Below are 230,686 nucleotides of genomic sequence, written 5' to 3'. Positions count from 1 at the left end.
CACCAGCACTTCGCGGCTGTCCATTCCCGGCGGCGTGATATTAACAATAGCGATAATGATTCCAACGCTGGAGATAATCTGCGGCAGCGGGAACCACGGCGAGCGGTAGGCGCGCGGCAGGTCCGGGCGCCGGATGCGCAGCATCACCACCGATATAGTGACCAGCAGATAGGCCACGCCCCAGGCGCAGACCGCGGCGAGGATCAGCGGCACGATGCGATCCAGATCGCCGTTCAGGTACCAGGCATGCAGGCAGGGGATAGCCACGCCGATAGCAATAGCGATAACCGGCGTTTTGAAGCGCGGATGCAGCCAGGTGAGAAAGCGCGGCAGCACGCCGTCCAGCGCCATGCCGTAAATAATCCGCGGCACGGCGGCCATCAGCGTATTGATGGTGGCGCAGCCCGCCAGCAGCAGCCCGACCCCCAGCCAGTACTGGCCGGCCTGGCCCATTACCCGCTCGGCGAAGGCCGGGATAGCCATCGGCGTATCCAGCAGATGGACGTTATTCGCCGCATCGAGTACGACGTTCTCCACCTGGCGATTAATCGCCGCGCCGTAGATAAACATGCAGCTGGCGACGCCCAGCAGACCAAGCGCCATCGCTCGTGGAATAGTGCGGTGCGCCTTTTTGATTTCCGGCGCCATCGGCGTCACCAGTTCGCAGCCGACGAACATAAACATCGCCATGCCGATATAGCCGAACAGGCCGGAGATATCGCTGACGTTAAGCGGCGTGCCGAACCAGCCGGAAAGGTGGGTTACCGGCGCCATAAAAATACCGCACAGGCCAAATATAGTGAGCGTCGTCCACATGCAGAAGGTGAGAACGACTTCGACTTTACCGAAGATTTCCACGCCAATGGCGTTCAACAGGCCAAAAATCACCACCATGCCGACGCCGACCATCCAGGTATTCTGATGGGCGGCCATCTGCGCGTTGACCGATTCGAAGTTCACCAGCGCCATAATCCCGGCGAGAATCGTCTCCGCAGTTCCGGCGAAGATATGGACGATAAGATAGGCGCACAGCGCGCCGGTAATGGCGAAGAAACGGCCCATTCCGCAGGAGATATAGTCGTATACCGAACCAGTCGTGGGAATAAGCGTCGCCGCTTCGGCGAAAGTGGTGACCTGCGCCTGCATCATAATAAAGGCCAGCAGCACCGCCAGGGCGAAGGTATCTCCGCCCATGCCGAATCCGCTGGTGACCGTCAGGATCACCGGGCTTGCCATAATCAGCCCGACGGAGCTGGCGAGAGTAGTCGGGAAGCCGATGACGCCGCGCTCAAGATGGCTGGCGAGTCTGTTTCTGAACATAGTCAACCTCTGCACAATGTAGGGGAGGGCAAGGGAACAGCCTGCGCTACTCCCGGATAGTCATAATTCAGGCGGGCATCCTGCTCAACGAATATCGTCCAGAAGGTAGAGAGCGACGAGTGCATCTGTGACGCAATCCATTAAGGCGGCGGCCGATAAATAAGATGGCCCCGAAAATCGGGGCCATCGGCGCGTAATCAACCAACGCGTTAGCGTGTCTCGACGTTCGCCAGGTAGTGTTTGACGAAGCGCGGCGTCAGGATTTTCCACTCTACTTCGGTACCCTGTTTGACAAACCAGCTGTCTCCCGGCGCAAAGCGCTGCGGCGTACCGCCGGCGACGGTCAGCTCCACTTCGCCTTCAAGCACGGTGGCGTGCTCGGTAAACGGATAGGTCATCGTAAAACTCCCTTCGGTGGACGAGAATAGCCCGCAGGTAAAGGCGTCCTGCGGCTCGCCGTAGATCATTGCGCCCGCCACCTGCGGGTCGCCAGCGGTCGGCGTGGCGCCGAGCAGGCTTACGCTGCCAATCGGCTGCAGTTCAGGTACCGGGTGTTCGAGTTTAAAAGCGTGCATAGCGTTCTCCTGATTAACTCCGGCCTTTCCAGAAACCGGCGGTTTGATGCATAAGTTTTCCGGCAGTGACTAATAACAGGCGCAGGCTGTCACGGCCGAGGATGGTCGCGTGGGGAATACTGCTCATCAGGCGATAGCGGTCGGAACCGCCGTTGATTCCTTCGGCGAGGATTTTGCACACAATGTGCGACGGAGTAACGCCGAAGCCGGAGTACCCCTGGACGTAAAAGACGTTATCGTGATCGCGCAAGGTGCCGATCTGCGGGAACAGGTTGGCGCTACAGGCCATCGGCCCGCCCCAGGCGAAATCGATTTTCACATCCTTCAGATACGGGAAGACCTCAGCCAGCAGCGTACGGTTCCAGGCGGCGAAATCGTTCGGTGTATACTCAAGGAAGCGAGTGGCGCTACCAAACAGCAGGCGATTTTCGCGGGTGACGCGGTAGTAGTTAATCACCGGGCGAATGTCGCTGAAGGCGCCGCGCAGCGGGCTGATGCGTTCAATCAGTTCGTCGGAAAGCGGTTCGGTCGACACCTGGTAAGAGTAGGTCACCAGCGTCTTGTTGTAGATTTCCGGCTCCATATTATTGAGGAAGCTGTCGCAGGCCCACAGTAGTTTGGCGGCTTTGACGCTGCCCATCGCGGTGCGTACCCGTACCTGTTTGCCGTAATTCACCTCCACAACCGGCGAGGATACAAAAATCTTCACCCCCAGCGAATGTGCGGCCTGGGCCGAGCCGAGCAGCATATTGAGCGAATGGATCTGCCCGCCGCCCATATGTTTCAGCGCGCCGCAGTACACGTCGGAACCCACTACCTGCTGTACCTCTTTACCGGTGTACAGTTCGATATCTTCATCCGGGGTGGCGGCCTTAAACTCTTTTTCCCACTGGCGTAGCGTTTTTAGCTGCCGCTGGTTATAGGCAAGGTAGCCGTAGCCCGGCACGAAATCGGCGTCGATGTTGTATTTGCGGATGCGTTCGCGAATGATGCCGGCGCCCAGGTTGGAGATTTTAAACAGCGTCTCCAGCCCCTCTTTGCCGACGTGCTTTTTCACCGCTTCGATATCGTGACCGATTCCGGCCATCACCTGGCCGCCGTTGCGCCCGGTACCGCCGTATCCGAGATGGCGGGCTTCCAGCACCACCACGTTGGTGATGCCTTGTTCAGCCAGCTCCAGCGCGGTGTTAATGCCGGAAAAGCCGCCGCCGATAATCACCACATCGGCTTCAATATCTTCCCGCAGCGCCGGAAAATGGAGCTGGTATTTCTTCGTCGCGCCGTAGTAGTTCAGCGCATCGATTTTGATATTCATCGCGTTACCCTGTCGTCTTGCCATGGCTCATGGTTCCCATCACAGCACGCCGCACGGAGGTTGAATATCGTCCGGAAGAATGACGTTCTTTAGAACGATGGGCGGTGCTGAGCCGTTGTGCTGTGATGGGCTAACTTTGCTGAAAAAACGGGTGCAGACGATGAGTGATGTAACCTTACTGGCGGAAGTGACCGCCTTTTTACGCCACCCGCACGGGCAGTTTATTGCCGGTAAGCGGGAGACAGGCCACGGCGCGCCCTTCGCGGTGATTAACCCGGCGACCGGGCAGGCGATTGCCGAGATTATGGCGGCGGATGTCGGTCAGGCGGATCGCGCCATGGAGAGCGCGCGGCTGGCTTTTAACCAGTGGCGCGAGATGCCGAGCCTGGCACGCGGCACGCTGCTGTTGAAGCTGGCGGATAGTCTGGCCGAGCATCGCGAAGAGCTGGCGCAGCTGGAGAGCCTCTGTTCCGGCAAAACCATCATGCTGGCGCGGATGCTTGAATTGGATCAATCGGTCGCCTTCCTGCGCTATTTCGCCGGCTGGGCGGGGAAAGTTACCGGCGAGACGCTGGATGTATCGCTGCCGTCGATGGCCGGGGAGAAGTATACCGCCTTTACCCGCCGCCAGCCGCTGGGCGTGGTGGTCGGCATCGTGCCGTGGAACTTCTCAATTATGATCGCTATCTGGAAGCTGGCGGCAGCGCTGGTCTGCGGTTGCACCATCGTGCTGAAACCGAGTGAATATACGCCGCTGACGTTGCTACGCGTCGCGGAGCTGGCAAAAGCAGTTGGTATCCCGGACGGGGTGATTAACGTGGTGAACGGCGCCGGCGGCGAAATCGCCCAACGGCTGATAACGCATCCGGCCTGCGCCAAGGTGAGCTTCACCGGGTCGGTAGCCACCGGTGAGAAAGTCCAGCAGTCGGCCTGCGCTTCAGGTAAGAGAGTGACGCTGGAGCTGGGCGGTAAAAACGCCGCGCTATTTCTTGACGACCTGACGCCGGAGGCGATGGTGAACGGCATCATTGAAGCCGGATACCTGAATCAGGGGCAGATTTGCGCCGCCGCGGAGCGCTTTTATCTACCGCAGGGAAAACTGGATGCGGTATTAGAGTTACTGAAAGAGAAACTCGCTGCCTTCGCGCCGGGATCGCCGCTGGATGAACGAACGCTAATGGGGCCGCTGGCTAACCGTCAGCAGTATGACAAAGTCTTGCGGCTCATTCAGACCGCGCGCGAAGAGGGCGATACCATCGTTTGCGGCGGCCAGGCTCTGCCCGGTGAGGGCTATTTCCTGCAGCCGACGGCGGTAAAGGTTAGTCGTGAAGACAGTACTCTGATGCGCGAGGAGACCTTCGGCCCGGTGTGCAGTTTTATCGGCTATCGCAGCGAACAAGAAGCGCTGGCCTCTATTAATGCGTCGCCGTATGGGCTGGCGGCCAGCGTCTGGTCGGATAATATTCGCCAGGCGCTGCGCTACTCGGAAGCGATTGACGCCGGGATCGTGTGGGTCAATATGCATACCTTCCTCGACCCGGCGGTACCGTTCGGTGGCATGAAGGGCTCGGGCACTGGCCGCGAGTTCGGTAGCGCTTTTATCGATGATTATACTGAGCTTAAATCGGTGATGGTGCGTTATTAAAATGCGCAAATATCCGGCTGGAGATAACTATCATTAATCAATGAAATATAAGCGTTGAGTATTATTGTTATAACCTGTCTCCAGGCCGCTAAATAGTTATTTGGCGGCCTTTTTGCCTGTGGAGAATCCCGGCTATGAAGAAGGATGTTATTTCTCATGGTCGAAAGGTTTTCATGCCGGACAGATCTCTCAAAGAGCGCTGCCTTCGTGTATGTTACGCAACTTTTTGTCATGTAGGCTGAAAGTAACGCGACTCATCTCTGACAGCTTAGTAGCATCATACTGCTCAGTATTAAATGTAATTATTTTGTTAATTAAATGGTGAATGGTCTGAGTGATTAAGGGGATATTCTGGAAATGACCCTCTTTATCCTGGCTTTATCTACGCCGGAAGGTATATATCGTTGACACTGCCAGCGGTTAAATTGGCTGATTTCAGCATGCTTGCTTTTTTTTTAAATTTGCTGACTATTTTTTTCTCGTGTCTTTGTCACCCTGTTGTTCACAATTTCTTAAGCCTGGCATGATGATAATGCCATGTATTTTATATCTATTTTTTAATTTGCTTTCTTTTTTACTTATCATCAGTGGTCGAGATAACGATCTTCAATTGTGTTTTTTCTTATTTAATTCAAGAATATTCTTACCTTAAATAAATAGCGCCCACCGATCAATTTGTTTGTTTTGTTAGTCATAATCTATTGATTTATTTTGTTCGATCGTTTTAAACGATTACCAGGTAGGTCTGAACTGATGGTTTAATTAATTCATGTAAAGGACTAACGCTTATTATATCCCGTGATTTTTTATCTTTCGGGAGAAAAGGAGATTCGTGAAAATGAATTATCATTTTATTTCTGATGACAGTTTTATCCTGCCCGGGATACGTCATATAATCTCTGAATTAGGGGTCAGGGCCTCTTTTTATAAAATGGGTGAAAGGCAAAAATTATTCGCCCCGCAGCCGGGTGATGTGGTTTGTATTATTGTTAATAATGCCCATCTGCGTAGTCGCTTACTGCGCAATCCACTCCTGGCCCGTTGCCGTTTGATGGTAATGTTGGACATCCCGCTCACGGTTTCACGGCTGACGTATTTTCCCTGGATACTGCCCAAAAATCTCAGCGTAAAGGCTTTTACGGATATTCTTCAGAAAGCGCCTCGGTCATGCGTGCGCCGGAAAGAAGTTTCCCGCAGTACGCTGACCCTGTTTGAAGAATTATGTAATGGAAAATCCGCCGCCAGCATATCTGGCGAATCCCAGAATGCCATGAAAGCGATTTACCGGATAAAACGCAATGTTTTTCATGAGTACGGTCTGCTGAATTGTAATTCCGTCGGTATATTAATTTGCCGGGATATTCTTTCATTAAAAGTACCCATATAGATTTGAGCTGTTAGTAAATGGAAACATCAACAATCAGACTTAAGAGGAAAATAAGACATCAGAAAAAATTTACGCTGAGTTTGATTCGCGGTCAGAATATGGCGTCAATACAAGACACGCTGTATTTATTGTAAAAACTCGATAATTAAACTCGGTTGCGGGAACCGTATTTTATTGTACTGCCACACACTGAATCAATCACTCGACAAAGCAGTGGAGATGACCTCCATTGTTATATTTCAAAGGGAGAAGTAAATGAAAATGAAAACTCTGGCCATTGCCGCGATGTCTGTTCTGTCCTTAAGCTCAGTTGCGGCTAATGCCGCAACGGTCTCCGTATTTGGCGGAGACGTTCATTTCCAGGGGTCCGTGACGAACGGTGCCTGCGCCGTGAGTGCAGCCACCAGTAACCAGATTGTAAACTTAGGTCAGGTGAAAGCGGCCAACATGGCAACTAAGGGCGACACAAGCAATAGCGTTGGTTTTACTATCGATCTGCTGGATTGCGATATTACCGTGGCATCGACTGCAGCCTTTGCATTCTCGGGGGTTGCCGACAGTTCTGACCCTAACCTTCTTGCTCTGCAGAGCTCTACGGCTGGCGGCGCTACAAATGTGGCCGTGCAGATCCTGGATGGTGTGGGCAAAGTTATGGGGTTAAACGCCGCAAAATATGGCACGCCTGTAGCGCTGGTCAATGGCACGAACAAAATTCCATTCCAGGCGCGATATTATGCCACCGGCGCAGCGACCGCAGGTACTGCTGATGCTGACGCGACGTTCAACATCCAGTACCAGTAATTCATTCCTTGCGCAGGGACGTGATTGATCGGGCCAGGATGGCCCTTTTCAACAACAGAGCGGAGGATACATCATGCAGGGGATGAAGACAGGTCTGCTGGCCGTGCTGTTAATACCCTCGCTTGCAATGGCTGAAACTATCCGGATGTCATCTATGGCCGGGGGAGGCGTGCGTTTTAATGGTGTTATCATCGCTGAATCCTGCCGGGTTGAAACCGGGGACCGCCATATGATTGTGGATATGGGACAGGTCAGCAGCAACCGATTTCATTACGCCGGAGAAGATATCAGCCCTGTGCCTTTCGATATTCATCTTCAGGATTGCACCACGGCTGTCAGTGAACGAGTCGCATTAACGCTGCATGGTATTGCGGATGAGACCAATCCCGATGTGCTGTCCGTCGCCGCAAGTCCGGACAGTGCGAAAGGGGTGAGTATCGCCCTGTTCGATAAGGAAGACCGTCTGATACCGCTTAATTCGGCGCCCGTCCACTGGACCCGATTATACAAAGGGCCAGTGACCCTTAATCTGGTAGCAAAATACCGGGCCACCAGTAACAGGGTGATTGGTGGCACCGCGAATGCTCACGCCTGGTTTGCTCTGACCTATCAGTAGATGGCTCGCTGGCTACACGGAAAAGGCGTATTAATTTTATAAAGGAGTGTCAGATGAAAACATTACAGGGTATGGCCCGCAGCCTGCTGGCCGGAGTTTTGCTGGTCACGACGGCAGGAGTAGCTCCACAGGCCGAGGCCGCCGTTGCGCTGGGCGCCACCCGGGTGATTTATCCGGCCGGTTCAAAGCAGGTACAGTTGCCGGTGACGAATAACGATGAAAAAAGTACCTTTCTTATTCAGTCGTGGGTTGAAAATGCTGATGGAAAAAAAGACGGTCGCTTCGTGATTACACCGCCGCTTTTCAGTATGAAAGGAAAAAAAGAAAATATTCTGCGTATTATTGATGCCACTAATGGCCAGCTCCCGAAAGACCGGGAATCATTATTCTGGTTAAGCGTCAAAGCCATTCCGTCTATGGATAAAGCGCAGAAAGATAAACAACAAAATACACTGCAGATAGCTATCGTCAGCCGTATTAAGCTTTATTACCGACCGGCTAATCTGGAACTGCCGCCGGAGCAGGCAGCTGAAAAACTGACGTTCAGCCGCCAGGGAAATTCGCTGACGCTGAATAACCCTACACCGTATTTTTTAACAGTGACTGAACTTTCTGCGGGAAAGCGCGCGCTGGATAATGCGCTGGTACCGCCGTTGGGCAGTACCTCGGTCACCTTGCCTTCTGATGCGGGTAATAACATTACGTACCGCACGATAAACGATTTTGGTGCCCTGACCCCACCACTGAAAGGTTTGATGAAATAATCTCAGGGAATAGTTATCACACTATTCCCCCCGAATATAAAAAATACTGACTGCCGGGCGATGTCGGACCGGAGGGACTATGTCACATTTAAAATATGGAATCGACCCGTTAGATTCTCCGCGCTTTCGAAAACATTCAATATTTACATTCAGTCTGGCTCCCCTTTCGGTGGCGCTCTGGTTTGCTGTTTATTCAGCTTCTGCACAGGCTGAGCTTTATTTTAACCCGCGTTTCCTCGCGGATGACCCGGCGGCTGTTGCCGACCTGTCCGGCTTTGAAAAAGGGCAGGAAGTGCCGCCGGGCACCTATCGCGTTGATATTTATCTCAACGACAGTTATATGACCACCCGGGACGTTTCCTTTACGGCCGGGGACAATGGTTATGGATTACTTCCCTGCCTGACGCGGGGGCAATTGTCCGATATGGGGGTGAATATTGGTGCCGTTGAAGGGATTGAGACGCTTCAAGCTGACGCCTGTGTTCCGCTGAGCCAGATGATTAATGACGCTACCGTTGATTTTGATGTGGGCCAGCAACGCTTAAAACTCACCATCCCTCAGCTATTTATGGGAACCAGCGCCCGAGGATATATTCCGCCTGAGCTTTGGGACCATGGTATTAATGCTGGAATACTGAATTACAGTTTTACCGGGAATACTTCTGACAACGATATGTCAGGCCACAGCAGCTATGCCTATATGAATTTGCAGAGTGGCCTGAATATAGGCGCATGGCGCCTACGGGATAACACCACCTGGAGCTACAACAGCGCTGGGAGCTCATCCGGCCATTCAAACGACTGGCAACATATTAATACGTGGCTTGAGCGAGATATTGTTTCATTACAGTCCCGGCTGACACTTGGGGATAGCTATACCAGTGGTGACATTTTCACCGGACTGAACTTCCGTGGTGTGCAAATCGCTACCGACGACAACATGCTGCCGGACAGCCAGAGGGGATTTGCGCCCACCATTTATGGCATTGCCCGTGGCACGGCGCAGGTCATTATCAAACAAAATGGTTTTGAGATTTATCAGAGCACGGTCCCGCCCGGTCCGTTCACGATTAACGATCTGTATGCCGCCAGCAACGGCGGCGACCTGCAGGTAACGGTGAAAGAAGACGATGGCAGTAGCCAGATATTTACCGTGCCTTACTCTTCCGTGCCCGTCCTGCAGCGCGAAGGCTATACCCGTTATGCCCTTACGGCCGGCGAATACCGGAGCGGGAACAGCCAGCAAACCAACCCTGAATTCTTTCAGGGGACGGTGATGCGGGGTTTACCTTCCGGCTGGACGGTCTACGGCGGGACACAGCTGGCTGACCGTTATCAGGCGGTCAATCTTGGGGCGGGAAAGAATATGGGAGTCCTTGGTGCGTTCTCGATTGATGTGACGCAGGCAGAGTCAACGCTGCCGGATGACAGTGAGCATGATGGCCAGTCGGTGCGCATGCTTTACAACAAGTCAGTTCAGGAGACAGGCACCAATATTCAACTGGTAGGCTACCGCTATCCAACCCGCGGATACTTTGATTTTGCCGATACCACTTATAACCGCATGAAAGGTTATACCCTGGACACTCATGACGGATTAATGGAAGTGCAGCCGAAATATACCGATTACTACAACCTGGCGTACAGCAAACGGGGAAAGATTCAGCTTGGCGTGAATCAGCAACTGGGGCAGAAGGCCACGCTTTATCTGAATGCGAGCCGTCAGTCCTACTGGGGAAATGACCATGTCGATGAACAGCTCCAGGCTGGCTTAAACACCGCATTTGCCGGTATTAACTGGACGCTGAATTACAGCCTGACGAAGAATGCCTGGCAGGATGAACGTGACCAGATGCTGTCACTGAACATCAATATTCCGTTCAGCAACCTGTTCCGCTCGGACAGCCGCTCCAACTGGCGTAACGCTTATGCGAGCTACAGTACGTCGCACGATTTAGAGGGGCGAATGACCACGATGGCCGGTATCAACGGCACGTTGCTTGAAGGTAATAATCTGGGCTACAGCGTTCAGACAGGCTATGCCGGAGGCGGAGCGGGAACAAGTACCGGGAGCGGGAACGCATCGCTCAACTACCGTGGCGGCTACGGGAACGTTAACGTGGGTTACAGCCGCAACCGCAGCAGCAGCCAGCTCTATTACGGCATGAGAGGTGGCGTCCTTGCCCACGCGGATGGCGTCACCCTGAGCCAGCCCCTGAATGACACGATGGTGTTAGTGAAAGCCCCGGGCGCTGACAACGTTCGCGTCGAGAACCAGACCGGGGTGACCACCGACTGGCGGGGCTATGCAGTGCTGCCGTACGCCACCGAATACCGTGAAAACCGCATTGCCCTGGATACCAGTACGCTGGGCGACAAAGTGGAGCTTGATGACGCGGTCGTCAGAGTGGTTCCCACGCATGGCGCGGTTGCCCGGGCGGAATTTACCCCCCGTATCGGGCTGAAGGTGCTGATGACGCTGACGCGCAACGGCAGGCCCGTCCCGTTTGGTGCGGTTGTCAGTGCGGAAGAAAGCAACAGCAGCAGTATTGTCGCTGACAGTGGACAAGTGTATCTGAGCGGTTTGCCGCAGGCGGGCAGGCTGCAGGTGAAATGGGGGGAAGGGGCGGATTCGGGCTGTGTCGTCAGTTACAGCCTGCCGGAGGAGAGCCTGAATCAGGCTATGGCTCAGCTGTCAGCAGAATGTCGTTAAGGAAGGGAAACCAGTGAAACTATTACCGTATTTATTCGCCGCCGCGCTGACGTTAAATGCCAGCCCGGCGCTGGCGGTGGACAGTACCCTCTCCATCACCGGCTACGTCCATGATAATGCGTGCGCAGTGTCGACAACGTCGAAAAACTTTACCGTCGATCTGCTTACCCATGCGGCGAAACAGTTCCCTGCGGTCGGGGCCACATCGGTCCTGATCCCCTTTGATATCGTTCTGTCGCCGTGCGGTAGTTCAGTCACGGCGGTTAAGGTCGGTTTTACTGGCACAGCAGACAGCCGGAATACGAGCCTGTTAGCGTTGAATGCGTCTGGCTCCTCAGCCGCAGGGATAGGGGTGGAAATCCTTGACCGCAATCAGGTGGCCCTCCCCGTGAACGCGTCGTTTTCGGGGATCGCCTGGATCCCCCTGACAGGAAAGCAGACCCACGTGCTTAACTTTTTCGCGCGGATGAAAGCCACTCAGTTTCCGGTTACCACCGGACAGGTGAGTGCTGACGCCACGTTTACCCTTGAATTTCAGTGACCGGAGGTGAATATGAAACGGACTCACTCAGGCGGACTGCTGGCGGCACTGTTGCTGATGGCGTCAACGGTAATACACGCAGCGGATGTCACCATCACGGTGAACGGCAGAGTCGTGGCGAAACCCTGCACCATTTCAACGACCCGTGCCACTGTCGACCTGGGTAATCTTTACACCTATGACCTGGTGAATGCGGGGGCGGCATCGGCATGGAAGACTGTCGCCCTGGATCTCACCAGCTGTCCGGTGGGGACGTCACGGGTCACGGCCACGTTTAGCGGAACCGCAGACAGCACCGGGTATTACGTCAACCAGGGATCAGCAGGGAATATCCATCTGGAGCTGCAGGATACCAGCGGCACCGCGCTTAACAACGGCGCCACGAAAACGGTTCAGGTGACGGATTCGACGCAGCAGGCGACTTTTCCGCTGCGGGTCCGGGCATTAACGGTCAATGGCGGCGTAACTCAGGGTTCTATTCAGGCAGTGATTAACGTCACTTATACCTGGGCCTGAAAAGGGAGAATAATATGGAAAAAAACTTTTTTAGACGATATCAGGCAGGCTTACTTTTTCTGCTCACAGTCATGTTTTACTCAGAAAGGACTTTTGCGTTTATTTGTGATGATGCGGCTGGGAACGCATTGGATAGTAGAACTGGAGGCGGAAATGCCAGTGTCTACGTTAATTTAACGCCTCAGCTTCAACCGGGCGAAAACCTGGTGGTTGATATTACCAATTCCATTGGATGCCGCAATACCGCAGTAGCCAGACGTGACGACTATGTTTCTTTATTGTCAGGTTCTGCCTATTCTGGCGTCCTGTCTACCTTCACTGGGTCGTTAAATTATTATGGAGTCCCGCATCCATTCCCTTTGACTAAACCGACATCTGAGCAACTGTTCGTAAACTCTGCAAATGAAGGATGGAAAGTAAAGCTTTTTTTGACGCCAATATCTGTTGCATCTGGGATGTTAATAAATCCAGGCGATCTGATCGCCACGTTAGTCATGTTCCAGCGTGGTGCTGATAAAGGGACGGTGAATGATAACGAAGCCACCGCGACATTTACCTGGAACATATATGCCTTGAATAGCGTCGTGATGCCCACAGGCGGATGTACCATTACAGCCAAAAACGTCACGGTGACGCTTCCTGATTATCCGGGAACGGCAAATGTTCCAGTCAGTATTTATTGTGAAAAAGATGAGAAGCTGAAGTTTTTCTTAAGCGGTACAACCGTAGATACGGGGAAAACAATATTTGTCAACCAGGCTAGCGTTTCTCCTGCTCAGGGCGTGGGGGTGCAGTTAAAGCGTAACAACAGCGTGATCCCAACCAATACTGATGTTTTAATCGGCACGGTCGGGACTTCGACTGTTGATTTAGGTTTAACCGCTACCTATGCGAGAACCACAGGCCAGGTCACGGCCGGCAACGTGCAGTCTATTATTGACCTCACTTTTGAATATCAGTGATATTTGCTTAAAATGTTCCGGAAATATCGACAGCGATAAGCTCTGGCTCTCCCGACTGTCGATAATCATCTGTATCGCACTCTCGGGGATAATATCCATTGCACTGGCCGTCAGGTGCAATGGATAGTGAGCTGCCTTTACCATGGTAGATGTCCTGCCGTATAGTCAGAGGAGACTGACATCTTCGTTCAGATGTAAACAGAGCCGCTGGGCTGCCTGCCGGATAACAGGCTCCTGCATGTGATGAATCTCCTTCACCGCTCATCCTTTCCTGATGTTGACTGTCATTTGCCCCATTCTCAGACCCCGATTCCTGGCTTGTCAGTGTATGTCTCGCTTGCTTTCCACTAGCTGAATGTTTACATACCGGTAGCCCCTGACAAGGCTCTGAATTTGTGTATTGCCCGGGATTATTGTCAAAAAAAACTCCTGTTACAGACGTCATTTCAGACAGTGGATAAGCACTGTTCTGTTCGGCACCTCATGTAAATATTTTGTAAATTAAATGAGGAATATTCTGTATGACATGGAGGATATTCTGGAAATAATGCTGTTTAAAAGGTGTTCATGGAACCGGCAGAGACCGGTTGCTCACGCCGCTCCCCGATAAATGTGTTGTTTTTCAGCCGGCTTGCTTTTTTATTAAAATTTTATTAATGCTTTTTTTCTTTCAGGTCTTTATTACCCCGTTTGTTCACATTTTTTTCATCCTGACAGCATAGTAATGTTATGTATTATATATCTATTTTTGAAAATTACTTTCATCATTTTCTTTTTATCGGTAACGGAAGTCACACTATCCATAGTGTGGTTTTTCTTATTAAAGACATGAATATTCTTAATTAATTAAATAGCAACCAACGATCGATAATGTAAACTCGATAGCTCAAAACTATCAGATTTTTTTATTCGATCGTTTTAAACGATTACCGGATAAGTTTGAACTGATGGTTTAATTTATTTACGCAAAGGACTCAGGCTTATTATATCCCGTGATTTTTTATCTTTCGGGAGAAAAGGAGATTCGTGAAAATGAATTATCATTTTATTTCTGATGACAGTTTTATCCTGCCCGGAATACGTCACATAATCTCTGAACTGGAACTCAGGGCTTCCTTTTATAAAGCGGGGGAAGGGCAAAAACTATTTGTCCCGCAGCCGGGTGATGTGGTCTGTATTATCGTGAATAATGCCCATCTGCGTAGCCGTTTACTGCGTAATCCGGTACTGGCCCGCTGCCGCCTGATGGTGATGCTGGACGTTCCGCTCACGGTGTCGCCGCTGACCTATTTTCCCTGGATACTGCCCAAAAATCTCAGCGTAAAGGCTTTTACGGATATTCTTCAGAAAGCGCCGCGGTCATGCGTGCGCCGGAAAGAGGTTTCCCGCAGTACGCTGGCTATGTTTGACGACCTGTGTAACGGAAAGTCTGCTGCCACGATTTCTGACGGTTCGCGGAATGCCATGAAAGCCATTTACCGGATAAAACGCAATGTCTTTCATGAATATGGTCTGCTGAACTGTAATTCTGTCGGCATATTACTGTGCCGGGATATCCTCAGTATGAAGGTGCCGGTCTGAGCGTTTTCACCGTACCTGGTGTTTATATCTTTTTTATGGAACAGGATATCTCCGGTAAGACACCGGTCAGTATTTTAACGCGTTTTTATGCATTTGGTTTACCGGATGAAATTAATCTTGTCTGACAGCGGTAAACTTTTATTCCTCACGGATGAACGTTTAGCCGGAAGACATTAATTTCACGGTGATGGAACTTATCTTTCATTAAAGGATGAAGGATAAGCGTTTTATTAATAAATGGAGTTTTAAAATGAAATTCAACACACTTGCTCTTTCTGCTGTTATCGCCTCCGCGTGCTTCGCTTCTTCTGCTATGGCGGCAGACGGCACCATCAATTTTGAAGGCGAGCTGGTTGCAACCACCTGTGACATCACCGTTGACGGCCAGCCTTCTCCGGCGCTGGTGACCCTGCCGACCGTCAGCGTTGCCACCCTGGCGGCAGCGGGTCAGACGACCGGTACCACCGGCTTTACCATCGGTCTGGAGAACTGCCAGGGCGTGACGGCGACCAACACCGCGGCAGCCTTCTTTGAGAACGGCTCTACCGTTGATTTTAACAGCTATAACCTGATCAACACTGCTGCGGCGGCGACTGCGGCAACCAACGTCCAGCTGCAGCTGCTCGATCAGCAAACTGGCAGCAAAATCAAGGTGGGTAACTCTGATCAGACCGTCAACACCACCCGTTTCGATATCTCCAGCGGGTCAACCGTGCTGCCGTACTCCGTGGAGTACTACGCGACCGGTGCCACCACGCCGGGTCTGGTCGAAAGCGCCGTCAACTTCAGCATCGACTACCAGTAAGCCTGTCGTTATTACCCGTTAATTCACCGGCAGCGGGAACGCTGCCGGTTTTCAGGAAGGAATGCCATGACACTCCCACTTTTTTCCCGACTGCTTCTTCTCCTGCTGGCCGGCCTCGCACTGCCGGCACACAGCGCAATCGTCATTACCGGTACGCGGGTTATCTACCCGGCAGCCGAGAAAGAGGTGTCGGTCAAAATGAACAACAACGGTTCGGGTCCGGTACTCATCCAGGCCTGGGTGGACTCCGGCGACCCGAAGTCCACCCCGGAAACCGCGAAGGCACCGTTTGTCCTGACCCCGCCGATTAACCGCGTCAACGCTGGTCGCGGCCAGACCCTGCGCCTGCGCTATACCGGCGAGGCCCTGCCGCAGGACAAAGAGTCCGTTTTCTATCTGAACGTGCTGGAAGTCCCGCCTAAAGTGGCGAATCCCGATAAACAGAACCGGCTGCAGATGGCGTTTCGTTCGCGGCTGAAGATCTTTTTCCGCCCTGCCGGGCTGTCCAGGAACGCGGCCACTGAGGCGCCATCAAAAGTGGTCTGGACCCGTTCCGGTAACCAGGTCACCGCCCGTAATCCGACGCCGTTCCACATTACCGTCGCTTATCTCACGGAAGATGATAAGGGCGATAAACCGATCTCCGAGGGCGGCATGATGGCCCCGGGCGGCACCCGGACCTTTACCCTGAATAAATCCGTCACCACATTTTACCCGGTCATCATTAACGACTACGGCGCCCTGCGACCGGTTGATATTGCAGGGAAATAAGACCCGCCGTTCAGGAATGGTTTACAAAATGGAGCTGTCGATGAAACCCTTTGCCCCCTTTATCCGCCGGCCGGTTGCCTGTGCGATTGCCCTGTTCTGCGCCCCGCTGTACGCCCAGGAGACGGTGGAGTTCGAAACCGTGTTTATGAGCCGGGGCAGCCAGCAGAAACTCGATCTCAGCCGCTATGAGCAGAACCAGGCCGCCCCCGGGGTGTACCGGGCAGAAGTGTATGTCAACGGCGCGTCCCGGGGCGTGAAAGATATTACCGTCGCGCTCCGCCCGCCTGAACGGCGCAGTGAAATCTGCCTCTCTCCCCGGGCCCTGCTCGATATTGACCTCGATATCGACAGGCTGCGCCCTGAGGCGCAGGCGCTGCTGGCGAACAGCAATGAGAATGACTGCCTGGGGATTCAGGCGGTGATACCGCAGGCAAAAGTTCAGTTAGACACCGGCGAGCAGCGGCTCGAGCTGGAGATCCCGGCGCTGTATCTGGTGCGCCACCCCCGGGGCTATGTCAACCCGGCGATGTGGGACAAAGGGATCACCGCCGGGCTGCTGAGCTACAGCGCCAGCTACTACCGCAACGAAAGCCGCTCCGGCAGTGCGGACAGCGCCTATACCGGCCTGGCCGGCGGGGTCAATATTGGCGGCTGGTTCTTCCGTCACAACGGCAGCTGGAGCTGGCGGGACGAGACCGGCAGCCACTACCAGACGCTCAACACCTATGTCCAGCGGGATATTCCGCAGATTCAGGGGCGCCTGACGCTCGGCGACACCAGTACCACCGGGGAGCTGTTTGACACCGTGGCCTTTCGCGGCGTGCAGCTGGCGAACGAAGAGCAGATGCTGCCGGACTCGCAGCGCGGCTACGCGCCGCTGATCCGCGGGACGGCAGCCAGTAATGCCCGGGTGCAAATTCGCCAGCAGGGGCGGCTGTTGTATGAAACCACCGTGCCGCCGGGCCCGTTTGAGATTAACGATTTGTACCCCACCGGCTACGGCGGCGACCTGGAGGTGGAGGTGCAGGAGTCCGATGGCAGCGTGCATAAACAGACGGTGCCGTTTGCCTCCACCAGTAACCTGCTGCGTCCGGGGACGCACCACTACAGCGCCACGCTGGGGAAACTGCGCCAGGGGTGGGTCAGCAGCGAGCCCTGGCTGGGGGAGTTCACCTTCCGCCGCGGGCTGAGCAACCTGTTTACCGGCTACGCCGGGCTGCAGGGCAATGAGGATTACCAGGCCGGGCAGCTGGGTGCCGCGGTGGGCACGCCGGTGGGGGCCTTTTCCCTCGACGTGACCCACGCCAGAACCGCGCTGGAAAAGCCGGTGGACGGGCACGGCCGCAGCATGAGCGGCCAGAGCTATCAGCTGAAATACAGCAAGTTTATCGCGCAGTCGGGGAGCAATATCAGCGTCGCGGCCTACCGCTTTTCGACCGACGGCTACCTGGATTACATGACGGCGATGCAGCTGCGGGACAGCCCGCATCAGAACGGGCAGGTTAACACGATTATGCGGCCCAAAAGTCGGCTGGGGATCACCGCGAGCCAGAGCCTGCCGCAGGGCCGGGGGAGTTTCTGGCTGAGCGCGTACCAGCAGAACTACTGGAACCGGGACGACAGCGACCGTCAGTACCAGCTGGGGTATTCGAACCAGATGGGGCGGGTCAGCTACAGCCTGAGCGCCAGCCGCAGCCGCAACGGCAGCGGCGATTTTGAAAACCGCTATATGCTGAACCTGACGATCCCGCTGGGCGGCGGCAGTCCGTTCCGCCAGATGAGCGTGAACCTGAACCACGACCCCGGCGGCGTCGTGCGGGAGCAGGCGACGCTCAGCGGCTCGGCGCTGGAGGATAAATCGCTCAGCTACAGCCTGAGCGGGGCGAATGCGAATAGAGGCGGTAATACCAGCGTCAACGGCAGCACCTCGCTGCGTACCCGCTACACCACCCTGCAGGCCTTTGGCGGCAGCGGGAAGCATTATCACAACTATTCGCTGGGGTTGAGCGGCGCGGCGGTGCTGCACAGCGGCGGTCTGACGCTGAGCCCGTATACCGGCGAAACCCAGGCGCTGGTCGAAGCGAAAGGCGCGGAGGGCGCGGCGGTGAGCGGCTATTCCGGCATCAGAGTGGACGGCCGGGGCTACGCGCTGGTGCCGTACCTGAATGCTTATCAGCTCAATGAAATCAGCATCGATCCGAAGGGGATCCCGGAGGAAACGGAGCTGGACGAGACCAGCCAGAAGGTGTCGCCGTACCGCGGCGCGGTGGTGAAGCTGTCGTTTGGCACGACGCAGGGGCGGCCGGTGCTGATCTCCCTCGCCGGGGGGCCGGAGGTGCCGTTCGGGGCGAACGTCCTGGATGCGGGCAATAACGTGGTGGGCGTGGTGGGGCAGAATAAGCGCATTTTTGCCCGCGTGGAGGCCGATGAGGGGCAGCTGTTTATCCGCTGGGGCGAAGCGGCAGACGAGCGCTGCCGTCTTGCTTACCGGCTACCTCCGGCCGCCAGAAACGGTGAAACCACGGCGGTCACCGCGCAGTGCCGGGCGATAACGGACGGAGTCCGGTAAAACAGTAAAGGAATGCCGGTAAGCGCGTGACGCTCAGCATGAAAGGGCACCGCGCTTATTTATAGATCGTGTGTCGATGCCGCCATCAGCATTCTTGTTAAATAAGCACAGAACAGGGACATAGCGTTTAATGAAAAAACTCACGAAATATTGTTCTTATATCGCCGGCGTGTCGCGGGCGTTATCAGGAAAGCAGCGGGCAGGGATGACGGGCGAGCGGCGGGATGATTTCAGCGTAAAACACGGGATCATGTTTTCTCTCGCGTCGTTGCTGTTGTTGTCGCTGCTGCCGGGCAGGGCGCTTGCCGCAATAGATTGTGCCTCGAACATGTCAGGGCGCACCACTTATGTGGATTATCATATACCACTCCTTCTTGACGGTATTCAGGTTTCAGCATTAAGAAACAGTCCGGTTGGTACGGTGCTCTGGAGCCAAAGTATTAAGAATCCGGATAATGGGGATTTTCTCGGCGTTACAGACTGTATTCGTACCGATGGTGATCAAAACCCGATAACGCTTACCTTGTACCATAATATAGAAGGTAGTCTGCCGGCTATTGTAGGTACGTGGAGGAACAGAAATATTTATGATACAGGCATTCCTGGATTAGGTCTTGTGATTGCCTCTGCAAACTTAAAGGCTTATCCCTTTATCCAGAACTGGGGGGGGGGGATGGAACGAGCTCCGGCTGGGGTGGTATAGCGTCTTATATGGGACAGTATCTTACCGTGGATATTTATCTGCTTAAAACGGGGGATATTCCCTCGGGGACGTGGTCTGTTCCCATCTCTGTTCCGCCAGTAACTCTGCATATGGATTTTCTTGAGAATGCGTCAGGGCCTGAAGTGACCCGAGACTATGGTCCTCGTTTAATTATAGAGTCCGGCTCCATTAATGTAGTCTCAGGTACCTGCCAGACACCCGATGTCAATGTGGCCATGGGGAAGCATAATGTGTCAGATAATATGGAAAATACACCGTGGGTGGATTTTGCCATTGAGTTGAATAATTGCCCGCCGATGTTTGGTTTCTACAAAGCGATAGCCAATCAATGGCCGTCTTTTAGCTGGAATGGCGATGATGATATTGTTTTGGGAGCCCTGACTCCAAATACCGTTAGTGTACTATTTAATCCAGTTTATGGGTTTAGTGAAATGCCGAGCGGAGAGCATTGCGCTAATATCGCACCCACGACTGATGCGGCGAGCGGCGTGTGCCTGGAAATTCAGGATAAATCGAGTATCAATGTAATGGAAAAAGCTGTCTCTGGTCTGGCGGTAGACAGCGGCCTGAATTTATTGAACAGCGTCGCTAACTACTCTATACCTCTGAGAGCCCGCTACGTCAGAACTGCCGGAAGTACCACAATGACGGCGGGCAGGGCGGATTCTGCTGTGGAGTTTACGATAAACTACTACTAATAAAAATGCTTCCCGCGTTAGCTATTGAGCGTTAACGCGGGAAAGCACGTTTTTTGCTGACTAAAAAGAAATTTCCATTCTACAGCGGTACGCTGATCGGGATGTATTAAGTAGCCGTTAAATCTTGCGAAATATTTATGTGCTTCTCTACCTGCTGTAAGGAAAGAACAAAACTAATAAAGGAGGGGGAATCCCACTCCTTCCTTGATTTTTTTCTACGTTAGCTTTGGACGTCAGCACTGTACAAACGATTCATGGTTATTTTCGCCTTCTGATTCCCAGGAAAATAAAGATGCACCCTATTGTCACCGGGGCATAGAACAGATAAATCGCTTCTTCAGTTAAAAAATCATTGCGGTGGCACGGACCTCCCGTTGTTGACATGCATCCCATCGCACTCAGCCACATAAAAAACAGGCTCGATGCGATGATTAATATTACTCCCAGGGCTATTAACGTAAACTTCATAAATGAATTCCTATGGTGATTATTGCTTTTTATGGTTATTTTATTCTTGAATTCGAGCGGGCATGGGATAGCAGTAGTCGCCCAGTTCTTTGAAATTTAACTATAAATTCAGTTATACCAATCATGATTTGGCATCGTTAATGAAATACTCTTTTTAATGGTTTATGTACGATCCATTTGCCGGATATGACGTACGCCACATTATACAATGCTTTTCTGAATAAGCTTAATGGCTTATCACCCGGCCGGGCTGCGGCCAAATTCGCGATCCACTTCAAAAAAATCAGTTAATCCTCTCCGCTTCCGGAGATGTGTCAACCGTTTGACAGCCTTGCAGGAAGGCCGTTGCTACATTGGCGCCATCCGTCAGGACATACAGACACAGGAAGCCGCAATGAAAATAACCAAACTCACCACCTTTATTATGCACGTGCCGGTTACGAAAAATATTATCGGCGACTCAACCCATAGCATTACCCATTGGGGAATGCCGGGGGTGATGATCGAAACGGACACCGGTCTTGTTGGCTATGGCTATACCGGAACCCATGCCGATATCACCACCGACCGCCTTATCACCACCATCATTCAGGACGTTTTTGGTCCAATGCTGATCGGCGAGGACGCCAGTGAAGTTCGTTATCTGCATCGTAAGATGTCTCGCAGTTCGACAAATATCTGGGTCGGTCGTGGCGGCTTGATGCAAATGGCGCTCTCAGCCATTGATATCGCGCTGTGGGATCTCAAAGCAAAAAGAGTGGAGCAGCCGCTGTGGAAAGTCTTTGGCGGTTCGAAAAATACCCGTGTCCTCGCTTATAACACCGACTGTGGCTGGCTGGTCCGCGATACGGCGGAACTGGTTGATGACTGCAAAAAAATGATTTTTGAAGAAGGGTTTAATGCCATCAAAATGAAAATCGGTAAGCCGGATCCGCGGGAAGATCTCAAACGCATTGAGGCGGTCAGAAAGGCGATTGGCGATGATGTGAATCTGATGGTCGACGCGAACGCAAAATGGGATATCAGTATCGCCAAGCAGTACGGTTCCCGGCTGGCTGACTTCGATATCACCTGGTTTGAAGAACCGATGTGGCACGACGACGTCGCGAGCCATCGTACCCTGGCTGAACATATCAACACGCCAATTGCGCTGGGCGAGCTGCTCTATCAGTTTGATTCTTTCAAAGAGTTTGTGCTGGCAGGCGCTGTGGATTACCTGCAGCCTGATGCAACACGTTGCGGGGGGCTGACGGCAGTATGGGAAATTGCCGATCTTGGTCAGGCTTTCAATCTGCCGGTAACGCCACATCACGGTGACATGATGCAGGCGCAGCTGCATCTGGTTATGGCGCATCCTTCATGCTCGCTGCTGGAGTTTATCCCCTGGACGCTGGACTGCTTCGTCGATCCGGTTGAGGTCAAAGAGGGTTACTACTCTCTGCCCACCGAGCCTGGCGCAGGCACCACCCTTCGCCAGGAGGCTCTTGAACGCTTTAGCGTACGATAAACCAACCTGTATCGCCCGTGCGCACGCTCGGGCCACCACAATAACGACAAATACAAAGAGGTGATTTATGCTCGCCCCTACCGATCAGGATTTATCACTGGCAATCCGTAAATCCATCCGTCGGATCATCCCGATGGTTACGTTGATGTTTATTCTGGCCTATCTGGATCGTTCCAACATTGGCTTTGCCAAACAAGAGTTTCAGCTGGACACCGGCCTGAGCGATGCGGCTTACGCTTTCGGCGCCGGTATCTTCTTTATCGGCTATGCGCTGTTCGAAGTCCCCAGCAATATACTGCTGTATCGTATCGGCGCTCGCGTCTGGCTTGCGCGTATTATGGTGACCTGGGGCCTCGTGTCCGCGGCGATGATGTTCGCCCACACGGAGTCGGTTTTTATCTTTTTACGCTTCCTGCTTGGCGTCAGCGAAGCAGGTTTCTTCCCCGGGGTCATTCTTTATCTGACCTTCTGGTTCCCGCAGCATATCCGCGCACGCGTTACCGGCTATTTTCTGTTTGGCGCACCGCTTGCGTTTATCATCGGTGGCCCGCTTTCAGGTTCTCTCCTGTCGCTTGAGGGGACGGTGCTGGCGTTTGGCCTGCACGGTTGGCAGCTGATGTTCCTCGTTGAGGGATTGCTCGCTTCTGCCGTCGGAATCTGGGTTTTCTTCTATCTTGACGATCGCCCTGATAACGCCACCTGGCTGACAAAACAGGAAAAAGCGGCGCTTAACCAAACGCTGAATCAGGAAGAGCAGGCCAAACTTGCTCACGGGCCAAAAAGTGTGTGGCAAGCACTGCTGGATGTACGCGTGCTTTATTTATGTCTGATCTGGTTTACGGTGCAGGTATGCGGGTATGGGATCTACTTCTTCCTGCCGACGCAAATCGCCACGCTGATGGGCACTAAAGTTGGCCTACTGGTCGGTTTCGTTACCGCTATTCCGCCGCTGTGCGCTGCTATCGCGGTGTACTACGTGCCGCGTATTTCGGAAAGGCTACAGGAACGTCGTTATGTTGCCTCTATCACCTTTATGTCGGGGGCAATCGGAATTGCCGTTTCCGGTCTGGCGGACAGTATTCCGCTGATTGCCATTGTTGCCCTGTGTGTCGCCGCTGCCGGGCATCTGGCGATGCAGCCGCTGTACTGGACCTTCCCTTCCTCATATCTTGGCGGCGCGGCAGCCGCTTCCGGCATCGCGTTAATTAACTCGATGGGAAATCTGGGGGGATTTGTTGCGCCAAATCTGCGCGTCTGGGCGGAGCATACTTTTCATTCCGCACAGGCAGGGCTCTACTTTCTCGCCCTGGTAACGGCTATGGGCAGTCTGATGATTCTGGCGCTGCGTCGATTCGGCATTGAAAAACCGATGAATACTCAGCCAGCAACGCATAAATTACCGGTCAGTGAATAAAAATATCTGCGCCGCTTTGATTCACAGGAAATGATACAGTGCTACGACAACAATCGACCTCAGGTTGCCACAACGATGGTTAAGATATTGGCCGTAGCACCGTCGCATGATCTCGTCATTTCGTCGGAGGAGATCAACCATATTCTGCTTGGTAGCAGTTGGTTTCGAGCGCTACCGGACTATCTCGTTGAACAGATTATGTCCCGCGCCGGTTTGTATCAGTACGATAATGGGGAGATCATTCACTACCGCGGTGATGAATCGCTTGGCTTCTATGCGGTCATCACCGGTTCCGTAAAGGTAAGTACCGTTTCTGCTGACGGCAGAGAATGTATTTTCCGCTATCTCTCTCCGGGCAACTGGTTCGGCGAAATTGGCATGATCGATAAATCCCTCCGAACCCACGACGCCAGGGCGATCGGTAAAACCACACTTCTGACACTCAAACCCAGCGATGTTGAATTCCTTCTGCAAAATTACCCAATTTTTCATCGATTTATGGCGTTACTGCTGTGTAAAGTGGTACGTAATGCCTTCACTATGCTGCATGACAGCACGCTTTTATCGGTTTCTGCCCGCCTGGCAAAGCGGCTAGTGAGTTTGTCTGAGGGATATGGTGAGCCGCACGAACGGGGGGTATTAATCAATCTCTACCTGACGCAGGACGATCTGGCGACAATCATTAACACGACCCGCCAGACTATCAACAAACGGCTGGTCGCGTGGGAAAAGTTAGGCTGGATAGACGCTAAGTACGGCAAAATTCTAATCGTCAATATCAATGCGCTCAGGCAGCTATATGCTGATGAAGACGAATAGCGCTGGCATTTGCGCTGATGAAAAAAACATCTGTTAAAACGCCGCGGGGGGGCCAGTCAGGCTAAGGTCCCGTGGCTCAGTAGCTGTAAATAAACTCAAAAGATGTCATTTAACCGTTATTTTAATATGGTTATAGGCTCGTGCTGCAGCGAGCCCGTATCGCGCTGGACGTGATGTTATCAGCACTCTACTGTGGTCATCCTCTGCATTTGTTATTTATTAAGGGATACGTATGTTATTGATCTTTGGCGGACTGCCCGGTACCGGTAAATCAACCATTGCCCGTCTTCTGGCCATCAGGTTGAAAGCTGTCTGGTTACGTATTGATTCAATTGAACAATCTTTGATTCGCGCGAAAACTCTCGCCATGGGAGAGATGGGCCCGGCCGGATATCTGGTGGCGTACTCTATTGCTGCGGATAACCTCAGGCTGGGAAATACCGTGATTGCCGACTCGGTTAATTCCATCGCCATTACCCGGCAGGCCTGGAGAGAAGTGGCGACTGATACTGACGCGCCTTTTCTGGAGATAGAATTTACCTGCTCCGATCAAACGCAGCACCGACATCGCGTTGAAAATCGTGAAGCGGATATTAGCGGGCATATCTTGCCGGACTGGCAAAAGGTCATTACCCGTGAGTACGAACCCTGGCGCTCCGCCAGCCTCACTCTGGACACATCTTTAATGACAGCCGAAGAGGTGGTAGAGAAGATCCTTCAGCATATTGAGTCGCGCTCGGTGAGTTCATGAACGGTCGTGCGGTGATGGAGAAAAGCGGTCGCTGAGGCGACCGCGTGATATCAGAAAACGTCGCCGGTAAAAATATTCTTTTTAAGCTGGGTAAAGTCGTAACTCTCTAACTCTTCAGCGCTTTGGGTATAGTAGGTCAGGCTTTCTGAAATCATCAGGTTTAGCTTATTCCCTTTTTCCTGAACGATAATCAGCGGCTTTTTAAATGCGTGGGCATAGCCGATTTCATATGCCGTACCGCTGTCGACGTGATCGTCAAAGAAATCAACTACGGCAACGACTACCGTCGCTTCATCGAGGTGTTTGATATCGTTCTTAAAGATGAAGTCGCGCCAGGGTAGGCTGCCGTATTCCAGGTTGTCCGGGTCAGCGAGGCGGGGTGAGAAAAATTTATCCACCGTTTTGTTTGCGGTCAGCGCCTGTTCCACTCGCTGCACCCGTGCAATTTGATCGTCGCTGAAAAAAGGGCTCGCAATATAAATATTTACCATCAATTGATTCTCCTGAAGATTCAGTAAAGGCTGCAATATCAGTGAAAGGTTCGATATACAGCCATTCTTCCCTAATATGCATTCAGCGTTGTTAAGCGCCGAATACAAATAAACCCCTTGCGACCACTTCCCGCGATGGCCTCAGCCCTGAGACAGGCTACGCCAGCGGTCTGCTGCCCTGAGATGTCCGTGCTGCGCTCCCCGTGGGCGTAATGGTGATAACGCAATAAATATTCACCTGGCTGCTAGAATAACCAGATCTATGGATACAGACCATGTTGTGTGCCACAAAAAGTGCGCATCTGGCCTCTGTTGGTGCCTTTATCTTCGGGATAGCGGCTTAGCTTTAACGGCATCGTACTATCCGCGTCGCGGATGGGCAGGAAAGGCCCCCCGTTTTCCTCCGCTGTCTATGCGGACAGCAGAAGAGGCGCCTCAGGATATCGAGCCGCAGGCTGGCGGATTTATTGATCGCCGCCAGCATACGGTCTGTTATTACGTAAGGGCGAGATTAGTCACTTGCCGCAGCCGATATCTGACGGCATCGGCTGCGAGCACCTACATAAAAAACTTCACGGCCTGCTGTAGCGTAGTACCTATTCCCCATAAAAGCGGAACGCTGACCGCTACCCAGCTTGCGGTCAACAGCAGCGTTGACGGACGGGGCTCCCACGTAAGCTGAGCATCCTTGTTAATGGTATACAGACCTTTCGCCTGTTGCTGCTGTTCGGCGGTCATTGCATGGTCTTGCGTAAGCGGACGCACCAGCTGATTACAGATAAAGCCAATGACCAGCAGGGCGGTCAGGACCATCAGCGTGATATCATAGACGCGCTCAGGCGAGACGCCGTGGGTCAGCTGATATTCGCGCAGATAGTTCACCAGAACCGGGCCGCTGATCCCCGCAGCCGACCAGGCGGTCAACAGGCGTCCATGAATCGCGCCAACCATCTGTGAACCAAATATGTCGGCCAGATAAGCGGGAATGCTGGCAAACCCTCCGCCGTACATCGAAATGATAATGCACATCGCGCAGACGTATAGCGCGATATAGCCGCCGTGATTCACCAGCGGCAACGTACCGTACAGCACGGCGCCCAGGCAGAAAATCATCGCAAAGGTCATTTTGCGCCCGCACAGGTCGGATACCGATGCCCAGAAAAAACGCCCCAGAATGTTAAACAGGCTGAGCAGACCGGTAAATCCGGCGGCCATGGTCGCAATGCGTTTTAGCTGTTCGCCGTTAAGTTCATGCCAGCTCAGATCGAGCGATAGCAGCTTACCGGCAAAGATCTCCTGCAGCATCGGCGAGGCCATACCGAGGATACCGATACCCGCGGTCACGTTTAGCCACAGTACCATCCACAGCAGCCAGAACTGCGGGGTACGACAGGCGACGTGAACGTGGACCTGAATCGTTGAATTATTGCGGATGGTTTTTTGCGCCTTTTCACCCGAAGGATGCCAGCCCATTGGCGGCAGGCGATAGCCAAAGGTGCCGCCGAGCATAAACAGCGCATAAATCGCGGCCAGCGCCAGGATGCTCTGCCACACGCCGTTACCCTCCGGGCCGGCGAAGTAGTTCATCAGCGCGTTTGCCAGCGGAGCCCCGACCAGCGCTCCGCCGCCAAAACCCATAATGGCCATTCCGGCCGCCATGCCGCGCTTATCGGGAAACCAGCGTAACAACGTCGAAACCGGTGAAATATAGCCCAGCCCGAGGCCCACACCGCCGATAACCCCGGCCCCCAGCCATAACAGCCATAGCTGATGGAAATAGATAGCGACGCTTGATAGCAGCAGGCCGCCGCACCAGCATAGCGTGGCAATAAAACTGACCAGCCGTGGCCCAACCTTCTCAAGCCAGCTGCCCCACAGCGCGGCTGAACAGCCGAGAAAAACAAAAAACAGCGTGTAGGTCCAACCCAGCATGGAGATTTTCCAGTCGCAATCGCGGGTAAACAGCTGCTGCCAGAACGACATATTGACCGGGCATTGTAGGGACTCGCTTCCTCCTATTAACTGCGACATGGGCAGCCAGTAAACCGAAAATCCATAGGCCATACCGATACAGAGATGAACGGCCAGCGCCGCCGGCGGCACCAGCCAGCGGTTAAAGCCGGGCCTGGCGATAATACGTGGTTTCGCGAAGAACTCGCGTAGCGGAGAGACCGGTGCGGTCGCGATATTTTCATTCATTTGCGCCATTTTCCTGTCCTTTTTATGTACGTTAGCCGACAAAAGCTGCCGTCGGAGAAAGTAGATAAAAGGCAAGAAAGGTGCCATCAGGTTAAATAGTGTACAAAAATGGCGACTGAAGCGAGCAAGCTTCAGAGAACGGTTAATACATAAAACCGGTTATCGGTGACGTAAGGACAACAGGATATAAAATCGATATGCGGAATATTATTTTGATAAGCGCCGCTCTCAGAGTGATACGGTGCAATAGCAGCATCTTTACGGCGGGTGGCGGTAGCTGGTCGGCTGGATGAAGTACCTGGCGCTGCGCTGCCGATCGTTTTATCCGGCGGCAGGCAGCAGCGTCAGGTTAGACTCGCTTTACCCGGGTCTAAAAGTGGCAAAATTGTCTTCAGCGCAATGGCTTAATGTTTAAACGCATCGAACTCGAGCCGTTCACCATCGGGGCCGCGAATCAGCAGGAAGCGCACGTTGTCTTCTTCTATCGGCCCTTCATCCAGCGGATAGCCGAGCGCTTCAAGTCGCTTCTGAACGGCATTAAGATCGCTGACCTTAAGCGCCAGATGATCGATACCGCAGCGAGGAGCGTCGAACGGCGTTCCTGCGGGAAGCTGGTACAGCTCGAGAACAGCGCCCCCCATTTCAATAAAAGCGACTTCAATGGTGCCCTGCGGCGAGGGTTTGCTAAACCGCTGCTGGCGCTTAAAACCCAGCGGTTCGTAGAATGCCAGCGAACGCATTAAGTCGCTGACCTGATAGCCGATATGGGCAATATTGTTGATAAGTTCGCGCATCTTATACCCCCTTACGCACGCACCAGAAACCATAGAAAGCGACATACACAAAGCATAAGAGCGGGGCGATAAAGGCGATTTGCATATTGCCGCCGTTCATATCAGAGATAATGCCCATCACCAGCGGAATAACCGCGCCGCCGATAATTGACATCACCACTATCGAGCCTGCGGTCTGGGTATCTTTCCCCATGCCTTTAATGACCAGACCAAAGTTAGTCGGCCAGCATGGCGCCATGCAGAAGCTCACCAGAATCAGCGCATAGACCGCCAGCATTGAGCTGCTGAATACGGCAATCAATAAAAGGACGGTAGCGGCCAGGGCAAAGGTGCCGAGCAGTAGCGCCGGATTCAGACGGTTCATCAGCCAGGTGGCAATGGTTTTTCCCACGGCGTAAATCACCAGAGAAGCCAGCAGCCAGTAGGTGGCGGAGTGCTCGCTGGTTCCCTCCTGTACGAGCTGCACAAAGCGAATCGTAAAGCTCCATACGCCTACCTGGGCGCCGACGTACAAAAACTGCGACAGGATCCCAAGGCGAAAACGCGGAATGGCAAACAGGCGTTTCAGCGTGGGTCCCATGCTCTCCGCCGGAGCCTGCTGCTGAGACTGGGTGCCCTTGCATGATGGAAATTTAACAAACACAAATACCAGCGCCAGCACCACCAGCACGGAGCCGATAATCAGATAAGGGCCAACCACCTGACCTACCATCTGATGGCGCGCGGCGTCCGCGGCGGCAGCGGGCATCGCCAGCAGCTGTTCATGGCTCGGGTCGTTTTCGCCGAAAACCATCACCTGACCAATCAGCACGCCGGAAATAACGCCGAGGGAGTTGAAGATCTGCGAAAAGTTAATGCGCTGGGTGGAGGATTGAATCGGGCCCAGCAGGCTCGAGTAGGTATTCGCAGACGTTTCCAGGAAAGAGAGTCCGCAGGCAATCACTCCCAGGCAGGCGAGGAAAGCGCCGTAGGTCATGATCTGTGCGGCGGGTACGAAAAGGAAACAGCCCAGAGCGTACAGGCATAGTCCTATAATAATTGCCGCTTTATAGGAATATCGCTTAATCAGCGCCGCCGCGGGCAGAGCGACAAAAAAGTAGCCGAGGAAAAAAATCGACTGTACCAGCGCGGTCTGCGTATCCGTTAAATCGAAACCCTTTTTAAACTGGGCAATCAAAATATCATTCAGGTTGCCCGCCATCCCCCATAGCGCAAACAGGCAACAGACCAGTAAAAACTGCAGCCAGGGGGTATGCGGTAAATAGGCGCTGGTATCCAGTTTTTCATTGTGGACCGCCGCTTTATCGACCTTATCCGTTATTAGCGTACTCATTGAGCTATCCTCGTAATGGTTTTTGTACCCTTCATACTTCAAGTCGTTTGTGCGTTGGCTTTCCTCGCTCACCCCAGTCACTTACCAGAGTAAGCTCCTGGGGATTCACTGCGTCGCCGCGTGACTCGGCCTTACGGGGCCAGCGCAAGCGCTGTTCAGAACGGCTAGCCGTTTTGTCCTGCAACTCGAATTATTTTGGGTATATGTCGTAGGGTTTATGCCATTTCATAATCAGAGGCGGCACGTAAAAGCCGTTCTTGTGCCTCCTGGTACTCAGGTAAAGATGACGCGCCCTGCTTTTCGACGCTGACCGCGGCGTAGGCCGCCGCAAACTGGGCCGCTTTGTGCAGCGGCTCGCCGCAGGCAAGCCGCGCCGCCAGCGCGCCGTTGAACGCATCTCCTGCGCCGGTGGTATCGCGGGGATGAGAAGGAAAGCAGGGGATATGGGTTTTCACGCCTTGCTCGCTCAGCAGCGCGCCCTTGGCGCCAAGCGTGATAATGACGTTGCGTGCGCCCTGAACATGCAGAACATCGGCCGCTTCTGCAGCGCCAGCCAGATCGTCAGCCCGACAGCCGGTCATTAATCTGGCTTCCGTCGCGTTCGGGGTGAGCAAATCGACTTTACTCAGAAAGGCTTTATCCACGGCCTGCCAGGGGGCGGGGTTGAGCACCACGAAGACGCCGGCCCGCTGAGCGGCATCAACGACCTGTTCAATGGCGGAAAGATTGTTCTCCAGCTGAACCAGAACCACATCCGCGCAGCCGATGGCGGGAATGCAGCCGGCGATTTCATCGTCCGTGACCGTCATATTCGCGCCGGGATCGACGGCAATCATATTTTCGGCGTCATTGCCGGCAACATAAATCAGCGCATTGCCGGTAGGGACGGACTCCGCGACCAGCAGCGTTACGGCATTAAAACCCACGCTTTTCAGATGGCGGCGGGCAAATTGACCGAACGTATCATGACCAATCTTGCCGATGTAGTGGACATTCGCCCCCGCTTTTAGCGCGGCGGTGGCCTGATTCGCCCCTTTTCCTCCGGCGCTGGTCATGCTTGCGCATGCCACTAACGACTCGCCCGGCACGGGGAAACGCTCAACTCTGGCGACCATGTCGAAATTGAACGAACCAAAAACACAGACTTTTCCTGACATCATCCGCTCCTTTAAACCAGCTCGGGGGAACCCAGCGCCGCGGCCAGGTCCAGAGACATATTTTCCCAGGCCTGTTCGAGCGGAATATCCGGGCGGAATAAACCGCTGCTGCCCATAATTAATATCTGCGCCCCGGCCCCCAGCAGTTCACGGTAGGTATGTCGGTTGCATGAACCGTCGACTTCAAGCAAGAACCTAAGGCCACGGGTCCGTTTTAACTGATGAAGCTGCGCGATTTTGTCGAGCATTTCGGGAATGAACGGCTGACCGGCATAGCCCGGATCGACGGTCATCACGGTGACCTTATCGAGCAGATGCAGATAGTGCTGAACGCTCTCAATCGGCGTGGCGGGGTTGAGGACCATCCCCACTTCTTTCCCCGCCTGACGGATGGTGTTGATGACGCGAAAGGCTTCCCGGCAGATGGTTTCTGGATGAAGTGAAATAGAGTCCGCTCCGGCCTTGAGCAGCGCCGGAATAAACAAAGCGGGTTCTTCAACCATCAAATGGACATCGATAGGCAGCGCGGTATAAGGACGAATCTGCGCGACAAAACTGGCCGAGAGCGCCAGATTTTTCACATAGTGTCCGTCCATGATGTCGACGTGCAGCCTGTCGGCTTTGTTATTTAAAAAACGCAGCTGTTCAGTTATTTGCATCATGTCCATACACATGAGCGAGGGAGAAATGTAATAACGCATAAGGCCTCTTGATTCCGGTAATGGGCTGATTTCAGGCAAAGTCTGGCCCTGCCGCGCAAAGCAGCGTTTCGACAATGCTGGTATTAACCGTCATCGCATGACGGCGTACTCAGGCGATTTGTATGCTGGCGTTGTGCCAGGTCATCTCTTTTTCCAGCAGCGGATCGTCAAACTTTTCGGTGATTAAACAGTCGAGTTCGCCTAATCCTCCGAGCCGCGTTACGCCCAGGCGTCCGAGTTTGCTGGCATCGACTAATGCAACCACCTGGCGGGCGGTCACCATCATCTGTTTCAGCAATGCGGCGTGGGCTTCCGTCCCTACATACAGGCCGCTATCGCGCTCCAGCCCCTGGCATGAGAAAAAGAGCGTATCAACGTCATACTCCCGCAGCATTCGCGAGGCGTTTTCCCCAAAGAACGACTCCTCGCCAGGCGAAAAATCGCCTCCCAACCCCACCAGATGCAATGAACGCCTGCTCATCAGCGTTTGTAAGATGCGGATGGATGGCGTGATAACCGTTAACGCCATCTCCGGCATCTGCCGGGCTAAAAACCAGCTGGTGGTGCTGCCGTCGAGCAAAATAGTCTTTCCCGGCTGGAGAAACTGCAGCGCTTTACGGGCAATGCGCATTTTGCCCTCGCTGTGCAGCAGCGTTCTTTGCTGAAAGCTTCCCTGCGCATCCTCGACCGGAAGGGCAGGCGCCAGCGTTCTGCTTGCCGGGAGGGCGTTTTCCGTCACCAGCGCTCCTCCGTGACTACGATTTAATATTCCGCGTCGCTCCAGTTCGCTCAGATCGCGGCGAATCGTTTCCCTGGAAACCTGGGTGGCTTGTGCGATCTCATTGACCCGCATTACCCCGCGTTGGCCCAGCAGTTCGACAATCAAACGGTGACGTTCCAGCGGCAACATAACTCTCTCCTGAAGTACTAAATCAGCTTACCTTCCCCTTGTTCGGGACGTTGGGACGCCGGAAATATCCGGCGCAGGCCGTGGTTTTATCAGCAGACTGTGTGACCAGAACCGCATTTCGACCCGCCTTCCGCCGCTTTTTGCGCGGTTTTATTCGCTATCCGGTCACAAACAAAAGCAAACAAAAATAAAAGCAAAATTGCTTTTGTGCCCGTTAATGACCGCTTATGCCCGTTAATGACCGCTTATGCCCGTTCGAGGATCGCTTCATTCATTTTTCGTCTGTTAATTAAAAACAAATGAAAATAAAAAAATGCTAAATTGATCACGTTATTTTCATTTGATGCGTTTTTAAATGGATTTATGCCAATTTAGAGCATTAAATGAAAGCAATTAAAAACAAAGAGCAGGATAAAACCATGAATGAAACAACCCGTCGTTTTGCACGTTTAATTGACCTGAGCGCCGTCCAGGCGACCAGCACTGAAGCCGACGTTCGCGCCTGTGCTGAACTGGCAGCTCGCTACAATATTATTTCCGTACACGTACTGCCGTGCTGGACGCGTTTTCTCAGCACATTGCTGCCGCAGCAGGGCACGGGAGAAGTGATGATTGGCGGGCCGGTCGGCTTTCCAGGCGGTGGACATGCTACCGATATTAAGGTTCAGGAAGTGCGGCAGCTGATTGCCGATGGCGCTCGTGAAGTGGACATGGTGGTGAATATTGGCAAAGTTTTATCCGGCGATTATGACTATGTTCGCGAAGATTTGCGCCGGGTGGTGGAGGCCGCAGCCCCGGTTCCGGCGAAAGTGATCCTCGAAACGCACTATCTGAATGAAGAACAAATTCGCCGGGTTTGCGATATTGCCGTAGAGGTCGGCATGAAGTGGGTCAAAACCTCTACCGGCTGGGCGCCAACCGGGGCGACGGTGGAAAAAGTCAGCATCATCGCCGATCAGCTTAAAGGGCGAATTGATATCAAAGGCGCGGGAGGTATTCGCGATCTGGAAACGGTGCGCGCGCTCTATCAGCTTGGCGTTCGTCGCTTTGGCATGAGCCATGGCGCGGTAAGCAAAGTGCTGGCGGAACTGGAACAGCACCCTGAACGTTTTCCCGAGCTGAACGCCGATTAAACTGAGAAGCTGCGGGCCTGGTAGCCCGCCTTAAGACGTCACCGGAGCCAGTGATGAAAGATAAAATACTCACGATTGATGTTGGCACAGGCAGTACTCGCGCCGCTATTTTGCGCGTTGATGGCACGATGGTCGGATTTGCGCAAAGAGAGTATGAACAGACCACGCCGCGCGCAGGTTGGTCAGAGCAGGCCCCTTCTTTATGGTGGCAGGCCGCCTGTGAATGCATACGCGAGGTGCTCTACCGCTATCCTGAAACGGTTGCGCAGATTGCGGTTATTGGCGCCTGCGGACAGATGCACGGTACGGTGCTGCTGGATAGTGATGGCCAGCTGGTGGAGGACCGGGCGCTATTGTGGAATGACAAGCGCAGCCAGCCGCAGGTCGATGCTTTTGCCGCGCGCGAAGGGCAGGAAAAGTGGCTGGTGCATTTGAATAACCCGCCCGCCGCGGCGTGGCCCGCTTTCAAATTAGCCTGGTGGCGGGAGCATCATCCGCAAAGTTGGCCGAAGCTCGCCAAAGTGCTGATGCCAAAAGACTATATTAATTTTATGCTGACCGGCGCGCTGGCGACCGACTATAGCGAGGCGTCCTGCTATTTCCTGATGGATAGCGAAACCCGAGACTGGTCTTCGCAAGCCTGTGAGATGTTTGGCCTGCGGCTCGATCAGCTGCCGGACCTCAAACTATCCAGCGAGATTATCGGCCAGGTGACTCCGCGGGCATCCGGACTGACGGGCCTGCCGGTGGGGATTCCGGTGGTTGCCGGTACTTCTGATATGGCGGCCTCCCTGCTCGGATCGGGCGTGTATGAGCCGGGAATGGCATCTGACTCCACCGGAACCTCGACGCTGATAACGGTGGTATCGCCGCGACCGTTACGCCATCCGCTGGTCAATAACCTTCATCTGGCCAACGCTGCCTGGGGCGGATTTACGATCCTGGATGCCGGGGGGGATGCCGTTCGCTGGGCGCGGCTGGCGCTTGCCGATAACCAGATAACCCACCCGCAGTTTTTACAGGAGGCGGCGGAGGTACCGGCTGGCGCGGAAGGGCTAATATTTCTTCCCTATCTGACGGGAGAACGCCTGGCCGAGCACAACAATTCGCGGGCGCAGTTCTTCGGCCTGCAGCGTAAGCATCGTCGCGGTCATTTATTCCGGGCGGTGCTGGAGGGGGTGGCGTTCGCTTCCTGGCGCAACCTTCGCCAGCTGCAGGAGTGCGGGCAATATCCGCAGCAAATGATAGCTTCCGGCGGCGGCGCGCGCAGCCAGCTATGGCTTGAAATCAAAGCTGCGGCGTACAATCTTCCGATATTATCTACCCGCAATCAGGAGAATGGCGTCACCGGATGCGGTATTATCGCCGGGGTTGGCGCGGGGCTCTATGCCGATTTTGCCAGCGGCGTGCGGCAGACCGTCCAGTTTGACAAACTGATTTCGCCGGATCCCCGTCTGCAGGAGTACTACCACTCCTGCGCTGAGCTTTTTGATACGCTCTATCAGCAATCCGCTGCCCTATACGACAGGCTGGATGCGCTGAGCGCAGGACCGGACTGAAGGTAAGCCAACGCCGACACCGCGTGGCAAGCGTCGTAAATAAGAGAGAGGCAGAATGTTTGCAGAAGAAAGACAGGAGAAGTTGCTCAGTATTCTCAGGGAAAAACGCAAAGTCGCTGTGTCTGAGATGTGTGATGTCTTTAACGTATCTGGTGCCACCATTCGTGCCGATCTCCGCCAGCTGGAAGAGGAGGGGCTGCTCACCCGAACCCATGGCGGGGCCGTTCTGCGCACCCGGGCGAGCTTTGAGCAGGCCTCCGACGCGCGTGAAATTGTTAACCTCAGCGCCAAAGAGCGGATTGGCCAACGTGCGGCGGCGCTGGTTGAAGATGGCGATATCATCGTGCTGGATACCGGCACCACGACCTTACATATCGCGCGTAATATTCGTGACAGACAGAACGTAACGGTGGTTACCAACGATTATCAAATTGCCCGCGAGCTGGAGGCCAGTCCCTCTATACAAACTATTCTGCTGGGCGGGATCGTTAAGAAGGGCTACCACTGCGTGGTGGCGATTAACGGGCGTTCTATTCTTGATACGCTTAACGTCGATAAAGCGTTTATGGGCACCAATTCGCTATCGCTGAAACACGGCGCCTGCGTTGCCGACATTATGCTGGCAGAAACAAAACGAGGCATGGTTGAACACGCCAGCCAGGTGATTATCGTTTGCGACTACAGCAAGCTTAACAATACCTCTCTTGCCCAGTTTACCGCCGCAAGCCGGATTGATACCGTCGTTATCGATCGTCTGCCCGATGAGGCTGAAGAGTATCGCAACGCCGGAATTCAGATTATCTCTCTGGATGAAGAGGAGCGCGATTAGCGCTCGGTATTGCCGCTGAATGTTGCCTCCGCCTGCTGCGCAGGGGAGGCAAGGCATGACATATTGGCCACTCCTGCCGGCAGGATCTATCCGTTGAGGGCGGCGCCTGGGTTATTTGCGTTGACGGGCGCTGACGCATCCTCACACCACAGTTTATCGTAAGAGTAACCGGTAAGATCTTCCACAACATGGCGGGCTTCAGGCGTGACATCCTGCTTGCGGCCATGCGCTTTCAGGCGATCAATCTCATCGACAAAAATTTTGTGCGTACGCTTGTTCAGATGGAAGGTCAGCGCTTGCCACAGAGCAATGATCAACAGCCCGGCGGTGCCGACAAACAGCAGCATAGCAATCGTGGTGATGGCTTCCTGAGGCTGCGCCTGGCTACCTTTCACGAAGCCTCCGCTCTGTAACAGCAGGCCCACCGCAAAGGTCGCGATGGCAACCGTTGTCTTGCGGGAGAAGGTCATCACCGCAGCAAACAGGCCTTCGCGGCGCTGGCGCGTAATCATTTCGTCGATATCCGGAATAAACGGGAATACGTTCCACGGGGTAAATTCCAGCACGCAGCGGCCGACCTGATAAACGCCCGCGAGGATCACCAGCAGCATCACTTTGTTATCCGTCGGGAACTGATAGACCAGGAAGAATCCGCCGAGACACAGCATCATCAGGGTATAAGCGAAGATATAAAGACGGGATGGACCGTATTTAATGATGGCAACGCCCGCCGCCAGCGTGACCGGCAATCCCACAATGCTCATCGACAGCAGCGTTCCCGCCAGAGAGGAGGAGACATTCAGGCAATAGACGCAGAAAAAGACAAACACCGTGTTGTAAACATCCTTCGCGGTGAAGGAAAAGAGATAGATGGCCAGGTGTTTACGAAATGCGCGCACCTTCAGGGTGGAAGCGTACTCTTTAAACAAGTTACCGAAGGCCGTGATTTTCTCTGCGAAGGTAGTGGGCTGCGACGCTTTCTCGATCTCCGCCTGCATTTCCGGCGTGAGCTCGCGCTCCCAGGTGACTTTCCAGGAAATAAATACGCAGACGGTAAACATAACGGCAAAGACTACGCCGTTAATCAGATAAGCATCTGCGTTATTCTCACCCAGCCAGCCGATCAGCAGACCCGGAATAAAAGTGGCGAGAAAGGTACCGGATGCCGACAAAAACATGCGGCAAGTCGAGAGCTTGGTTCGATCGTTAAAATCTTTGGTCATCTCAGACGGCAGCGTTTCCCAGGGGATAAGCACCATTGCCGCGATAATCTCAAAGGCCAGGTAGACCGCGAGATAGAACCAGAAATTCATGCCGTTCATCCACAGCAGGATATAAACCAGCATAAGCGGCGCGCCAATTAACAGGAAGAAACGACGGCGGCCAAATTTTTTACCCAGATAATTTTTATAGAAATGGTCGGTGAAGCTGCCCATAAACAGGCTAACGATAGCATCAACAATACGGGCTATCGCCACAATAGATGCCGCTTCAATCGGCGACAGGCCGACAAAGGTGGTATAGAAAAAGAGAAGCCATGCACCGATGACGGTAAAGGCTCCGCCGCCCATAATATCCGTCAGACCGTAGCCGATACTGACAGGAATAGTCACTTTTCTGTTTTTGAGGGTCATGGTTGATACCTGTATCAGGCTTGAGAAAAACGGAAATAGCGGCGTGCGTTTTCTACGCAAATACCACGAATCATTGAGGTAAGAATATTTTTATCGTCAGGAACTTCGCCTCTTTCCACCCATTCCCCAATCAGATCGCAGAGGATCCGGCGGAAGTAATCGTGTCGGGTATAGGAAACGAAGCTGCGGGAATCGGTGAGCATGCCGACAAAGTTGGCCAGTAACCCCTGATCGGCTAACGTATTAAGCTGATTGACCATGCCGCGGCGCGTATCGTTAAACCACCAGCCCGAGCCAAACTGCAGCGGGGATTTCACGCCATCTTCGCCGCTCTGGAAGTTGGCGATGGCAGAGGCAACCACGTCGTTATAGCCGGCGTTAAGGTTATAAATAATGGTTTTGGGCAGGCCATTGTTCTCAGTCATGGCGTTGAGCAGCGCATTCAGGTTGCCGGCAAGGAGCGTTTGATCGCCAACGGAGTCAAAACCGCAGTTGATGCCCACCTTATTGAACATCGGTTTGTTATTGTTGCGAATGGCGCCGAAGTGAATCTGCATTGCCCAATCACGCTGCTTGTACATTTTAGCGAGTGCGATAAAAATCGCGGTATCCCACGCCTGCTGCTCCTCGTTGGTCAGGGTTTCGCTCTTAAGACGCCGCCGGAACAGCGCGGCCACGGAACCTTCATCCAGATGGTTGTAAACGATCTCCAGCGGACCGTGATCGGATATGCGACACCCTACGCTGTGGAAAAACGCGATACGTGATTCCAGGGCGGCCAGAAATTGCTCCAGAGAAGCGATGCTGATTTGGGTTTTCTCTGCAAGGCGGGAAAGAAACGTCAGGAATCTTTCCGGATCGGTATCAAAGAGTTCATCAGGACGAAAAGTGGGGAGAACCAGCGGAGAGAAATCACTCTTTGCCGCCAGTAGCTGATGATATTCCAGATTATCCAGCGGCCCATCCGTTGTGCACAGAGCCTCGACATTTGAACGGCAAATTAACGCCTGAGGTAAAAATTCTTTGCGGCGTAACTGCTCATTACACTGCGTCATTATTTCACGCCAGTTGTGGCTGTTTAGCGTGTCATCAATGTCAAAATAGTATTTAAGTTCCAGATGGGTCCAGTGATAGAGAGGATTACCGAAGCTGGCCTCAACGGTTTGCGCCCAGGCTTCAAATTTTTCTTCTGCGGCGGCATGACCGGTAATTTTTCTCTCGGGAATACCATTTGCCCGCATCGCGCGCCATTTATAATGATCGCCTTCCAGCCATAACTGCGTAATGTCAGCGAAAGGCTTATTTTCCCAAATAGCCTTCGCATCAAGATGGCAATGGTAGTCGATAATAGGCTGCTCTCTTGCTATCTCAAGATACAGCCTCTTACCTGCCAGATTGCCGATCATAAAATTATCATTTATCAATGACATAAAATCTCCAGTGCATGCTGCAAGCGGTTTTGTTGGCCTAAAGCACTAACTATTTTAAGTGGGGATTGGTCTGCGATAGCGCTTTTAAGGGCCGACATTAAACCGCTTGCATAATTTTAGTCTACTACCATACAAGTGCAAATAAAGAATTTGTGACTTAAATCATATTATTGGGTCTAAATTGTTTTTCGGAGTCTTGATGGGGAAGCAAGTTAATTTATCAGGTATTGAAAAAATAGTGGCAATAATGGATTGAAACATCGTTATCTGTTTGTTTTATTTCACATATAAATAACAATTTATAATGAAGGTTTACTTCTTTAAATGATGCTGAAATGGACGGAAGCTAAGCGATAGCTATTTTTAAAATAAGTATTGATCTAATAAAAATTACTCAATATGCTTTAAAATACTAGTATGGTATAAATTCAGGAAGATTAAGGCGGAAGTTAACATGCAGATGACAATGCGCTGGTTCGGGCCACAGGAAGATAAAATCCCGCTGGAGTACATTCGACAGGTTCCCGGGGTAGAAGGCGTGGTGGGGGCACTTTACGATGTTGCCCCCGGTGAAGTATGGCCGGTAGAAAAAATTAAGGCGCTGGTTGAACAGGCCCACGCCGCTGGCCTGAAGATGGAAGTTATCGAAAGCGTAAACATTCACGATGACATTAAAATTGGTTCTCCGCAACGCGACCGTTATATCGACAACTACAAACAAACCATCCGCAACCTGGCGGGATTTGGCGTAAAAGTCATTTGTTATAATTTCATGCCAGTCTTTGACTGGATGAAAACCGATATGAATTATGTGCTGCCGGATGGCTCATTGACCATGGCCTTTGAAAAGCACGGTATTGATAAAACTCTGGAAGAGGTGGTTAAAGAGGTACTGGAGAACGCTAACGGTTTCGCTTTGCCTGGCTGGGAACCCGAGCGTCTGGCGAAGGTGCAGGAACTGTTCGCCCGCTATAGCGATGTGGATGACACTAAGCTTCGGGAGAATCTGTTCTATTTCTTACGTGAAGTCGTTCCGGTATGTGAAGAGGTGGGCGTCAAAATGGCTATTCACCCGGACGATCCGCCGTACTCTATTTTTGGCCTTCCGCGAGTGGTAAAAAATCATGCCGATCTGGCGTTGATTTGCGATACGGTCGATTCACCGGCAAACGGTATCACGCTTTGTACAGGGTCGATTGCTGAAGATCCTGACAACAACGTCTATGAAATTCTGGCTGAATTTACCCGGCGTAAACGTCTGCACTTTGCGCACGTACGTAATATTAAGCTTATTAAAGACAAAGACTTTTACGAGTCGGCGCATCCTTCCTGCTATGGTTCTCTGGATATGTACCGCATAATGCAGGCTCTGCATGACAATGGTTTTGACGGCTATATTCGTCCGGACCATGGGCGCTTTATTTGGGGAGAAACCGGGCGTCCCGGATATGGTCTGTACGACCGCGCCTTAGGCGTCACTTACCTGATGGGTCTGTGGGAAGCACTGGAAAAGCAAAAATAGTTGTCTGGCAAACCGGGGATGAATGTCCCCGGGAAATATTCTTTATATTTATTTTTACGCTGCAAAAACATCCTGAACACTCTTACCCTATTTTATTGGGAGATGGTTTTTTATAGTGCTTAATGGGATGCCAGCAAAATCTTAGCCTCTACTTTTTAAATACTTATCTTGTACGGCTGATTCAAAACCTCTCTTGTGATATTTCATGCTGCTGAAGTTCATGTAACTCATGGATATGATTAATTAATTTCCCCAAAAGAAGGCGTCAGGATTCTATAGGATCGACGTCAATTCATGTATGATTTTTCTCCTCGTACGGGTCGTCTCCTCGGTTTCGCAGGTTTATCCTGTACGGTACATCAATGACGAAAATTAGTTGGGTCATCAATTCGATTCGACGCCTGAGATAAATAATGAGCCCAGGCGTTGTTGTGAGTGCATCACAGGGAGAATACATATGAAAAGTGCTTATCTGGCTCTTGCGATAGGCTTATTTTCCGCCACTACGCTGGCGGCTGAACGGGTTATCAATTTTGGCACCAGCGCGACCTATCCGCCATTTGAGTTTGTCGATAGCAATAACCAGGTGGCCGGCTTTGATATCGATATCGCCAGAGCGGTGTGTAAGGAGCTACAGGCGACCTGTACCTTCACGAACCAGAGTTTTGATAGCCTGATTCCGGCACTGCGCTTTAAGAAAATGGATGCGGCGATTGCCGGGATGGACATCACCCCGCTGCGTGAAAAGCAGGTGGATTTCTCGACGCCATACTTTAATGAACTATCGGCGGTGGCGGTGGTGCGTAAAGATACCTTCCACACCTTTGCTGATTTAAAAGGCAAGAAGCTTGGCCTGGAAAACGGGACGTCTCATCAGCGTTACCTCCAGGATCGCCATCGTGAGATTGAATCGCAAGCCTATGATAGCTATCAGAATGCGTTAATCGACCTGCGAAACGGTCGCCTGGACGGCGTGTTCGGCGATGTGTCGGCGATGAAAAACTGGCTAAAGGAAAACCCTGAGTTCGTCATTATGGATGAGCGAGCCACCGACCCGGAATACTACGGTAAAGGGCTGGGTATTGCGCTGCGTAAAGGGAATCCGCTGCTGGCAGAAATAAACCAGGCGCTGGAGAAAGTGATGGCTTCTCCTGAATACAGCGAAATTAAACAACGCTGGATTAAATAATCGCTGCTGACGATGGTCAGGGATGGAGCCGGACAGAGTTTTAAAGGATGAAATGTTTGGGGCTGGCTGAACAGCCCCATGCAGCATCTTAGTATTGAATCGATGACAGAGATTCCAGACCCGCATTGCTATACTGGTCTTTGAGGTCGGCAGTCGCGTTGAAAGTTGCAATCATCAACTTACCGTCCACGGACGCGAACTGCATCACGTTATAAATCCCGCCATTTGGGTCTGCCGCATCCGGGGTCGTCACTTTGATCCGCTGCATCTTATTGCCATTAATCGTCACGGAGCTAATTTCCGGAGAGAAGGTCGCGAGATTATTCTTCATGACTTCTGCTAATTCAGGGAGCTGAGACTCCTTGATAGAATTTTGGGTCACGTTGAAGGCTATGGATACCTTGCCATCTTCCTTTTCAACGTACCACGCCTCTTTAGGCCTGTTCGCCGCAGGATACTTATGCGCCAGCATCTCGTCAGGCATTTTAATGTAGCCTTCAGGCAATACAATTGACGCTTTACTGTCAGCAATCTGCGTTCTGTTCGCTTTGTCTGTGGCGGCTTCATTTTTGCTATCACAGGCGGTCAGAGGGAGGGTACAACAAACAACTAGGGCACTCAGTAACATACGATATTTCATGGTGAAGCTCCTTGTTAACAACTATATTACATTAAATGTACGAACTCTCTTTGGGTAGATTTAATATCCATCCATTGATATTTGGGGCCTGATTGCCCAAAGGTAAACCTGGCCATAGCCAGACACCGGATAAACTTCAATGTCCGTTTAATATTATTCTCAATAAAAATCAGTGTGCAGGGATCATCATTTTTTCAGCATACTTTGCGGTTGATGGATAAAAGCATGAAATAAACGGCCAGAAAAACTCCCAACAGCGCAAGAGGGAAAAGAATAACGAAATATTATCGATTCCCATTTTGGTCAACGCGCCTCTTTTGAGTGAGCTGACCCTTTTTGAACTCATGCCATAGTGTTCTGCAATATCACTCATGCTTAACCCGGCATAAAGCGCGCGCAAAACGGACTCCTCCATACGGGTCATATCCATTTTCTTATCACGCTTATTTAAAGAAACTACACCCGCCGCGATATAATTACGCAGTTGAGCAATAGCGACATTTCGCGGAAAAACCATATACTGGCTATTGATAAGAGCAGAAAAAGAGTCCTGATGCAATATGCCAGAAAGTGTCTTGACCTCAAAAATGTATAAATCTTTTTCCCGGAGTCGATAAGAATGAGCTCCTTGGTTTTTCGATTTTGAAATTCACTCAGTATCTCATTCATTGCAAGAGAAAAATACTGGTCAGATGAATATATAAGCATAAAATCTCCTACATTTTTTCGATAAGTAAAAAATGAATGATATGCATCACTGCATTAAATTTGACATAATAATATCAACGTTATAATAATGTGGCGTCTTAACTAATGGTGACTACGCAAGGGCGAGTGATGAATGCCATTTCCTTTATGAAACTCTATTCCCTGTGGAAGCGGGTAAACTAAAAATCTATTCTTTAACTAACTTAAAGGAGGTGATGTTTTGACTCTCAAGCATAAAATTGTCTAACATCACCCAGGCTGCTCTTATATAGATTGATTCCACATACAAGTTGTTGATAAGGTAGCCGCGGCCTTCTACGCGCATAATGAAATTATTATCAACGCCAACTTTCGCAAGCTTGTTTTTAAGGTCGTTGACGACTTGCCATAAACGAGGGCCGGAAGCTTTCAATCCATGGATTTCCCAAACGTTTTTCATAATGTGTTCATCACGAATTAAACCTATGTTTCCTTTTTCTAGCAGAAATAAAAGCAATCGCGACATGGTACTTCTTAAGCGAACGGGGCCATACCGGGCATTGAGCGGTAATAGCAGATGCTTTTCCTTAAAAAATAAAACACCATCAGTCTCGTTGCCGAGAAGGTAACCAAATATCTTCATGATTAACCTCTGCATCCATGAATGGTTGATTGAGATAATTCTATATAATCGCATCCTTGTAAAAGTATGAATAATACCTTCACATGAAACACATAATCAATAATAGCTATATATGAAGCGTTTATGTTTGTTTTTTGATTTCTAAACAGATTTTAATGCCATTTTATAAAGTTAAATTGGATTTTTTTTGCCGTTTTAGATGAGTTCGTCGGGCAAAGTTCGTTGTTTTTATTTATAAAAACAATGAAGTGGTAAAATTCTATTTTCATCTTTTTTTAGAATAAAGTTTTATTAACCTCGATTTTCAACATGCGTTTGTCTTTGTGGGGAGTAAGATTACCAGTATCATTCTGATTGGGAAGGGATCAACAGATCATTTAAGAACATAAGACGTAAATTCATATCTTATTTTATTATGTTTATGATTTTACTGGTTTTTTGATCTTCCTCTGTTGAGGGTATAAGATTGATTTAAGCAACCGACAGCGTGCTTCACTATGGGGCGCGCTATCATTTTTAATATTGACCAGAGTGAAGAGGGACACATGAGCAAGGTAATTCTGATAAATGAGTTGATCGCTTTTTATCCTGAAAAAAATCTGCTAATGAACACGAAGCATGCTGAGAAAAAACAGATCCTGGGGCGGCCCAGTTCCCGTTGTCTGGAAATTCTGCTTGAAGAGCCAGGAACAATCGTCAGTCATCAGTTACTGTACGAAAGCGCATGGAATAATAGCGTGATTGAAACATCGCCAAACACGCTCTACCAGACCATATTGTTAGTACGTAAGGCGCTTAAGGTGGTCTCGGATAGTAGTGAGGACTTCATTATTACGGTTCCCCGCAAAGGTTTTGTATTTAATGAAAACATGCGGGTCAACGTCGGAGAGGAGGAAACTAAGCCGGGTAATGAATACTCTCCAACGGAGAGTGTTACGCCATTACCCGATGGCATGCAGGAGTGGCGAAAACGGTTTTTGTCGCATCTGAGCATAAAACCATATACATACTTTCATTAATAATGACGATTGGCACGCTGTCGCTGTTGATGGCAGGGTATAAATATTTTTTATTCAAGCAGGATGATTTTACTCTTGACTACACGCATTATCAGCAAATAGATAATTGTAATTTATACTTACGCCAGCCGGTGAGTATTTATAAAACTGAAATTGATATTTTCCTGAAGAAACATCAGGAGATTATTTCTGACTGTGAACTGCACCCGCTCAGGTATATTAGCATCGTATCAAAGCCGGTAAGTTTTTTCGTGATTGCGTGCAACAGGTCGAAAGGAACGGCCAGGAATTGCACTTCATCATATATAAGGGGTGAGCTATGAGACGTTTGCTGATTTTTTCAGGTATATTTATGACGCTATCCCTGGTGACATTATTTTTGACCGTTGAGCACTATAATAAACTGGACGTTAAATGCCGGGGTGAGTTTGAGAGTCATATTGACGCAAGTACGCTTATAGCTAATGTCGGGGTGAATTTTGAAAAAGGGCGAGGGATTTTAACTATCGCCGGCAGATTTCAGGAGGAAAATAATGCGCTGGAATATATTAAAATTGCCACGGTGTTTAACTATGAGTCCTATGGGAAGCTGATGTATATTAAGGTGAGCCAGCAGCATTCATCTATTTCTGATGGTGAGATTGATAATAAATTACAGCATCTTTTACCTATGGTATTTAGTAGCCGCGATGTGGAATATGTATATGAGTTTCAATTGCAAAACGGCGGTGACTATCTCATAAAACAACATGGCATACCGATTCTGTATTGTAAAAAAGTATAGTTATAAAAAAGTATCGACAAGGAGGCGGTATGTATCTTGACTAAAGCTTAAGGGCCCTCCGAACATTGCCTGATGAATGGATAATCAGCAGGCAATATTGTTACAGACGAGAACCATCAGGAGAAGCTCAGATGGCGGTATATTTACGTCTGGAAGTATTCAATATTCATATTCGCCATTCATGTGTCTACCTCAACATCTGGTCGCTATTTTTTTACATCGGTTTCTCTCGCCAGAAGATGTCTATTCAATTCTCTTCGGCTTTTTCTGAAAGCCCCGGACAGAAAATATCTGCCTTAAGTTTCCCTTAAGGTGCAGAGGATTCAATTCATGCTTTTCCAGGAGCTGCCGTGGTTGCGCTGGAAGTTTTAAGAATAAAGATTAAGGAAAATTATGAATAAGAAACTTCTCTCCTGCATGATCTCATTATCTTTGGGGGCAACGTCAATCAGTAGCCAGGCGGCCAGCTGCCCATCAAATATCGATAAACTCTCCGCCGAACAGCGCGCCAGTTTGCCTGAAAACTGCCGTGCTGATGACGAATCAAGTTCACTATGGTGGTGGGTTGGCGGTGGCGCCACGCTTGCGGCGTTGGGTATTGCCGTTGCTGCGGGCGGCGGTGGCGATGGCGATGACGACGATGATGATTTCGACGATTATGATGATTACATCGAATATTATCATCGCTACGGTAACTGGCCGACCAATACGCCGCAGGACGTTATCGACCGCTGGAATAATTTGAATAATACGGGCGGAACAGGTAACACCGACAATCCAGGTAATACCGGCAACACCGGCAATAGCGGAAGCAATACGGGTAATTCCACTCAGGATAGATTTAGCGCACATTTAAATAGTGCGGCAAGCAACGTCACGCCTTTCACTTTTAATCAAAGCAACGGCACTCTGGCGGTTGATGCAAACAGCCTGGCCAGCGGAAACAATCAATACACCGCCCGAATTACGGGCCAGGGAATAACGCTGAATCAGCCAGCAGGGGTTACCACGACCGCGCAAAATGATGCCACCGCTTTAAGCATCACCGGTAGCCAGGCGCAGATTAACATTGCCGGTAATCTGTCTGCCAGTAGCGATGCCAGTATTATTGAGCTCAACGGTGCGGGCAGTACGCTCGACTTAGCCGCCAGCAGCAAAGTGAATGTCCAAAGCGGTGCTGACGCTATCGATATTGAAGGAGCGAATGCGACGGTGTCGGTAAAAGGTTCGCTCACCGTTTCCGGCTGGGACAGTACGGGTATCAAGCTGGATGGCCAGCAGAGCAAACTCACCATTGCCGAAAGCGCCCGGATTAACGTCTCTTCGCTGAGCGGTACCTGGCGCGACGATGACGTTATCGCCAGCGCCTTCGATATCGATGGTAATAATTTCCAGGTTATTCAGGATAGCCAGAATTTTGCGGTCGGCGCGAATGCGACGGGTATTGATGCTGAAGCCAGTACCGGAGGCAGTGTACTGCAGAGAGGCGGTATGACGGTTAGCGGTTCCGGGGCGACCGGTATCCGTATTGAGAATGAATATAGTACCGGCGGCTTAAGCGCTATTAACAGCGGCACGATGAACGTTTCCGCTGGGGGAACCGGCATGTATGCGGAGGGGGCGGGCGCAACGGTCGTTAACACCGGGCAGATCACGGTGAATAATAGCGGCAGCGCGCTTACCGCCGCTCGCGGGGCGAGTGCTATCAACCGTGGAACCATCACGCTTACCGCCGACAACGGCGCGGCCAGCGGCAGCTTAACCGCGCTGCGCGGTACGGGTAACAGTACGCTCATCAACGACAGTCAGGGGGTTATTCACATTAACGCCAGCGGCGCCGCGCCGTTTACGACGACAACCAGCAATGACCGCATCGTGAACAGCGGAAAAATTTACGTTAACGGTAGTGATGCCACCCGGCAGTATACGGTCGGCAATTACACCATTGGGACGCAGAACATAGCCCAGGCCGGGGCGCTCTATGGGCAAAACCTTAATCTCGCGGATGTACAGGTCGATACCGCCTTTACGCAGCAAACCAGCGCGACGTCGGTCAGGCTTGATGATGTTTTTGTCGGCAATAATCTCAACGGCTCCGGCAATATTCAGTCAACCAGCGTTGTCTGGCAGGCGAAGGGAATAAAGGATAGCCAGGGAAATGTCGATGTGGTGATGAGCAAAAATCGCTATGACGAGCTGGTCAGTAACGCCGACCTGCAGGCGGCGGCAAAGGCGCTGGAGGAGGGTTACCACGCCAGCGCGCTGTACGGTAGCCTTAACCAATCTTCCGTTCAGGGGCTGAGTCAGGCCATTTCTCAGATCTCAGGCCGCGATATTGGGCTGGCGCTGCGCCAGGCCAGAACCCTGACCAACCGTTTTGAACGGATGGCGGACAACACCCTGAAAACGACCGCGGGGCTGGGCTTCAATATCATTGACAAACATAACCCGCAGGCCGAACTGGGGGAGAATGGCCGCTACGATATGGTGGCCCTGACCCAGGACTTCAGTCTCGACGGGCAGCAGTTCACGCTACGCTACGGCCTGGCGCGTATTGAAGGGGGAACGAATAAAGGTGCTGATGGCGTTGATAATGGCTATAGCCAGTTCTTTGGGCTGGGGCATCAATATTCCCTGGGCGAATGGCTGTGGAAAAACCAGCTCGATGCCAGCATCCATCAGCTGGATACTTCGCGGCATATTCGTTATCAAGGTGTTAACCGTCAGGCGACCGCTCATAGTGAACAGCAGGAGCTCAGCTTCACCTCAACGCTGGGCAAAAATCTCGAACTGAGTAAGGAACTGACGCTGGAGCCTTATGCCGGAGCGAAAATGCGCTGGCATCACGCTGACGCGGTGCAGGAGCAGCGGGCCGGCGAGTGGAACCTGAATCTTGATGGCCGCGATAAAACGGCGGTCGATATTCTGGCTGGCGTGCGCCTGGGCTGGCAGGATGAAAATGGTCTGCATCTTAATGCCAGCGTAGAAGCCGGACCGACTATTTATTATCAGGAGCAAACGGGATATGCCCGCCTGAACAGCGCCCCCGGCGTGCGTTTTAAAAACGCGAGCGCCCGGCGGGAAAAAATCACCAGCAACGCCCAGGTTGGCGCCCGCTGGGTAACGGGCAATACTTCACTTGGCTTGAACGCCTGGCACTGGCAGGAAGAGAGTCAGAGCGATAAAGGATTGCTGTTCCGTCTTAATTATCAATTCTAAAATCGACCGAATTAACGGCTCTGCGGAGCCGTTATATTTTTTTTGAGCCGCTCAAAATCAATATATTTCCCGATCGTTCGCATTAATCAGATTATTATTGCAGCGAAACTTCAGTTTTTTCTATATGCTCAATGACGTTTATCCCTCCACCTAAATATTTCAGGGAAACTATAAGACAGGTGAGCTGCGCATATTTTTTCGCTCACCCATAATTACCACGGATAATAAAGGAATGAGAATACTGTTACTGGAAGACGATAGCCTGATAGGCGACGGCATTAAGAATGGGCTTGAACAGTGCGGCTTTTGCGTTGACTGGTTTACCCACAGCGAGCCGGGAAGACAGGCGCTGCTGATGGCGCCTTTTGACGCCGTTATTCTCGACCTCGGCCTGCCCGGCATTGACGGTATGGATGTTCTGAGCTGGTGGCGTCAGCAGCAGTGCCGGGTTCCGGTATTGATCCTCACGGCGCGAGACGCGCTGCACCAAAGAATTGAGGGGTTAAACGGCGGCGCGGATGATTATATGGGTAAACCCTTCGCGCTTGGTGAACTGGTCGCCCGCCTTAATGCGCTGATTCGCCGTAGCCATGCCCACTACTCTACGCAGCTCAGACATCGTGATGTGGTGTTCGATACCGATACGCGCAGCGTGACCCGCAGCGGCCAACCCATTACCCTGACCGTCCGCGAGCAGGCGCTGCTGGAACAGCTGTTGCTAAATAAGCAGCGCATTATGTCCCGGGCGATACTTGAAGAGAAACTTTACAGCTGGAATAACGAACTCGGCAGTAACGCCATTGAGGTGCATATTCATCATTTGCGGCGCAAGCTGGGTAATGATTTTATTCGAACCGAGCGTGGTCTTGGCTACTATCTGGGAGCCGAAGATGAATGATCTCAGTTTACGCACCCGACTGCTTATCTATATTTCAGCTATTGCCCTGCTGGTCTGGGGGGCGGCCAGCAGCCTGGCCTGGTGGCAGACCCGGCAGGTTATCGACGAAGTTTTTGATACCCAGCAGATGCTGTTCGCCAAACGTCTGGCCACCGCCAATCTGAGCGAGCTGGCGGTCGATGACAGCACCTCTGTCTCTCTACCTAAAACGCGCAATCTGGTGGGAATGGGAGACACCGGCCTGCAGGATGACGATGCGCTGGGTTTTGCGATTTTTGACCGCCACGGCGCGCTGCTGTTAAGCGACAACGATCACGGCCATGAGTTTGGCTACACCGGTTTAATGGGGTTTATCGATAAACCTCTCGAGGGCGATGACGACGAGATGTGGCGCATTCTCTATATCTCAACGCCGGATAAAGCCTATACCATCGCGGTCGGGCAGGAAAAAGAGTACCGTTCCGATGTGGTCAGCGAAATTGTCTTCCGCCAGCTTTGGCCGTGGGTTATTGGCCTGCCGTTGATGCTGGGATTAACCGCCTGGATAGTACGCCGCGAACTCTACTCGCTGAAACATACCGCACAGCAGCTGGCGCGCCGCAGCCCGGATGACAGCCGGGCGCTGGAAGTAAAACGTGTTCCCAGGGAAGCCCGTCCGCTGGTCATTGCGCTTAACGAGCTGTTTGTCCGCGTCAGCGGCATGTTCGAGCGTGAGCGCCAGTTTACCGCCGATGCCGCCCATGAACTGCGGAGCCCGCTTACCGCGCTGCGTATTCAGAGTGAAGTGGCATTGCTGGCGGAAGAGAATGGCAAAACCCCTCGTCATGCGCTTAATAACCTTATTATAGGTATTGACCGGACCACCCGGCTGGTGGACCAGCTGCTCGCCCTTTCCCGTCTTGACGGTCACACCGTGCTGATGGCCGATTTAAGTCATATTGACTGGTGTCGGCTGGCGAGTGAGGTGATAGGGGAGCTAACTCCGCTGGCGGAGCAAAAAAAGGTGGCGTTGACTCTTGAAACCAGCGTGCCTCCGGCGGTGATCCAGGGCAATCCGCTGCTGTTGAAGATGCTGCTCAGTAACCTGGTGAATAACGCCCTGCGCTATACCCAGGCCGGTGGCGAGGTGGCGATAGTTCTTCAGCATCATCGCCTGCGGGTCGTCGATAACGGGCCAGGCGTGATGCCCAGCCATCTGGAACGCCTGGGCGAGCGCTTTTTCCGCCCGCCCGGCGCCAGCGAGAACGGCAGCGGTCTGGGGTTATCCATCGTCAAACGGATTGCGCGTCTGCATGAATTTGAGGTGAGCTGGCAGAATCGCCCAACCGGCGGTTTTGAAGTGGCGGTCAATTTTTTGCCGTCATGAAGTGTGAGATTGAGTAAAACAGAAGCGGAATTGAGCTTTTTTCTGCATAACCAACCTTCAGGCCAACGCGGTAGAGACCATTTAGCGCAATGAAAAAAGCTAGCTTATGGCATCTGAAAACGGCGTTTTACTACGAATGCGTTAGCCAGCGCGAAAATTTGACAGGGGATTTTTCTTAATGAACCGGGCCTTTTCTTTGAAAAAAAGGCCCTTTATTTAACAATAAAAAAACAATTATTAGAGTTTCTATCCTTAACTGCTTGATGAATTGGCTATTTTATTTTTAAGCGCAATTATTATGTTTTAAGACTTTTCCTCTAATAAGGTACCGGCTCTGAATTTTTATTTGCAGGCTTTCGCCATCAGCTGGCTCCAGAAGACCCTGTTGTTTTTATCTCATTGTTTTTAAAAAATTTATCAATAATATTTTTTATTATCGTATATATATCATTATCTTATGGTTAAACCTGATATGTTTTTTTTGTAATACCATGAAAATACTAATAAAAAAATCCTTCCGCTGAAACGCATTTTTCTTTATTGATAGTTTTTGACGATTGATTTTGCTTTGTGTTGCGGTGAAATCAATTGTTATTTTGGGTTGTGCGATGCTTAAAATGTATTCATCTAATAAATGACCGGAGCAAAGACGCGCAGAAAAATGAATCTTTAAATACGGCTATGTGGAACTGGCCGACAAATGGATGTTCATCGAAAAGGACGTTTTACATGAAAAGCTACTTTATTTCCGATGATACTTTTTTTCTTTATGGGCTCTCCGCTGCGACAGATAACGAAGCCGCTGCTTCTGTGTTTATTAACCTCAATGAAAAGGAAAGTCTGAGAGCGTTCGAGCCTGTTGCGGGTGATATCGTTGTGGTGGCCGTAAACCATCATCTGAGCAGAAAGAAAATTCTGCAGAGATCGATCATGCCATTTTGTCGGGTGGTGATCATGCTGGATATACCCATTAACAGCAGCGGGATGATTGAGTTCCCTTGTCTGATATCAAAAACGATATCTTCACTGGAATTCCGTCGTTTTATGGATATTGCCAGGAAGATTCCCGTCAAGCGCGGGACGGTATCAAAACGGGTTCTTAGCATATTTAATCACCTTAGCGCTGATTATTCATCTCAACCACAGGTTGTAGACTTCAGCGTATCGATGAGGATTATTTACCGCATTAAACGCAACGTTTTTCAAAAATACGGGCTACTCAACTGTAACTCTCAGGGCATTTTTGTGTGTCAGGATATGCTGAGAATGAAAGTCCCGGTCTGATTATTACATCAGTCATTAAAGCAGGTGATCTTTCGTTCTTTTAATGATTAAAAGAGAAGTCGCTGACGTATATGTGACGGCGCATTCACGGATGGAATAAATTATGTCCAGGTTAACCTATATTCGCTCGGCAAGAAAAATGCTGAGTCTTCTGTTTCTATTTTTATTCAGCAACACTATTTTTGCGTCTGCAGAAAATATTTCGCTGAATTCATCTCATTCTCTTTCTTCTGTCGAAAAAACGCCGATGGCGACCTTCCAGCAGGCGATTAATGACGACCTGGCGGGCCATCACCGTGAAGCCCGGCAGAAATATGATGCCCTGAATAACGGCATGCTGGCGGGGATGATCCTTCTACCTTCGGCAGTTAACCTGGCGGCGCTGGAGCGCTACGACGAGGCCCGGCGGGCCTTCACTTTATTGCGACAAAACGGTAACGGGCGCGAGCGGGACTACGGCCTGCTCTGGGATTTATGGTTAACCGCCAGGACATGGCAAGGAGGAACAACAGCACTGCAAAAAACACTGACTGATAAAGCCGCTAATTATAAGTGGTTTTCGGCATATGAGTCGGCCATTGCTGATATTTACAGCGGGAAAGGTGATGAAAAGTCCGTGTTTCAGCTAATCGATAGTATTGCTTTCAGCCAGGCAGAGGAAAAGGCGGATGCCGTCACTCAGGCGGTATTTTTTGTCGGCGGCTATTACCAGTACGTAATAAACCAGCCGCAGAAAGCGCAGAAATTATATCGCGACTATGCGTCGCAGCTGAATAAAAGCTCTCTGGAGCGAAATCTGGTTCTGAAAGAGCAGGCATCTCTGCGTATATCTCAATAACAATTAAAGGAATAAACCAGTCTTTTATTTAAAAGACCAGGGGGAAACAATGAATACAGTATATCGTTTAGTCTGGAACGCGAGCCTGGGTTTATGGGTGGCGGTCAGCGAGCTGGCGAAAGCCAGAGGTAAAGGTAAGTCCGGTTTAAGAAGGGCGCGCCGGGCACTGCCCGTTGCATTGCTGAGCGTCACCCTGGTGGGGATCCCGGGGACGGCGGGAGCATGGATGGTGAATGCATCGTCTGTTCTTACTGGGGGCGCGACTCAAGGGGTGGTGGTCACGCCAACCAGTGATGCGAATGTGGCATCAAATACCGCTATTGGTAATGGCGCTTCGGCACAGGCGTCCGAAACAACGGCTATTGGCAATATGGCCGTAGCTCAGGCTACAGGTTCTATCGCTTTGGGCAATGGTGCCAAGGCTATTAGTGACGGCAAGGGAATAGCTGCAAGCAATAGTATAGCCATAGGGACTAACGCCGCAGCTGCAGGACTGGGTGCAATTACTATTGGTATGGATAGTAAAGTGGTTGGTACGTACTCTGCAGCTATTGGCCTTAATGCTTCTACTTCCGGTAATAGCAGCATAGCTTTTGGTTTGAATGCGCAAGCAAACACAGATGCAGCTCAGAAAGCTAGCATTACTGATGATGAGGGGAATCCCAAGCCCGAGGAAAGTACGAACAGTATTGCTATTGGTGCGCAATCTAAAACAGCAACAAGGTCAGTAGCTGTGGGCACATATGCAACTGCATCAACGGACCATTCGATAGCGATTGGTAATAATGCTCAGACTTTATACGATTCTAGTATAGCGATTGGTATGGAAAGCCGAGCTGGTCATGTCGGTGACCCTCTGAACCAGGTCAAGGACCCTAGCGGTGGGCAGAGTGTTGCTTTAGGAAACTATGCGATGGCTACAGGCATCCAGTCTACGGCACTTGGCGCGGATGCTAACGCAACAAAAACGGGTTCTGTTGCTGTAGGCCAAGGTGTTGAGTCCACTGGCTATCAGTCTGTGGCTATAGGTGCAACCACAACAAAAATTGTTAAAAATGAGGCAGGTGAAGAAAAAGAGGTAGTGGTAAAAACAACAGCAACGGGTAATGGTGCTATAGCTCTGGGGGCTGGTGTGTCTGCTACTTCGGCGAACAGCGTTGTAATAGGAACGCTTTCCGATGCTACAGGGACTTCAGCACTTGCCATTGGCCAACAGGCCAGCAGTACCGGGACAACCTCAGTAGCAATTGGTGGGGTTTCTGCCAAAGCCTCTGGACGTGAAAGCATCGCGTTGGGTTCTTATGTGGAAGCGAGTGCAGATGGCTCAACGGCGTTAGGTCAGGCGGTAATAAGGAACGCCGATGGAGAGCGTCTAGATACAACAAGCACCGGTGGAATAAGGACCGCAACAGCTGCCTCTGGTCAATACTCTGTTGCTGTAGGTAGCGGGGTGAAGGCTCAGGCGCTGGATAGTATCGCAATGGGTACGCTGGCCGTTGCGAGCAAAGAGGCGATAGGCGGTATCGCAATCGGGCTTGAATCTAAGGTAAATGCTGTGAACGCCACAGCAATTGGTACTGAGGCTGAAGCTACCGGTCTGAAATCCACGGCACTGGGGCAGAAGGCGAGTGCCACCGGTATGAGCGCCATGGCCTTAGGGCAAAGTTCAAGCGCCGGGTACGACTACGCGACGGCGATAGGGAGCGAAGCTAAGGCTTACACTGATTCTGTCGCCATTGGTCGTGAGGTCGAGGCTGGTGGCTCCCAGTCACTGGCTATAGGATCCAGCATTCCTGTATACAACGCTGCTGGTGTAGAAATCTCAAGAACTAAAACCGTTGCTAGTGGTGGTGGCGCTATCGCGCTGGGTGCTGGTGTTATTGCCACATCGGCTAACAGTATCGTCGTTGGAACGGAGTCTAAGGCCTCAGGATCTTCTGCAATCGCCATTGGCCGGGAGGCCGAGAGTATCGAGACAAGCTCGGTAGCTATCGGCGGTGTCGCTGCCAAAGCCTCCGGACATGAAAGCATCGCGCTGGGTTCTTATGTAGAGGCGACGGGTGAGGGCTCAACGTCGTTAGGGCAGGCTATAATCCTGAGCGACAAAACCGGAGAGCGGCTGACATCAACATTAGACAAGAATGGTGCAGTAATTGGTACCAGAAAAGCGACAACCAATACGGGTGAATACTCAGTTGCTATAGGTAGCGGGGTAACCGTTGCCGGGCTGGATGCTATCGCGATAGGTACAGAGGCTTTTAACAATTCATCGGGCGGTGTTGCAATCGGGCACGACTCCAATGCTGCTGGTAGCGACACCGTGGCCTTAGGGGCTTTTTCAAAAGTAAGCGGGGCGAACACCGTTGCCATTGGTACAGGGGCTGAAGCCCATATTGATGGTGCATTGGCCTTTGGTACACTTGCGTTTGCTAAACAAGGAGGTGCACTGGCAATTGGTATGAGCAGCTCCGCGGTAGCTATGTCTTCAACAGCGTTGGGCGATTCCGCTGAAGCGACGGAAGCCAGTAGTCTTGCATTAGGCGCCGGCGCGAAAGCGAACCATGAAAATTCAGTTGCTCTGGGGGCTGGCTCAGAGACCGGTGACGTGAAGGGGCAGAAGACCCTGACGCTTGACGGGGAAAAATACACGTTTGCCGGTGCCGGAGAGGGCGTCACCAGCACGGTGAGCGTGGGCAGTAAAGACAACGAACGCACCATCTCTAACGTGGCGGCGGGTCTGCTGGCGGATGACAGCACCGAGGCGGTGAACGGCTCGCAGCTGTTTGCGACCAACACGGCGGTGGACCGTCTGGGTGACCAGGCGGTGCGGTATGACGTGGATAAAGCGGAAGACGGGACGGAGACCGTCAACTACAACCGTATCACCCTTGATGGCGACACCTATAACCCGGCAGACCAGACAGGCGGAACCACCATCGCGAACGTGGCGGACGGCAAGCAGGACAGTGATGCGGTGAACCTGAGCCAGCTGAAGGCGGGCACCAAATACTTCAATGCCAACTCTGAGGGAGATGACTCCGACGCTGCGGGTCTGGACTCTGTGGCCATCGGTATGGGCGCGATTGCCCGTAACGAGGGTGATGTGGCGCTGGGGGCGAACTCGGTGACCGGTGACGTGAAGGGGCAGGATAAACTGCTGCTCGACGGTAAAGAGTATGAGTTTGCCGGTGCCGGAGAGGGCGTCACCAGCACGGTGAGCGTGGGCAGTAAAGACAACGAACGCACCATCTCTAACGTGGCGGCGGGTCTGCTGGCAGATGACAGCACCGAGGCGGTGAACGGCTCGCAGCTGTTTGCGACCAACACGGCGGTGGACCGTCTGGGCGACCAGGCGGTGCGGTATAGCGTGGATAAAGCGGAAGACGGGACGGAGACCGTCAACTACAACCGTATCACCCTTGATGGCGACACCTATAACCCGGCAGACCAGACAGGCGGAACCACCATCGCGAACGTGGCGGACGGCAAGCAGGACAGTGATGCGGTGAACCTGAGCCAGCTGAAGGCGGGCACCAAATACTTCAATGCCAACTCTGAGGGAGATGACTCCGACGCTGCGGGTCTGGACTCTGTGGCCATCGGTATGGGCGCGATTGCCCGTAACGAGGGTGATGTGGCGCTGGGGGCGAACTCGGTGACCGGTGACGTGAAGGGGCAGGATAAACTGCTGCTCGACGGTAAAGAGTATGAGTTTGCCGGTGCCGGTGAGGGCGTCACCAGCACGGTGAGCGTGGGCAAAGACGGGGCAGAGCGCACCATCTCCAACGTGGCGGCGGGTCTGCTGTCGGCAGAGAGCACCGAGGCGGTGAACGGCTCACAGCTGTTTGCGACCAACACGGCGGTGGACCGTCTGGGCAACCAGGCGGTGCGGTATGACGTGCGTGAAGACGGCACGGTGAACTACGGCAGCATCACTCTCGGCCGCGAGGCCTATGATCCGGAAACAGAGACCGGCGGCACCAGGCTCAGTAACGTGGCAGACGGTAAGCAGGGCACTGATGCGGTGAACCTGAGCCAGCTGGAGAAGGTGGCGAACAGTGAGCTGACCTTCCAGAGTAATGACGGCAAGGTGGCTAAAACGCTGGGCTCGACGGTGGATATCCTGGGTGCCGGAAGCACAGAGGGTGACTACAGCGGGGCCAACCTGAAGACGGCGGTGGTGGACGATAAGCTGCAGCTGCTGATGGCGGACAACCCGGACTTCACCACGGTGAACGTGGGTGAGAACAAAACCACGGTGCTGACCGGCGACGGGCTGACCATCACGGACGGGCCGAAGTTCACCAAAACTGAAGTGGATGTCGCCGGTAATAAAATCGTCAATGTGGCCGAGGGCGAGGTGAAAGACGGCAGTACCGATGCGGTGAACGGCTCCCAGCTGTACAACCGGACCAAGTACTTCAAAGCCAACTCTACCGGGGATGAAGCTGACGCGGTGGGTCTGGACTCTGTGGCCATCGGTATGGGCGCTATCGCGCACAACGCTAACGATGTGGCGCTGGGCGCGGATTCGGTGACGGCGAAAGCGAAGGGGCAGAACGACGTTAAAATCAACGGTAAGCCCTATGAGTTTGCTGGCAAAAACGCGACCAGTACGGTCAGCGTGGGGGATGTGGGCAGTGAACGCACCATCTCTAACGTGGCGGCGGGTCTGCTGTCGGCAGAGAGCACCGAGGCGGTGAACGGTTCACAGCTGTACGCGACCAATACCGCACTGGAAGGCCTGAACAACAGCGTCGGCGAGCTGACGGACTCTCCGCTGACCTTTGCGGCCAACCAGGGTGAGAACGCCAAACGTAAGCTGGGTGAGACGATGCGTATCCTCGGCGGCGGGGCGACGGGTGAGGGCGAGACCTACTCGGCGGGCAATGTGCTGACGGAGCTGGATGAGAAGGGCGACCTGACCATCAAGCTGGCGGATAACGCGGCGTTTGAGTCGGTGACCACCGGCAAGACGGTGATGAACACCGACGGGCTGACCATCGAGAACGGGCCGATGTTCACCAAAGAGAAGGTGGATGTCGCTGGTAACAAAATCGTCAATGTGGCCGAGGGTGTGGATGATACAGATGCCGTGAACGTCGGTCAGTTAAATAACAAAGTCAAGTACTTCAAGGCCAACTCTAAGGGGACCGAAGCACTGGCTCTGGGTGATGATGCCGTCGCTATCGGTATGGGTGCGATTGCCAATAACGCTAACGATGTGGCGCTGGGGGCGAACTCGGTAACGAAAGCGGCAGTGGGTACGGCGGGTGAGAGTATTAACGGCACCGACTACGCCTTCGCCGGGGCTAACCCGACCAGCACCGTCAGCGTGGGCAGTGAAGGTAAGGAACGCACCATCACCAACGTCGCAGCGGGTCGTCTGTCTGAGACCAGTACCGATGCGGTAAACGGCTCGCAGCTGTTTGCGACCAATACGGCACTGGAAAACCTGGACAACAGCGTGGGCGGGTTGCAGAAAGATGCCCTGCTGTGGGATGCGGATAAAGGGGCCTTCTCGGCGAGCCACGGCGACACGACGGTGAACAAGATCACCAACGTGGCTGCGGGTGACCTGGGTGAGAAGAGCACGGACGCGGTGAACGGTTCGCAGCTGTTTGCGACCAACCAGAACGTGGAGACGAACACCACCAATATCGCGAAGAACACGCAGAACATCAGCGATCTGGGCGATTCGGTGGAGAACATCTACAACACCGGTACCAAGTACTTCCACGCCAATTCCACAGGCGCAGATTCCACGGCAACAGGTCTGGACTCTGTCGCTATCGGTATGGGTGCGATTGCCAATAACGCCAATGATGTGGCGCTGGGGGCGAACTCGGTAACGAAAGCGGCAGTGGGTACGGCGGGTGAGAGCATTAACGGCACCAACTACGCCTTCGCCGGGGCCAATCCGACCAGCACCGTGAGCGTGGGGGATGTGGGCAGTGAACGCACCATCACCAACGTGGCGGCGGGTCGTCTGTCTGAGACCAGTACCGATGCGGTAAACGGCTCGCAGCTGTTTGCGACCAATACGGCACTGGAGAACCTGGACAACAGCGTGGGCGGGTTGCAGAAAGATGCCCTGCTGTGGGATGCGGATAAAGGGGCCTTCTCGGCGAGCCACGGCGACACGACGGTGAACAAGATCACCAACGTGGCTGCGGGTGACCTGGGTGAGAAGAGCACGGACGCGGTGAACGGTTCGCAGCTGTTTGCGACCAACCAGAACGTGGAGACGAACACCACCAATATCGCGAAGAACACGCAGAACATCAGCGATCTGGGCGATTCGGTGGAGAACATCTACAACACCGGTACCAAGTACTTCCACGCCAATTCCACAGGCGCAGATTCCACGGCAACAGGTCTGGACTCTGTCGCTATCGGTATGGGTGCGATTGCCAATAACGCCAATGATGTGGCGCTGGGGGCGAACTCGGTAACGAAAGCGGCAGTGGGTACGGCGGGTGAGAGCATTAACGGCACCAACTACGCCTTCGCCGGGGCGAACCCGACCAGCACCGTGAGCGTGGGGGATGTGGGCAGTGAACGCACCATCACTAACGTGGCGGCGGGTCGTCTGTCTGAGACCAGTACCGATGCGGTAAACGGCTCGCAGCTGTTTGCGACCAATACCGCACTGGAAAACCTGGACAACAGCGTGGGCGGGTTGCAGAAAGATGCGCTGCTGTGGGATGCGGATAAAGGGGCCTTCTCGGCGAGCCACGGCGACACGACGGTGAACAAGATCACCAATGTGGAAGCGGGTGACCTGGGTGAGAAGAGCACGGACGCGGTGAACGGTTCGCAGCTGTTTGCGACCAATCAGAACGTGGAGACGAACACCACCAATATCGCGAAGAACACGCAGAACATCAGCGATCTGGGCGATTCGGTGGAGAACATCTACAACACCGGCACCAAGTACTTCCATGCCAACTCGACGGGTGCGGACTCGCAGGCGCTGGGCCAGGACTCTGTCGCTATCGGTATGGGGGCGATTGCCAATAACGCTAACGATGTGGCGCTGGGCGCGAACTCGGTAACGAAAGCGGCAGTGGGTACAGCGGGTGCCAGCATTAACGGCACCGACTACGCCTTCGCCGGGGCCAATCCGGCCAGCACCGTGAGCGTGGGGGATGTGGGCAGTGAACGCACCATCACCAACGTGGCGGCGGGTCGTCTGTCTGAGACCAGCACCGATGCGGTGAACGGTTCGCAGCTGTACGCGACCAACTCGGCGGTGGAGAACCTGAACAACAACGTCGGCGGGCTGCAGAAAGATGCCCTGCTGTGGGATGCGGATAAAGGGGCTTTCTCGGCGAGCCACGGCGATACCACGGTGAACAAGATCACCAATGTGGCTGAAGGGGCGTTGGAAGACGGCAGTACCGATGCAGTGAACGGTTCGCAGCTGAAGGCAACCAACGATCAGGTGGCGACCAACACCACTAATATCGCGCAGAACACGCAGAACATCACCAACCTGGGCGATACGGTGACCACCATTAATGAGAAAGGCACCAGGTACTTCCACGCCAACTCAACGGGTGCAGACTCGCAGGCGCTGGGTCAGGACGCGGTCGCTATCGGTATGGGTGCGGTGGCAAAAAATGCCGGTGATATCGCGCTCGGGGCAGGCTCTCTGACGGAAGCGGCGGTGGGTACAGCAGGGGTGACGCTGCGCGGTACTGACTACGCCTTCGCCGGGGCGAACCCGACCAGCACCGTCAGCGTGGGCAGTGCAGGGGCTGAACGCACCATCACTAACGTGGCGGCGGGTCGTCTGTCTGAGACCAGCACCGACGCGGTGAACGGTTCGCAGCTGTACGCGACCAACTCGGCGGTGGAGAACCTGAACAACAACGTCGGCGGGTTGCAGAAAGATGCGCTGCTGTGGGATGCGGATAAAGGGGCCTTCTCGGCGAGCCACGGCGACACGACGGTGAACAAGATCACCAACGTGGCGGCGGGCGACCTGGGTGAGAAGAGCACGGATGCGGTGAACGGTTCGCAGCTGTTTGCGACCAATCAGAACGTGGAGACCAACACCACCAATATCGCGAAGAACACGCAGAACATCAGCAATCTGGGCGACACGATCACCACCATTAACGAGAAGGGCACGAAGTACTTCCATGCCAACTCGACGGGGGCAGACTCGCAGGCGCTGGGGCTGGATTCGGTAGCAATTGGTATGGGTGCGGTGGCAAATAATGCCGGTGATATCGCGCTCGGGGCAGGCTCTCTGACGGAAGCGGCAGTGGGTACAGCAGGGGTGACGCTGCGTGGTACTGACTACGCCTTCGCCGGGGCGAACCCGACCAGCACCGTCAGCGTGGGCAGTGCAGGGGCTGAACGCACCATCACCAACGTCGCGGCGGGTCGTCTGTCTGAGACCAGCACCGATGCGGTGAACGGTTCGCAGCTGTATGCGACTAACTCGGCAGTGGAGAACCTGCATACCAGCGTCGGCGGTCTGGAACAGGATGCGCTGCAGTGGGATGCGGATAAAGGGGCCTTCTCGGCGAGTCACGGCGATACGGTGGTGAATAACATCACTAACGTCGCGGCGGGCGAGCTGGGTGAGAAGAGTACGGACGCGGTGAACGGTTCGCAGCTGTTTACCACTAACCAGAACGTGGAGACCAACACCACTAATATCGCGAAGAACACGCAGAACATCAGCAATCTGGGCGATTCGGTGCAGAACATCTACACCAGCGGTACGAAGTACTTCCATGCCAACTCGACGGGGGCAGACTCGCAGGCACTGGGGCTGGATTCGGTGGCGATTGGTATGGGTGCGGTGGCGAACAATGCCGGTGATATCGCGCTCGGGGCAGGCTCTCTGACGGAAGCGGCAGTGGGGACGGCAGGGGTGACGCTGCGCGGCACCGACTACGCCTTCGCCGGGGCGAACCCGACCAGTACCGTCAGCGTGGGCAGTGAAGGGGCCGAGCGCACCATCACCAACGTGGCGGCAGGTCGTCTCTCTGAGACCAGTACCGATGCGGTGAACGGTTCCCAGCTGTACGCCACCAATACGGCGGTGGAGAACCTGAACATTGATGTGGACGGGCTGCAGAAGGATGCGCTGCTGTGGGACGAGTATGTCGGTTCGTTCTCGGCCAGTCATGGCGATACGGCGGTGAACAAGATCACCAATGTGGCGGCGGGCGAGTTGAGTGAGAAGAGTACCGATGCGGTGAACGGTTCGCAGCTGTTTGCGACCAACCAGCAGGTGGCGACGAACACCACTAATATCGCGAAGAACACGCAGAACATCAGCAATCTGGGCGATTCGGTGCAGAACATCTACAACACCGGTATCAAGTACTTCCACGCCAACTCGACGGGTGCAGACTCGCAGGCGCTGGGGCTGGATTCGGTGGCGATCGGGATGGGTGCGGTGGCGAACAATGCCGGTGATATCGCATTGGGTGCAGGTTCTCTGACGGAAGCGGCAGTGGGCACGGCAGGGGTGACGCTGCGCGGCACCGACTACGCTTTCGCCGGGGCGAACCCGACCAGCACGCTGAGCGTGGGCAGTGAAGGGGCAGAGCGCACCATCACCAACGTCGCGGCGGGTCGTCTGTCGGCGACCAGCACCGATGCGGTGAACGGCTCGCAGCTGTATGCCACCAACACGGCGCTGGAGAACATCGTCGTCAACGTTGATGGCCTGAAAGGTGATGCCCTGCTGTGGGATGAGAATCTGGGCGCGTTCTCGGCAAGCCATGGCTCCACCACGGTGAACAAAATCACCAACGTGGCGGCAGGCGAGCTGAGTGCGAAGAGCACCGATGCGGTGAACGGCAGCCAGCTGTATGCCACTAACCAGAAGGTCGAGAACCTTGATTACCGGGTCACCAATATTGAGGAGTCTTACAACAATACGGTTATGCCGACCATGCGTTACCTGAAGGTGAACTCGACCGGACCGGACGCGGTCGCCAGCGGAAAAGACGCTGTTGCGCTGGGTCAGGGTACGGTGGCCAGCGGCGATAACAGCATTGCGACCGGTAATGGCGCGCAGGCTTCCGGAAACGGCGCTATCGCCACCGGTAACAATGCCAGCGCATCGGGCACCGGCAGCGTGGCCATCGGCGATAACGCCTCGGTGACCGCCAGCAACTCGGTGGCGCTGGGCAGTGGCTCGGTTGCTGACCGTGATAACACGGTGTCCGTCGGCTCTGCCGGTAATGAACGTCAGGTGACTAACGTGGCGGCGGGGACGGAAGATACCGATGCGGTGAACGTGGCGCAGCTGAAAGATGCCACCGGCAGTATCACCAACAACGTGAGCAATATCAGTAACGGTAAGGACGGTATGTTCCAGGTGAATAACACCAGTAACTACGCCAAACCTGCCGTGAGCGGTAGCGATTCACTGGCGGGTGGTGCCGGATCGTCAGCCAGCGGCAGCAACAGCATGGCAGTGGGTACGAAGGCATCGGCGTCGGGAGCAAACTCTGTCGCGCTGGGTAACGGTTCGTCGGCGACGGCCAAAAACTCGGTGGCGCTGGGCGCGAACTCCGTGGCTAACCGTGAAAATAGCGTCTCGATGGGCTACTCCGGTGGCGAACGCCAGGTAACCAACGTGGCAGCGGGTACGGAAATCACCGATGCGGTGAACGTCGGTCAGCTGAAACAGGGTGTCTCTGAATCGGTTAACTACACCAACAAGCAGTTTAACCAGTTGAAAAACATGGTTAACGACCAGAAGGACAAGCTGAGCGCCGGTATTGCGGGTGCGATGGCGATGTCCAGCCTGCCGCAGCCGTATGCCCCGGGGGCAAGCATGGTAGGTCTGGGCGGGGGTACCTATCAGGGTCAGTCGGCGGTTGCACTGGGTGTGTCGACCATCTCTGACAACGGTAAGTGGGTAACGAAGATATCCGGTACCACGAACAGTCAGGGCGACTTCGGTGCGTCAATCGGCGTGGGTTATCAGTGGTAACAGGCAGCAGGAGGCCCCGCCAATAGTGGCGGGGCACTGTCCCGGTCTTTAAAGGAAGAAATGATGATGAAACAGATGAAGTTAGGCCTGCTGGCCTCTGCCTGTACGGTACTGCTGCTGACAGGATGTACCCGGAGCCTGAGCAACCCGGACGCGCAGGGGAAGGCCACCATGCCGATATTCCCCGATAAGGCGTCGGCGGTCAGGGGGGAAGGCAGCTACCCGGATGTCAATGCGCTGGCGAAAATCAGGCCGGGGATGAGCAAAGCCCAGGTGTATGAGCTGCTGGGCGTCCCGCACTTTAAGGAAGGCGTGATGCGGGTTAAGGAGTGGGATTATATCTTCCATTTCCCGACCGCCGCCGGTTCAGTGGTGACGTGCCAGTACAAGGTGCTGTACGACAGCAGCATGAAAGTGGGCGATACGCACTTCCTGCCGGAAAACTGCCTGACGCAGCTGGCCCCGGCGAAGCCTGCGGTCATGCAGCGTGAACTGAACGCGGAAGCCCTGTTTGCCTTTGCCAGCGCGCAGTTAAGCGCTCAGGGGGAAGCGCAGATCCGCCAGATGGCGGCGGAGATTCGTCAGTCCGGGCAGGACGTGCGCCAGATAACTATCACCGGCCATACCGATCGTTTCGGCTCAGCCGAAAGCAACCTGCGCCTGTCGCAGGCCCGGGCGGAGTCGGTGAAGCGGGTGCTGGTCGCCAGTGGTCTGCCGGCGAATGTCATGACTTCTATCGGAATGGGCGCTTCAATGCCGCGGGTGCAGTGTGAAGGTGGCAAATCAGCCGCAACCATCGCCTGCCTGGCGCCGAACCGACGCATCACGATAGACGTGCAGTAACAGGTCAAAGTCTTATTTAAAGAGGATAAAGGAATGAAAGGAAAGCTTAAGCGTAGTGCACTGATGGTGATGCTGGCTTCCCTGTCAGCGTCAGGGATGGCGGCGGCAGAAAGCCCGGCAGCAACAGCCACGACAACCTCCACGGTGGCGGTGATGTCGATCCCGGCATACACCCTGATTACCGATTCGTTAAACAGCCTGGTGCCCAGGGTCAATGGTAAGGTGAACGAGCCGGTGATGCGCCTGGTGTGCGACATGGCGCGCGGTGACCGGGTACGGGCGGATATCATTCGGGCGCTGGAGAACAGCAAAGTGAACGTGGCGGCGGTGCCGGTGCAGGGCAGTCCGCTGTCCGTTCTGGTGCACGGGGATACCCGCCAGCAGCAGAGCGTGTGCGCGTCGTACCTGGCGACGTCGCTGTTCGATGCGCCGGATAACGTCCGCTACCGCGGCGTGAAGAAAGAGCAGGTCAGCGAAGAGAAGCTGCTGCCCGCGCCGGCAAAATGGAAGGTGTGGGAAGAGCAAAAAACCGAAACGGTGACCACTGAACGTCAAACTGTCAGCTGGGATACGACAAAATTCGCTCAGGACGTGAAGGTGCAGGTGGCGCTGGCGAAAGCGACGGCCCAGCTGTATGCGCTGCTGGCGACGAATCTGGGGACTCAGCCGCAGACGGCGGCGATGGTCGATGCCCGGGTGAAGCAGTCGCTGGCGGATCTGGCGGGTGATTATCTGAACTCCGTACAGCAGATGTATCGCGATACGCAGGCGCAAACCATGACCGTGAACCTGCTTAATGAGACGGGATATGCGGTGTCGGACGGCAGCGGAAATATCCTGCGCCGCAGCGATGCCGGGTTGAGGCTGACCTATCGCGGTATTGAGTGGCTGGGTAACGGCAAAATCCTCGGTAAGGATCATTTTGTTAATCTGAGCCTGCGGGATATCCCTGTTGCGGTGGCTGAGCCGGTTGTTGAAGAAAAAACGCCGGTGAAAGGGAGGAGGAAATAGTTATCTGATTTTTTATTATATGACTGTTGAAGTTAATCTGAGCTCATTCGTGGTTTGGTTATTACGAAATTAATAAACGTAATTTATTGCTATAGGCAAAGGTTAACTTCATTTTTTATGTACTGTATGTAAAAGGATTAAATTATGGGATTGCTTAAAAAATCAGGGTTTGGTGACTATTTTCGATTGAGGGGGCGCGCTTCTCGGGGGGAATACTGGAAGTTTGTTTTTTTAATCAGTGTAATAATGATTATAATCGACATATCAGCTGGTGTGAAATTTAGCCCCGATAACCCTGCCCGGTATTTTGCTACCACAGTTTTTTATTTTATTTTTTTAGGACCTTCAATTTGCATTCTGGTGAGGCGATTACATGACATTGGGAAAAACGGGAAATGGGCCTTTCTTCTTCTTGTGCCGCTGGTAGGTCCCATTATCCTGTTGGTCTTTACGCTTAAGAAAAGTCAGGAGGGTAGTAATGAATTTGGACCTTCTCCGCTGGAGTTAAAAAGTAAATCGGGATAACTACCCTGTCGAGTGATCTGAAAATCCTCGATAATTATAAGTTGATATATTAAATAAACCGAGATCTTGCCCTGCCTGATTCGATAGTTCATCCCTGAATATCATTAAAGGCCGGGAGCGCTATACCTAATATATGGAGAAGTTAGTCATGAAATTTGGAACTCTTTTTAGTGCTCTGTTAATCAGCTCTGCCGGGCTTGCTTTTTCAACTGCGGCACAAGCGGCGGATAAAACCCAGGTTGTTAAAATTCTCGGCGGTAAGGCGACAATAGAGCTGCCGGTTGAATTTGTCAAAATGCCGCAGAATCTGCTTGCTGAAAAATATACCGAGGAGAGAAATCGTCCTCAGGAAGCCTGGTATGTGGAAAATGTGGATAGCAAAGTCACAATTGCATTCAGCGTCACTAAAGATAAGATTAAAGAATCTGAACTTTCAAAAGTTAGTGAAGTTTTTAAAAAACAGTTAAGTGTTTTATCACCAACAGTGTCACACGTGAAAATCAATGGTCATAAAATGGACCGTATTGAATTTAATACACCGACTGATGATGAGGGGAATTATATCTACAACCTGATGCAGCTCTCCTCTTTTAATGGGCAGATGATGTACGTGGCGTTTAACGTGACAAACGATCTGGAGAGTAAATACAAAATAGTAGGTGAAGCAGCACTCTCGTCGCTGAAGTATTAAGCGACGAGAGTGAAGGTGGTGCTGGCGGAAGCGTCAGCACCATAAAATATGCTGCTGGCTGCTAGTTGGGGCTGATACTCAGCGTGCGGTGTTATTCAGAGTGTATAAAAGAATTTAACGATGAATGAATTTAAAAAAGTCATGTTTGAAAATTATTTTAACATGAAGGGCCGCGCTTCACGACGTGAGTTCTGGATGTATACCCTGATTGTTTTTGTTATCACATTGGTTATCGATTTTATCGTGGGGATGATCTTTCACCGATATGGTTTGACCTATTTTTTAGTTAAGAAGGCATTTGGTTTGATATTTCTCTGCCCCTCTATTTGTGTGGCAGTCAGAAGATTTCACGATATAGGGAAGAGCGGGAGGTGGGCGTTTATTCTCCTGATTCCGCTGATCGGCAGTATTATCTTATTAATATTTTCGCTTAAAAAAGGTCAGGAGGGGAGTAATCAATACGGTCCTTCTCCTCTGGTACTAAAAGTCTAAAGGTTAATAACTGGTGTTTAACTTAATTATGGAGTGATTATTTATGAAATATGGATCTCTTTTTAGTGCTCTGTTAATCAGTGCTGCCGGGTTTGCTTTTTCAGTTTCGGCGGCAGATAAGACCCAGGTGGTTAAAGTGCTGGGCGGCAAGGCGACGGTAGAGCTGCCGGTTGAATTTGTCAGAATGCCGAAGGCCATTCTTAAAGTCATCTATGAGGAAGAAGAAGATCGGCCGCAGGAGGCGTGGTATGTAGAAAAGGAGGGTAGTAACGTTTTTATTTCATTCAATATTTTAGACGAAGAGCTGAAGGAAGCCATGATTCCAATGGTGACAGCGACGATGAAAAATGAGTGGAGCGAGTACTCGCCTTCGATGTCACAGGTGAAAGTGAATAGTCACAAAATGGGACGTCTGGAGTTCAATGTTCCCGACGATGAGGGGAATGGACATACCCATACGATGATACAAGTTTCCTCCTTCAACGGAAAAATAATGCTTGTGGAGTATTACGTAGCAAGCGAACTGGAGAGTAAATACAAACCCGCAGGCAAGGTCGCTCTCTCTTCATTGAAGTATTAACTGAGTCGTCAGCAATGAAATAGCTTAGGGGGTTATTGGTGATGAAATACAGGGTTGGTTCCAGTTCTCTATTAATTAGTTCTGCTGGTATTGTTTTCTCATTAGAGACGCAAGCAGAGAAGAAAACTCAGGTTGTCAGTATTCTGGAAGGTAAAGCCACGATAGAACTACCGGTTGAGTTTGTCCGAGTTCCGCAGGAGTTTCATCTGGAAATGTATCCGGATGAAACAAACCAACCACAGGAATCCTGGTACGTTGAGACCGAAAGGGGCATTGTTAGCATTGTATTCAGCGTAACTGAGAATGCTACTAAGGAAGCTGATGTTCCGGGTGTTGTAGCAATAATGAAAGAAGAATTGAAGGCGTTTTCACCTTCGTTATTACCCTTGGATATCAACGGACATAAAATGGTACGCCTGGCATTTAATATTCCTGATGCTGATGAAAATGAATATCTTCATCACCTGACGCAAGTTTCCTCTTTTAATGGGAAACTGATGTTTGTGATATTTAAAGTCACAAGCGATCTGGAGAGCCAGTATAAGTCTGCGGGTGAGGCTGCCCTCTCTTCGCTGAAATATTAACTAGGGAGCCAACAATGAAATGGTTTCACTGTGCGTTCTTTCATCATTATCTGGATCTCAATGAGCGGGCCAGTCGACGTGAGTTCTGGTGGTATCAATTTGTTGTGTTGGTTATTTATATCGGAAGCGGGGTGCTGTCATTCCTGTTATCTGATGCTCCGCAGGATGTGGTACCAGTGATATATGCGGCGATGGGTTTAGTTCTGCTGTGTCCATCTTATTCCTTATTAGTACGTCGTTTGCATGATACCGGTCGCTGCGGATGGTGGGGAATGTTGATCATCCTGCCTGTGGTTGGCTGGCTGGTTCTGCTGTTTTTCCTGGCAAGAAAAGGTCAGGAGAGCGAGAACCGATATGGTATGCCGCCGGTCTATTTTTTTGAATAACACATTTTACCGCTTCTGTTTTGTTTGCCTGCCCTGGATACAAAACGGCGGCAGATCGTTTTGGATATCAATTTTCGATCTACTTTTCCTTCAACATCATCGGCATCGCTGTCGGCGTCGCTTCATCTTCGCCGACAGCGATGTGCCCGCATTATTCTGCCAAAACAAGACCTCCGTTTATGCTGCTTACCTCGCGCAAGGCCGGTCAACTTCACATTTCCCCTGATTTTATTCGGGTTTAAGATGCGTGATTTTCCTGCCTTTCATCCATGATGTGAATGTTTAATCTGTTGTTTCCTATAATAAAAAAATTCATTTTTATTGTGAATTGTTATGTCAATCACATTTCCATCTCCACCAACTTTAAATCTGTAAAAGTAGACGTTTGTCGACTTTTCATCTAAAAAGTTGGGGGAAGGGGCTAGACAGGACCATTATTAGGTTATCAAATGGTTAAATAACGTCACATTAAATGTGAATGATTGGCCTTGTTTATAAAAGGCCAACACGCTTTCCGCTGCGTTAAAGCGCTGTGGACATCTTTGGGAGAAGTTATGCATTCCTCTGTTAATAAAAATGAAAGCCGAACCTTTTTTGGCCATCCTTATCCGCTCGGTTCGCTGTTTTTCACCGAAATGTGGGAGCGTTTCTCGTTTTACGGCATTCGTCCGTTACTGATTTTATTTATGGCGGCCACCGTTTATGACGGCGGGATGGGGCTGGCGCGTGAAAACGCCTCTGCCATCGTCGGCATCTTTGCCGGAACGATGTATCTTGCAGCCCTGCCGGGCGGCTGGTTGGCGGATAACTGGCTGGGTCAGCAAAAAGCGGTCTGGTACGGTTCGATACTGATCGCTCTGGGTCATCTCTCCATCGCCCTGTCGGCGGTGATGGGCGATAGCCTGTTCTTTATTGGCCTGATGTTTATCGTGCTCGGTTCCGGCCTGTTTAAAACCTGTATTTCGGTGATGGTCGGTACACTGTACAAGAAAGGTGATGCGCGCCGCGACGGCGGATTCTCGCTGTTCTATATGGGCATCAACATGGGCTCGTTTATTGCACCGCTGATCTCCGGTTGGCTGATTAAATCTCACGGCTGGCACTGGGGCTTTGGCATCGGTGGCATCGGGATGCTGGTTGCGCTGATTATCTTCCGCGTCTTTGCCGTTCCGGCGATGAAACGCTACGACAGCGAAGTCGGCCTGGATTCAACCTGGAATAGCCCGGTAGTAAAAAGAAACGGTGTTGGCGCATGGCTGCTGGCGCTGACGGTGGGCGTGGCGGTTATCATCGCTTTGATTGCCCAGGGCGTTATTGTGATTAACCCGGTCGCGGTTGCCAGCGTGCTGGTCTACGTTATTGCGGCGTCGGTGGTGCTCTATTTTATCTACCTGTTCGTCTTCGCCGGACTGAGCCGCAAAGAGCGCGCCCGCCTGCTGGTGTGCTTTATCCTGCTGATTTCCGCTGCCTTTTTCTGGTCGGCGTTTGAGCAGAAACCGACCTCGTTTAACCTGTTTGCTAACGACTATACCAACCGTATGATTGGTTCCTTCGAGATCCCGGCGGTGTGGTTCCAGTCGATCAACGCCCTGTTTATTATTCTGCTGGCGCCGGTATTTAGCTGGGCATGGCCTGCGCTGGCGCGTAAGAACGTGCGTCCGAGCAGTATCACCAAGTTTGTTATCGGTATCTTGTGCGCGGCGGCGGGCTTTGGCCTGATGATGCTGGCGGCGCAAAACGTTCTGAGCAACGGCGGTACGGGCGTATCGCCGATGTGGCTGGTCGGCAGCATTCTGATGCTGACCCTGGGCGAACTGTGCCTCAGCCCAATTGGCCTGGCGACCATGACGCTGCTGGCGCCGGAAAGAATGCGCGGTCAGATGATGGGGCTGTGGTTCTGCGCCAGCGCCCTGGGGAACCTGGCGGCGGGCCTGATTGGCGGACACGTGAAGGCCGATCAGCTGGATATGCTGCCCGATCTGTTCGCACGCTGCTCTATGGCGCTACTGATCTGCGCCGCGGTTCTGTGTGTGCTGATTGTGCCGGTGCGCCGCATGCTGGAAAACAGTAAATCCACCGAGCAAAAACCAGAGGCGAATGCCTGATTGCGAAAGCGATAAATGAAAAGCCGGCGCCGGGCGCCGGTTTTTTTATTGGCCTATTGCGGGGCAACCCTACGCCTTTGCCAATCCCCGGATTGCGGCGCGAAGCGCCTTATCCGGGCTACCCAGGTCCGCAGAACCGTAGCCAGGGTACAGAACCGTAGCCCTGCTAAGCGCAGCGCGAGCAGGGAAATTCCCCCGCTATCGAGTCACTTCACTCCCTGCGGAGGCCGCTGTCGGACCTGAATATCCAGCGGCAAACCCGGGCTGCCCTGGTCCGCGGAACCGTCGCCAGGGTACAGAACCGTAGCCCTGCTAAGCGCAGCGCGAGCAGGGAAATTCTCCGCTATTGAGCTACTTCACTCCCAGCAGAGGCCGCCGTCGGACCTGAATATCCAGCAGCAAACCCGGGCAGCCCAGGTCCGCGGAACCGTAGCCAGGGTACAGAACCGTAGCCCTGCTAAGCGCCGCGCGAGCAGGGAAATTCCCCCGCTATCGAGCCACTTCTCTCCCAGCAGAGGCCGCCGTCGGACCTGAATATCCAGCAGCAAGCCCGGTCTGCCCTGGTCTGCGGAACCGTCGCCAGGGTACAGAACCGTAGCCCAGCTAAGCGCAGCGCGAGCAGGGAAATTCCCCCGCTATCGAGCCACTTCACTCCCAGCAGAGGCCGCCGTCGGACCTGAATATCCAGCAGCAAGCCCGGTCAGCCCTGGTCTGCGGAACCGTAGCCAGGGTACAGAACCGTAGCCCTGCTAAGCGCCGCGCGAGCAGGGAAATTCTCCCGCTATTGAGCTACTTCTCTTCCTGCGGAGGCCGCTGCCGGACTCGGATCTCCAGCAGCAAACGCTGCCGCACAATGACCGGGCGACGCGTCTCATGTGCCGCACAGAACCGTAGCCCTGCTAAGTGCAGCGCGAGCAGGGAAATTCTCCGCTATTGAGCTACTTCTCTCCCTGCGGAGGCCGCCGTCGGACCGCGGTAATCGCCGCCCAGTGCTTTAATCAACGTGATATCGGTGCTGAGCCGCTGGGCCTGAATATCCAGCAATAACAGCTGCTGGGCGATGGTCGGCCGTCGTGCCTCTTCCGCAGCGTAGCGGCTTAGCAGCCCCCGCTGATGGTGCGCGCTGGCGCTGCGGGTGGTCACCATTGCCGCCGTCACCTTCTGCTGCTGCAGGGCTGCCTGCTGATTTAAATCGTTAAGCTGGCTCGAGCTAATCGCCACGTCGCGAACCGCGTCCAGCACCGCCTGGTTGTACTGCTTAATCAAAATATTGCTCGCCGTACGCACCGACTTGAGATTGGCGTTTAAACGCCCGCCGTCAAACAGCGGTAAATAGAGCCCCGGCAGCAGGTTGATCTGCTGGAAAGAGGACTTAAATAAGTCGCCGACGCTTAGCGCGTTGTAGCCCCAGAACGCCTTGATATCAAAGTGCGGATAAAACGCCGCTTTTGCCGCGTCCACCTGACTCATGGAGGCGCTGACGTAACCGCGCAGCGCCTGCAGATCCGGGCGACGGGCCAGCAGTTCAAACGACAGCGAATCCGGAAGCGTTTCCTGGAGAGTCGGAAGCGGTACGGGGTGAATCTCCGGCATGCTATGCGCATCGGCGCCGATCAGCGCCCGCAGGGTTTCCCGATACTGGGTCAGCGTTCCCTGCGCCGTAATCACCTGCTGCTGGGCCGCCAGCAGTTCGGACTGAGCGTTGGCGACATCGACGCTATCCTCGACGCCGCGTTCGGTACGATGTTCATGGGCCTGCACCGAGAACCTGGCGATAGATTCCAGCTGGTTGAGTAATTCGATTTTTTGAAAGGTTGCCTGCATCGCGAAATAGAGCTGGGCCACGCTGCTGGCAAGATCCAGCTCGATCCCGGCGGTTTCCGCCTGGCGGGCATTCTTTTCGCCAATCGCGGCGGCGACGCGTGCGCGATCGGCTCCCCATAAATCGATGTTCAGCGTCGCTCCGACGCCGACGGTATTCAGCGTATACCAGGGACCATTTTTATCTATCGGCAGGGAGAAGGAGTAGGGCCAGGTGAACTGTTTATTGGTCACGCGCAGATGGTTTTGCGCCGCCACGGCGATAGCCTGAACGCCCATGGCCGACTGCGCCAGCTCCACCGTGGACTGCGATTGCGAAATCCGTAGCCGGGCGGCCTGCATGGTAGGGGAGTTTTGCAACGCGCGGTTGACCAGCATATTGAGCTGGGGATCCTGATAACCTTCCCACCATCGCGCCGTTGGCCAGCCGCTGTTCGCCAGGTGGATAACCTGTGCCAGCTCGGCCTGCTGCGGGTTGACCACAGGAACCTGGCCGGGATCGTCCTGAATTAACGCGCATCCGGTTAATAACGTCAGGGCAAAAGCAAGCGCCGGGGAGCGCCAGAAGCGCGCGTAAGTAGTGATTTCTGTCATGAACGGGTTGCCTGTTGCGGGATAGCTGAAGACGCAAATGACCACGTTGGTAGCGTGGCCAACGCGCTGGCCAGCGCCGCGCCGAACGGGTTCGCGGGAGCCGGTTGCAGCGCCAGAGGTTGTTCTGCGGTGTTTTTTTGCTGGTTGATATCGTCGGCATAGCCTTCAAGCTGCCGGGCGCAGCGGATTAAAAAGTTATCCCCCGGCTCTGCGTACAGGCGGTAGCCTTCGCTAAGACGCAGGATCTCTTCTGCCTGCCGAAAGGTCGCCCGCAGCGGCCAGTTTTTGGCTTCTGACCACGGATGCGCGTAGGTTCCCAACGGCTCGGCGGCAACCCGGTTGATTAACGTTTCGCTTTCGCTCAGCGCGGCAAATAGCGGCACCAGTTGTACCTCACCATCGCGGGCGGCGAGGGTTTGCGCCAGCTGGCGATACAGCTGCGCCAGCCGCGCTTTAAGCTGCGGCACTTCGCTATCCGGCCACAAATAGAGATGAACAATTGAGGAAACCAGCACGCCGAGCAGGATGCCGATAACCCTGTCGCGTAGTTCGGTGAGGTTACTGAGCGGGCCAAACCAGCTGAGAAACGCCAGCGCGAAGGTAAAGCCTATCTGGATCCCGGCGTAGGCAATGCGTTCCGAACCTGCCGCAATCCACGCGGATAACGCAAAGACCGGTAGGGTCATTGCCAGCAGGCCGCTCAGCGAATCGGTCCAGGGCTGCACAAAGACGATTAATAGCAGCGCAATCAGCGTGGCCAGCAGAGCGCCGCCGATGCGTAGCCACGTTTTCTGCATGGTGGCGCCCAGGCCCGGCTGGGCGACAATGACGCAGCTCAGCATAATCGTGTGGATGCCCTGCCAGTCGGCGGCGGTATAGAAAACGTAGCAGAGCAGGGTCGCCAGCAGCGTTTTCAGGGCAAAGTGCAGATAGGCTGGATTAGACCACGCGTCCGGCAGAAGCAGCGGCGCTTTTTCCACTTCGCCCTGCGGCAGCGGGATGACTTCGCCGCGCGCCAGCCTCGCCAGCACCAGGACCATTTCTTGCAAAATGGCGCTGTTGGCGCCGTCGCGCGGGACGGGAAGAGGCTGGAAATCCGCGGCGGTGGAGAGATTATCCGCCAGCGCATTCAGTTCGCAGGCGATGCGCTGGCGCTCGTCGGGATGGTCGTGACCCGGCTGTAGCAGCGTGGCCAAATGATAGCAGCGCAGCGCGGCACCCATCAGCGACTGCCAGGTGTGCGGGCTGGCGGCAATCTCCGGCGTGGCGCGCGCGGCCTGCTGATACAGGGATTGCAGCTGGTTAAACTGTCCGGCGAGCGCTTTGAAGGTAGGCTGCTCCTCGCCGGGCTGGGTAAGAGTCCTCGCCGTCTGGCGCAGCATTACCACCAGATGAGCTTTAAACTGATAGCCGGGAAAGGCCTGCTGGAAGCAGGCGTTGACCAGCAGCGTCACCACAATGGCGGTATTGATCGCTACCCATAGCCACAGCAGCAGGCGTACCAGAATTTCGCTCTGGCTGGTCATCGACGGGAAGGTCTGGGCGTAGATAACCGCCAGCGCTACCACGAAAAACGCCAGCCCCAGCTTACCCAGCACCCGCATCAGGTAAATCGCGCAGAAAAACAGGACTACCGAAGCGACCAGACGGATCAGCGGGTAGTCGTAGGTCCACTTGATAATCAGCAGAACGCCGCCCAGAGCGACGCTGACGGTCACCACGAAAACCACGCTGACCAGCGTAATCATCAGAACGTTAGGCTGACTGACGTAAAAGACCACGATTAACGCGACGGCCAGGAAGGGAATATGCAGCGTCATAAACAGCACAATCAGCACCGCGCAGCTGAGGGTCAGGCGCAGAGTGTAGTTCGCCCGTCCTGGCGCATCGCGGAGCTCCCGGGTAAGAAACGGCCACAAGCTATGCATGCCGTCTCCTTATCGCGGCTGCAGAACGGCGCTGGCGGAGGCGCCCATACGGAACAGGTTCGGGTCGGGGTCTTTGACGGCGATTTTAACCGGGAAGCGCTGGGAGACATGGACCCAGTTGATGCTTTTCTGAATGACCGGCAGACCACCTATGACGCTGCCGCCGTCGGGCAGAACGCCGGTGCCGACAGAGTCGACCACGCCATCGAAGGTGCGGCTATGGTTGGTCATCACGGTGATTCTGGCCGGCACGCCGGGCCGCACGTTGTTTAAATCGGTTTCGCGGAAGTTGGCCACCACGTACCAGTGGTCATCATCCAGCAGGGTAAAGACCGGCTTTAGCGCCGAAGCGTACTGGCCGATAGTGGTTTTCAGCGCCACCACCACGCCGTTGAACGGCGCGCGGACTTCGGTGAATTCAAGATGCAGTTCGGCCAGCGCGATTTGCGCCAGGAGCCCCGTTCGTTGCGCCACCATGGCATCGACGCCGGTTACGGCGGCGGAAGCCTGCCTGGCCTGCAGTAGCGTAGCTTCCAGCTCGGCGCGGGCGGCTTTTTCAGCCGTTCGCGCCTGGTCTAGATTCTCTTGTGAGGCAAATCCTTGCGGGACCAGCGGTTCAAGACGAACGCGCGAAGAGGTGGTTTGCTTCACCAGCGCCTTAGCGCGCTCTACGGCGGCGCTAACCGACTGCGCATTGTATTCCTGCGCTTTGATCGTACGCTGGGTCAGCATGATCTGTGCATCAAGCGTGGTCAGACGGGCTTTGGCATCGTCAAGCATCGCCTGGTACGGGCGCGGGTCGATGCGGAACAGCAGATCGCCTTTTTTAACCCGCTGATTGTCGCGAATCGGCATCTCGACGATCCGTCCGCTCACTTCCGGCACAACGTCAATGGTGTCGGCATAGACATAGGCATCGTTGGTTTCCGGCGAGGTTTGTAGCTGCCAGATAACCAGAATCAGCGCCAGAATGGCGGCGAGAACGAGCGCCAGCAGGGGCCACTTTTTGCGGATACCGCTTGAGCTGGATTGTGTCATAGGTATCTAGTTTACGAAGAACAGGAACCACAAAATCGTGGCGAACAGGAACATCAGCGCCAGATAGCTGAAGACCAGTGGAGAAAATCGCGATTGCCATCCCTGGCGGACGATCAGGATATGGCAGGGAATAAGTAAAAGCGCAGCGCCTAATAAACAGAAGAACCAGCCTGGAAATGCAGCGCCTAATACCGGAATCGCCGGGGATAATGAACAGCCGGAGAGCGTAAATAGCGAGAATAACAGCGCAGGGCTCGCCAGCTTTACAATACGATTCAAGACGGAATACCTGAGTGCTCAAGTTAGGGTTAAATGAGTTTAATCTCACTATCAGGTAAATAAAAGGTAGACATAAGCGAAGCGTCTATATTTCATCGAGAAGTAGAGCATTTCTTTTGAATAACTTGTGCATAGAAAATCATTTATTCTGCATTAATGACGCGAGGTGGTAGAAATAAAAATTTCGCCCGTCGCCGATAGTCACCCGCTGCTGGCGGGGCTATGCTTAGAAGCAACGCAATAACCTACACCCGTCATACTTCAAATGGCATGGACGCTGGCAACCGTATGCGGGCCAGCGCAAACGCTGTTGAAAACGGTTAATCGTTTGGTCCCGTAGCTTGAATTATTTAGGGTAAAACTGAGGCAAGGTCATGGATAAAGAATTACTGGAAGCGGGCTATCGCGCCTATACCGGCGAAAGGATTGATGTCTACTTTAACACCGCCATTTGCCAGCATTCGGGTAACTGCGTGCGCGGTAGCGCAAAGCTCTTCAATCTGAAGCGTAAACCATGGATCGTTCCTGATGAAGTGGATGTCGCCACGGTGGTGAAAGTCATCGATACCTGCCCGAGCGGCGCACTGAAGTATCGCCACAAATAAGTGAGGAAATGATGGAAATACTGGAAGGTCATAACAAATTTTATGTCAATGATGCCGAAGGGAATCAGGTGGCGGAAATTGTTTTTGTGCCCACGGGCGAGCATCTTAGCATTATTGAACATACTGACGTTGACCCCAGCCTGAAAGGCCAGGGAGTCGGTAAACAGCTGGTGGCGAAAGTAGTAGAAAAAATGCGCGGCGAGCAGCGCAAAATTATTCCGCTGTGTCCATTTGCGAAACATGAATTTGATAATACCCGCGAATACGACGATATCCGCGCCTGAAGCCCTCACCAGAAATAAATGCGCCAGCACGCTGGCGTAATTTATCCGGTGGCAAGACTAAGATCGCGACCGGCTAGCAGCTGGTGAATAAGATCGTCGACGTTTTCACGCTCTACCGGCGGCGAGATAAAATAGCCCTGAAAACGATCTATCCCCAGCGTTTTTAATCTGTTGAATTTATCCAGACTGTCCACGCCTTCGGCAATGCAGCGGCTATCGGTGAGCTGGCAGTAGTAGAGCAGGCTTTTTATCAGGGCCAGGGCGTGGGGATCGTGTTGCATATCCCTCACGATGCTCATATCCAGCTTATAGGCGCTGAAGCGGAGCGATCTCACCGGAAACATGACGCTGCTTTGTGAAAAACAGTCGTCGAGCATAATGGCAAAACCCTGTTTGCGCAGACGAGTGACGTTGTCGGCAATTTTACTCTGGAGGTTGAGATCCAGAGTTTCAGCAAATTCCAGAACCAGCCTGCAGGCCATATGGGGCTGTCGCAGCTGCTGACGCGCGGTTTCCACCATGCGAATCAGGTTTTCATTGCTGGCGATAGCGGAGGGGATATTCACCGAGAGATAAAATTCCCCCGGATGCTGGTTGATATTCTCCACCGCCTCGCGCAGCACAAAGGCCGTCATAACCAGCCAGGCGTACTCTGAACGTACCTGCGGTAAAAAATCGCCGGGCAGCAGAACGTGACCTTTTTGCCGCCAGCGGCAGAGGATTTCTAGTCCTTTAAGCTGCATTCGACCATCGACGATAGGCTGGAAGACCGGGAAAATTTGCCGACAGTGAATAGCATGAACGAACTCACGTTCGAATGCGGAAAGTGCAGTATTCGGTGGGATTGTATGTCCTTTGGCCTGGCTGCCGGGGAAACTCGTCGCCAGCTGAGGATGGTGTTCTACCATTTTCTTCAGTCCTGCGGTGCGCTGGTTATAAAGCGTTTTGTGGCTGATGCCGCGGCGTTTTGCCTGAGCGTTAACGCTGTAGCCGCTCAGTAAACCAAGGATTGCGGTCAGCTCCGGCCTGGTGAGCCCGCCGGGATTCTTGCCGCCGAGCCGTATCTCTTCATCGGCCAGCTGCTTAAGCGAAGGATATCTTTCCAGAATATAGTCCTGCAGTACCGCGGTCAGGCTGGGGACGGGCAGGTCGGAGGCGGCGGCACGTATCTTGTAAAGCAGACGATGATCGATGACCTGATGCAGCAGGGTATGCCACAGCCAGCAGGCCAGGCTGCGGCTAAGGATCAGCATCGGCAGCGGCGTCGTGGAATGTTCGAGAAACCTGGCGGCCTGCTGTAGGGTGGTGAGCAGCCTGGCCGGAGTTTCTGGCAGGAACACGATGATGCGACGAATGCCCGCTTCGGCAGGGAGCGATGCTGCATCGGGCGGCAGCACAACGGGCCGCATTCCGCTGGCCGTCATCACTTTGACTAACCCATCGGCGACCAGCGAGCAGGGCGAGAGGATATAGTCATTTCCCGATCTGCCGTGCGCCACGGGTGCGCTATTGGTAAACAAAGGTCACCCCGATAATGGATTGTACGTTGCCCGCGGTAACCTGGCCGCTGGTGCGGGCGTAGGTGGCGGTGAGTCCCAGATTGACCGCAGACGTGCCTACGGTTCCCATTGAGACGGTTGTGTTTGCCCGCATGATGGAGCCATTACGCAAAAGCTGAACGCCTATACCCTGAGCCGGTGAGGCTGAGGATGTATTGGTGAAAATGGAACTGGCGGCATCAGCCGTGGTACCTGAGAGGTAAAAACCTATCTTTTGGTTTTGCCCACAGCGTACGGTGAGCGGGATGGCGGTAGAACCGGGATATTCCGGCAGCGTTACCGTCACGTTGCGTGAGGAAACATCACAACCGCCGGTAGGAATGATCACGCTATTGTTGGAATAGATGTTCCAGGTAAATTTCGAGGTTCGAATGTTACCGCCGCCGTTGATATCAGAGCCCTCCTGGTACATAACCAGCGTTGCGATATGCGAGCCGGCGCTTATCGCCAGCCCGGAGGCGGTTGATACCGGCGTCAGGTAGAGCTGCGTATTCCAGCCTGCGTAGTTACCGGAAGTAAAGTTGTGGTTGCCGGTTTGAGAGTTGAGCGGGAATTTATAGCTGATCCCATAGTACTTTAAAGAACCGGTGAAATTGGTCAGCAGGCCGCTATAGGCCGAGCCCTGTAGCATGCTCACCCTATCGTTACGAATGGTCGGCGCATCGTTTTTACAAAAAATAGAGCTGGATAAGTCGACGACCAGGTTCTGCCCCGCCCCAAGGTTTGGCTGCAGGTTGACGTAGACGCTGGATACCTTTCCTCCGGTATCACTGTTTAATATTGTGCCGGTGGAGTCGTAGCAGGTATAGGCCCTGACGCTGGTGGAAAACCCGGATAATAAACATACAAGCCACAGCGCGTTGACCAGGGTCAGACGACGTTTATGGATGGTGGCAATCCGCTGATTCATAACGATCTCCTGCCTCATAGCCAGGTATAGGTGACGTTAATCACCGCCTGGATTGTTCCCTGTGTTGGCCCGCCATTGACCGTCAGCGCCCTGACGCGTAATGGAAAGCTGGTCGATTGCGTGGCATCGTTGACGGCCACCGTTTTGCTTGAGCCGTTGTTAAACCGGGTTCCGCTGGTGTCCTGTAGCTCCAGCTGGAGGTTTCCCGCCGTTCCCTGATTTTTGTAATAGCCTGTACTGTCAGCCGTACCGCTGAAGGTGGCGGTGACCCGCGACGTACCGATCGGGCAGTTGCTGAGATCGAGCGTGACGTCATGCCAGCCTGAGGCCGAGCCGGGTGAAAGCATGTTAAAGGTGTATAAATCACCTAGGTCGACGGTTGCCCTGGGCGTGGCTATGGTGCAGGGTTTGGCCACTACTTTACCGTTCACGGTAATGGTGACATCGGCGGCATAAGAGGCGCTGGCGCAGGCCAGTAATCCGGCCAGCAGGCAGCGGGAATAGGTCCATTTCATTTCAGCCTCCGGTTACTGAAATTCAAGCGTGAATATCGCGGTTGCATTAACATGTCCGGCGGTAATCGGGACGCGGGCGGCCATCAGCCGGGCGTAAAAGTTCAGCGCGTTGGTCTGGCCGGGTTTCAGGGTTGTCCAGGCGATATTTGACGATGGCGAGTTGATAACCAGGGGAACCCGGCTGCCGTCAAGGATCTGTACGCCGATCCCGGAAGCGGTCGATACGCCGCTATCCAGCTTAAGCAGGTTGGCGTTGTCGCTGTCCGCTACGCCGGTAAAGCCGATTTTGACCGCGGTAACAGAGCCGCCGCAGGGCGACAGCACGATACGAAAAGGCACCAGCGGTGTGGTCGTGCCAACGGCATTAAACTGTTTCGCGGCGTTATTCATCAGATCGACGGTAAAATCCTTTGATTCACCCGCGACGGCGCAGGTGTTATCCCGCACGTAACCGCCGATCGTGATGCTGCTGTCGGCAGCAGAAGTGCTGAAGGAGACCAGAGAGAGTATGGCGCCCAGCAGATACAGGTTGTTTCTCATCATCATGGCTTCCTTAGCGGCATACTGCCGAGAGCTGGCTTAGCGCCTGGTTCTGGCTTTCCGGCGGCAGACGATAGGCGGCTTCGCAGCTGGCGTTCGGCCCGTCTCCCCACTTCGCGCGCACCTTGCCCGCCAGCGGCATTCCGCTCAGGTAGACCTGACCGTTATCGGCGACGATGCTGCTGTTCTGACTCTCGACAGCGGCGGCGATGGCGCCAAAAGGAACCGGTTTACCGTTGTGGATCAGCGTCATCAGCAGCTTAATGCCGACGCTGGCTTTAAATTCGGCACGGGCAATTGCCCCGTGGGTCGGCACGATATTGACTACGGCATCATCAAGGTCGACGTTGTTGGCCAGCGTATTGGTATTCAGCGCTACCCGGTTTTCCCGGTATTCGGTGGCATAGGGCAGTACGGCGTAGCCGCGCCAGTCGGTCCTGACCCCGGTCTGGTTTTCCACCTTCACGCCATCTGCGCCGGGGGCTTTAATCAGCACCACGGTATCGTTCAGCGGCTGGCTGAGGGTGACGCCGTCGGCGTGGGCCAGCACGCCGCCGCTCAGGCCATAGTAAAGCTGTTTGATGCCGTCGCTGCGGCTGTAGCCGACGTTGGCGTTGCCGTAGCCGCCGCGGTAGTTCAGCGCCGCGTATCCGGTGCCGCCGCTATTCCCTTTGCCGCCGCCGGCGTAGCCGGTTTGTACGCTGTAGCTCAGGTTGTTATCCTCCAGCAGCGTGCCGTACAGGCCGGCAAGGCTGGTGGTCCTGCCGTTCAGATCGTTGGACATGCTGTAGCTGGCGTTACCGTTTCTCCAGGCGGAGGTGCTGTCGGAGCGCATCCAGTGGCTGAACGGGATACTGACGTTGAGAGCCAGCATCTGGTCGCGGCCCTGCTGCCAGGCGTTTTTGGTCAGGCTGTAGCTCAGGGTCCAGTTGATATCGTCGACGGCGGCGTTCAGCCCGGCCTGGAGCTGCTGGTCGGCGCTGCTGGTTCCCCAGTAGGTCTGGTGGCTGCCGCTCAGATAAAGGGTGGCGGTACGGCCTAACTGCTGGGTCACGCTGAGCTGCACTTTGCCGCGCTTGTTGTAAGCGAGGTTGTAGTAGTCGGTGAACCTGGGCTGCATCTGAATCACGCCGTCCTGGGTTTCGACGTTGTAGCCGCTCATCCGGTTGTAAGTGGTATCGGCAAAGCTGAAATAGCCGCGGGTCGAGTAGCGGTAGCCCACCAGCTGGATATTGGTGCCGGTATCGGTCAGCGATTTGTTGTAGAGGAAACGCACCGATTGACCCTGATGATCGCTGTCATCGGGGAGGGTGGCGTTGGCCTGGGTGATGTCCAGCGACAGCGCGCCCAGCTGCCCCAGGTTTTTCCCGACGCCGAGGTTAAAGGCGCGGTAGCGGTCCGCCAGCTGGGTGCCGCCATACAGCGTCCAGCCCGCCGGAAGACCGTGCATCAGGGTACTCTGGAAGAACTTCGGTTTATCCTGCCGATCGTTGCCGCTGCGATACTCCCCGGCGGTGACGGCATAGCGGGTATGGCCTTCGCGCTGGAGCACCGGAACGGAAGAATAAGGGACGGTAAAGACCTGGCTGCTGCCGTTGGCCTCTTTGATGGTCACCTGCAGGTCGCCGCCGTTGCCCGCGGAGTAGAGATCGTTAATGGTGAACGGGCCGGGCGGCACCGTGCTCTGGTAGATCTCATAGCCGTTCTGTTTCACCGAGACCTGCGCCGTGCCGCGGGCAATGCCGTGAATAACCGGGGCAAACCCTTTCTGGCTGTCCGGCAGCATATTGTCGTCGGAGGCGAGCTGCGCGCCGCGGAAGTTGAGGCCGTCGAAGACATCGCCGTTGGTATAGCTGTCGCCCAGCGTCAGGCGCGAGCGCAGCAGAGTGATATCGCGCTCCAGCCAGCTGTTGACGTGCTGCCACTTATTTTCACTGGTCGACGATTTGCCGCTGCTGCTGTAGCTCCAGGTGGTATTGTCGCGCAGGCGCCAGGCGCCGAGGTTCAGCCCGCTCTGCAGGTTCAGGTACGCGTAGTTGCTGCTGCCGCCGATGTCGTTGTGGACGTTGTTGCCGGTGAAGTTATAGTTCAGCAGCCCGGCGTTAATCCCGTGGTCCCAGAGTTCGGGCGGGATGTAGCCGCGGGCGCGGTTGCCCATAAACGTCTGGGGAATGGTCAAATAAAGCCGCTGCAGGCCGACGTCGAAACGGATGGTGGCCTCTTTGATCATCTCGGTTAACGGCACGCAGGCATCGGATGCTAAGGTGTTAATTCCCTCTATAGATGAGGTGTTGACGCCCATCCCGGCCAGCTGTCCGCGCGTCAGGCAGGGAAGCAGCTGGTGGTCGTTTTTGCCGCTATTAAACGTGACATCACGAGTGGTCATATAGCCGTCATTCAGGTAGATATCGACGCGATAGGTTCCCGGCGGCACTTCCTGGCCGCTGGCAAATCTGGATAAATCCGCCACGGCGGCAGGGTCGTCTGCTAAAAAACGCGGATTAAAGTAGAGCTCCGCCTGCACAGAAAAGATCGCAGAGGAAAGTAACAGAGCCAGCGTGACTTGAGCGAAAGCGCGCGCATTTCCCGGTTTGTGGCGGTTTTTATGGCCATTTACCAGGTAGTCGAGTCCATATTTCAGATGTGACATAGTCCCTCCGGTCCAAAGTCGCCCGGCTGTCAGTTCTTATTTTTTATTTCCGGGAGAACTGGGTCTCCCGTCAGTTATTGCGTTGCGCCTTTCATTCGCGGGGTCAGCGCGCCGTAGTCGTTAATGGTTCGGTAAGTAATCTCGCTGCCTGCATCGGCAGGCAATTTGACGCTGGCTTCGCCCATCGGCGGGACCAGCGCATTATCCAGAACCCGAGTACCGGCATTGAGTTCGGTCACCGTCAGGTAGTATGGGGTGGGGTTGATAAGCGTCAGCGAACCAGCGCTGCGGCGGAACTTCAGCTTCTCTGGAGCCTGATCCGGCGATAGCGCCAGTTTTGCCGGGCGATAGTAGAGCTTGATGCGGCTGATAATCGCCAGCTGCAGGGTATTGTCGCTGAGCTTTGATTTATCCATCGACGGGATCGCTTTGACGTTCATCCAGAACAGGCTTTCCCGGTCCTGCGGCAGCTGGTTGTTGGTCGCATCAATGATGCGCAGGGTGTTCTCTTTTTTGCCCTGCATCGCGAACAGCGGCGGAGTGATAACAAAACGTCCGTCTTTTGCGCCGTCAGCGTTTTCCACCCATGACTGGATCAGATAGGTGCTCTTTTCGTCGTTATTGGTGACCGCCAGCTGAACCTGCTTTTGTCCGGCAGGATAGATGACGCGGGTCGCCCCCAGCGCCACGCCTGCTTCGGCGCGAGCGGTCAATCCGGTGGCGGCTATCATCAGCGCTCCCATCAGTAAACCGCGCGTCATCGCCAGTGTTTTTCTCACGTTAACCCCTTTTATACTCACCGTCGTTTCCTGTTTTCGGTACGTTTGCTGATTAATTACTGGTAGGTCAGGGAGAACCAGGCCTGAGCGTTGGCCGCTCCCCCGGTGACCTGATGCCCTGTCGCCCGATATTTCGCCACGAAGTGCAGGGTGGTCGGCCCGGTATACAATTTTGTCCAGGCGGCGGGAGGGCTATTTAGTGGGATCAGATGGTCTTCTTGATCAAACAGAGCAACGCCCACGCCGGTTGCGATCCCCGGTCCTTCACCGACCGAGAGCACGTCCGGGTTTTTACCGTCGGCGACGCCGTGAAACGCCACGCCAACGCGTTCGCTGACTGCGGTGCTGCACTCCTGCAGATGAATATCGAAGGGCACCGGATTGGTATCTTCTCCGGCTGAATGAAGCCGATTACTGCTGATCTGTCCCATATTGACCGTCATCTGCCGGTCGCCAGCTTCAACGCGGCAGGACTCGGCAATGATGATGCCCTGAAAGCGCATATTTCCGCCGGGCAGTGTGACGTTCCATTGATTACCGGCCAGCGCCAGCGATGGGAGCAAAAATATCAACAGACCTGACTTCATCCTTTGCATCGTTATCACCCGAGTTCCGTTATGGATAACGGGCCTTCCTGGCCCGACATGCTTCCCTGCCTGATGAATGAATTACTGGTATTGCACTTTGAAGGTCGCGTCAGCGTTAGCGGTACCGGCAGTAGCTGCGGCGGTAGCGTAGTAGCGCGCCTGGAACGGAATGACGTTGGTGCCATCGTTCAGGGTGGAAGCTGCGCTGAAGGTCGCGCCATCCAGTACCAGCGGAACACCGGTACGGTCAAGGATCTGCACGCCAACGTTATTCGCGCTGCCTGCCGCAGAGCTTTGCAGCGCCAGCACGGTGGTGTTAGTGCTGTCAATCGCGGTACCGGTAAATGCAACGGATGCCTTGGTGGCCACGGTGGTATCACAATCGTTCAGCTGGATATTGAAACCGACAGCCGTACTGGTGCTGCCTGGAGTAGCGAGTTTTGCCGAACGAACCTGGCCCATTGGAACGGTCTGATCGATTGAACCCGCGTCAATGGCGCATGCCGCGTTGACGACTTCCCCTTTAAAATGCACTGTACCGCCGTTTACCGTGGTATCGGCCAGAGCCGCCGCGGAACTCAGAGACAGAGCAGACAATACAACCATTGCCAGTGTTTTGATTTTCATGTTGTTTTCCTTTGTAACAATATCGGGATTACGAACCGATCTGGCCGTCATCATGACCTCCAGGTATTCCATGATTCAGTCAACGTTTTCGACTGCGGTTCTGCATGTTTTTCACCCAAAAGATGAGTCATTTGGGGCCATTTTGACTCGTTGGCGTAATTGACTGTCATTTTGTTTTATTAAGATTTTTATTGGAGTTTTAATCTATTTTTGTTTTGTTTTTCGATATAAAAAATCGTAATCATTAAGGGTTTATGAGCCATGGAAGGCTATCGGCAAAGCGTCGGTGGCAAGCATGAGCAGCGAAAAGAAAGGGTTTTCTGGAAAAGAATAAAAATAATAATTCATTAATAATCAATCAGATATTGATTGACTGGTTCTGTTTGATGCATTCAGTGGTTGCAAAAGATGACTAAATATTTTTATGATGCACACAGTTTGGCCCCAATTGACCTGTTCGGTAAGTTATTTTCCTTTATTTATCAAATCCTTATTTGCCCTCTTCTGATTTTTTAAATTCATCTCCATAAGATTGTTGCGCTCCCAAAGTCCGGCGAATCGAGCGGCATTGCTGGCCGTATAACGTACGGTATGGCGAATATTTCTATGGCCAAGATAGTCCTGGATAAGGCGCGTATCCGCTCCTCGTTCCGCCAGCTCGTAGCCGCAGGCGTGGCGCAGCATATGTGGGTGAGTCTGGGTTGCCGTTCCGGCTTCAACTCCCGCTGTACGGATGATGCGATAGGCCTGCTGGCGGGAAAGTGGGGTACCCCGCCGTGAGATAAACAGCGCATCGCTATTTTTCGCGTCTTTCCAGGTTTGCCGGGACTGACTCCAGCGCCTGATAGCCTCACATTCATCGGCCATCAGCGGATGTATGGTCGAAAATCCGTTCTTCAGCCTTCGAATATTGATGCGTCCTTCGGCCAGATCGAGATCGCGATAGTGAAGATCGAGTAGCTCGCTAATGCGCATTCCATGGCGAAAAGCGAGCAGGATAAGGCAATAATCTCTCTCTCCCGTCTGCCCATTGCGGGCGGCATGCATCATCGCCTGCACTTCTTTACCGGTAAGAAAACGACGTCGGTTCACAATTAAGACTCCTGATATGGTTTTGATAGACAAAACTTCCCTGCTAAGCAACAGGGGGCGCACAAATAATCCGCAATGTTAATCGCGTATTATATGAAGGGAATAAAATGCAAGCTAAAGGATATACATTATGGTGGCTTCAGCCAGGTATATTTCCGGGTGATAAATCTTATTTTTATAGATTTTATTCATTATCACAACATCACTTCTTCAACTCTGTGCCAGGTGGTTAAACCTGAATGAGAAAAAGCAATGAGTGGTGGTGTTTTAATCTGGTTATAAATAATACGCTTAAACGCACAGGGAGAGAGAGGGAACGTAATAAGTTAAACGGTGTATGAATACGAACTTGCCGGAACAATAATCATAAGTAAAGTATGGTTAATTATCATCAATTTTGACGCCATCCATGGCATCAGGAATTATGGTAAAACAGGGCTCCGCTGTTTGTTCCTGGTATCGTCCCAGATACCATAGAAACGACCCGCGTTGCTGGCGGTATACCACACCGTATGGCGGATGTTGCGGTGGCCAAGATAATCCTGGATGAGGCGGGTATCTATGCCCATATTGGCTAAGGCAAAGCCGCATGAGTGACGAAGCATATGCGGATGAATTTCAAGTGAAAGTCCAGCATTGTCGCCTGAAGCAGAAATGATCTGATAAAACTGTTGGCGAGATAAAGGATTACCTTTGCGTGATAAAAACAGCCATTCGCTGGTGGATTGAGGATACGAGGTGCGGATTTCCAGCCAGTTTTTTAATGCGCGTACTTCTTTATTGAGCAAAGGGTGAGTGGTGGAAAATCCATTTTTGAGACGATGTATATAGATACACCTTGAATTTAGATCGATATCGGAAATCTGCAAACGACATATTTCGCTGGCGCGTAATCCATGAATGAAACACAGTAATGTCAGGCAATAATTACGTGTGGCATGGGGACCACTGTTGGCTGCTATGAGCAATGACTCTATTTCATTATGAGTCAGGAAGTTCCTTTTTTTTAAAATGCCATGGTTTTTCATTATGTTCCCTTTATCATGCAGACGAATAAGACATTTTTTAGCATCGTTGGGTTAATGATGGGGCTCCGCTGCATTTGAAATATTTACTCTTGATTCTGGTTGTGCCAATAATTTTAAGATGTGACTTCTATTGGATATGCTGTGCTTATTTTTATGTTTTTGATAAATTTTAGTTTTTGGGGAAGGGCCAATATCCTGTTCACTCTATTTCTCCTTGATTGCACATTCAGAAGTTTCTAATTTCTAATGTTGTTAACCATACTGCAAAAACCCTCTTATGAATAGTGCTATTAAGAAAGTGAATATTTCCTGGAGAGAGTAAGAATTATTCGATCGCGGGTAAGATGAGTCTTGCCTGTCGATGTAGGGTTATATGGCGGAAAGGAGCGACAGAGGGTAAAGCTGATAAGTGTAGCGGAACCGGGCGTCTGATTTTTTTAGTGCGGTAATCGCTTTGTAAAATCAGATATACCGCATTTGTATGAAAGATGTATTTTTCTGTGGCGTGAGAGGGGATGCGCTCACGCCTGATATTTACCGCTAGCTCAGCTGTTCAAAGAATAGCAGAGCGGCAATTGCCAGCATAATCACGCCGGAAACCATGCTGACTTTTTGCGCTACTTGCGGCCGGGTGGCTAATAGCGCTTTGGCGCCGTACCCGACCAGTAAATAGACCAGCGTACAGGTTACCAGATGAATGCCGCCGAGTGCCGACATCTGCTGCGCCAGCGACCAGCTTCCTCGGGGATCGGTAAACTGCGGTAGCAGAGCCAGGAATAGCAGGAACACTTTTGGGTTAAGACCGCTAATACATAATCCTTTAAGGGCCCATCGATTCCAGCTGCCAGCGGTGTGGTCGGATGTATCCGGCGTCGGCGGGTGACGTAAAATAGCGAGCCCCAGCCACATCAGATAGCCTGCGCCCAGCAGGGTTATCGTCGACAGCGCCAGCGGATGGCGGGCGATTAATACACCGATTCCGGCGACTACGATCAGCGTAGCCAGCAGGTGGCCTGACATCAGACCAGCGACGGCGGGGATCACGCGTCGTCCGTTGATTCCTGCGCTGATGGTATAGGCCCAGTCAGCGCCAGGGGTGATGATTAACAGAAAAGAGACCAACCAAAAGCTGGCAATAAAGCTCATCTCCATGGACAGAGCGCCTCTGCGCGGTGACGGCGGTTATTCATCTTTACTTCCTCATTTAGCTTCGGCTATATGAGCGAAAGAATATCGAGTTTATTGCGCAATGAGCTTTCAATGTTATGCTCAGGCGAGGTCTTTAAAGAGAAAATCTTCCAGATGGATAGCATAGATCGAAAAATTCTTGCTGAGCTACAGGCCGACGGACGGCTGTCGATAACCGAACTGGCCGAGCGGGTGAATTTAAGCCTTTCGCCCTGTCATCGTCGTCTGCGGGCGCTGGAGCAGGAAGGGGTGATTACCGGTTACCGGGCTAATCTTGACCCGGCTAAAATGGGCTTCAATTTCATGGCGATTGTTTTCGCGACGTTAAAAGAGGGCGACAAGAAAGCGGTGAGCGCATTTGAGGACGCGGTTGAAGAGATCCCGCAGATCGTGCTGGCGCAGCGCCTTTTCGGCGATCCGGATTATTTGATGCACGTGGTAACCCGCGATCTTCCGGCGTTCCAGAAGCTGTATGACGACAAACTCTCCGCGATGCCCGGCGTGCAGCATCTACGCTCGACGCTGGTAATGAAAACGGTCGTTCAGGATCGGCCTTTCCCTCTGGGTAACGGGTAATCACGCCGCTCTCCCCGGGGGCGGCGCAAAGCGCCTGCCCGGGATGCGGGTTCAAATCCGGTAGCCCGCACAGAGGCGCAGCCTCGCCTCCGGGGAAAATAAAGGTGATGCCAGTTTTAATGTTGCCAGAACGGATATGCCGCGAACCACCAGCCGACAGAAACGTAAGAACAGAGGCGTATTAAGCTTTTTCGAGCAGGCGCATAAAAACCGTTAGCGCTTCATCCAGCTGCTGGCGCTGCTGCGCAGAAAGGACACTCAGCAGCTGGCGCTCATTCTCTACGTGGCTTTCCACCGCTTTATCGATTAACCCACGTCCCTCCGGCGTAAGCGCCACCAGCATACTACGCGCATCTTCCGGGTCAGGCAGGCGAGTTATAAACCCGCGCTTTTCCAGCGCCTTAAGGCGATGGGTCATGGTGCCGGAAGTGATCATCAATGTTGAAAAAAGCTGGGTTGGCGACAGCACGAACGGCTCGCCCGCCCGGCGTAAAGTCGCCAGCATATCAAACTCCCAGCGCACCAGATTGTGGCGAACAAAGGCCGCCTCAATGCGCGGCTCCAGCAGCATCGTGCAGCGTTTCAGCCGGCCAATGGGCCCCATCGGACTGCAATCCAGATCCGGGCGCTCCCGCTTCCACTGTTCAAGAATAAGATCCACGGCGTCGAACTGTGCTGATTTGTCCATTAATGCTCACTTGTCTTGATATCAAGATAATTATCGATACATACTTGGACCACAATTTACCTTGATATAAAGATAAAATCATGACCTTTATTTCGCGCAGTTTGATTATTGATTTACTCCTGACCGCCCTGGCGCCAGCCATCTGGGGCAGCACCTATATTGTGACTTCGCAGTTTCTGCCGCCCGATCGGCCGTTTATCGCCGCGCTGCTGCGGGTGCTGCCTGCGGGGATCGCGCTGCTGATATGGAGCCGCCGCTTTCCGCTGCGTACCGAATGGTGGAAGCTGATCGTCACCGGGATCCTGAATATCGGCGCGTTTCAGGCATTGCTGTTTATTGCCGCCTATCGTTTACCGGGCGGCCTGGCGGCGGTGATTGGCGCTATTCAACCGCTGCTGGTGATGCTGCTGGCCTGGTGCGTCGATCGTCAGCGATCGCCATGGCTGGCGGTACTATCGGCGCTGGCAGGGATCGCGGGGATGGCGATGCTGCTGCTGTCCCCGCAAACCACGCTTGAACCGCTCGGAATTGGCGCGGCGTTTCTTGGAGCAACGAGTATGGCGCTGGGAACCTGGCTGTCGCGGCGCTGGGCGATCTCCCTACCGGTCGTCGCGCTGACCGGTTGGCAGCTGTTGATTGGCGGTATTGTGCTGGCACCTATCGCGTTGCTGGTCGATCCGCCGCTGTATCAGGTAACCCTGACGCAGGTGGCGGGCTACCTGTGGCTGTGCGTTGCCGGGGCAATGCTGGCGTACGGCCTGTGGTTTCGCGGGATCGCCAGACTTTCTCCGGTAGCGGTGTCGGCAATGAGCTTGCTGAGTCCGGTGACCGCGGTGCTGTTAGGCTGGATTTTCCTGGGGCAAAAGATTGAGGGGATCGCGCTGGTAGGACTGGTAATTGTGCTGCTCAGCGTGCTGTCGATTCAGCGCGCGTTATCAAATAAGAGAGCCGTAACGAATCGGTAAAATCCCGGAGGCGATGCTGCGCATCTGTCCGGGCTACCGGCCTGCAGACAGTGGTGACCCTGTAGCCCGGGCAAGGCGCGTCGGGCGTCGCCCCCGGGAGCAGCGCGCAGAGTGGCGGAACTTCCCGGAGGCGATGCTGCGCATCTGTCCGGGCTACCGGCTCGCAGACGGTGGTGAACCTGTAGCCCGGGCAAGGCGCTTTGGGCGCCGCCCCCGGGAGCAGCGCGCAGAGTGGCGGAACTTCCCGGAGGCGATGCTGCGTATCTGTCCGGGCTACCGGTCCGCAGACGGCGGTGAACCTGAGCCCGGGCAGGCGCTTTGCGCCGCCCCCGGGGTCATCGTTCGCCAGATACAAAAAAAGCCCCATTAAGGGGCTCGACATTACTGCATGCTTATTATGCGGCGGGAGCCAGACCAGCCGCCTTCAGGCGACCTGTCCGGCAGCTCCCTCTGCAACCATTCGGTTATTTAGACAGCTCGGCGGTCATATGAACCTGGTTACCGGTATAAGCTTCGGTAATGTGGTAGGACTCGCCCTGGTCTTTAGCAATGGCGGCGATTTTGGCTTCTGCGTTGTCCAGAGTATCTGCGGTTACGCTAACCGGCTGAGCGAAGCTAGCAAAAGAAACCAGAGACAGCATACCGGCAGCGGCGAGTAATTTTACGTTTTTCATGGTGTTTGTCCTTTTAACTTTTATGGTGGAAAGCGTTGTTGCTTTCGATGGATTTATAATAAGTCTGCTAACTATAACGCGCGTGGCAAAAAGTGCGATTTAGATCACATTTTTATGACGGTACGATGATGCTTAAGCCGAATTTTGTTTTTTATTTTCAATAAAAACATATTGATAGATTTTTTTAAGCACAGTTTTCACCAGATAAAAGATTCTGTTCAGAAAGGCGTTTTTTTCCGCCTGGGGTTAGTGATTATTGTTTTTATGAATAAATAGGGCGTTTTTTGTACAGGTTAAGGCGGCAATAGTTCGTTAACCGGCGAAGCATTGAGTCCAGATGAGCAGGTACAGTGGCTCTCACACTAATTACGTGAGGACAACAGCATGATCGCAGTACTCTTTGAGGCCGAAGTGACGCCGGCGAGCCAGGAACGCTACCTGGCACTGGCGGCGGAACTAAAGCCGCTGCTCAGTAAGATTGATGGTTTTATTGCCATTGAGCGTTTTCAAAGTTTGACCACGGCGGGGAAAATTCTGTCGCTCTCCTGGTGGCGGGATGAGGAGGCGGTACTGGCGTGGAAGCGCAACCTTTGCCATCAGGCTGCACAAAAAGAGGGGCGAGAGAGTATCTTCTCCTGTTATCAAATTCGGGTGGCTCAGGTGCTGCGCGAATACGGTTCTGAGAACGGCAATCCGCTATAATGGGGCTAATTTTTACCGCCGGGGAGAATAGGCGAGGCGCTATGTTAAAACCTGTTGAGCTGATCGACGACGATGAGTCGTTGGCCATGGCGATGGCGGTAGTGGCGTCGGCAATGGCCGACGCTTCACGGCTAAAAATGCTTTGCGCTTTGATGGATGGCCGGGCGTGGACGGCCACCGAGCTTTCCACCGTTGCTGATATTTCCCCATCCACCGCCAGCGCGCACCTTAGCCGTCTGGTCAGCAGCGGTTTGTTGATATGCCTGGCCCAGGGGCGACACCGTTACTACCGCCTCGCCGGTAGCGATGTCGCCGGTCTGCTGGAGAATATGATGGCCATGGCCGGCAAGCGCGCGGTGACGCTGTCCACCAGTACGCCGGTCAACCTACGCGTCGCGCGAACCTGCTACGATCATCTGGCCGGGGAAGTGGCGGTATCGTTATATGATTTTCTTCTGCGTGAAGCGTGGATAACGCCAGACGGAACGGCGCTGACGCCCGTTGGTGAAGCGCAGTTTGCGTCTCTGGGGATTGTGGTGAAGAGCGGCTCGCGACGTAAAGCATGCTGCGGCTGTCTGGACTGGAGCGAACGGCGCTTTCATCTCGGTGGCGCGGCCGGTGCGGCTTTGCTGCAGCATGGTCAGCAGAAAGGCTGGTTCACCACTAACGCAGGATTTCGTGAAGTAACGATTACTTCGGCAGGATGGCGCGCTTTGCAGCTGCATTTTCAGCTATCGAAAAATGCGTAGCTGCCGATTTATTATGAGAGTTCTCAACGTGGAGAAATAGCCTTTTATGCCAGTACAGGCTGCTGTTCTGTTAATTCCATATCGCCCTTTCCCCAGCAGTGTAAATAACAATAGTTTTGTTTTTTGCTATCAATCCTCAACAATTAATAGTTGTTAGCTATCTGTTGCATTGATTAACAGCTTGTGAACATATGTATATTTGTCAGCGAAAAATAGCATTCTTTGACGCCGACAGCCTCGACGATTTCTTCTGTAGAGTTCGTTCCTGACGCTTTAAATATTGCGGCTTCCGGTCAGTCGAAGTTTCTATTAACAGTTGCAAAAGTGAGCATCGCAAATCGCTTCTGACTTTTGTGCGAATTAACTGTTTGCTTATTGATACTTAATTCACTCTGACAAGGAAATGGCAATGAAAAAGGTTCTTCTCTCTGCTGCAATGGCAACTGCGTTTTTTGGTATGGCGGCGGCAAATGCTGCTGATACCAATGTAGGCGGCGGTCAGGTTAATTTCTTCGGTAAAGTTACCGACGTATCTTGTACTGTTTCCGTCAACGGTCAGGGTAGCGATGCCAACGTTTATCTGTCACCGGTGACTTTAACTGAAGTTAAAGCCGCGGCTGCGGATACCTATCTGAAACCGAAATCTTTCACCATCGACGTTTCCGACTGCCAGGCCGCTGACGGTACAAAACAGGACGATGTGAGCAAGCTGGGCGTGAACTGGACCGGTGGTAACCTGCTGGCTGGCGCAACCGCTAAACAACAGGGCTACCTGGCGAATACCGAAGCTGCTGGCGCGCAGAATATCCAGCTGGTTCTGTCTACCGACAATGCCACCGCGCTGACCAACAAAATCATTCCGGGCGATAGCACCCAGCCTAAAGCGAACGGCGATGCAACGGCCGTTCAGGATGGCGCGCGCTTTACTTACTACGTCGGCTACGCTACCAGCACCCCGACGACTGTCACTACCGGTGTAGTTAATAGCTACGCGACTTACGAAATTACCTATCAGTAATAAATAAAGCCGCCTCGCGCCGGGGCGGTCTATACCCGTCATATTTTAAATTGCATATGTGCTGGCGACGTTCGCTTATCCCGGTCTCATACTGGAGTAAGCTCCCGGGGATTTACTCTCGCCTGCTTTCTGCCGTTTGGATTATTTAGGGTATACAACAAATAATAAAGCGGCCGGTGCTGCCGCTTGTTTTTTTATTCTGAGGTTAGCATGAAGCGTATTGCCCTTTTTTTCTGTTTCATTTTTAGTTTTGCGGCCCATGCCAATAATATTATTGTTAATGGCACCCGCTTTATTTATCCAGGAAATGAAAAAGAAATAACGGTGCAGCTCTCCAACACCGCCGACCGTCCGGCGCTGGCGCAAGCCTGGCTGGACAATGGCAATGCCGACGCGACGCCGGATACCATTACTACGCCGTTTATTATCACGCCGCCTATTTCCCGCGTCGATGCAAAAAGCGGTCAGACTCTGCGTATTAAGCTTGGCAGCAGCGCGGGGCTCGCTAAAGACAAAGAGACGCTGTGGTGGCTTAACCTTCTGGAAATTCCGCCGGTCGAGGCCAGCCAGAAAAATGAAGGGCAAAATATTCTCCAGCTGGCGATTCGTTCCCGCTTTAAGTTTATTTACCGTCCTGCCGGGTTAGGCAACCGCGACGCTGCGGCAGAGAAATTAGTGCTTTCCGCTAACGGCAGCAGCCTGTCGCTCAGTAACCCGACGCCTTTTTATATCACCGTCAGCCGTATCTCCCGCAACGGAGGCAAAGCGCTAAACAGCAAAACGGTGATGTTGACCCCGCAGTCCAGCCAGACCATCACCCTTTCTTCCACGGTGAGCAAAGGCGAGACCCTGACCGTTAACAACATTAATGATTATGGCGCCGATGTCGCAGTGAAAGTTGCCGTCAAATAAGGGAAACGATCATGAAGCAGAGGTCAATCTGCCCGGGAAGATTAAGCACGGCTATTGCGGTAGCGCTGTGCTGCTTTCCGCCATTTTCCAGCGGACAGGAAAACCCGGGAACGATCTATCAGTTTAACGATGGTTTTATCGTCGGCAGTCGCGAGAAGGTCGACCTGTCGCGTTTTTCTACCAGCGCTATCAGCGAGGGCGTCTATTCTCTCGATGTTTATACCAACGGCGAGTGGAAAGGGCGTTACGACCTGAAAATCACGACCGGTAAAGATGGCAAAATGGGCGTCTGCTATACCAAAGCGATGCTGATGCAATACGGGATTTCGCCGGAAAAGTTCAACCCGCAGCTCAGCGAGAAAGAAGGCTTCTGCGGGCGTCTGCAGGAGTGGCGTAACGAAGAGAACGTAAAAGACACGCTGATTCAATCCTCCCTGAGGCTGGATATCGCGGTACCGCAAATCTACGAAGATCAGCGCCTGAAAAACTTTGTCAGCCCGGAATTCTGGGATAAAGGCGTTGCGGCGCTGAATCTAGGCTGGATGGCTAACGCCTGGAACAGCCATACCTCATCGAACAGCGGTTCCGATAATAGCAGCGCCTATCTTGGCGTTAACGCGGGTCTGTCGTGGGACGGCTGGCTGCTTAAGCATATCGGTAACCTGAACTGGCAGCAGCAGGGGAAAGCGCACTGGAACAGTAACCAGACTTACCTGCAAAGACCTATTCCGCAGATTAACTCAATAGTCAGCGGCGGGCAGATTTTTACTAACGGCGAGTTTTTCGACACGATTGGTTTGCGTGGGATCAATCTGGCGACCGATGACAATATGTTTCCGGACGGTATGCGCTCCTACGCCCCGGAAATTCGCGGCGTTGCGCAAAGCAACGCCCTGGTGACGGTGCGTCAGGGTAGCAATATTATCTATCAGACCACGGTGCCGCCGGGGCCGTTTACCCTGCAGGATGTTTATCCCTCCGGCTACGGTAGCGACCTTGAGGTTTCGGTTAAAGAGGCCGATGGGTCGGTCGAAGTGTTCAGCGTACCTTATGCCTCGGTGGCGCAGCTGCTGCGTCCCGGGATGACCCGCTACGCGCTCTCTGCCGGTAAGGTTGACGACAGTTCGCTGCGTAATAAACCGATGCTCTATCAGGGAACCTGGCAGCGTGGGTTGAATAATCTGTTTACCGGCTATACCGGCGTCACCGGATTTGACGACTATCAGGCGTTTCTGCTGGGCACCGGGATGAACACCGGCATCGGCGCGCTGTCGTTCGACGTCACCCATTCGCGGCTGAAGAGCGATACCCTCGATGAGCATGGCCAAAGCTATCGCGCCACCTTTAACCGCATGTTTACCGAAACCCAGACCAGCATCGTGCTGGCGGCGTATCGCTACTCTACCAAAGGCTACTACAACCTGAACGACGCGCTGTACGCCGTCGATCGGGAAAAGAACTACAGCAGCAGCTATACCGTATGGCGGCAGAAAAACGGTATGACGTTTACCGTGAACCAGAATCTGCCGGACGGCTGGGGCGGTTTTTATCTCAGCGGTCGGGTAGCGGATTACTGGAACCGTTCAGGGACGGAAAAACAGTACCAGTTTAGTTACAACAATATGTACGGTCGGCTCTCGTGGTCGGTTAGTGCCCAGCGAGTCTATACCCCGGATAGCTCCGGTCATCGCCGCGACGATCGCGTGTCGTTCAACTTCAGCTACCCGCTCTGGTTTGGGGAAAACCGCACCGCTAACCTGACGTCCAACACTTCGTTTAATAATTCGCGTTTCGCCAGCTCGCAGATTGGCGTTAATGGTTCGCTGGATAGCGAAAACAACATTAACTACGGCGTGTCGACAACGACCTCCACCGGCGGCCAGCACGATGTTGCGCTGAACGGCAGCTACCGTACCCCGTGGACGACGCTGAACGGCAGCTATAGCCAGGGCGAAGGTTATCGCCAGAGCGGCGTGGGCGCCAGCGGGACGCTGATTGCCCACCGGCACGGCGTTGTATTCTCACCGGAAAGCGGCACCACCATGGCGCTGATCGAAGCGAAAGATGCCGCTGGCGCGATGCTGCCGGGGTCGCCAGGCACCCGCATTGATAGTAACGGCTACGCCATTCTGCCGTATCTGCGGCCATACCGGATTAACTCCGTTGAAATCGACCCGAAAGGCAGCAGCGACGATGTCGCCTTCGGCAGTACCGTGGCGCAGGTCGTACCGTGGGAAGGCAGCGTGGTTAAGGTCTCTTTCGATACCACGGTGCAGAACAACATCACTCTGCAGGCGCGTCAGGCAAACGGTCTGCCGTTACCCTTCGCCGCCACGATTTTTAACCCTTCAGGGAAAGAGATTGGCGTAGTGGGCCAGGGCAGCATGATGTTTATCAGCGACGCCAGCGCGCCGCAGGCCACGGTCAAGTGGAGCGGCGGGCAGTGTTCGGTGGATTTAAGCCAGGATAAATCAAAGGAAACGCAATGTCGCTAATGAAAAAACTGACGCTTTTTATTGGCTTAATGGCGATGGGGACAACCTCGGCATGGGCGTACTGTACGCGACTTTCCCAGCCGACGGTGAGCCTGGACATGGTGGTTGGACGAATAGTGGTACCGCCCGATCTTCCGGTCGGATCGGTGATTGTCTCCCGCGACTGGACAATGTCGGCGCCGGGTGGGGCAAGCTATAGCTGTTCGGCCGGTAATAACCGCTTTGTGGCCAAAATCGTTGCCTCCGGGGCGACGGATCTGGGGAATAAAATTTATTCCACCAACGTGCCCGGGATAGGTCTGCGCTTTAGCCGCGGCGGCGCGACGGTAAATATTATCTATCCTGGCGTGTATTCTAACTACGCGACAAGAACTGCTAACTACTCGCTGGAAGGCTCGCGCTTTACGCTGGAAGTGATTAAAACCGCGAGCGTCACCGGTAGCGGTACCCTTGCGGCGGGCAAGTACACCACGTATGACTGGGAGAACGGCAATAACCCGATTCTTGAGACGCGCCTGAGCGCCAATGCGATAACCGTGGTGTCGCCCTCATGTACCATCCTGAGCGGCAAAAATATGAACGTTGATGTTGGCACCATTAAGCGGAGCGATCTGAAAGGCGTCGGCACCACCGCCGGAGGAAAGGATTTTAATATTGAGCTGCAGTGCAGCGGCGGCTTAAGCGAGTCGGGATACGCCAATATTCAGACCTCTTTCTCCGGTACTCTGGCGACCGGTACCACGGTGGCCCGAGGCGCGTTGCTAAATGAAAAATCCGGTTCCTCATTGGCGAAAGGGGTAGGTATTCAGGTGCTAAAGGATGGTGTACCGCTGGAATTCAACAAGAAATACAGCGCCGGGTCGCTGCGCACACAAGAAACGCGCTATATCACCCTGCCTCTGCACGCGCGCTTCTATCAGTATGCGCCGACCACCAGTACCGGTGAGGTGGAGTCACACATGATCTTTAACCTGACGTACGATTAATTCAGGAGGCGGGTATGCGTGATGCAGCACAGCTTAAAAATATCCCACGACTCATCCAGCTGATTCTGCTAAGCGGAGCGCTGATGGTCTCTTCGACATGGGCTTTTGAGACCAACTACGAGCGAGGGCGAGTGGATTTTGCCGGGCGGGTGACCGATATCTCCTGTAGCGTGGCGCTAAACGGCGGCAACAATGCGGGAAGCGGCAGCGTCTGGCTGGCGCCGGTTAGCCTGGCGGAAGTACACGAACGCGGAGCCGGAGCGTTTATGAAACCGCAGTCCTTTACCCTGGAACTGTCGGAGTGCCAGCTGCGCCACTGCGGCGCAGCAGACCACGACGCGATCGGCCTGGTTAACGTGCGCTGGGTCGACGGATTTATGGTCAATGCCGTCAGCAATGAAAATGCCGGTTATCTGGCGAATACGCGCGCGGACGGCGCCAGGAATATTTTTCTCGCGCTATCAACGAACGACAATAATACGCTGGATAAAAGCAATAAAATTGTTCCGGCCGACCCATTACAAAATCGGGTTCCGCTGGTAGAGAAGGCGGTAGAGGGGGGCGTATTTACTTATTACATTGGCTACGTTACGCCAGCGCCGGAAAAAGCAACCAGCGGTCCGTTGACCAGCTGGGCGACATGGGAATTAGTTTATAATTAAGTGATTGTTTGTATTGTGTGAATGTTAATAGTAATGCCGGAATTCTCCGGCATTTTTTTAAGCTGTGATATCTTCTTTGACCAGTTGGTCAATACTGACTTCCTGCCAGTAGTGCCCCTGAATAGCAAACCATTCCATACCTTGTAACCACTTCTTATGGGCTTCACTTTCTACGCCTTCAATTATGACATTATGATGGTTGCGGGAAAGGAAGGTGACCAGCGCATCCATCAATGGGCGACCGGAATCTTTTTGCATTAAATGCCAGAAGAAGTCCTTATCGATTTTAACATAATCAAAATGATAGCCGCGAATGGCGTTAATACCCGCGTTGCCTGAGCCGAAATCATCGAGCCAGAGCGTGGTGCTTTGCGGATCATTCCAGGTAGCGAGAGCATTATTTAATAATTTATTGGAGTTCTCGGTAACTTCAAAATGGACGCAACCGATGCGCTCAACGAGTTCTTTAATCTCAGGCCTGAGCAACACGTTGAGGATATGGTCATCTACGTTAATAGTTGCCGAGATATGGTTCTTATTAAACCATTGTTTATGCTTCTCTATGAGTGCCAGCTGCTCCATAAAAATGCTTTCACGTAATCCCGTATTGGCATAGCGAAAGAAGTTTTCCGGGGATATAGACAGACGATCGAAACGGCTGAGGCATTCAACGGCGACGAGAGTGCCTTGCGGGGAGAACATTTTTTGAAAGACATAACGAACGGTTATATCGCTACGTGATAAATGATGGTCAGAAAACAGAGTTGCGTTCATTATCTCTCGTCAAAAATCAGGTCAGAGGTAAAGAGAGGATAATAATATTATAGGTGACCTTTCTACCGATGGAAATGATTATTAAAGGCTGAATGCCAATGAAATCCCGGCTTTTGACTGGTCACCCACATATTTTTAGTTTCAGCACTGATGCATATTGACTATTGTGCTTTTCATTATTCGTGAGCTATTCATTTCCAGCTTTTTCATAATATGTACCTTATGACTATGTACCGTTTTGTGGTCAATTTTGAGGAGAGCGGCAATTCTTTTATTGTTGTTGCAGGCAATGACTAACTCCAGGACCTGAAGTTCTCTGGCCGTCAGCTTACGGCGGGTGCATAGCGCCCGGCAGTCAATGGCGCTCTGGGGGCTGCTGAGGATAGCATCGAAAGCTGAAAGAGATGATTTCTCGTTTAAAATCAATAGATTTTCCATGTTAATGAGTTCGCGGAACAGAATGGAAAGCTCGTTTTTTACTATCAGGACCAGCATGGCGCAATTCGCCAGGCGTTTGCGCAAAGTGTTCAGTAATGAGACCGCCGTGGAAGCAGGGATGTCTTTATGGATGATGTTTATAATGACGGTTGTGGTTGCAGGGGCATTCACCCCCTTAACAATGTCCTGAAAGTTCAGGGTAGTGATGTGTTTAGCTTTCGCGATCATATAATCATGGATTGATCGCCCGATGATGTTGTCATCGGTATACAGTAATATGCTTTCCAATGTTTCAGACTCTCTTTTTTCTCTTGGCTTCCATAATCAAGTCGAGCAGCACTTTCTCTATTCTCTTCTTGTTATTAAGCTGGCGAAATTTAAACTGGCAGGAAATCTGGTAGTAGCTATCCGATTTTTCGTTATCATCTAAAGTCACCATGACAACATTTTTTATAACTAAATCGACGGTGATTTCGCCATATTCAGCAAGCGCCAGAATAGCGTTTTTGAGGGTAGCGTTATGGCTGAGAAATTTCAGATTGGGGCTTTTCGTCATCAGAGCGCAACCGCCATCTGAAATGTCTTTGATTTCGAATAGATAGTTTTCTCCATTTTTATGCCGACCGTGGCAGAAAAAGTCGTGCTCGTGGCCAAGACGAAATCGGGGATCGCGACGACGCTGTACCACCTGGATACATTCAGGCAGGGTAAACGCGAGCTTATGGCATTTACCTTCAACGCTGGCATAGCTTTTCTTTAGCACCGAGGAAAACTCGATTTTCCCTGAATCGCTATGCAAAATAAATTTAACTTTATGTCCTGCCGGGATTTTGCTGGTGGTTGAGATATGAAACTCGGCAAAATCCACTCGCGTCAGCTGGGTAATAGTGCTTTTGTTATTAACAAAAACTTCTATCTCCGCCTGCTTTCGCAACTCTTCCCTGAAAATAGCAATGATTTCATACTTACTGGTCTTTATCGTTCCCTCTGTCATGTGAAATCCTTGTAAATTGTTATTGTGTGTGGTTGATTTTTTATATAGCAATACAAACATTCTGATTGTGTAAACCAGATGTTTTTATGAGCGTTTGATGTTGTTAGCTATCTTTGTAGCTAAATTGATATGTATAAACTTTGAATTAGATATTGTTTTTCCTGTAATCAAGGGTTCAAAAATTTTGGCGAGACAAAAACGACAGAAGCCTCCAATTAGGAGGCCAGTCAAAAAAAGTATAAAACTATGCTTTGTATAGGGTTATCCGAGAGAATAATGCAGATAGCACCTGATTTGTAGGATGTATAGTGCCAGCGGCGTTAAGGTAATTCCAGGCAAATATTAAGGAGCAGGCTTCTGCAAATATCTATTTGCAGAAGCCGAAAGTCACGAGCGAGGCTGTAGGTTATCCAGAATGGCCAACGCTTCGGGCGGAAGGATTAATTCCGCGGCGGCAAGATTTTCGTGCAGGTGCTGTAGCGATGAGGTGCCCGGAATAAGCAGGATATTCGGCGAGCGCTGTAGCAGCCAGGCCAGCGCCACCTGCATGGGCGTAGCGTCCAGCGAAGCGGCGACATCGTTAAGCTCCTGAGCCTGAAGCGGGGTAAAACCGCCGAGCGGGAAAAAAGGTACCCAGGCGATATTCTGCGCCGCCAGTTCGTCAATAAGCGGGTCATCGTGACGATTTGCCACATTATATTGATTCTGAACGCAGACGATCGGCGTCAGTTTTTGTGCATCGCTCACCTGTTTTGCCGTGACGTTGCTTAGCCCGATATGGCGAATTAACCCGCGCTCTTTAAGCTCCAGCAGGGTGGTTAGCGGCTCTTCCAGCGAACCTTCAACCGGGCCATGGGTATCGAGCATGCTGCGCAGATTCACCACCTCGAGCACCTCGAGACCCAGATTGCGCAGATTATCTTCCACCGCCTGAGTTAACTCGGCAGGGGACATTGCAGGTAGCCAGTTGCCTTTCTCGTCGCGGCGCGCGCTGACCTTGGTGACGATACACAGCTCGTCGGAATAGGGATGCAGCGCCTGGCGGATAAGCTGATTAGTGACGTGGGGACCGTAAAAATCGGCGGTATCGATATGATTGACGCCCGACTCGACGGCCTCCTGCAATACGCGAATAGCGGTTTGCGGATCTTTTGGCGGGCCGAAGACGCCGGGACCTGCAAGCTGCATTGCGCCGTATCCCAGACGATAAACCTGACGATCGCCTAACGTCGCGGTACCGGATAATTTTACGCTGGACATCTGAATCCCCCGCTCTGATTGTATGCCAGAGATAAGTGTATGCACGCAGGGGAGATTGGGGAGGCGAGAATGTTGGCAGAACGTGCGGCGAATGAGGACTCGCCGCACGGAGGGGATTAGCTAAAGAACATCACCGAAACGCAGAGCAGACCAACGATCAGGGTTATGACGTTACCTGCCGAACGATACGGTTTTAGCGCCGGAATAAGATAGGTGGACAGGGTCGGCATGATAAACAGAATCATCGCAATAAGCGGGCCGCTGATGGCGTAAATCATTGATATCGCGTTAGGATTGATAAAGCACACCACGAAAGTCAGGGTCGATACCAGCAGAATCGACATCGCCCGGTTAAACGCGCGGCTCTTACGAATACCTGCCTGGGCGAGAGAGGTTTTGACGATTTCGCTGGCTCCCTCAATTACGCCAAAATAGGTGCCAAGGAAGGATTTCGACATCGCTACTACCGCCACAATAATCCCGGCGATCGCCAGCCACGCCGGTGAACCCGGCATCATCGACAGCGCGGAAAGAATAGTAACGCCCTGATTGCGCGCGGTTTCAATATAGCTGGCCGGTATCGACAGCAGGCAGCTGAAGACGAAAAACAGTACGCTGGCGCAGATAAGGGTATAGGCCACCTTCATGATTTTTTTGCATTTACCCATGGCCCGATCGCCGTATTTCTCCTGCTGATCGATAGCAAAAGTCGACATGATCGGCGTATGGCTAAAAGCGAAAACCATCACGGGAATAGAGATCCAGATTTGGTGGAACGTGTGCGAAGTCAGCTGCATCTGGCTGGTCAGATATGCAGGCTGCCAGCTGCCCATTAAATAGATGGAGAGGAATAAGAAACAGGCGATCAGCGGGAAGACTAAAAAACCCATCACTTTAATCGTGACGTGGCGGCCCATCAGAAAGATCAGATTTAGCACCAGCACTACGCCCAGGCTGAGCAGCGCTCGTACCTGTGGCGTGATGGGCACATGTCGGGATAGCTGCTCTGCGAGCGAGTTGGTAATGGCGACGGCGTAGATCAGCACCACGACAAAAAAAGCGAGAAAATAGAGACCGGTAATCAGGCTGCCGATTTTTTTACCATAGTAATGATTAACGGCGCCGGTAATCCCCTCGCCCGGGGCGATGTTGGCAGAGAGGATAAACTGGCTCAGCGCTTTATGCGGCCAGTAGGTCAGCGGCCAGGCGACCAGCGCTGTGATGAAGAGAACAACAGCGCCAGCGGATCCCAGTTGGATCGGCAAGAATAACGTGCCAGCGCCGACAGCAGTGCCATATAAGGCAAAACTCCATAGAGTTTCTTCTTTAGACCAAATTTTAGACATTATGCGACTTTATTAACCAGAAAACGAACAAAAAGGAGTGCAATTTATCACATTTATGAATTGGCTGCGGCGATAGTTTCTGGCTGATAAATGAAACGGCGGATCGCCCGTTATGCTCCGGGCTTTCCGCGCAAGATTACTGACGGGCGGAGATTCGCTGCTGGCGAACTTTCATTACCCGCTCGCGCAGCGTATCCCACACCCAGTTAAACGCCATGGTGTAAGGCAGGAAGAACAGCATAAAGCCGATTTCCAGCATAAACGCCTGTATCAACGAGACGCCCAGCACCAGCGCGACCATGGTGACGCCAATAATGATAAACCCCGACTCAAAGCCGATTGCATGCAGCGCGCGGACCCGCAGGTTGCGGATGACCCGCGATACCGGCCACAGACGGTCAAAGATAGCGTTATAAATAATGTTCCACACCATCGCCAGCGTGGCGAGCAGGACGCTGAGTCCACCCATCTCAACGACCGAACGCTGCATTAGCCATGCGGCGGTAGGGGCGAGGATCAGCGTTGCCAGACCTTCAAAGCTGATAGCGTGGATAATTCGTTCGGTCAGCGTTTTGCGCTGAGCGTTTAATTGTTGCATGGCTTGTTGCCTCCGGCCTTTTTCAGAAATTATCCGGCATTTTATGGATAAATATGATAAAAAAAAGATAGTATCCATCGATAAAGTAGATAGTTCATGCGCTACTCTCCCGAAGCTTTAACTGCGTTTGTCGAAAGTGTTTCCTGCGGTTCTTTTTCAGGCGCGGCGCGGCGGCTGCGCAAAAGCCAGTCCACTATCAGCACCGCGATCGCCAACCTGGAAGCCGATCTTGGCGTGACGCTGTTCGATCGTACCTCCAGACAGCCAACGCTTACCCCGCAGGGGGAACAGGTGCTGAGCTATGTGAAAGCGATTCGGGCGGCCAGCGACAGGCTCGATGAACTGGCTATTTCGCTTTCCGGCAATACGGAAGCGCGTCTGACTTTTGTGCTTTCCGATACGCTGCATCCGGATGTGCTTGAGGATCTGCTGGCGCAGTTTGACCGTCGTTTTCCGCATACCGAATTTGAGTGCCTGATCGGTGAAGATGATGACGTTATCGACCTGCTGCAGAAGGAGCGGGCGCAGGTAGGACTGATCGAGGCCAGGGAGAGCTACCCAACGGAAATCGGCAGTATTCGATTACCGATGCAAACCGAAATGGCCATCTACGTTGCTCCGCAGCATCCGCTGGCGGCACAGGGTCGAGCTACCTGGGATGAGCTGCTCTCATGGCGCGAACTGCGTCTGAGCACCTATCTGGAAAATACGGCGGAACCGTCGCGCGGCCTGGTATGGTCGGCGCCTAACTATCTGCTGCTGTTCAGCATGGCGGCCCAGGGGCTGGGGTGGTGTATTTTGCCCAGCGCGCTGGTGCAGGAGTTTGCCGGCAGCGGTAGCCTGGTAGCCCTGGAAATAGCCGGTTGGCCGCGGGTGATTTCTACCGATTTGCTGTGGAATAAAAAAGCGCCGCCGGGGGAAGCGGGAAGCTGGCTGCGCCAGCATCTGCAGAAGCATGGACGTGAATAAGGTAGGCCTTCCCGGGTAAGATTTAATTGCTCTGGTAGGGGCGCCAGCCGCAGGTACTAAAATCGCCCACAATCTTTGTGATTCTCCTCACTTTTTTTAAACAATTGCGAAATTTTTTGATAACAATTAACTACTATGATGCTGTTTCTTTGCGCAGAGGCGGAGCAGAGGTAGAGCATGAAAGATGTCGTAATTGTCGGCGCGTTGCGAACGCCAATCGGCTGTTTTCAGGGCACATTGTCGCGTCATTCGGCGGTGGAGCTGGGCAGCGTGGTCGTGAAGGCGTTAGTGGAGCGCAGCGGCGTCGATCCCCAAAGTATTGATGAGGTGATCCTCGGCCAGGTTCTGACCGCCGGGACCGGACAGAATCCGGCCCGTCAGTCGGCGATCCGCGGCGGCCTGCCCAATACTGTCTCTGCCATTACCATCAACGACGTGTGTGGTTCCGGTCTGAAGGCGCTGCACCTGGCGACTCAGGCGATTCAGTGCGGCGAAGCCGACGTGGTGATTGCCGGGGGGCAGGAGAATATGAGTCGTGCCCCGCATGTGCTTACCGATAGCCGGACCGGCGCGCAGTTGGGCAATAGCCAGCTTATCGACAGTCTGGTCCACGACGGCCTGTGGGATGCGTTTAACGACTACCATATGGGCGTGACGGCGGAGAACCTGGCGCGTGAGTACGGTATTAGCCGTGAACTGCAGGACGCCTGGGCGCTCAGCTCGCAGCATAAAGCGCGGCGGGCGATTGATTCCGGTCGTTTTCGCGATGAAATTGTTCCGGTGACCAGTGAGCTTAACGGCGCTCCTCGCCTGGTGGATACCGATGAACAGCCGCGAGTTGATGCCAGCGCTGAAGCGCTGGCCAGCCTGCTGCCGACTTTTGATCTGCAGGGCTCGGTCACCGCAGGCAATGCCTCCAGTATTAACGATGGCGCGGCGGCGGTGATGATGATGAGCGAAGCCAAAGCCGGAGAGCTGGGACTACCGATACTGGCGCGGATCCGTGCTTTTGCCAGCGTGGGCGTCGATCCGGCGCTGATGGGAATTGCTCCGGTACATGCCACCCGGCGCTGCCTTGAGCGTGCGGGCTGGAAGCTGGATGAAGTCGATCTGATTGAAGCCAATGAAGCCTTTGCCGCTCAGGCCATTTCGGTGGGTAGAGTACTGGAATGGGACGAACGGCGGGTGAACGTCAACGGCGGCGCGATTGCGTTGGGCCACCCGATCGGCGCTTCCGGCTGCCGTATTCTGGTTTCCCTGGTACATGAGATGATCAAGCGTGATGCTCGCAAAGGGCTGGCCACGTTGTGTATCGGCGGCGGTCAGGGCGTGGCGCTGGCGGTTGAACGTTAATAATCTATTTCTGATGTGAGTTCAGGAAGCCTCCACTGTGGAGGCTTTTTTTGTATTCATCGCCAGGCTTTTTTTCTGCCACAAAATCCCCTCTGACGCGCTATTTTGTTGAGCTTTGTCACGTCTTTCTGTACCACCTTTTTTGAAACAAATAATTACGATCTCGATCACTAAAACATTATTGCCTAAAAAATAAAATACAGTTTCATAAAAACGAAACGATATTTTAATTATAAGGGGTATTTTATGTTTGCAAGATCTCTGGCCCTTGCTGCACTCTGTGGTATGTCTTTCGCGGCTTCAGCTGTCACGGTAGATTTACGTCACGAATTCATTGATGGTGGGAAATCGGATAAGACTAACGCGGACCGCGTTTCCGTCTCCCATCGTTTCGCTAACGGCTTTGGCTTCTCCGTTGAGGCGAAGTGGAAGTCTGGCGGCGAGAATACCAGCCAGCCTTATTCAGATTTCATCGGTAATGGCCATGAAGAGAGCATTAGCTGGCAGTGGAAGGCGGATAAGAACTTCTCCCTGACGCCGGCATTCACGATTGAAAGTAACGATAGCCGTACGATTTATAAACCGAATCTACGCGCGCAGTACAGCTTCGATAATGGTTTCTACGTTGCGGCCCGCTATCGTTATGACTACACCCGCTATCCGGCGAACGCGGGGAAAGATGATGATAAAGTTAACCGCGGCGATGCGTGGGCTGGCTACGTATTTGGTGACTGGCGCGCTGAGCTGAACTATGTTTATGCGCGCAGTACCGAAGGGGTTAAGCGCAACGACAACAAACCGTACTCTCAGGAGTACAACCTCAAAGTTGCCTATAAGCTGGATAAAAACTGGGCGCCGTACGGCGAGCTTGGTAACGTCGGCGTCAACGATCGCAGCGATCGCCAGACCCGTTTCCGCGTGGGCGTCGCCTACTCATTCTAAAATAAAAAACGCCCTCATCGTTTTCCCCGGAGCAGTTAGCCGGGGTTTTCTGTTTGTATTAACCCCTCTTCCCGGAGGCGGTGCTGCGCACCTGTCCGGGCTACCCCATATGCACGTCATGTAGCCCGGACAAGCGCATTGCGCCGCCTCCGGGACAGGTACCGCGATCCGGGGAAAACGCCGGGCATAAAAAGCCCTCCAAAAGGAGGGCAGGGTCAGTCATGTAGCCCGGATAAGCGCAGCGCAATCCGGGGAAGACGCCGGGCATAAAAAAGCCCTCCAAAAGGAGGGCAAGGCCAGTTACAGAAACACTAACTCAAACAGTGGCTAAGACTATGCTTTCAGCATCTCAGGCTGCGGCGGCAGCTTTGCGATATAAACGGCAGGTTTGCCGTCTTTATCGGAGCTGAACAAAATGGCGCTATCGTCCGGCGTAAAGGACGGGTGCGGATGGGTAACCTGGCGACTATTGGACACCGTTGCCCATGATGTATCGTGGCGTGCGACGCGGAAATAAGCCTGCTGAGCGACGTCAAAAGCGTACAGATACGGGTCGTTATCAATGGTGTAGCCGCTGGTGTCTTTTACGTCTACCGGAGTACCTGAACCATCACCTACCAGCATCGTGCCGTCAAAATTGCTCATCAGATGCGAACAGGCCGGCATCTGCATGACCGCTTTATTAACGCCGGTATCCGGGTCGAAGCTATAAATAGTCCGTCCCTGCTGGCCCTTCAGATAAGAGACGTATACCAGCGCTGAACCGTTCGGTACCCAAAACTCGTGGGTGCAGCTTTCGCCTTCGGCATGCGCTTTGACTTTACGCACGTTGCTGCCGTCCTCATTCACCATCCACATCCGCGCATCGACCAGATCGTGCGGGCCTTCATGGCAGAAGGCGACAGTATGGTCATCGAAAGGACGATAGATCGGGTGGCCCAGCCATTTATTCTCTTCGTGGATCACGTTGCTTTCGCCGGTTTGCAGGTCGACGCGCAGCAGGCGGCAGTGGGGCCCTTTATGGAAGAAATCGTGGAAAATCTGCCAGTCGTTGAGCGGCGTCCAGTCACTTTTAGCAATCTCGATCCCGACCAGCCTGGTGCAATCGCTATTGGCAACCCAGGTACCGTAGCCAACCCAGTCATCGGCAACGCGATAAACTTCGCGCTCTTGCAGAGTCGTGAGGTTGACCTCCAGCAGCGTGCGGTCATTCTTCACGTAATAGAGGGATTTATCATCCGGGGAAAGGAAACCACCAAAAGTATTATCACCAGGCCCTTCCGTTAGCTGTACCGCCTCGGCTTTGGCCAAATCCAGCAGATAGTAGTTCCAGTTACCGTCAAACTCGCCGGCAAACAGCAAATGGCTGCCATCATTGAAAAAACATTTCTGATAGAAATAGTTACGATGACACGTCACTTCCGGTGGGGTTAAGCGGGTGATCTCCGCGCCGGTGTCCGGATCGCGGCTGACTTCATAATTCAGTTTTACCCGCATGCCTTTAGCCATGATGTACTCCTTTTCCTTCCTGAGATATTGCCCGCCTGCGTTGACCGGCCAGTGGAATTAGATTTAAAGGATGGGTGTTAATTTATCAAAACATCGTTTCATTATTTGTGATGGCGGACGCAATTCGCGACAGCTTCTTGCGGTGGATCGCATTTTTTGGCGGCCAGTTTTGCGAAGCCCCGGGCAATCCTCGTTTTATTGCCACTTTTTATCGATCCATGTCCTTTTTATGAAGTTTGTTTAACTATTTGTATTCTAATGTATTAAATGGATTTTTCATGGTTTATCCGGTCAGGCTTCGTGATCTGTTTTGCATTTTTCGCATTTACTCTTAATTAAACTGAAACGATGTTTTGATAATAATTGAAAATGGCTTTAGCCAGGGATAAGATGTGAACACTGTAAAACGAAACTCTGTTTTATTTTTCGAAGGGTAAATCCCCGGCAGTTCTTCAAACCATAAGGGTCTGCGTAAGCAGCAGGCTGGATTATCAGAACCTTGCCTGTGCCGACACAGGCTCTGAAAGATTAAGGAACCAAATATGATTCTCGACGCATTCTCCCTGCAGGGCAAAGTAGCCGTAGTGAGCGGCTGTGATACCGGTTTGGGTCAGGGTATGGCCGTCGGACTGGCGGAAGCCGGCTGCGACATCGTGGGTATCAACATTGTTGAACCGACGGAAACTATTGAGCGCGTAACGGCGCTGGGCCGTCGTTTTCTCAGCCTGACCGCCGATCTGCGCCAGATTGACGGCATTCCGCAGCTGCTGGAGCGCGCGGTAGCTGAATTCGGCCATATCGACATTCTGGTGAATAACGCAGGTCTGATTCGTCGTGAAGACGCGATTGATTTCAGCGAGAAAAACTGGGACGACGTGATGAACCTGAACATTAAGAGCGTGTTCTTTATGTCTCAGGCGGCGGCGAAGCACTTTATTGCCCAGGGCAACGGCGGCAAGATTATTAATATCGCCTCGATGCTCTCTTTCCAGGGCGGGATCCGCGTACCGTCTTACACCGCGTCAAAGAGCGCGGTAATGGGCGTGACTCGTCTGCTGGCGAACGAGTGGGCGAAGCACGGTATCAACGTAAACGCGCTGGCGCCAGGCTATATGGCGACTAACAACACCCAGCAGCTGCGCGCCGACGAACAGCGCAGCAGCGAGATCCTCGACCGTATTCCGGCAGGACGCTGGGGGCTGCCGAGCGACCTGATGGGGCCGGTGGTATTCCTGGCTTCCAGCGCTTCCGACTATATCAACGGCTACACCGTAGCGGTAGATGGCGGCTGGCTGGCGCGCTAATGTTGGCCGCGTTTTCAGCGCAAAAGAGAACCCTGCTGCGGCAGGGTTTTTGCTCTCATGAGATTAATCGTCCATATGATAAAATTCGAATAGTCCATATGGTTTATTTGTTTTTTAGATAAGTAGCTAAGCAGAATAATAAGTTCTGCCATGTTTTTGATTGTTTTGTGTTCTTTGCAAAGTTGAATGTCCATCACAAAACCATTGCCTGTAGCAACTTAGTCCATATCTTTGGCCTGTCCTGCCTGACACTTACCGCCGCCGATCCCGTACTTTCATCGTACGTCTTACTCCGTCTGGCAGGAAAAAAATGACTTCTATAAGTAACGACTCTACAACCATGCCGCGTACGCAGCGCGATACCCGGCGCATGAATCAGTTTGTCTCGGTTGCCGCAGCGGTGGCGGGATTGCTGTTTGGTCTCGATATTGGGGTGATTGCCGGGGCGCTGCCCTTCATTACCGATCATTTTGTGTTATCCAGTCGCCTGCAGGAGTGGGTGGTGAGCAGCATGATGCTGGGGGCGGCTATTGGCGCGTTATTCAACGGCTGGCTCTCTTTCCGTCTCGGACGCAAATATAGCCTGATGGTTGGCGCAGTGCTGTTTGTCGTCGGTTCCGTGGGCTCCGCTTTTGCTACCAGCGTCGAAATACTGCTGGTGGCAAGGATCGTTCTCGGGGTCGCCGTAGGCATCGCCTCGTATACCGCGCCTTTGTATCTGTCGGAAATGGCAAGCGAAAACGTGCGCGGCAAGATGATCAGCATGTATCAGCTGATGGTAACGCTGGGGATCGTGATGGCGTTCCTCTCCGATACCGCGTTTAGCTACAGCGGCAACTGGCGGGCGATGTTGGGCGTGCTGGCCTTACCGGCGGTGGTGCTGATTGTGCTGGTGGTCTTCCTGCCAAACAGTCCGCGCTGGCTGGCGGAAAAAGGGCGTCACGTCGAAGCGGAAGAGGTGCTGCGGATGCTGCGCGATACCTCAGAAAAAGCCCGCGATGAACTCAATGAGATCCGCGAAAGCCTGAAGCTGAAGCAGGGCGGCTGGGCGCTATTTAAGGTCAACCGCAACGTGCGTAGGGCGGTATTTCTTGGCATGCTGCTGCAGGCGATGCAGCAGTTTACCGGTATGAACATCATCATGTACTACGCGCCGCGCATCTTCAAAATGGCTGGTTTCACCACCACCGAGCAGCAAATGGTGGCGACCCTGGTGGTTGGCCTGACCTTTATGTTCGCCACCTTTATCGCCGTCTTTACCGTCGACAAGGCCGGACGTAAACCGGCGCTGAAAATCGGCTTTAGCGTTATGGCTCTCGGCACGCTGGTGCTTGGCTACTGTTTGATGCAGTTTGATAACGGCACCGCTTCCAGCGGCCTCTCCTGGCTGTCTGTGGGGATGACCATGATGTGTATCGCCGGCTATGCGATGAGCGCCGCGCCGGTGGTGTGGATCCTGTGTTCGGAAATTCAGCCGCTGAAGTGTCGCGACTTTGGGATTACCTGCTCAACTACCACCAACTGGGTGTCGAACATGATAATCGGCGCGACCTTCCTGACGCTGCTGGACGCTATCGGTGCGGCGGGAACCTTCTGGCTCTACACCGCGCTGAACGTCGCCTTTATCGGCGTGACTTTCTGGCTGATCCCGGAAACCAAAAACGTCACTCTGGAGCATATTGAACGTAAGCTGATGTCCGGCGAGAAGCTGCGCAATATCGGCAATTAATTATAACGACTCGCGCGGCAGCCACGGGCTGGTGACCCGTACCGTATCCCGATGGCTGTCGCCGTTAATAATATGCAGGGCGCTCAGGCGCCCGATTTCATAGTGCGGCAGCTGTACCGTTGAAAGCGGTGGTAAAAACAGATCGCCAATCCCCACCATATTGTCATAGCCCACGACCGCCACATCCTGCGGGATGCGCAACCCGTGCGCCAGCAGCGTCTGATAAACCATAAACGCGATGCGGTCGTTGCCGCAAATCACCGAGTCGAACCGCGGCGTTTGCTGCTTGATATGCGTCAGCACCATAGCGGGAATATCGCGATAGTGTTCGTCGCCGTACGCCATATAGCAGTGCTCGAGGGTATCCGGGTTAATACCCGCTTCGCGGCAGGCGCGCTCCAGCCCCTGACGGCGGCGGACGGTGGCCAGATGATTGGCCGGGAGATGCAGGCACAGTGGGCGACGGTAGCCCGCGGCCAGCAGCGCCTGTACCGCCGTATACTGGCCCTGCTCGTCATCAGGGATATAGCTGGCCACCGGATCGTGCAGGCTTTCACAGTTAGCCAGTACGCAGGGAAGGGTTAACAGCTTGGCCGGGAGCGGCACCTGTCGCAAACCCATGGTGGTGTAGATAATTCCGTCAGGACGGTGGGAGAGCAGCAGGTCGACAATGGTTTCCGGGCTATCGTCAGAGAACATGTTCACCACGAAGCTGTTCCAGCCGTGCGCCCGCGCGGTTTCTTCAATGGAGAGCGTAATCTCCACCGAGAAGGGCGTGGTGACGGTATCCAGCGCCAGCACTCCAATGGTATTTGGCGTGGCGTGAGCGCCGCGGATTTTTTTCGCCGACAGATCGGGGACGTAATTGGTCTGTTCGATAGCGGCCTGGACGCGAGCCAGGGTCTCCGGCTTCAGCCTTTCCGGGCTATTCAACGCCCGGGAAACCGTCATCAGCGATACATTCGCCAGCTTTGCCACATCTTTCAGGGATGCCATATTGAGTGCTCCACCCTAGCCGTCGGCTGCGGGGTTTTACTAACTTACTGATGTAAAAGGATCATACGATATTCTATCGTACACGTACCGTCTGCGCTGGCGAGGAATATTTGATCGCGATCGCACTCTTATAATGTTAACGTTAACTTTTGTGATTAACATCATGAATCGCGGTAAAACGACATGAGATCTGTTTTTTGTTAACGTTACCATATGAGCATTACTCCTACATGAGAATGTCATGATGAAAGCGCATCACTCTCACAGCTATCCGTTACTCAGTGCGTTACTGTTTTTCTTTTTCGTAACCTGGTCCTCTTCCGGTTCGCTGCTCTCTATCTGGCTGCACCAGGAAGTAGGTTTGAAAGCGGGGGACACCGGCATTATTTACGCGGTGCTCTCCGTCTCCGCGCTGTTTGCCCAGGTTTGCTATGGCTTTATCCAGGACAAACTGGGGCTGCGTAAAAATCTGCTCTGGTACATCACCGTACTGCTGATCCTCTCCGGGCCGGCCTACATGCTGTTTGGCTATCTGCTGAAAGTTAACGTGCTGCTCGGCAGTATTTTTGGCGGCATATATATCGGGCTGACCTTCAACGGCGGTATCGGGGTTCTGGAATCCTACACCGAGCGCGTCGCGCGCCAGAGCCAGTTTGAATTCGGCAAGGCGCGGATGTGGGGATCGCTGGGCTGGGCGGTGGCCACCTTCTTCGCCGGTTTGCTGTTCAACATTAACCCGCACTTAAACTTCGCGGTGGCCAGCTGCTCCGGATTGGTCTTTTTTATGCTACTGGCGCGACTGCGGGTCTCTTCCGCGCCGCATGCCATGCAGGAAGCGGTATCGGGCGGTAAAGTCACGCTGGAGGATGCCCTGCGCCTGCTGACCCTGCCGCGATTTTGGGCGCTGGTCTTCTTCGTCATCGGCACCTGCATCTACGGCGTTTACGACCAGCAGTTTCCGGTCTACTTCTCTTCCCAGTTCCCGACCTTACAGGAAGGCAACGAGATGTACGGCTACCTGAACTCGTTCCAGGTGTTCCTGGAGGCCGCCGGTATGTTCTGCGCGCCGTGGCTGGTTAACCGCATCGGCGCGAAAAACGGTCTCATCTTCGCCGGAATGGTGATGGCGATGCGTATGGTGGCATCCGGGCTGGTGGAAGGGCCGCTGCTTATCTCCATCACTAAGCTTCTGCACGCGGTCGAACTGCCGGTGCTGTTGGTTTCCATTTTTAAATACAACAGCCTGAACTTCGACAAGCGTCTTTCATCCACCCTGTACCTGGTGGGCTTTGCCTGCACCAGCTCGGTTATCGCTACCGTACTGTCGCCGCTGGCGGGCTATAGCTATGAGAAATACGGCTTCGCCCAGTCCTATTTGATCATGGGACTGCTGGTGTTCTGCACCACTTTTATTTCCATCTTCTTGTTGCGTTCCACAAAATCCTCTTCGGACCCGCTGGTGCCGCAAACTTCCGCTATCTGAATCGAAAGAGTAATGAATATGACCTATTCAATTTCCAGAGCTGAGCAAGAGCTGCAGGCTAAACATGAAAAACTGAACCTGCGCTGGTATCCGCGCTATCACCTGGCCGCCCGCGCGGGCTGGATTAACGATCCTAATGGCCTGGTATGGTTCGACGGCTGGTACCACGCGTTTTATCAACATCATCCATACTCCACCCAGTGGGGACCAATGCACTGGGGCCACGCGCGCAGCAAGGATCTGCTGCACTGGGAGCATCTGCCGGTGGCGCTGGCCCCGGAAGGACCGGAGGATAAAGACGGCTGCTTCTCCGGCTCGGCGGTGGTCGATGGCGATACGCTGGCGCTGATTTATACCGGACATAAATTCCACGGCGATCCTAACGACGAAGGTAACCTTTATCAGGTGCAGTGTCTGGCGACCAGCCTCGACGGTATTCGCTTCGAGCGCCAGGGAATAGTGGTTGACACTCCGCCGGGTATGCATCATTTCCGCGACCCGAAAGTTTGGCGCGCAGGAGACAGCTGGTACATGATCGTCGGCGCTCGCGATGGCGATACCGGCCAGGTGCGGCTGTATCGTTCAACCGATCTACGCCAGTGGCAGGACGCCGGTGTGCTGGATGAGGCGGAAAAAGAGATGGGCTACATGTGGGAGTGCCCGGATTTCTTCGTTCTCAACGGTAAGCACGTTCTGATGTTCTCTCCGCAGGGACTGGAGGCAAAAGGCTATCAGAACCGTAACCTGTTCCAGAGCGGCTATCTGCTCGGCGACTGGCGGCCGGGGCAGGCGTTTGTGCGCGAGGGGGCGTTTGTGGAAATGGATCGCGGGCACGATTTCTATGCGCCGCAGAGCTTCCTTACTCCCGACGGCCGCCGCATCGTCATCGGCTGGCTGGATATGTGGGAATCCCCGCAGCCGGAGCAGCAGGACGGCTGGGCGGGCATGCTTTCGCTGCCGCGCGAGCTGAGCCTGAGCGCGGATAATCGGCTGCAGATGCGTCCGGCGAAGGAGGTCGAGAGCATGCGCGGCGCCTGGTTCCCGTGGCCGGTAACGACCCTGAAAAATCAGCAAACCACCATGGTAGAAAACTGTGAGGCGATGGAAGCGATCCTCCACTGGGATTGCGCAAATAGCAGCGCCGAGCAGTACGGCCTGAGCTTCGGCGATGGTCTGCGCGTTTACGTGGATGCGCAAATGCAGCGCCTGGTGCTGGAGCGTCATTATCCGCAGTATGGCCTGTGCGGCACCCGCAGCGTCCCGTTGACCGAGGGGGCCGATCTGAAGCTGAGGGTATTTTTCGATAGCTCTTCCGTCGAAGTGTTTGTTAATGATGGCGAGGCCTGTCTGAGTAGCCGTATATATCCGGATGCCGACAAACGTGAATTAGCTCTATTTGCCTGGAGCGGTTCGGCATATTTAACGGAAGCGGGAGCCTGGCAGCTGGAATAATCGTTATTGAATATACCCTAAATAATTCGAGTTGCAGGAAAGCCAACGCACCTGCAACTTGAAGTATGACGGGTATAGTTGTTAATAACCCGTCTTCGACGGTGGGCGGGTTATTATTGTCGTGTTTTACCTATAAATAAAAACTTAATTTAATAAAAGGGTTTACCGATGAATAAAATCTGGATCGGGTGTGTTCTGACGTCTTTATTTACCCCTCTGGCTAATGCGCAGGCGCCGTTATCTCTTGAGGAACGGCTGGCGCAAATGGAGCAACGGCTAAAGGCGACCGAGCAGCGGGCGGCCAGCGCGGAGGCGGAAATCCGCGCGCTTAAAGGTCAGGAGACGCCAGCAGCCGTGGTGACTGCCGCACCGGCTAAACCCGCTTTACAGCTTAATGATTATGGTGAATTAAAATTCTATGGCGACGTTGAGTTTAATATGGACGGTGCCAGCCGTACCGGCAGCCTGACGTCGGTGAAAACCAGCGCCAATAAAAACTGGGCGCCGGGTGATAAAGAGCGTTGGGATATTAACGGACGTATTCTTCTGGGCGTTGATGGATTGCGTAAAGGGGCTGACGGTAAATATGCTGGATTCAGCGTGCAGCCGCTGGCGGATATAAATGGCAAAATGAATCTTGATGATGCCGCATTTTTCTTCGGCCAGCAGGATGACTGGAAAATTAAAATCGGCCGCTTCGAAGCTTATGATATGTTTCCGCTTAATCAGGATACCTTTATTGAATATTCCGGCAACACCGCCAACGATCTGTATAGCGACGGCTACGGCTATATTTACATGATGAAAGAGGGACGCGGGCGCAGCAGCAGCGGCGGCAACTTCCTGCTGAGTAAAAATATCGATAACTGGTATTTCGAAGTCAACACGCTGGTGGAGGACGGCAGCTCGCTGTTTGTGGACCACAACTATCACGGTAACGCGCTGGATAACCGTAAAAATGTGGTGTACGTGCGTCCGGTCGCGGCCTGGCAGTCTGGCGCCTGGTCAGTAGCGGCGGCAATGGAGAGCAACCTCGTTAACAATGCTTACGGTTACCAGAATCAGAACGGCCGCTGGGTCGATCAGTCCAGCCGTACCGGCTACGGGATGACAATGAGCTGGAATACGCTGAAAACCGATGCCGAAAACGGGGCGGTGGTGAATCTGAGTACCGCGTATCTGGATGCGGCGGACGAAAAGGATTTCAGCGCCGGTATCAATGCGTTATGGCGCCGTGTGGAGCTCGGCTACATCTATGCGCATAATAAAATCGACCAGTTTAATATGTCCGGCGTGAGCGCGGAGTGCGATGGCGACTGCGCGATTCTGGCGCCGGGACGCTATGACATCCACACTATTCATACTTCATGGCAGCTGCCGAATATTATGGATATGCCGAACTTTAATATTTATCTCGGCGCCTATGCGTCGTGGCTGGATTCATCGGCGGCGAAAAGCGGCAATACCGATGAACGCTACGGCGCGCGGGTAAGATTTAAATATTTCTTCTGACGGTCCTCCCGGGTTGCGGCGTAAACGCCTTACCCGGGCTACCGGATCTACCGGCCCGCAGAGGGCGGTAGCCCGGCTAAGCATCGCGCGAGCCGGGACGTTGCCGAATCACTACACTTCCGCCAGATACAGCGCCGGCATACCCTCTTTATCGGAGGTAAACAGCACCCAGCGGTTATCCGGTGAAAAAGAGGGATGAGGATGCGTCGCCTGGCGCTCGCCTTCAATCACTTTCCACGTCGAGTCATGGCGGCACACCGCGGTCTGCCTGCCGGCGGCAATATCAAACAGCCAAATAAACGGATCGTTCAGGCTAATATCGCCGGTATTATGCGGCGCGCCGTCGCCGACGACCAGGGAACCGTCGTGATTGCTCATCAAATGTGAACAGGGAGGAATCGCCATCAGCTGGCGATTTTCCAGCGTTGCCGGGTCGGCAGAGTACAGATAACGATGCGGATCGTTTTCCTGATGTGCGACGTAGTAAAGCGCGGAGCCATCCGGTACCCAGAACTCGTGCGTAAAGCTTTCTCCCGGCTGGTGCTGGCGAACCTTGCGCATATTGCTGCCGTCTGCGTTGATAAGCCACATTCTGGCATCGATAGCATCGCGCGGGCCTTCATGGCAGAAGGCGATGGTGCTGTCATCAAACGGGCGGTAAATCGGGTGGCCGAGCCAGCGTTTTTCCTGCAATACCACGCGCCGTTCGCCGCTGTGCAGGTCGATATTAATCAGCCGGCACTCCGGCTCGGTGAAGTAGAATGCGCGGAACTTGCCCCAGTCGGTCAGCGGCTGCCAGTCGCTTTTTTTGATTTCGATGCCCACCAGCTGGCTGTCATCGCTGTTGGCGACCCAGGTCCCGTAGGCCACCCATTCATCATCCACCTGATATACGACCTGCTCCTCCAGCGAGGCCAGATCCACACGGCGCAGCTGCTGGTTGTTTTTCACATACCACAGCGCCCGATCGTCGGCGGAAAGGAAACCGCCAAAGGTATTATCGCCCGGCCCGTCGGTGAGTTGGATAGCCTGCTGGGCGGCGATATCGAGAAAATAGTAGTTCCAGTGGCCTTCAAACGCGCCGCCGAAAATAAGCTTGCTGCCATCCCGGGTAAAGCATTTTTGATAGAAATAGTTGCGATGGCAGATAACATGCGGTGGCGTCATCCGGATCACCTGGTGACCGGTTTCGCTGTCCTGCGTATGCAGAAACTTCAGCGGGATGATTTTGCCTTTCATTCTTGACTCCTTGCTAAAAAAATACCCCGCAGCCGGAGCTGCGGGGTAAGTACCGATAACAAGCAATTAGCGCATCGCGCGGCGCAGGATGCGGTCAGACTGACGCTGGAAGTCAACTGCCGTCTCTTCCACGGTTTTCTGCCCGTAGTCGATGTACTGCAGAGAGGTACCGAACTGAGCGACGATCTGCGGGTCATCGAAGTATGGCGATACGGAGAGCTTGGCCGGCAGGGACTGTGCCAGACGCAGGCCGGATACTGCCGGATCGTCTTCTTTGATCGCGCCGTTTTCGGTCAGGTATTGCACCGCCACTTTGCTCAACGGCACGCCGCGCTCCAGGCCCAGCGTCTCAACCCCTTCTTTGCTGTTCAGCAGGAAGTTGATGACCTTCGCCGCCGCTTCCGGGTTTTTAGTCGATTTACCAATGGAGAGCATCTGCGCAGGTTTAAAGAACAGACCCGCGTCGGTAGCGCCCGGCAGCATTGGATAGCTGCCCAGCTCCAGCTTAGCCGGCGGCTTCAGGTTGTCGGAGTATTTGTTAATGGTGGAGTTCCACATGTAGGTGCCGCCCCATTCACCCTGGATCCACGGCTTCATTTCGTACATGTTGCTCTTACCAAATGATGCATAGTATTTGGTGTCCGGCATTACGTGGCTGTCGACCAGCTTTTTATACATCTCGAAGAATTCGACCCACTGCTCTTTGCTGTAAGAAAACTTCTTCGTTTTTTCGTCGATAGCCGGCTGGTTGTACTTCTGAATCATATATGAATTCAGCAGGGCCAGAGTGTCCTGATGTTCCAGCACCACCGGGTAGTATTGTTTACCCAGCTTGCTCTCGAAGGTTTTACCCGCCGCCAGCAGTTCGTCCCAGGTTTTCGGGTACTCAACGCCGGCTTTTTTCCACGTCTCGTCGTTGAAGTAGAACACGCGCGCGGTGACCGAAATCGGAATACCGTTAAGCTTGCCGTCCACCGTGGTGGTTTGCAGCTCTTTGGCATCAAACTGGCTCAGGTCGATCACGTCCTTCATTTTGTTGAGATCGTAGAAGCCTTCGCCGTTTTTCGAGAAGATCGGCAGCCAGTTCCAGTTGGTTTGCATCACGTCCGGCTCGGTACCGCCGGCGATTTGCGTGGTCAGACGCGAAAGGTGGCCGTCCCAGCCGGTATATTCCGCTTTAACGTTAATATCAGGGTTTTGTTTATGAAACTCTTCCAGCGCCTTGAGGGTCACCTGGTGGCGGCCGTTGCCGCCCCACCATGACATACGCAGGTCAACGTCCTTCGCCATGGAAGGTAACGCGGTAAGGGCCAAAGTTGCGGAGATTGCGGCGCTTAAAAGCACTTTTTTCATTTTAATACTCCAGGGTTCACAGAGAGATGTTCTGTTCAGTTTTGGCGTCAAAGATATGACACTTGTTGAGATCGAATTTGAAATGCACCGTACGATGAAGTCCTTTCTCAATCATTGGCTTCGCTTCATCTGAAGGCACGCGGGCGGTCAGTTCATAATCGGCCACCTTCAGGTAGACGAAGAATTCATGACCCATGTTTTCTACGCGCACCATCTCGCCAGGGCAGGAGCCTTCAACAAATGGTTCATCAGAGATAGAGACAAACTCCGGGCGTACGCCAAAGAACACCTGCTGGTTCTTATGGGTATCGACCTTGCTTTGCAGTCTGTCGTTTAGCGGCAGCAGGCCATCGCCAACGGTCAGATGCAGGCGGCCCGCTTGTTCAACCAGCTGGCTGGGACGAATATTCATCTCCGGCGCGCCGATAAATCCGGCTACAAACATATTTTTCGGCTTGTGATAGAGGTTGTCCGGGGTATCCACCTGCATGATATGGCCCAGCTTCATCACGCAAATGCGGTCGCCCATGGTCATCGCTTCGGTCTGATCGTGGGTAACGTAAACGGTGGTCGCCGGTTTGCCGGATTTCTTCAACTGCTTGTGCAGGTCGGAAATACGGATACGCATTGAGGCGCGCAGCTTGGCGTCAAGGTTAGACAGCGGCTCATCGAACAGGAACACGTCCGGCTTCTTCACAATCGCACGGCCAACCGCCACGCGCTGTGCCTGGCCGCCGGAGAGCTGACGCGGCAGACGGTCCAGCAGCTCTTCCAGCTCAAGGATTTTCGCCGCTTCGTTCACCTGGGCTTCAATCTGATCTTTTGGCAGCTTGCTCAACTTCAGACCAAAGGCGAGGTTTTCGCGCACCGTCATATGCGGATAGAGCGCGTAGTTCTGGAACACCATCGCGATACCGCGCGCTTTTGGCGCGAGGTTATTCACGATTTTCTCCCCGATGCGTACTTCACCGCCGCTGATCGTTTCCAGACCGGCCAGCATGCGCAGAGTAGTGGATTTGGCGCAGCCCGATGGTCCAACGATGACCATAAACTCGCCGTCCGCGATTTTCAGATCGATACCATGTACCGCCTTGAAGCCGTTGGAGTAGACCTTTTCCAGTTTGTTGAAAATAACTTCAGCCATGATATTTCCCTCTTAACCTTTAATTCCGCTGCTGGTAACGCCCTGTACGAAGTAGCGTTGTGCCAGGAAGAACACGATGATGGACGGCAGAATGGAGATGCTCGCCATTGCCAGAATTTCGTTCCATGGAGCGCCTTCGGTGACGTCGATGGACATTTTCAGCGCCAGCGCGATGGGGTATTTATCCACGCTGTAGACGTAAATCAGCGGACCGATAAAGTCGTTCATGGACCACATGAACTGGAACAGCGCCACCGAGATAATCGCCGGTTTCAGAATCGGTACCACCACGTACCACAGCACCTGAATGGAGTTACAGCCGTCGATTTGCGCTGCCTCTTCCATGTCACGCGGGACGCCGCGCAGGAACTGAATCAGCATGAAGACGAAGAACCCTTGGGTGGCGAAGGCCAGCGGCAGGTACAGCGGCAGATAGCTGTTCAGCATGCCCATTTCACGGAACATCAGGTACTGCGGGATCAGCAGTACGGTGCTCGGCAGGAGCATGGTGGTGATAAGGGTGGCGAACCAGAACTTCTTCCACGGGATCTCGAAGCGGGCGAAGCCGTACGCCACGATGGTGGAGGAGATAATGGTCAGCAGTACTTTCGGGATCACATACTTGAAGGTGTTCAGCATGTAGTGGCCGAAGTTGTACTCGGTACCGGTTTTCCAGCCGTTGATAAAGCCATCCCAGGTCGCGTGGGCAGGCCACAGGCTCAGGGTGGTGAAGATCTCGTGGTTCGGTTTGAACGATGCCGAGAACATCCAGACCAGCGGATAGAGCATCAGCAGGCCGACAATCAGCAGGATCACGTAGCGTACTGTGCGACTGATTTTTTCACGACGCAGCGTCCGCGCGACTTCACGCTCGGCGATGTCCCTTGCTTCGGTGATTTGTTGGATATCAGCCATTTTTGCCTCCCTTATCCGCGGAGTAGAACACCCAATATTTTGAAGACTTAAACGCAATGGCGGCAAACACCGCGACCACCAGGAACAGCACCCACGCCAGCGCCGCGCCGTAACCCATATCGAAGTATTTAAATGCGGTGTCGTAGATATAAAGCGAGAACAAATAGGTGGAGTAGGTTGGGCCGCCGCCGGTAATGACGTATGGACCGGTGAACTCCTGGAAAGCCTGGGTGGTCTGCATGATGAAGTTGAAGAAAATAACCGGTGTGATCAGCGGCACCGTCACCTTCATAAACATCTGCCATTTCGAAGCGCCATCAATCATCGCTGCTTCATATTGTGATTGCGGAACGTTCTGCAGCGCCGCGAGGAAAATGACCATCGCAGAACCGAACTGCCATACGCGCAGCAGGGTAACGGACATCAGCGCCAGAGAAGGCTCGCCGAGCCAGTTGACCGGGTCGAAGCCGAGCACGCCGATAAAGCTATTCAGCAGACCGTCGATAGCAAACAGCGCACGCCACAGAACGGCAATTGCTACGGAGCTACCGAGAATTGAGGGAATGTAGTAGGCGGTACGGAAAAAACCGATGCCGCGCAGCTTAAAGTTGAGGACAAAAGCAATCCCCAGTGCGAAAGCCAGTTTTAACGGAATGGTTAAAAAGACATACGCGAAAGTTACGCCCATGGATTTCCAGAAGAGGCCATCTTCGGTCAGCATGTAGCGATAGTTTTCGATGCCGTTAAACACCGGTGGGCTCATCAAATCGTACTCAGTGAAACTGAGGAAGAAAGATGAAACAAAGGGAAAGGCGGTAAAGACTATCAACCCTATGATGTAGGGCGATATCCATGCCAATCCCAGCATTTTGTTTTCATTCATACATACCTACCTGGCTTACGAGTTTGTAATACGGATTCGGGTTTACTGTCTGTCCCGCGGTACTGGCCGCCGGAGCGTTAATGCGTTCCTGGTATGTCAGCGGTAAATCCTTCCTTGTCGAACTGAAGTTTGTGAGAACTTTTGCTTTTCTTATCCCTGGAAAGCATGTGTTTTTTGATTTTGTCTTACCCGGCGTTCTGATTTTGTAAAACGCCGTTTTAATTTTATTTTATTGCTATTTATTACAGAGTCATTCGGTTCATCACGGAAATGTGATCAAAGTCGAAACGATGTTTCAAAAAGGTGCTGGAGCGCGCATTTTGCGTAGTATCAGGTCAGAAGAAAGGATGAGAATCAGGCGCTGAGAGGCTGAACAGGCGGGATAATTGTGATCCTAATGATTGCGTCAGACATACTTTATGACAATTATTTATCGCATAAACGTTGTGAAAATGGTGGGCATGCGCGGCATGCCCTGAGGATGGGAGATTACTGTTGCAGAAAATCCTGGCGGATAGGGGTAAAGGTATCAAGCAGCGTTCCCGGCTTCAGGCAGACGCAGCCGTGCATAATTTCCGGTTTTTTATAAAGCGTATCGCCGGCGCTGACGACGTGCTTTTCATCCCCGATGGTGAATTCAAATTCGCCGGAGAGGACATAGGTGAGCTGCTCGTGAGGATGGTTATGCATCGGACCGATAGCGCCCGCTTCGAAATTCACCTCAACCGCCATCATTTTGCCATCATGTGCAAGGATGCGGCGGGTTACCCCATTGCCCAGATCTTCAAGGGTGGTCTCTTTATGAAAAATAAACATCTGCATGCCCTGTATTTAAATGAAACGTTGTTTTATTTAATTTATCCCACAATGGCTTAAAAGGAAACGATCGTCAGGAGAAGTGGAAAGTTGATCACAAGTTTGGTTCACTGAGGAATTCATATAAGGAGCAAATGATGAAAACGATCGGCCTGTTGGGTGGGATGAGCTGGGAATCAACGATTCCTTACTATCGTCTTATTAACGAAGGTATTAAAACGCGACTCGGCGGGCTGCACTCCGCCAGCCTGCTGTTGCACAGCGTGGATTTTCATGAAATTGAGGCCTGTCAGTCTTCAGGTGACTGGGATCGCGCGGGCGAAATCCTCGCGCAGGCGGCGCTTGGTCTGCAGCAGGCCGGCGCTGAAGGTATTGTTCTGTGCACCAACACCATGCATAAAGTCGCGCAGGCGATTGAAACCCGCTGCGATGTGCCGTTTTTACATATTGCCGACGCCACCGGAAGGGCGGTAGCTGCCAGAGGCCAGCGCCGCGTAGCCCTGTTGGGAACGCGCTATACCATGGAGCAGGATTTTTATCGTGGCCGCCTGCAGCAGCAGTTCGCGATCGATACGCTGATCCCTGAAGCGGAAGATCGCGAACGTATCAACCAGATCATTTTTGATGAACTGTGCCTTGGGACCTTTAACCCAGGTTCGCGCGACTACTATCTGCAGGTGATTGGTGCTCTGGCGGAACAGGGAGCGGAAGGGGTGATTTTCGGCTGCACCGAAATCGGCCTGCTGGTACCCGAGGAAAACAGCCCGCTACCGGTGTTTGATACCGCCGCGATCCATGCGGCAGACGCGGTAGAATTTATGCTGACGTAAGCACCGCTTCCAGGGGAGTGAGAATGCGCGGCATGCTGTTTTGCAGATGCTGCGCGAAAGCATCGACCAGCGCCGAGCCGGGGCGGTGGAGCGGGCGAATCAGGCTTACGGTAAAAGGGACTTCAACGCTAAAGCGCCGAACCACCACGCCGTTCCCGGCATAATCGAGGGCGGTGAGGGGATTGACGACCGAAATACCGACGCCAGCGCGCACCATGGCGCAAATCGAGGCGGCGCTATGCGTCTCCACTACCATCCGCCGTTTGATCTGATGCTCGGCAAACAGGGCATCAAGCAGCTGGCGATAGCTGTCGCTGCGCGACAGGCTAATGTAGTTTTCAGCGTGGAAATCCGCAGGCGTTAATACGTGCTTAGCGGCAAGCGGATGGCCCTGCGGCAGTACGCATACTTCATTGAGGGTCAGCAGCGGCGTACGCTCGGTTCCGGCGGGAGTATGCAGGGTTTCCGTTAACCCCAAATCGTGGCGTTGTGCCGAAAGCCACTCCTCCAGCAGCGGTGATTCCTGGGGAACGATTTGCAGGCTGACGTCCGGATAGCGCGTCAAAAACGGCTCCAGCAGCAGCGGCAAAAAAGATTGTGAAAAAACCGGCAGGCAGGCAACCGACAGCTCTCCCTGACGGAACTCACGCAGGCTCTCTGCGGCGCTGACGATTCTGTCCAGGCCATACCAGGAGCGCTGGACCTCTTCAAACAGACGTAATCCCTGGACCGTGGGCTGCAATCGCCCGCGAGTTCGTGAGAATAGCTTCAGGCCCAGCACTTTTTCAAAACGCGCCAGCTCGCGGCTAACGGTGGGCTGCGAGGTATGCAGCATCTGCGCAGCTTCGGTCAGATTTCCGGTGGTCATCACCGCGTGGAAAATTTCTATGTGGCGCAGGTTTACGGCAGGCATGGGCGATCCTCAGATGACTCGGGCTATATCATTTTTGCATAGACTGGCAATAAAACGATATTTTTTATTCCTTACGCGCTGTGGCGTAATCGCAAAAAAACACAGATAACGCATACATAGCACCGGAGTTCTTTATGCCGCACTCGCTTTACGCCACCGATACCGACCTGACAGCAGACAACCTGCTGCGTTTGCCCGCCGAATTCGGCTGCCCGGTCTGGGTCTACGACGCGCAGATTATCCGTCGTCAGATTGCCCAGTTGAACAAGTTTGACGTGATACGTTTTGCGCAGAAGGCCTGCTCCAATATCCATATTCTGCGCCTGATGCGCGAACAGGGCGTGAAGGTGGACTCGGTCTCTCTTGGCGAGATCGAGCGCGCGCTGGCGGCCGGGTACGATCCGCACCAGCATCCGGAAGATATCGTCTTCACCGCGGATCTGATCGACGATGCGACCCTGGCGCGGGTTAAAGAGCTGCAGATCCCGGTCAACGCCGGATCCATCGATATGCTGAGCCAGCTGGGTGAAGTTTCGCCGGGCCATCGCGTCTGGCTGCGCGTTAATCCGGGGTTCGGACACGGGCACAGTCAGAAAACTAATACCGGCGGCGAGAACAGCAAGCACGGGATCTGGCACAGCCACCTCCCGGCGGCGCTGGAAGTGATGCGTCGCTACCAGCTTCAGCTGGTGGGAATTCATATGCATATCGGTTCTGGCGTCGACTATGGTCATCTGGAGCAGGTCTGCGGCGCGATGGTGCGTCAGGTTATTGAGTTTGGCCAGGATCTGCAGGCGATCTCCGCCGGCGGCGGCCTGTCGATCCCCTATCACGACGATGAAGAGGCGATCGATACCGATCACTATTTTGGCCTGTGGAACGCGGCGCGCGAGCAGGTGGCGAAACATCTTGGCCATCCGGTCGCGCTTGAGATCGAGCCGGGTCGTTTCCTGGTGGCGGAATCCGGGGTGCTGGTGTCTCAGGTGCGCAGCGTGAAAGAGATGGGCAGTCGCCACTTCGTGCTGATTGACGCTGGTTTTAATGATTTGATGCGTCCGGCAATGTACGGCAGCTATCACCATATTACCGCGCTGGCGGCAGATGGCCGCGACCTGAGCGCTGCGGCGGAGATTGAAACCGTGGTGGCCGGGCCGCTGTGCGAATCGGGCGATGTCTTTACCCAGCAGGAAGGAGGGAAAGTGGAGACCCGCCTGCTGCCTGCGGTGGCGCCGGGCGATTATCTGGTGCTGCACGATACCGGCGCTTACGGCGCGTCAATGTCGTCTAACTACAATAGCCGTCCGCTACTGCCGGAAGTTCTTTTCGACAACGGCAAGGCGCGGCTCATCCGCCGTCGCCAGACCATTGAAGAGCTGCTGGCGCTCGAACTGCTGTAAAGCGGTGCCCGAAGGCGTTTTGCCCATAGTGTCCACGTTTCTGGCGGCTGGCGCCTTACCCACCCACAGGGGATTGCGGATTTTTGTAGGCCCGGTAAGGCGTTAGCCGCCACCGGGCGATTGCAGCGAATTATTTGTAATACGGCCCCGTTGTCACCGACTCGCGCAAGACCAGCGTGCCGGTAAACGGCGGTATGGTTTCAATCGGCTGGCTGTTGGCCAGCTTAATCGCCTGATCGATAGCGGTAGTAATCATGTTATCGATTGGCAGATAGACCGTGGATAGCCCCGGTTCCAGCCATTTAGCGCTCGGCGCGTCATCAAAGCCAAACAGTGAAACGTCCTGCGGGATGCGCAGCCCTGCCTGATACAGCGCCTTCGAAGCGCCCAGCGCCATATCATCGTTACAGGAAAACAGCGCGCTAAACGGAATCTTCTCTTCCAGCAGTTCGCGGCACAGCTCATAGCCGCGGCTCATGGTGGAGTCACCGTATTTTACTTTCGCCGGATCCCATTTAATGCCGTGTTTTTTCAGCGCGTTACGATACCCTTCCAGGCGAGCTTTACCCGTTGGCGTGTGCATCGGCACGGTAATACAGGCGATATCGCGATGGCCCTGGGTAATCAGATACTCAACCGCCTGAAACGCCGCGTCCTGCTGTTCGAAGAACACACAGCGTTCCCGCGCCTGGCTAACGTCGCGGTTAATGACGACCAGCGGCATGTCGATGGACTCAATCAGCGACATAATTTTCTTTTCGCTCATATGGCGGGTGTAGAGCACGATGGCATCGCACTGGCGGTCGGCCAGCATCTGCACCGCCTCTTCTTCACGTTCCGGCGCATCGTGGCCGTCGGTGACGATCAGCTGCTTGCCCCAGGCTTCCGTCTGGCGCGAGGCCTGCTGCAGCAAGCGACCAAAATAGAAGCCGTCAAAGGTGGAAACCACCAGACCGATGCTGTTGCTCGTGCGGTTGGCCAGCGAGCGGGCGAGAAAGTTTGGCCGATATCCCAGCTCTTCCATCGCTTTAAAAACCTGTTGGCGGGTGCTTTCTTTCACCTGACCCGTGCCGTTCAACACGCGGGAAACCGTCGCTTTTGAGACGCCTGCGCGAATTGAGACATCCAGCATTGTAGCCATTCATCCGATTCCTGATATCACGTGGTAATTCGCAGTTTATCACAGACATTCAGGGGGATATGGCTTCATGGCGGCGCAAAAAAACTATCGCGATCACGCTTTTGCAGGAATGGGTCATGCGAAAAATAAAACGGTAAATGCGGTATGCCAATTTAGCCTTTTCTGGAATGCCAATGAACGCGTTGAGAGCTCAGTCACAGAACTTTTTCGCTCCGGTGACTATTTTTTGGTATGCCAATGGGTGTTTGGCTGTACACCTGGCGCGCTATAAGCCCTTAAACCTGAGGTATCCTCTATGGCATTACAGGACAAACTGATCGACTCACTGGGGAGTTTCGCCACGAAATTCAACAGCTACCGTTACATCATGGCGATAAAATCCGCGTTTATTACCTTGATGCCGGTGATCATCGTCGGCGCTTTTTCGGTGCTGATCTCTAATATGGTGCTGGATCCGAAAAACGGACTTGCCAGCTTTCAGGCGCTCTCTTTTCTGGCGGCGCTTAAACCGATTACCAGCGCCATCAACTACGCGACCCTTAACTTTCTCAATATTGGCGCGGTATTTCTTATCGGCATCGAGCTGGGGCGGATTAACGGCATCAAGAGCCTGTTCCCCGGCCTGCTGGCGGTGATCTGCTTTATCTGCGTTACGCCGACCACCGTCGAGATGATGGTCGACGGGCAAATGCATGAAGTGAAGGACGTGCTGCTGCGCCAGTTTTCCGATACCCGCAGCCTGTTTCTCGGCATGTTTATCGCCATTCTGTCGGTGGAGGTCTACTGCTGGCTGGAAGGACGCAAAGGTCTCAAAATTAAGATGCCGGATACCGTGCCGCCCAACGTCTCGGCATCATTTTCCGCGCTGATCCCGGCTATTATCACCACCACGGTGATTGCCACCTTTGGCTTTATTTTCCATCAGGCCACCGGTATGTACCTCTATGACGCGGTCTATCAGGTGGTGCAGCAGCCGCTGGAGCGCGTGGTGCAAAGCCTGCCGGGGATCCTGCTGCTGATGTTTGTCGCGCAGCTGTTCTGGGTTATCGGCATCCACGGCAACCAGATGATCAAGCCGATCCGCGAACCGCTGCTGCTGGGAGCGATCACCGTCAATATGAGCGCCTTTGAGCAGGGCAAAGAGGTGCCGAATATCATCACCATGCCTTTCTGGGATGTTTATATGAGCATCGGCGGATCGGGGCTGACGATTGGCCTGCTGATCGCGGTGATGATCGCCACCAAACGCAAAGAGATGAAAGAGATCGCTAAGCTGTCGATTGGACCGGGCCTGTTCAACATCAACGAACCGGTGATTTTCGGCATGCCGATCATGCTCAACCCGATCCTCGCGATCCCCTTTATCATCACGCCGCTGGTGACTGGCAGCATCGGCTACTTCGCGACCGCCGCTGGTTTTGCCGGTAAAGCGGTGGTCATGGTGCCGTGGACCACGCCACCGCTCATTAACGCCTGGCTGTCAACGGCGGGTTCGATGGGAGCGGTCGTGACCCAGCTAATCTGCATCGTGACCGCGGTGCTTATCTATCTGCCGTTCGTCAAAATTGCCTCCCGCCGCGCGGAAAACGCCCAGCGTCAGGCCGAAAACGCGCAGGCCAGCCAAAACGCATGAGGATATGATGACGACAGTAAAGATGACGATTCCCCACGACTTTATCCTCGGCGCCGCCGCTTCAGCGTGGCAAACCGAGGGCTGGAGCGGTAAAAAAGAGGGGCAGGATTCCTGGCCCGATCTGTGGTACAAGAACGACCGCCACGTCTGGCATAACGGCTACGGTCCGGCGGTGGCGACGGATTTTATCAACCGTTTCCGCGAAGATGTGCAGTTGATGAAGCTGGCGGGACTCACCCACTACCGTACGTCGATTAACTGGTCGCGCTTTCTCACCGATTATGAAAACGTCACGGTCGATGAAGCGTACGCGGCGTATTACGACCAGCTGTTTGATGAGCTGCTGGCCAACGGTATTGAGCCGATGATCTGCCTCGAGCACTATGAACTCCCCGGCTATCTGCTGGAGCACTACGGCGGCTGGGCGTCTAAAAAGGTGGTTGAGCTGTTTGTGCAGTACGCGGAGAAAGTTTTCGCCCGTTATCATCACAAGGTCACGCGCTGGTTTACCTTCAACGAGCCGATCGTCGTGCAGACCCGCGTTTACCTGGACGCGCTGCGCTGGCCTTACGAGCAGAGCACCGGCACCTGGATGCAGTGGAATCACCATAAGGTGCTGGCGACGGCAAAAGTGGTCCAGCTGTTCCGCGAGCAAGGCTATCGCGGTACGGTTGGCTGCATTCTTAACCCGGAGGTCACCTATCCGCGTTCAAAAGCGCCGCACGACGTGCGCGCCGCAGAGCTTTACGATCTGTTTTATAACCGGATTTTCCTCGATCCTCTGGTTCACGGCGCATATCCGCCGGAGCTTGTTGCGTTGCTCGAGCAGCACGATGTCTCCTGGGATTATTGCGCCGAAGAGTTAACGATTATCCGCGAAAACATGGTGGATGAGCTGGGGATTAACCTCTACTACCCGCATCGCGTTAAAGCGCCATCGCGCGCCTGGCATCCGCAGACGCCGTTCCATCCCGCTTACTATTATGAGCCCTTTGAGCTACCGGGGCGGCGGATGAATAGCTCCCGCGGCTGGGAAATTTATCCGCAAATCGTTTTTGATATGGCGATGCGCATCAAACGGGACTATCGCAATATTCCGTGGTTCGTGGCGGAAAGCGGTATGGGCGTGGAGAACGAAGGGCAGTTTCGCAATGGTGAAGGGACGATTGTCGACGACTATCGGATCCGTTTCATCAGCGAGCACCTGTGGCACACGCTGCGCGCGCGGGAAGCGGGGGCCAACTGCCACGGCTATATGCTGTGGGCGTTTACCGACAACGTTTCGCCGATGAACGCTTTCAAAAATCGCTACGGGCTGATTGAAATCGATCTGCAAAATAACCGCGCCCGGCGGCCTAAGGCTTCCGCCAGCTGGTTCCGTCAGCTGCGGGAGAGTCGTGAGTTAACGCTGGATATTGATGATGAGTGGCGCTAGGCGGGCTTAAATTTTGCTAAGATAGCGCCGATATTGACTCGCAGGCTCATAACGCACAGGTGATATTGTGGAGAAAGCTATCATTCCGCCGGAAAAGAAACCCTACCAGGAAATTGGTGATGATTTACGCGCACAGATTGCGCAGGGGCACTATCCCGTCGGGTCGCGCCTGCCGCCGGAACGCCATATCGCCGAGACCTACGGCGTGAGCCGCACCATCGTCCGTGAAGCTCTGCTGATGCTGGAGCTGCAGGGGACGGTCGATATTCGTCAGGGCTCCGGGGTGTACGTCATGCGCATCCCGCACGAGGACGATAGCGAGGAAGAACAGATGCTGAGCAGCGACGTCGGGCCGTTCGAAATCCTGCAGGCCCGCCAGCTGCTGGAGAGCAATATCGCCGCCTTTGCCGCCAAAATGGCGACCCGCGCCGATATCGACAATCTAAAGCGCATTATTGAGCAGGAGCAGCGGGCTATCGCCGCTAACGATACCAGCCAGGATAACGCCCGGCTGTTTCACCTGGTGCTGGCCGGGGCAACGCAAAATCAGATGCTGCTGGCCACGGTTGAACGCATCTGGCTGCAGATGGACAGCAGCCCGCTGTGGCAGCAGTTCAACGTACATATCGCCAGCCGGGCGTATCGGCTGAAGTGGCTCGGCGACCGGCAAACGCTTCTCGCCGCCCTGCGCCGCCGCGATGTGATGGGAGCCTGGCAGGCCATGTGGCAACATCTCGAAAACGTCAAAAACAGCCTGCTGGAGCTGTCCGATGAAGACGCGCCGGACTTTGACGGCTATCTGTTTGAGTCCGTGCCTATTTTTCAGGGAAAGCTGGTGTGATTATTCAGCCGCTCTACGCCGAACCGCGGCATGCTACACGCGTGGCTGAGTGGCTATGGCAGGCTTTCGGCGGCGAAACGCTGCCGCAGGCGTTTTTTGCCAGCATTGTTGAACATAGTCAGACGCCGGAAGCTTTGCCGATAACGTTTATCGCCGTAGAGGGAGAAAGGCTGCTGGGCACCGTCGGCCTGTGGCGCTGCGATTTAATCAGCCGTCAGGATCTTTATCCGTGGCTGGCGGCGCTCTATGTTGCCCCTGAAGCGCGCGGGCGCGGGCTGGCGGGGAAACTACAGCAGCACGTTATCGGCTATGCCCGGACGCAGGGTTATTCAGAGCTGTTTCTCTACTCCGCCTGCCGCGATTTTTATGAACGTTTTGGCTGGCAGTACATCGGCGAAGGCCTGGATTACCCGGCCACCGCCGTCAGTTTATACCGCTACGATTTGTCGTTATCGAGAGGCGAGACCACCGAATGACGGCGGACCAGAGTGGGGCTGAAAAGGTGAGTGATCTCCGGCAGCGGGCGATGTTCCGCCAGCGCTAACGCCAGTTCGGCGGCCTGCGTCGCCATGGTGATAATCGGATAACGCACGGTCGTCAGGCGCGGGCGGACGTAGCGCGAAATCAGCACATCATCAAAGCCAATCAGCGAAATCTCGCGCGGCACATCAATTCCGTTATCGTTTAATACGCCCATCGCGCCGGCGGCCATTGAGTCGTTATAGCAGGCGACGGCGGTAAAGTTTCTGCCGCGACCTAACAGCTCGGTCATTGCCTGCTCGCCGCCGCTTTCATCAGGCTCGGCAAAGGTCACTAAACGATCGTTGCATGGCAGATCGCTCTCTTTTAACGCCGCGTAGTACCCTTGCAGACGATCTTCGGCATCGGAAATAGCGTGGTTTGAGCAGAGATAGCCGATGCGGGTGTGCCCCTGCTGAATCAGGTGCCGGGTCGCCAGCCATGCGCCATAGCGGTCATCCAACGCGACGCAGCGCTGCTCGAAGCCGGGAAGGATACGGTTAATCAGCACCATGCCGGGGATCTGTTTCATCAGCGCGGCCAGCTCATCATCGGGAATGATTTTGGCGTGCACCACCAGGGCGGCGCAGCGGTGACGAATCAGCTGTTCAATCGCCTGACGCTCTTTATGCAGGCTGTGATAGCCGTTACCGATGAGTAAAAAATTACCGGTATTGTAGGCAACCTGCTCGACGGCTTTGACCATCGCGCCGAAGAAGGGGTCGGAAACGTCGCCCACCACCAGACCGACGGTTTCCGTGGACTGCTGCGCCAGCGCCCGGGCGTTGGCGTTAGGGTGATAATTCAGCGTTTCCATCGCCGCGCCTACCGACTGGCGTGAAGCTTCGCTGGCTTTGGGGGAATTATTAATCACGCGGGAGACGGTAGCGACAGAAACTCCTGCGAGTCGAGCTACATCCTTAATGGTCGCCATACCAGGCCTTTTTTAGGGTAAGCGTTTACATATCATTTATGTTACGGGAAAGTGCGGCAGATTCAAGGTTAGCTGGTTTTCGATTATTGCAATTGTGACGCAGATTAGCGTAGCTGGTGAAATAGTTACCCACAGGTGGACTGAGAATGATAATGGGAAAGGATAATTCACACCTTTGCTTACACTTTGCGATTGGCTGTTGCGAATGTTCGCTGGTTTATTCATTCACTGCATTGATATTCTGACTGTCCCAGAGGTATTGATAGGTGGAGTCGACTTCAGGTTGACCACTTAATTACACCAGCCTGCGCAGATGCGCAGGTTTTTTTTTGCCCGCGCTTAGTCTTTGTTACAGTTAGCGAAAATAGCAATAACTGGTTGCACTTCGGCTCATTCCCTTGCGTTTTATGCCTGGCGGTGGCCGGCGGAAAAACGAGACAATCAGTATCCCAGAGGTATTGATTGGTGAGTTTCTTACGTACGCTATTCGAACTGATTATCTTGCACCGACCTGCGCGGATGCGCAGGTTTTTTTTGTCCTGAATTCCGCTCCCCATACTGCATTTCCCGTGATTTCTCGTGTAACCTGCTTTGATTAATTAACCGGTCAAACGGAGTTGTTATGCTTTTGGGATTTTTTAGACTGCTTTTCAAAGGATTGTACCGGGTCAAGTTAACCGGTGACACGCAGGCGCTGTACCAGCAAAAGGTGCTGATTACGCCAAACCATGTCTCATTTCTTGACGGCATTCTGCTGGCGCTTTTCCTGCCGGTGCGCCCGGTCTTTGCTGTCTATTCCTCAATCAGCGAGCGCTGGTTTATGCGTGCGCTAAAGCCAATTATTGATTTTGTGCCGCTGGACCCGACTAAACCGATGTCGATTAAGCAGCTGGTGCGTCTCATCGAGCAGGGGCGCCCGGTGGTGATTTTCCCGGAAGGGCGAATCTCGGTGTCCGGTTCGCTGATGAAAATTTATGATGGTGCTGCTTTTGTGGCGGCGAAGTCGCAGGCGACCATTGTACCAATGCGAATCGAAGGCGCTGAATTGACCCCCTTTAGCCGCCTGAAGGGGCTGGTTAAGCGCCGCTTGTTTCCGCGCATTCAGCTGCACCTGCTGCCGCCGACGCATCTGCCGATGCCCGATGCGCCGCGCGCCCGCGACCGGCGTAAACTTGCTGGTGAAATGCTGCATCAAATCATGATGGAAGCCCGGATGGCGGTGCGCCCCCGCGAAACGCTGTATGAGTCGCTGCTGGCGGCGCAGGACCGCTTTGGCGCGCGCAAAAACTGCGTGGAAGATATCAACTTTCAGCCGGATACCTATCGTAAGCTGCTGACCAAAACCCTGTTTGTGGCGCGTATTCTGGAAAAATATAGCGTCCAGGGCGAAAAAATCGGCCTGATGTTGCCGAATGCCGGCATCAGCGCGGCGGTGATTTTCGGCGCTATCGCCCGCGGGCGGATCCCGGCGATGATGAACTATACCGCCGGGGTAAAAGGCCTGAGCAGCGCCATTACCGCCGCAGAAATCAAAACCATCTTTACCTCACGCACCTTTCTCGATAAAGGCAAGCTCTGGCACCTGCCGGAGCAGCTGACCCAGGTGCGCTGGGTGTTCCTCGAAGATTTAAAAGGCGATGTCACCGCGGCCGATAAGCTGTGGATTTTTGCACATCTGCTGATGCCGAAGCTGGCGCAGGTTAAGCAGCAGCCGGAAGACGCGGCGATGATCCTGTTTACCTCCGGCTCGGAAGGCAATCCGAAAGGCGTGGTGCATAGCCACAAAAGTCTGCTGGCCAACGTCGAGCAGATTAAAACCATTGCCGACTTTACCGCTAATGACCGCTTTATGTCGGCGCTGCCGCTGTTCCACTCCTTTGGCCTGACGGTTGGCCTGCTGACACCGCTGTTTACCGGCGCGGAAGTGTTCCTCTATCCCAGCCCGCTTCACTACCGCGTGGTGCCGGAGCTGGTGTACGACCGTAACTGCACCGTGCTGTTCGGCACCTCCACCTTCCTTGGCAACTATGCCCGCTTCGCCAACCCGTATGATTTCTATCGCCTGCGTTACGTTGTCGCCGGCGCGGAGAAGCTGCAGGAGAGCACTAAACAGATCTGGCAGGACAAATTTGGCCTGCGCATTCTGGAAGGCTATGGCGTTACTGAATGCGCGCCGGTGGTATCGATCAACGTACCGATGGCGGCGAAAGTGGGTACCGTTGGCCGTATTCTGCCAGGAATGGACGCGCGCCTGCTGGCGATGCCAGGAATTGAAGAGGGAGGCCGTTTGCAGCTTAAAGGGCCTAACATTATGAATGGCTACCTGCGGGTGGAAAACCCGGGCGTACTGGAAGCCCCCGCGGCGGAGAATCAGCACGGCGAAGTGGAAAACGGCTGGTACGACACCGGGGATATCGTCAGCTTTGATGAGCAGGGCTACGTGCGGATACAGGGGCGTGCTAAACGCTTTGCCAAAATCGCCGGCGAAATGGTTTCGCTGGAGATGGTTGAGCAGGTGGCGCTGGCGGTTTCTCCGGACAAAATGCACGCCACGGCGATTAAACAGGATGCCAGCAAAGGCGAGGCGCTGGTGCTGTTTACCACCGATAATGAACTGAATCGTGAAAAACTGCTGCGCTATGCCCGTGAACACGGCGTGCCGGAGCTGGCAGTACCGCGCGACATTCGCTGGCTGAAGCAGCTCCCAGTATTGGGCAGCGGTAAGCCGGACTTTGTCACCCTTAAAGATATGGTTGAACAGACGGAACATTCTGATGAGTGAGTCAGCACACACTAACAATTCGCTGTATTCAAAAGGAATGATGGCGGTTATCTGCGCTCAGTTTCTCTCGGCATTCGGTGATAACGCGCTGCTGTTCGCCACTCTGGCGCTGATGAAGCAGCTGTTCTACCCGGAGTGGAGCCAGCCGATATTACAAATGTTGTTTGTGGGCGCTTACATTCTCTTCGCGCCGTTTGTGGGACAGTTTGCCGATAGCTTCGCCAAGGGGCGGGTGATGATGGTGGCTAACGGCCTGAAGCTTATTGGTGCGGGCTGTATCTGCTTCGGCGTGAATCCGTTTATTGGCTATACGCTGGTGGGCATCGGCGCAGCCGCTTATTCACCGGCTAAATACGGTATCCTCGGCGAGCTGACTACCGGCGATAAGTTAGTGAAAGCTAACGGTCTGATGGAGTCGTCTACCATTGCGGCGATCCTGCTTGGCTCGATGGCTGGCGGTATCCTCGCCGACTGGCACGTTGTGGCGGCGCTCGGCGTCTGCGCGGTGGTCTACGCCGGAGCGGTGGTCGCCAACCTGTGGATCCCGAAGCTGCCCGCGGCGCGTCCTGGACAGTCATGGCGCTTCAGGCCGATGACCCACCGCTTCTTTAGCGCCTGTAAGACGCTATGGCGCAACGGTGAGACCCGCTTCTCGTTAGTCGGCACCAGCCTGTTCTGGGGGGCGGGCGTGACGCTACGCTTCCTGCTGGTGCTGTGGGTACCGGTGGCGCTTGGGATTACCAGCAACGCGATGCCGACCTACCTTAACGCGATGGTGGCGGTGGGGATTGTGCTGGGAGCCGGCGCGGCGGCGAAGCTGGTGACGCTGGAAACGGTGTCGCGCTGTATGCCCGCCGGAATTTTGATTGGCGTGGCGGTTATCTTTTTTGCCGTTCAGCAGGCGCTGCTGCCGGCGTTTGCTCTGCTGCTGCTGCTCGGGGCGTTCGGCGGATTCTTTATCGTGCCGCTGAATGCGCTGCTACAGGAGCGCGGGAAACATACGGTTGGCGCGGGCAACGCGATTGCGGTGCAGAACCTGGGCGAAAACGTGGCGATGCTGCTGATGCTGGGCCTCTATTCGCTGGCGGTGAGCATCGGTATTCCGGTGGTCGGCGTGGGGATTGGTTTTGGCGTAGTGTTCGCGCTGGCAATTACCGCCCTGTGGATCTGGGGACGGCGCAAATAATATCCCCGGCTCGCGCTGCGCTTAGCCGGGCTACCGTTCCGTCTATGCGGTGACGCTGTAGCCCGGATAAGGCGTCAGCCGCAATCCGGGAATATCCCCCCGCATGCGCAGCGCTTAGCCAGGCTGCCGTTCCGTGCATGCGGCGATGTTGTAGCCCGGATAAGGCGTCAGCCGCAATCCGGGAGCTTTTAGAACTTGTAGCCCGGGCAGATGCGTAGCATCGCCTCCGGGAAAGCGGCCTGCGCGGTTGCGCCATTTTGTAGCCCGGTCGCGGCGTTCACGCCACGGCCGGGACTTTACGCTCTTACGGTGCCGGGTAGGTATAAACCTGATGCACCGCTTCAATCTCCGCTAATACCTCTGCGCTCAGCTCCATATGAAGGCTTTCGACATTGGTCTTCAGCTGCTCCATGGTCGTCGCCCCGAGCAGGGTACTGGCGACAAACGGCTGGCGGCGTACGAAGGCCAGCGCCATCTGCGCTGGATCAAGATTGTGCCGCTTCGCGATATCGACATAGGCCGCCACTGCTTTCTGCGTTTGCTCGCCGCTATAGCGCGTAAAGCGGCTGAACAGCGTATTGCGTGCGCCGGCCGGTTTTGCGCCATTGAGGTACTTCCCGGTCAGCGTACCGAACGCGAGGCAGGAATAGGCCAGCAGTTCAACGCCTTCATACTGGCTGACTTCCGCCAGGCCCACTTCATAGCTGCGGTTGACCAGACTGTACGGGTTCTGGATAGTCACAATGCGCGGCAGATCGTGTTTGTCCGCCAGATGGAGATAGCGCATGACGCCAAACGCGGTTTCGTTAGAGACGCCAATATAGCGAATCTTGCCGGCGCGCTGGAATTCAGCCAGCGCTTCCAGGGTATCCAGCAGGGTGACGACCGGCGCGGAATCGGCCCAGGTGTAGCCCAGCTTGCCGAAACAGTTGGTTGGGCGCTGCGGCCAGTGTACCTGATAGAGATCGAGATAATCGGTCTGCAGGCGCTTCAGGCTGTCGTGCAGCGCCTCGCGGATATTTTTACGATCCAGCTTATGGTCAGGACGAATGCTGCTGTCGTTATTGCGGGCAGGGCCGCTGACTTTAGAGGCGATAACCAGCTTCTCGCGGTTACCGCGTTTCGCCAGCCAGTTACCGACGTAGGTTTCCGTCAGGCCCTGGGTTTCCGGGCGCGGCGGGACGGGATACATTTCAGCGACATCAATCAGGTTAATGCCCTGACTGACCGCGTAATCGAGCTGCTCGTGCGCGTCTGCCTCGCTATTCTGCTCACCAAACGTCATTGTGCCCAGCCCCAGCGTGCTGATTTCAAGAGAACTATGTGGGATACGGTGATACTGCATAGCCGGCTTCCTTTTTTTATCAACAAGGTCAGGCGTTCCCCGACAAAGGAATATAAAAATGGCAGAGGGGGAGACAAAGGGGAAGTAAAAAAATCAAAAAAGCCGGGCTGGCTCAGCTGGTCCTGACTAATCCGTACGGATAGATCAGGTTTTTCCCGACTCTTTTCTCAAAGCGGAAGAATTATAAAAGCTGCTCAAGCGGGCGATAAATGACAAATCGCCGTTTAGCTGCGGATATTAACGTTTAATAATCTGCGAAACGTCGTCACGATTGATCTGCATTTTATTGCCCTGCTGATCTTCGTAGCTGATAAGGCCGGTATCATCATCTATGGCGGGCTTGCCGTCGGTCAGAATCATGCGCCCATCTTTGGTCGCCATGACGTAATCGCTGCTGCAACCGGAAACCGAGAACGCCAGTCCTACGGCGGAAATCAATACTGCCCATTTTTTCATCGTTATCACCCCTATTATAGCCGCACCTCGTACCAGTATATTAATAGCCTGATTTGTGAGACATAAAAAGCAGTTATGTCTTAAAAAAGATTGCAGCCCGTTTCCGGACTGCAATCTCGCGGGCTACAGCGGATTTTTTTTATTGCGCAGCAGATTGAGGCTTTCAACCGCAATCGAAAAGAACATAGCGAAATAGATGTAGCCTTTCGGCACGTGCACGTCGAAACTTTCCAGCATCAGCGTGAAGCCAACGAGGATCAGAAACGACAGCGCCAGCATCTTCACCGAAGGATGACGGTCAACAAAATCGCCTATTGAACGAGCGGCAACCATCATCACCAGCACCGCGATCACCACCGCAGCCATCATAATAAACAGGTGGTCTGATAATCCGACGGCGGTGATGACCGAATCGAGACTGAAAATAATATCCAGCAGCATAATCTGCACGATGGCGCCCATAAATGAATGGACGTTGGTCTTCAGCCCCTCTTCTTCACCTTCGATAGATTCATGGATCTCTTTACTCGCTTTCCAGATCAGGAACAGTCCGCCAAGCAGAAGGATCAGATCGCGAAAAGAGATCTCCTGGCCTAACACGGTAAAGAGAGGGTTGGTGAGCTTTACGACCCACGCGATGGACGCCAGTAGCGCCAGCCGCATGAGCATAGCTCCCATTAGCCCGATGCGGCGGGCATGAGCCCGTTGCGCGGTAGGCAGTTTTGCCACAACCAGAGAGAGAAAAATAATATTATCGATCCCGAGCACTATCTCCAGCAGCGTCAGCGTACCAAGCGCCAGCCAGGCGTTGGGATCGGTTACCCATGCAAATAACATCTTTCAAAGTCCTGCAAAATAGAAAGATGCGATTATATGCAACCGTCATGGCAGAACAAAAAATTAATCGTGTCCAGCTTGTTATCCTTCAGGTTGCCTTATTCTGACTACCTACTATTTGCACGCTCGGAGATGCGGTTAACTGCCGTTTAAGGCAACGCAAATTTATTTTGCGGAGAGGAGGAAATGGCGGGCCAGCAGGGCGGCGGTAAAATTTTTCTTCAGATAGAAACCACGCGGTAGCGTGAGAATGGGCTCGCCGTGGGCCCCCACGGCTTCGGTCAGCGCTTTGCTATTCGCCGCTTTTGGACGCAGCTGCAGCACCTCGCCGTGGCGGGCGGTAATGCGCTCGACCTGTCCGAGAACGATCAAATCCATCAGTTCTTCCCAGTCCATACGCAGCTGACGATCTTCTTCTTCACTGGGGCTCCATAGCAGAGGAGAGCCTACGCGGCGATCGGCCAGCGGAATCGATCGTTCTCCCTCTACCGGTACCCACAGTACGCGTTTGAGCTTATGGCGTACGTGGCTGCTCTCCCAGGTGACGCCGCTATTGCCGGTCAACGGTGCGACGCAAACGAAAGTGGTTTCCAGAGGGCGACCAAGGGAGTCGATGGGGATGGTTTTCAGCTCAACGCCTAAGGCGGCGAAATCCTGCTCGGGCTTGCTGCCTGCGCTGGCGCCAAGCCATATCTCCAGCAGGATGCCAATCCAGCCTTTATCACGTTTTAAATCACGCGGAATCGGAATTCCGGCAAGCTGGGCCAGTTCACCCAGCGAATAGCCCGCCAGCTGCTGCGCCTGCGCCAGAAGTTGCTCCTGGCTTTGCGGGGGGAATAAGAGCGGCGCAATGGTCGGCATAACTTAAAACCTCTGGCTAAAAAATGAGCGGTAATTTCATTCGTTGTGGATAGAGTTTACCTTTTATTGGGTAAGTATAACAATGTTATGATTAATATGGATTTTTTCCCGATTTTTTACCGTTGTGAAAATGGTGAAACGGGGTTTTCCAGAACTGGTCACCGACAATGAACAGGATCTTACACCATGTTATCCACAGAAAATTGGGATAACTGGGGAAAAGCCCCACTACTGTTTCCATTTACAGCCTTGACGTGAGAGGAAAATCGAGTTTTTAGACAAAATATGCCCAGCATGCTTGCGTAATCTGTGGATAAAATCAACATTGTTCGATCTTTCATCAGTTCTCGGATCGCTTATGTGATGATCATCACGTTATGCTGTGCTTTATGAAATTTAAACATACTAACATTATGAAAATTATTGGGTTATTTTGTGACGTTAACCGTGCTCTGTTCGGATGATTCCGGGTTTTCCCTGTTTAATTCCGTACTTCTTCACAACTCTATCCACAGAAAAAGTGAATAAAATCGGCCGGGGGAGGCTTTTGCTGTTTATAACTCAGGGTATTACTGTGAGTTATTCAATTGTTATTCGATCTCATCATGTTCACAGAGTGGTTTACCGTTTCCAGCGAGTGTGAAACAATCATTCACATTGAAGCTTATTTTGAGGTAGTCCGGTGATTGATGACGATGGCTACCGCCCAAATGTCGGTATTGTAATCTGTAATCGCCAGGGCCAGGTTATGTGGGCCAGGCGCTATGGTCAGCACTCGTGGCAGTTCCCGCAAGGGGGCATTAATCCAGGAGAATCAGCAGAGCAGGCGATGTATCGGGAATTGTTCGAAGAAGTTGGGTTAAGCCGCAAAGATGTGCGGATCCTGGCTTCAACCCGTAACTGGTTGCGTTACAAATTGCCAAAACGTTTGGTGCGTTGGGACACAAAGCCGGTATGTATCGGCCAGAAACAGAAGTGGTTTCTCCTGCAATTGATTGGCAGTGATGCGGATGTCAATATGCAAACCAGCAGTACACCAGAGTTTGATGGCTGGCGATGGGTAAGCTACTGGTACCCGGTGCGCCAGGTGGTGTCGTTTAAGCGCGACGTATACCGCAGGGTGATGAAAGAGTTCGCCAGCGTCACGATGGCGCTGGCAGAAAGCACGCCCAAGCCGCAAAGCGCGCCTGCATATCGACGTAAAAGAGGTTAAGCCACGCACATTATGCTCACTCGGTTGCGAGAAATAGTCGAGAAGGTCGCGAGTGCGCCGCGTTTAAACGAGGCGCTGGATATCCTGGTAACCGATGTCTGCGCCGCGATGGAGACGGAAGTCTGTTCGGTTTATCTGGCTGACAATGACCGACGCTGTTATTACCTGATGGCGACGCGCGGGTTGAAAAAGCCCCGCGGGCGCATCGTTGCGCTTGCTTTTGATGAAGGCCTGGTGGGCCTGGTGGGTCGCCTGGCGGAACCTATAAACCTCGCCGACGCGCAAAAGCACCCCAGCTTTAAATATATTCCCGCAGTCAAAGAGGGCCGCTTTCGCGCCTTCCTCGGCGTGCCGATTATCCAGCGGCGCCAGCTGCTCGGCGTGCTGGTGGTACAGCAGCGCGAGCTGCGCCAGTTTGATGAAAGCGAAGAGTCTTTTCTGGTCACCCTGGCCACCCAAATCGCCGGCATTCTCTCCCAGTCCCAGCTAAACGCGCTGTTTGGCCAATACCGTCAGACCCGTATCCGCGCGTTGCCCGCATCGTCAGGCGTGGCGATTGCCGAAGGCTGGATGGACGTCAGCCTGCCGCTGATGGAGCAGGTTTATGAAGCCTCGACCCTCGATACCGCTTCCGAGCGCGAGCGGCTGACCGGTGCGCTGGAAGAGGCGGCGAACGAGTTTCGTCGCTACAGCAAGCGCTACTCTGCCGGAGCGCAGAAAGAGACGGCGGCAATCTTTGACCTTTATTCGCACCTTCTTTCCGATGCGCGTCTGCGCCGCGAGCTGTTTGCCGAAGTCGATAAAGGCGCGGTAGCCGAATGGGCGGTGAAGAAGATCATCGAGAAGTTTGCCGAACAGTTTGCTGCGCTCAGCGACGGCTATCTCAAAGAGCGCGCGGGCGATCTACGCACGCTGGGCCAGCGTCTGCTCTTCCATCTCGATGACAGCATTCAGGGGCCCAATACCTGGCCGGAGCGCATCGTGCTGGTGGCGGATGAACTGTCGGCCACCACTTTAGCGGAAGTTCCTCAGGATCGTTTAGCGGGGGTCGTGGTGCGCGATGGCGCGGCCAACTCCCATGCCGCGATTATGGTTCGCGCGCTGGGCATCCCGACGGTTATGGGGGCGGATATTCAGCCTTCGCTGCTGCACGGGCATACCCTGATCGTCGACGGCTACCGCGGCGAGCTGCTGGTCGACCCGGAGCCGGTGCTGCTGCATGAGTATCAGCGCCTGATCAGCGAAGAGAACGAGCTTAGCCGCCTGGCGGAAGACGATCTGCAACGCGCCTCTGAGCTGAAAAGCGGCGAGCGGGTAAAAGTGATGCTCAACGCGGGCCTGAGCCCCGAACATGAAGAAAAGCTCGGCAATTTTGTCGACGGTATCGGTCTTTACCGTACTGAAATCCCCTTTATGCTGCAAAGCGGTTTCCCCTCTGAAGAGGAGCAGGTAGCCCAGTATCAGGGGATGCTGCAGATGTTTAACGACAAATCGGTGACCCTGCGCACGCTGGATATCGGGGCGGATAAACAGCTACCGTACATGCCGATCAGCGAAGAGAATCCGTGCCTTGGCTGGCGCGGAATTCGGATCACGCTCGATCAGCCGGAGATCTTTCTGGTGCAGGTTCGTGCGATGCTGCGCGCCAACGCGGCGACCGGAAACCTCAGTATTCTGCTGCCGATGGTCACTAGCCTGGATGAAGTGGATGAGGCCCGTCGTCTGATCGATCGCGCCAGCCGCGAAGTGGAAGAGATGATCGGCTATGCCATTCCGCGTCCGCGTCTTGGCGTGATGCTGGAAGTACCATCGATGGTGTTTATGCTGCCGCAGCTGGCGAATCGCGTCGATTTTATCTCCGTGGGCACCAACGATTTGACCCAGTACATCCTTGCGGTGGATCGTAACAATACCCGGGTAGCCAGTATGTACGACAGCCTGCATCCGGGCGTGCTGCGGGCGCTGGCGATGATCGCCAGCGACGCCGAGCGATTTGGTATCGATCTCCGCCTGTGCGGAGAGATGGCGGGCGATCCGATGTGCGTAACGATCCTGATTGGTATGGGCTATCGTCATCTGTCGATGAACGGTCGTTCGGTGGCGCGAGTGAAATATCTGCTGCGGCGTATCGATATCAATGAGGCTCAGGAGCTTTCCCAACGTAGCCTGGAAGCGCAGATGACTGCCGAGGTGCGCCATCAGGTTGCCGCTTTTATGGAGCGACGCGGTCTCGGCGGCCTGATCCGCGGCGGCAGATAGCGCTGGCTACGGTTCATGAGTTTGTAGTCCGGACCGGCGCAACGCGCCGCCTCCGGGAATGGCCGGCAAATTTTGTAGCCAGGGTAAGGCGTTAGCCGCGACCCGGGACAACGCTAACGTGGATGTTGCTGGTTTTCCCCGGCCGCTTATTCGCATTCGTATACATATCTTTTACATGCCAGCGCGGATCGCCCTCAGAGCTTATGCTATCATTCGCAGCCTTTGGAGCGCCCGTTTATGGCGTGCGCGAACGATCCCCGCTGTCCACTTTCGGCGGAATAACAAGTCTTTATGGTGACAGATGAATAGTGGCTACCTGCATTTTCCGGAGTTTGATCCGGTAATTTTTTCCATTGGACCGGTCTCCCTCCACTGGTACGGCCTGATGTACCTGGTTGGGTTTGTTTTTGCGATGTGGCTGGCCACCCGTCGGGCCAATCGTCCGGGCAGCGGTTGGACCAAAAACGAAGTTGAAAACCTGCTGTACGCCGGATTCCTCGGGGTTTTCCTCGGCGGGCGTCTTGGCTACGTCTTCTTTTACAATCTGCCGGTTTTCCTTGACGATCCGCTCTATCTGTTCCGCGTCTGGGACGGCGGTATGTCCTTCCACGGCGGCCTGATCGGCGTGATTCTGGTGATGATTATCTTCGCCAAACGCACGAAGCGCACTTTCTTCCAGGTTGCCGATTTCATTGCGCCGCTGATTCCGTTTGGCCTCGGCGCCGGGCGTCTGGGCAACTTTATCAACGGCGAACTGTGGGGCCGCGTCGATCCGAGCTTCCATTACACCATGATTTTTCCCGGTTCTCGCGCGGAAGATCTGGCGCTGCTGCCGTCGCACCCTGAATGGCAATCGCTGTTCGACACCTACGGCGCGCTGCCGCGTCATGCTTCTCAACTGTACGAGATGGCGCTGGAAGGCGTGGTGCTGTTCCTGATTCTGAACCTGTTCATTCGCAAGCCGCGTCCGACTGGCTCAGTCTCCGGCCTGTTCCTGATTGGCTACGGCCTGTTCCGCATCATCGTGGAATTCTTCCGCCAGCCCGACGCGCAGTTTACCGGCGGCTGGGTACAGTACATCAGCATGGGGCAGATTCTTTCGATTCCGATGGTGGTTGCGGGTATCATAATGATGGTCTGGGCGTACCGTTGTCGTCCGCAGCAACAAAATTCTTGAGGAACCATGAAACAGTATCTTGATTTGATGCAGAAAGTGCTCGATGAGGGCACGCAGAAAAATGACCGCACCGGTACCGGCACCGTCTCTATCTTCGGTCACCAGATGCGTTTTAACCTGCAGGAAGGATTCCCGTTGGTGACGACCAAGCGCTGTCATTTACGCTCCATCATCCATGAACTGCTGTGGTTCCTGCAGGGTGACACCAACGTGGCGTATTTGCACGAAAACAACGTCACTATCTGGGACGAATGGGCGGATGAAAACGGCGATCTGGGGCCGGTCTACGGTAAGCAGTGGCGCTCCTGGCCCGCGCCGGACGGCCGTCATATTGACCAGATTAGTACGGTGATGGAGCAGTTGAAAAATGACCCGGACTCCCGCCGTATCATCGTTTCTGCATGGAACGTCGGCGAGCTGAACAAAATGGCGCTGGCCCCGTGCCACGCGTTCTTCCAGTTCTACGTCGCGGACGGCAAGCTCTCCTGTCAGCTGTACCAGCGCTCTTGCGACGTGTTCCTCGGTCTGCCGTTCAATATCGCCAGCTACGCGCTGCTGGTACATATGGTGGCGCAGCAGTGCGATCTGGAAGTCGGCGATTTTGTCTGGACCGGCGGCGACACCCACCTGTACAGCAACCACATGGAACAGACGCACCTGCAGCTGAGCCGTGAACCGCGCGCGCTGCCGAAGCTGGTCATCAAGCGCAAACCGGCATCGATTTTTGACTACCGTTTTGAAGACTTCGAAATCGAAGGCTACGATCCGCATCCGGGAATTAAAGCGCCGGTGGCGATTTAATCAGAAAATAACGACGAAACCGGCGCCTGCGAGCGCCGGTTTTTTTATCCCCCGACCTCACTACAATGCCGTTCTGCGCGTTTTTTGCGAGCAGCCTTCCTGCACTTTTGTAACTCGTTGCAACGTCTTTAATACTCTCCGTAGCGCGACGCAAACCCTCATTTTGCCCTTCGAATAAAGCATCAACAATCCGCATACTCGGCTCATGGACAGAGAACATGGCTATACCCTTATTGAAACCCTGGTCACGATGACGCTGGTCGTTATTCTTGGCTCCAGCGGGCTGTATGGTTGGCGAAGCTGGCAGCAGCAGCAGCGCCTGTGGCAAACCGCCTGCCAGGTTCGCGATTACCTGGTGCTGCTACGCGATGACGCTAACTGGCACAATCGCGATCGAGTGTTAAACAGCGGTCAGAGTGCAGCAGGCTGGTGCCTGAGCGCCAGCGGGACAACTGATTGTAGCGTCAGAAGCGCTTTCACGCTGCAGCCGCTATGGCCGGAAGTCTCCCTCAGCGCGATGACGCCGGGGCTGGGGTTTTATGGCCTGCGTAATACCGCCTGGGCCGGACATATTCGTCTGCAAAGCGCTGCCGGCAAATGGAACATTATTGTTTCTAACTGGGGGCGAATTCGCCTTTGCCGCGGCGAGGAGACGGCATCATGTCTTTAAAATATCGTGGTTTTTCACTGCCAGAAACGCTGATCGCGATGGCTATCAGCGCCGTGCTGCTGCTGGGAAGCGCGCGTTTTCTGCCGGCGCTGCAGTGGGCCGCTCTTCGCCAGACCCGGCAGCTGTCGCTGGAAAATGAACTCTGGCAGCGAGTTTACACCGTAGCTAAGCATCTGCAGCGCGCCGGCTACTGTCGTGGCCGCTGTAGCGGGCAGGCGCTGTATATCGCAGGCGGCGGTGATTGTCTGCTTGTGCGCTGGGATGGCAACAGCGATGGCATCTGGAATAGCTCGCCGTCGTCGGAAGCGGATACCACCGGATTTCGCCTGCGCGACGGGGCGCTGGAAACCCTGCGAGGGGCGGAGGAGTGTAGCGGCAAGGGCTGGGAGAAAATGACCAATCCGGCGGCTATGAAGGTCACCGTATTTCAGGTTACCCGCCAGAATAAGGCGAATTTCTCACCTGAATTATCGATTACGCTGGCGGCGCACTCGGTCGCCGACCCGCAAATCCGCGCACGGGCGGAATACAGCGTAACGGGATATAACCTGTGAATCGCCAGCGCGGGTTCTCATCGCTGCTGATGGTGCTGCTGCTTTTAGCGCTTGGCAGTCTATTGCTTCAGGGGCTTAATCAGCAACAGCGTTCGCTGTTGGCGCAGACGGCCAGCGAAACGCGGGCGCTTCGCGATGCCGCTGGTGCGCATTCCGCGCTGCAGTGGGGAAAGGCGCTCTCCTGGCCGCTGCAGGAAACGCTCAGCTGTCAGCAGAACGCCGCCCTCGGCTGGCGCGCCTGCCTGCGGATCTTTAGCGACGACTCAGTATTGCTGATCGGCGGCAGCGGCGACATGCTGCTGTGGCAGTCAGGCGCGATTGAACAAAACCGTCTACGCTTTTCTCCCCACGGCTGGAGCGATTTTTGCCCGTTAAAGGAGGCGAATTTATGTCAGATGCCGTGAGTCGACAAAGCGGCTTTAGCCTGCCGGAAACGCTGCTGGCGCTGATAATACTGATAGTGACCGTCACCGCGCTGGCGGGCTATCAGCGCGGACTGGCCAACGGTTTTATGCAGCTCAATCAATATCGCCAGCTGTGGCGCGATGCGTGGCGATTTAGTCAGCTTAGCCCAGCGGTGATTCCTGCCGACCGCCAGATGTCCCGTATGCAGACATCGCAGCAAAGATGTGTCAGCATCACGGTAACGATCACGATGCCCGCAGACCGGCGGGCGCAGATGACCCGGCTGCATTGCCCGGTCAGTCAGTAGCCAGGAGTCAATATGTTAAGGGTGTACCACTCAAACCGTCTGGATGTGCTTGAAGCGTTGATGGAGTTTATCGTCGAACGCCAGCGGCTGGATGACCCTTTTATGCCGGAAATGGTGCTGGTGCAGAGTACCGGTATGGCGCAATGGCTACAGATGACCCTGGCGAAACGTTTTGGCATTGCGGCCAATATTGAATTCCCGCTGCCCGCCAGTTTTATATGGGATATGTTCGTACGGGTACTGAAAGATATTCCCGGGGAAAGCGCCTTCAGCAAGCAAAGTATGAGCTGGAAACTCATGACTCTGCTACCCCAGCGGCTGGATGATGACGCTTTTACGCTCCTGCGTCACTATCTGAACGACGATAGCGACAAACGTAAGCTATTCCAACTGGCCGCCAGAGTGGCGGATCTCTACGACCAGTATCTGGTCTACCGTCCCGAATGGCTGATGCGCTGGGAGGCCGACCAGCGTGTGGATGGTCTGGGCGATGCGCAGGAGTGGCAGGCGCCGCTGTGGAAAGCGCTGGTGGAACATACCGCTGAGCTGGGCCAGCCGCTGTGGCACCGCGCCAATTTGTACCAACGCTTTATCAGCGCGCTTGAAGCCGCCGACGAGCTACCCGCCGGGCTGCCGTCGCGGGTATTTATTTGCGGGATTTCGGCGCTGCCGCCGGTGTACCTGCAGGCGCTCCAGGCGCTGGGTAAGCATGTCGACGTTTATGTTCTCTTCACTAACCCGTGCCGCTACTACTGGGGCGATATCAAAGATCCGGCGTTTCTGGCAAAACTGATGTCCCGCCAGCGCCGCCACCACCGCGAAACGGCACGAGAGCTGCCGCTGTTTCGCGACACGGAACAGGCTCCGGGGTTATTCAACGACGCCGGAGAGCAGGATATCGGCAATCCGCTACTGGCCTCCTGGGGTAAGCTGGGGCGCGACTATATCTATCTGCTGGCGGGTCTTGAGCGCTATGAAGAGCTGGACGCTTTTGTCGATATCGTGCCGGACAACCTGCTGCATAATCTTCAGGCGGACATTCTCCAATTGCGCAATGCGGCAGTGGCCGGGCGCAGCGCCGAGGAGTTTGCCAATAGCGGTAGCAAACGGCTTTTAGCGGTGAATGACCGCAGCCTGACGATTCATGTTTGCCACAGTCCGCAGCGCGAGGTAGAGGTGCTGCACGACCGGCTGCTGGCGATGCTGGAAGATAACCCCGATCTCACGCCGCGCGATATTATCGTCATGGTAGCGGATATCGACAGCTATAGCCCTTATATCCAGGCGGTCTTCGGCAGCGCCAGCGGAGAACGCTGGCTGCCGTGGGCGATTTCTGACCGCCGCGCTCGTGAATCGCATCCGGCGCTGCAGGCGTTTATAACCCTCCTTTCCCTTCCCGATAGCCGTTTTGCCAGCGAAGACGTGCTGGCGCTTCTGGACGTTCCGGTGCTGGCCGCGCGCTTTAACATTGACGAAGAGGGGCTGCGCTACCTGCGCCAGTGGGTTAACGAATCCGGCGTGCGCTGGGGCATGGATGATGACAACGTGCGTGAACTCGATCTCCCGGCAACCGGCCAGCATACGTGGCGCTTTGGCCTGACGCGTATGCTATTAGGCTATGCCATGGACAGCAGCGAGGGGGAGTGGCGCGCGGTGCTGCCTTATGACGAATCGAGCGGGCTTATCGCCGAACTGGTCGGCAACCTGGCGTCGCTGCTGATGCAGCTTAATCTTTGGCGTCGCGGGCTGGCCCAGGATCGCCCGCTAGCCGAGTGGCTGCCGGTATGCCGTGACCTGCTGAACGACTTTTTCCTTCCGGATAGCGAAACGGAAGCCGCCCTGGCGTTGATTGAACAGCAGTGGCAGGCGGTGATTGACGGCGGCGTCGAGGCTCAGTATGGCGAAACGGTACCGCTCTCTTTGCTGCGCGATGAGCTGTCCCAGAGGCTCGATCAGCAGCGCATTAGCCAGCGCTTTCTTGCCGGACCGGTAAATATTTGTACCCTGATGCCGATGCGTTCAATTCCTTTCAAGGTGGTCTGTCTGCTGGGGATGAACGACGGCGTTTATCCGCGAACCCTGGCGCCGCTGGGCTTCGACCTGATGAGCCAGAAGCCGCAGCGCGGCGACCGTAGCCGTCGTGATGACGACCGCTATCTGTTCCTTGAAGCTCTGATGTCGGCCGAGCAGAAGCTGTATATCAGCTATATTGGCCGTTCAATTCAGGATAACAGCGAGCGCTATCCCTCGGTTCTGGTCCAGGAACTGGCGGACTATATTGGTCAGAGCCACTGTCTGGAAGGAGATGAAGCTCTGGATTGCGATGCCAGCGAACGCCGCGTAAAAGAACACATCACTCATCTGCATACCCGTATGCCTTTCGATGCCGAGAATTTTCTGGCGAACGAAGAGCAAAGCTATGCCCGGGAATGGCTGGCGGCCGCCAGCCAGCAGGGAGAAGCGCACGGTGATTTTATCCAGCCTCTACCGATGCCGGAGATTGAACATTTGCCTCTCGAACAGCTGCTACGCTTTTGGCAGCATCCGGTTCGCGCCTTCTTTCAGCAGAGGCTAAGGGTTAATTTCCGCTCGGAGGAGAGCGAGATCCCTGACGATGAACCTTTTATCCTCGAAGGCCTGAGCCGCTATCAGCTGAATCAGCAGCTGCTTAATACGCTGATTGAACAACAGGACGCCTCGGCGATGTACCGCCGTTTCCGGGCCGCCGGGGAACTGCCCTATGGCGCTTTCGGCGAACTGGCCTGGGAGACCCAGCGCCAGGAGATGCAAAACCTGGCCGAACGGGTGATTGCCTGTCGCCAGCCGGGACAAAGTATGGAAATCGATCTGCAATGTAACGGAGTCAACATTACTGGCTGGCTACAGCAGGTACAATCCGATGGTTTGCTGCGCTGGCGCCCATCGCTATTAAGCGTGGCGCAGGGAATGCAACTTTGGCTGGAGCATCTTGTCTATTGTGCTAGCGGCGGTACCGGTGAAAGTCGGCTGTTTGTGCGCAAAGAAGGGGAGTGGCGTTTTCCCCCACTGGCGCAGGAGCAGGCTCAGGGATACCTGAACGAGCTTGTGGACGGTTACCGGCAGGGGATGTCTGAACCGTTGCTGCTGCTGCCGGAGAGCGGCGGCGCATGGCTAAAAGTCTGTTATGACGCCGAAAAGGATGTCATGTTAATGGACGAAGAGACGCAGCAAAAAGCGCGCAGTAAATTTCTTCAGGTTTATGAAGGTAACATGGTGGTCAGCGGCGAAGGTGCCGATGTCTGGTATCAGCGTCTGTGGCGCACCCTGGAGCCGGAATACTATGAAGAGATCCTTGCGCAAACGCAGCGATATTTGCTGCCGGTGTTTCGTTTCCATCAGTCCGAATAACATTGTAATAGTATAAAAATTGCGCAATAGATGGTACTTCATTTATGATGCTCAACGAATCACGGACTGATGTTTGATAAAAGCTGCATATTGTGCAGCGCCAGGTTTGTTAATGATGAGGTCCGTGAATGCCCCGCAGTTTATGGTTCAAGGTTATTGTTGTACTGGCCGCCCTCTGGGCGCCGTTAAGTCAGGCAGACACCGGATGGCAACCGATTCAGGAAACCATCCGTAAAAGCGAAAAAGATACCCGGCAATATCAGGCGATTCGCCTCGATAACGGCATGGTGGTTTTGCTGGTTTCCGATCCCCAGGCGGTTAAATCGCTGTCGGCGCTGGTCGTTCCCGTGGGGTCGCTGCAGGATCCCGCAGAGCATCAGGGGCTGGCCCACTTCCTGGAGCATATGACGCTGATGGGGTCGAAAAAGTATCCCCAGGCAGACAGCCTCGCCGAATACCTCAAAATGCACGGCGGCAGCCACAACGCCAGTACCGCGCCGTATCGCACCGCGTTTTATCTTGAAGTGGAAAACGATGCCCTCGACGGGGCGGTCGATCGCCTGGCCGACGCCATCGCCGCGCCGCTGCTGGATAAAAAATATGCCGATCGCGAGCGTAATGCGGTTAATGCGGAGCTAACGATGGCGCGAACCCGCGACGGGATGCGGATGGCGCAGGTCAGCGCAGAAACCATCAACCCGGCGCACCCCGGTTCGCAGTTTTCCGGCGGTAACCTTGAGACGCTGAGCGACAAGCCTAGTAAACCAGTGCTTGATGCGCTGCACGCTTTTCGCGATAGCTGGTACTCCGCCAACCTGATGAAAGCGGTGATCTACAGCAACAAGCCTCTACCGGAGCTGGCCGGCATCGCAGCGGCTACCTACGGTCGCGTGCCGAACCACGATATCAGCAAACCGGAAATTACCGTCCCGGTGGTGACCGATGCGCAAAAGGGCATCATCATTCACTATGTTCCGGCGATGCCGCGCAAAGTGCTGCGCGTGGAATTTCGCATTGATAACAATAGCGATAAGTTCCGCAGCAAAACCGACGAGCTGGTTACCTACATGATAGGCAACCGCAGTCCCGGTACGCTCTCTGACTGGCTGCAAAAGCAGGGGCTGGTTGAAGGCATTCGCGCGGACTCCGACCCGGTGGTCAACGGCAACAGCGGGGTGCTGGCCATTTCCGCTACTCTGACGGATAAAGGGCTGGCGCACCGCGATGAAGTCACCGCGGCTATCTTCAGCTACCTGAATCTGCTGCGTAGCCAGGGAATTGATAAACGCTATTTTGATGAACTTGCCCACGTGCTGGCGCTCGACTTCCGCTATCCGTCTATTAACCGCAATATGGATTACGTCGAATGGCTGGCGGACACCATGATCCGCGTGCCGGTCGAACATACGCTGGACGTGGTCAATATCGCCGATCGCTACGATCCGCAGGCGATCAAAGACCGCCTGGCGATGATGACGCCGCAAAATGCCCGTATCTGGTATATCAGCCCGCAAGAGCCGCATAACAAAACCGCCTATTTCGTTAATGCGCCCTACGAGGTGGACAAAATCAGCGAGCAGACTTTTGCCGACTGGCAGCAGAAATCCAGCGCTATCGATCTCAAGCTGCCGGTGCTGAATCCCTATATCCCGGACGATTTCACTTTAATCAAAAGCGACAGGTCTTACCCGCATCCGCAGCTGATTGTTGATGAACCAACGCTGCGGGTGATTTACGCGCCGAGCCAGTACTTTGCCAGCGAGCCGAAAGCGGATATTTCGCTGGTGCTGCGTAACCCGCAGGCGATGGATAGCGCCCGCCGTCAGGTAATGTTTGCCCTCAATGATTATCTGGCGGGTATTGCGCTTGACCAGCTTAGCAACCAGGCGGCAGTCGGGGGGATTAGCTTCTCTACCGGTGCTAATAATGGACTGATGGTGAACGCCAACGGCTATACGCAGCATCTGCCGGAGCTGTTTAACGCGCTGCTCGATGGCTACTTTAGCTATACGCCTACCGAAGAACAGCTGGAGCAGGCCAAATCCTGGTACGCTCAGATGATGGATTCGGCGGACAAAGGCAAAGCCTACGACCAGGCGATTATGCCGATACAGATGGTTTCTCAGGTGCCGTACTTCCGGCGTGAAGATCGCCGGGCGCTGCTGCCCTCTATTACGCTGAAAGAGGTGCTGGAATACCGCGATAATCTCAAAGCGAAAGGGCGTCCGGAGCTGTTGGTGATTGGTAATCTTACCGCCGATCAATCAACCGCCATGGCGCGACAGATCCAAAAACAGCTGGGAGCGGACGGTAACGAATGGTGCCGTAACAAAGATGTCCTGATAGACAGCAAACAGCTGGCGATTTTTGAAAAAGCGGGCAACAGCACCGATTCCGCGCTGGCCGCCGTCTTCGCGCCGCCGAACGTGGACGAATATACCAGCTCTGCCGCAAGTTCTCTTCTCGGGCAAATCGTGCAGCCGTGGTTTTATAACCAGCTGCGTACCGAAGAACAGCTGGGCTATGCGGTCTTTGCTTTCTCGATGAACGTCGGCCGCCAGTGGGGAATGGGCTTCCTGCTGCAAAGCAATGACAAGCAGCCAGCATTCCTCTGGCAGCGCTTCCAGGCCTTCTTCCCGACGGCGGAAGCCAAACTGCGGGCAATGAAGCCGGAAGAGTTTGCGCAGATTCAGCAGGCGGTTATCAGCCAGATGCAGCAAGCGCCGCAAACGCTGAGCGATGAAGCATCTAAGCTAAGCAAAGATTTCGATCGCGGTAATATGCATTTCGATTCACGTGATAAAGTAGTGGCTCAGATTAAACTGCTGACGCCGCAAAAGCTTGCCGACTTCTTCCATCAGACGGTGGTGGATCCGCAGGGCATGGCAATTCTCTCCCAGATTTCCGGTAGCCAGAATGGCAAGGTGGAATATGCACATCCGCATGATGGCAAAGTCTGGGAGAACGTCAGCGCATTGCAGAAATCCTTACCCCTGATGCGAGAGAATGAATGACCGAAACCGCCGAGTCTCTTGACCCCCTGCGCTTGCCCCTGACGGGCGAGCGCCTGATAGAAGCCTCTGCGGGCACCGGAAAAACCTTTACCATCGCCGCACTCTATCTGCGGCTATTGCTGGGGCTGGGCGGTGAAGCCGCCTTTCCCCGGCAGGTCAGCGTTGAAGAGCTGCTGGTGGTGACCTTTACCGAAGCGGCGACCGAAGAGCTGCGCGGGCGTATTCGCAGCAACATCCACGAGCTGCGCATCGCTTGCCTGCGCGGCAGTACCGAAGATCCTCTTTACGCCAGGCTGCTGGCGGAAATCGCCGATAAAAACCAGGCGGCGCAAACGCTGTTGCTGGCCGAGCGCCAGATGGACGAAGCGGCGGTGTTTACCATTCACGGCTTCTGTCAGCGGATGCTGAGCCTTAACGCCTTTGAATCGGGAATGCTGTTCGAACAGCAGCTGATTGAGGATGAATCTCGTCTGCGCTATCAGGCCTGCGCTGACTTCTGGCGTCGTCACTGTTATCCGCTACCGCGCGATATCGCCGCGGTTATTCACGAGGCGTGGAAAGGGCCGCGCGATCTGCTGAAATCCATCGACCGCTGGCTACAGGGGGAAGCGCCGCAGCTTAAATCTCCGCCACCCGCCGAAGAAACGCTGGCTGAACGCCATCAGCAAATTATCGAGCGTATTAACGCGCTTAAGCAGCAGTGGCTGGAACAGGCGGGTGAGGTTGAGGCGGTGCTGGAAAATTCCGGCCTCGACCGGCGTAAGTTCAATCGCGGCAACCAGGGAAAATGGCTGGAGAAAGTGAATGCCTGGGCGCAGGAAGAGACCCTGAGCTACCAGCTCCCGGATGCGCTGGAAAAGTTCTCTCAGGCCTTCCTGCTTGAGCGCACCAAAGCGGACGGCGCGCCGCCGGTACACCCATTATTCAGCGCGGTAGAAGAGCTGCTGACGACACCGTTGACCTTAACCGATCTGGTGATCGCCCGGGCGATGGTCGAAATTCGCGATACGGTAGCGCGGGAGAAACGTCGTCGCGGTGAGCTGGGCTTTGACGACATGCTCAGCCGCCTGGATGACGCCCTGCGCGGAGAAAGCGGAGAAGCGCTGGCGAGCGCGATTCGGCAACGCTTTCCGGTCGCAATGATCGATGAATTCCAGGATACCGACCCACAGCAGTACCGAATTTTTCGGCGTATCTGGCGGCGGCAGGCCGATACCGCGCTGCTGCTGATTGGCGACCCCAAACAGGCTATTTATGCCTTCCGCGGCGCGGATATTTTTACCTATATGAAGGCGCGCGGGGACGTCACCGCCCACTATACGCTTGATACCAACTGGCGCTCCGCGCCGGGGATGGTTGACAGCGTTAATCGTCTGTTTAGCCTCAGCGATAACCCTTTTATGTTTCGCGAAATCCCGTTCCTGCCGGTGAAATCGGCCGAGAAAAATCAGGGGCTGCGCTTTACCGTGGATGATGCGGCGGTGCCGGCGATGAACATCTGGCTGATGTCGGGCGAGGCCGTGGGCTCAGGAGACTACCAGGCATTTATGGCTCAGCTGTGCGCGGCGCAAATTCGCGACTGGCTCAGCGCGGGCCAGCAGGGTAAGGCGCTGCTGTGGCGCGGCGAAAAGGCGGAGCCGGTGCGGGCTTCTGATATCACGGTGCTGGTGCGTAACCGTCAGGAGGCGTCATTAATTCGCGATGCCCTTCAGCTGCTGTCGATTCCTTCCGTGTATCTTTCCAACCGCGATAGCGTATTTGAAACGCCGGAGGCGCAGGAGCTGCTGTGGCTGCTGCAGGCGGTGCTGGCCCCCGAGCGTGAAAATACCCTGCGCAGCGCGCTGGCGACCTCAATGTTCGGCCTCAATGCGCAGGATATTGAAAACCTCAATCACGACGAACGGGCGTGGGATGCGCTGGTAGAGGAGTTTAGCGGCTACCGGCAAATCTGGCGCCAGCGCGGCGTGATGCCGATGCTGCGCGCGCTGATGACCGCGCGGCGCATCGCTGAAAATCTGCTGGCGACCAGCGGCGGCGAGCGGCGTCTGACCGATATCCTGCATATCAGCGAGCTGCTTCAGGAGGCGGCGAACCAGCTGGAGAGCGAACATGCGCTGGTGCGCTGGCTGGCGCAGCATATTGCCGAGCCGGATAGCAACGCCTCCAGCCAGCAGATGCGCCTGGAGAGCGATAAACACCTGGTGCAGATTGTCACCATCCACAAATCGAAAGGGCTGGAGTATCCGCTGGTCTGGCTGCCGTTTATTGCGCGTTTCCGTAAACAGGATCAGGCGTTTTATCATGACAGAAAAACCTTTGCCGCCGTGCTCGACCTTGGTCAGGATGAGGGCAGCCTGGAGCTGGCGGAGGCCGAACGTCTGGCGGAAGACTTACGTCTGCTGTACGTGGCGCTGACCCGTGCGGTCTGGCACTGCAGCCTTGGCGTTGCGCCGCTCAGTACCCGTCGCAGCGATAAGCCCGGCGCCAGCGATTTTCACCACAGCGCGCTGGGTCGCCTGCTGCAGGGTGGGGAAGCGATGGATGCCGCGGGGCTGATGGCGCGCCTGCAGGCGTTCTGCCGCGGCGACATTGCTCTACAGATCCCGGATGTGGCCGTACAGAGCCCGTGGCAGGCACCGAGAGCGGAACTGCCGCCGCTTTCGGCCAGGATGCTCGAACGTTCGGTGGTCGATGACTGGCGAGTCACCAGCTACTCTGGCCTGCAGCAAAATGGGCACAGTGCGGCGCAGGATCTGCTGCCGCGTCTGGATGTCGATGCCGCCGGAGTCGGTGAGGTGGCGGAGGAGCCGCAGCTTACGCCGCACCAGTTCCCGCGCGGCGCATCGCCGGGAACGTTTCTGCACAGCCTGTTTGAAGATATTGATTTTACCCAGCCGGTACCCGCCGACTGGATGGCGGAAAAGCTTCAGCTTAGCGGCTTCGAGGAAAAGTGGACACCGGTGCTGACCGAGTGGCTCGACGGCGTGCTGCGCACTCGCCTGCCGGGAGCGGAGATCGCCCTGAATCAGCTGAGCGAGCGCGATAAACAGGTGGAGATGGCTTTTTATCTACCCATTGAACGGCCGCTGGATCCCCTGCGCCTGGATGCGCTGATTCGCCAGTACGATCCGCTCTCCGTGGATACCCCAGCGCTCGATTTTCGCCAGGTACGCGGCATGTTGAAGGGATTTATTGACTTAGTGTTTCGCCATGATGGCCGCTATTATCTGCTGGATTACAAATCTAACTGGCTGGGGGAAAACCGCGATGCCTATACCCAGGAGGCGATGAAAGAGGCAATGCGTTCGCATCGTTACGATTTGCAGTATCAGCTCTATAGCCTGGCGTTGCACCGATATTTACGCCACCGTATTGCCGATTATGACTATGAACGCCATTTTGGCGGCGTTATTTATCTTTTTTTACGCGGCATGGACGGGCAGGACGGCGGGCAGGGTATTTTCACCACGCGTCCAGCGCGACCGCTGATTGACGGCCTCGATGCGCTGTTTGCCGGGGAAACGCAGGAGGTTGCCCTATGACCATAGATGAACTTTTACTGCAGGCGGTTGAACAGCGCCTGCTGCGCCCGCTGGATGTCCAGTTTGCGCTCATGGTGGCGCAAGAAGCGCATCCGGCGGTGAAGCTGACCGCCGCAATCCTCAGCCGCGACGCCGGTGAAGGGCACGTCTGCCTGCCGATCTCACGTCTCCAGGATGATGAACTGCTGAACGGTAAAACGGCAGAGCTAAGCCAGCAGCTCCTTGCACTGACAGGTAAGCCGGACACCTGGTTGCCGCTGCTGCTCGATTCTGAAGCGGTCAGCCGCGGTGAGCGACCGGCGCCGATGATCCTCTGCGGCGAACGGCTCTATCTCAACCGGATGTGGCGCAACGAATTAACCGTCGCGCGCTTTTTTAACGAAGCCAATCAGGTTCTGGACGTTGATGAAACCCGGCTGGCCGCGACCCTCGACGCGCTTTTTCCGCCGGGGGATGAAGTTGACTGGCAAAAAGTAGCTGCTGCGGTTGCCCTGACCCGCCGGATTTCGGTGATTTCCGGCGGCCCCGGTACCGGTAAAACTACGACCGTCGCTAAACTGCTGGCCGCGCTGATCCAGACCAGCGCCAGCCCGCGCTGCCGTATTCGCCTGGCGGCGCCGACCGGTAAAGCCGCCGCGCGTCTGACCGAGTCTCTTGGCGCGGCGCTGCGCCGTCTTCCGCTCACCGAAGAACAAAAAACGCTGGTGCCGACCGAGGCAAGCACTCTCCATCGCCTGTTGGGCGCTCAGCCGGGAAGCCAGCGGATGCGCTATCACGCCGGTAACCCGCTGCATCTTGACGTGCTGGTAGTAGATGAAGCCTCAATGATTGACCTGCCGATGATGTCGCGCCTGATCGACGCGCTGCCTGCGCATGGAAGGGTTATTTTCCTCGGCGATCGCGATCAGCTGGCTTCGGTAGAAGCCGGTGCGGTGCTGGGCGATATCTGCGCGTGGGTGAATGCTGGATATACCCCGGAGCGGGCGGCGCAGCTCGCGCGGTTAACCGGTCAGCCGGTTCCGGCAGGCGAGGGTAATATGGCCGGTTCGCTCCGCGATAGCCTGTGCCTGCTGCAGAAAAGCTACCGTTTCGGTCGCCATTCCGGTATCGGCCATCTGGCCTCGGCGGTGAACAGCGGTGAACGCCGGGCGGTCAGGGAGACGCTACGTCAATCTTTTGCCGATATTGCCCTGCATCCGCTCAGTACCAGCGAGGAATATGAAGCGATGCTGAATCAGGCGCAGGCGGGCTACGACCGCTTCCTGCAGCTGCTGCGCGCCCGGGCAGAGCCCGAAGAAATGATCGCCGCTTTTGGCGAATTCCAGCTGCTGTGTGCGCTGCGCGAGGGCCCGTATGGCGTCAGCGGAGTTAATGAACAGCTGGAGCAGATGCTCAACCGTAAGCGGGCGATTACGTTACCGCGCCATTCGCGCTGGTATGAGGGGCGCCCGGTGATGATCTCCCGCAACGACAGCGCGCTGGGGCTGTTTAACGGCGACATCGGTATCGCGCTGGAAAGAGGCGAAGGCCTGCGCGTCTGGTTCCCGCTGCCCGATGGCAGCATCAAGTCGGTACAGCCAAGCCGTCTGCCGGAGCACGATACCGCCTGGGCGATGACGGTGCATAAATCGCAGGGGTCGGAGTTCGATCACGCGGCGCTGATCCTGCCTTCGCGCAGCGTGCCGCTGGTGACCCGCGAACTGGTTTATACCGCGATAACCCGCGCTAAGCAGCAGCTGTCGATCTACGCTGACGAACAGGTACTGACCCAGGCGGTTGTCGCGCGTACCGAACGCCGCAGCGGACTGGCGGATATTTTTTCCGCCGGGTGAGAGCCCGGCGGCTAATAGGGCGCCAGTAAAGGCATCAGCCATAGCAGCGAGATGGAATTCATGGCGAGAAAATACTTTGCCGAGCCTTTGGGGATCGGAGGCGTTGAGACATTAGCCACCACGATAATCAGGGTTGAAATCACAAGGTTAACGATCGACAGGACGATGAAAACAAAGAAAATGAACAGCCCGGCTCCCAGGGCGCTTCCGGAAGCGCCGCTGCTGCCCATCATCATCAGCAGAACGAGTAGCCAGGGATAAAGCGCAATAACGGTGACGATTAGCTTTATATTCTTCACAAACCAGTTTGGTGATTTCTGCATAATGAGTACACATCCTTTGTGTTTTGCAATGAAACGCTCAAAGATTAAATATCGGGGAAATTATCCACAATAAAGAAATAGAGTTTATTGCCCAGAAATAACCGGCGTTTCCTTTTTCTCTGGTCGTGATAAATACATTAACCAGCATGATGAAAATTATGGAAATAATAATATTAATGAATGACAGGGCGGCCAGCGCGCAAGCAAACGCCGCGCCTGCGCTGAAAAATCCGCCTGCGGGTTTATCCCTGACATTAAGAAAGACCAACACCATCAGCAGCCAGGGATATAAAGAGAGTAGTGCGGCAATTATTCGCCTGTAGCGAGGGGAATCGTTTTCAGAAAGGATCATTCAGGCTGCTCTCCGTGCTTATATTGCAACTCCGTTCTTAAGCTAATATAAGCGAGGCCAGCGGTCAGGGGAATAGATTAAAAAATACCAGGTTGTTGGACGAGAGAGATTTATCCCCGGTTACGGATGCGCTTCCGGGGATAATATTATCAGGCCAGATCTGCCATCAGCACCTTTGAGCGGCGCTGGTAGTTATACATCTGCTTCTTGCTCTCCGGCAACAGGTCGACGTCTACCGGCGTAAACCCGCGCTCCTGGAACCAGTGAATGCTGCGGGTAGTGAGGACAAACAGTTTACTGAGGCCCATTTGTTTCGCCTGAGCGGCAATACGTTCGAGCAGCATTTCGCCGCGCGAAGAGCTACGGTAATCCGGATGCACCGCTACGCAGGCCATTTCGCCAATTCTCTCTTCCGGGAACGGATAGAGCGCGGCGCAGGCGATAGTCGTGTTGTCGCGCTGAATAATGGTGAATTTATCTATTTCCATCTCCAGCTGTTCGCGCGACCGCCTGACCAGAATTCCCTGCTGTTCCAGCGGGCTAATCAGCTCAAGGATGCCGCCGATATCGTTAATGGTCGCGCGACGGATCTGCTCGGCGCTCTCCATCACTATCTGCGTACCGATCCCATCGCGCGAGAACAGCTCTTGCAGGAGGGAGCCGTTTTCCTGATAGCTTATCAGGTGGCAGCGGCGCACTCCGCTGCGGCAGGCTTTTACCGCACCGCGCAGGAAACGTACCGTCCCGGAGCTGTAGTCTTCGCCCGCCTCCATCTCTTCTACCCGCGCCTGAGCTTCATTGGGAAACAGCTCAGGGACGATCTCGCCATCCTGGCTGTAAACCCCCTGCGATGAGCAGAAGCCAATCATCTTTTCGGCTTTCAGCTTAATCGCCAGCTGGGTGGCAATCTCTTCGGAGGTCAGGTTAAAGCTTTCGCCGGTGACCGACACCGCCACCGGGCCCATCAGCACAATCGCGCCGTTATCCAGCTGACGGTGAATAGCTTCTTCATCAATACGGCGGATGCGCCCGCTGTGGCAGTAATCCACGCCGTCATCCACGCCCAACGGCTGCGCGATAATGAAATTGCCGCTGACCACATTGATATGCGCGCCCTGCAGCGGGGTATTGTTGAGGCTCATCGACAGGCGGGCGGTAATTTCCAGCTGCAGCATACCTGCCGCCTGCTTAACCAGCTCAAGGGTTTTGGCGTCAGTCACTCGGGTTTGTTTATGATAAACCGGCTCGTGGCGATGTTCAGCCAGATTGGCGTCAATTTGCGGGCGGGCGCCATAGACCACCACCAGACGAATTCCCAGGCTGTGGAGCAGGCCAATATCATTGACTATGCTGGAAAAATTATCATGCTCGATAGCTTCTCCGCCCAGCATGATGACAAACGTTTTACCCCGATGGGCGTTAATATAGGGGACAGAATGGCGGAATCCCTCTACCAGTTCGGTGCGACGTTCCTTCACCATGGCACAACCTCAATGCATGATTATTCGTAATTAATGTATTTTTATTCTGTTTTTCCAGCAAACGCAAGCCCCAATTTTTTGCTGAACCGAGAAAACAGTGTGAGCCAAATCAGGCTGTCAAAGATTGTTTACCCTTTTATAGATGACAGGTTATGCGCCTTTCGTTAAAGTTTCTGGTCAATCTGTTTGTTTTAACTACCAATGATTTCTTACTGCTTGGGAGTGGCATGTCGGGATACAAGTCAGGATTAAGCCGCCGCCGTTTTTTACAGGGGGCGGGCGCCATGTGGTTAATGAGTGTGAGTCCGGTTGGGTTAGCTGCCGCGGCGCAGGTGGTTGCCGTGCGCGTCTGGCCATCGTCGACCTACACGCGCGTCACCGTGGAGTCTAACCAAATCCTGAAATATCGGCAGTTTGCGCTCAGCAATCCAGAACGGCTGGTGGTGGATCTGGAAGGGGTTAATCTTAATTCCGTCCTGAAAGGTATGGGGAGCCAGATCCGCGGCGACGATCCCTATATTCAATCCGCCCGCGTGGGTCAGTTCGATCCGCAAACCGTACGCATGGTCTTCGAGCTAAAACAGAACGTTAAACCGCAGCTGTTTGCGCTGGCTCCGGTCGCCGGATTTAAAGAGCGGCTGGTGATGGATCTTTATCCTTCCAACGCCACCGACGTGCAGGATCCGCTGCTGGCGCTGCTCGAAGATTACAATAAAGGCGATCTTCAGCGCCAGGTTCCGCCTGCGGAGAGCGGGCCTAAGCCCGGTAAAGCCGGGCGCGATCGACCAATTGTTATCATGCTCGATCCCGGCCACGGCGGCGAGGACTCCGGCGCGGTGGGGAAATACCGCACTCGCGAGAAAGATGTGGTACTGCAGATTGCCCGACGGCTGCGCGCGCTGATCGAGAAAGAGGGCAATATGAAGGTCTATATGACCCGCAACGAGGATGTTTTTATTCCGCTGAAGGTGCGGGTTGCCAAAGCGCAGAAGCAGCGCGCCGACCTGTTTGTCTCTATTCACGCCGATGCGTTTACCAGCCGCCAGCCCAGCGGCTCGTCGGTGTTTGCCCTGTCAACTAAAGGGGCCACCAGTACCGCGGCCAAATACCTGGCGCAGACGCAGAACGCCTCGGATCTGATTGGCGGCGTCAGTAAAAGCGGCGATCGCTACGTGGATCACACCATGTTCGACATGGTGCAGTCGCTGACCATTGCCGACAGCCTGAAGTTCGGCAAGGCGGTGCTGGAAAAGATGGGCAATATTAATAACCTGCACAAGAACCGGGTGGAGCAGGCGGGCTTCGCGGTGCTGAAAGCGCCGGATATTCCATCGATTCTGGTGGAAACCGCGTTTATCAGTAACATCGAAGAGGAGCGTAAACTGAAAACGGCGAAATTCCAGCAGCAGGTTGCAGAGTCGATTCTGGCAGGGATTAAAGCCTACTTCGCCGACGGCGCCACGCTGGCAAGGCGAGGGTAACGCAACAGGATAGTGAAATGGCTCTACTGAAGAGCGCGCACGGCGGCAATATCCGCGAAGCCGCCGCGCTATTGGGTATTTCTGCGGAACAGCTGCTCGATTTTAGCGCTAATATCAATCCGCTGGGGATGCCGGAAAGTTTAAAACGCGCCATCATCGACAATATGGTTTGCGCCGAACGTTACCCCGATGTTGAGTATCAGCAGCTGCACCTCGCGCTGGCGGCACATCACCAGATCCCGGCTTCCTGGATCCTTGCCGGAAACGGCGAAACCGAAGCGATCTTTACGCTCGTTCAGGGTCTTAAGCCGCGCCAGGCCATGATCGTCGCCCCGGGCTTTGCCGAATACCGCCGGGCGCTGCAGTCGGTCGATTGCGCGGTACGGGAGTTTTTGCTGCGTGAAGAGGACGGCTGGCAGCTCACCGGGGCGATTCTCGACGCACTGACGCCGGATCTGGACTGCTTATTTCTCTGTATCCCGAATAATCCAACCGGTCTGCTGCCCGAGCGCCACCTGCTGGAACGGATTGCCGAACGCTGTCAGTCGCTGGGCATCGCCCTGATTCTTGATGAGGCGTTTATCGATTTTATTCCCGACGAGCCGGGATTTATTCCGCTCCTGAGCCACCATCCGCACGTGTGGGTGCTGCGTTCGCTGACCAAGTTTTATGCGATTCCCGGCCTGCGCCTGGGATATCTGGTGAATGGCGATGAGCGGGCGGTGGCGCGGATGCGCGAGCGCCAGATGCCGTGGTCAATTAACGCCTTTGCTGCGCTGGCGGGAGAGATCATTCTCCAGGATAGCGCTTATCAGCAGAAAACCTGGCAGTGGCTGGCGGAAGAGGGGCAGCGTTTTTACCATCAATTGCGCCATATTCCCGGCCTGACGGTCTATCCCGGTCGGGCAAACTATCTGTTTTTGCGCTGCGATGTGCCGGGCCTTGATCTGCAATATGCGATGCTGCAACAGCATATTCTGATCCGCAGCTGCGCCAATTATCCCGGGCTCGACGGGCGCTACTTCCGCGTCGCGATCCGCAGCCAGCAGGAAAATACGCAGCTGTTAACGGCTTTCAGGCGGATATTTAGCGAGTAGGTGTCTGCCGCCATTGTTCGTCAGCGGTTCTTCCCGGTGGCGCTGCGCTGACCGGGCTACAGGTTTACAGCCGTCTGCGGTCCGGTAGCCCAGACAGTCGCGTAGCGCCGCCTCCGGGGAAGGTGTACGGCATGAGGTTTTGTTGCGGTCTTCTCCCCGGCTTGCGCTGGGCTTAGCCGGGCTACGGGTTTACAGCCGTCTGCGGGCCGGTAGCCTGGACAGGCGCGCAGCGCCGCCTCCGGGGAAGGTGTACGGCATGAGGTTTTGTTGCGGTCTTCTCCCCGGCTTGCGCTGGGCTTAGCTAGGCTACGGGTTTACAGCCGTCTGCGGGCCGGTAGCCCGGACTGTCGCGCAGCGCCGCCTCCGGGGAAGGTGTACGGCATGAGGTTTTGTTGCGGTCTTCTCCCCGGCTCGCGCTGGGCTTAGCCGGGCTACGGGTTTACAGCCGTCTGTGGTCCGGTAGCCTGGACAGGCGCGCAGCGCCGCCTCCGGGGAAGGTGTACAGCATGAGGTTTTGTTGCGGTCTTCTCCCCGGCTCGCGCTGGGCTTAGCCGGGCTACGGGTTTACAGCCGTCTGCGGGCCGGTAGCCTGGACAGGCGCGCAGCGCCGCCTCCGGGGAAGGTGTACAGCATGAGGGTTTGTTGCTGTCTTCTCCCCGGCTCGCGCTGGGCTAAGCCGGGCTACGGGTTTACAGCCGTCTGTGGTCCGGTAGCCTGGACAGGCGCGCAGCGCCGCCTCCGGGGAAGGTGTACAGCATGAGGTTTTGTTGCGGTCTTCTCCCCGGCTCGCGCTGGGCTTAGCCGGGCTACGGGTTTACAGCCGTCTGCGGGCCGGTAGCCTGGACAGGCGCGCAGCGCCGCCTCCGGGGAAGGTGTACAGCATGAGGGTTTGTTGCTGTCTTCTCCCCGGCTCGCGCTGGGCTAAGCCGGGCTACGGGTTTACAGCCGTCTGCGGTCCGGTAGCCCGGACAGGCGCGCAGCGCCGCCTCCGGGGAAGGTGTACGGCATGAGGTATTGTTGCGGTCTTCTCCCCGGCTCGCGCTGGGCTTAGCGGGGCTACAGGTTTACAGCCGTCTGTGGTCCGGTAGCCCGGACAGGCGCGCAGCGCCGCCTCCGGGGCATAGCTGCGGCAGAGTTAGCGCAGCTCGACGCCGCCATGCACCATGCGCAACAGATGCTGCCTGGGCCAGAATTCGGTAAGCCGAGTTTCTTCCAGCCTCCGTTGCAAATACTCAATATCGTGACGCTGCCGGTCGAGCATCAGGCCGACCACGCTACCGCTGTGCGCCACGTTAATACCGTATAAATCGCACTCTTCCACCAGCGCCTGCAGCGTATCAAACCCCGGCTTTGGTAACAGATGCTGGCTGGCGATAGCGCTGAGCGTCGCCGCTTCCCCCATTCGTCGCGGATTATCCGTCTCGCAGGCCTGCTGAACTTTCTCCCAGGCCTGGTGCAGAGAGGCGGAATGGGCGTGTAGCTTTTCAAGCCGGGGAAGTCGGTGGTAATCGGTGGTCAGCAGCGTGGCGGGGCTTTCCAGTACCAGCAGATCGAGCTGAGGCTGGCTGCCGCAGGCAATCTGCGTGGCGGCGGTATTGTGGTCGAACAGGGTGAGCTGACGAAACAGGGTGCTGTCGGTGGGCTCCAGGGAGACGCAGAGCCGGGCGAGGGTGGGTTCATCCAGCGGATGGCCGAGATGATGCGCGGTGGCTACCGCCGTCGCGGCGATGTCCGCGGTACTGCTGGCCATACCTTTGGCGACCGGAATCGTCGAACAAATATCGATCCGAATCTCTTTACTCAGCTCCGGCGGATAGCGCCAGTAGCTCAGCAGCCGGTCGACCATGGCACGCGACAGCGGGCGTTCATCCGCGCGAGGTGAACCGTAGTCCACCTCGACGGTGCTGTACCAGTCAACGGGGCAGGAGACCAGCTTCTCGCTGCCGAGGATCCAGCCCTGGATGAGTTCGCCGCAGGAGGCGGGGCATTGCGCTACGGCCACATATTCACCTTTTTACCCGTTATACTTCAAGCTACAGGGGCGTTGGCTGCTCTCATTCACCCCAGTCACTTACTTATGTAAGCTCCTGGGGACGATGAGGGACATCCCTGTCCCTCACTAAAGCCAGCCTTTGGCTGTTCAAATTCGTTCCAGACGAATTTGTCACTCGTTTGCCGCGTTACTCGGCCTGCGGCCTCGCCCCTACGGGGCCAGCGCAAGCGCTGTTCAAAGCACAAGTGCTTTGTCCTGTAACTTGAATTATTTAGGGTAAAGTTTCAGAATTTTAAGCGCATAGTGTCATACCGATCCCGCTATTTCCATGATTCACCGCAATTTGCCTGGCGGCGAGCTCAGGCTGAAACGGTTAATGTCTCTACTTCAGGAAGTGCGAGGCGCATCACGTCGCGGGCAATCATCAGCTCTTCATTGGTATTGATGACCGCCACTTTGACCAGCGCCTGCTCGGTCTGAATAAAGGTGGCATTGTGCCGGTTTTTCTCTTCATCGACCGAAAGCCCGAGAAAATTCAGGTTATGGCAGATGGCGCTCCTGGCGCGGGCGGAGTTTTCACCGATGCCGCCGGTAAAGATCAGCGCGTCCAGGCCGCCCATCTGCATAATATAACTGCCGATGGTGGCGCGAATGCGCTCGGCAAACAGCGAGAGCGCCAGGGCCGCCTGACGATTGCCGCTGTCCGCTGCCTGCTCGACATCGCGGTAATCGTGCGAAACGCCGGAAACCCCCAGCAGGCCGGATTCATTATTCAGCAGTTGATTGAGCTGCTCCGGCGTTTTCCCTTCATGCAGCGCCAGCCACGGTAAAATTGAAGGGTCGATATCGCCGCTGCGGGTACCCATCATCACGCCGGACTGCGGCGTAAAGCCCATGGAGGTGTTAACGGATCGCCCGCCTTTGATCGCGCAAACGCTGCTGCCGTTGCCGAGATGGCAGCACACCACGCGCAGGGCGCTCAGCGGTACGCCCAGCTTTTCCGCCAGCGTCGCGCTGACGTACTTGTGGCTGGTGCCGTGGAAGCCGTAGCGGCGAATGCCCAGCTCGCTGTAGTAGCGCCACGGCAGCGGATAGATAAACGCGCGCTCGTCCAGCGTCTGGTGAAACGCGGTATCAAACACCGCCACCGACGGTGCGTCGGGCAGCAGCTGGCGGAAAACTTTAATGCCCAGCGCGTTGACCGGATTATGAAGCGGGGCCAGCTCCGCCAGGCGCTCGATTTCCGCTAAGGTTTCATCGGTCACCGGCGTGGAATCTTTAAAGCGCTCCCCGCCGTGCGCCACGCGGTGGCCGATGCCGTCGATATCCTGCAAGCTGTTAATAACGCGGTAGCTAAGGAGTTTCTCCAGCAACAGAGTGACGGCTTCACGGTGATCGGCAACGGGCGCCGACTCCTGCCATTTTTGCCCGGGTGTTTTAAGAGTGACCCGGGCACTTGCCATGCCGATACGTTCAATCAGTCCCTGACAGAGCATGTTGCCCTGCGGCATGTCCAGCAGCTGGAATTTTAACGATGAGCTGCCGGCGTTAATGGCCATTATTTTGTAAGACATAGAGGTTCCTTCGAATTCAGAAAATCCAGCACCGCGTCGAGACCTGAATTGTTCAGCGCGCTGGTAACAAAAATCTGCCGGGCACCGGCCTGCGTAAGCCACTCTCCGATAAGCGAGATACGCTGCGGGTCAGCGAGGTCAGCTTTAGTGACCAGGCCAATCGTCGGGCGGTTCATCGGAGCGGTAAAACCCGGAGAAAACGGCGACCACTGGGCGTCGGCGTTCAGCACCAGGGCAATAACGTCGGCCTCGCAGGCGCTGGTCAGCAGAGCGCTATACAGGCAGCGGTTCTCCAGATATTCGCCCGGCGTGTCGATGGCCATCGGCGACCATTCAATCGCCTGGGTTTTCTTGTAATGGAGCGCTTCGCCGCGCAGGCCCTGGGTCAGCGAGGTTTTGCCGCACTGGCTGGGGCCGATCAACATCAGACGTTTCATCGCGCTACGTCCGGGTTATTGAGCAGGTAGTAAACTGCATCATTTCACCCAGCGTGCGCGTCACCTGCTTGAGAGCATACTCAACGGCGGAAACGTCGCCGGTCAGCACCACGGCGCCGGTAAAGCGGTCGAGAAAACCGATCTCCACCGCGCCGGATTTGGTGGCGATATCGCAGGCGATAATCGACGCTTCGCTGGGCGTAATGGTGAGGATGCCAATGGCGGATACCGCATCCTGCAGGCCCAGTTTTTTAAAGAGATCTTTCCCGGGATTGGCAATCAGGTGCGCGAGGGTTACCTGTTTTCCGGGAACATATTCCTGAATCATGCGGTCCGTTGTTGGTTGCCTTTCCATTACCCCTCCACCATCTGTCGCCACATCGCTTCATGCGGGCGTGGGATTACCGAACGGTAAACCAGCAGCCCTTTTTCGCCCGCGCTTTCGCTGGCGACCGTCACGGCGTTATTGACGTCGGAAACGTCGCCTGCCACCACCATGTAGCATTTACCGCCGATGCCGAACGCCATATGCACTCGTACCAGGGTGACGTTTGAGCCTTTTACCGCCCGGTCAGCGGCGCTAATACAGGCCGCCACGCTCCAGGTTTCGACGATGCCTACCGCCTGACGCTTATCGACGCTGTTCAGGCCGCTGATGGCCGGAAGTACGCTGGGATGGATATTTGCCAGCACCAGACTGTCGACAAGCATCTCGCCGGCCTGCGACGTACCGGTTTCAATGGCCTGCTGGACAGCGCCGATATCGCCGCCGAGCATCAGCAAAAACTTACCCGGACAGATGGTCTTGCTGACCAGCAGATTAACGTTGGCGCTTTTTAGCATCGCGTCACCCAGCTCCATCCCTTTGGCAATGCTGGTGAGTTCTAAAATTCCTATAGCCTGAGACATGGTTAACCTCTTATCACCGTGATGGCCTGTTCGCTGATGGCCGTAACAACGCCGTCAATGCTGGCGTGAACCGACGCGCCTAATGCGCCTGCCGGAACATCGGCAATGCATTGCCCGCGCGTAACGCGCTCCCCGACAGTGACATTCGGCACCGCACCGGCGCCGATATGCTGGCGCAGCTGTAAAATCACTTCTTCTACTGGCGGTTCGTCCTCCACCAGCGGCGCTTCCTGATACCAGGGGCTCAGCCCCAGTTTGGCGATCAGTCGCTTCACCGGCACCAGGCGATATTTCGCCATTTCGTCCGCGGGATAGAGCGGCCCTTCGTAGCGCTGGTTTTGCGCGCGCAGCTCGCGTTTCAGCATGCGGTTGATGCGCATCGGCGAGATCCCTACCGGGCAGGCCACGCTTTCGCAGACGTTGCATTCCGAGCAGGTGAGGGCGCTAAGCAGCAGCTGCGGCGTGGCGGCCTGATGAAAGTTCACCGCCCGCACCAGCAGGTGCGGAGAGAGTTCGTGACCGAGCAGATGCCGTGGGCAGAGATCGGTACACAGCCGGCACTGTTCGCAGACGGTGCGCGCCACGGAAAGCACCGTACGCTCGTCCTGCATCCGCCGCTGGATAAGCGGATGGCTTTTGGGCAGCACCAGCAGGCCGCCGGTAGTTTTGGTTACCGGGCTATCGAGAGAAGTTATCAGGCCGCCCATCATCGGGCCGCCGTTAATAAAACCGGGGTCGTCGACTGTCGCGCCGCCCGCCAGCGCCAGCACTTCGCGCAGCGACATGCCAACCGGGACGGTAACGGTCAGCGGTTGGGCGACCGCGCCGTTAACGGTCAACGTGCGGCGGGTCACCGGAAACTGCTGCTCAACCGCACGGGCAATATTCAGCACCGTTTGTACGTTATTGACCACCACGCCGACGCTGGCAGGCAGCGCGGCGGGAGCGACCCGGCGACCGGTTGCCATCCAGATAGTCAGCACCTCATCGCCAGCGGGATAGACATCCGGCAGAATATGCAGGCGGATACCGGCAGGCAGCAGCGGGGTGAGGGCATCGATAGCCCGACGATATTTCTCTTTCAGGGCGATTACCCCTTCGCGCGCGCCGGTTGCCGTCATGGCGTACTGCACGCCGCGCACAAGGCGCGCAGCCTGCTGCCACATCAGCTGCTGGTCAACTTTGAGCATCGGTTCGCACTCGGCGGCGTTGACCAGAAAAATCTCTACCTGTGCCTGTAGCTTCACGTGGGCGGGAAAACCCGCACCGCCCGCGCCGACCACGCCCGCTGCGCGCACGCGCTCGCGGATTTCATCGGCGCTATGGGTTATTTCAACCGCGTTGACCGCGCTATTCATAGCAGTTCCTCCAGCAGTTCCCTGATTTCTTCAGCGCAGGCCGGACGCGGATTGGTGCGTAAGGTAACGTCCGCCAGCGCGGCCTGTACCATCGCCGGAATGCGCGCGGAAAACTCGGAGCGTCCTTCTTTCAGCGCGATCGCCAGTGACGGCAGCGCGCAGCGTTGCTTGAGTCGTTCGATTTGCTGGATCAGGGCATTGATCGCCGTGGCGTCGTTGGCCTCTGCCGGGCAAAATCCACAGGCTTTGGCCAACCGCGCGTAGCGTTTGCCAGCACGGGGAACAGCGGCGTTAAAGCGGATAACCGTGGTTAACAGCAGCGCGTTGGCCAGGCCGTGCGGCAGATGAAACTGTCCGCCAAGCTGGTGGGCGATGGCGTGGTTAAGCCCCAGTCCCGCCTGGCTGAAGGCCATCCCGGCAAGGGTTGAGGCGTTGTGCATTTTCCCGCGCGTCGCCACGCAGTCGCCTTTTTCCACCGCGGTGGGCAGATACTGGAACACCAGTTTGGCGGCTTTTTCTGCCAGCGCGTCGGTAAAGTCGCTGGCGTGCGGAGAGACCCAAGCCTCCAGCGCGTGGGTCAGCACGTCCATACCGGTGTTGGCCGTAATCTGCGGCGGCACGCTGATCACCAGGTCCGGGTCAAGGATCGCCATATCGGGATACAGCGCATTGTTGAACAGCGGATACTTGATGCCTTTATCCGGGTCGCTAATCACGCAGGCGCTGGTCACTTCCGAGCCGGTGCCGCTGGTGGTCGGGATCGCCACGCAGGTTTCTATATCAATGCCGCTCTGCTGGCTGAACCAGACGATTGCTTTCGCCGCGTCCATTGCCGAGCCGCCGCCGAAGCCGATGACCACCTGTGGCCGCAGGGCCTGCATTTGCGCAATGCCCTGCACCACGGTGTGGATAGTGGGGTCCGGCGTTATCTCGCTAAAGACGCTGATGCGGTTATCTGCGGGCAACGCATTACGCAGAAGCTCCAGCAGCGGCGAACGCGCCAGAAAACCATCGCAGATAATCCAGATGTGCTTATTGGTAAAGCGTTTGAGCACCGCCAGACTGCCCTGACCGCTGTACAACCGCGTTTGTAGTGAGAAAGTATTCATCGCCACCTCGGTTAGCGGATAGAAAAGCCGTTGGTCAGTACGCAGCGCCGGGAGCGGGCAAAGGTGCGCGCCGAGGTTGTTCCTTCGCCGGTTGGCGTGGCAATGGTAAAGGTGGTGAAACCTTCGCCGCCGACGCCGATCCCGGCATAGGAGGGGCCGTTTTTGACGAATATCGAGGTTTGCAGAGTGCGGGCCGCAAGGTTCAGACGCGACACGTTCTGCGAGTGCATGATGGCGGTATGATGCAGCCCCTCTTCAACCTTCAGGGCCAGCGCCAGCGCGCTATCGAAATCGTTGACTTTCACCACCGGCAGCATTGGCATCAGCTGTTCGCTGGTGACCCACGGGTCGTCGGCGTTGACGATGGCAATCAGCAGACGCGGCGCTTTTGCCGGAACGGCAATCCCGGCAGCTTCCAGCATGGCTGAAGGGCTTTTGCCGACCAGTTTTTTATTCGCCTGGCCTTCAGGCAGGCAGGCGGCGCGGAGTTTGTCGGTATCGGCGGGGCTCAGCAGCAGCGCGCCGAAGGATTGCATTTGCTGCACCAGACGTTCAGCTACGCTCTCCACCACAATCAGGCTCTTCTCGGCGATGCATGGCAGGTTGTAATCGAACGAGGCGCCGTTGATGATATCTTCCGCCGCCTTCACCAAATCAGCGGTTTCATCAACGATGCAGGGCGGGTTGCCCGCGCCAGCGCCAATCACCTTCTTACCGCTCTTCATACCCATCGCCACAATACCCGGTCCGCCGGTAATGGCCAGCACCGCGATTCGCGGGTGGGCCATCATCTGCTGGGTTGCTTCGAAAGTCGGCTCAGCCACGGTGACCACCAGGTTGCGGATGCCGCAGCAGCGGAAGGCAATCTCTTCTATCAGGCTGATGAGCTTCAGAGAGACCTTTTTCGCCCCCGGATGCGGGCTGAAGTAAACGCTGTTGCCCGCTGCCAGCATGCTGATGCTGTTGTTGATGATGGTTTCCGTCGGGTTGGTGCTCGGCGCGACCGACCCGATAACGCCAAACGGCGAGTATTCAAACAGCACCATGCCGCCGTCGCCGGTCAGCGCGGTGGTGGTGAGGTCTTCCACGCCCGGCGTGTTGTCGAGCGCGGCTTTGTTTTTCAGGAATTTATCTTCTTTGTTGCCCATCCCCGTTTCATTGGCGCTCTCTTCCGCCAGAGTCGCCAGCAGCGGCGTCAGCTCCTGACGTATTGCGCTGATGATGGCGCTGCGGGTTTTTAACGGGCACTGCTGATAACGTAAGAACGCCTGGTGCGCGGCGTCGATGGCCTCGCTGACGGACTGGAAAATCCCTTTGCCCTGCGGCTGGACCGGCGTTTGCGATGGCGTGGTTAATTGCTCGCTAAGAATGGTGCGAATCAGGGTTTCGAGTTCAGAAGTATTCATTGATGTGTTCCCACGTTAATGGCCGCAATGGCGGTCTGTGCTATGTCCATGTCCTGTTCAACGCTGCCGCCGCTGATGCCAAGACCCCCAATTAATGAGCCGTCGCGCCACAGGGCGTAACCGCCGCCAAAGGTGACGACTTTTCCCTGTAAATGAGTTTCGAGGCCATAAAGCGCGGCGCCTGGCTGAACGACATCGCTCAGCTCATGGGTCGCCGTTTTCATTGCCACCGCGGTCCAGGCTTTTTTCGGCGCCAGCTCGCTGCTGACCAGCAGAGCGTCCGGCATCCGCCAGGTCACGGTTTCCGTGCCGTGCGCATCAACGATGCTGATAACTACCGGCACCTGCAGCTGCTGTGCGCGCTCAACCGCCGCGCGAGTGAGCTGGTGCAGATCGTGGAATGAAAGGGCCACGGACGTCGTCTCCTTGCTACGGTTCGGCTGGCTGGCGGCCAGATAGCGCCTGCTAACCTCACGGATAATATCGTTCTGGTGCGCATCGCTATCTTCGGCGCGCGCCAGGGCGTACAGGCAGTCTGATAAGCGGTTGATGTAGCGCATCAGCACCTGGCGTACGTTGACTTCCGCCGCCAGCTCAACCAGACGGCGTTCGGCGCGACGGGCCAGCGTGCGGGCAAAATGCAGGCGGCTCGCGGCTTCGCAGCGGCCGGGTAAGATAAAACTGTGCAGCGGTTCGACGCGGGCCATGGCCCGATCGATGGCGGCTTCCAGAGCGGAAATCTCTTCGCTGCTGATGTAGCGCTGTTTGGGCGACGGCTGTTCGCTGTCGCTGGCCAGCTCTGCGCTAAACCAGAATATTTGCTGCTGGATGGCTTCGAGCAGGGCGCGGTGATTTTCATCCGCGGCGGCGCAGGCGCACAGGCTCAGCGCGGCGTTCAGCTCGTCCAGCGTGCCGTAGGCTTCAACCCGCGGGTGGGTTTTACTCACTCGCTGGCCGGTAAAGAGTGAGGTGGTGCCAGCGTCGCCCGTTCGGGTATAAATCGCCATATTCGCTCCTTAACGTGAAAGCGTATCGACAATGCCGACGACGGCGAGGTCGATGGCCTCGTTTGGCCCGGAAAAAACGTGTCTGGCGCTGGAGCCGCCGCTGAGCAGAACCAGCTCGCCGATCCCCGCGCCGACGGAATCCACGGCGACTTCATCTCCGCAGGTTGGTGACGCGGGAAGCTCGCCATCGGCGCTGACCCGCCGCACCAGCAGCAGCTTTTTGCCGATCAGCGAAGGTGATTTTTGCGTGGAGACAACCGCGCCTGTGACTCGTGCCAGATGCATGATTTACTCCTGCTTAATTAATTGAATATTCCGCGTATTAGCCGCTTCGCGCGCCAGCGCGGTCACGATACATTTGCGGTGGAGTACCAGACGTCCCTTATCCAGCAGCGCGACGTCGCGATAGCTCAGCAGCGAACCTGCGTGCAGAACCAGCGGCAGCCCGCGTTCGTCGGCAAAGGCCAGCGGCAGGCGAGCCAGTTTTTTGACCGGGATAACCGGCAGCAGCTGGCTGTGCAGGGTGAGCTGCACGCGGACGCCAAACGCCAGCGCGTGGTGAATTTTGCGGGCTGCGGCATCGTCGGTATTCGCATCCGCCAGTTGATCCAGCAGCGGCAGGTCGACGAGCTGGATGCGCAGCGACGCGTGCTGACAGAACAGCGCCGGACAGTCGGCATCACGCAGCTGCGCAACGCTCAGCGACGCCGTGCTCCCGGCGCGCTGCTGCAGGCGAGAGACAATCTCCTCCACAATGCGCTGCAGAAGTTCGCCGTTCATCGCGAGCCTACCAGCCGGGCAAAGGCCTGCGGATTATCGGCACCGGCGGCGTTGGCTTCATCGGTATCAATGTGCATTTCGAGGCGCATATCCGGCGAAACGCGAACCGCCACGTTGTTGAAAATCAGCCCGCGCTCGTCGCCTTCAATCGCCACCGAAACCATATCGCCGTGGGAGACCCGCAGGATCAGCGCGTCGAGCGGCGACATATGGATATGCCGCTGCGCGACGATAACCCCTGACGAGAGTTCGAGCTCGCCAAAAGGGCTGACCAGGCGAATACCCGGCGTCCCCTTCAGGTTGCCGGACATTCTCAGCGGCGCTGCAATCCCCAGGGTTCTGGCATCGGTACGCGAAATTTCCACCTGGCTTACCGAGCGCAGCGGGCCGAGCAGGCGCACATTTTTAAGCTGCCCTTTCGGCCCCACCAGGGTGACGGTTTGCTCCGCGGCGTATTGTCCCGGCTGCAGCAGCGCTTTTTTCTCGCTGATGGGATGAGCGGGAAACAGGCGTTCGTAATCCTGTGCCGACAGGTGGATGTGACGGTTTGAAACGCCCAGCGGAATAGGCCGCTGGCGCATCTCATCAAGGACTTTACTGACCGTCGATTCCAGGAGCTGTTTATCCATTACGCTTCACCTCGCTTGCCGGGATGAATGCAAAGCGAGCGTGGCTCGCCCTTCTGGCGCGGACATTTCGGATCCAGGCACAGATTGCAGCTGACCAGTTCTGGTTCCTGCGGGGCCTCTTCTGCTGGCGCTTCAGCAGCGATAGCAGCCACATCGGACTTTTCAGGGTCTATGACGGGGGGCGGGGGTGTCTCTGCCGGCAGGATCCCTTCTCCGGGTCTGGCGATAACCTTGTGGGCCACCAGACCGTTTCGCTGTTCGGCAAGATGCGCACCGGTGGTGATGGCCGCCTGTACGGAGGCCACATCACCGGTAATTTTAATCACCGTCCAGCCTGAACCATTGGTCTTTTCGAGGGCGACCAGCGTGATAGAAGCGGATTTCGCCATGATATCGGCGCAGCTAATAGCCAGTGCCAGACCACAAACTTCAAGTAATCCCAGTGATTGCTTCACGCGGTGCTCCTTATTCGCTGTCAATCAGGCTGATTTCGGTAAAATGGCCTCAACGTCGCTGTGCGGACGCGGAATCACGTGGCAGGATTTCACTTCGCCCACCACGCTTGCCGCCGCGCTGCCGGCATCTACCGCCGCTTTAACCGCGCCGACGTCGCCGCGAACCATGACGGTCACCAGGCCAGAGCCAATTTTTTCGTAGCCAACCAGCTGCACGTTGGCGGATTTCACCATGGCGTCGGCGGCTTCAATGGCGCCCACTAACCCTTTTGTTTCAACCAGTCCCAGTGCGTTATTCATACTGCTGTTCTCCTGTTGCTTAGCTATTCAGATCCCGGAAAGGGATCCCTTTGACCAGCCGTGCCGCGTTATTACCGGTATTGCGATGGGCCTGACTGCTCTGATGATGCATCAGCGTAAAAAGCGGCGCCGATGCGGGTAAATTCTTGTAATGTACGACCAGCGTATGGCGGTCGCAGGCGATGCCCACCAGCAGCGGCGAGCTGCGCGCCGCCTGCCAGGCGCTATCCACGACCTCCCCAGCCGGGTGATGCTGGAGCAGGAAAGGGATACCTTCCTCTTCAATGCCCAGCAGCACTTCGCGCCACAGGCCGTCGCAGCCGTCGATGGCGGTAATGACGATGGCCGGGGCGCTGTGATTACTGTCCATGCGCGAACTCCTTATGCCAGGAGAGAATCAGGCCGGTGGCCACCGCGTTTCTTGGGCCTTCGCTGCCGCGAATATTTCCCCGCCCGGCAACCAGGCGGTAGTGCGCCAACGCATCGGTGACCAGCTGCGGGACTTCGAAATCCAGCGACGAACCGCCAACCAGCACCACGAACGGAATATCGCGAATGTTGCCAGTGGGGCTGACCTGACGCAGCGCGCGCAGGGCGTTGGTGACAAAGACCCGCTCTTTGGCGCTGCGGCGAATGGCGCGTACTTTTTCCAGCGCTAAGTCGCCGGGTAGCGGCACCAGTTCGTCCGGTTTCACCACGCAGACGCGGGCGAATACGGCGGGGGGCAGCGGCGTGGAGAAGAACTGCACGCTGCCGTCCTCGTGGCGTAAATGGAACAGACTTTCCACCTTGGCCAGCGGATACTTCTTGATCTCTTCCGCCAGATAGCGGTCTTCCAGCCCCAGCTCGCGGGCAATAATCATCGTCACCATATCGCCTGCTCCGGCGAGGTGAGTGGCGATGATTTCGCCTTTAGGGTTGATAATGGAGGCATCGGTGGATCCCGCGCCGAGGTCGAGGATCGCCAGCGGTCGGGTGGTGCCCGGCGTGGTCAGCGCGCCCAGGATGGCGGCTTCGGCTTCAGCGCCGCCGATCTGCACGTCGATATTGAGCTTCTGCTCGATTTCGCGGGCAATCATCGCCATCTGCAGACGGTCTGATTTCACCATTGAGGCGATGCCGACGGCCTGCTCCAGCGAGAACTCCCCGGCCAGACCGCCGGTGACGCTCACCGGCACAGAGGTGTCAACGGCCAGCAGATCCTGAATGAAGATTTCGTTGCTGGGTTTGTTGGTCAACTCGGCCATAGTCTGGCGCACGTGCTCCAGCATGCCGCCGATATTGGTCCCGGCCTCGCCGGTGACGTTATCGAGTTTACCGCTGCCGTCCACCGCTTTCATGATAGCCTCGGCGCCGGCGGCGACATCCACGCGCACGGTACGGCCCTGCGCCTGCAGTTCCAGGTTACCGGCGGGGATCGCCCGCGCTTTGACGTCGCCGGATGGCGTTTTGACCACCACCGCCGAACGGTTGCCAATTAGCGCGCGAGCCATCGGGACGATATTTTTCGTCTCATCGGCGTTGAGGTTAAATACGGTGGCGATGCCGTAAGGGTTAGAAAGGGTTTCGATGACCTTCCCCGGAACGGCGACCTCAATCGCCGCCAGCATCCCCAGCGGAATGCGGTCGATGTACAGCACTTCGTCAACGATCGGCAGCGATTTTTCCAGCCGGTTGCTGACCAGTACGCCATCGTCGCGCTGTAAAATGACGCCGGTTATCTGATACCCGGCGCGGATGGAGGCGTTGATAACCTGGGCGATATCGGCAAAATCAAAGGCTGACGAGACCACCAGGATATAGGGCGCGTCCGCCGGACGAGTTAGCAACTCCTCCGGCGTAATCGTGATACCCACACCAAGGCCTACGCCGCCCGGCGTTTTCGGGTTATGGCCGATCATGGTCGATTCGGTGATGATGGTTTCGGTAATGGTTTCCATCGCCACATCGCCAATCACCGGCGTGGCTTCGTTAATGCGGATGAGCGAAATATCGCTGACACTGATCCCCGCGCGCTTTGCGACCAGCGCGAGGGCCTCCTGAATGCCGAACACGTTACGCAACGTGCCTTTGATCCCGGTGGTTTCCGCCAGCGCGCTGTGCGTAATCGTCAGCGCGCCAGCCTCATTCAGGGTCGCCAGGGCGACTTCCGTCGATGAGTTGCCTATATCAATGCCAGCTATATATCGCATTGTTTACCCCTAAAGTTAATCGTCGCCTTTAAGTTTCTTACGCTCGACGTATAGTGTTGCCGCTTCACGCACGAAAGCCGCGCAGATCTTCGCCTGATAGCGGTTTTCGAGATCGTCGGCGATAGCCATCAGCTCTTCTTTCGTCGAGCGATAGGGGCGAAGGGCGTTGTAGATTTCAAGAATGCGGTCGTCCGGTACCGCGGTTAGTTCGGCGGCGCGTTCGAAGTTCATCGCCAGCCGGTCGCGACCCGCATCTTTGGCGATAGAAGCCTGTAAGCGCAGGGTTTCCGGAGTAATACGCATATCCTGGGCGGTGACTTTATTGCTCAGCACGTTCTCCAGCGTGAACTCATCCAGCGTTTTATTGGTGGCGGTTTTCACCCATTCCGGGTGCTTGTTCGCCAGCGGATAATCGCTGACTTTTGCGTTACGGGGCGTGCCGTCCGCTGCCGGAGCCGCCGTGGGCGCTTCACCCTGCAGGCTGTTCATGCGGCTCAATACGTCGCGAACCATCGATTCAATTGCGTCGGTATTCATGGAGTTATCCTTTATCAAAGCGCCACGCGCAGTTCCTGCGGGTTTTTACCCGTCACCACGTACTTGGTCTCTTTAATGTGCAAAATGGCAGATTTGGCCTGATACTTCGGGCGCGCCATCTGGTCATTCAGGGTCGGGACCGGCTGTGGCGACTCGCGTTTTGCATAGCGGGCGGCGTTCTTACCAATCTGACGATAGGTTTCCAGGGTCAGCAGCGGCGCCTGGGGGAACAGCTCCAGGTTAGAGAGCGGCGGCAGGCCCTGCTGATGAATTACGGTGGTGCCTTTTGACTGGATACCGATAGAGATGCCGGAGCCGCTCAGGCGATTACCCTCAACGGCGACGAAGGCCACGTCGGAAGATTTAAAGCAGCGAATCACGCGCGCTTTAATGCCTTCCTCTTCAATCCCGGCAATGACTTCGCGCAAAATGCTCTTATGCGGTAAGCCGACGATATTGACGGTCTGCGCCAGTCCGAATGCCGGGCCGACGGCGATAATCACTTCGTCCTGCTGCGTGCCCTGGCGCGCTTCGCCGACTTCCGTCAGGAAGCCGTCGCCAGCAGGCGCGGCTGCCTGCGGCGCAGCGGGGGCCGCTGGTGCATTAAACGAGACGGGTTTATCGCTGCCTTTCATTTCGCTGAGCACTTCTTCAATTATCTGGCGCAGCAATTTTTCATTAATTTCCATTTCTCACCCCTTAATCAATCTCGTTGGGATCAAGAGCGCCAGGGATGTTTTTAATCTCTTCCCAGCGTTCGCCCTGCAGGCGATAACCCGTTGCCGGACCGGCATAGTCGTTAACGTCATTGACCGCTGACAGCACCTGTCCATCGCCGACGATGATCGCGGAGGTATGCAGATAGTCCCCGGTCAGCTTGGCTTTCTGGATATTGAGCATGTCCTGGGCTACGTCGGTAAATCCGCCCTGCGCCAGCGCTTTAACGACTTCCAGACCGTTGCGGTTTTTATTGATGATTTCCTGGGCGAACTTGATGTCTTCGACGATGTTGCGCTCCGGCATATCTTTCGAGCCGTGGGCGTAGGTCGCGGCTTCAACTTCTTCATCGGTAATCGGCGGCAGCCCCATTCCGGCAAACACGGCCTGCAGCGCGCGGGCAGCCTTATTACGGATGGCGATAACGTCCTCTTCGCGAACCGGACGCAGACCGCCGTCCACTTTCAGGTCGCGCTGGATGACGTTGTAGTCGTCAAAGTCTTCGGCATCTTCGTTGGAACCGGCGAACATGTTGTCGTAGTTCGGCACCGCGGAATAACCGGAGGAGATAAAGTCGGTACCCGGCAGGAACTGCATCAGCAGACGCGCGGTACGACGCATATCGGAGTGGGTGAAGGTCTGGTCGTTACTCGAGGCGCACTCCAGATCCAGCGACGAGCAGATCAGGTTTTCCGCCAGCACCGCGCGAATGCCTGACGGCACGGCAGACGGCACGCCGATGCAGCTTACGGAGCCGTTTTGCAGGCCCTGAACGCCGGCGGCTTTGGTGATGTAGATACAGCGTGCTTCCAGATAAAGCATGGATTTGCCTTCGGCATAGCCCATCTGTACTTCCGAGCCGGAGCCGGAGGTGAAGCGCATTTTCAGGCCGCGAGAGGCATAGGACGAGGCGAGGAAGCCCTTCGACCACGGCGTATCGTCGCCGTCGGTGAAGACCGGTTCGGTGCCGTAAACGGAAATGGTTTCGGCGTAACAGGTGTGGCCCAGCATGCCGAGCTTCAGTTCGGTGGCTTCTTCCAGCGAGCACTGGGTCAGTACGCCTGGACGGCCGACCTGCGAGCCGACCAGCAGGGCGATGGCGTTGAACGGCGCATAGCGCGCGACCGCAACGGTGGTTTCCTGTTCGTCAAATCCGCGCCATGCGCCTTCGGCGGCGTCGGCGGCAATTTGTACCGGGTTATCTTTGACGTTGGTGACGTGCGCCTGCTGAGACGGGGTGCGGCGGGCGCGCATTTTCTGCATCGCCATCATCATCTCGACCACGTTCATATGCGAAACCACTTCGACGATTTTCGCTGGCGTCATCGCGGTGGTCAGCGGGACGATTTCGCTGCGTTTGACGTTCGGATCGCACAGCATGTTGGCCAGCTTGACCGAATCCATCGCCATCACTTCTTCGGCGCGGTTCAGGTTGATGCCGTAGCGGGCGATAAAGTGGTCGATCAGGTCGAATTCGCTAACCGGTTTTCCGTCCAGTTCGGTTACCGCGCCGTTAACGATTTTAATCGATGGTTTCGGGTCGTTCGGGCTTTCCATTGCGATAAAGCCTTCTTCGATCCACTCCTTAACGAAGCCGTCCTGATTCACAGGGCGTTTCGCCAGTGCTTCAAATCTTTTCGATCTCATGAATCAGCCTCGTGGATATCAGATGTAGGACGGGCGATCGTTTTTCGGTTCAGAACCGAGGGTCGCAAGAACGGTTTTGCCGATTTCGCGCGCGGAGATCACCGCCTGGCGGACCGCGCCGGAATCGCCGGAAATCACCAGAATGGCTTCGTTACTGAAGCTGGTGCCGTGCGCCGGAGAGCTATACGCCACGACTTCAACGTTGGCTGATTTCAGGGCGGTATCGGCCATCAGTACGCCAACGGAGGCCGGAGCGCCGACGATGATCCCGCAGGCGCGGCCAATCGGCGCGCCGAACGCTTTTTCCAGTGCGTAGCTGGCGCGAGCGGTGTACTGCAGCTCGATATGTCCGGCTTCGTTGCCGTACACATCGCCGAAGGTTCGGTCGAGCTCTTTCAGCGCGACTTCGATACCGCGCTTCACGTCGGAAACGTCGTTGCCGCCTAAAATAATCAGCGAACCGTGGCCCGCGCCGCCTTTGGTGTCGCGCGGGAGCTCAATGCTGACAACTTCGGTGTTGGTGGCTTTCACCGCTTCGTCCGCCGCCATAATGTGCGGCCCTGCGCCGGTGCGGGCGCCGAGAATGCCGATGGAGCGATAGCGCTTTTCAAGCTTCATCGCGTCCAGCAAAGCGGTATCGACGTTGGCGATAACCAGACCCAGGGTGTCGCCAATGGCGGTCCCGACAAATTCCGTTAAACTGCAGCTTTTTTCTGCCATAGCCGTCTCTCGTATTGGATGGTTTTCGGTAGGGATGGCCTGCTGCTCCGGCGTTGCCACGCGGGCAATCACCTGAGCCATGATCTGTTCAACCAGCTCATTGCTGCTCATTGGCTAATTCCCTTTGGTAAGATTTTTTCTACATCGGTGTGAGGGCGTGGGATGACGTGTACGGCTTTCACTTCACCCACGTTACGTGCGGCGGCGGCACCCGCATCGGTGGCCGCTTTTACCGCGCCAACGTCGCCGCGCACGATGACGGTGACCAGCCCGGAGCCAATCTTTTCATAGCCCACTAACATCACATTGGCTGACTTAACCATTGCATCAGCGGCCTCTATGGCTGCGGTTAAGCCTTTGGTTTCTACCATTCCTAGTGCTTCTTGTTGCATAAAGACCTCGCATGGAGTGTTCCGATAGTTGGGACTATAAGAAGATGCGAGGAAAAAGAATGGCTGACTTAGATTTGATGGTAAAAAAATAGTGGGTTATCAATAATATAAAATTGTCATTTTTTAATTTAATATTTTGATTTTAATGATTATTTTTATTTTAATGGATGTGATTATCTTGTTTTGTATATTCCATTTTTACAAATTTCATCATGACGGATTTAATTTTATCTGCTATGTGCGAAAAGCTAATTTGTGATGTTTGTTGGAAAACGATGAGTTGGTTTTAGCAATATTTTTGCATCCCAGAGGGGCCGGATAATTGCAAGATCCGCACGTGAGTAAAGCCATTTCGGCTTATTAAATGACAATATTTTGTTATTGATGCCCGAATTTTCCGGAGATGCCGTCAGCAGGTTGCCAACAATTTGCGGAAGGGAGTTCATATAGTGATGGGAGTTGTAAATCTACTGCCAGCGGGATGTTGGCTGGCCTGGACACGAACTCTGCTAAGAAGGTGTCACAATGAATGATTCGTTAAAAGCGCAATGCACTGCCGAGTTTCTGGGCACCGGGCTGTTTTTGTTTTTCGGCATCGGTTGCCTGAGCGCGTTGACGGTGGCGGGCGCAAACCTCGGACTGTGGGAGATTTGCATCATCTGGGGGCTGGGGATTTCACTGGCCGTGTATCTGACTTCGGGAATATCCGGCGGGCATCTGAATCCAGCGGTGACCGTCGCTTTATGGCTGTTTGCCTGCTTTCCCGGGCGAAAAGTGTTCCCCTATATTGTTGCGCAGGTTGCTGGCGCTTTTAGCGGCGCGGTGCTGGCCTATGTTCTGTACAGCACGATGTTTACCGGGTATGAAGCCGCACACCATATCGTACGCGGCAGCGTAGAAAGTCTGCAGCTGGCGGGCATTTTCAGTACCTACCCGGCGGCGTCGCTGAGTATCTGGCATGCAGCGTTAGTCGAAGTGGTTATTACCTCCATGTTGATGGGGATGATTATGGCGCTGACCGACGATGGCAACGGCGTGCCAAAAGGGCCGCTGGCCCCGCTGCTGATTGGCCTGCTGGTGGCGGTGATTGGCGCATCAACCGGGCCGCTTACTGGCTTTGCGATGAATCCGGCGCGTGATTTTGGACCTAAACTGTTTACGTGGATGGCGGGCTGGGGGGATATCGCGATGACCGGCGGGAGGGACATTCCCTATTTTATTGTACCGATTATTGCGCCACTGATTGGCGCCTGCCTTGGCGCCGCTATCTATCGTTATCTGATAGGTAATAACTTACCGTGTAATACCTGTAAATTAGAGGATTAATGCATCCGCTGAAATAGTTAAAAATTTTCATGAACCGGTATCACGAACTGGCCAAAAACGTCTCCCACGGATGGGAGACTTTTGCTATCGTATTATTCTTTTATCGTTAGCGGTAAATGATGAATAAAGGCAGTGAATATTAAAAAAATGTTTTATTTATAACAATAAATTAACTGAGAGGTTTTATCATGATTTCTGCGAGCACACTGAACTCAGAACTCATTAATAAAATCGCACAGGACTTTGCGCAGGCCACTAGTCTGGCGGTTGTGGTCGTCAATATTCACGGTGATGAAATATCTGAATTATTTAATTTCACGCCTTTCTGTCAGCTAATGCGTCAGCATCCCCAGCACAGTACCCGCTGCCGGATGAGCGACCGCTGCGGCGGTCTTGAGGCTTCAAAAACCGATCAGCTCTGTATCTACCGCTGTCATGCCGGGCTAACCGATTTTTCCATCCCGCTGGTGATTGCCGGGCACCTGGTCGGCTTCGTTCTCTGCGGGCAGGTGCGCCTGAGCAACGATGTTGAACTGGTCGATATCCTTAACGTGGACGACCGCTGGCAGGACGATCCCGAGCTGCTTAAAGCGTTCCGCGACGTGCCTGAGATGGACTACTCCAGGGTGATCGCTTCCGCTGATTTACTTAAACTTATCGTCGAAAACTGCCTGAAAAAGCAGCTCAACTTTGTGGTGATTAAAGACAATCCCCAGCAGCCTGAACCGGCGCGCGCCAGCCGGGTTGCCAGCCCGCACGACAGCAAAATGAAGAAGGCGCTGCGCTACATTGACGCCCATTTATCCGACGAGTTGCGCCTGGAAGATGTCGCCGCCCACGTTTATCTCAGCCCTTACTACTTCAGTAAACTGTTCAAAAAATATCAGGGTATCGGCTTTAATGCGTGGGTAAATCATCAGCGGATGGTGAGCGCCAAAGAGCTGCTTTGCCACAGCGACTGGAGCATCGCCAGCATTGCGCGAAATTTAGGATTTTCGCAAACCAGCTATTTTTGCAAAGTTTTTCGCCAGGCCTATCAGGTGACTCCGCAGGCTTATCGCCAGCAAATTAACGCCAGATCACAAACTGAATCATTTTAAATAGCAATATTTTGTTATTGCCGATTTTTGATATGTCCTCGTATCTGGCTCATTATAAAATGAAAATATCTCATTCAGAGCAATAAATTGTCATAGCGCAACAAAATAATAATGAGAGAACGATAAGCTGCACCAGTTTTTATTTATTTGATGGGATAGAGTGATATCCGAAATGGCTTTCAGCGCGCCATCGGCGTAATGAAACGGCTTTGGTAATTAAAAATTAAACACGACGGGAGCCATCCTGCTTCCGTAAGATGTTCCGGGAATCATTCGAGTGGGTTTTATCCCGCTCGGGAAAACCGACAGGCGCCAGGGAAGGGGGTGTGAATCCCCCGCAGCCCCCGCTGCTGTGATGCTGACGAACCCATATTTAGCCACTGATCTGCTTACCGGATTGGGAAGGATGGGGAAGGATGACGCTAAGCCAGAAGACCTGCCTGTCGGTAATAATCAACAACTTCGGTGGGAAGTGGGTTGCTCAGATGCGTACAGTCGAAAGACTGGGAATGCACGCAGCCCTACCACCCGGCACAGGATCGGGGTATGGCAGCCAGGCAGCACGCGTTTATTCTTGCAGGTACCGGCAGCGGTTGTGGTAAAACCACCGTTACGCTCGGTCTGCTCAGCCTGTTAAAGCAGCGCGGCATGCGGGTTCAGCCCTGTAAAGTCGGCCCGGATTACCTAGATACCGGCTGGCATACAGCCGTCAGCGGCGTCGCTTCCCGCAACCTCGACAGCTTTATGCTCCCGGAACCGGTGCTCAACGCGCTGTTTTGCCAACAGATGCAGCAGGCGGACATTGCGGTGATTGAAGGCGTGATGGGGCTGTATGACGGCTACGGCACCGACCCGAATTATTGCAGCACCGCCGCGATGGCCAAACAGTTAGGCTGCCCGGTTATTCTGCTGGTAGATGGCAAAGCGGTTTCCACCTCCATCGCCGCCACGGTGATGGGATTCCAACACTTCGATCCCAGCCTCAACATTGCCGGCGTTATCGTCAATCGCGTCAACAGCGAATCCCACTATCAACTACTCCAAAGCGCCATTGAACGCTACTGCGGGCTGCCGGTGCTCGGCTACGTGCCGCGCGTGGAAGGAGTGGCGTTACCCGAACGGCATCTGGGGCTGGTTACCGCCCGCGAGTCGCTGGTTAACCAGCAGCCGTGGCGCGATTTTGCCCACACGCTGGCGCAAACCCTGGATATTGAACGGCTTCTTGCCCTCAGCCAGCTCAGCGCCTTACCTGCCGGGCAGTGGCCCGCGCTGCCGTCACCTGATGCTGGCACAGGCCTGACGCTGGCGCTGGCCGACGACGAAGCTTTCAATTTTTACTATCCGGATAACCTCATGCTGCTTGAACGCTGCGGGGTGAAGATCGTGCGCTTCAGCCCGCTGCACGATAGCGAGCTTCCACCGTGCCAGATGATTTGGCTCGGCGGCGGCTATCCGGAACTTCACGCCGCCGCGCTGGCGGCCAATACGCCGATGCTGGCGCAGCTGCAGGAGGCGCACCGGCGCGGCGTGGCGATTTACGCCGAATGCGGCGGTCTGATGTATCTCGGCAGCACCCTTGAAGACGCCAGCGGTGAGATCTATCCGATGGCCAACCTGATCCCCGGCCATAGCAAAATGGGCAAACGGCTGACCCGCTTTGGCTACTGCGAGGCGCGAGCGATGCGGCAAACGCTGCTGGCGGCGCCCGGCGAAACCCTGCGCGGGCATGAGTTTCACTATTCGGATTTTACCCCGGAGACTCCGGCGGTTCTGGCCTGCCGCAAAGTGCGCGACGGGATGACCCTTCAGCAGTGGTCCGGCGGCTGGCAGATGGGCAACGCGTTCGCCAGCTATCTGCACCTGCACTTTGCCCAGCGCCCCACCATGCTCAACCACTGGCTGGCTGCGGCAAGGAGCGCGCTATGACGCTGCTGGCATGGGGCGTAGCCTGGCTCCTCGATTTTATCATCGGCGATCCGCAAAGCTGGCCGCATCCGGTGCGCTGGATTGGCAACCTGATCGCCGCCGTGCAGCGCGGCGTGCGCCGCTATTGCCGCAGCGATGTTGCCCTGCGCATCGGCGGCGGGGTGATGTGGATAGTTGTGGTCGGACTGACGTGGGGCGTCTGCTGGGGCGTGCTGACGCTGGCGCAGATCATTCATCCGTGGCTTGGCTGGCTGGTTGAGGTCTGGATGATTTTCACCGTACTGGCCGGGCGCTGCCTGGCGCAGTCGGCGCGGGACGTCGAGCGTCCGCTGCGCGCGGGCGATCTGGCGGAAAGCCGCGGTAAACTCTCATGGATTGTCGGGCGCGACACGTCGCAGCTCGAACTGCAGCAGATTAACCGTGCGGTGGTTGAGACGGTGGCGGAAAACACCGTCGATGGGATTATCGCGCCGCTCTTCTTCCTGCTGCTCGGCGGCGCGCCGCTGGCGATGGCCTATAAAGCGGTCAATACCCTAGACTCGATGGTCGGCTATAAGCACGAAAAATACCGCGCCATCGGCATGGTCAGCGCCCGCCTTGATGATGTCGCCAACTTTATTCCTGCCCGCCTGAGCTGGCTGCTTATTAGCCTCGCTGCTCTCCTCTGTGGTGAAGCGGGCGGCCGCGCGTTGCGCATCGGCTGGCGCGATCGCTACAACCACAGCAGCCCAAACTGCGGCTGGTCGGAAGCCGCCGTCGCCGGGGCGCTCGGTATCCGGCTCGGCGGCCCTAATGATTACTTTGGTCAGCGCGTAGAGAAGCCGTGGATCGGCGACGCCACGCGCGACGTTTCCGTAGACGATATTTCGCGAACGATTCGATTGATGTGGGTGTCTTCGACCCTGGCGCTGGCGCTGTTTATGGCGGTCCGGTACTGGCTGGTCGGCGCAGCCTGAGGAGAGATGAATGCACTATATCCAGCAACCGCAGGCGATTGAGGCGAAAAGCTTCGACATTATTGGCGACATTATTGCGCAGACCCGCCCGGACTACCGCTTTGCCAGCCCGCTGCACGAAGCCATTATCAAGCGGGTGATCCACACTACCGCCGACTTTGACTGGCTGGATATCCTGTGGTTTTCGTCCGATGTTCTTCCGCGTTTAAGCGCTGCGTTAAGCCAGCCCTGCACCCTGTATACCGACACCACCATGGCCCTTTCCGGGATCAATAAAACCCTGCTGGCGAAATTCGGCGGCGAGTGCCGCTGCTATATCAGCGATCCGCGGGTGGTGGCGGAGGCCAAAGCGCAGGGTATGACCCGCTCGATGGCGGCGGTCGATATTGCGGTCGCTGAAGAGGGCGAGAAGGTGTTTGTTTTCGGCAATGCGCCCACCGCGCTGTTTCGACTGCTGGAGCATGATGTCGCGGTCAACGGCGTGATTGGCGTGCCGGTCGGCTTCGTCGGCGCGGCGGAGTCGAAAGAAGCCCTGACGCAGAGCGGCCTGCCGGGCATTGCCGCGCTGGGCCGTAAAGGCGGCAGCAACGTCGCCGCCGCTATCGTCAACGCCATTCTGTACCACTTACAGGGGGAAAGATGAGCGAGCAATCCTTCGACGCCCCGGTGTGGCACAACGGCAAGGCGCTGCGCAAAGGCTATACCACCGGATCCTGCGCGACGGCGGCGGCTAAGGTCGCGGCGCTGATGGTGATGCGCCAGCATCTGATTCATCAGGTCTCCATTATCACTCCTTCCGGCGTCACTCTGTGCCTTAACGTCGAGTCGCCGCACGTTGAAGGGCAGCAGGCGATCGCCGCGATTCGCAAAGACGGCGGCGACGATGTTGACGCCACCCACGGGATGCTGATTTTCGCCCGCGTGGCGCTCGATGACTCCGGCGAGATTACCCTGCGCGGCGGCGAGGGCGTCGGCACCGTGACCCGCAAAGGAATTGGCCTGCCCATCGGCAGCCCGGCGATTAACCGCACCCCGCGCCACACCATTGAGTTGGCGGTGCGCGAAGCGATTGGCCCGTCGCGCGGGGCGACGGTAGAGATTTTTGCCCCGGAGGGCGAGGCGCGGGCGCAGAAGACCTATAACTCGCGGCTGGGTATCCTGGGCGGCATTTCGATTATTGGCACCACCGGTATCGTGACGCCGATGTCGGAAGAGAGCTGGAAGCGCTCGCTGTCGCTGGAGCTGGAAATTAAGCGCGCGGCGGGCCTGGAGCGAGTGGTGCTGGTGCCGGGCAACCACGGAGAACGCTTCGTACGCGAGCAGATGGGCATCGACTCGCAGGTAGTGGTCACCATGAGCAACTTCGTCGGCTACATGATTGAAGAGGCCGTGCGCCTCGGGTTCCGTCAGATTGTGTTGATTGGCCACCCCGGCAAGCTGATTAAAGTCGCCGCCGGGATATTTCACACCCACAGCCATATCGCCGATGCGCGCATGGAAACGCTGGTCGCGCATCTGGCGCTGCTCGGCGCGCCGCTGGCGCTTCTGCAGCTGGTCAGCGAATGCGATACCACCGAAGCGGCAATGGAGCACATCGACGCGTACGGTTTTCAGCATATCTATAACCATCTTGCCGAACGCATTTGCCTGCGGGTGACGCAGATGCTGCGCTTTACCAAAACGCCGCCCGTCTGCGACGCCATCATGTTCTCCTTTGATAACAAAGTCCTCGGCAGCAACCGCCCGGTGGCCGTGATTGCGCGGGAGATGTCATGTTAACGGTAGTCGGCATGGGGCCGTCAGGCCTGCATTTGATGACGCCGGCGGCGCAGGAAGCGGTCGCCAGTGCGGATGCGCTGGTGGGCGGCAAGCGGCATTTGCAGCAGTTCCCCGGGTTTCGCGGCGAGCAGTTTGCGCTGGGCGCCAATATTGCCGAGCTGCTGGAGTGGATCGGCGAACGTGAAGCGCAAAGGGTGGTGGTGCTGGCCTCCGGCGACCCGCTGTTTTACGGCATCGGTACGCGGCTGGTTGCCCACTTTGGCATCAATCGCGTGCGCATTATCCCCGGCATCAGCGCGGTGCAGTATCTGTGCGCAAAGGCTGGCATCGATATGAACGATATCTGGCTGACCAGCAGCCACGGGCGGGAGGTCTGTTTTGATGAGCTGGCGCGTCAGCGCAAGGTGGCGATGGTGACCGACGGGCGCTGCGGGCCGCGGGAAATCGCTGCCCAGCTGACGGCGCGGGGTAAAGGATATCGCTGGATGGTGATTGGCGAAAATCTGGCGATGCACAACGAGCGGATCCATTGGCTACCGGTCAGTGCGGTCGACGGCGAATATGAGATGAATGCGGTGGTGATCCTCGATGAAAGATGAGCTTTTTCTGCGCGGCGAGAAGGTACCGATGACCAAAGAGGCGGTTCGCGCGCTGGCGCTGGCCAAACTGGAACTGCACCGGGCCAGCCACCTGATTGATATCGGCGCCGGTACCGGCAGCGTGTCGATCGAGGCGGCGCTGCAGTATCCCTCTCTGCAGGTCACCGCCATCGAACGCAATCCCGCAGCCCTGCGGCTGCTGGACGAAAATCGCCAGCATTTTGCCTGCGGCAACATTGAGATCCTGCCGGGTGAAGCGCCGATGGTGATTGCCGAACGGGCCGACGCCATTTTTATGGGCGGCAGCGGCGGCCGCCTCGACGAACTGATTGACTGGTCGTGGCGGCAGCTCTATCCCGGCGGGCGTCTGGTTATGACTTTTATCCTGCAGGAAAACCTGAACGCGGCTCTCGACTACCTGCAACAGCGGGGGATCGCGCAGATTGATTGCCTGCAGCTGAACGTCTCATCGCTGACCGCGCTGGGCAGCGGCCACTATTTCAAACCGAATAATCCCGTTTTTGTTATCGCCTGTCAGAAGGAAGAAAACCATGGCTGAGACATTTGATCCCCGTAGTGTGTGGTTCGTTGGCGCAGGGCCGGGCGACCGTGAGCTGATTACCCTCAAGGGCTACCGCTTGTTACAGCAGGCCCAGGTGGTGATCTACGCCGGATCGCTGATTAACACCGAGCTTCTGGAGTATTGTCCGCCAGGCGCCGAGTGTCACGACAGCGCCGAACTGCATCTGGAGCAAATTCTCGACCTGATGGAAGCCGGGGTGAAAGCCGGGAAAACGGTAGTGCGCTTACAGACCGGAGACGTCTCGCTGTACGGCTCGGTCCGCGAGCAGGGGGAAGAGCTGAGCAAACGCGGCATCGACTGGCAGGTGGTGCCGGGCGTCAGCGCGTTTCTGGGGGCGGCGGCGGAGCTGGGCGTCGAGTACACCGTGCCTGAAGTTTCCCAGAGCCTGATTATCACCCGCCTCGAAGGGCGCACGCCGGTACCGGAGCGCGAGCAGCTTGAATCCTTTGCCAGCCACCAGACCTCGATGGCGATATATCTCTCGGTACAGCGCATTCACCGGGTAGCGGAGCGCCTGATTGAAGGCGGCTATCCGGCAACCACGCCGGTGGCGGTGATCTATAAAGCGACCTGGCCGGAAAGTCAGACCGTGCGCGGTACCCTGGCGGATATCGGCGACAAAGTGCGCGATGCGGGGATCCGCAAAACGGCGCTTATTCTGGTCGGCAATTTCCTCGGCTCGGAGTATCACTACTCAAAACTCTACGCGGCGGACTTTAGCCATGAATACCGTAAAGCCTGAATCTATCGCGCTCTTCTGCCTGACTCCCGGCGGCGTTCGGCTGGCGAAACGGCTGGCGGCGATGCTGCCGTTAACCTGCTTTACCAGCGAGAAGCTGCTGGAGGAGGGATTTCTCCCCTTTGAAAACGGCTTTGCCAGCGCCGCGCGCGAGGCCTTCTGCAGCTATTCGGCGCTGATTTTCATCGGTGCGACCGGGATTGCGGTACGCGTGCTGGCGCCGCTGGTGAATGACAAATTCAGCGACCCGGCGGTGGTGGTGATTGACGAGCAGGGCCAGCACGTCATTAGCCTGCTTTCCGGCCACGCGGGTGGAGCCAATGCCCTCAGCCGCTATCTGGCGGGGATGCTCGGCGCCGACCCGGTGATCACTACCGCCACCGACGTCAACGAGATGGCGGCGCTGGATACGCTGGCGTTCCAGCTGAATGCCCGGATGACCGACTTCCGCGCGGCGGTGAAAACCGTCAACCAGATGCTGGTCAGCCATCAGCGCGTCGGTCTGTGGTGGGACGACGAGCTGGATGAAGAGGTCAGCCGCTGCGACCGGCGCGGGTTTATTACCGTGACCGATTTGCATCAGCTTCCCGAGCTGGACGCGCTGGTCTGCATCACATTGCGCAACGAACTGCCGCCGATCGCCGTGCCGCACTGGAAGCTGGTGCCGCAGCGGGTGGTCGCCGGGATTGGCTGCCGCCGCGATACGCCATTCCCGCTATTAGCGGCGCTGCTGGCGCGTCAGCTTGAGGCGCAGCGTCTCGATCCGCTGGCGCTGAAAGCCATCGGCAGCGTCACGCTGAAGAAGCACGAGCAGGGGCTGATTCAGCTGGCTTCCTGCTGCCGCGTGCCGTTTGAAACTTTTACCGCCGATGCGCTGCGCGAGCATGAGCATCACTTTCCCGCTTCTGCGTTCGTCAGAAATACCGTCGGCGTGGGGAGCGTATCCGGTCCGGCGGCCTGGCTGCTGAGCCATGGGCAACTGTTAGGCGAAACCCTGCGTGAACAGGGCGTCACTATTACTTTGGGAGTTTCACACTAATGTTAAGCGTAATCGGAATCGGCCCTGGCTCGCAGTCCATGATGACCATGGAGGCCATTGAAGCGCTGCAGGCGGCGGAAATCGTCGTTGGCTATAAGACCTACACGCACCTGGTGAAAGCCTTTACCGGCGATAAGCAGGTAATCAAAACCGGGATGTGCAAAGAGATTGAGCGCTGCCAGGCGGCGATTGAGCTGGCGCAGGCCGGGCATAACGTGGCGCTGATCAGCAGCGGCGATGCCGGTATTTACGGCATGGCCGGACTGGTGCTCGAACTGGTCAGCAAGCAGAAGCTGGATGTGGAAGTCCGCCTGATCCCGGGGATGACCGCCAGCATTGCCGCCGCCTCGCTGCTGGGCGCGCCGCTGATGCACGACTTCTGCCATATCAGCCTCAGCGACCTGCTGACCCCGTGGCCGGTAATCGAAAAGCGCATTGTCGCCGCCGGGGAAGCCGACTTCGTCATCTGTTTTTACAATCCGCGCAGCCGCGGCCGCGAGGGCCATCTGGCGCGCGCCTTTGAGCTGCTGTCGGCCAGTAAAAGCGCGCAGACCCCGGTGGGGGTCGTGAAATCCGCCGGACGTAAAAAGCAGGAGAAATGGCTGACCACCCTGGGGGAAATGGATTTTGCACCGGTCGATATGACCAGCCTGGTGATCGTCGGCAACAAAGCGACCTATATCCAGGATGGACTGATGATCACCCCGCGAGGCTACGTGCTGTGAGCCACGGCGAAGTGCTGGTGATGGGCGGAACCAGCGACGCGCGGGCGCTGTGCCAGCAGCTGGACGCGGCGCAGGTCAAATACACCCTGTCGGTGGCGACGCCGACCGGCCAGCAGCTGGCGGGCGGTATTCAGGGCCAGGTGCGCTGCGGGCGTCTCGAGCTGGAGGAGATGATCGCCTGGCTGAAGGCTAACCGGACCCGCTGGGTGATTGACGCTTCGCACCCCTACGCCGAAGCGGTGAGCCGCAATATCGTCCGGGCCTGCGAAACCGCCGGCGTGCTGCTCAGCCGCTATCAGCGCCCTGAGCAGCTGAGCGACCTGACGCATCCTCTGCTCTATACCGTGCAGAGCATTGAACAAGCCTGCGAGGTGGCGCGGCGCTTCGGCCAGCGCGTGCTGCTTACTACGGGAAGCAAAGATCTGGCGCGCTGGCGGGCGGGGCTGGGTGAAAAAACGCTGCTCGCCCGGGTGTTGCCGGTAGCCGATGTCATCGCGCAGTGCGCTGAACTTGGTTTTGGCGTCGGCGAAATCTTCGCCCTGTGCGGGCCATTCAGCGCCGAGTTTAACGCCGCTTTTTACCGCCAGTGCCGGGCCGATGTGGTGATCACCAAGGCTTCCGGTGCGGAAGGTGGTTTTCAGGAAAAAGTACAACCCTGTCTGGATGCCGGTATCCCCTGCATCGTGATTACGCGCCCGACACCGCTGGTGACGGGTGAAGAGTTACTGGAAAGTCAGGCTGCCTTTGCCCGGCGCTTAGCGCGCTGGCTGGCCGCTGCTTAAGGAGTCAGAAATGAAAAAAGCGCTTCTGGTGGTCAGTTTTGGCACCAGCTATCCCGACACCTGTGAAAAAAATATTGTCGCCTGCGAGCGTGAGCTGGCGGCCAGCTGCCCGGATCGTGACACGTTTCGCGCCTTTACCTCCGGAATGATTATCCGCAAGCTCAAACAGCGCGACGGTATCGAGATTGATACGCCGCTGCAGGCGTTGCAGAAGCTGGCCGAGCAGGGCTACCAGGACGTGGCGATTCAGTCGCTGCACATCATTAACGGTGATGAATACGAAAAAATCGTTCGCGAAGTGCAGAGTATGCGCCCGCTGTTCGCCCGCCTGACGCTGGGCGCGCCGCTGCTCAGCAGTCACGACGACTATGTCCAGCTGATGCAGGCGCTGCGCCAGCAGATGCCGCCGCTTGCCGCCGATGAAACGGTGGTCTTTATGGGCCACGGCGCCAGCCATCACGCTTTCGCCGCCTACGCCTGTCTGGACCATATGATGACGGCGAAGCGTTTCCCGGCGCGGGTCGGCGCGGTCGAGAGCTATCCGGAAGTCGATATTCTTATCGATAGCCTGCGCCAGCAGGGAGTGAAGGGCGTGCACCTGATGCCGCTGATGCTGGTGGCCGGCGATCACGCCATTAACGATATGGCCTCGGACGAAGAGGACTCGTGGAAAACGCTGTTCAACGCCGCTGGTATTACGGCGACGCCGTGGCTGAACGGGCTGGGAGAAAACCCGGCGGTGCGCGCGATGTTCGTCGCCCACCTGCAGCAGGTGTTGAGCCAGGCGATGGAGGAGGCGGCATGAGCGGTAAACTGTATGCCCTGAGCACCGGGCCGGGCGCCGCCGACCTGATCACCGTGCGCGCGGCGCGGGTGCTGGGCAAGCTGGACATTCTCTACGCCCCCGCCGGGCGTAAAGGCGGCGACAGCCTCGCGCTCTCCATCGTGCGCGAGTATATCGGCGAACGGACCGAAGTACGCTGCTGCCATTTCCCGATGAGCGCCGACAGCGCGGAAAAAGAGGCGGTGTGGGACGAGGTGGCCGCCGCGCTGGTTCAGGAAGTGGAAGCAGGCAAGCAGGTCGGCTTTATTACCCTCGGCGACGCCATGCTGTTCAGCACCTGGGTGTTCTTACTCCAGCGTATCGGCAGCCCGCAGTGGCTGGAGATTGTTCCCGGCGTCACCTCTTTCGCCGCCATCGCCGCGCGTGCAAAAACGCCGCTGGCCATGGAGCAGCAATCTCTGGCGGTCGTTTCTTGTACCGCGCCGGAAGACGAAATTGAACGGGCGCTGCGCCAGCATGAAAGTCTGGTGCTGATGAAAGTGTACGGGCGGTTTTCCCGCATCAAAGCGCTGCTGGCGAAAAACGGTCTGCTGGATGCCGCGCTGATGATGTCCGAAGCCACGCTGCCGGGCGAGCAGTGCTGGCGCCATCTCAATGACGTCAGCGACGACCAGCCGCTGCCCTATTTCTCGACCATTCTGGTCAATAAACAGTGGGAGTATGCAGAATGAAACTTGAACAACAGCTAAAACAGCTGTCTTTCAGCGGGTTAGCTGCGGCGCTATTGCTGATAGTGGTTCCCGAACAGGCTTTCGCGATGCACATCATGGAGGGCTTTTTACCGCCGATGTGGGCTTTGGTGTGGTGGCTACTGTTTTTACCCTGTCTGTGGTACGGACTGGTGCGCCTGCGCCGCATCGTGCAGGAAGATAACAATCAGAAAGTGCTGCTGGCGCTGTGCGGGGCGTTTATTTTTGTCCTCTCGGCGCTGAAAATTCCCTCCGTTACCGGCAGCTGTTCGCATCCGACCGGCGTCGGCCTGGCGGTCATTTTGTTCGGACCGGGCGTGGTGGCGATCCTCGGTGCTATCGTGCTGCTGTTCCAGGCGCTGCTGCTGGCGCACGGCGGGCTGACGACGCTTGGCGCTAACGGCATGTCGATGGCGGTGATCGGGCCGGTGGTCGGCTATATGGTGTGGAAAATGGCCTGCCGCGCGGGCATTCGCCGCGACGTCGGGGTGTTTCTCTGCGCGATGCTGGCGGATCTGGTGACCTACTTTGTGACCTCGGTACAGCTTGGCGTCGCCTTCCCGGATCCGACCGCCGGAGCCACCGGCTCGATCGTCAAGTTTATGGGGATCTTCTGCCTGACGCAGATCCCGATCGCCATTGCTGAAGGACTATTAACCGTCATGATCTATGACCAGTTGACCAAACGTCAGCTGATTACCGCACAGGGGCATTAACATGAAAAAGACGCTGATATTGTTAGCCATGGTGGTGGCGCTGGTGATCCTGCCGTTTTTTGTCGATCACGGCGGCGAATTCGGCGGTTCGGACGGTGAGGCGGAGAGCCAGATTCAGGTGGTCGCACCACATTATGAGCCGTGGTTCCAGCCGCTGTACGAACCGGCAAGCGGGGAAATTGAGAGCCTGCTGTTTACGCTCCAGGGCTCTCTCGGCGCGGCGGTAATTTTCTATATTCTGGGCTACAGCAAAGGCAGACAGCGCCGTGATGACCGGGTTTGACCGACTCAGCTATCAGAGCCGCTGGTTTCACGTCGCACCGGAGCGCAAGTTCTGTTTCTGGCTGCTGCTGATGGTGCTGGCCTTTACCCTGCCTCCGCTGGGGCAGGGTATCGAAATGGCATTGATTGCCGCCTTAACCTGCTGGCTGCTGCGGGTCTCGCCGTGGCGCTGGTGCCGCTGGATGGCGCTGCCGTTCGGCTTTCTGCTGATCGGCGTGCTGACCATTCTGTTTAGCGTCAGCCGCAATCCACACGATCTGCTGGTGGGTCTGCCGCTGGGCAGCGTCTGGCTGGGTATCACCTCGGAGGGGCTGACGACCGCCAATCAGACCTTCTGGCGCAGCCTGGCGGCGCTGGCCTCAACCTTCTGGCTGGTGCTGAATCTGCCGTTCCCGCAGCTCATTTTGCTGCTTAAGCGCGGGCGGGTGCCGCGGCTGCTGACTGAGCAAATTCTGCTGACCTGGCGCTTTATTTTTATTCTTTTAGATGAAGCACTGGCGATTCACCGTGCGCAAACATTACGTTTTGGCTACCGTAGCGTGCCGAAGGGCTATCGTTCGCTGGCGATGCTGGTCGGACTGCTGTTTACCCGGGTGATGATCCGCTACCAGCAGATGAGCACTACGCTGGATATCAAACTGTATCAGGGTGATTTTCACCTCTAAGGATAAGTATGCTTGCCACGACCGACCTCTGGTTTCGCTATCAGGATGAGCCGGTGCTGAAGGGGCTGACGCTGGATTTTTCCCATCACGCGGTGACCGGGCTGGTGGGGGCGAACGGCTGCGGAAAATCCACGTTGTTTATGAACCTGAGCGGTCTGCTGCGTCCGCAGAGCGGGGCAGTGCTGTGGCAAGGTAAACCGCTGGACTACAGCAAAAGCGGCCTGCTGGCGCTGCGCCAGCAGGTGGCGACCGTTTTCCAGGATCCGGACCAGCAGATTTTCTATACCGATATCGACAGCGATATCGCCTTTAGCCTGCGGAACCTGGGCGTAGCGGAAGAGGAAATTGCCCGCCGGGTGGACGATGCCCTGACTCTCGTCGATGCCCAGGGATTTCGTCACCAGCCGATTCAATGCCTGAGCCACGGGCAGAAAAAGCGCGTGGCGATAGCCGGTGCGCTGGTGCTGCAGGCGCGTTATTTACTGCTCGACGAACCTACGGCGGGTCTCGATCCTTCGGGACGTGCGCAGATGATCGACATCATTAAGCGCATTGCCGATCGGGGTAACCACGTGGCGATCTCCAGCCACGATATCGATTTGATTTATGAAATCAGCGATGCGGTATACGTTTTGCGCCGCGGCGAAGTGCTGGCGCACGGCGAACCCGGTGAGGTATTTTCCCGCAGTGAACTGATGACCGAGGCCGGACTCACCCAGCCGTGGCTGGTAAAACTGCATGCCCAGCTCGGGCTGCCGTTGTGTAAAACCGAAGAAGAATTTTTTACGCGGATGCGAAGCAACGCGATGAAGGAGGCGTCATGACGCTGGCAATTATGTTACAGGGCACCGCTTCCGACGTCGGCAAAAGCGTGCTGGTGGCGGGGCTGTGCCGCATTTTTTATCAGGACGGGCAGCGCACCGCGCCGTTTAAATCGCAGAATATGGCGCTTAATTCCGGTATTACGCCGGACGGTAAAGAGATGGGGCGCGCGCAGATTTTTCAGGCCGAAGCGGCGGGAATTACCCCGGACGTGCGCATGAACCCGGTACTGCTCAAGCCAACCAGCGATAGAAAAGCGCAGGTGGTGCTGATGGGTAAGGTGGCGACCGATATGGACGCGGTGAGCTACCACGAGTACAAACCGCGTCTGCGCGAACAGATCCTCGCGGTCTATAACAGCCTGGCCGCCGAACATGATGTGCTGGTGCTGGAAGGGGCGGGCAGCCCGGCGGAGATTAACCTGCGCGATCGCGACATCGTCAATATGGGCATGGCCGAGATGGCGCAGTGCCCGGTGCTGCTGGTGGCGGATATCGATCGCGGCGGCGTATTCGCCTCTATTTACGGCACACTTGCGCTGCTGCATGACCACGAGCGCGCGCGGGTCAAGGGCGTGATTATTAACAAATTTCGCGGCGACGTGACGCTGCTGCACTCCGGGATCGAACAGATTGAAGCGCTCACCGGCGTTCCGGTGCTCGGCGTGATGCCGTGGCTGGACGTCGATCTCGAAGATGAGGACGGCGTGGCGCTGCAAAAGGGTAAATACCTGCGCACCGACAGGCGCGATATTGATATCGCCGTGGTCCAGGTGCCGCATATCTCTAATTTTACCGATTTCAACGCCCTGGCGGCGCAGCCGGATGTTCGGGTGCGCTATGTTCGCCAGCCGCAGGAGCTGGCGGGCGTGGATATGGTGATCCTGCCGGGCAGTAAAAATACGCTCGGCGACCTGCGCTGGCTGCGCGAAAGCGGCATGGCGCACGCGGTGCTGCAGGCCCGGCGTCAGGGGGTACCGGTGCTGGGGATCTGCGGCGGCTATCAGATGCTCGGCGAAACCATTATCGATGAGGTGGAGTCGGGGCTTGGCACGCAGCCGGGGCTGGGGTTACTTAATACCGTCACCCACTTTGCGCACAGCAAGACGACCACCCAGGTCACGGCAACTCTGGCAACAGCGCTGCCGGACTGGCTGGCGGCAACGGCGGGGCTGGCCGTACGCGGCTACGAAATTCATATGGGCGAAACCGAGCTGCGCGACGGCTGCCGTTCGCTGATGCAACTCCACAAAAATGGGCTGAGCGTGGCGGACGGCGCGGTCAGCGATGACGGCCTGGCGTTTGGCACCTATCTGCACGGCCTGTTTGATAGCGATGAGTTTACCCGCGCGCTGGTGAACGGCCTGCGCCAGCGTAAGGGGCTGGCGGCGCTGGATAGCGATTTCGAGTACGCGCAGTACAAATCCCGTCAGTTCGATCTGCTGGCCGACGCGATGCGCCAGCATATCGATATCGAAAAAATCTACGCCATCATGCGCCACCATCAGGAGCCCATATGCTGACTTTAGTCACCGGCGGGGCGCGCAGCGGAAAAAGCCGCCATGCGGAAGCGCTGATCGCGCAAGCGCCGCAGGTTTTATATATCGCTACGTCGCAGATCCTGGATGACGAAATGGCGGCGAGGATCCAGCACCACCGCGACGGCAGGCCCGCGCACTGGCGCACCGCCGAGCGCTGGCAGCAGCTTGATGAGCTGATAACCCCGGATATCAACCCCGAAGAGGCGATTTTGCTGGAATGCATCACCACCATGGTGACCAATCTGCTGTTTGCGCTGGGGGGCGACCGTTCGCCGGACGAATGGGATTACGCGGCAATGGAGCAGGCGATTGACGCCGAAATCAGCCTCCTGATCGCCGCCTGTCAGCGCTGCCCGGCCCGGGTGGTGCTGGTGACCAACGAGGTGGGGATGGGAATTGTGCCGGAAAATCGTCTGGCCCGCCATTTCCGCGATATCGCCGGGCGCGTCAACCAGCGCCTTGCGGCGGCGGCGGACGACGTCTGGCTGGTGGTGTCGGGCATCGGCGTGAAAATCAAATAAATCAGGCGCTCCGTACCGGGAGTTATTCTTCCTGCTGGCTCCGCCGTGAGCCAGCCAACATAACGAGAACCTCTATGCAAAGCTTAACCTCTCTACTAGGCGCGATCCCCGCGCCTGATGAAAACGCGATGGCGCGCGCCCGGCTTCATATTGATGGTCTGCTGAAGCCACCCGGAAGCCTTGGACGCCTGGAAGACCTTGCCGTACAGCTGGCGGGAATGCCCGGTCTTGAAGGCATACCGCAGGTAAAAAAGAAGGCGCTGCTGGTGATGTGCGCCGACCACGGCGTGTGGGATGAAGGGGTCGCCATCTCGCCGAAAGCGGTGACCGCGATTCAGGCGGCGAATATGACCCTCGGTAAAACCGGCGTTTGCGTGCTGGCGGCACAGGCGGGCGCGCAGATGCACGTGATTGATGTGGGGATCGATGCTGAGCTTATTCCGGGCGTTATCAACATGCGCGTGGCGCGCGGCTGCGGCAACATTGCCGTCGGCCCGGCAATGAGCCGCGGTCAGGCTGAAGAACTGCTGCTGGAGGTGATTAGCTATACCCGAGGGCTGGCGCAGGATGGCGTCACGCTGTTTGGCGTCGGGGAGCTGGGGATGGCGAATACCACCCCGGCGGCGGCGATTGTCAGCGTTCTGACCGGCAGCGATGCCCAGGATGTGGTGGGGATTGGCGCCAATCTGCCGTTGGCTAAAGTGGGCAATAAAGTCGAGGTGGTGCGCCGGGCTATCGCCGTCAACCGGCCCGATCCGCATGATGGCCTGGACGTGCTGGCGAAAGTAGGCGGGTTTGATTTATTGGGCATGGCGGGCGTGATGCTGGGCGCGGCCTCCTGCGGCTTGCCGGTGGTGCTTGACGGTTTCCTCTCCTACGCGGCGGCGCTGGCGGCGTGCCGCATTGCGCCGCAGGTGAAACCCTATCTGATCCCATCGCACTATTCGGCGGAGAAGGGCGCGCGTACGGCGCTGATGCACCTCGAACTGGAGCCCTATCTGAATATGGGGATGCGGCTGGGCGAAGGCAGCGGCGCGGCGCTGGCGATGCCGATCGTTGAAGCGGCCTGCGCGATGTACCACGAGATGGGAATGCTGGCGGCGAGCAATATTGTGTTGCCGAAGGGCTGAGAAGCGGAGGGAACGGCGCCGAGCCGTTCCCGGAATCAGGCGTCAGATTTTGCGGAGCGCAGAAACAAAAAAACACCCTTGAGGGTGTTTAAAATGTTGGTTGCGGGGGCCGGATTTGAACCGACGACCTTCGGGTTATGAGCCCGACGAGCTACCAGGCTGCTCCACCCCGCGTCACCGTACTGCTTATATTGTATTAAATTTTGATTGGTTGCGGGGGCCGGATTTGAACCGACGACCTTCGGGTTATGAGCCCGACGAGCTACCAGGCTGCTCCACCCCGCGTCACCGTACTGCTTGTACTTCATCAAATTTTAATTGGTTGCGGGGGCCAGATTTGAACTGACGACCTTCGGGTTATGAGCCCGACGAGCTACCAGGCTGCTCCACCCCGCGTCCGTGGATGCGCACTATACTCCGCTAACATTTTGATGCAACCCTTTTTGACATAAATCGTCAATTTTGTAAAAAATGGTGCATATAGAAGCACTTCCAGTCTGTTTTTTGCGCAAAACTACCTTTACGGTGCCTAAGCGCATTTCATTAGCCCTGGGGGTTTGTTATCTTCATCACGCACCCGGGCTTAGCAGCATAAAGAAGAGATACCATGAAAGGACGTTGGGCAAAATACGCAGTAACAGGCGCGATGCTGGCAATGCTGGCCGCCTGTTCCTCAAAACCGACCGATCGCGGTCAGCAGTATAATGAAGGTAAATTCACCCAGCCGCTTTCACTGGTTAACCAGCCTGATGCGGTCGGCTCACCGATTAACGCCGGCGATTTCTCCGAGCAGGTAAGACAGATCCGCAGCGCCTCTCCGCGCCTCTATACCAGCCAGAGCAACGTCTACAACGCGGTGCAGGAGTGGCTGCGTTCCGGCGGCGATACCCGCACGCTGAGCCAGTTCGGTATTGATGCCTGGCAGATGCAGGGTACGGATAACTACGGCAACGTCCAGTTTACCGGCTACTACACGCCGGTGGTGCAGGCGCGCCACACTCGCCAGGGCGAGTTCCAGTATCCGATTTACCGGATGCCGCCGAAGCGCGGCAAGCTGCCGTCCCGCGCCAGCATCTATGCCGGCGCTCTGAGCGACAACTATATTCTGGCCTACAGCAACTCGCTGATGGACAACTTTATTATGGATGTGCAGGGCAGCGGCTACATTGACTTTGGCGACGGCTCGCCGCTGAATTTCTTTAGCTATGCCGGGAAAAACGGCTGGTCGTATTACAGCATCGGTAAGGTACTGATCGACCGTGGCGAAGTGAAGCGCGAAGATATGTCGATGCAGGCGATCCGCGAATGGGGCGAAAAGCATAGCGAGGCGGAAGTGCGCGAGCTGCTGGAGCAGAACCCGTCGTTTGTTTTCTTCAAGCCGCAGTCGTTCGCGCCGGTGAAAGGCGCCAGCGCGGTACCGCTGATTGGCCGCGCTTCGGTGGCATCCGATCGTTCTATTATTCCTTCTGGCACTACGCTGCTGGCGGAGGTGCCGCTGCTGGATAATAATGGCAAGTTTAACGGTCAGTACGAGCTGCGCTTAATGGTGGCTCTTGACGTTGGCGGCGCGATTAAAGGCCAGCACTTTGATATTTATCAGGGCATTGGTCCGGAGGCCGGGCACCGCGCCGGTTGGTATAACCACTATGGCCGCGTGTGGGTGCTGAAAAATGCCCCGGGCGCGGGTAACGTCTTTAGCGGCTAGTGCTCACATTTTCCCCGGTCGCGCTGCGCTTACCGGGGCTACGGTCGCCTGGATAAGCCATTGACGACGTAATCCGGGAATATTTCCCGGAGCGACGGCTGATTTTGTTGCCCGGGTAAGGCTCTTGCCTCGCGACCCGGGAATGTCCACTAATTCTGAGGTTTTATGTCTGTTGTAATCAGCGATGCCTGGCGCCAGCGTTTTGGCGGTACGGCGCGTTTATACGGTGAAAAGGCGCTGCAGCGTTTTGCCGACGCGCACGTTTGCGTGGTCGGCATCGGCGGCGTAGGCTCATGGGCGGCGGAAGCGCTGGCGAGAACCGGGATTGGCGCGATTACCCTCATCGATATGGATGACGTCTGCGTGACCAACACCAATCGCCAGATCCACGCCCTTGGCGGTAACGTTGGGCTGGCGAAAGCCGAGGTGATGGCGGATCGCATTCGCCTGATCAACCCCGAGTGCCGGGTCACGGTGGTGGACGATTTTGTCACGCCGGACAACGTCGCGGAGTATCTTGGCGTCGGCTTTAGCTATGTGATCGATGCCATCGACAGCGTGCGCCCGAAAGCGGCGTTAATCGCTTACTGTCGTCGCCATAAGGTGCCGTTAGTCACCACCGGCGGCGCGGGCGGGCAAATCGACCCGACGCAAATTCAGGTCGCGGATCTGGCGAAAACCATCCAGGATCCGCTGGCGGCAAAGCTGCGCGAGCGTCTGAAGAACCAGTTCGGCGTGGTGAAAAACAGCAAAGGTAAGCTCGGCGTGGATTGTGTATTTTCCACAGAAGCGCTGGTTTATCCGCAGGCGGACGGCAGCGTGTGTGCGATGAAAAGCACCGCCGAAGGTCCGAAGCGGATGGATTGCGCATCCGGTTTTGGCGCCGCGACGATGGTGACTGCGACCTTTGGTTTTGTCGCCGTGTCCCACGCGCTGAAGAAAATGCTGGCGAAGGCGGAGCGGCAGACGACGTAAATTCCCGGGTCGCGGCGCAGGCGCCTTACCCGGGCTACAAGACAATTCCCCGGAGGCGGTGCTGCACACCTGTCCGGGCTACAAAACCGCACGAACCTGTAGCCGGGCAAGGCGCATCGAGCTCCGCTTAAACCTCAACCGCGCGGGCGGCGGCGAGCACCGCCGCACTCAGGGCGCTGAGTCCCTGGCTGCGCGAGGCGCTCAGCTGGCCGCGCAGTCCTAACTCATCAAACAGCTTCAGCGGATCCTGCGCCAGCAGTTCATCAGCGCTTTTGCCTTCAACGGCGGTCAACAGCACCGCCAGCATGCCGCGCACGATACGGCCTTCGCTATCGCCGAAGAAATGCAGCTTGCCATTATCATCAACGCAATATCCCAGCCAGACCCGGTTTTCACATCCGGTAATCTCTTTGGCCTGCGCTTTCAGGTCATCAGGCAGCGCAGGAAGCTGCTTACCCAATAAAATCAGCTGGCGGTATTTATCTTCCCACTGGCTGAGCGGAGTAAACGTCTGGCGTAGGGTCTCTTCGGTGATGCGAGTAGCAAAAGGATGAGAAGTCGTCATTAATCCACCAGTATTTGCAGAGCGCGGTCAACGGCGTGCACCAGCGCGTAAACATCGTCTTGCGTATTATAAGGCGCGAAGGAAGCCCGCAGGGTGCCGCTGACGCCCAGCGCCGCCAGCAGCGGCTGGGCGCAGTGCTGGCCCGCGCGTAGCGCGATCCCTGATTCCGCCAGCAGCGTCACCATATCGCTGTGGTGAACGCCGTCAAAGTCAAACGCCAACAGGCTGGAGTCCTGGCAGCGGAAGGAGCGGAAGCCAGGGCGTTTCGCCAGTTCCTCTTCCGCCAGCGTTGCCAGACTGCGGCTCCAGTTTTCCGCCTGCGCGATATCCGTCTCTTCCAGCCATTCCAGCGCCGCGCTCAGGCCAATCACCCCAGCGATATTTGGTGTACCGGCCTCGAAGCGCCAGGGGGCAGGCTGGGTTTTGAAGCCGTCGAAAGTGACTTCAGTAATCATTTTTCCACCGCCGAGCCACGGCGACATTTCTGCCAGCAGTTCGCTTTTTCCGTACAGCGCGCCGATGCCGGTGGGCCCGTAGAGCTTATGGCCCGAAAAAGCATAAAAGTCGATATCCAGCGCCTGTACGTCCGCCGGGAAATGCACCGCCCCCTGCGCGCCGTCGACCACCACCACCATTCCGGCAGCGTGGGCCTGACGAATCGCCAGCGCCAGATCCGGACAGCCGCCGGTGACGTTGGACATCTGACCAAGCGCCAGTACCCGGCTACGCGGCGTGATGAACGCGCCCAGAGCGGCCACGTCCGGCAGACGATTGCTGGCAAGCGGTAGTTTTACCACCTGCGCGCCGGTTTGCTGCGCGAGAATGAGCCATGGAACCAGGTTGGCATGATGCTCCGCTTCGCTGACGATAATCTCGTCGCCCGGCTTCAGCCGCGGGCGAACGTAGCTCTGCGCCACCATGTTAATGGCTTCGGTGGTACCGCGCGTCCAGACGATATCTTTGTCGGAAGGGGCATTGAGCAGGGCCGCCACGCGCGCTCGCGCGCTTTCATAGCGTTCCGTCAGCAGCCGGGCGGCGGCGAACTGGCTACGGTGGACGTTGCCGGCGCTGAGGCGATAAAACTGGTCGCTGGCCGCAATAACCGCCAGCGGCTTGAGCGTCGTCGCTGCGCTATCAAGATAGACGCCGGCGTCGGCCAGCGCCGGAAACTGGGCGCGAAATTGGACGGGATTGAATGCGTTCATGAGATTCCTCGTATCGATACCAGGATCGTGGCGCAAATCGGCTGGTGATACAAGGTTTCTGCTGACGAGTAGAATTTTCTGAATGTGGCTTTGGGGGTGTAAAAGATGGTTATGCTGAATAGTGTTGGGTTTGCGTTTTAACCTGGTGATGAATGAATCATAAACAGTATAAATAGTCGTAAGGAGAGAAAGATGAAAATGAATAAGACTGCCGCCATTATTTCCGCCTGTGTGCTGACCTTCGGCCTGAGCGCCTGCTCCTCTAACTACGTAATGCATACCAACGATGGCCGCACCATTGTGACCGATGGTAAACCGCAAACGGATAATGATACCGGAATGATTTCGTACAAAGATGCCTGGGGCAATAAGCAGCAGATTAACCGTTCTGACGTAAAACAGCTGGGCGAGCTGGATAAGTAATTAGCGTATATACCCTAAATAATTCGAGTTGCAGGAAGATGGCAAGTGAGCGAATTCCCAGGAGCTTACTCGAGTAAGTGACTGGGGTGAACGAACGTAGCCAACGCACATGCAACTTGAAGTATGACGGGTATCACAGGCAAAAAAAAGCACCGCGCAGTGCGGTGCTACATTAAATCACTATGGACAGACAGGGTAAATGTACAGGAAGTGAAAAGGGGTAGCTGAGCTACCATGGTCCGCAAACCCGGACCAATTGCAAACACAACAACACAACATCACAACCGTAAGCCAAAAGCTTGTTGGAACACGCATTCCAAAAAAAGCTCTTCGTTCCGGCTCAGGAAGTGCCGCCACTATAGGTATTTGCTGGTAGAAGCTCAACGGACAAATTATAATAGCTCAGATTAAAAAAACTAATAGGTTAACTATTGTTTCCTATTTGTTAAATTGACTTAACATCTAAGCCAGAATAACTATGTCCAAGCGTTTGCCACCTCTGAATGCATTACGTGTTTTTGATGCAGCCGCACGTCATCTCAGCTTCACTCGCGCCGCCGATGAGCTTTTTGTGACACAGGCCGCAGTCAGCCATCAAATCAAGTCCCTGGAGGATTTCCTCGGCCTCAAGCTGTTCCGTCGACGCAATCGTTCTCTTCTTTTAACCGAAGAGGGGCAAAGCTATTTTCAGGATATTAAAGAGATTTTTTCGCAGCTCACCGAGGCTACCCGTAAACTGCAGGCCCGAAGCGCAAAAGGGGCCTTAACCGTCAGCATGCTCCCCAGTTTTGCCATTCAGTGGCTGGTGCCGAGACTCACAAGCTTTAACTCAGCTTATCCGGGAATTGATGTCAGAATCCAGGCGGTGGACCGTCAGGAAGATAAGCTGGCCGACGATGTTGACGTGGCGATTTTTTACGGTCGCGGCAACTGGCCGGGGCTGCGGGTGGAAAAACTGTACGCCGAATATTTGCTGCCGGTTTGTTCGCCGCTGTTGCTCACCGGCGATAATGCGTTGAAAACGCCTGCCGATCTGGCGCAACATACCCTGCTGCACGATGCTTCCCGCCGCGACTGGCAAACTTATACCCGTCAGTTGGGTCTAAACCATATTAATGTTCAACAGGGACCTATTTTCAGCCACAGCGCGATGGTGCTGCAGGCCGCAATCCATGGACAGGGGGTCGCTCTGGCCAACAATGTCATGGCGCAGTCCGAGATTGAGGCAGGCCGTTTGGTCTGCCCGTTTAATGATGTTCTGGTCAGTAAGAATGCGTTTTATCTCGTTTGTCATGACAGTCAGGCAGAACTGGGTAAAATAGCCGCCTTCCGCCAGTGGATTCTGGCAAAAGCAGCTAATGAACAAGAAAAATTTCGCTTTCGTTATGAACAATAAATCACTGTAGGGTAATCACATGACCAGCCGTTTTATGCTGATATTCGCCGCGATAAGCGGTTTTATCTTTGTAGCTCTTGGCGCGTTCGGCGCGCACGTTTTAAGTAAAACGATGGGCGTTGCGGAAATGGGTTGGATCCACACCGGCCTGCAGTATCAGGCTTTCCATACGCTGGCGATTTTCGGCCTGGCGGTGGCGATGCAGCGCCGCATCAGCATCTGGTTTTACTGGAGCAGCGTCTTTATGGCGCTTGGTACCGTTCTTTTTAGCGGCAGCCTCTATTGTCTGGCGCTGTCGCATTTACGCCTGTGGGCGTTCGTTACGCCGGTCGGGGGCGTCTGTTTCCTCGCCGGTTGGATATTAATGCTAATTGGTGCAATTCGTCTGAAACGTAAGGGCGTTGTTCATGAATAAAGTTGTCCTCTATTGTCGCCCTGGTTTTGAGAAAGAGTGCGCAGCAGAAATTACCGATAAGGCCTCGCGCCTTGAGGTGTTTGGTTTTGCCCGAGTCAAAGACGACTCCGGCTATGTGATTTTTGAGTGCTATCAGGCTGAAGATGGCGAAAAGCTGGTGCGCGAACTGCCGTTCAGTTCGCTGGTGTTTGCCCGCCAGATGTTTGTGGTCGGCGAACTGCTGCGCGACCTGCCGCCGGAAGACCGGATTTCCCCGATTGTCGGTATGCTGCAGGGTGTGGTGGAGAAGGGCGGCGAACTGCGCGTGGAAGTAGCGGATACCAACGAAAGCAAAGAGCTGATGAAGTTTTGCCGGAAGTTTACGGTACCGCTGCGCGCGGCGCTGCGCGAAGCGGGCGTGCTGACCAGCTATGAAACGACAAAACGCCCGGTAGTTCATGTGTTCTTTATCGCTCCCGGCTGCTGCTACACCGGCTATTCATTGTCTAACAACAACTCGCCGTTCTATATGGGCATTCCGCGCCTCAAGTTCCCGGCCGATGCGCCGAGCCGTTCGACTTTGAAGCTGGAAGAGGCGTTTCACGTTTTTATTCCGGCGGATGAGTGGGACGAGCGGCTGGCAAACGGTATGTACGCGGTAGATCTCGGTGCCTGCCCCGGCGGCTGGACCTATCAGCTGGTGAAACGCAATATGTGGGTTTCCTCGGTGGATAACGGCCCAATGGCGCAAAGCCTGATGGATACCGGACAGGTAACCTGGCTGCGCGAAGATGGCTTCAAGTACCGCCCAACGCGCAACAACATCTCGTGGATGGTGTGCGATATGGTGGAGAAACCGGCTAAAGTGGCGGCGCTGATGGCGCAGTGGCTGGTGAACGGCTGGTGCCGTGAAACCATCTTTAACCTGAAGCTACCGATGAAAAAGCGCTATGAAGAGCTGTCGCGCAATCTTGCCTATATTCAGGAACAGCTGGATGAGCACGGTATCAACGCACAAATCCAGGCGCGCCAGCTGTATCACGATCGCGAAGAGGTGACGGTTCACGTTCGTCGCCTGTGGGCTGCCGTCGGCGGTCGCCGCGACGAACGCTAGTTTGGTAACATTTGCAGGCCGGATAAAGTGTTAAGCCGCTATCCGGCGCTGCAATAGCCGTTACGACTGCGATACGTCCGATACAATATTCGTCACATCGTCCAGATGGCCGATCCGCGCCTCCCCTGAACGATTAAACTTGCTCTTATCGATCAGTAATAATGATTGAGAAGCCCGCTTCAGCAGCAGCGATTTAAACTCGGCGTTCATCGTATTTGAGTCCCAGAGCGCGCCGTCGCTGTCGATACCTTCGCAGGAAAAAATGAACAGATCGATCTCCAGCGTTTTGAGCTGCGAGATGAGCGACGCGCTGACGTAGCAGCCGTATTTACGCTGGAGCGTGCCGCCGGAGCAGGTGAGCTGAATATTCTCGCGCTTGCTTAGCTCCTGACAAATCGGCTGGCTGTTAGTAAAGACGTGCAGGTCGATATCGGGCAGCTGGCGGGCCAGATACCAGCAGGTTGAGCTGGCATCAAGGGCGATAACCATCCCTTCTTCTATCCACGCAAGAGCTTCGCGGGCGATATCCGCTTTGTGCGCGTAGTGGCTTTTCAGACGGATATGAAAAGGATCGCCGCTGTCCCGGCTTTGCCGGTGAATGACTTTTGCCCGCCCGTGGTTACGCAGCACCTTTCCCTGAGACTGAAGCTCGCTAAGATCGCGGCGTATGGTTTCTCTGCTGACGTTAAGCTGTAGCGATAAGGTTTCGGTGGTCAGGCTGTTATGGTTAATGAGCAGATCTAGTATCGCTTGCTGTCGTGCCGCTTTCATTTTTCTCACCCCGGCGTTCGCTGAGCGCCCGCATCAGACGGGCGCTGCGGCATGAGATTACGGCGTTACTCCTTTTTTTAAAAGAATATTCCCGTACTTAGCGCGCTCACCTGTGATAACGATCGCAAAGGCTTTTTGCGCCCGCTCGTAGAAAGCAAAGCGGTCAATGCGCAGGATCTCCGGGCAGGGCGCGGGGCCGGAAAGCGCCTCGCGATAGCGCGCTTCGACCTGCGGGTCCAGGGTGTCGCCTTCCACGGCGGCCATCATTACCAGCGGCGGCGCGTAGCTGTCTAATTCGAAAAGGGGAATAATCGCCTGCAGCAGCTCGCTCACCAGTAATCCGTCGGCGCGAATGACCTGTGGCCCCATGCTGTGCGCCGGAAAGTGGGCGTCGGAAAAGACGATCTCATCTCCGTGCCCCATTTCCGCCAGCACCTTGAGAAGCGCCGGGGAGATTAGCGGGGAAATCGTTTTTAGCATCTCAAACTCCTTCAATCAGTTCGGGTTCCGTTTGCGGATAGAAATAACGATACTGATAGCTCACCTGCGCTCTGGCCTGCTCCGGAGAGCGAAATTCACCGACGCCGTACCAGCCGAACATGGCGGCGCCGGCTACGGTGGTTTCGGCGTCATCCAGCACTTTGACCGGAATATCGAGCGCATTGGCTTTGATCTGATTCCACAGCGCGTTGCGGCTACCGCCGCCAACCAGCAGCAGTTCGCTGGCGTTGAAATGGCCGATTTTTTGTAGCGTTTGCAGGTTGCGCGCAAGCTGTTCGCTTAACCCCTCGAGCGCGGCGCGGTAGAAGTGACCACGGGTGGTATTCAGCGTGACGCCCTGCCAGCCCGCGTTTTGACAGGAGAGCAGATCGCACTGCATTTTCACGCCCTGAGCGCCGGCGGGAATAACGCGCGCTTCTTCAATCAGCGTTTGCCACGGGGTTTCCGACGTCCACAGCAGCTGGCGTACCCATTCCAGCACGCCGGAGGCCAGCCACTGCATGCCTGGGTTATACCGCCCCGGCTGGCTATCCAGCTCGCAGGTCGAGCCTGCATAGTGGCCGAGCAGCGGCGTATTTACCCGGGCGCTGCGTACCATCAGGATTTCCCAGGTGCCGGATGAGAGCACCGGTTCATCCTGCTCTGCGCCGGCGCCAAACAGCGCGAACTGGGTATCGTGACCGGCGGAGATCACCGGAATTCCGTCGGGTAATCCCAGCATCTTCGCGGCATCGCTTTGCAGGATGCCTATTTGCTGGCCCGCCTCAACGAGCCGGGGAAACAGGCGGCGCGGCAATCCGGTCGCCTGTAAAATCTGCTCACTAAAATCCCGCTGATGAATATCCAGCAGCTGGCTGGTGCCCGCCATGGTGATATCGGTGGTGAATTCGCCGGTCAGACGCTGGTTGATCAGCGAGGAAATAAACAGCCAGGCATGAGCCTGCTCCAGCAGCTGCGGGTGGTTCTCCTTCAGCCATATCAGCTTATACAACGTGTTGAAGGCAAATGCGCCGACGCCGGAGATCTGCTGAAGCTGCCGGGCGGGCATAAAGTGGCCGATATTTTCCATCACCGCTGCGGTACGCGGACATTTCCAGCTGATGATCGGGTAGAGCAGCTGACCCTGTTCATCCACCAGCGCGCCGTCCACGCCAAAGGTGGTGACCGTGATGCCGCGAACCGTGCAGGATGAGAGTTCCTTGCGAATCTGCCGACAGCATTGCTCGAAGCGCTGCAGGATGGCTTCCAGCGACCACTGGTGCCAGGCGCGGTTCTCCACGGCGATATCGCTGGCGTTGGCCGTTGCGGCGCGGGCAATAATTTTCCCCTGGCGGTCAACGGCTATCGCCCTGACGTTGGTGGCGCCGCAGTCGAGAACGAGGATGACTTCATTCTTCATAAATAACTCCATAAACGTCGCCGGATGGCGCAGGCTTACAGGGTCTGCGCCACCGGGCAAAGCCGCATTAACGTTTATACAGCGGGCCGTAGTTCTGGCAGGCGCGGTAATCCTGGCCTTCGCTATCCATCCCGTGAGCAGCCCAGCTGGACGGGCGGTAAATTTTCCCCTCCTCCACGTTATGCATGCACACCGGAATACGCAGCATAGACGCCAGGGTGATAAAGTCGGCGCCCACGTGACCGATGGTCAGTACGCCGTGGTTAGCGCCCCAGTTGGCCATCACCGAGTAGACGTCGGAGAACGGGCCCTTGCCGGTCAGGCGCGGCGCAAACCAGGTGGTGGGCCAGGTGGAGTTGGTGCGGGCATCAAGCTGGCCATGCATCTCTTTCGGCAGCTCCACGCTCCAGCCTTCGGCGATTTGCAGAACCGGGCCAAGGCCTTTAATGATATTCACCCGGGTCATGGTAAACGGCACGCCGCCTTCGGTCAGGAAGCGGGAAGAGAAGCCGCCGCCGCGGAAGTATTCATGAATCGCCGGGCACCATTCGGTGGCTGCCATGCAGGCGTCGGCCTCCTGCTGGCTGATTTCCCAGTGCGGTTTCATGGTTGGTTTTCCTTCGGCATCGCGCTGTTTACAGGAACCATCCAGCGCCGCCGAACCGGAGTTGATCAGGTGAATAATGCCGTGCTCCGCCAGCCCGGTCAGCGGTTGGCCGGTGACGCGTTCTACCGCTTCCGGCGACCAGTAGGTGCGCACGTCGGCAAACACCTGGGCGGTGCCGGTCAGCTGGTGGCCCATCAGCATCGCCACGCCGTTGAGGCTGTCGTTTTCGGTGGCGACGACAAAAGGTTCGCGTACGCCGTTCCAGTCAAAAGAGCTGTTGAGCAGGGCTTCGGCGGTATCGCCGTTAGGGTATTGATCGGTCCAGTGGCGCTGTCCCTGGAAGCCAGCGGCAATGGCGTTGTAGCCCAGAGACTCTTCAACCAGACCTTTTTCCGCCAGCTTCTTGTTACCCTGCATCATGTCGCGAATGCACATCGCCATCAGCAGGCTCTCTTTCAGCACCGCGCTGCTCTGTTCGGCATTGCGTTTATACTGCTGCGCGTTCTGGTCCTCGCCGTAGCGGAAGGTTTTATCCGCCCACGCCAGCGCCATTTCCAGCTCGGTTTCGTCATAGATTTTCTGGTCGATGCGGCGACGCAGTTCGGTCATATCCACCGCCTGCACCTTCATACCGAGCCAGGATTCGAAGAAGTTGTGATCGACGATAGAACCGGCGATCCCCATCGACACACCGCCGACGGAAAGATAGCTTTTGCCCTTCATGCTGGCGACCGCTAAGCCAGCGCGCGCGAAGCGCAGCAGTTTTTCTTCGACATCAGGCGGAATGGAGGTGTCGTCGGCATCCTGCACGTCGTGACCATAGATGGAGAACGCCGGGATCCCCTTCTGGCTGTGGGCGGCCAGCGCTGCCGCAAGATAAACCGCACCGGGGCGTTCGGTGCCGTTAAAACCCCAGATGGCTTTCGGGCGCAGCGGGTCCATATCGATAGTTTCGCTGCCGTAGCACCAGCACGGAGTGACGGTAATGGTGACGCCAACGTTCTGGCCGCTGAATTTCTCCTCGCAGGCTGCGGATTCGGCCATCCCCGCGATACAGCTATCGGCGATCACGCACTCAATCTGCGCGCCGCAGGCGTGGCGTAGTTTTTCGCTGATAAGCGCGGCGGTGGCTTTGGCCATATTCATGGTTTGCTCTTCCAGCGACTCGCGTACCCCCATGCGGCGTCCATCAATAACCGGGCGAATGCCAATTTTCGGTAAACTGATTTTTTTCATTACAGATCCCTCACGTTATTCGGATAAATGTTTAGTTAGCTGCCGTTTGCGAACGGAAACGGGCAAAGATGAAAATCACGGCAAAGCACAGCGCCGGAACCAGCTCCGCGGTGGGAATGTTGCCAGCGGCGTCGCTGACAAAACCCATCACCGGGGTGACGATCCCGCCGCCAATAATGGTCATGACGATAAAAGAGGAGCCGTATTTGGTGTCCTGTCCCAGGTTTTTGATGCCCAGCGAGAAGATGGTTGGATACTGAATCGACATAAATGCGCTGCACAGGGTCAGCGCCAGCAGACCAACGTGGCCGCCGCTGACGGCCGAGATCAGGCACAGGAGCATGGAGAGCAGGGCATAGGCTGCCAGCACTTTATGCGGCGCGAAGCGGCTGATGAGCCAGGTACCGGAGAAGCGGCCGATAAAGAAGCACACCATAGTTCCGGTCAGATAGTTGGCGGCGAAACCGGGCGTCATGCCGGGGATCTCTTCGATAGCGTAGCGAATCAGATAGCTCCAGCAGGCGGTTTGCGCGCCGACGTAGCAGAACTGCGCCAGCACCGCCCAGCGCCAGTGGCGAATCCGTATCAGGCGAGCAAGGGAAGCCGAGAATGAACCCTGATTGGCGTCACTATGTTCGTCGCTTTGCAGGGCCGGGAATTTGGTTAACATAATCAACAGCGCGACCAGCAGGACAATCGCGACGATGATCATGTAAGGGGTCTGCACCGATAGCACCAGGCTGTGTTTATAGGCGCTGAGCTGCTCCGGGGCCATTTTATCGAGCACGTCCTGCGAGTGATGCGGCACGTTAGACAAAATAAGGCTTTGCCCAAAAACTACGGCAATAATGGCGCCAAAAGAGTTAAATGTTTGCGCCAGATTAAGACGGAAGTGTCCGCCGCTTTCTGGCCCTAACACCGTAACAAAAGGATTCGCCGCGGTTTCTAAACACCCTAAGCCTGCGGCAATAATAAACAGGCCGATCAGGAATAAGGTGTAATTCATGATCTCTGCGGCTGGCCAGAATAGCGCAGCGCCAAATGCATATAAGAATAGTCCGGTAATAATGCCAGCTTTATAACTTAATTTTTTCATCAAAATTCCGGCCGGAACAGGAATGACGAAATAGCCGAAATAAAATGCCGATTGAATCAGTCCGGCCTGAAAGTTAGTCAGGGTAAAGGCTTGTTGAAATTGTGGTAATAAAATATCGTTGAGGTTATTAGCCACTGCCCAGAGAAAAAATAGCGAGCACAGCAGGGCGAAGGGAATAATGTAGCGCTTGCTTTGCCCTGTCTCTACCGCACGAAAACTTTGCGTTTGTATTGTCGTGTTTCCCATAGCATCCTCATTGGTTCAGAAGCGTGTTCAGCAGTCGGGTATACCCACCCGACCGCAGGAGTCAGGTGAGTCCACGCGGCAACATAAACAGTGAAATAAACATCACGGAATGAACTCATGAATTCATTTTCAAATTAAAAAAGTCTTTTAATATGATGGCGGTCACACTTAGCATCCACTCTATGGTTTTATGTGATTATCATCACTTTAATAATCAGAAAAATATGACCGTTTGAGAAATTTAATTCTAAAACCCACAGAATAGATGACCGATTTATTTTATTATGTGGAAAACGGGCAGTTGTTAAAATTATCAGCAAAATGCCCGTTTTTAAATCTATTAGTAAGAACGGGCATTTTTCAGAAGCTAAAAATCAACGAACGGTTTTTTTTATACGGAAATAAGTGAGAGGTATCACAGAACCGGCGGGTGTAAATTCCTTTCTGATTATTCGGGATGATGATGGTGAGTAATTATTTGAGTTATTCAACAGCGTCGCTGCGCTACATCCGGCGAACGGCCTGCTGTCGTATTGCGCATCATAAAGAGAGGTAAAGAATGGAACGAAACAGACTGGCCAGGCAGATTATTGAGACCTGCCTGGAGATGACCCGCCTGGGGTTAAATCAGGGAACCGCAGGCAACGTGAGCGTGCGTTATCAAGGAGGAATGCTGATCACGCCAACGGGCATTCCTTACGAAAAGCTGACGGAGGCACATATTGTTTATATTGATGCTAAAGGTCAGCATGAGCAGGGCAAGCTGCCGTCCAGCGAGTGGCGTTTTCATATGGCGGCCTATCAGACGCGCCTTGATGCTCACGCGGTGGTGCATAATCACGCGGTTCACTGTACGGCGGTGTCGATCCTCAATCGTCCCATTCCCGCCATTCACTATATGATTGCGGCGGCGGGGGGCAACTCGATCCCCTGCGCGCCGTACGCCACGTTCGGTACCCGCGAGCTGTCTGAATATGTGGCGGTGGCGCTGAAAAACCGCAAAGCGACGCTGTTGCAGCACCATGGCCTGATCGCCTGTGAAGAGAACCTGGAGAAAGCCCTGTGGCTGGCGCATGAAGTCGAAGTGCTGGCGCAGCTCTATCTCAGCACCCTGGCGATTGTCGATCCGGTGCCGGTTCTCGATGACGAGGCCATCGCCATCGTGCTGGAGAAATTCAAAACCTACGGATTACGTATTGAAGAGTGATGCCGTAAGCGAAGGCTTCTGCTGGCTGCTTCCGGGCAACAGATCCCATGCGGCTTCGGTTATCCCCCCGGTGGCGGCTGGCGCCTTACCGGGGTTACAGGTGCGTCACCGTCTGCGATCCGGTAGCCCGGAAAGATGCGCAGCATCGCCTCCGGGAAGCCGCGCGCACCGCGGCCCGGCGCTACCGGGACAGCCGCAGCTGCTGCAGGTTACCGTCCAGCTGTAAATCGGTTTGCAGACGCGCGATTTCCCGGCAGGTGAAGGCCATCTCTTTATGCTCCTCCAGCTTCTTGCGCCACTTCTCCGGCACGTCTGCCAGCCGCGCGTAGATCCCTTCCAGATCCTGAAAATCGTTTAACAGCTGGGCGGCGCTTTTTGGCCCAATCCCCGCCACGCCGGGAACTTTGGAGCTGCTGATGCCCGCCAGCCCCCAGTAGTCGGGCAGCTGCTCCGGCGTCACGCCGAACTCTTTGGCGATAAACGGCGCGTCAAGCCAGCGCTTCTGGAAATAGTCGCGGATGCGGATAGTTGGCGACAGCAGCTGGCAATAGCCTTTGTCGGTTGAAACGATGGTTGCCTGATGCCCGGCCTGCGCTACCTTTACCGCCAGGGTGGCGGCAAGGTCGTCGGCTTCGCTACCGGGAATTGCCCAGCAGCGAAATCCGCGCTGTTCAAAGGCCGCTCGTAGCGCAGGCATTTCCGCTTCGAGCATTTCCGGCATCGGCGCGCGCCCGGCTTTGTAATCGGGCAGGCGCTGATGTCGCCAGCCGTGACCGCGGTCTTCATCATCAAATACCGCTACGACGTGGGTCGGCTGGCTATGAATCACCAGCTGCTCAAGCGCATGCAGGCAGGTGTCGACGCAGGGTGACCCCTGCACCGCGTGGATGCGGCGAATCAGATTAAGTGCATCGACGATTAACAGATGAACGGCCACGGATATCCTCATAAACAGGCGCTTATTCCAGTGCCTTTCAGGGTAACATCGCCGCGCGAATGAGGCTATTGTCGCCTGAGAAATCAGGAAGATGGCTCGCAGTTTCCGGCTAATCAACGTGCATCAGCAGTCCGGGCTCGCTATTGGTGGCTTCGCCATACCAGACGGCTTCCCGCACCGAAACCGGTTTGTGAATGAGCCCCAGCGCGTAAAAACGATCGGAGATGCTTTGCTGGGCGCGAATGACTTTGAGATCCATCGGACGCGGGCGATGGCTGCGGCGCGATAAGGCCCGCGTCAGCGCCGCGGCGTTAAGTCCCAGCTCGGCGGAAAGCAGTCTCGCCGCCTCCTCCCGATGCAGGTCGATAAACTGCCCGGTCTGCGTCAGTTCTGCCAACAGGCGCTGCATAATATCGCTATTGCGGTTGGCGTAGTTGCGGCGTGACAGATAGAACTGATGGTTGTTAACGCGCCCTTCGCCGCTGGCGACTATCCGTAATTCGCCGCTTAATTCCGCATCGCTGAGCAGCGGATCCCACATCATCCAGGCATCCACCGCGAGGTAATCGCTGGCGGTCAGCGGATACTTCGGCGGAATGTAGACCACTTTAACGTCATTCAATCCCAACCCCGCCTCTTCCAGAATATGCAGCAACAGCCAGTGGACGTTAGAGCCTTTATTCAACGCAATACGTTTGCCGCGCAGGTCGGCAACGGTGTGAATATCGCTGTGCTGCGGGACGACCATCGCCACGCTTTGTGGCGCAGGCGGCTCCCAGGCGACATACACCAGCTCGTTGTTATTGGCCTGAGCGAAAACCGGCGGTGCTTCGCCGGTAGTGCCAAAATCGATCTCATCGCAGGCCAGCGCGTGCAGCAGCTGCGGCCCGGCGGGGAACTCGCTCCACAGTACGCTGACGCCGCGGCTGGCAAAGGCTTTCTCGAGGCTTTGCCGCGCTTTGAGGATGCCAAGATTGCCGAAGCGCTGGAAGCCAATACGCAGCTCCCGGTCACGGGAGACGCTGGTTACCGCCGGGCTGTAGACAGGTTCCAGCCGACGACGGCTTTTAATGATGCCAAAATTTGCCAGCTGCGTGCGTAGCGTATGGCGGCTAATACCGAGCAGCGCTGCGGCCTGGCTTTGATTATCGTCGCTGTAGGCCATCGCGCCGCGTATCAACGCTCCGGTAACCCGTTCCCACAGCGGCTCGCCAGGCAGAGAAAGCTGACGACGAATAAAATCATCCAGTTCGTTATCGCTGATTGCCGAGGGCTCGTTGTTCAGGGTAGTCAGCCGCAGCTGGGCGGGGCTAATTTCCTCTTCTTTACTCAGCAAGACCGCATTATGCAGGGTGTTCTCCAGCTCGCGGATATTGCCCGGCCAGGGGTAATCCATCAGCTTTGCCAGGGTTTCCGGAGCCAGACGGCGAACCGGGCGGCCCAACCGACGGGCATAAAGCGAGAGAAAATGGTCTGCCAGGACGGGAATATCCTGGCGGCGCTGGCGCAGCGGCGGCAGCGGCACGATGGCGATATTCAGCCGGTAGTAGAGATCTTCACGGAAACGACGCTCGCGGATAGCCTGCATCAGGTCCACGTGGGTGGCAGCGATAACCCGTACGTTTACCTTGATGGCTTTACGTGAGCCGACGCGGGTGATTTCGCGCTCCTGCAGGACGCGTAGCAGTTTGACCTGGAGCGGCAGGCTAAGCTCGCCGATTTCATCGAGCAGCAGCGTGCCGCCTTCCGCAGCTTCGAACCAGCCGGGATGGCTTTGTACCGCGCCGGTAAACGCGCCTTTTTCATGGCCGAAGAGCTCCGCTTCCGCCAGGCTTTCGCTGAGCGCGCCGCAGTTGACGGCAAGAAACGGTCGATGGCGGCGCGGGCTATGGTGATGCAGATAGCGGGCGACGACCTCTTTCCCGGTGCCGGTTTCACCAACGATCAGCACCGTAGCTTCGGTAGGGGCCAGTTTATCCAGCAGACTCTGAAACGCTTTCGACGCCGGGTCGATCAGCGTGGGCGTAGTGGATGGATATTCAGGATTCAGCATGGGTGACCTCCGGTATTTGATGCCCTGAACTTATCCTGTGGCGGAGATGGAAACCAGAGGGCTAACCCGACGCGCTGTTGCAAAAGCCGCAGGTCGGGCGCATTGGCTGCCGCATTTGCAACAGCAGTCTTAAAGATCGTTTTATCTAACTTACTGAATTTATTTTATTAATTTTTCATTCACTCTTGGCATGATTATCGCTAACACTCATATAACCAAATTAAAACATCTCTTCGATAAATATCGGATATGGTTATATAGGAAATCGATAATGACGAAAAAAGCCGACGATAAAATCAATGTGTTCTGGTTCCTGCCCACCCACGGCGATGGCCGCTATCTGGGCACCGCCGAGGGCGGACGCCCGGTTGATCTGCCTTACCTGCAGCAGGTAGCGCTGGCGGCCGACAGCCTCGGCTACTACGGCGTGCTGATCCCTACCGGGAAAAGCTGCGAAGACTCCTGGCTGGTGGCCTCGGCGCTGGCGCCGCTGACCCGCCGTCTGCGCTATCTGGTGGCCGTCCGTCCCGGTCTGCAGCCGCCGACGCTGGCGGCGAGAATGGCGGCGACGCTCGATCGTCTGTCGGGCGGTCGGCTGCTGATTAACGTCGTTACCGGCGGCGATCCGGTGGAAAACAAAGGCGACGGCATTTTCCTCAGCCACGGCGAACGCTATCAGGTGACCCGCGAATTTCTCGACGTCTACTCGCGCCTGCTGAAAGGCGAAAAGGTGGATTATCATGGCGAGCATATTCACGTAGAAGGCGCGGAAGTACTGTTTCCACCGGTACAGGAAAACGGCCCGCCGCTCTATTTTGGCGGTTCTTCTGAGGAGGCTATCGACGTCGCCGCCGATCAAATCGACACCTATCTGACCTGGGGTGAACCGCCGGCGCTGGTGGCTGAAAAACTGGCGGTAGTGCGCGAGCGTGCCGCCGCCAGGGGACGTACGCTGCAGTACGGGATTCGTCTGCACGTGATTGTGCGCGAAACTGAAGAAGAGGCGTGGGCTGCGGCCGATCGTTTGATTTCTCATCTCGACGACGAAACTATCGCCCAGGCGCAGAAAATTTTTGCCCGCATGGATTCCACCGGGCAGTCGCGAATGAGCGCGCTGCATAAAGGATCGCGGGAAAATCTGCGCATTGCGCCGAACCTGTGGGCAGGCGTAGGGCTGGTGCGCGGCGGAGCCGGGACGGCGCTGGTCGGCAATCCGCAGCAGGTGGCAGAACGCATTCGTGAATATCAGGCGCTCGGCATCACCAACTTTATTTTCTCCGGTTACCCGCATCTGGAAGAGGCTCATCGCTTCGCCGACCTGGTGATGCCGCTACTGCCGCTGGCGGGCCATGAGCAGCCGAAGGCGCGTAGCGTGAATACCGGCCCATTCGGTGAAACCATCGGCGGCGATAAGCGTCCGGTGAAACAGGTCAGCGCAAGCTGAGGGAAGGTCAAATGTATGCAAACTGAACCTCATGTGGTGATTGTTGGCGGCGGATTTAGCGGCGCGGCGGTGGCTATTCATCTCCTGCGTCTGGCGCCGGCTGGCGTGCGGGTAACGCTGCTGGAGCCGCGCGAGGTTCCCGGCGCGGGCGTGGCCTACTCCACCACTGAACCGAGCCATCGGATCAACGTTCCCGCCGCGCGGATGCAGCTTGCTGGAGAGGAGGAGGGGGCATTCGATCGCTGGTACCGCAGCCAGCCTGCTTTTGCTGATGATCCGCAGGCTCTACTGGAAGACGGAGCGGTCTATCCGCAGCGCGGCCAGTTTGGTCGCTACGTCGCCCAGCGTTTCGCCGAGGAGGCGCGAGCCAGCGCCGGGAGACTGACGCATTTACGCGAGCAGGCGCTGAGCTTTAAAGATGGCGAAGTTATCACCGACAGCGGTCGTCGACTATCGGCCAATCTGCTGGTGCTGGCAATCAGCCATCCGCCGCCCTCTTTGCCAGCGCTCGCGACACCGTTTGCGACCCATCCGGCGCTTATCGCCAATCCCTGGATGGCCGGTGTTCTGGAGAATATCGCGCCGGAGGCCAGCGTGGCGGTTATGGGCACCGGTCTGACGATGGCGGATACCGTTGCGACTCTGACGCGATTGGGCCATCGGGGGCCGATAAGCGCATTTTCACGCCGCGGACTGCTGTCCCGCAGCAACCTGAGTGGTAATAGTGAACCCTGGCCTGGCGAATACGATCGCGGATCGCTGCGCCAGCGGCTGCGGCAAATCCGTCTGGATATCAGGCGCGCGGCGGAGCAGGGGGAGGCCTGGCAGGTGGTGCTGGACGCGGTGCGCAATCAGGGGCAAAGCATCTGGCAGGCGCTGACGGTTGCCGATCGCCAGCGCTTCCTGCGTCATTTGCGCAGCTACTGGGACGTTCACCGCTACCGTATCGCTCCGCAGGTAGCCGGGGTACTTGAACAGCGTCAGTTCGACGGCAGTCTGAAAATTCTGGCGGCCAGGCTGACGGCGCTGGAAGGCGATGCGCAAAAGCTGACGTTAACCCTGTCACCGCGCAGCGGTGAATCGCAGCGGGTGAGCGTTGATCATTTTATTTTAACCACCGGCCCGGCGCATGGAGCGCTGACCGACAGCCAGCCGCTGTTGCGCCAGCTGAGCCAGGATGGGCTGATACGCGCCGATGCGTTTGGCCTCGGCCTCGACGTCGATTGCCGCTCGCGGGCGATCGATCGTGAAGGGCAGGCCAACCCCACTCTGTTGGTTTCCGGCCCCGCCGCGCGGGCCCGCTTCGGAGAGCTGATGGGGCTGCCGCAGGTGGCTGACCATGCCGCCATCGTGGCCGCTGAAGCGCTGCTGACGCTGGGTATTAAACAAGCCGCCCGATGTCCGGCGTTCTGAACGCCTTTTATCCCCCGATTCCCTTAACTGATTATGCGCGCGTCCCGACGGCGGGGCGCGCCGTGGAGAGTGCTATGTCATCACAACGTGAAATTCGTCTGAATGCTTTTGATATGAACTGCGTCGGCCACCAGTCGCCGGGGCTGTGGGCCCATCCGCGCGACCGCTCGTGGCAGTATAAAGATCTTGAGTATTGGGTCGACCTGGCGCGTCTGCTGGAGCGCGGCAAGTTTGACGGACTGTTTATCGCCGACGTGCTTGGGGTCTACGACGTGCTGAACGGCAACGGCGATGCGGCGATCCGCCAGGCAGCGCAGGTGCCGGTCAACGATCCGTTGGCGCTGATTACGCCGATGGCGCTGGTGACGGAGCATCTGGGATTTGGCCTGACCGCTTCGCTCTCCTTTGAGCATCCCTATCCGTTCGCCCGCCGTCTGTCGACCCTCGACCATCTGACGAAGGGGCGCGTCGGGTGGAATATCGTGACCTCCTATCTGGAAAGCGGAGCGCGTAATATTGGCCAGAAAGCGCAGACCGACCATGACGCCCGTTACGACTACGCCGATGAATATCTGGAAGTGGTCTATAAGCTGCTGGAAGGCAGCTGGGAAGACGGTGCGGTGCTGCGCGACAGGGAGCGCAAGATCTTCAGCGATCCGCGAAAAATTCACCCGATTAACCATCAGGGCAACTTCTTTTCGGTGCCGGGGATCCACCTCTGCGAACCGTCGCCGCAGCGTACGCCGGTGCTCTATCAGGCGGGCGCCTCCAGCCGCGGCAAGCAGTTCGCCGCGGGGCACGCGGAGTGCGTATTTGTTGGCGCACCGTCGAAAGTCCTGCTGAAAAAGACGGTGGCGGATATTCGCCGTCGCGCCGAAGAGGCCGGGCGCGATCCGCGCAGTATCCTGATCTTTAACATGCAGACGGTGATTGTTGGCGAAACCGATCGCCAAGCGCAGGCTAAATGGCAGGAGTATAAACCGTACGTCAGCTACGAAGGGGCGCTGGCGCTGCTCTCTGGCTGGACCGGTATCGATCTTGGTCAGTATCAGCCGGATCAGGTGCTGGAGTATCTGCATACCAACGCGATTCAGTCGATGGTAGAGGCGTTTTCCACCGCGGATCCGAACAGCCAGTGGACCGTGCAGAAGCTGGCGGACTGGGCGGGGATCGGCGGCTTCGGGCCGCTGGTGGTTGGCAGCCCGCAAACGGTCGCCGATGAGCTGCAGTCCTGGGTCGAAGAGACCGACGTCGATGGTTTTAACCTCGCCTATGCGGTGACCCACGAAACCTTCCGCGACGTGGTGGATTTACTCATTCCTGAGCTGCAAAAGCGCGGCGTGTTTAAACAGGAGTATCGCGAGGGAACCCTGCGCGAGAAGCTGTTCGGCGCCGGACCGCGGCTGGCTGCGCCGCATCCGGGCGCAGGCTATCGCCACGGCGCGCAGCTGGCGGTCGGGAGTAAAGAGAAAGTAAGTTAATTTTGCCGGTCCCCCTCTCCCCGAAGGGTGAGGGGGGAACTGTGGGGCGGTAGGTTTTTCCCGGAGGCGGCGCTTGACGCGCCTGTCCGGGCTACAGGTCCACCGCCGTCTGCTGGCCGGGGATGGCAAACTATATTACTGCTTATCCAGCGACCAGGTCGCGCTGCGCACATCGACTTTCACCGGCAGCAGGCCGATACGGGTGAAAGTATCCGCCAGCGCCTGCTGCTCGTTATAGACCGCTGGCGTCATCCGCTCGGCGCCGTAGGGCAGGCGCGCCAGCGTCTTCAGCCAGATAGCCTTATCCAGCCCGGTTGACGTGGAAAGAATTCCGGCGGCATCGTCCTGATGGCCGTTGGCCCATTCACTCAGTTTAGCCAGCTCATCAACCACCTGCTTCGCGGTGTCCGGATAAGCATCAGCAAATTTGCGGCTTGCCAGGTAGAAGGTGTAGTGCGGCACCAGACCTTCGGCATTGCGAATCTGTCGGGCTTTGGCATTGGTTTCCACTTCTGCAAGGAAAGGATCCCAGATAACCCACGCGTCAATTGCTCCACGCTGGAAAGCGGCGCGGGCGTCGGCAGGGGGTAGATAGACCGGAGTGATATCTTTATAGCTCAGCCCGGCTTTCTCCAGCGCGGTTACCAGCAGGTAGTTCACGTCGGAGCCTTTGTTTAAGCCCACGCGTTTGCCCTTAAGGTCGGCGACGCTTTTAATCGCCGAGTTTTCCGCCACCACGATGGCCTCGGTTTTTGGATTCGCCGGCGAGTGGGCCAGATAGACCAGGTCCGCCTGCGCTGCCTGGGCAAAGGCCGGCGGCGCGTCGCCGGTGGCGGCGAGGTCGATGCTACCCACGTTCAGCCCCTCCAGCATCTGCGGTCCGGCGGGAAATTCTATCCAGCGCACGGCGATACCCTGCTTTTTAAAGCTTTCATCAAGGGTGCCGCGATATTTCAGCAGCGCGAAGATATTGGCTTTTTGATAGCCGATATTGACGGTTTCCGGCGTTTTCGCCAGCGTGGAAGCGGATAAGCCGGCAAGCAATAGCAGCAGCGCAGGACGGGATAATCGGTACATGATTCGTTCTCCTTAGGCGGTTTTCCGTAAGGTAACAAATCGTCTTTATAACTAAGAAATAACTAAATTATCATTTATATAACATAAATGAAGGATGACGGTGAGGGCAGGGAGCCCAGTATGCCATAACATACCGGGAGATAAGGTTAATCGCAGGCGACAATCTTCATCGCCAGGCCGCCGCGTGAAGTTTCGCGATATTTGGCGTTCATATCTTTGCCCGTTTCGTACATGGTCTCGATGACCTTATCGAGGCAAACCCGCGGCTCGCTGGTGCGGCGCAGCGCCATACGTGCGGCGTTGACTGCTTTAACCGCGGCGATAGCGTTACGCTCGATGCACGGTACCTGCACCTGACCGGCGACCGGATCGCAGGTGAGGCCGAGGTTATGCTCCATGCCGATTTCCGCCGCAATGCACACCTGACCCGGACTGCCGCCCAGCAGTTCAGCCAGACCGGCTGCCGCCATTGAGCAGGCTACGCCGACTTCGCCCTGGCAGCCCACTTCGGCGCCGGAAATCGAAGCGTTCATCTTATAAAGTGAGCCAATGGCGCTGGCGACCAGCATATAGCGCGCCAGCGAGTTGGCGTTCACTTTACGGATGAACTTGTCGTAGTAGGCCAGCACCGCGGGCACGATGCCGCAGGCGCCGTTGGTCGGTGCGGTCACCACGCGTCCGCCGGCGGCGTTCTCTTCGTTAACCGCCAGGGCGAACATGTTAATCCAGTCAACGACCGCCATCGGGTCGCTGCTGGTGTTGTCCTGGCTTACCAGCATGCGACGCAGCGCGGCGGCGCGACGCGGAACGCGCAGTTTGCCCGGCAGCACGCCTTCGGTGGTGATACCGCGTTCAATGCCGCTGCTCATCACTTCCCAGACCGCGGCAAAGTGCTGTTCCAGCTCTTCTTTACTGTGCAGCGCCAGCTCGTTTTGCATCATCAGGCCTGAAAGCGATAGTCCGCTTTCGCGACAGTGGCGCTGCAGATCGGCGGCGTTTTTGTACGGATAAGGGACGGCGGCCGGCGCTTCGTTGGTTACGCCGAAATTGTCTTCATCGACGATAAAACCGCCGCCGATGGAGTAGTAAGTCTGGCTGTAGAGAACCTTCTCGCCGCCCAAAGCGGTGATGCGCATGCCGTTCTCGTGCAGCGACAGGTTGTCGGCATGGAAATTCATGCACCGATCGACCGGGAATTCTACTTCGCGCTGACCGTTCGCCAGCATCAGGCGGCCATGGGTGTTGACGTCCTGGATAAAGCCGGGAATCGCGTCGATGTCGACGGTATCCGGCAGATTGCCCGCGAGGCCCATAATAATCGCGATATCTGTATGGTGGCCTTTACCGGTCAGGGAAAGGGAGCCGTAGACATCGACGACGACTTTAGTTACCTCGGAAAGCAGCCCGCGTTCAATAAGATCGTCCGTGAATTGTTTGCCCGCTTTCATCGGTCCAACGGTGTGGGAGCTGGAAGGGCCAATGCCGATTTTAAAAATATCGAATACGCTGATCATGATGCATCCAGTGCTGTCGAAAAGTGCGCCGCGGTTAAGCGGCGCGGGGGATATTAGCTAAACAGAGAGTAGAAAATTGCGGAGATAGCTATCAGGCCCATAATCACCACGAAAACGTTGCTGATGTGGCCGCTATATTTGCGCATGGCCGGGACTTTCTGAATCGCGTACATCGGCATCAGGAACAGAATCATTGCGATGATCGGGCCGCCCAGGGTTTCGATCATCCCAAGGATGCTTGGGTTCAGGGTCGCCACAATCCAGGTAGTAACCAGCATGAACAGCGCGGTGATTTTGTTCAGCTTGTTGATTTCGATAGACTTACCTTTACCGCGCAGGGATTTAATCACCATGCCGTTAAAGCCTTCACGGGCGCCCAGATAGTGGCCGAGGAAGGATTTGGTGATGGCGATCATCGCAATAATCGGCGCCATCCAGGCGATGATTGGCGCATTAAAGTGGTTAGCCAGGTAGGACAGAATCGAAATGTTCTGCTCTTTTGCCGCCGCCAGGTCCGCCGGAGAGAGGCTCAGTACGCAGCTGAAGACGAAGAACATGACGGTCAGCACCATCATGATGTGCGCGCGGGCCAGAATGCTGGAGCATTTTTTCTCTGCGCCTTCGCCGTACTCTTCACGTTTCGCCACGGCGAAAGAGGAGATGATCGGCGAGTGGTTGAAGGAGAACACCATCACCGGAATTGCCAGCCACAGGGTCATCCACAGGCCGTTACCGGTCGCAGTCGCGCTGCTCAGAGACAAGGTTTCCAGCGCCGCGCCGTTCCACTGCGGGATAAGGTACAGAGCCAGAATCATCAGAGCGATAACAAACGGGAATACCAGCACGCTCATCGCTTTTACAATCATCTGCTCGCCGAAGCGCACGATGGTCATCATGCCGACAATCAGAATCAGGGAAAGAATCGCACGCGGCGGCGGCGTTATGTGCAGCTGGTGCGCCATGAAGCTTTCGACGGTGTTGGTAATCGCCACGCTGTATACCAACAGAATCGGGTAGATGGCGAAGAAGTAGAGCAGCGTAATCAGCTTACCTGCGCCGACGCCGAAGTGCTCTTCTACCACTTCGGTGATATCTTCGCCCGGATTCTTACCGGACAGCACGAAGCGGGTCATTCCACGGTGAGCGAAGAAAGTCATCGGGAAGGCCAGAATCGCCATAATAATCAGCGGGATCATACCGCCAACACCGGCGTTGATTGGCAGGAACAGTACGCCGGCGCCGATAGCCGTGCCGTACAGGCCCAGCATCCACATGGTGTCCGTCTTACGCCAACCGCTACGGGTAGCATCCGAAACGATGGTGCTGGTTTGAGTGGTTTCCATCTGTATCTCCTGGAGGAAGCAACAAAATCTATTAAATAAAAACGACTAAATAATATGAAATTCGTTTGTGTACGGTTTTTTAGACATTTTCTCCGTAACAATTGGTGCGGGAAGATACATTTATAAAGTGAATGCATCAGTGATCATGATCTCAAATGCAATAATCCACTTTTAATGTGAGCATTTTTAGCCCAACAGCCTGTATATGGCTGTCAGCCAGAGATTTGTTGCGCGGAGGCTATCATTTTCAGCATATGACAGAATAGTGTCTTGGCGTAATAACGAGGTTTTTACTGTAAAAATGCGATGTTCTCGACGTTTTTACCCTTAAATCTATTTTTTATGGTGATATTTATTGCTGTTTTTGGAAACGCAAACGATTGGCTATGTAAAAAAATTGCAAAAGTTTCAGAAAGGAATGGAGTTTATTGGAAAATATGCAGGCGGATTGCTGGGGGAGGGAGCAGGGCTGGTGTACAGGATGAGTGAGGTGACTTGCTTCTTCCCGGCTCGCGCCAGGCGGTTTTCCGCCATCTGCGTGCCGGTAGCCCGGACAAGGCGTTAGCCGCTGTCCGGGAGAAAAACACTCAGGAACAGATTTCGTAGCAGGGGATGTAGGCGCTGCCGCCCGGCAGCTTCATACGATGCTGAGCCACAAAGCCCTGCAGCAGGTCATCCATACGGCGCATCATCGCCGGATCGCCGTGAATTTTATATGGACCAAATTTCTCAATAGCCTGGATACCAACCTCTTTGACGTTGCCGGCAACGATGCCGGAGAAGGCGCGACGGAGATCCGCCGCCAGCACTTCCACCGGCTGGTCCGGATAGAGCTTAAGGTTGGCCATATTTTCATGGGTAGGATCGAACGGCAGTTGCAGATCCGGGGCAATGCGCATCGACCAGTTAAAGCTGTACGCGTCTCCGGTTTCGCGGCGGCTCTCTTTTACCATCGGCATCGCTTTTTTCATCTGCCGAGCGACTTCTGCGGCATCGTCGACGATAATACGATAGTGGCGGCGGGCGGATTCGCCCAGGGTATGTACGATAAACTCATCCAGCACGCGGAAATAATCGGCGCTCTCTTTTGGCCCGGTGAGGATCAGCGGTAAAACCTGAGACTTGTTCGACGGGTGCATCAAAATACCCAGCAGATAAAGCAGCTCTTCCGCCGTCCCCACGCCGCCGGGGAAGATGATGATGCCGTGAGCGATACGCACGAACGCTTCAAGGCGTTTTTCGATATCCGGCATGATGATGAGTTCGTTCACCAGCGGGTTCGGCGGCTCGGCGGCGATAATTGACGGCTCGGTCATACCGATAAAGCGGCTGTCTCTGTAACGTTGCTGCGCATGGCCGACGGCGGCGCCTTTCATTGGTGCTTCCATCGCGCCCGGTCCGCAGCCGGTGCAGATATTCAGCTCGCGCAGACCCAGCTGATTGCCGACGCGGCGAGCGTACAGATATTCGTTTTCGTTAAT

204 protein-coding genes, 3 tRNA genes, 4 pseudogenes and 1 riboswitch (2 of these 212 only partly in view) are annotated in these 230,686 nt (G+C 55.3%); of the genes and pseudogenes, 117 read left to right on the top strand and 94 right to left on the bottom strand.

All coding sequences use genetic code 11. The features are described 5' to 3' along the window. The 3 genes from GJ746_RS21110 to GJ746_RS21100 form a co-directional block, all read right to left on the bottom strand. Positions 1–1,320 carry the 5' portion of an APC family permease gene (locus GJ746_RS21110; RefSeq protein ID WP_154681948.1) on the bottom strand. The gene continues 180 nt to the left of window position 1, outside the view, so the window shows 1,320 of its 1,500 coding nt (coding positions 1–1,320); its start codon is at positions 1,318–1,320; the stop codon falls past the left edge of the window. Between the two features lie 209 nt (positions 1,321–1,529). Beyond that, positions 1,530–1,895: a cupin domain-containing protein gene (locus tag GJ746_RS21105; protein ID WP_064178039.1), complete on the bottom strand. Its 366-nt coding sequence runs from the start codon at positions 1,893–1,895 to the stop codon at positions 1,530–1,532. A 13-nt stretch (positions 1,896–1,908) separates the two neighbouring features. Then, complete coding sequence (locus GJ746_RS21100) at positions 1,909–3,210, bottom strand: NAD(P)/FAD-dependent oxidoreductase (RefSeq protein WP_154681947.1); 1,302 nt, start codon at positions 3,208–3,210, stop codon at positions 1,909–1,911. 160 nt (positions 3,211–3,370) lie between these two features. On the opposite strand from GJ746_RS21100, the gene GJ746_RS21095 reads away from it, so the two are divergent. From GJ746_RS21095 to GJ746_RS21005, 19 genes are all read left to right on the top strand, one after another. Then, complete coding sequence (locus GJ746_RS21095) at positions 3,371–4,855, top strand: aldehyde dehydrogenase family protein (RefSeq protein ID WP_154681946.1); 1,485 nt, start codon at positions 3,371–3,373, stop codon at positions 4,853–4,855. Positions 4,856–5,687: 832 nt separating this feature from the next. Beyond that, complete coding sequence (locus tag GJ746_RS21090; protein ID WP_154681945.1) at positions 5,688–6,242, top strand: hypothetical protein; 555 nt, start codon at positions 5,688–5,690, stop codon at positions 6,240–6,242. 255 nt (positions 6,243–6,497) lie between these two features. Then, a complete protein-coding gene (gene fimA / locus GJ746_RS21085; protein ID WP_154681944.1) occupies positions 6,498–7,043 on the top strand; it encodes a type 1 fimbrial major subunit FimA in 546 nt (181 codons plus the stop codon). Positions 7,044–7,116: 73 nt separating this feature from the next. After that, complete coding sequence (locus GJ746_RS21080) at positions 7,117–7,659, top strand: fimbrial protein (protein WP_154681943.1); 543 nt, start codon at positions 7,117–7,119, stop codon at positions 7,657–7,659. A 53-nt stretch (positions 7,660–7,712) separates the two neighbouring features. After that, entirely contained in the window at positions 7,713–8,423 is a 711-nt protein-coding gene (locus GJ746_RS21075) for a fimbria/pilus periplasmic chaperone (RefSeq protein ID WP_154681942.1), read from the top strand. 79 nt (positions 8,424–8,502) lie between these two features. Then, positions 8,503–11,136 carry a fimbrial biogenesis usher protein gene (locus tag GJ746_RS21070; RefSeq protein ID WP_154681941.1) on the top strand — a complete coding sequence of 878 codons (2,634 nt, stop codon included), beginning with the start codon at positions 8,503–8,505 and terminating at the stop codon, positions 11,134–11,136. 13 nt (positions 11,137–11,149) lie between these two features. Then, the gene (locus GJ746_RS21065; RefSeq protein ID WP_154681940.1) at positions 11,150–11,677 is read left to right on the top strand and encodes a fimbrial protein; all 528 of its coding nucleotides are present in this window, start codon (positions 11,150–11,152) and stop codon (positions 11,675–11,677) included. Between the two features lie 12 nt (positions 11,678–11,689). Next, positions 11,690–12,193, top strand: coding sequence for a fimbrial protein (locus GJ746_RS21060; protein ID WP_154681939.1), 504 nt, complete (start codon positions 11,690–11,692; stop codon positions 12,191–12,193). 14 nt (positions 12,194–12,207) lie between these two features. After that, entirely contained in the window at positions 12,208–13,155 is a 948-nt protein-coding gene (locus tag GJ746_RS21055; RefSeq protein WP_154681938.1) for a fimbrial protein, read from the top strand. A 1,032-nt stretch (positions 13,156–14,187) separates the two neighbouring features. Beyond that, the gene (locus tag GJ746_RS21050) at positions 14,188–14,736 is read left to right on the top strand and encodes a hypothetical protein (protein ID WP_154681937.1); all 549 of its coding nucleotides are present in this window, start codon (positions 14,188–14,190) and stop codon (positions 14,734–14,736) included. A gap of 250 nt (positions 14,737–14,986) precedes the next feature. Next, on the top strand, positions 14,987–15,541 hold the full coding sequence (locus GJ746_RS21045) for a fimbrial protein (RefSeq protein WP_154681936.1): 555 nt from the start codon (positions 14,987–14,989) through the stop codon (positions 15,539–15,541). Positions 15,542–15,607: 66 nt separating this feature from the next. Next, complete coding sequence (locus GJ746_RS21040; RefSeq protein ID WP_154681935.1) at positions 15,608–16,312, top strand: molecular chaperone; 705 nt, start codon at positions 15,608–15,610, stop codon at positions 16,310–16,312. Between the two features lie 40 nt (positions 16,313–16,352). Next, positions 16,353–18,881 (top strand): fimbria/pilus outer membrane usher protein, encoded by a 2,529-nt coding sequence (locus tag GJ746_RS21035; protein WP_195908763.1) that lies wholly within the window; start codon positions 16,353–16,355, stop codon positions 18,879–18,881. A gap of 130 nt (positions 18,882–19,011) precedes the next feature. Continuing rightward, entirely contained in the window at positions 19,012–19,584 is a 573-nt protein-coding gene (locus GJ746_RS21030) for a hypothetical protein (protein WP_154681933.1), read from the top strand. An 8-nt stretch (positions 19,585–19,592) separates the two neighbouring features. After that, a complete protein-coding gene (locus tag GJ746_RS21025) occupies positions 19,593–20,303 on the top strand; it encodes a hypothetical protein (RefSeq protein WP_154681932.1) in 711 nt (236 codons plus the stop codon). 862 nt (positions 20,304–21,165) lie between these two features. After that, entirely contained in the window at positions 21,166–22,278 is a 1,113-nt protein-coding gene (locus tag GJ746_RS21020; RefSeq protein WP_154681931.1) for a mandelate racemase/muconate lactonizing enzyme family protein, read from the top strand. Between the two features lie 67 nt (positions 22,279–22,345). Further along, positions 22,346–23,692 carry an MFS transporter gene (locus GJ746_RS21015; RefSeq protein WP_154681930.1) on the top strand — a complete coding sequence of 449 codons (1,347 nt, stop codon included), beginning with the start codon at positions 22,346–22,348 and terminating at the stop codon, positions 23,690–23,692. 75 nt (positions 23,693–23,767) lie between these two features. Beyond that, positions 23,768–24,511 carry a Crp/Fnr family transcriptional regulator gene (locus tag GJ746_RS21010; RefSeq protein WP_154681929.1) on the top strand — a complete coding sequence of 248 codons (744 nt, stop codon included), beginning with the start codon at positions 23,768–23,770 and terminating at the stop codon, positions 24,509–24,511. A 232-nt stretch (positions 24,512–24,743) separates the two neighbouring features. Beyond that, entirely contained in the window at positions 24,744–25,262 is a 519-nt protein-coding gene (locus GJ746_RS21005) for an AAA family ATPase (protein WP_154681928.1), read from the top strand. A gap of 50 nt (positions 25,263–25,312) precedes the next feature. Here GJ746_RS21005 and GJ746_RS21000 read toward each other — a convergent pair whose 3' ends face one another. From GJ746_RS21000 to GJ746_RS20970, 7 genes are all read right to left on the bottom strand, one after another. Then, entirely contained in the window at positions 25,313–25,753 is a 441-nt protein-coding gene (locus GJ746_RS21000) for a nucleoside 2-deoxyribosyltransferase (protein ID WP_154681927.1), read from the bottom strand. Between the two features lie 558 nt (positions 25,754–26,311). Next, on the bottom strand, positions 26,312–27,961 hold the full coding sequence (locus tag GJ746_RS20995; protein ID WP_154681926.1) for an OFA family MFS transporter: 1,650 nt from the start codon (positions 27,959–27,961) through the stop codon (positions 26,312–26,314). Positions 27,962–28,356: 395 nt separating this feature from the next. After that, positions 28,357–28,746, bottom strand: coding sequence for a VOC family protein (locus GJ746_RS20990; RefSeq protein WP_154681925.1), 390 nt, complete (start codon positions 28,744–28,746; stop codon positions 28,357–28,359). Position 28,747: 1 nt separating this feature from the next. Then, positions 28,748–30,079: an L-fucose:H+ symporter permease gene (gene fucP, locus GJ746_RS20985; protein WP_154681924.1), complete on the bottom strand. Its 1,332-nt coding sequence runs from the start codon at positions 30,077–30,079 to the stop codon at positions 28,748–28,750. 215 nt (positions 30,080–30,294) lie between these two features. Next, a complete protein-coding gene (locus GJ746_RS20980) occupies positions 30,295–31,236 on the bottom strand; it encodes a ribokinase (protein WP_154682790.1) in 942 nt (313 codons plus the stop codon). A gap of 11 nt (positions 31,237–31,247) precedes the next feature. Next, positions 31,248–31,937: a D-allulose 6-phosphate 3-epimerase gene (gene alsE, locus GJ746_RS20975; protein ID WP_154681923.1), complete on the bottom strand. Its 690-nt coding sequence runs from the start codon at positions 31,935–31,937 to the stop codon at positions 31,248–31,250. Between the two features lie 109 nt (positions 31,938–32,046). After that, the gene (locus GJ746_RS20970) at positions 32,047–32,847 is read right to left on the bottom strand and encodes a DeoR/GlpR family DNA-binding transcription regulator (RefSeq protein WP_154681922.1); all 801 of its coding nucleotides are present in this window, start codon (positions 32,845–32,847) and stop codon (positions 32,047–32,049) included. Positions 32,848–33,230: 383 nt separating this feature from the next. Between GJ746_RS20970 and deoC the strand changes: the two genes are divergently transcribed. From deoC to GJ746_RS20955, 3 genes are read left to right on the top strand one after another with little or no spacing between them, the layout of a single operon-like run. Next, positions 33,231–33,980, top strand: coding sequence for a deoxyribose-phosphate aldolase (deoC, locus tag GJ746_RS20965; protein ID WP_154681921.1), 750 nt, complete (start codon positions 33,231–33,233; stop codon positions 33,978–33,980). A gap of 53 nt (positions 33,981–34,033) precedes the next feature. Next, positions 34,034–35,539 carry a xylulokinase gene (locus GJ746_RS20960; protein WP_154681920.1) on the top strand — a complete coding sequence of 502 codons (1,506 nt, stop codon included), beginning with the start codon at positions 34,034–34,036 and terminating at the stop codon, positions 35,537–35,539. Between the two features lie 55 nt (positions 35,540–35,594). Next, a complete protein-coding gene (locus GJ746_RS20955; protein WP_154681919.1) occupies positions 35,595–36,368 on the top strand; it encodes a DeoR/GlpR family DNA-binding transcription regulator in 774 nt (257 codons plus the stop codon). A gap of 86 nt (positions 36,369–36,454) precedes the next feature. Here the strand turns inward: GJ746_RS20955 and GJ746_RS20950 are convergent, their stop codons facing one another. Continuing rightward, a complete protein-coding gene (locus GJ746_RS20950) occupies positions 36,455–38,002 on the bottom strand; it encodes an MFS transporter (RefSeq protein ID WP_154681918.1) in 1,548 nt (515 codons plus the stop codon). Between the two features lie 14 nt (positions 38,003–38,016). Then, a complete protein-coding gene (gene uxaC, locus GJ746_RS20945; protein WP_154681917.1) occupies positions 38,017–39,432 on the bottom strand; it encodes a glucuronate isomerase in 1,416 nt (471 codons plus the stop codon). 454 nt (positions 39,433–39,886) lie between these two features. Here uxaC and uxuA point away from each other — a divergent pair, with 454 nt between their 5' ends. Further along, on the top strand, positions 39,887–40,954 hold the full coding sequence (gene uxuA, locus GJ746_RS20940; protein WP_154681916.1) for a mannonate dehydratase: 1,068 nt from the start codon (positions 39,887–39,889) through the stop codon (positions 40,952–40,954). A 457-nt stretch (positions 40,955–41,411) separates the two neighbouring features. Next, on the top strand, positions 41,412–42,143 hold the full coding sequence (locus tag GJ746_RS20935; protein WP_154681915.1) for an arginine ABC transporter substrate-binding protein: 732 nt from the start codon (positions 41,412–41,414) through the stop codon (positions 42,141–42,143). An 88-nt stretch (positions 42,144–42,231) separates the two neighbouring features. On the opposite strand, the gene GJ746_RS20930 is transcribed toward GJ746_RS20935, so the two are convergent. From GJ746_RS20930 to GJ746_RS20920, 3 genes are all read right to left on the bottom strand, one after another. After that, positions 42,232–42,783 carry a hypothetical protein gene (locus tag GJ746_RS20930; protein WP_154681914.1) on the bottom strand — a complete coding sequence of 184 codons (552 nt, stop codon included), beginning with the start codon at positions 42,781–42,783 and terminating at the stop codon, positions 42,232–42,234. 169 nt (positions 42,784–42,952) lie between these two features. Then, a complete protein-coding gene (locus GJ746_RS20925) occupies positions 42,953–43,342 on the bottom strand; it encodes a LuxR C-terminal-related transcriptional regulator (RefSeq protein ID WP_154681913.1) in 390 nt (129 codons plus the stop codon). 336 nt (positions 43,343–43,678) lie between these two features. Next, positions 43,679–44,113, bottom strand: a complete 435-nt coding sequence (locus GJ746_RS20920) for a winged helix-turn-helix domain-containing protein (protein ID WP_195908762.1) — start codon at positions 44,111–44,113, stop codon at positions 43,679–43,681. Between the two features lie 545 nt (positions 44,114–44,658). On the opposite strand from GJ746_RS20920, the gene GJ746_RS20915 reads away from it, so the two are divergent. The 20 genes and pseudogenes from GJ746_RS20915 to GJ746_RS20835 all read left to right on the top strand — a co-directional run bounded on the left by GJ746_RS20915 (position 44,659) and on the right by GJ746_RS20835 (position 71,713). Beyond that, complete coding sequence (locus tag GJ746_RS20915; RefSeq protein WP_195908761.1) at positions 44,659–45,132, top strand: winged helix-turn-helix domain-containing protein; 474 nt, start codon at positions 44,659–44,661, stop codon at positions 45,130–45,132. 319 nt (positions 45,133–45,451) lie between these two features. Next, positions 45,452–45,916, top strand: coding sequence for a hypothetical protein (locus tag GJ746_RS20910; protein WP_154681910.1), 465 nt, complete (start codon positions 45,452–45,454; stop codon positions 45,914–45,916). A 393-nt stretch (positions 45,917–46,309) separates the two neighbouring features. Next, entirely contained in the window at positions 46,310–49,135 is a 2,826-nt protein-coding gene (locus GJ746_RS20905) for an autotransporter domain-containing protein (protein ID WP_154681909.1), read from the top strand. A gap of 232 nt (positions 49,136–49,367) precedes the next feature. Further along, positions 49,368–50,033, top strand: a complete 666-nt coding sequence (locus GJ746_RS20900; RefSeq protein ID WP_154681908.1) for a response regulator — start codon at positions 49,368–49,370, stop codon at positions 50,031–50,033. Beyond that, positions 50,026–51,399: a quorum sensing histidine kinase QseC gene (gene qseC / locus GJ746_RS20895; RefSeq protein ID WP_154681907.1), complete on the top strand. Its 1,374-nt coding sequence runs from the start codon at positions 50,026–50,028 to the stop codon at positions 51,397–51,399. The genes GJ746_RS20900 and qseC overlap by 8 nt, the downstream gene beginning before the upstream one ends. Positions 51,400–52,128: 729 nt before the next feature. Next, on the top strand, positions 52,129–52,683 hold the full coding sequence (locus GJ746_RS20890; protein WP_154681906.1) for a hypothetical protein: 555 nt from the start codon (positions 52,129–52,131) through the stop codon (positions 52,681–52,683). A gap of 103 nt (positions 52,684–52,786) precedes the next feature. After that, positions 52,787–53,521 (top strand): hypothetical protein, encoded by a 735-nt coding sequence (locus GJ746_RS20885; protein ID WP_154681905.1) that lies wholly within the window; start codon positions 52,787–52,789, stop codon positions 53,519–53,521. A gap of 49 nt (positions 53,522–53,570) precedes the next feature. Continuing rightward, positions 53,571–58,634 (top strand): annotated as a pseudogene (locus tag GJ746_RS25675) (ESPR-type extended signal peptide-containing protein); the annotation flags it as partial. A 105-nt stretch (positions 58,635–58,739) separates the two neighbouring features. Then, positions 58,740–60,479, top strand: a pseudogene (locus tag GJ746_RS25670) (adhesin); the annotation flags it as partial. An 18-nt stretch (positions 60,480–60,497) separates the two neighbouring features. Then, positions 60,498–61,001: pseudogene (locus GJ746_RS25665) on the top strand (adhesin); the annotation flags it as partial. A 300-nt stretch (positions 61,002–61,301) separates the two neighbouring features. Then, positions 61,302–64,496: pseudogene (locus tag GJ746_RS25660) on the top strand (YadA-like family protein); the annotation flags it as partial. 60 nt (positions 64,497–64,556) lie between these two features. Next, complete coding sequence (locus tag GJ746_RS20875; RefSeq protein ID WP_227852713.1) at positions 64,557–65,339, top strand: OmpA family protein; 783 nt, start codon at positions 64,557–64,559, stop codon at positions 65,337–65,339. Positions 65,340–65,372: 33 nt separating this feature from the next. After that, complete coding sequence (locus GJ746_RS20870; RefSeq protein ID WP_154681903.1) at positions 65,373–66,350, top strand: hypothetical protein; 978 nt, start codon at positions 65,373–65,375, stop codon at positions 66,348–66,350. 144 nt (positions 66,351–66,494) lie between these two features. Further along, on the top strand, positions 66,495–66,875 hold the full coding sequence (locus GJ746_RS20865) for a DUF805 domain-containing protein (RefSeq protein ID WP_154681902.1): 381 nt from the start codon (positions 66,495–66,497) through the stop codon (positions 66,873–66,875). Between the two features lie 148 nt (positions 66,876–67,023). Continuing rightward, the gene (locus GJ746_RS20860; RefSeq protein WP_154681901.1) at positions 67,024–67,566 is read left to right on the top strand and encodes a hypothetical protein; all 543 of its coding nucleotides are present in this window, start codon (positions 67,024–67,026) and stop codon (positions 67,564–67,566) included. 120 nt (positions 67,567–67,686) lie between these two features. Then, entirely contained in the window at positions 67,687–68,058 is a 372-nt protein-coding gene (locus GJ746_RS20855) for a DUF805 domain-containing protein (RefSeq protein ID WP_154681900.1), read from the top strand. 43 nt (positions 68,059–68,101) lie between these two features. Further along, complete coding sequence (locus GJ746_RS20850; RefSeq protein ID WP_154681899.1) at positions 68,102–68,638, top strand: hypothetical protein; 537 nt, start codon at positions 68,102–68,104, stop codon at positions 68,636–68,638. 41 nt (positions 68,639–68,679) lie between these two features. Continuing rightward, entirely contained in the window at positions 68,680–69,222 is a 543-nt protein-coding gene (locus GJ746_RS20845; protein WP_154681898.1) for a hypothetical protein, read from the top strand. Positions 69,223–69,236: 14 nt separating this feature from the next. Further along, on the top strand, positions 69,237–69,608 hold the full coding sequence (locus tag GJ746_RS20840; protein ID WP_154681897.1) for a DUF805 domain-containing protein: 372 nt from the start codon (positions 69,237–69,239) through the stop codon (positions 69,606–69,608). Between the two features lie 554 nt (positions 69,609–70,162). Continuing rightward, complete coding sequence (locus tag GJ746_RS20835) at positions 70,163–71,713, top strand: peptide MFS transporter (RefSeq protein WP_154681896.1); 1,551 nt, start codon at positions 70,163–70,165, stop codon at positions 71,711–71,713. 930 nt (positions 71,714–72,643) lie between these two features. Here the strand turns inward: GJ746_RS20835 and GJ746_RS20830 are convergent. The 4 genes from GJ746_RS20830 to GJ746_RS20815 are packed head-to-tail and all read right to left on the bottom strand — an operon-like array spanning position 72,644 to position 77,373. Beyond that, entirely contained in the window at positions 72,644–74,128 is a 1,485-nt protein-coding gene (locus GJ746_RS20830; protein WP_154681895.1) for an MdtP family multidrug efflux transporter outer membrane subunit, read from the bottom strand. Continuing rightward, positions 74,125–76,056, bottom strand: a complete 1,932-nt coding sequence (locus GJ746_RS20825) for an FUSC family protein (RefSeq protein WP_154681894.1) — start codon at positions 76,054–76,056, stop codon at positions 74,125–74,127. Before GJ746_RS20825 ends, GJ746_RS20830 begins: the two co-directional genes overlap by 4 nt. A gap of 9 nt (positions 76,057–76,065) precedes the next feature. Then, positions 76,066–77,094, bottom strand: coding sequence for a multidrug transporter subunit MdtN (mdtN, locus tag GJ746_RS20820; protein ID WP_154681893.1), 1,029 nt, complete (start codon positions 77,092–77,094; stop codon positions 76,066–76,068). A gap of 6 nt (positions 77,095–77,100) precedes the next feature. Further along, positions 77,101–77,373: a YtcA family lipoprotein gene (locus tag GJ746_RS20815; protein ID WP_154681892.1), complete on the bottom strand. Its 273-nt coding sequence runs from the start codon at positions 77,371–77,373 to the stop codon at positions 77,101–77,103. A gap of 374 nt (positions 77,374–77,747) precedes the next feature. Between GJ746_RS20815 and yjdI the strand changes: the two genes are divergently transcribed. Further along, the gene (gene yjdI, locus GJ746_RS20810; protein ID WP_154681891.1) at positions 77,748–77,978 is read left to right on the top strand and encodes a 4Fe-4S mono-cluster protein YjdI; all 231 of its coding nucleotides are present in this window, start codon (positions 77,748–77,750) and stop codon (positions 77,976–77,978) included. 11 nt (positions 77,979–77,989) lie between these two features. Further along, positions 77,990–78,262 (top strand): GNAT family N-acetyltransferase, encoded by a 273-nt coding sequence (locus GJ746_RS20805; RefSeq protein WP_227852824.1) that lies wholly within the window; start codon positions 77,990–77,992, stop codon positions 78,260–78,262. 41 nt (positions 78,263–78,303) lie between these two features. Here the strand turns inward: GJ746_RS20805 and GJ746_RS20800 are convergent, their stop codons facing one another. The 11 genes from GJ746_RS20800 to GJ746_RS20750 all read right to left on the bottom strand — a co-directional run bounded on the left by GJ746_RS20800 (position 78,304) and on the right by GJ746_RS20750 (position 89,701). Further along, positions 78,304–79,686, bottom strand: a complete 1,383-nt coding sequence (locus tag GJ746_RS20800) for an EAL domain-containing protein (protein ID WP_154682788.1) — start codon at positions 79,684–79,686, stop codon at positions 78,304–78,306. 82 nt (positions 79,687–79,768) lie between these two features. Further along, a complete protein-coding gene (locus tag GJ746_RS20795) occupies positions 79,769–80,731 on the bottom strand; it encodes a fimbrial protein (protein WP_154681889.1) in 963 nt (320 codons plus the stop codon). A gap of 14 nt (positions 80,732–80,745) precedes the next feature. Continuing rightward, a complete protein-coding gene (locus GJ746_RS20790) occupies positions 80,746–81,246 on the bottom strand; it encodes a fimbrial protein (RefSeq protein ID WP_154681888.1) in 501 nt (166 codons plus the stop codon). 12 nt (positions 81,247–81,258) lie between these two features. After that, complete coding sequence (locus GJ746_RS20785; protein ID WP_154682787.1) at positions 81,259–81,789, bottom strand: fimbrial protein; 531 nt, start codon at positions 81,787–81,789, stop codon at positions 81,259–81,261. A 10-nt stretch (positions 81,790–81,799) separates the two neighbouring features. Then, positions 81,800–84,436 carry a fimbrial biogenesis usher protein gene (locus GJ746_RS20780; protein WP_154681887.1) on the bottom strand — a complete coding sequence of 879 codons (2,637 nt, stop codon included), beginning with the start codon at positions 84,434–84,436 and terminating at the stop codon, positions 81,800–81,802. Between the two features lie 74 nt (positions 84,437–84,510). Next, positions 84,511–85,236 carry a fimbria/pilus periplasmic chaperone gene (locus GJ746_RS20775; RefSeq protein WP_154681886.1) on the bottom strand — a complete coding sequence of 242 codons (726 nt, stop codon included), beginning with the start codon at positions 85,234–85,236 and terminating at the stop codon, positions 84,511–84,513. 35 nt (positions 85,237–85,271) lie between these two features. Next, complete coding sequence (locus tag GJ746_RS20770) at positions 85,272–85,811, bottom strand: fimbrial protein (protein WP_154681885.1); 540 nt, start codon at positions 85,809–85,811, stop codon at positions 85,272–85,274. Positions 85,812–85,883: 72 nt separating this feature from the next. Next, positions 85,884–86,429: a type 1 fimbrial major subunit FimA gene (gene fimA, locus GJ746_RS20765; RefSeq protein WP_154681884.1), complete on the bottom strand. Its 546-nt coding sequence runs from the start codon at positions 86,427–86,429 to the stop codon at positions 85,884–85,886. Positions 86,430–86,894: 465 nt separating this feature from the next. Continuing rightward, entirely contained in the window at positions 86,895–87,521 is a 627-nt protein-coding gene (locus GJ746_RS20760; RefSeq protein ID WP_154681883.1) for a tyrosine-type DNA invertase, read from the bottom strand. 422 nt (positions 87,522–87,943) lie between these two features. Further along, positions 87,944–88,549 (bottom strand): tyrosine-type DNA invertase, encoded by a 606-nt coding sequence (locus GJ746_RS20755; RefSeq protein WP_154681882.1) that lies wholly within the window; start codon positions 88,547–88,549, stop codon positions 87,944–87,946. Positions 88,550–89,089: 540 nt separating this feature from the next. Next, positions 89,090–89,701 carry a LysE family translocator gene (locus tag GJ746_RS20750; RefSeq protein ID WP_154681881.1) on the bottom strand — a complete coding sequence of 204 codons (612 nt, stop codon included), beginning with the start codon at positions 89,699–89,701 and terminating at the stop codon, positions 89,090–89,092. Between the two features lie 150 nt (positions 89,702–89,851). On the opposite strand from GJ746_RS20750, the gene GJ746_RS20745 reads away from it, so the two are divergent. Next, on the top strand, positions 89,852–90,313 hold the full coding sequence (locus tag GJ746_RS20745) for an Lrp/AsnC family transcriptional regulator (RefSeq protein ID WP_195908760.1): 462 nt from the start codon (positions 89,852–89,854) through the stop codon (positions 90,311–90,313). Positions 90,314–90,494: 181 nt separating this feature from the next. Here GJ746_RS20745 and GJ746_RS20740 read toward each other — a convergent pair whose 3' ends face one another. Next, positions 90,495–91,001: a MarR family winged helix-turn-helix transcriptional regulator gene (locus tag GJ746_RS20740; protein WP_154681879.1), complete on the bottom strand. Its 507-nt coding sequence runs from the start codon at positions 90,999–91,001 to the stop codon at positions 90,495–90,497. Positions 91,002–91,081: 80 nt separating this feature from the next. Between GJ746_RS20740 and GJ746_RS20735 the strand changes: the two genes are divergently transcribed. Beyond that, entirely contained in the window at positions 91,082–91,966 is an 885-nt protein-coding gene (locus tag GJ746_RS20735) for an EamA family transporter (protein ID WP_154681878.1), read from the top strand. A gap of 464 nt (positions 91,967–92,430) precedes the next feature. On the opposite strand, the gene GJ746_RS20730 is transcribed toward GJ746_RS20735, so the two are convergent. Next, complete coding sequence (locus GJ746_RS20730) at positions 92,431–92,640, bottom strand: YdgH/BhsA/McbA-like domain containing protein (protein WP_004105360.1); 210 nt, start codon at positions 92,638–92,640, stop codon at positions 92,431–92,433. A gap of 384 nt (positions 92,641–93,024) precedes the next feature. Between GJ746_RS20730 and GJ746_RS20725 the strand changes: the two genes are divergently transcribed. The 7 genes from GJ746_RS20725 (at position 93,025) to GJ746_RS20695 (ending at position 100,164) form a co-directional block, all read left to right on the top strand. Beyond that, positions 93,025–93,342 carry an antibiotic biosynthesis monooxygenase family protein gene (locus GJ746_RS20725; RefSeq protein ID WP_154681877.1) on the top strand — a complete coding sequence of 106 codons (318 nt, stop codon included), beginning with the start codon at positions 93,025–93,027 and terminating at the stop codon, positions 93,340–93,342. Between the two features lie 41 nt (positions 93,343–93,383). After that, positions 93,384–94,091 carry an ArsR/SmtB family transcription factor gene (locus tag GJ746_RS20720; protein WP_154681876.1) on the top strand — a complete coding sequence of 236 codons (708 nt, stop codon included), beginning with the start codon at positions 93,384–93,386 and terminating at the stop codon, positions 94,089–94,091. A gap of 409 nt (positions 94,092–94,500) precedes the next feature. Then, complete coding sequence (gene mrkA / locus GJ746_RS20715; protein ID WP_154681875.1) at positions 94,501–95,109, top strand: type 3 fimbria major subunit MrkA; 609 nt, start codon at positions 94,501–94,503, stop codon at positions 95,107–95,109. 210 nt (positions 95,110–95,319) lie between these two features. Further along, positions 95,320–96,021: a molecular chaperone gene (locus GJ746_RS20710; RefSeq protein WP_154681874.1), complete on the top strand. Its 702-nt coding sequence runs from the start codon at positions 95,320–95,322 to the stop codon at positions 96,019–96,021. Positions 96,022–96,032: 11 nt separating this feature from the next. Beyond that, positions 96,033–98,516, top strand: coding sequence for a fimbria/pilus outer membrane usher protein (locus GJ746_RS20705; RefSeq protein WP_154681873.1), 2,484 nt, complete (start codon positions 96,033–96,035; stop codon positions 98,514–98,516). Beyond that, the gene (locus GJ746_RS20700; protein ID WP_154681872.1) at positions 98,507–99,502 is read left to right on the top strand and encodes a fimbrial protein; all 996 of its coding nucleotides are present in this window, start codon (positions 98,507–98,509) and stop codon (positions 99,500–99,502) included. Before GJ746_RS20705 ends, GJ746_RS20700 begins: the two co-directional genes overlap by 10 nt. A gap of 14 nt (positions 99,503–99,516) precedes the next feature. Next, a complete protein-coding gene (locus GJ746_RS20695; RefSeq protein ID WP_154681871.1) occupies positions 99,517–100,164 on the top strand; it encodes a fimbrial protein in 648 nt (215 codons plus the stop codon). 57 nt (positions 100,165–100,221) lie between these two features. Here the strand turns inward: GJ746_RS20695 and GJ746_RS20690 are convergent, their stop codons facing one another. The 6 genes from GJ746_RS20690 to GJ746_RS20665 form a co-directional block, all read right to left on the bottom strand. Next, positions 100,222–100,938, bottom strand: a complete 717-nt coding sequence (locus GJ746_RS20690; RefSeq protein ID WP_154681870.1) for an EAL domain-containing protein — start codon at positions 100,936–100,938, stop codon at positions 100,222–100,224. Between the two features lie 141 nt (positions 100,939–101,079). Continuing rightward, positions 101,080–101,664, bottom strand: a complete 585-nt coding sequence (locus tag GJ746_RS20685) for a helix-turn-helix transcriptional regulator (protein WP_154681869.1) — start codon at positions 101,662–101,664, stop codon at positions 101,080–101,082. 4 nt (positions 101,665–101,668) lie between these two features. Next, positions 101,669–102,370, bottom strand: coding sequence for a flagellar brake protein (locus GJ746_RS20680; protein WP_154681868.1), 702 nt, complete (start codon positions 102,368–102,370; stop codon positions 101,669–101,671). Positions 102,371–102,757: 387 nt separating this feature from the next. Continuing rightward, positions 102,758–103,630, bottom strand: coding sequence for an aldo/keto reductase family oxidoreductase (locus tag GJ746_RS20675; RefSeq protein WP_154681867.1), 873 nt, complete (start codon positions 103,628–103,630; stop codon positions 102,758–102,760). A 116-nt stretch (positions 103,631–103,746) separates the two neighbouring features. Continuing rightward, a complete protein-coding gene (locus GJ746_RS20670) occupies positions 103,747–104,976 on the bottom strand; it encodes an amino acid permease (protein WP_154681866.1) in 1,230 nt (409 codons plus the stop codon). A 136-nt stretch (positions 104,977–105,112) separates the two neighbouring features. Next, entirely contained in the window at positions 105,113–105,574 is a 462-nt protein-coding gene (locus tag GJ746_RS20665) for a multidrug/biocide efflux PACE transporter (protein WP_154681865.1), read from the bottom strand. 96 nt (positions 105,575–105,670) lie between these two features. On the opposite strand from GJ746_RS20665, the gene GJ746_RS20660 reads away from it, so the two are divergent. The 3 genes from GJ746_RS20660 to GJ746_RS20650 all read left to right on the top strand — a co-directional run bounded on the left by GJ746_RS20660 (position 105,671) and on the right by GJ746_RS20650 (position 108,838). Continuing rightward, entirely contained in the window at positions 105,671–106,543 is an 873-nt protein-coding gene (locus GJ746_RS20660) for a LysR family transcriptional regulator (protein ID WP_154681864.1), read from the top strand. A gap of 177 nt (positions 106,544–106,720) precedes the next feature. Beyond that, positions 106,721–107,896 (top strand): acetyl-CoA C-acetyltransferase, encoded by a 1,176-nt coding sequence (locus tag GJ746_RS20655; protein WP_154681863.1) that lies wholly within the window; start codon positions 106,721–106,723, stop codon positions 107,894–107,896. Between the two features lie 246 nt (positions 107,897–108,142). Then, positions 108,143–108,838: an oligogalacturonate-specific porin KdgM family protein gene (locus GJ746_RS20650; protein ID WP_154681862.1), complete on the top strand. Its 696-nt coding sequence runs from the start codon at positions 108,143–108,145 to the stop codon at positions 108,836–108,838. Between the two features lie 333 nt (positions 108,839–109,171). Here the strand turns inward: GJ746_RS20650 and GJ746_RS20645 are convergent, their stop codons facing one another. Continuing rightward, on the bottom strand, positions 109,172–110,347 hold the full coding sequence (locus tag GJ746_RS20645; RefSeq protein ID WP_154681861.1) for an oligogalacturonate lyase family protein: 1,176 nt from the start codon (positions 110,345–110,347) through the stop codon (positions 109,172–109,174). Between the two features lie 542 nt (positions 110,348–110,889). Here GJ746_RS20645 and kduD point away from each other — a divergent pair. Next, positions 110,890–111,651: a 2-dehydro-3-deoxy-D-gluconate 5-dehydrogenase KduD gene (kduD, locus tag GJ746_RS20640; RefSeq protein WP_154681860.1), complete on the top strand. Its 762-nt coding sequence runs from the start codon at positions 110,890–110,892 to the stop codon at positions 111,649–111,651. A 310-nt stretch (positions 111,652–111,961) separates the two neighbouring features. After that, complete coding sequence (locus GJ746_RS20635) at positions 111,962–113,380, top strand: sugar porter family MFS transporter (protein WP_154681859.1); 1,419 nt, start codon at positions 111,962–111,964, stop codon at positions 113,378–113,380. On the opposite strand, the gene GJ746_RS20630 is transcribed toward GJ746_RS20635, so the two are convergent. After that, positions 113,381–114,376, bottom strand: a complete 996-nt coding sequence (locus tag GJ746_RS20630; protein ID WP_154681858.1) for a LacI family DNA-binding transcriptional regulator — start codon at positions 114,374–114,376, stop codon at positions 113,381–113,383. A gap of 241 nt (positions 114,377–114,617) precedes the next feature. Between GJ746_RS20630 and GJ746_RS20625 the strand changes: the two genes are divergently transcribed. The 3 genes from GJ746_RS20625 (at position 114,618) to GJ746_RS20615 (ending at position 118,823) form a co-directional block, all read left to right on the top strand. Further along, the gene (locus tag GJ746_RS20625) at positions 114,618–115,859 is read left to right on the top strand and encodes an MFS transporter (protein ID WP_154681857.1); all 1,242 of its coding nucleotides are present in this window, start codon (positions 114,618–114,620) and stop codon (positions 115,857–115,859) included. Between the two features lie 18 nt (positions 115,860–115,877). Beyond that, positions 115,878–117,311 (top strand): glycoside hydrolase family 32 protein, encoded by a 1,434-nt coding sequence (locus GJ746_RS20620; protein WP_195908759.1) that lies wholly within the window; start codon positions 115,878–115,880, stop codon positions 117,309–117,311. 168 nt (positions 117,312–117,479) lie between these two features. Further along, entirely contained in the window at positions 117,480–118,823 is a 1,344-nt protein-coding gene (locus GJ746_RS20615; protein WP_154681855.1) for a carbohydrate porin, read from the top strand. 111 nt (positions 118,824–118,934) lie between these two features. Here GJ746_RS20615 and GJ746_RS20610 read toward each other — a convergent pair whose 3' ends face one another. The 6 genes from GJ746_RS20610 to GJ746_RS20585 all read right to left on the bottom strand — a co-directional run bounded on the left by GJ746_RS20610 (position 118,935) and on the right by GJ746_RS20585 (position 125,173). Further along, positions 118,935–120,062, bottom strand: a complete 1,128-nt coding sequence (locus tag GJ746_RS20610) for an oligogalacturonate lyase family protein (RefSeq protein ID WP_154681854.1) — start codon at positions 120,060–120,062, stop codon at positions 118,935–118,937. 66 nt (positions 120,063–120,128) lie between these two features. Further along, complete coding sequence (locus GJ746_RS20605) at positions 120,129–121,415, bottom strand: ABC transporter substrate-binding protein (RefSeq protein ID WP_154681853.1); 1,287 nt, start codon at positions 121,413–121,415, stop codon at positions 120,129–120,131. Between the two features lie 16 nt (positions 121,416–121,431). After that, positions 121,432–122,559 (bottom strand): ABC transporter ATP-binding protein, encoded by a 1,128-nt coding sequence (locus GJ746_RS20600; RefSeq protein WP_154681852.1) that lies wholly within the window; start codon positions 122,557–122,559, stop codon positions 121,432–121,434. A 12-nt stretch (positions 122,560–122,571) separates the two neighbouring features. Further along, a complete protein-coding gene (locus tag GJ746_RS20595; RefSeq protein ID WP_154681851.1) occupies positions 122,572–123,474 on the bottom strand; it encodes a carbohydrate ABC transporter permease in 903 nt (300 codons plus the stop codon). Further along, entirely contained in the window at positions 123,467–124,357 is an 891-nt protein-coding gene (locus GJ746_RS20590) for a carbohydrate ABC transporter permease (RefSeq protein ID WP_004115132.1), read from the bottom strand. The genes GJ746_RS20595 and GJ746_RS20590 overlap by 8 nt, the downstream gene beginning before the upstream one ends. A gap of 489 nt (positions 124,358–124,846) precedes the next feature. After that, complete coding sequence (locus GJ746_RS20585; RefSeq protein WP_154681850.1) at positions 124,847–125,173, bottom strand: cupin domain-containing protein; 327 nt, start codon at positions 125,171–125,173, stop codon at positions 124,847–124,849. A gap of 137 nt (positions 125,174–125,310) precedes the next feature. Between GJ746_RS20585 and GJ746_RS20580 the strand changes: the two genes are divergently transcribed. Further along, positions 125,311–126,003 (top strand): aspartate/glutamate racemase, encoded by a 693-nt coding sequence (locus GJ746_RS20580; RefSeq protein ID WP_154682786.1) that lies wholly within the window; start codon positions 125,311–125,313, stop codon positions 126,001–126,003. On the opposite strand, the gene GJ746_RS20575 is transcribed toward GJ746_RS20580, so the two are convergent. Further along, a complete protein-coding gene (locus GJ746_RS20575; RefSeq protein WP_154681849.1) occupies positions 125,990–126,916 on the bottom strand; it encodes a LysR family transcriptional regulator in 927 nt (308 codons plus the stop codon). The genes GJ746_RS20580 and GJ746_RS20575 overlap by 14 nt on opposite strands. Before the next feature lie 134 nt (positions 126,917–127,050). On the opposite strand from GJ746_RS20575, the gene lysA reads away from it, so the two are divergent. Then, entirely contained in the window at positions 127,051–128,313 is a 1,263-nt protein-coding gene (gene lysA / locus GJ746_RS20570) for a diaminopimelate decarboxylase (RefSeq protein ID WP_154681848.1), read from the top strand. A gap of 130 nt (positions 128,314–128,443) precedes the next feature. On the opposite strand, the gene GJ746_RS20565 is transcribed toward lysA, so the two are convergent. Continuing rightward, positions 128,444–129,445 carry a LacI family DNA-binding transcriptional regulator gene (locus GJ746_RS20565; protein WP_195908879.1) on the bottom strand — a complete coding sequence of 334 codons (1,002 nt, stop codon included), beginning with the start codon at positions 129,443–129,445 and terminating at the stop codon, positions 128,444–128,446. A gap of 76 nt (positions 129,446–129,521) precedes the next feature. Here GJ746_RS20565 and GJ746_RS20560 point away from each other — a divergent pair, with 76 nt between their 5' ends. The 5 genes from GJ746_RS20560 (at position 129,522) to GJ746_RS20540 (ending at position 133,839) form a co-directional block, all read left to right on the top strand. Further along, on the top strand, positions 129,522–129,725 hold the full coding sequence (locus tag GJ746_RS20560; protein WP_154681846.1) for a hypothetical protein: 204 nt from the start codon (positions 129,522–129,524) through the stop codon (positions 129,723–129,725). 24 nt (positions 129,726–129,749) lie between these two features. After that, positions 129,750–131,087, top strand: a complete 1,338-nt coding sequence (locus tag GJ746_RS20555; RefSeq protein WP_154681845.1) for a PTS sugar transporter subunit IIC — start codon at positions 129,750–129,752, stop codon at positions 131,085–131,087. Positions 131,088–131,094: 7 nt separating this feature from the next. Next, positions 131,095–132,522, top strand: coding sequence for a glycoside hydrolase family 1 protein (locus GJ746_RS20550; protein WP_154682785.1), 1,428 nt, complete (start codon positions 131,095–131,097; stop codon positions 132,520–132,522). Positions 132,523–132,589: 67 nt separating this feature from the next. Beyond that, positions 132,590–133,363 (top strand): GntR family transcriptional regulator, encoded by a 774-nt coding sequence (locus tag GJ746_RS20545; protein WP_154681844.1) that lies wholly within the window; start codon positions 132,590–132,592, stop codon positions 133,361–133,363. Continuing rightward, positions 133,360–133,839 carry a GNAT family N-acetyltransferase gene (locus GJ746_RS20540; RefSeq protein ID WP_154681843.1) on the top strand — a complete coding sequence of 160 codons (480 nt, stop codon included), beginning with the start codon at positions 133,360–133,362 and terminating at the stop codon, positions 133,837–133,839. Before GJ746_RS20545 ends, GJ746_RS20540 begins: the two co-directional genes overlap by 4 nt. Here GJ746_RS20540 and galR read toward each other — a convergent pair. Then, positions 133,800–134,816, bottom strand: a complete 1,017-nt coding sequence (gene galR, locus GJ746_RS20535) for an HTH-type transcriptional regulator GalR (protein ID WP_154681842.1) — start codon at positions 134,814–134,816, stop codon at positions 133,800–133,802. The genes GJ746_RS20540 and galR overlap by 40 nt on opposite strands. Before the next feature lie 622 nt (positions 134,817–135,438). On the opposite strand from galR, the gene aas reads away from it, so the two are divergent. After that, complete coding sequence (gene aas / locus GJ746_RS20530) at positions 135,439–137,598, top strand: bifunctional acyl-ACP--phospholipid O-acyltransferase/long-chain-fatty-acid--ACP ligase (RefSeq protein WP_154681841.1); 2,160 nt, start codon at positions 135,439–135,441, stop codon at positions 137,596–137,598. After that, positions 137,591–138,784 (top strand): lysophospholipid transporter LplT, encoded by a 1,194-nt coding sequence (gene lplT, locus GJ746_RS20525; RefSeq protein WP_154681840.1) that lies wholly within the window; start codon positions 137,591–137,593, stop codon positions 138,782–138,784. The genes aas and lplT overlap by 8 nt, the downstream gene beginning before the upstream one ends. Positions 138,785–139,088: 304 nt before the next feature. On the opposite strand, the gene GJ746_RS20520 is transcribed toward lplT, so the two are convergent. The 5 genes from GJ746_RS20520 to GJ746_RS25460 all read right to left on the bottom strand — a co-directional run bounded on the left by GJ746_RS20520 (position 139,089) and on the right by GJ746_RS25460 (position 142,524). Next, positions 139,089–140,129 carry an NADP(H)-dependent aldo-keto reductase gene (locus GJ746_RS20520; RefSeq protein WP_154681839.1) on the bottom strand — a complete coding sequence of 347 codons (1,041 nt, stop codon included), beginning with the start codon at positions 140,127–140,129 and terminating at the stop codon, positions 139,089–139,091. Between the two features lie 237 nt (positions 140,130–140,366). Then, positions 140,367–140,585, bottom strand: coding sequence for a YgdI/YgdR family lipoprotein (locus GJ746_RS20515; protein WP_004105255.1), 219 nt, complete (start codon positions 140,583–140,585; stop codon positions 140,367–140,369). Between the two features lie 123 nt (positions 140,586–140,708). Next, positions 140,709–141,422 carry a TerC family protein gene (locus tag GJ746_RS20510; protein ID WP_154681838.1) on the bottom strand — a complete coding sequence of 238 codons (714 nt, stop codon included), beginning with the start codon at positions 141,420–141,422 and terminating at the stop codon, positions 140,709–140,711. Between the two features lie 165 nt (positions 141,423–141,587). Next, a complete protein-coding gene (gene mutH / locus GJ746_RS20505; protein ID WP_154681837.1) occupies positions 141,588–142,283 on the bottom strand; it encodes a DNA mismatch repair endonuclease MutH in 696 nt (231 codons plus the stop codon). 91 nt (positions 142,284–142,374) lie between these two features. Beyond that, complete coding sequence (locus GJ746_RS25460; RefSeq protein WP_413773419.1) at positions 142,375–142,524, bottom strand: hypothetical protein; 150 nt, start codon at positions 142,522–142,524, stop codon at positions 142,375–142,377. Between the two features lie 441 nt (positions 142,525–142,965). Between GJ746_RS25460 and rppH the strand changes: the two genes are divergently transcribed. From rppH to recD, 12 genes are all read left to right on the top strand, one after another. Beyond that, positions 142,966–143,496, top strand: coding sequence for an RNA pyrophosphohydrolase (gene rppH, locus GJ746_RS20500; protein ID WP_004124593.1), 531 nt, complete (start codon positions 142,966–142,968; stop codon positions 143,494–143,496). Positions 143,497–143,508: 12 nt separating this feature from the next. Beyond that, positions 143,509–145,755 (top strand): phosphoenolpyruvate--protein phosphotransferase, encoded by a 2,247-nt coding sequence (gene ptsP, locus GJ746_RS20495; protein WP_154681836.1) that lies wholly within the window; start codon positions 143,509–143,511, stop codon positions 145,753–145,755. Between the two features lie 301 nt (positions 145,756–146,056). Then, positions 146,057–146,932 carry a prolipoprotein diacylglyceryl transferase gene (lgt, locus tag GJ746_RS20490; protein WP_154681835.1) on the top strand — a complete coding sequence of 292 codons (876 nt, stop codon included), beginning with the start codon at positions 146,057–146,059 and terminating at the stop codon, positions 146,930–146,932. A gap of 6 nt (positions 146,933–146,938) precedes the next feature. Further along, positions 146,939–147,733 (top strand): thymidylate synthase, encoded by a 795-nt coding sequence (gene thyA / locus GJ746_RS20485; protein ID WP_004124584.1) that lies wholly within the window; start codon positions 146,939–146,941, stop codon positions 147,731–147,733. A 205-nt stretch (positions 147,734–147,938) separates the two neighbouring features. Further along, positions 147,939–148,403, top strand: coding sequence for a prepilin peptidase-dependent protein (locus tag GJ746_RS20480; protein WP_154681834.1), 465 nt, complete (start codon positions 147,939–147,941; stop codon positions 148,401–148,403). Then, positions 148,394–148,957, top strand: coding sequence for a prepilin peptidase-dependent protein (locus GJ746_RS20475; protein WP_154681833.1), 564 nt, complete (start codon positions 148,394–148,396; stop codon positions 148,955–148,957). Before GJ746_RS20480 ends, GJ746_RS20475 begins: the two co-directional genes overlap by 10 nt. After that, the gene (locus GJ746_RS20470) at positions 148,954–149,361 is read left to right on the top strand and encodes a DUF2509 family protein (RefSeq protein ID WP_154681832.1); all 408 of its coding nucleotides are present in this window, start codon (positions 148,954–148,956) and stop codon (positions 149,359–149,361) included. The genes GJ746_RS20475 and GJ746_RS20470 overlap by 4 nt, the downstream gene beginning before the upstream one ends. Then, entirely contained in the window at positions 149,346–149,669 is a 324-nt protein-coding gene (locus tag GJ746_RS20465; RefSeq protein ID WP_154681831.1) for a prepilin-type N-terminal cleavage/methylation domain-containing protein, read from the top strand. The genes GJ746_RS20470 and GJ746_RS20465 overlap by 16 nt, the downstream gene beginning before the upstream one ends. 12 nt (positions 149,670–149,681) lie before the next feature. Then, positions 149,682–153,056 carry an exodeoxyribonuclease V subunit gamma gene (gene recC, locus GJ746_RS20460; RefSeq protein WP_154681830.1) on the top strand — a complete coding sequence of 1,125 codons (3,375 nt, stop codon included), beginning with the start codon at positions 149,682–149,684 and terminating at the stop codon, positions 153,054–153,056. Between the two features lie 128 nt (positions 153,057–153,184). Further along, positions 153,185–156,070 (top strand): pitrilysin, encoded by a 2,886-nt coding sequence (gene ptrA, locus GJ746_RS20455; RefSeq protein ID WP_154681829.1) that lies wholly within the window; start codon positions 153,185–153,187, stop codon positions 156,068–156,070. Further along, on the top strand, positions 156,067–159,612 hold the full coding sequence (recB, locus tag GJ746_RS20450) for an exodeoxyribonuclease V subunit beta (RefSeq protein ID WP_154681828.1): 3,546 nt from the start codon (positions 156,067–156,069) through the stop codon (positions 159,610–159,612). The genes ptrA and recB overlap by 4 nt, the downstream gene beginning before the upstream one ends. After that, positions 159,609–161,444 (top strand): exodeoxyribonuclease V subunit alpha, encoded by a 1,836-nt coding sequence (gene recD / locus GJ746_RS20445; RefSeq protein WP_154681827.1) that lies wholly within the window; start codon positions 159,609–159,611, stop codon positions 161,442–161,444. Before recB ends, recD begins: the two co-directional genes overlap by 4 nt. Before the next feature lie 11 nt (positions 161,445–161,455). Here the strand turns inward: recD and GJ746_RS20440 are convergent, their stop codons facing one another. From GJ746_RS20440 to argA, 3 genes are all read right to left on the bottom strand, one after another. After that, positions 161,456–161,767, bottom strand: coding sequence for a hypothetical protein (locus GJ746_RS20440; RefSeq protein ID WP_154681826.1), 312 nt, complete (start codon positions 161,765–161,767; stop codon positions 161,456–161,458). 37 nt (positions 161,768–161,804) lie between these two features. Beyond that, positions 161,805–162,119, bottom strand: a complete 315-nt coding sequence (locus GJ746_RS20435) for a hypothetical protein (RefSeq protein WP_154681825.1) — start codon at positions 162,117–162,119, stop codon at positions 161,805–161,807. Positions 162,120–162,268: 149 nt separating this feature from the next. Continuing rightward, a complete protein-coding gene (argA, locus tag GJ746_RS20430; protein ID WP_154681824.1) occupies positions 162,269–163,600 on the bottom strand; it encodes an amino-acid N-acetyltransferase in 1,332 nt (443 codons plus the stop codon). A gap of 227 nt (positions 163,601–163,827) precedes the next feature. Between argA and amiC the strand changes: the two genes are divergently transcribed. Both amiC and cobD read left to right on the top strand, forming a co-directional pair. Then, a complete protein-coding gene (amiC, locus tag GJ746_RS20425) occupies positions 163,828–165,081 on the top strand; it encodes an N-acetylmuramoyl-L-alanine amidase AmiC (protein ID WP_154681823.1) in 1,254 nt (417 codons plus the stop codon). Positions 165,082–165,098: 17 nt separating this feature from the next. Continuing rightward, a complete protein-coding gene (cobD, locus tag GJ746_RS20420; protein WP_154681822.1) occupies positions 165,099–166,178 on the top strand; it encodes a threonine-phosphate decarboxylase CobD in 1,080 nt (359 codons plus the stop codon). Positions 166,179–167,313: 1,135 nt separating this feature from the next. Here cobD and GJ746_RS20415 read toward each other — a convergent pair. From GJ746_RS20415 to pduA, 21 genes are all read right to left on the bottom strand, one after another. Next, positions 167,314–168,180, bottom strand: coding sequence for an L-threonine kinase (locus tag GJ746_RS20415; protein WP_154681821.1), 867 nt, complete (start codon positions 168,178–168,180; stop codon positions 167,314–167,316). A 350-nt stretch (positions 168,181–168,530) separates the two neighbouring features. Further along, the gene (locus tag GJ746_RS20410) at positions 168,531–169,745 is read right to left on the bottom strand and encodes an acetate/propionate family kinase (RefSeq protein WP_154681820.1); all 1,215 of its coding nucleotides are present in this window, start codon (positions 169,743–169,745) and stop codon (positions 168,531–168,533) included. Continuing rightward, positions 169,730–170,182: a propanediol utilization protein PduV gene (gene pduV / locus GJ746_RS20405; protein WP_043520853.1), complete on the bottom strand. Its 453-nt coding sequence runs from the start codon at positions 170,180–170,182 to the stop codon at positions 169,730–169,732. Before pduV ends, GJ746_RS20410 begins: the two co-directional genes overlap by 16 nt. A gap of 4 nt (positions 170,183–170,186) precedes the next feature. Further along, entirely contained in the window at positions 170,187–170,537 is a 351-nt protein-coding gene (gene pduU / locus GJ746_RS20400; protein WP_000441103.1) for a propanediol utilization microcompartment protein PduU, read from the bottom strand. After that, on the bottom strand, positions 170,537–171,091 hold the full coding sequence (pduT, locus tag GJ746_RS20395) for a propanediol utilization microcompartment protein PduT (protein ID WP_000075778.1): 555 nt from the start codon (positions 171,089–171,091) through the stop codon (positions 170,537–170,539). Before pduT ends, pduU begins: the two co-directional genes overlap by 1 nt. Before the next feature lie 2 nt (positions 171,092–171,093). Then, positions 171,094–172,449: a cobalamin reductase PduS gene (pduS, locus tag GJ746_RS20390; protein WP_154681819.1), complete on the bottom strand. Its 1,356-nt coding sequence runs from the start codon at positions 172,447–172,449 to the stop codon at positions 171,094–171,096. Beyond that, positions 172,446–173,558, bottom strand: a complete 1,113-nt coding sequence (gene pduQ, locus GJ746_RS20385) for a 1-propanol dehydrogenase PduQ (protein ID WP_154681818.1) — start codon at positions 173,556–173,558, stop codon at positions 172,446–172,448. The genes pduS and pduQ overlap by 4 nt, the downstream gene beginning before the upstream one ends. 11 nt (positions 173,559–173,569) lie before the next feature. Next, on the bottom strand, positions 173,570–174,964 hold the full coding sequence (gene pduP, locus GJ746_RS20380; RefSeq protein ID WP_154681817.1) for a CoA-acylating propionaldehyde dehydrogenase PduP: 1,395 nt from the start codon (positions 174,962–174,964) through the stop codon (positions 173,570–173,572). Then, positions 174,961–175,971, bottom strand: a complete 1,011-nt coding sequence (gene pduO, locus GJ746_RS20375; RefSeq protein ID WP_154681816.1) for a two-domain cob(I)yrinic acid a,c-diamide adenosyltransferase PduO — start codon at positions 175,969–175,971, stop codon at positions 174,961–174,963. The genes pduP and pduO overlap by 4 nt, the downstream gene beginning before the upstream one ends. Before the next feature lie 9 nt (positions 175,972–175,980). Beyond that, positions 175,981–176,256, bottom strand: a complete 276-nt coding sequence (pduN, locus tag GJ746_RS20370; RefSeq protein ID WP_154681815.1) for a propanediol utilization microcompartment protein PduN — start codon at positions 176,254–176,256, stop codon at positions 175,981–175,983. Between the two features lie 3 nt (positions 176,257–176,259). Next, the gene (pduM, locus tag GJ746_RS20365) at positions 176,260–176,751 is read right to left on the bottom strand and encodes a microcompartment protein PduM (protein WP_154681814.1); all 492 of its coding nucleotides are present in this window, start codon (positions 176,749–176,751) and stop codon (positions 176,260–176,262) included. Beyond that, entirely contained in the window at positions 176,748–177,380 is a 633-nt protein-coding gene (locus GJ746_RS20360; protein ID WP_154681813.1) for a phosphate propanoyltransferase, read from the bottom strand. Before GJ746_RS20360 ends, pduM begins: the two co-directional genes overlap by 4 nt. Beyond that, complete coding sequence (locus GJ746_RS20355; protein ID WP_154681812.1) at positions 177,380–177,835, bottom strand: BMC domain-containing protein; 456 nt, start codon at positions 177,833–177,835, stop codon at positions 177,380–177,382. Before GJ746_RS20355 ends, GJ746_RS20360 begins: the two co-directional genes overlap by 1 nt. A gap of 24 nt (positions 177,836–177,859) precedes the next feature. Then, on the bottom strand, positions 177,860–178,135 hold the full coding sequence (pduJ, locus tag GJ746_RS20350; protein WP_001057755.1) for a propanediol utilization microcompartment protein PduJ: 276 nt from the start codon (positions 178,133–178,135) through the stop codon (positions 177,860–177,862). Between the two features lie 19 nt (positions 178,136–178,154). Next, entirely contained in the window at positions 178,155–178,505 is a 351-nt protein-coding gene (pduH, locus tag GJ746_RS20345; RefSeq protein ID WP_154681811.1) for a propanediol dehydratase reactivase beta subunit PduH, read from the bottom strand. Then, on the bottom strand, positions 178,495–180,327 hold the full coding sequence (gene pduG, locus GJ746_RS20340) for a propanediol dehydratase reactivase alpha subunit PduG (RefSeq protein WP_154681810.1): 1,833 nt from the start codon (positions 180,325–180,327) through the stop codon (positions 178,495–178,497). The genes pduH and pduG overlap by 11 nt, the downstream gene beginning before the upstream one ends. Positions 180,328–180,342: 15 nt before the next feature. Then, positions 180,343–180,864 carry a propanediol dehydratase small subunit PduE gene (gene pduE / locus GJ746_RS20335; RefSeq protein WP_154681809.1) on the bottom strand — a complete coding sequence of 174 codons (522 nt, stop codon included), beginning with the start codon at positions 180,862–180,864 and terminating at the stop codon, positions 180,343–180,345. Positions 180,865–180,878: 14 nt separating this feature from the next. Beyond that, positions 180,879–181,553, bottom strand: a complete 675-nt coding sequence (gene pduD, locus GJ746_RS20330) for a propanediol dehydratase medium subunit PduD (RefSeq protein WP_154681808.1) — start codon at positions 181,551–181,553, stop codon at positions 180,879–180,881. 10 nt (positions 181,554–181,563) lie between these two features. Beyond that, a complete protein-coding gene (gene pduC, locus GJ746_RS20325; RefSeq protein ID WP_001256896.1) occupies positions 181,564–183,228 on the bottom strand; it encodes a propanediol dehydratase large subunit PduC in 1,665 nt (554 codons plus the stop codon). Positions 183,229–183,246: 18 nt separating this feature from the next. After that, entirely contained in the window at positions 183,247–184,059 is an 813-nt protein-coding gene (gene pduB / locus GJ746_RS20320) for a propanediol utilization microcompartment protein PduB (RefSeq protein WP_004124503.1), read from the bottom strand. Beyond that, entirely contained in the window at positions 184,056–184,340 is a 285-nt protein-coding gene (gene pduA / locus GJ746_RS20315) for a propanediol utilization microcompartment protein PduA (RefSeq protein ID WP_001183618.1), read from the bottom strand. Before pduA ends, pduB begins: the two co-directional genes overlap by 4 nt. Before the next feature lie 525 nt (positions 184,341–184,865). On the opposite strand from pduA, the gene pduF reads away from it, so the two are divergent. From pduF to cobT, 21 genes are all read left to right on the top strand, one after another. Further along, positions 184,866–185,666, top strand: coding sequence for a propanediol diffusion facilitator PduF (pduF, locus tag GJ746_RS20310; protein ID WP_154681807.1), 801 nt, complete (start codon positions 184,866–184,868; stop codon positions 185,664–185,666). 188 nt (positions 185,667–185,854) lie between these two features. Continuing rightward, on the top strand, positions 185,855–186,766 hold the full coding sequence (pocR, locus tag GJ746_RS20305) for a transcriptional regulator PocR (RefSeq protein WP_154681806.1): 912 nt from the start codon (positions 185,855–185,857) through the stop codon (positions 186,764–186,766). Positions 186,767–187,056: 290 nt separating this feature from the next. Continuing rightward, positions 187,057–187,225: riboswitch (cobalamin riboswitch) on the top strand. 87 nt (positions 187,226–187,312) lie between these two features. After that, complete coding sequence (locus tag GJ746_RS20300) at positions 187,313–188,692, top strand: cobyrinate a,c-diamide synthase (protein ID WP_154681805.1); 1,380 nt, start codon at positions 187,313–187,315, stop codon at positions 188,690–188,692. Continuing rightward, positions 188,689–189,648 (top strand): adenosylcobinamide-phosphate synthase CbiB, encoded by a 960-nt coding sequence (gene cbiB, locus GJ746_RS20295; protein WP_154681804.1) that lies wholly within the window; start codon positions 188,689–188,691, stop codon positions 189,646–189,648. The genes GJ746_RS20300 and cbiB overlap by 4 nt, the downstream gene beginning before the upstream one ends. 10 nt (positions 189,649–189,658) lie before the next feature. Next, positions 189,659–190,291 (top strand): cobalt-precorrin-8 methylmutase, encoded by a 633-nt coding sequence (locus GJ746_RS20290; RefSeq protein WP_154681803.1) that lies wholly within the window; start codon positions 189,659–189,661, stop codon positions 190,289–190,291. Continuing rightward, the gene (cbiD, locus tag GJ746_RS20285) at positions 190,288–191,427 is read left to right on the top strand and encodes a cobalt-precorrin-5B (C(1))-methyltransferase CbiD (protein ID WP_154681802.1); all 1,140 of its coding nucleotides are present in this window, start codon (positions 190,288–190,290) and stop codon (positions 191,425–191,427) included. The genes GJ746_RS20290 and cbiD overlap by 4 nt, the downstream gene beginning before the upstream one ends. Then, entirely contained in the window at positions 191,421–192,026 is a 606-nt protein-coding gene (locus tag GJ746_RS20280; RefSeq protein WP_154681801.1) for a cobalt-precorrin-7 (C(5))-methyltransferase, read from the top strand. The genes cbiD and GJ746_RS20280 overlap by 7 nt, the downstream gene beginning before the upstream one ends. Continuing rightward, positions 192,016–192,585: a decarboxylating cobalt-precorrin-6B (C(15))-methyltransferase gene (locus GJ746_RS20275; protein ID WP_154681800.1), complete on the top strand. Its 570-nt coding sequence runs from the start codon at positions 192,016–192,018 to the stop codon at positions 192,583–192,585. Before GJ746_RS20280 ends, GJ746_RS20275 begins: the two co-directional genes overlap by 11 nt. Further along, a complete protein-coding gene (locus GJ746_RS20270) occupies positions 192,578–193,351 on the top strand; it encodes a cobalt-precorrin-4 methyltransferase (protein WP_154681799.1) in 774 nt (257 codons plus the stop codon). Before GJ746_RS20275 ends, GJ746_RS20270 begins: the two co-directional genes overlap by 8 nt. Next, positions 193,332–194,387: a cobalt-precorrin 5A hydrolase gene (cbiG, locus tag GJ746_RS20265; RefSeq protein WP_154681798.1), complete on the top strand. Its 1,056-nt coding sequence runs from the start codon at positions 193,332–193,334 to the stop codon at positions 194,385–194,387. Before GJ746_RS20270 ends, cbiG begins: the two co-directional genes overlap by 20 nt. Then, on the top strand, positions 194,387–195,112 hold the full coding sequence (locus GJ746_RS20260) for a precorrin-3B C(17)-methyltransferase (protein ID WP_004105101.1): 726 nt from the start codon (positions 194,387–194,389) through the stop codon (positions 195,110–195,112). The genes cbiG and GJ746_RS20260 overlap by 1 nt, the downstream gene beginning before the upstream one ends. Continuing rightward, positions 195,109–195,894 (top strand): cobalt-precorrin-6A reductase, encoded by a 786-nt coding sequence (locus GJ746_RS20255; protein ID WP_154681797.1) that lies wholly within the window; start codon positions 195,109–195,111, stop codon positions 195,892–195,894. The genes GJ746_RS20260 and GJ746_RS20255 overlap by 4 nt, the downstream gene beginning before the upstream one ends. 10 nt (positions 195,895–195,904) lie before the next feature. Beyond that, positions 195,905–196,699, top strand: a complete 795-nt coding sequence (gene cbiK / locus GJ746_RS20250) for a sirohydrochlorin cobaltochelatase (RefSeq protein ID WP_154681796.1) — start codon at positions 195,905–195,907, stop codon at positions 196,697–196,699. Beyond that, positions 196,696–197,409, top strand: coding sequence for a cobalt-factor II C(20)-methyltransferase (locus GJ746_RS20245; RefSeq protein ID WP_154681795.1), 714 nt, complete (start codon positions 196,696–196,698; stop codon positions 197,407–197,409). The genes cbiK and GJ746_RS20245 overlap by 4 nt, the downstream gene beginning before the upstream one ends. Further along, positions 197,406–198,143, top strand: a complete 738-nt coding sequence (gene cbiM / locus GJ746_RS20240; RefSeq protein WP_154681794.1) for a cobalt ECF transporter S component CbiM — start codon at positions 197,406–197,408, stop codon at positions 198,141–198,143. The genes GJ746_RS20245 and cbiM overlap by 4 nt, the downstream gene beginning before the upstream one ends. 1 nt (position 198,144) lies before the next feature. After that, positions 198,145–198,426 carry an energy-coupling factor ABC transporter substrate-binding protein gene (locus GJ746_RS20235; protein WP_004133685.1) on the top strand — a complete coding sequence of 94 codons (282 nt, stop codon included), beginning with the start codon at positions 198,145–198,147 and terminating at the stop codon, positions 198,424–198,426. Further along, positions 198,413–199,090 (top strand): energy-coupling factor ABC transporter transmembrane protein, encoded by a 678-nt coding sequence (locus tag GJ746_RS20230; protein ID WP_154681793.1) that lies wholly within the window; start codon positions 198,413–198,415, stop codon positions 199,088–199,090. Before GJ746_RS20235 ends, GJ746_RS20230 begins: the two co-directional genes overlap by 14 nt. An 8-nt stretch (positions 199,091–199,098) precedes the next feature. Next, positions 199,099–199,914 carry an energy-coupling factor ABC transporter ATP-binding protein gene (locus GJ746_RS20225; RefSeq protein ID WP_154681792.1) on the top strand — a complete coding sequence of 272 codons (816 nt, stop codon included), beginning with the start codon at positions 199,099–199,101 and terminating at the stop codon, positions 199,912–199,914. Further along, positions 199,911–201,434, top strand: a complete 1,524-nt coding sequence (locus tag GJ746_RS20220) for a cobyric acid synthase (RefSeq protein ID WP_154681791.1) — start codon at positions 199,911–199,913, stop codon at positions 201,432–201,434. Before GJ746_RS20225 ends, GJ746_RS20220 begins: the two co-directional genes overlap by 4 nt. Continuing rightward, on the top strand, positions 201,428–201,973 hold the full coding sequence (cobU, locus tag GJ746_RS20215) for a bifunctional adenosylcobinamide kinase/adenosylcobinamide-phosphate guanylyltransferase (protein WP_154681790.1): 546 nt from the start codon (positions 201,428–201,430) through the stop codon (positions 201,971–201,973). The genes GJ746_RS20220 and cobU overlap by 7 nt, the downstream gene beginning before the upstream one ends. Before the next feature lie 74 nt (positions 201,974–202,047). Continuing rightward, entirely contained in the window at positions 202,048–203,103 is a 1,056-nt protein-coding gene (gene cobT, locus GJ746_RS20210) for a nicotinate-nucleotide--dimethylbenzimidazole phosphoribosyltransferase (RefSeq protein ID WP_154681789.1), read from the top strand. A 97-nt stretch (positions 203,104–203,200) separates the two neighbouring features. Here cobT and GJ746_RS20205 read toward each other — a convergent pair. The 3 genes from GJ746_RS20205 to GJ746_RS20195 form a co-directional block, all read right to left on the bottom strand. Further along, a tRNA-Met gene (locus GJ746_RS20205) sits at positions 203,201–203,277 on the bottom strand. A gap of 34 nt (positions 203,278–203,311) precedes the next feature. Next, positions 203,312–203,388 (bottom strand) — tRNA-Met (locus GJ746_RS20200). 34 nt (positions 203,389–203,422) lie between these two features. Continuing rightward, positions 203,423–203,499: transfer RNA gene (locus GJ746_RS20195), tRNA-Met, on the bottom strand. A 211-nt stretch (positions 203,500–203,710) separates the two neighbouring features. On the opposite strand from GJ746_RS20195, the gene mltA reads away from it, so the two are divergent. Together mltA and tcdA are read left to right on the top strand one after the other, a co-directional pair. Further along, entirely contained in the window at positions 203,711–204,808 is a 1,098-nt protein-coding gene (gene mltA / locus GJ746_RS20190) for a murein transglycosylase A (RefSeq protein WP_154681788.1), read from the top strand. A gap of 165 nt (positions 204,809–204,973) precedes the next feature. Next, on the top strand, positions 204,974–205,783 hold the full coding sequence (gene tcdA, locus GJ746_RS20185; RefSeq protein ID WP_154681787.1) for a tRNA cyclic N6-threonylcarbamoyladenosine(37) synthase TcdA: 810 nt from the start codon (positions 204,974–204,976) through the stop codon (positions 205,781–205,783). A 127-nt stretch (positions 205,784–205,910) separates the two neighbouring features. Here tcdA and csdE read toward each other — a convergent pair whose 3' ends face one another. Both csdE and csdA read right to left on the bottom strand, forming a co-directional pair. Continuing rightward, positions 205,911–206,348, bottom strand: a complete 438-nt coding sequence (gene csdE, locus GJ746_RS20180) for a cysteine desulfurase sulfur acceptor subunit CsdE (protein WP_154681786.1) — start codon at positions 206,346–206,348, stop codon at positions 205,911–205,913. Continuing rightward, a complete protein-coding gene (gene csdA / locus GJ746_RS20175) occupies positions 206,348–207,553 on the bottom strand; it encodes a cysteine desulfurase CsdA (protein ID WP_154681785.1) in 1,206 nt (401 codons plus the stop codon). Before csdA ends, csdE begins: the two co-directional genes overlap by 1 nt. A gap of 198 nt (positions 207,554–207,751) precedes the next feature. Between csdA and GJ746_RS20170 the strand changes: the two genes are divergently transcribed. From GJ746_RS20170 to rlmM, 4 genes are all read left to right on the top strand, one after another. Further along, on the top strand, positions 207,752–207,976 hold the full coding sequence (locus GJ746_RS20170) for a YgdI/YgdR family lipoprotein (protein ID WP_014226620.1): 225 nt from the start codon (positions 207,752–207,754) through the stop codon (positions 207,974–207,976). 478 nt (positions 207,977–208,454) lie between these two features. After that, positions 208,455–209,372 carry a glycine cleavage system transcriptional regulator GcvA gene (gene gcvA / locus GJ746_RS20165; RefSeq protein WP_154681784.1) on the top strand — a complete coding sequence of 306 codons (918 nt, stop codon included), beginning with the start codon at positions 208,455–208,457 and terminating at the stop codon, positions 209,370–209,372. Positions 209,373–209,391: 19 nt separating this feature from the next. Continuing rightward, the gene (locus GJ746_RS20160; RefSeq protein ID WP_004853688.1) at positions 209,392–209,787 is read left to right on the top strand and encodes a DUF423 domain-containing protein; all 396 of its coding nucleotides are present in this window, start codon (positions 209,392–209,394) and stop codon (positions 209,785–209,787) included. Beyond that, entirely contained in the window at positions 209,780–210,880 is a 1,101-nt protein-coding gene (gene rlmM, locus GJ746_RS20155) for a 23S rRNA (cytidine(2498)-2'-O)-methyltransferase RlmM (RefSeq protein ID WP_004114964.1), read from the top strand. The genes GJ746_RS20160 and rlmM overlap by 8 nt, the downstream gene beginning before the upstream one ends. Before the next feature lie 60 nt (positions 210,881–210,940). Here the strand turns inward: rlmM and fucR are convergent, their stop codons facing one another. The 5 genes from fucR to fucP (GJ746_RS20130) form a co-directional block, all read right to left on the bottom strand. Then, entirely contained in the window at positions 210,941–211,651 is a 711-nt protein-coding gene (gene fucR, locus GJ746_RS20150; RefSeq protein WP_154681783.1) for an L-fucose operon activator, read from the bottom strand. Between the two features lie 57 nt (positions 211,652–211,708). Then, positions 211,709–212,131, bottom strand: coding sequence for an L-fucose mutarotase (gene fucU / locus GJ746_RS20145; RefSeq protein WP_154681782.1), 423 nt, complete (start codon positions 212,129–212,131; stop codon positions 211,709–211,711). Between the two features lies 1 nt (position 212,132). Next, entirely contained in the window at positions 212,133–213,551 is a 1,419-nt protein-coding gene (gene fucK / locus GJ746_RS20140; RefSeq protein WP_154681781.1) for an L-fuculokinase, read from the bottom strand. Positions 213,552–213,618: 67 nt separating this feature from the next. Beyond that, positions 213,619–215,394, bottom strand: a complete 1,776-nt coding sequence (gene fucI / locus GJ746_RS20135; protein ID WP_154681780.1) for an L-fucose isomerase — start codon at positions 215,392–215,394, stop codon at positions 213,619–213,621. Positions 215,395–215,425: 31 nt separating this feature from the next. Then, positions 215,426–216,736: an L-fucose:H+ symporter permease gene (fucP, locus tag GJ746_RS20130; RefSeq protein WP_154681779.1), complete on the bottom strand. Its 1,311-nt coding sequence runs from the start codon at positions 216,734–216,736 to the stop codon at positions 215,426–215,428. 559 nt (positions 216,737–217,295) lie between these two features. On the opposite strand from fucP (GJ746_RS20130), the gene fucA reads away from it, so the two are divergent. Then, on the top strand, positions 217,296–217,943 hold the full coding sequence (fucA, locus tag GJ746_RS20125; protein WP_154681778.1) for an L-fuculose-phosphate aldolase: 648 nt from the start codon (positions 217,296–217,298) through the stop codon (positions 217,941–217,943). 181 nt (positions 217,944–218,124) lie between these two features. Here the strand turns inward: fucA and xni are convergent, their stop codons facing one another. Together xni and GJ746_RS20110 are read right to left on the bottom strand one after the other, a co-directional pair. Beyond that, positions 218,125–218,880, bottom strand: coding sequence for a flap endonuclease Xni (gene xni / locus GJ746_RS20115; protein ID WP_154681776.1), 756 nt, complete (start codon positions 218,878–218,880; stop codon positions 218,125–218,127). Positions 218,881–218,989: 109 nt separating this feature from the next. Further along, positions 218,990–220,933, bottom strand: coding sequence for a sigma-54-dependent Fis family transcriptional regulator (locus tag GJ746_RS20110; RefSeq protein ID WP_154681775.1), 1,944 nt, complete (start codon positions 220,931–220,933; stop codon positions 218,990–218,992). A 271-nt stretch (positions 220,934–221,204) separates the two neighbouring features. On the opposite strand from GJ746_RS20110, the gene ssuD reads away from it, so the two are divergent. The 3 genes from ssuD to GJ746_RS20095 all read left to right on the top strand — a co-directional run bounded on the left by ssuD (position 221,205) and on the right by GJ746_RS20095 (position 225,271). Next, complete coding sequence (gene ssuD, locus GJ746_RS20105; RefSeq protein WP_154681774.1) at positions 221,205–222,377, top strand: FMNH2-dependent alkanesulfonate monooxygenase; 1,173 nt, start codon at positions 221,205–221,207, stop codon at positions 222,375–222,377. Between the two features lie 15 nt (positions 222,378–222,392). Then, positions 222,393–223,790: an FAD/NAD(P)-binding protein gene (locus tag GJ746_RS20100; protein WP_154681773.1), complete on the top strand. Its 1,398-nt coding sequence runs from the start codon at positions 222,393–222,395 to the stop codon at positions 223,788–223,790. 74 nt (positions 223,791–223,864) lie between these two features. After that, the gene (locus tag GJ746_RS20095; protein WP_154681772.1) at positions 223,865–225,271 is read left to right on the top strand and encodes an LLM class flavin-dependent oxidoreductase; all 1,407 of its coding nucleotides are present in this window, start codon (positions 223,865–223,867) and stop codon (positions 225,269–225,271) included. A 135-nt stretch (positions 225,272–225,406) separates the two neighbouring features. Here GJ746_RS20095 and GJ746_RS20090 read toward each other — a convergent pair whose 3' ends face one another. The 4 genes from GJ746_RS20090 to ppnN form a co-directional block, all read right to left on the bottom strand. Continuing rightward, a complete protein-coding gene (locus GJ746_RS20090; protein WP_154681771.1) occupies positions 225,407–226,348 on the bottom strand; it encodes an aliphatic sulfonate ABC transporter substrate-binding protein in 942 nt (313 codons plus the stop codon). A gap of 146 nt (positions 226,349–226,494) precedes the next feature. After that, positions 226,495–227,862 (bottom strand): L-serine ammonia-lyase, encoded by a 1,368-nt coding sequence (locus GJ746_RS20085; protein WP_154681770.1) that lies wholly within the window; start codon positions 227,860–227,862, stop codon positions 226,495–226,497. 53 nt (positions 227,863–227,915) lie between these two features. Then, on the bottom strand, positions 227,916–229,205 hold the full coding sequence (locus GJ746_RS20080) for an HAAAP family serine/threonine permease (protein WP_154681769.1): 1,290 nt from the start codon (positions 229,203–229,205) through the stop codon (positions 227,916–227,918). 587 nt (positions 229,206–229,792) lie between these two features. Next, a protein-coding gene (gene ppnN / locus GJ746_RS20075) for a nucleotide 5'-monophosphate nucleosidase PpnN (RefSeq protein ID WP_154681768.1) crosses the window boundary here: on the bottom strand, positions 229,793–230,686 show its 3' portion. The gene runs 474 nt beyond the window's last position; only the last 894 of its 1,368 coding nucleotides appear in the window; its start codon lies off the right edge, out of view — the gene reads right to left on this strand; it ends in the stop codon at positions 229,793–229,795.

This window comes from Klebsiella oxytoca, from assembly GCF_009707385.1.
Taxonomy (GTDB): Bacteria; Pseudomonadota; Gammaproteobacteria; order Enterobacterales; family Enterobacteriaceae; genus Klebsiella; species Klebsiella oxytoca_C.
Note: the sequence above shows the minus strand (reverse complement) of the source record. Positions and strands in the feature narration are given on the sequence as shown.

Coding starts and splice junctions, on each gene's coding strand:
- GJ746_RS20780 (WP_154681887.1), bottom strand. CDS start 84,436: ATGTCACATCTGAAATATGGACTCGACTACCTGGTAAATGGCCATAAA.
- GJ746_RS20610 (WP_154681854.1), bottom strand. CDS start 120,062: ATGAAAGGCAAAATCATCCCGCTGAAGTTTCTGCATACGCAGGACAGC.
- GJ746_RS20890 (WP_154681906.1), top strand. CDS start 52,129: ATGAAAAGCTACTTTATTTCCGATGATACTTTTTTTCTTTATGGGCTC.
- recD (WP_154681827.1), top strand. CDS start 159,609: ATGACCATAGATGAACTTTTACTGCAGGCGGTTGAACAGCGCCTGCTG.
- GJ746_RS20260 (WP_004105101.1), top strand. CDS start 194,387: ATGTTAAGCGTAATCGGAATCGGCCCTGGCTCGCAGTCCATGATGACC.
- GJ746_RS20790 (WP_154681888.1), bottom strand. CDS start 81,246: ATGAAATGGACCTATTCCCGCTGCCTGCTGGCCGGATTACTGGCCTGC.
- GJ746_RS21055 (WP_154681938.1), top strand. CDS start 12,208: ATGGAAAAAAACTTTTTTAGACGATATCAGGCAGGCTTACTTTTTCTG.
- pduP (WP_154681817.1), bottom strand. CDS start 174,964: ATGAATACTTCTGAACTCGAAACCCTGATTCGCACCATTCTTAGCGAG.
- pduF (WP_154681807.1), top strand. CDS start 184,866: ATGAATGATTCGTTAAAAGCGCAATGCACTGCCGAGTTTCTGGGCACC.
- recB (WP_154681828.1), top strand. CDS start 156,067: ATGACCGAAACCGCCGAGTCTCTTGACCCCCTGCGCTTGCCCCTGACG.
- GJ746_RS20960 (WP_154681920.1), top strand. CDS start 34,034: ATGAAAGATAAAATACTCACGATTGATGTTGGCACAGGCAGTACTCGC.
- pduQ (WP_154681818.1), bottom strand. CDS start 173,558: ATGAATACTTTCTCACTACAAACGCGGTTGTACAGCGGTCAGGGCAGT.
- thyA (WP_004124584.1), top strand. CDS start 146,939: ATGAAACAGTATCTTGATTTGATGCAGAAAGTGCTCGATGAGGGCACG.
- csdA (WP_154681785.1), bottom strand. CDS start 207,553: ATGAACGCATTCAATCCCGTCCAATTTCGCGCCCAGTTTCCGGCGCTG.
- ptrA (WP_154681829.1), top strand. CDS start 153,185: ATGCCCCGCAGTTTATGGTTCAAGGTTATTGTTGTACTGGCCGCCCTC.
- cbiB (WP_154681804.1), top strand. CDS start 188,689: ATGACGCTGCTGGCATGGGGCGTAGCCTGGCTCCTCGATTTTATCATC.
- GJ746_RS20655 (WP_154681863.1), top strand. CDS start 106,721: ATGAAAGATGTCGTAATTGTCGGCGCGTTGCGAACGCCAATCGGCTGT.
- GJ746_RS21010 (WP_154681929.1), top strand. CDS start 23,768: ATGGTTAAGATATTGGCCGTAGCACCGTCGCATGATCTCGTCATTTCG.
- GJ746_RS20675 (WP_154681867.1), bottom strand. CDS start 103,630: ATGTCCAGCGTAAAATTATCCGGTACCGCGACGTTAGGCGATCGTCAG.
- GJ746_RS20080 (WP_154681769.1), bottom strand. CDS start 229,205: ATGGAAACCACTCAAACCAGCACCATCGTTTCGGATGCTACCCGTAGC.
- GJ746_RS25460 (WP_413773419.1), bottom strand. CDS start 142,524: ATGGAAACAGTAGTGGGGCTTTTCCCCAGTTATCCCAATTTTCTGTGG.
- GJ746_RS20705 (WP_154681873.1), top strand. CDS start 96,033: ATGAAGCAGAGGTCAATCTGCCCGGGAAGATTAAGCACGGCTATTGCG.
- lysA (WP_154681848.1), top strand. CDS start 127,051: ATGCCGCACTCGCTTTACGCCACCGATACCGACCTGACAGCAGACAAC.
- GJ746_RS20275 (WP_154681800.1), top strand. CDS start 192,016: ATGAAAGATGAGCTTTTTCTGCGCGGCGAGAAGGTACCGATGACCAAA.
- fimA (WP_154681884.1), bottom strand. CDS start 86,429: ATGAAAATCAAAACACTGGCAATGGTTGTATTGTCTGCTCTGTCTCTG.
- GJ746_RS20805 (WP_227852824.1), top strand. CDS start 77,990: ATGGAAATACTGGAAGGTCATAACAAATTTTATGTCAATGATGCCGAA.
- GJ746_RS20600 (WP_154681852.1), bottom strand. CDS start 122,559: ATGGCTGAAGTTATTTTCAACAAACTGGAAAAGGTCTACTCCAACGGC.
- GJ746_RS20110 (WP_154681775.1), bottom strand. CDS start 220,933: ATGCTGAATCCTGAATATCCATCCACTACGCCCACGCTGATCGACCCG.
- GJ746_RS20740 (WP_154681879.1), bottom strand. CDS start 91,001: ATGGACAAATCAGCACAGTTCGACGCCGTGGATCTTATTCTTGAACAG.
- GJ746_RS20410 (WP_154681820.1), bottom strand. CDS start 169,745: ATGTCTTACAAAATAATGGCCATTAACGCCGGCAGCTCATCGTTAAAA.
- GJ746_RS20230 (WP_154681793.1), top strand. CDS start 198,413: ATGACCGGGTTTGACCGACTCAGCTATCAGAGCCGCTGGTTTCACGTC.
- GJ746_RS20360 (WP_154681813.1), bottom strand. CDS start 177,380: ATGGATAAACAGCTCCTGGAATCGACGGTCAGTAAAGTCCTTGATGAG.
- GJ746_RS20875 (WP_227852713.1), top strand. CDS start 64,557: ATGATGATGAAACAGATGAAGTTAGGCCTGCTGGCCTCTGCCTGTACG.
- fucK (WP_154681781.1), bottom strand. CDS start 213,551: ATGAAGAATGAAGTCATCCTCGTTCTCGACTGCGGCGCCACCAACGTC.
- GJ746_RS21045 (WP_154681936.1), top strand. CDS start 14,987: ATGAAATTCAACACACTTGCTCTTTCTGCTGTTATCGCCTCCGCGTGC.
- GJ746_RS20860 (WP_154681901.1), top strand. CDS start 67,024: ATGAAATTTGGAACTCTTTTTAGTGCTCTGTTAATCAGCTCTGCCGGG.
- GJ746_RS21030 (WP_154681933.1), top strand. CDS start 19,012: ATGAAAAAACTCACGAAATATTGTTCTTATATCGCCGGCGTGTCGCGG.
- GJ746_RS20995 (WP_154681926.1), bottom strand. CDS start 27,961: ATGGCGCAAATGAATGAAAATATCGCGACCGCACCGGTCTCTCCGCTA.
- GJ746_RS21005 (WP_154681928.1), top strand. CDS start 24,744: ATGTTATTGATCTTTGGCGGACTGCCCGGTACCGGTAAATCAACCATT.
- GJ746_RS20475 (WP_154681833.1), top strand. CDS start 148,394: ATGTCTTTAAAATATCGTGGTTTTTCACTGCCAGAAACGCTGATCGCG.
- GJ746_RS20440 (WP_154681826.1), bottom strand. CDS start 161,767: ATGCAGAAATCACCAAACTGGTTTGTGAAGAATATAAAGCTAATCGTC.
- gcvA (WP_154681784.1), top strand. CDS start 208,455: ATGTCCAAGCGTTTGCCACCTCTGAATGCATTACGTGTTTTTGATGCA.
- GJ746_RS21075 (WP_154681942.1), top strand. CDS start 7,713: ATGAAAACATTACAGGGTATGGCCCGCAGCCTGCTGGCCGGAGTTTTG.
- aas (WP_154681841.1), top strand. CDS start 135,439: ATGCTTTTGGGATTTTTTAGACTGCTTTTCAAAGGATTGTACCGGGTC.
- GJ746_RS20225 (WP_154681792.1), top strand. CDS start 199,099: ATGCTTGCCACGACCGACCTCTGGTTTCGCTATCAGGATGAGCCGGTG.
- GJ746_RS20905 (WP_154681909.1), top strand. CDS start 46,310: ATGAATAAGAAACTTCTCTCCTGCATGATCTCATTATCTTTGGGGGCA.
- GJ746_RS20645 (WP_154681861.1), bottom strand. CDS start 110,347: ATGGCTAAAGGCATGCGGGTAAAACTGAATTATGAAGTCAGCCGCGAT.
- GJ746_RS21100 (WP_154681947.1), bottom strand. CDS start 3,210: ATGAATATCAAAATCGATGCGCTGAACTACTACGGCGCGACGAAGAAA.
- GJ746_RS20270 (WP_154681799.1), top strand. CDS start 192,578: ATGGCTGAGACATTTGATCCCCGTAGTGTGTGGTTCGTTGGCGCAGGG.
- amiC (WP_154681823.1), top strand. CDS start 163,828: ATGTCGGGATACAAGTCAGGATTAAGCCGCCGCCGTTTTTTACAGGGG.
- cobT (WP_154681789.1), top strand. CDS start 202,048: ATGCAAAGCTTAACCTCTCTACTAGGCGCGATCCCCGCGCCTGATGAA.
- GJ746_RS20635 (WP_154681859.1), top strand. CDS start 111,962: ATGACTTCTATAAGTAACGACTCTACAACCATGCCGCGTACGCAGCGC.
- uxaC (WP_154681917.1), bottom strand. CDS start 39,432: ATGTCATTGATAAATGATAATTTTATGATCGGCAATCTGGCAGGTAAG.
- tcdA (WP_154681787.1), top strand. CDS start 204,974: ATGTCTGTTGTAATCAGCGATGCCTGGCGCCAGCGTTTTGGCGGTACG.
- GJ746_RS20700 (WP_154681872.1), top strand. CDS start 98,507: ATGTCGCTAATGAAAAAACTGACGCTTTTTATTGGCTTAATGGCGATG.
- GJ746_RS20770 (WP_154681885.1), bottom strand. CDS start 85,811: ATGCAAAGGATGAAGTCAGGTCTGTTGATATTTTTGCTCCCATCGCTG.
- GJ746_RS20665 (WP_154681865.1), bottom strand. CDS start 105,574: ATGCAACAATTAAACGCTCAGCGCAAAACGCTGACCGAACGAATTATC.
- cbiM (WP_154681794.1), top strand. CDS start 197,406: ATGAAACTTGAACAACAGCTAAAACAGCTGTCTTTCAGCGGGTTAGCT.
- alsE (WP_154681923.1), bottom strand. CDS start 31,937: ATGCGTTATTACATTTCTCCCTCGCTCATGTGTATGGACATGATGCAA.
- cbiG (WP_154681798.1), top strand. CDS start 193,332: ATGAATACCGTAAAGCCTGAATCTATCGCGCTCTTCTGCCTGACTCCC.
- mutH (WP_154681837.1), bottom strand. CDS start 142,283: ATGCCGACCATTGCGCCGCTCTTATTCCCCCCGCAAAGCCAGGAGCAA.
- qseC (WP_154681907.1), top strand. CDS start 50,026: ATGAATGATCTCAGTTTACGCACCCGACTGCTTATCTATATTTCAGCT.
- GJ746_RS21105 (WP_064178039.1), bottom strand. CDS start 1,895: ATGCACGCTTTTAAACTCGAACACCCGGTACCTGAACTGCAGCCGATT.
- GJ746_RS20660 (WP_154681864.1), top strand. CDS start 105,671: ATGCGCTACTCTCCCGAAGCTTTAACTGCGTTTGTCGAAAGTGTTTCC.
- pduN (WP_154681815.1), bottom strand. CDS start 176,256: ATGCATCTGGCACGAGTCACAGGCGCGGTTGTCTCCACGCAAAAATCA.
- ssuD (WP_154681774.1), top strand. CDS start 221,205: ATGACGAAAAAAGCCGACGATAAAATCAATGTGTTCTGGTTCCTGCCC.
- GJ746_RS20160 (WP_004853688.1), top strand. CDS start 209,392: ATGACCAGCCGTTTTATGCTGATATTCGCCGCGATAAGCGGTTTTATC.
- GJ746_RS20885 (WP_154681905.1), top strand. CDS start 52,787: ATGTCCAGGTTAACCTATATTCGCTCGGCAAGAAAAATGCTGAGTCTT.
- mltA (WP_154681788.1), top strand. CDS start 203,711: ATGAAAGGACGTTGGGCAAAATACGCAGTAACAGGCGCGATGCTGGCA.
- GJ746_RS20290 (WP_154681803.1), top strand. CDS start 189,659: ATGCACTATATCCAGCAACCGCAGGCGATTGAGGCGAAAAGCTTCGAC.
- GJ746_RS21035 (WP_195908763.1), top strand. CDS start 16,353: ATGAAACCCTTTGCCCCCTTTATCCGCCGGCCGGTTGCCTGTGCGATT.
- pduM (WP_154681814.1), bottom strand. CDS start 176,751: ATGAACGGCGAACTTCTGCAGCGCATTGTGGAGGAGATTGTCTCTCGC.
- GJ746_RS20800 (WP_154682788.1), bottom strand. CDS start 79,686: ATGACGGCCAGCGGAATGCGGCCCGTTGTGCTGCCGCCCGATGCAGCA.
- pduC (WP_001256896.1), bottom strand. CDS start 183,228: ATGAGATCGAAAAGATTTGAAGCACTGGCGAAACGCCCTGTGAATCAG.
- GJ746_RS20605 (WP_154681853.1), bottom strand. CDS start 121,415: ATGAAAAAAGTGCTTTTAAGCGCCGCAATCTCCGCAACTTTGGCCCTT.
- galR (WP_154681842.1), bottom strand. CDS start 134,816: ATGGCGACCATTAAGGATGTAGCTCGACTCGCAGGAGTTTCTGTCGCT.
- GJ746_RS21060 (WP_154681939.1), top strand. CDS start 11,690: ATGAAACGGACTCACTCAGGCGGACTGCTGGCGGCACTGTTGCTGATG.
- GJ746_RS20830 (WP_154681895.1), bottom strand. CDS start 74,128: ATGACAGAAATCACTACTTACGCGCGCTTCTGGCGCTCCCCGGCGCTT.
- fucP (WP_154681924.1), bottom strand. CDS start 30,079: ATGAGTACGCTAATAACGGATAAGGTCGATAAAGCGGCGGTCCACAAT.
- GJ746_RS20870 (WP_154681903.1), top strand. CDS start 65,373: ATGAAAGGAAAGCTTAAGCGTAGTGCACTGATGGTGATGCTGGCTTCC.
- GJ746_RS21015 (WP_154681930.1), top strand. CDS start 22,346: ATGCTCGCCCCTACCGATCAGGATTTATCACTGGCAATCCGTAAATCC.
- pduV (WP_043520853.1), bottom strand. CDS start 170,182: ATGAAACGTCTGATGTTGATCGGCCCCAGCCAGTGCGGCAAAACCTCG.
- pduA (WP_001183618.1), bottom strand. CDS start 184,340: ATGCAACAAGAAGCACTAGGAATGGTAGAAACCAAAGGCTTAACCGCA.
- GJ746_RS20585 (WP_154681850.1), bottom strand. CDS start 125,173: ATGTTTATTTTTCATAAAGAGACCACCCTTGAAGATCTGGGCAATGGG.
- GJ746_RS21000 (WP_154681927.1), bottom strand. CDS start 25,753: ATGGTAAATATTTATATTGCGAGCCCTTTTTTCAGCGACGATCAAATT.
- GJ746_RS20095 (WP_154681772.1), top strand. CDS start 223,865: ATGTCATCACAACGTGAAATTCGTCTGAATGCTTTTGATATGAACTGC.
- GJ746_RS20575 (WP_154681849.1), bottom strand. CDS start 126,916: ATGCCTGCCGTAAACCTGCGCCACATAGAAATTTTCCACGCGGTGATG.
- GJ746_RS20480 (WP_154681834.1), top strand. CDS start 147,939: ATGGACAGAGAACATGGCTATACCCTTATTGAAACCCTGGTCACGATG.
- GJ746_RS20835 (WP_154681896.1), top strand. CDS start 70,163: ATGCATTCCTCTGTTAATAAAAATGAAAGCCGAACCTTTTTTGGCCAT.
- fucU (WP_154681782.1), bottom strand. CDS start 212,131: ATGCTAAAAACGATTTCCCCGCTAATCTCCCCGGCGCTTCTCAAGGTG.
- GJ746_RS20300 (WP_154681805.1), top strand. CDS start 187,313: ATGGCAGCCAGGCAGCACGCGTTTATTCTTGCAGGTACCGGCAGCGGT.
- cbiD (WP_154681802.1), top strand. CDS start 190,288: ATGAGCGAGCAATCCTTCGACGCCCCGGTGTGGCACAACGGCAAGGCG.
- argA (WP_154681824.1), bottom strand. CDS start 163,600: ATGGTGAAGGAACGTCGCACCGAACTGGTAGAGGGATTCCGCCATTCT.
- fucP (WP_154681779.1), bottom strand. CDS start 216,736: ATGGGAAACACGACAATACAAACGCAAAGTTTTCGTGCGGTAGAGACA.
- fimA (WP_154681944.1), top strand. CDS start 6,498: ATGAAAATGAAAACTCTGGCCATTGCCGCGATGTCTGTTCTGTCCTTA.
- GJ746_RS20220 (WP_154681791.1), top strand. CDS start 199,911: ATGACGCTGGCAATTATGTTACAGGGCACCGCTTCCGACGTCGGCAAA.
- GJ746_RS20550 (WP_154682785.1), top strand. CDS start 131,095: ATGACGACAGTAAAGATGACGATTCCCCACGACTTTATCCTCGGCGCC.
- pduH (WP_154681811.1), bottom strand. CDS start 178,505: ATGGACAGTAATCACAGCGCCCCGGCCATCGTCATTACCGCCATCGAC.
- GJ746_RS20710 (WP_154681874.1), top strand. CDS start 95,320: ATGAAGCGTATTGCCCTTTTTTTCTGTTTCATTTTTAGTTTTGCGGCC.
- pduT (WP_000075778.1), bottom strand. CDS start 171,091: ATGTCTCAGGCTATAGGAATTTTAGAACTCACCAGCATTGCCAAAGGG.
- GJ746_RS21025 (WP_154681932.1), top strand. CDS start 19,593: ATGGGACAGTATCTTACCGTGGATATTTATCTGCTTAAAACGGGGGAT.
- GJ746_RS21070 (WP_154681941.1), top strand. CDS start 8,503: ATGTCACATTTAAAATATGGAATCGACCCGTTAGATTCTCCGCGCTTT.
- yjdI (WP_154681891.1), top strand. CDS start 77,748: ATGGATAAAGAATTACTGGAAGCGGGCTATCGCGCCTATACCGGCGAA.
- pduB (WP_004124503.1), bottom strand. CDS start 184,059: ATGAGCAGCAATGAGCTGGTTGAACAGATCATGGCTCAGGTGATTGCC.
- GJ746_RS20920 (WP_195908762.1), bottom strand. CDS start 44,113: ATGAAGATATTTGGTTACCTTCTCGGCAACGAGACTGATGGTGTTTTA.
- deoC (WP_154681921.1), top strand. CDS start 33,231: ATGAAAGCAATTAAAAACAAAGAGCAGGATAAAACCATGAATGAAACA.
- GJ746_RS20695 (WP_154681871.1), top strand. CDS start 99,517: ATGCGTGATGCAGCACAGCTTAAAAATATCCCACGACTCATCCAGCTG.
- GJ746_RS20915 (WP_195908761.1), top strand. CDS start 44,659: ATGAGCAAGGTAATTCTGATAAATGAGTTGATCGCTTTTTATCCTGAA.
- GJ746_RS21020 (WP_154681931.1), top strand. CDS start 21,166: ATGAAAATAACCAAACTCACCACCTTTATTATGCACGTGCCGGTTACG.
- GJ746_RS21050 (WP_154681937.1), top strand. CDS start 14,188: ATGAATTATCATTTTATTTCTGATGACAGTTTTATCCTGCCCGGAATA.
- GJ746_RS20090 (WP_154681771.1), bottom strand. CDS start 226,348: ATGTACCGATTATCCCGTCCTGCGCTGCTGCTATTGCTTGCCGGCTTA.
- GJ746_RS20560 (WP_154681846.1), top strand. CDS start 129,522: ATGGCGGCGCAAAAAAACTATCGCGATCACGCTTTTGCAGGAATGGGT.
- GJ746_RS20595 (WP_154681851.1), bottom strand. CDS start 123,474: ATGGCTGATATCCAACAAATCACCGAAGCAAGGGACATCGCCGAGCGT.
- GJ746_RS20510 (WP_154681838.1), bottom strand. CDS start 141,422: ATGTTATTTGCATGGGTAACCGATCCCAACGCCTGGCTGGCGCTTGGT.
- lplT (WP_154681840.1), top strand. CDS start 137,591: ATGAGTGAGTCAGCACACACTAACAATTCGCTGTATTCAAAAGGAATG.
- pocR (WP_154681806.1), top strand. CDS start 185,855: ATGATTTCTGCGAGCACACTGAACTCAGAACTCATTAATAAAATCGCA.
- GJ746_RS20235 (WP_004133685.1), top strand. CDS start 198,145: ATGAAAAAGACGCTGATATTGTTAGCCATGGTGGTGGCGCTGGTGATC.
- pduU (WP_000441103.1), bottom strand. CDS start 170,537: ATGGAAAGGCAACCAACAACGGACCGCATGATTCAGGAATATGTTCCC.
- GJ746_RS20670 (WP_154681866.1), bottom strand. CDS start 104,976: ATGTCTAAAATTTGGTCTAAAGAAGAAACTCTATGGAGTTTTGCCTTA.
- GJ746_RS20680 (WP_154681868.1), bottom strand. CDS start 102,370: ATGACAGAGGGAACGATAAAGACCAGTAAGTATGAAATCATTGCTATT.
- GJ746_RS20085 (WP_154681770.1), bottom strand. CDS start 227,862: ATGATCAGCGTATTCGATATTTTTAAAATCGGCATTGGCCCTTCCAGC.
- pduJ (WP_001057755.1), bottom strand. CDS start 178,135: ATGAATAACGCACTGGGACTGGTTGAAACAAAAGGGTTAGTGGGCGCC.
- GJ746_RS20580 (WP_154682786.1), top strand. CDS start 125,311: ATGAAAACGATCGGCCTGTTGGGTGGGATGAGCTGGGAATCAACGATT.
- GJ746_RS20725 (WP_154681877.1), top strand. CDS start 93,025: ATGATCGCAGTACTCTTTGAGGCCGAAGTGACGCCGGCGAGCCAGGAA.
- pduE (WP_154681809.1), bottom strand. CDS start 180,864: ATGAATACCGACGCAATTGAATCGATGGTTCGCGACGTATTGAGCCGC.
- GJ746_RS21080 (WP_154681943.1), top strand. CDS start 7,117: ATGCAGGGGATGAAGACAGGTCTGCTGGCCGTGCTGTTAATACCCTCG.
- fucA (WP_154681778.1), top strand. CDS start 217,296: ATGGAACGAAACAGACTGGCCAGGCAGATTATTGAGACCTGCCTGGAG.
- GJ746_RS20515 (WP_004105255.1), bottom strand. CDS start 140,585: ATGAAAAAATGGGCAGTATTGATTTCCGCCGTAGGACTGGCGTTCTCG.
- GJ746_RS20280 (WP_154681801.1), top strand. CDS start 191,421: ATGTTAACGGTAGTCGGCATGGGGCCGTCAGGCCTGCATTTGATGACG.
- GJ746_RS20980 (WP_154682790.1), bottom strand. CDS start 31,236: ATGTCAGGAAAAGTCTGTGTTTTTGGTTCGTTCAATTTCGACATGGTC.
- GJ746_RS20750 (WP_154681881.1), bottom strand. CDS start 89,701: ATGGAGATGAGCTTTATTGCCAGCTTTTGGTTGGTCTCTTTTCTGTTA.
- GJ746_RS20590 (WP_004115132.1), bottom strand. CDS start 124,357: ATGAATGAAAACAAAATGCTGGGATTGGCATGGATATCGCCCTACATC.
- cobU (WP_154681790.1), top strand. CDS start 201,428: ATGCTGACTTTAGTCACCGGCGGGGCGCGCAGCGGAAAAAGCCGCCAT.
- GJ746_RS20730 (WP_004105360.1), bottom strand. CDS start 92,640: ATGAAAAACGTAAAATTACTCGCCGCTGCCGGTATGCTGTCTCTGGTT.
- cobD (WP_154681822.1), top strand. CDS start 165,099: ATGGCTCTACTGAAGAGCGCGCACGGCGGCAATATCCGCGAAGCCGCC.
- GJ746_RS20100 (WP_154681773.1), top strand. CDS start 222,393: ATGCAAACTGAACCTCATGTGGTGATTGTTGGCGGCGGATTTAGCGGC.
- GJ746_RS20845 (WP_154681898.1), top strand. CDS start 68,680: ATGAAATACAGGGTTGGTTCCAGTTCTCTATTAATTAGTTCTGCTGGT.
- GJ746_RS20565 (WP_195908879.1), bottom strand. CDS start 129,445: ATGCTGGATGTCTCAATTCGCGCAGGCGTCTCAAAAGCGACGGTTTCC.
- GJ746_RS20910 (WP_154681910.1), top strand. CDS start 45,452: ATGAGACGTTTGCTGATTTTTTCAGGTATATTTATGACGCTATCCCTG.
- GJ746_RS20950 (WP_154681918.1), bottom strand. CDS start 38,002: ATGACCCTCAAAAACAGAAAAGTGACTATTCCTGTCAGTATCGGCTAC.
- GJ746_RS20825 (WP_154681894.1), bottom strand. CDS start 76,056: ATGCATAGCTTGTGGCCGTTTCTTACCCGGGAGCTCCGCGATGCGCCA.
- GJ746_RS20930 (WP_154681914.1), bottom strand. CDS start 42,783: ATGAAATATCGTATGTTACTGAGTGCCCTAGTTGTTTGTTGTACCCTC.
- mdtN (WP_154681893.1), bottom strand. CDS start 77,094: ATGACACAATCCAGCTCAAGCGGTATCCGCAAAAAGTGGCCCCTGCTG.
- GJ746_RS20520 (WP_154681839.1), bottom strand. CDS start 140,129: ATGCAGTATCACCGTATCCCACATAGTTCTCTTGAAATCAGCACGCTG.
- GJ746_RS20745 (WP_195908760.1), top strand. CDS start 89,852: ATGGATAGCATAGATCGAAAAATTCTTGCTGAGCTACAGGCCGACGGA.
- cbiK (WP_154681796.1), top strand. CDS start 195,905: ATGAAAAAAGCGCTTCTGGTGGTCAGTTTTGGCACCAGCTATCCCGAC.
- GJ746_RS21095 (WP_154681946.1), top strand. CDS start 3,371: ATGAGTGATGTAACCTTACTGGCGGAAGTGACCGCCTTTTTACGCCAC.
- GJ746_RS20865 (WP_154681902.1), top strand. CDS start 66,495: ATGGGATTGCTTAAAAAATCAGGGTTTGGTGACTATTTTCGATTGAGG.
- rlmM (WP_004114964.1), top strand. CDS start 209,780: ATGAATAAAGTTGTCCTCTATTGTCGCCCTGGTTTTGAGAAAGAGTGC.
- GJ746_RS20955 (WP_154681919.1), top strand. CDS start 35,595: ATGTTTGCAGAAGAAAGACAGGAGAAGTTGCTCAGTATTCTCAGGGAA.
- pduO (WP_154681816.1), bottom strand. CDS start 175,971: ATGGCGATTTATACCCGAACGGGCGACGCTGGCACCACCTCACTCTTT.
- GJ746_RS20935 (WP_154681915.1), top strand. CDS start 41,412: ATGAAAAGTGCTTATCTGGCTCTTGCGATAGGCTTATTTTCCGCCACT.
- GJ746_RS20170 (WP_014226620.1), top strand. CDS start 207,752: ATGAATAAGACTGCCGCCATTATTTCCGCCTGTGTGCTGACCTTCGGC.
- pduG (WP_154681810.1), bottom strand. CDS start 180,327: ATGCGATATATAGCTGGCATTGATATAGGCAACTCATCGACGGAAGTC.
- GJ746_RS20625 (WP_154681857.1), top strand. CDS start 114,618: ATGATGAAAGCGCATCACTCTCACAGCTATCCGTTACTCAGTGCGTTA.
- GJ746_RS20630 (WP_154681858.1), bottom strand. CDS start 114,376: ATGGCATCCCTGAAAGATGTGGCAAAGCTGGCGAATGTATCGCTGATG.
- GJ746_RS20850 (WP_154681899.1), top strand. CDS start 68,102: ATGAAATATGGATCTCTTTTTAGTGCTCTGTTAATCAGTGCTGCCGGG.
- kduD (WP_154681860.1), top strand. CDS start 110,890: ATGATTCTCGACGCATTCTCCCTGCAGGGCAAAGTAGCCGTAGTGAGC.
- pduD (WP_154681808.1), bottom strand. CDS start 181,553: ATGGAAATTAATGAAAAATTGCTGCGCCAGATAATTGAAGAAGTGCTC.
- GJ746_RS20720 (WP_154681876.1), top strand. CDS start 93,384: ATGTTAAAACCTGTTGAGCTGATCGACGACGATGAGTCGTTGGCCATG.
- GJ746_RS20620 (WP_195908759.1), top strand. CDS start 115,878: ATGACCTATTCAATTTCCAGAGCTGAGCAAGAGCTGCAGGCTAAACAT.
- recC (WP_154681830.1), top strand. CDS start 149,682: ATGTTAAGGGTGTACCACTCAAACCGTCTGGATGTGCTTGAAGCGTTG.
- fucR (WP_154681783.1), bottom strand. CDS start 211,651: ATGAAAGCGGCACGACAGCAAGCGATACTAGATCTGCTCATTAACCAT.
- GJ746_RS20245 (WP_154681795.1), top strand. CDS start 196,696: ATGAGCGGTAAACTGTATGCCCTGAGCACCGGGCCGGGCGCCGCCGAC.
- ptsP (WP_154681836.1), top strand. CDS start 143,509: ATGCTCACTCGGTTGCGAGAAATAGTCGAGAAGGTCGCGAGTGCGCCG.
- fucI (WP_154681780.1), bottom strand. CDS start 215,394: ATGAAAAAAATCAGTTTACCGAAAATTGGCATTCGCCCGGTTATTGAT.
- GJ746_RS20690 (WP_154681870.1), bottom strand. CDS start 100,938: ATGAACGCAACTCTGTTTTCTGACCATCATTTATCACGTAGCGATATA.
- mrkA (WP_154681875.1), top strand. CDS start 94,501: ATGAAAAAGGTTCTTCTCTCTGCTGCAATGGCAACTGCGTTTTTTGGT.
- GJ746_RS20840 (WP_154681897.1), top strand. CDS start 69,237: ATGAAATGGTTTCACTGTGCGTTCTTTCATCATTATCTGGATCTCAAT.
- pduS (WP_154681819.1), bottom strand. CDS start 172,449: ATGAATAGCGCGGTCAACGCGGTTGAAATAACCCATAGCGCCGATGAA.
- GJ746_RS20615 (WP_154681855.1), top strand. CDS start 117,480: ATGAATAAAATCTGGATCGGGTGTGTTCTGACGTCTTTATTTACCCCT.
- uxuA (WP_154681916.1), top strand. CDS start 39,887: ATGCAGATGACAATGCGCTGGTTCGGGCCACAGGAAGATAAAATCCCG.
- GJ746_RS20435 (WP_154681825.1), bottom strand. CDS start 162,119: ATGATCCTTTCTGAAAACGATTCCCCTCGCTACAGGCGAATAATTGCC.
- GJ746_RS20650 (WP_154681862.1), top strand. CDS start 108,143: ATGTTTGCAAGATCTCTGGCCCTTGCTGCACTCTGTGGTATGTCTTTC.
- GJ746_RS20970 (WP_154681922.1), bottom strand. CDS start 32,847: ATGTTGCCGCTGGAACGTCACCGTTTGATTGTCGAACTGCTGGGCCAA.
- GJ746_RS20795 (WP_154681889.1), bottom strand. CDS start 80,731: ATGAATCAGCGGATTGCCACCATCCATAAACGTCGTCTGACCCTGGTC.
- GJ746_RS20990 (WP_154681925.1), bottom strand. CDS start 28,746: ATGCGCGAACTTATCAACAATATTGCCCATATCGGCTATCAGGTCAGC.
- GJ746_RS21040 (WP_154681935.1), top strand. CDS start 15,608: ATGACACTCCCACTTTTTTCCCGACTGCTTCTTCTCCTGCTGGCCGGC.
- GJ746_RS20855 (WP_154681900.1), top strand. CDS start 67,687: ATGAATGAATTTAAAAAAGTCATGTTTGAAAATTATTTTAACATGAAG.
- lgt (WP_154681835.1), top strand. CDS start 146,057: ATGAATAGTGGCTACCTGCATTTTCCGGAGTTTGATCCGGTAATTTTT.
- GJ746_RS20900 (WP_154681908.1), top strand. CDS start 49,368: ATGAGAATACTGTTACTGGAAGACGATAGCCTGATAGGCGACGGCATT.
- csdE (WP_154681786.1), bottom strand. CDS start 206,348: ATGACGACTTCTCATCCTTTTGCTACTCGCATCACCGAAGAGACCCTA.
- GJ746_RS20465 (WP_154681831.1), top strand. CDS start 149,346: ATGTCAGATGCCGTGAGTCGACAAAGCGGCTTTAGCCTGCCGGAAACG.
- GJ746_RS20755 (WP_154681882.1), bottom strand. CDS start 88,549: ATGAAAAACCATGGCATTTTAAAAAAAAGGAACTTCCTGACTCATAAT.
- GJ746_RS20785 (WP_154682787.1), bottom strand. CDS start 81,789: ATGATGAGAAACAACCTGTATCTGCTGGGCGCCATACTCTCTCTGGTC.
- GJ746_RS20555 (WP_154681845.1), top strand. CDS start 129,750: ATGGCATTACAGGACAAACTGATCGACTCACTGGGGAGTTTCGCCACG.
- GJ746_RS20735 (WP_154681878.1), top strand. CDS start 91,082: ATGACCTTTATTTCGCGCAGTTTGATTATTGATTTACTCCTGACCGCC.